Annotated in this window: 155 protein-coding genes, 4 tRNA genes, 3 rRNA genes, 5 pseudogenes and 1 CRISPR repeat array (2 of these 168 only partly in view); of the genes and pseudogenes, 58 read left to right on the top strand and 109 right to left on the bottom strand. The window is 62.5% G+C overall.

The features are described from left to right. The 10 genes from AB656_RS06750 to AB656_RS06705 all read right to left on the bottom strand — a co-directional run. Positions 1-997, bottom strand: partial view of a DivIVA domain-containing protein gene (locus tag AB656_RS06750; protein ID WP_144418961.1) — the 5' portion only. Its footprint begins 560 nt before the window's first position; 997 of the gene's 1,557 nt are visible here — the first part of the coding sequence; its start codon is at positions 995-997; its stop codon lies beyond the left edge, outside the window. Positions 998-1,165: 168 nt separating this feature from the next. After that, on the bottom strand, positions 1,166-1,852 hold the full coding sequence (locus tag AB656_RS06745) for a pyroglutamyl-peptidase I (protein WP_033504289.1): 687 nt from the start codon (positions 1,850-1,852) through the stop codon (positions 1,166-1,168). 44 nt (positions 1,853-1,896) lie between these two features. Then, on the bottom strand, positions 1,897-2,889 hold the full coding sequence (locus AB656_RS06740; RefSeq protein ID WP_081924992.1) for a purine nucleoside phosphorylase YfiH/LACC1 family protein: 993 nt from the start codon (positions 2,887-2,889) through the stop codon (positions 1,897-1,899). Between the two features lie 6 nt (positions 2,890-2,895). Next, positions 2,896-3,762 carry an aldo/keto reductase gene (locus AB656_RS06735; RefSeq protein WP_033504287.1) on the bottom strand — a complete coding sequence of 289 codons (867 nt, stop codon included), beginning with the start codon at positions 3,760-3,762 and terminating at the stop codon, positions 2,896-2,898. A gap of 118 nt (positions 3,763-3,880) precedes the next feature. Further along, a complete protein-coding gene (locus tag AB656_RS06730; protein WP_051905479.1) occupies positions 3,881-6,256 on the bottom strand; it encodes a DUF2207 domain-containing protein in 2,376 nt (791 codons plus the stop codon). Positions 6,257-6,322: 66 nt separating this feature from the next. Next, a complete protein-coding gene (locus tag AB656_RS06725; RefSeq protein WP_033504286.1) occupies positions 6,323-6,916 on the bottom strand; it encodes a LemA family protein in 594 nt (197 codons plus the stop codon). 109 nt (positions 6,917-7,025) lie between these two features. Further along, positions 7,026-9,785 (bottom strand): polyribonucleotide nucleotidyltransferase, encoded by a 2,760-nt coding sequence (locus tag AB656_RS06720; protein WP_033504285.1) that lies wholly within the window; start codon positions 9,783-9,785, stop codon positions 7,026-7,028. 267 nt (positions 9,786-10,052) lie between these two features. Next, the gene (rpsO, locus tag AB656_RS06715) at positions 10,053-10,322 is read right to left on the bottom strand and encodes a 30S ribosomal protein S15 (protein ID WP_033504284.1); all 270 of its coding nucleotides are present in this window, start codon (positions 10,320-10,322) and stop codon (positions 10,053-10,055) included. Between the two features lie 169 nt (positions 10,323-10,491). After that, positions 10,492-11,706 carry an MFS transporter gene (locus AB656_RS06710; RefSeq protein ID WP_236681872.1) on the bottom strand — a complete coding sequence of 405 codons (1,215 nt, stop codon included), beginning with the start codon at positions 11,704-11,706 and terminating at the stop codon, positions 10,492-10,494. A gap of 610 nt (positions 11,707-12,316) precedes the next feature. Next, positions 12,317-12,583, bottom strand: coding sequence for a hypothetical protein (locus AB656_RS06705; protein WP_033504283.1), 267 nt, complete (start codon positions 12,581-12,583; stop codon positions 12,317-12,319). An 819-nt stretch (positions 12,584-13,402) separates the two neighbouring features. Between AB656_RS06705 and AB656_RS06700 the strand changes: the two genes are divergently transcribed. Further along, entirely contained in the window at positions 13,403-13,660 is a 258-nt protein-coding gene (locus AB656_RS06700) for a hypothetical protein (RefSeq protein ID WP_033504281.1), read from the top strand. Positions 13,661-13,692: 32 nt separating this feature from the next. Next, positions 13,693-18,603: a CRISPR direct-repeat array (repeat unit 29 nt; unit sequence GGGATCATCCCCGCGCATGCGGGGAACAC). A gap of 101 nt (positions 18,604-18,704) precedes the next feature. Here the strand turns inward: AB656_RS06700 and cas2e are convergent. The 9 genes from cas2e to AB656_RS07875 all read right to left on the bottom strand — a co-directional run bounded on the left by cas2e (position 18,705) and on the right by AB656_RS07875 (position 32,610). Continuing rightward, a complete protein-coding gene (cas2e, locus tag AB656_RS06695; RefSeq protein ID WP_033504280.1) occupies positions 18,705-19,067 on the bottom strand; it encodes a type I-E CRISPR-associated endoribonuclease Cas2e in 363 nt (120 codons plus the stop codon). Positions 19,068-19,088: 21 nt separating this feature from the next. Next, positions 19,089-20,072, bottom strand: a complete 984-nt coding sequence (gene cas1e, locus AB656_RS06690; protein ID WP_033504376.1) for a type I-E CRISPR-associated endonuclease Cas1e — start codon at positions 20,070-20,072, stop codon at positions 19,089-19,091. A gap of 110 nt (positions 20,073-20,182) precedes the next feature. Continuing rightward, a complete protein-coding gene (cas6e, locus tag AB656_RS06685; protein ID WP_033504279.1) occupies positions 20,183-20,884 on the bottom strand; it encodes a type I-E CRISPR-associated protein Cas6/Cse3/CasE in 702 nt (233 codons plus the stop codon). An 8-nt stretch (positions 20,885-20,892) separates the two neighbouring features. Continuing rightward, positions 20,893-21,612, bottom strand: coding sequence for a type I-E CRISPR-associated protein Cas5/CasD (gene cas5e, locus AB656_RS06680; RefSeq protein ID WP_051905478.1), 720 nt, complete (start codon positions 21,610-21,612; stop codon positions 20,893-20,895). Continuing rightward, positions 21,609-22,745, bottom strand: a complete 1,137-nt coding sequence (gene cas7e, locus AB656_RS06675) for a type I-E CRISPR-associated protein Cas7/Cse4/CasC (RefSeq protein ID WP_033504278.1) — start codon at positions 22,743-22,745, stop codon at positions 21,609-21,611. Before cas7e ends, cas5e begins: the two co-directional genes overlap by 4 nt. Positions 22,746-22,800: 55 nt before the next feature. Then, the gene (casB, locus tag AB656_RS06670) at positions 22,801-23,496 is read right to left on the bottom strand and encodes a type I-E CRISPR-associated protein Cse2/CasB (RefSeq protein ID WP_051905477.1); all 696 of its coding nucleotides are present in this window, start codon (positions 23,494-23,496) and stop codon (positions 22,801-22,803) included. Between the two features lie 44 nt (positions 23,497-23,540). Then, complete coding sequence (gene casA / locus AB656_RS06665) at positions 23,541-25,223, bottom strand: type I-E CRISPR-associated protein Cse1/CasA (protein WP_033504371.1); 1,683 nt, start codon at positions 25,221-25,223, stop codon at positions 23,541-23,543. A 222-nt stretch (positions 25,224-25,445) separates the two neighbouring features. Next, the gene (locus AB656_RS06660) at positions 25,446-28,571 is read right to left on the bottom strand and encodes a CRISPR-associated helicase/endonuclease Cas3 (RefSeq protein WP_033504277.1); all 3,126 of its coding nucleotides are present in this window, start codon (positions 28,569-28,571) and stop codon (positions 25,446-25,448) included. A gap of 880 nt (positions 28,572-29,451) precedes the next feature. Then, complete coding sequence (locus tag AB656_RS07875) at positions 29,452-32,610, bottom strand: hypothetical protein (RefSeq protein WP_144418960.1); 3,159 nt, start codon at positions 32,608-32,610, stop codon at positions 29,452-29,454. Between the two features lie 201 nt (positions 32,611-32,811). On the opposite strand from AB656_RS07875, the gene AB656_RS06650 reads away from it, so the two are divergent. Next, a complete protein-coding gene (locus AB656_RS06650) occupies positions 32,812-33,036 on the top strand; it encodes a hypothetical protein (RefSeq protein WP_033504166.1) in 225 nt (74 codons plus the stop codon). Positions 33,037-33,776: 740 nt separating this feature from the next. Here the strand turns inward: AB656_RS06650 and AB656_RS08040 are convergent. The 5 genes and pseudogenes from AB656_RS08040 to AB656_RS06630 all read right to left on the bottom strand — a co-directional run. Continuing rightward, positions 33,777-34,133 (bottom strand): annotated as a pseudogene (locus tag AB656_RS08040) (PfkB family carbohydrate kinase); the annotation flags it as partial. A gap of 76 nt (positions 34,134-34,209) precedes the next feature. Next, positions 34,210-34,467, bottom strand: a complete 258-nt coding sequence (locus tag AB656_RS08035; RefSeq protein WP_201777326.1) for a carbohydrate kinase family protein — start codon at positions 34,465-34,467, stop codon at positions 34,210-34,212. Positions 34,468-34,485: 18 nt separating this feature from the next. After that, positions 34,486-34,647 carry a PfkB family carbohydrate kinase gene (locus tag AB656_RS08030; protein WP_269078548.1) on the bottom strand — a complete coding sequence of 54 codons (162 nt, stop codon included), beginning with the start codon at positions 34,645-34,647 and terminating at the stop codon, positions 34,486-34,488. Between the two features lie 753 nt (positions 34,648-35,400). Then, positions 35,401-35,474: transfer RNA gene (locus tag AB656_RS06635), tRNA-Gly, on the bottom strand. A gap of 495 nt (positions 35,475-35,969) precedes the next feature. Continuing rightward, positions 35,970-36,440 carry a holo-ACP synthase gene (locus AB656_RS06630; protein ID WP_081924989.1) on the bottom strand — a complete coding sequence of 157 codons (471 nt, stop codon included), beginning with the start codon at positions 36,438-36,440 and terminating at the stop codon, positions 35,970-35,972. A gap of 144 nt (positions 36,441-36,584) precedes the next feature. On the opposite strand from AB656_RS06630, the gene AB656_RS06625 reads away from it, so the two are divergent. Both AB656_RS06625 and AB656_RS06620 read left to right on the top strand, forming a co-directional pair. Further along, entirely contained in the window at positions 36,585-37,097 is a 513-nt protein-coding gene (locus AB656_RS06625) for a TetR/AcrR family transcriptional regulator (protein ID WP_051905475.1), read from the top strand. Between the two features lie 182 nt (positions 37,098-37,279). Further along, on the top strand, positions 37,280-37,543 hold the full coding sequence (locus AB656_RS06620; protein ID WP_201777324.1) for a hypothetical protein: 264 nt from the start codon (positions 37,280-37,282) through the stop codon (positions 37,541-37,543). Between the two features lie 68 nt (positions 37,544-37,611). On the opposite strand, the gene AB656_RS06615 is transcribed toward AB656_RS06620, so the two are convergent. The 4 genes and pseudogenes from AB656_RS06615 to AB656_RS06600 form a co-directional block, all read right to left on the bottom strand. After that, positions 37,612-47,001, bottom strand: a complete 9,390-nt coding sequence (locus AB656_RS06615) for a type I polyketide synthase (protein ID WP_033504169.1) — start codon at positions 46,999-47,001, stop codon at positions 37,612-37,614. 58 nt (positions 47,002-47,059) lie between these two features. Further along, positions 47,060-48,580, bottom strand: a pseudogene (locus tag AB656_RS06610) (acyl-CoA carboxylase subunit beta); the annotation flags it as partial. 209 nt (positions 48,581-48,789) lie between these two features. Then, complete coding sequence (locus AB656_RS06605) at positions 48,790-50,709, bottom strand: ATP-binding protein (protein WP_081924988.1); 1,920 nt, start codon at positions 50,707-50,709, stop codon at positions 48,790-48,792. After that, positions 50,706-51,758, bottom strand: coding sequence for a biotin--[acetyl-CoA-carboxylase] ligase (locus AB656_RS06600; RefSeq protein ID WP_158336168.1), 1,053 nt, complete (start codon positions 51,756-51,758; stop codon positions 50,706-50,708). Before AB656_RS06600 ends, AB656_RS06605 begins: the two co-directional genes overlap by 4 nt. Before the next feature lie 164 nt (positions 51,759-51,922). Here AB656_RS06600 and AB656_RS06595 point away from each other — a divergent pair, with 164 nt between their 5' ends. Next, positions 51,923-53,329: a PucR family transcriptional regulator gene (locus AB656_RS06595; protein ID WP_144418958.1), complete on the top strand. Its 1,407-nt coding sequence runs from the start codon at positions 51,923-51,925 to the stop codon at positions 53,327-53,329. A 39-nt stretch (positions 53,330-53,368) separates the two neighbouring features. Here AB656_RS06595 and AB656_RS06590 read toward each other — a convergent pair whose 3' ends face one another. The 5 genes from AB656_RS06590 to AB656_RS06570 form a co-directional block, all read right to left on the bottom strand. Then, complete coding sequence (locus AB656_RS06590; RefSeq protein ID WP_051905472.1) at positions 53,369-54,193, bottom strand: helix-turn-helix transcriptional regulator; 825 nt, start codon at positions 54,191-54,193, stop codon at positions 53,369-53,371. Positions 54,194-54,316: 123 nt separating this feature from the next. Next, positions 54,317-55,618 (bottom strand): L-cysteine desulfidase family protein, encoded by a 1,302-nt coding sequence (locus AB656_RS06585; protein ID WP_201777323.1) that lies wholly within the window; start codon positions 55,616-55,618, stop codon positions 54,317-54,319. 45 nt (positions 55,619-55,663) lie between these two features. Further along, the gene (locus AB656_RS06580; RefSeq protein ID WP_201777322.1) at positions 55,664-56,998 is read right to left on the bottom strand and encodes an SLC5/6 family protein; all 1,335 of its coding nucleotides are present in this window, start codon (positions 56,996-56,998) and stop codon (positions 55,664-55,666) included. After that, positions 56,995-57,363 carry a Rid family detoxifying hydrolase gene (locus AB656_RS06575; RefSeq protein ID WP_033504240.1) on the bottom strand — a complete coding sequence of 123 codons (369 nt, stop codon included), beginning with the start codon at positions 57,361-57,363 and terminating at the stop codon, positions 56,995-56,997. Before AB656_RS06575 ends, AB656_RS06580 begins: the two co-directional genes overlap by 4 nt. A gap of 147 nt (positions 57,364-57,510) precedes the next feature. Continuing rightward, a complete protein-coding gene (locus tag AB656_RS06570) occupies positions 57,511-61,302 on the bottom strand; it encodes a DEAD/DEAH box helicase (RefSeq protein WP_034982943.1) in 3,792 nt (1,263 codons plus the stop codon). 336 nt (positions 61,303-61,638) lie between these two features. On the opposite strand from AB656_RS06570, the gene AB656_RS06565 reads away from it, so the two are divergent. The 6 genes from AB656_RS06565 to AB656_RS06540 all read left to right on the top strand — a co-directional run bounded on the left by AB656_RS06565 (position 61,639) and on the right by AB656_RS06540 (position 69,428). After that, positions 61,639-62,418 carry a MarR family winged helix-turn-helix transcriptional regulator gene (locus AB656_RS06565; RefSeq protein WP_236681868.1) on the top strand — a complete coding sequence of 260 codons (780 nt, stop codon included), beginning with the start codon at positions 61,639-61,641 and terminating at the stop codon, positions 62,416-62,418. A 540-nt stretch (positions 62,419-62,958) separates the two neighbouring features. Beyond that, positions 62,959-64,239 carry a leucine-rich repeat domain-containing protein gene (locus tag AB656_RS06560; RefSeq protein WP_033504170.1) on the top strand — a complete coding sequence of 427 codons (1,281 nt, stop codon included), beginning with the start codon at positions 62,959-62,961 and terminating at the stop codon, positions 64,237-64,239. Positions 64,240-64,435: 196 nt separating this feature from the next. Continuing rightward, the gene (locus tag AB656_RS06555; protein WP_033504171.1) at positions 64,436-65,176 is read left to right on the top strand and encodes a glucose 1-dehydrogenase; all 741 of its coding nucleotides are present in this window, start codon (positions 64,436-64,438) and stop codon (positions 65,174-65,176) included. A gap of 234 nt (positions 65,177-65,410) precedes the next feature. Next, a complete protein-coding gene (locus tag AB656_RS06550) occupies positions 65,411-66,946 on the top strand; it encodes a DHA2 family efflux MFS transporter permease subunit (RefSeq protein ID WP_236681867.1) in 1,536 nt (511 codons plus the stop codon). A gap of 212 nt (positions 66,947-67,158) precedes the next feature. Continuing rightward, on the top strand, positions 67,159-68,454 hold the full coding sequence (locus tag AB656_RS06545; protein ID WP_033504173.1) for an ABC transporter permease: 1,296 nt from the start codon (positions 67,159-67,161) through the stop codon (positions 68,452-68,454). After that, on the top strand, positions 68,451-69,428 hold the full coding sequence (locus tag AB656_RS06540) for an ATP-binding cassette domain-containing protein (RefSeq protein ID WP_033504174.1): 978 nt from the start codon (positions 68,451-68,453) through the stop codon (positions 69,426-69,428). The genes AB656_RS06545 and AB656_RS06540 overlap by 4 nt, the downstream gene beginning before the upstream one ends. A 135-nt stretch (positions 69,429-69,563) precedes the next feature. Here AB656_RS06540 and AB656_RS06535 read toward each other — a convergent pair whose 3' ends face one another. After that, the gene (locus AB656_RS06535; protein ID WP_033504175.1) at positions 69,564-70,100 is read right to left on the bottom strand and encodes an NADPH-dependent FMN reductase; all 537 of its coding nucleotides are present in this window, start codon (positions 70,098-70,100) and stop codon (positions 69,564-69,566) included. A gap of 213 nt (positions 70,101-70,313) precedes the next feature. On the opposite strand from AB656_RS06535, the gene AB656_RS06530 reads away from it, so the two are divergent. Beyond that, positions 70,314-71,261, top strand: a complete 948-nt coding sequence (locus AB656_RS06530; RefSeq protein WP_033504176.1) for an ATP-grasp domain-containing protein — start codon at positions 70,314-70,316, stop codon at positions 71,259-71,261. Positions 71,262-71,386: 125 nt separating this feature from the next. Here the strand turns inward: AB656_RS06530 and AB656_RS06525 are convergent, their stop codons facing one another. Further along, on the bottom strand, positions 71,387-72,070 hold the full coding sequence (locus AB656_RS06525; RefSeq protein ID WP_033504177.1) for an HD domain-containing protein: 684 nt from the start codon (positions 72,068-72,070) through the stop codon (positions 71,387-71,389). Between the two features lie 103 nt (positions 72,071-72,173). Here AB656_RS06525 and AB656_RS06520 point away from each other — a divergent pair, with 103 nt between their 5' ends. The 5 genes from AB656_RS06520 (at position 72,174) to pgl (ending at position 77,383) form a co-directional block, all read left to right on the top strand. Then, positions 72,174-72,974, top strand: a complete 801-nt coding sequence (locus tag AB656_RS06520; RefSeq protein ID WP_033504178.1) for a class I SAM-dependent methyltransferase — start codon at positions 72,174-72,176, stop codon at positions 72,972-72,974. Beyond that, a complete protein-coding gene (locus tag AB656_RS06515; RefSeq protein ID WP_033504179.1) occupies positions 72,941-73,210 on the top strand; it encodes a YkoF family thiamine/hydroxymethylpyrimidine-binding protein in 270 nt (89 codons plus the stop codon). Before AB656_RS06520 ends, AB656_RS06515 begins: the two co-directional genes overlap by 34 nt. Positions 73,211-73,944: 734 nt before the next feature. Further along, on the top strand, positions 73,945-75,516 hold the full coding sequence (gene zwf / locus AB656_RS06510; RefSeq protein WP_033504180.1) for a glucose-6-phosphate dehydrogenase: 1,572 nt from the start codon (positions 73,945-73,947) through the stop codon (positions 75,514-75,516). Beyond that, positions 75,513-76,505 carry a glucose-6-phosphate dehydrogenase assembly protein OpcA gene (locus AB656_RS06505; RefSeq protein ID WP_033504181.1) on the top strand — a complete coding sequence of 331 codons (993 nt, stop codon included), beginning with the start codon at positions 75,513-75,515 and terminating at the stop codon, positions 76,503-76,505. Before zwf ends, AB656_RS06505 begins: the two co-directional genes overlap by 4 nt. A gap of 65 nt (positions 76,506-76,570) precedes the next feature. Continuing rightward, on the top strand, positions 76,571-77,383 hold the full coding sequence (gene pgl / locus AB656_RS06500) for a 6-phosphogluconolactonase (RefSeq protein ID WP_033504182.1): 813 nt from the start codon (positions 76,571-76,573) through the stop codon (positions 77,381-77,383). A gap of 37 nt (positions 77,384-77,420) precedes the next feature. Here pgl and AB656_RS06495 read toward each other — a convergent pair whose 3' ends face one another. Then, entirely contained in the window at positions 77,421-78,161 is a 741-nt protein-coding gene (locus tag AB656_RS06495; protein ID WP_051905470.1) for a FadR/GntR family transcriptional regulator, read from the bottom strand. 259 nt (positions 78,162-78,420) lie between these two features. Between AB656_RS06495 and AB656_RS06490 the strand changes: the two genes are divergently transcribed. The 4 genes and pseudogenes from AB656_RS06490 (at position 78,421) to AB656_RS06480 (ending at position 82,680) form a co-directional block, all read left to right on the top strand. Beyond that, positions 78,421-79,866 carry a GntP family permease gene (locus AB656_RS06490; RefSeq protein ID WP_201777321.1) on the top strand — a complete coding sequence of 482 codons (1,446 nt, stop codon included), beginning with the start codon at positions 78,421-78,423 and terminating at the stop codon, positions 79,864-79,866. 57 nt (positions 79,867-79,923) lie between these two features. Further along, positions 79,924-80,478: pseudogene (locus AB656_RS08155) on the top strand (gluconokinase); the annotation flags it as partial. Next, positions 80,452-81,507 (top strand): phosphogluconate dehydrogenase (NAD(+)-dependent, decarboxylating), encoded by a 1,056-nt coding sequence (gene gnd, locus AB656_RS07715; protein ID WP_330218335.1) that lies wholly within the window; start codon positions 80,452-80,454, stop codon positions 81,505-81,507. The pseudogene AB656_RS08155 and the gene gnd, both read left to right, overlap by 27 nt. 126 nt (positions 81,508-81,633) lie before the next feature. After that, a complete protein-coding gene (locus AB656_RS06480; RefSeq protein WP_033504184.1) occupies positions 81,634-82,680 on the top strand; it encodes an alpha-arabinofuranosidase in 1,047 nt (348 codons plus the stop codon). A gap of 56 nt (positions 82,681-82,736) precedes the next feature. Here AB656_RS06480 and AB656_RS06475 read toward each other — a convergent pair whose 3' ends face one another. The 4 genes from AB656_RS06475 to AB656_RS06460 all read right to left on the bottom strand — a co-directional run bounded on the left by AB656_RS06475 (position 82,737) and on the right by AB656_RS06460 (position 86,862). Further along, complete coding sequence (locus AB656_RS06475; RefSeq protein ID WP_081924984.1) at positions 82,737-83,663, bottom strand: family 43 glycosylhydrolase; 927 nt, start codon at positions 83,661-83,663, stop codon at positions 82,737-82,739. Positions 83,664-83,703: 40 nt separating this feature from the next. Then, positions 83,704-84,579 (bottom strand): carbohydrate ABC transporter permease, encoded by an 876-nt coding sequence (locus AB656_RS06470; RefSeq protein ID WP_144418957.1) that lies wholly within the window; start codon positions 84,577-84,579, stop codon positions 83,704-83,706. Further along, positions 84,576-85,550 (bottom strand): carbohydrate ABC transporter permease, encoded by a 975-nt coding sequence (locus AB656_RS06465; protein WP_081924983.1) that lies wholly within the window; start codon positions 85,548-85,550, stop codon positions 84,576-84,578. The genes AB656_RS06470 and AB656_RS06465 overlap by 4 nt, the downstream gene beginning before the upstream one ends. A gap of 64 nt (positions 85,551-85,614) precedes the next feature. Then, positions 85,615-86,862: an ABC transporter substrate-binding protein gene (locus AB656_RS06460; RefSeq protein ID WP_033504186.1), complete on the bottom strand. Its 1,248-nt coding sequence runs from the start codon at positions 86,860-86,862 to the stop codon at positions 85,615-85,617. A gap of 252 nt (positions 86,863-87,114) precedes the next feature. On the opposite strand from AB656_RS06460, the gene AB656_RS06455 reads away from it, so the two are divergent. Further along, positions 87,115-88,140, top strand: a complete 1,026-nt coding sequence (locus AB656_RS06455) for a LacI family DNA-binding transcriptional regulator (RefSeq protein WP_033504188.1) — start codon at positions 87,115-87,117, stop codon at positions 88,138-88,140. Between the two features lie 77 nt (positions 88,141-88,217). Here the strand turns inward: AB656_RS06455 and gndA are convergent, their stop codons facing one another. The 5 genes from gndA to metG form a co-directional block, all read right to left on the bottom strand. Beyond that, positions 88,218-89,681 (bottom strand): NADP-dependent phosphogluconate dehydrogenase, encoded by a 1,464-nt coding sequence (gene gndA, locus AB656_RS06450; protein WP_033504189.1) that lies wholly within the window; start codon positions 89,679-89,681, stop codon positions 88,218-88,220. A 162-nt stretch (positions 89,682-89,843) separates the two neighbouring features. Then, positions 89,844-92,420, bottom strand: a complete 2,577-nt coding sequence (locus AB656_RS06445; RefSeq protein ID WP_081924982.1) for a KUP/HAK/KT family potassium transporter — start codon at positions 92,418-92,420, stop codon at positions 89,844-89,846. A gap of 174 nt (positions 92,421-92,594) precedes the next feature. Continuing rightward, positions 92,595-93,551, bottom strand: a complete 957-nt coding sequence (locus AB656_RS06440) for a TatD family hydrolase (RefSeq protein ID WP_033504191.1) — start codon at positions 93,549-93,551, stop codon at positions 92,595-92,597. A gap of 42 nt (positions 93,552-93,593) precedes the next feature. Beyond that, positions 93,594-96,749, bottom strand: a complete 3,156-nt coding sequence (locus tag AB656_RS06435; RefSeq protein WP_051905468.1) for an HAD-IA family hydrolase — start codon at positions 96,747-96,749, stop codon at positions 93,594-93,596. Between the two features lie 723 nt (positions 96,750-97,472). After that, positions 97,473-99,335, bottom strand: coding sequence for a methionine--tRNA ligase (metG, locus tag AB656_RS06430; RefSeq protein ID WP_033504255.1), 1,863 nt, complete (start codon positions 99,333-99,335; stop codon positions 97,473-97,475). 627 nt (positions 99,336-99,962) lie between these two features. Between metG and AB656_RS06425 the strand changes: the two genes are divergently transcribed. Together AB656_RS06425 and AB656_RS08130 are read left to right on the top strand one after the other, a co-directional pair. Next, on the top strand, positions 99,963-100,544 hold the full coding sequence (locus AB656_RS06425; protein ID WP_051905467.1) for a hypothetical protein: 582 nt from the start codon (positions 99,963-99,965) through the stop codon (positions 100,542-100,544). Positions 100,545-100,588: 44 nt separating this feature from the next. Next, entirely contained in the window at positions 100,589-100,960 is a 372-nt protein-coding gene (locus tag AB656_RS08130; RefSeq protein ID WP_236681865.1) for a variant leucine-rich repeat-containing protein, read from the top strand. A gap of 75 nt (positions 100,961-101,035) precedes the next feature. On the opposite strand, the gene rsmI is transcribed toward AB656_RS08130, so the two are convergent. Beyond that, positions 101,036-101,959, bottom strand: coding sequence for a 16S rRNA (cytidine(1402)-2'-O)-methyltransferase (gene rsmI / locus AB656_RS06415; protein WP_051905497.1), 924 nt, complete (start codon positions 101,957-101,959; stop codon positions 101,036-101,038). 178 nt (positions 101,960-102,137) lie between these two features. Between rsmI and AB656_RS06410 the strand changes: the two genes are divergently transcribed. The 4 genes from AB656_RS06410 to AB656_RS07975 all read left to right on the top strand — a co-directional run bounded on the left by AB656_RS06410 (position 102,138) and on the right by AB656_RS07975 (position 105,476). Then, positions 102,138-103,817 carry a dolichyl-phosphate-mannose--protein mannosyltransferase gene (locus AB656_RS06410; RefSeq protein ID WP_414630306.1) on the top strand — a complete coding sequence of 560 codons (1,680 nt, stop codon included), beginning with the start codon at positions 102,138-102,140 and terminating at the stop codon, positions 103,815-103,817. Between the two features lie 172 nt (positions 103,818-103,989). Continuing rightward, positions 103,990-104,679 (top strand): VTT domain-containing protein, encoded by a 690-nt coding sequence (locus tag AB656_RS06405; protein ID WP_033504193.1) that lies wholly within the window; start codon positions 103,990-103,992, stop codon positions 104,677-104,679. Positions 104,680-104,858: 179 nt separating this feature from the next. After that, positions 104,859-104,931: transfer RNA gene (locus AB656_RS06400), tRNA-Ala, on the top strand. A gap of 380 nt (positions 104,932-105,311) precedes the next feature. Next, positions 105,312-105,476: a hypothetical protein gene (locus AB656_RS07975; protein ID WP_156097190.1), complete on the top strand. Its 165-nt coding sequence runs from the start codon at positions 105,312-105,314 to the stop codon at positions 105,474-105,476. Between the two features lie 156 nt (positions 105,477-105,632). Here the strand turns inward: AB656_RS07975 and AB656_RS06395 are convergent, their stop codons facing one another. Continuing rightward, a complete protein-coding gene (locus AB656_RS06395) occupies positions 105,633-107,360 on the bottom strand; it encodes a pyruvate oxidase (RefSeq protein ID WP_033504259.1) in 1,728 nt (575 codons plus the stop codon). A gap of 1,186 nt (positions 107,361-108,546) precedes the next feature. Here AB656_RS06395 and AB656_RS06385 point away from each other — a divergent pair. From AB656_RS06385 to AB656_RS06370, 4 genes are all read left to right on the top strand, one after another. Beyond that, positions 108,547-110,826, top strand: a complete 2,280-nt coding sequence (locus tag AB656_RS06385) for an alpha-galactosidase (protein ID WP_051905466.1) — start codon at positions 108,547-108,549, stop codon at positions 110,824-110,826. Between the two features lie 69 nt (positions 110,827-110,895). Further along, positions 110,896-112,110, top strand: a complete 1,215-nt coding sequence (locus AB656_RS06380; RefSeq protein ID WP_033504196.1) for an MFS transporter — start codon at positions 110,896-110,898, stop codon at positions 112,108-112,110. A gap of 154 nt (positions 112,111-112,264) precedes the next feature. Beyond that, on the top strand, positions 112,265-113,152 hold the full coding sequence (locus AB656_RS06375; RefSeq protein ID WP_051905465.1) for an AraC family transcriptional regulator: 888 nt from the start codon (positions 112,265-112,267) through the stop codon (positions 113,150-113,152). A 285-nt stretch (positions 113,153-113,437) separates the two neighbouring features. Next, positions 113,438-114,736: a hypothetical protein gene (locus AB656_RS06370; protein WP_051905464.1), complete on the top strand. Its 1,299-nt coding sequence runs from the start codon at positions 113,438-113,440 to the stop codon at positions 114,734-114,736. A 32-nt stretch (positions 114,737-114,768) separates the two neighbouring features. Here AB656_RS06370 and AB656_RS06365 read toward each other — a convergent pair whose 3' ends face one another. From AB656_RS06365 to AB656_RS06325, 9 genes are all read right to left on the bottom strand, one after another. Continuing rightward, complete coding sequence (locus tag AB656_RS06365; protein WP_051905463.1) at positions 114,769-115,719, bottom strand: Abi family protein; 951 nt, start codon at positions 115,717-115,719, stop codon at positions 114,769-114,771. A 167-nt stretch (positions 115,720-115,886) separates the two neighbouring features. Next, entirely contained in the window at positions 115,887-117,572 is a 1,686-nt protein-coding gene (locus tag AB656_RS06360; RefSeq protein ID WP_033504265.1) for a DEAD/DEAH box helicase, read from the bottom strand. Between the two features lie 419 nt (positions 117,573-117,991). Continuing rightward, positions 117,992-119,131: a type 2 isopentenyl-diphosphate Delta-isomerase gene (gene fni / locus AB656_RS06355; RefSeq protein WP_081924980.1), complete on the bottom strand. Its 1,140-nt coding sequence runs from the start codon at positions 119,129-119,131 to the stop codon at positions 117,992-117,994. Further along, positions 119,128-120,351, bottom strand: coding sequence for a phosphomevalonate kinase (locus AB656_RS06350; protein ID WP_051905462.1), 1,224 nt, complete (start codon positions 120,349-120,351; stop codon positions 119,128-119,130). The genes fni and AB656_RS06350 overlap by 4 nt, the downstream gene beginning before the upstream one ends. 88 nt (positions 120,352-120,439) lie before the next feature. Beyond that, the gene (mvaD, locus tag AB656_RS06345; protein ID WP_081924979.1) at positions 120,440-121,537 is read right to left on the bottom strand and encodes a diphosphomevalonate decarboxylase; all 1,098 of its coding nucleotides are present in this window, start codon (positions 121,535-121,537) and stop codon (positions 120,440-120,442) included. A gap of 239 nt (positions 121,538-121,776) precedes the next feature. Further along, positions 121,777-122,742 (bottom strand): mevalonate kinase, encoded by a 966-nt coding sequence (gene mvk / locus AB656_RS06340; protein ID WP_033504197.1) that lies wholly within the window; start codon positions 122,740-122,742, stop codon positions 121,777-121,779. Positions 122,743-123,072: 330 nt separating this feature from the next. Continuing rightward, a complete protein-coding gene (locus AB656_RS06335) occupies positions 123,073-124,485 on the bottom strand; it encodes an MFS transporter (protein WP_033504198.1) in 1,413 nt (470 codons plus the stop codon). 110 nt (positions 124,486-124,595) lie between these two features. After that, a complete protein-coding gene (locus AB656_RS06330; RefSeq protein WP_033504199.1) occupies positions 124,596-125,552 on the bottom strand; it encodes a nucleoside hydrolase in 957 nt (318 codons plus the stop codon). Between the two features lie 149 nt (positions 125,553-125,701). After that, a complete protein-coding gene (locus tag AB656_RS06325) occupies positions 125,702-126,619 on the bottom strand; it encodes a nucleoside hydrolase (protein ID WP_033504200.1) in 918 nt (305 codons plus the stop codon). Positions 126,620-126,893: 274 nt separating this feature from the next. On the opposite strand from AB656_RS06325, the gene AB656_RS06320 reads away from it, so the two are divergent. Further along, positions 126,894-128,774, top strand: a complete 1,881-nt coding sequence (locus AB656_RS06320) for a PfkB family carbohydrate kinase (protein ID WP_033504202.1) — start codon at positions 126,894-126,896, stop codon at positions 128,772-128,774. Positions 128,775-128,857: 83 nt separating this feature from the next. Here AB656_RS06320 and AB656_RS06315 read toward each other — a convergent pair whose 3' ends face one another. From AB656_RS06315 to AB656_RS06260, 12 genes are all read right to left on the bottom strand, one after another. Next, positions 128,858-129,466, bottom strand: a complete 609-nt coding sequence (locus tag AB656_RS06315; RefSeq protein ID WP_033504203.1) for a heat shock protein transcriptional repressor HspR — start codon at positions 129,464-129,466, stop codon at positions 128,858-128,860. A 168-nt stretch (positions 129,467-129,634) separates the two neighbouring features. Then, positions 129,635-130,654, bottom strand: a complete 1,020-nt coding sequence (locus AB656_RS06310; protein WP_033504204.1) for a DnaJ C-terminal domain-containing protein — start codon at positions 130,652-130,654, stop codon at positions 129,635-129,637. Between the two features lie 58 nt (positions 130,655-130,712). Then, on the bottom strand, positions 130,713-131,378 hold the full coding sequence (gene grpE / locus AB656_RS06305) for a nucleotide exchange factor GrpE (RefSeq protein ID WP_033504205.1): 666 nt from the start codon (positions 131,376-131,378) through the stop codon (positions 130,713-130,715). Position 131,379: 1 nt separating this feature from the next. Then, positions 131,380-133,257 carry a molecular chaperone DnaK gene (gene dnaK, locus AB656_RS06300; protein ID WP_033504208.1) on the bottom strand — a complete coding sequence of 626 codons (1,878 nt, stop codon included), beginning with the start codon at positions 133,255-133,257 and terminating at the stop codon, positions 131,380-131,382. 306 nt (positions 133,258-133,563) lie between these two features. After that, a complete protein-coding gene (locus AB656_RS06295; RefSeq protein WP_033504209.1) occupies positions 133,564-135,312 on the bottom strand; it encodes a glycoside hydrolase family 13 protein in 1,749 nt (582 codons plus the stop codon). Positions 135,313-135,401: 89 nt separating this feature from the next. Then, complete coding sequence (locus tag AB656_RS06290) at positions 135,402-136,238, bottom strand: carbohydrate ABC transporter permease (RefSeq protein WP_033504210.1); 837 nt, start codon at positions 136,236-136,238, stop codon at positions 135,402-135,404. Beyond that, positions 136,235-137,089 (bottom strand): carbohydrate ABC transporter permease, encoded by an 855-nt coding sequence (locus AB656_RS06285; RefSeq protein ID WP_033504214.1) that lies wholly within the window; start codon positions 137,087-137,089, stop codon positions 136,235-136,237. Before AB656_RS06285 ends, AB656_RS06290 begins: the two co-directional genes overlap by 4 nt. A 101-nt stretch (positions 137,090-137,190) precedes the next feature. After that, complete coding sequence (locus tag AB656_RS06280) at positions 137,191-138,504, bottom strand: ABC transporter substrate-binding protein (RefSeq protein WP_033504217.1); 1,314 nt, start codon at positions 138,502-138,504, stop codon at positions 137,191-137,193. Positions 138,505-138,691: 187 nt separating this feature from the next. Next, positions 138,692-140,086 carry a glycoside hydrolase family 32 protein gene (locus AB656_RS06275; protein ID WP_033504218.1) on the bottom strand — a complete coding sequence of 465 codons (1,395 nt, stop codon included), beginning with the start codon at positions 140,084-140,086 and terminating at the stop codon, positions 138,692-138,694. Positions 140,087-140,270: 184 nt separating this feature from the next. Then, positions 140,271-141,281: a LacI family DNA-binding transcriptional regulator gene (locus AB656_RS06270; RefSeq protein ID WP_033504220.1), complete on the bottom strand. Its 1,011-nt coding sequence runs from the start codon at positions 141,279-141,281 to the stop codon at positions 140,271-140,273. Between the two features lie 11 nt (positions 141,282-141,292). Beyond that, positions 141,293-141,937, bottom strand: coding sequence for a YesL family protein (locus tag AB656_RS06265; protein ID WP_051905461.1), 645 nt, complete (start codon positions 141,935-141,937; stop codon positions 141,293-141,295). 10 nt (positions 141,938-141,947) lie between these two features. Then, positions 141,948-142,649 (bottom strand): histidine phosphatase family protein, encoded by a 702-nt coding sequence (locus AB656_RS06260; RefSeq protein ID WP_033504221.1) that lies wholly within the window; start codon positions 142,647-142,649, stop codon positions 141,948-141,950. 87 nt (positions 142,650-142,736) lie between these two features. On the opposite strand from AB656_RS06260, the gene AB656_RS06255 reads away from it, so the two are divergent. Beyond that, entirely contained in the window at positions 142,737-143,126 is a 390-nt protein-coding gene (locus tag AB656_RS06255; protein WP_033504222.1) for a DUF4235 domain-containing protein, read from the top strand. A gap of 113 nt (positions 143,127-143,239) precedes the next feature. After that, entirely contained in the window at positions 143,240-144,079 is an 840-nt protein-coding gene (locus AB656_RS06250; protein WP_144418955.1) for a nitroreductase family protein, read from the top strand. A 104-nt stretch (positions 144,080-144,183) separates the two neighbouring features. Here AB656_RS06250 and AB656_RS06245 read toward each other — a convergent pair whose 3' ends face one another. The 10 genes from AB656_RS06245 to AB656_RS06195 all read right to left on the bottom strand — a co-directional run bounded on the left by AB656_RS06245 (position 144,184) and on the right by AB656_RS06195 (position 157,573). Next, positions 144,184-145,257: a LacI family DNA-binding transcriptional regulator gene (locus AB656_RS06245; protein WP_033504223.1), complete on the bottom strand. Its 1,074-nt coding sequence runs from the start codon at positions 145,255-145,257 to the stop codon at positions 144,184-144,186. A 159-nt stretch (positions 145,258-145,416) separates the two neighbouring features. Beyond that, positions 145,417-146,301 carry a carbohydrate ABC transporter permease gene (locus AB656_RS06240; RefSeq protein ID WP_033504225.1) on the bottom strand — a complete coding sequence of 295 codons (885 nt, stop codon included), beginning with the start codon at positions 146,299-146,301 and terminating at the stop codon, positions 145,417-145,419. Then, positions 146,298-147,182, bottom strand: coding sequence for a carbohydrate ABC transporter permease (locus AB656_RS06235; protein WP_236681864.1), 885 nt, complete (start codon positions 147,180-147,182; stop codon positions 146,298-146,300). The genes AB656_RS06240 and AB656_RS06235 overlap by 4 nt, the downstream gene beginning before the upstream one ends. A gap of 242 nt (positions 147,183-147,424) precedes the next feature. Further along, positions 147,425-148,807, bottom strand: a complete 1,383-nt coding sequence (locus AB656_RS06230) for an ABC transporter substrate-binding protein (RefSeq protein ID WP_081924977.1) — start codon at positions 148,805-148,807, stop codon at positions 147,425-147,427. A 101-nt stretch (positions 148,808-148,908) separates the two neighbouring features. Beyond that, the gene (locus AB656_RS06225) at positions 148,909-151,161 is read right to left on the bottom strand and encodes an alpha-galactosidase (RefSeq protein ID WP_236681929.1); all 2,253 of its coding nucleotides are present in this window, start codon (positions 151,159-151,161) and stop codon (positions 148,909-148,911) included. Between the two features lie 214 nt (positions 151,162-151,375). Then, positions 151,376-151,630: a hypothetical protein gene (locus AB656_RS08125; RefSeq protein ID WP_033504227.1), complete on the bottom strand. Its 255-nt coding sequence runs from the start codon at positions 151,628-151,630 to the stop codon at positions 151,376-151,378. Between the two features lie 67 nt (positions 151,631-151,697). After that, positions 151,698-152,138 carry a GNAT family N-acetyltransferase gene (locus tag AB656_RS06215; RefSeq protein ID WP_033504228.1) on the bottom strand — a complete coding sequence of 147 codons (441 nt, stop codon included), beginning with the start codon at positions 152,136-152,138 and terminating at the stop codon, positions 151,698-151,700. Positions 152,139-152,247: 109 nt separating this feature from the next. Next, positions 152,248-152,364: ribosomal RNA gene (gene rrf / locus AB656_RS06210) — 5S ribosomal RNA — on the bottom strand. Positions 152,365-152,547: 183 nt separating this feature from the next. Beyond that, positions 152,548-155,622, bottom strand: a 23S ribosomal RNA gene (locus tag AB656_RS06205). Between the two features lie 423 nt (positions 155,623-156,045). Next, a 16S ribosomal RNA gene (locus AB656_RS06195) occupies positions 156,046-157,573 on the bottom strand. Together the 16S, 23S and 5S rRNA genes form the textbook arrangement of a ribosomal RNA operon. A 466-nt stretch (positions 157,574-158,039) precedes the next feature. Here AB656_RS06195 and AB656_RS06190 point away from each other — a divergent pair. Further along, the gene (locus AB656_RS06190; protein WP_033504498.1) at positions 158,040-158,819 is read left to right on the top strand and encodes an SIR2 family NAD-dependent protein deacylase; all 780 of its coding nucleotides are present in this window, start codon (positions 158,040-158,042) and stop codon (positions 158,817-158,819) included. 36 nt (positions 158,820-158,855) lie between these two features. Here the strand turns inward: AB656_RS06190 and AB656_RS06185 are convergent, their stop codons facing one another. The 4 genes from AB656_RS06185 to AB656_RS06170 form a co-directional block, all read right to left on the bottom strand. After that, positions 158,856-161,300, bottom strand: a complete 2,445-nt coding sequence (locus AB656_RS06185) for a bifunctional alpha,alpha-trehalose-phosphate synthase (UDP-forming)/trehalose-phosphatase (RefSeq protein ID WP_051905517.1) — start codon at positions 161,298-161,300, stop codon at positions 158,856-158,858. Between the two features lie 192 nt (positions 161,301-161,492). Beyond that, a complete protein-coding gene (locus AB656_RS06180) occupies positions 161,493-162,461 on the bottom strand; it encodes a ketopantoate reductase family protein (RefSeq protein WP_033504500.1) in 969 nt (322 codons plus the stop codon). Between the two features lie 259 nt (positions 162,462-162,720). Next, complete coding sequence (locus AB656_RS06175) at positions 162,721-163,164, bottom strand: nucleoside deaminase (RefSeq protein ID WP_051905516.1); 444 nt, start codon at positions 163,162-163,164, stop codon at positions 162,721-162,723. Between the two features lie 165 nt (positions 163,165-163,329). Then, positions 163,330-166,173: a cation-translocating P-type ATPase gene (locus AB656_RS06170; RefSeq protein WP_236681863.1), complete on the bottom strand. Its 2,844-nt coding sequence runs from the start codon at positions 166,171-166,173 to the stop codon at positions 163,330-163,332. 364 nt (positions 166,174-166,537) lie between these two features. On the opposite strand from AB656_RS06170, the gene AB656_RS06165 reads away from it, so the two are divergent. After that, positions 166,538-168,727 (top strand): cation:proton antiporter, encoded by a 2,190-nt coding sequence (locus AB656_RS06165; protein ID WP_414630305.1) that lies wholly within the window; start codon positions 166,538-166,540, stop codon positions 168,725-168,727. Between the two features lie 39 nt (positions 168,728-168,766). Here AB656_RS06165 and AB656_RS06160 read toward each other — a convergent pair whose 3' ends face one another. The 3 genes from AB656_RS06160 to AB656_RS06150 form a co-directional block, all read right to left on the bottom strand. Beyond that, complete coding sequence (locus AB656_RS06160; RefSeq protein ID WP_033504503.1) at positions 168,767-169,498, bottom strand: alpha/beta hydrolase; 732 nt, start codon at positions 169,496-169,498, stop codon at positions 168,767-168,769. Continuing rightward, on the bottom strand, positions 169,495-171,126 hold the full coding sequence (locus AB656_RS06155; protein ID WP_152593113.1) for a hypothetical protein: 1,632 nt from the start codon (positions 171,124-171,126) through the stop codon (positions 169,495-169,497). The genes AB656_RS06160 and AB656_RS06155 overlap by 4 nt, the downstream gene beginning before the upstream one ends. Positions 171,127-171,625: 499 nt before the next feature. Further along, positions 171,626-171,696: transfer RNA gene (locus tag AB656_RS06150), tRNA-Gly, on the bottom strand. 247 nt (positions 171,697-171,943) lie between these two features. On the opposite strand from AB656_RS06150, the gene AB656_RS06145 reads away from it, so the two are divergent. From AB656_RS06145 to nagA, 3 genes are all read left to right on the top strand, one after another. Further along, on the top strand, positions 171,944-172,987 hold the full coding sequence (locus AB656_RS06145; RefSeq protein ID WP_051905515.1) for an ROK family protein: 1,044 nt from the start codon (positions 171,944-171,946) through the stop codon (positions 172,985-172,987). Between the two features lie 91 nt (positions 172,988-173,078). Further along, positions 173,079-173,867: a glucosamine-6-phosphate deaminase gene (nagB, locus tag AB656_RS06140; protein WP_033504506.1), complete on the top strand. Its 789-nt coding sequence runs from the start codon at positions 173,079-173,081 to the stop codon at positions 173,865-173,867. A gap of 191 nt (positions 173,868-174,058) precedes the next feature. Then, positions 174,059-175,438, top strand: a complete 1,380-nt coding sequence (gene nagA, locus AB656_RS06135) for an N-acetylglucosamine-6-phosphate deacetylase (protein ID WP_033504508.1) — start codon at positions 174,059-174,061, stop codon at positions 175,436-175,438. Between the two features lie 41 nt (positions 175,439-175,479). Here the strand turns inward: nagA and htpX are convergent, their stop codons facing one another. The 7 genes from htpX to AB656_RS06100 all read right to left on the bottom strand — a co-directional run bounded on the left by htpX (position 175,480) and on the right by AB656_RS06100 (position 187,020). Then, entirely contained in the window at positions 175,480-176,418 is a 939-nt protein-coding gene (htpX, locus tag AB656_RS06130; RefSeq protein WP_051905514.1) for a zinc metalloprotease HtpX, read from the bottom strand. 322 nt (positions 176,419-176,740) lie between these two features. After that, on the bottom strand, positions 176,741-177,310 hold the full coding sequence (locus AB656_RS06125; RefSeq protein WP_033504511.1) for a DUF4411 family protein: 570 nt from the start codon (positions 177,308-177,310) through the stop codon (positions 176,741-176,743). Then, on the bottom strand, positions 177,310-178,485 hold the full coding sequence (locus AB656_RS06120) for an ImmA/IrrE family metallo-endopeptidase (RefSeq protein WP_033504512.1): 1,176 nt from the start codon (positions 178,483-178,485) through the stop codon (positions 177,310-177,312). The genes AB656_RS06125 and AB656_RS06120 overlap by 1 nt, the downstream gene beginning before the upstream one ends. Before the next feature lie 156 nt (positions 178,486-178,641). Next, entirely contained in the window at positions 178,642-180,111 is a 1,470-nt protein-coding gene (locus AB656_RS06115; protein WP_144418953.1) for an FAD-dependent oxidoreductase, read from the bottom strand. 59 nt (positions 180,112-180,170) lie between these two features. Continuing rightward, positions 180,171-182,186, bottom strand: coding sequence for a heavy metal translocating P-type ATPase (locus AB656_RS06110; protein WP_033504513.1), 2,016 nt, complete (start codon positions 182,184-182,186; stop codon positions 180,171-180,173). Positions 182,187-182,699: 513 nt separating this feature from the next. Then, positions 182,700-184,817, bottom strand: a complete 2,118-nt coding sequence (locus tag AB656_RS06105; protein ID WP_033504514.1) for an isopeptide-forming domain-containing protein — start codon at positions 184,815-184,817, stop codon at positions 182,700-182,702. Positions 184,818-185,172: 355 nt separating this feature from the next. After that, positions 185,173-187,020, bottom strand: a complete 1,848-nt coding sequence (locus tag AB656_RS06100; RefSeq protein ID WP_033504515.1) for a S1C family serine protease — start codon at positions 187,018-187,020, stop codon at positions 185,173-185,175. Positions 187,021-187,279: 259 nt separating this feature from the next. On the opposite strand from AB656_RS06100, the gene tgt reads away from it, so the two are divergent. Beyond that, positions 187,280-188,545: a tRNA guanosine(34) transglycosylase Tgt gene (tgt, locus tag AB656_RS06095; RefSeq protein ID WP_033504516.1), complete on the top strand. Its 1,266-nt coding sequence runs from the start codon at positions 187,280-187,282 to the stop codon at positions 188,543-188,545. Positions 188,546-188,724: 179 nt separating this feature from the next. After that, a tRNA-Leu gene (locus AB656_RS06090) sits at positions 188,725-188,807 on the top strand. Positions 188,808-188,855: 48 nt separating this feature from the next. On the opposite strand, the pseudogene AB656_RS07865 reads toward AB656_RS06090, so the two are convergent. The 4 genes and pseudogenes from AB656_RS07865 to AB656_RS07970 form a co-directional block, all read right to left on the bottom strand. Then, positions 188,856-189,014, bottom strand: a pseudogene (locus tag AB656_RS07865) (tyrosine-type recombinase/integrase); the annotation flags it as partial. Positions 189,015-189,118: 104 nt separating this feature from the next. Beyond that, positions 189,119-190,204: a hypothetical protein gene (locus AB656_RS06085; RefSeq protein WP_144418952.1), complete on the bottom strand. Its 1,086-nt coding sequence runs from the start codon at positions 190,202-190,204 to the stop codon at positions 189,119-189,121. Between the two features lie 148 nt (positions 190,205-190,352). Further along, the gene (locus AB656_RS06080) at positions 190,353-191,543 is read right to left on the bottom strand and encodes a class C sortase (protein ID WP_051905513.1); all 1,191 of its coding nucleotides are present in this window, start codon (positions 191,541-191,543) and stop codon (positions 190,353-190,355) included. Then, positions 191,540-192,427, bottom strand: a complete 888-nt coding sequence (locus tag AB656_RS07970; RefSeq protein ID WP_158336167.1) for a class C sortase — start codon at positions 192,425-192,427, stop codon at positions 191,540-191,542. The genes AB656_RS06080 and AB656_RS07970 overlap by 4 nt, the downstream gene beginning before the upstream one ends. A 286-nt stretch (positions 192,428-192,713) precedes the next feature. Between AB656_RS07970 and AB656_RS07965 the strand changes: the two genes are divergently transcribed. Next, the gene (locus tag AB656_RS07965; protein ID WP_158336166.1) at positions 192,714-192,929 is read left to right on the top strand and encodes a hypothetical protein; all 216 of its coding nucleotides are present in this window, start codon (positions 192,714-192,716) and stop codon (positions 192,927-192,929) included. Positions 192,930-193,492: 563 nt separating this feature from the next. On the opposite strand, the gene AB656_RS06065 is transcribed toward AB656_RS07965, so the two are convergent. Further along, the gene (locus AB656_RS06065) at positions 193,493-193,774 is read right to left on the bottom strand and encodes a metal-sensitive transcriptional regulator (protein WP_033504558.1); all 282 of its coding nucleotides are present in this window, start codon (positions 193,772-193,774) and stop codon (positions 193,493-193,495) included. A 157-nt stretch (positions 193,775-193,931) separates the two neighbouring features. Between AB656_RS06065 and AB656_RS06060 the strand changes: the two genes are divergently transcribed. After that, the gene (locus tag AB656_RS06060) at positions 193,932-196,898 is read left to right on the top strand and encodes a heavy metal translocating P-type ATPase (RefSeq protein ID WP_033504520.1); all 2,967 of its coding nucleotides are present in this window, start codon (positions 193,932-193,934) and stop codon (positions 196,896-196,898) included. 41 nt (positions 196,899-196,939) lie between these two features. Here the strand turns inward: AB656_RS06060 and AB656_RS06055 are convergent, their stop codons facing one another. The 3 genes from AB656_RS06055 to AB656_RS06045 form a co-directional block, all read right to left on the bottom strand. Continuing rightward, complete coding sequence (locus AB656_RS06055) at positions 196,940-198,049, bottom strand: alpha/beta fold hydrolase (RefSeq protein WP_033504521.1); 1,110 nt, start codon at positions 198,047-198,049, stop codon at positions 196,940-196,942. A 216-nt stretch (positions 198,050-198,265) separates the two neighbouring features. Then, positions 198,266-199,624, bottom strand: coding sequence for a chloride channel protein (locus AB656_RS06050; RefSeq protein ID WP_236681861.1), 1,359 nt, complete (start codon positions 199,622-199,624; stop codon positions 198,266-198,268). A 73-nt stretch (positions 199,625-199,697) separates the two neighbouring features. After that, positions 199,698-202,055: a S9 family peptidase gene (locus AB656_RS06045; protein ID WP_051905511.1), complete on the bottom strand. Its 2,358-nt coding sequence runs from the start codon at positions 202,053-202,055 to the stop codon at positions 199,698-199,700. Between the two features lie 223 nt (positions 202,056-202,278). On the opposite strand from AB656_RS06045, the gene AB656_RS06040 reads away from it, so the two are divergent. The 8 genes from AB656_RS06040 to asnB all read left to right on the top strand — a co-directional run bounded on the left by AB656_RS06040 (position 202,279) and on the right by asnB (position 213,433). Continuing rightward, entirely contained in the window at positions 202,279-202,986 is a 708-nt protein-coding gene (locus AB656_RS06040) for an FhaA domain-containing protein (protein ID WP_033504523.1), read from the top strand. 34 nt (positions 202,987-203,020) lie between these two features. Beyond that, a complete protein-coding gene (locus AB656_RS06035) occupies positions 203,021-203,551 on the top strand; it encodes an FHA domain-containing protein FhaB/FipA (RefSeq protein WP_144418995.1) in 531 nt (176 codons plus the stop codon). Between the two features lie 4 nt (positions 203,552-203,555). Next, positions 203,556-205,235, top strand: a complete 1,680-nt coding sequence (locus tag AB656_RS06030; RefSeq protein WP_051905510.1) for a PP2C family protein-serine/threonine phosphatase — start codon at positions 203,556-203,558, stop codon at positions 205,233-205,235. Further along, positions 205,232-206,686: an FtsW/RodA/SpoVE family cell cycle protein gene (locus tag AB656_RS06025; RefSeq protein WP_051905509.1), complete on the top strand. Its 1,455-nt coding sequence runs from the start codon at positions 205,232-205,234 to the stop codon at positions 206,684-206,686. Before AB656_RS06030 ends, AB656_RS06025 begins: the two co-directional genes overlap by 4 nt. Further along, positions 206,679-208,142, top strand: coding sequence for a peptidoglycan D,D-transpeptidase FtsI family protein (locus AB656_RS06020; protein ID WP_033504525.1), 1,464 nt, complete (start codon positions 206,679-206,681; stop codon positions 208,140-208,142). Before AB656_RS06025 ends, AB656_RS06020 begins: the two co-directional genes overlap by 8 nt. After that, entirely contained in the window at positions 208,139-209,188 is a 1,050-nt protein-coding gene (locus AB656_RS06015; protein WP_081925013.1) for a serine/threonine-protein kinase, read from the top strand. The genes AB656_RS06020 and AB656_RS06015 overlap by 4 nt, the downstream gene beginning before the upstream one ends. Beyond that, the gene (gene pknB / locus AB656_RS06010) at positions 209,185-211,341 is read left to right on the top strand and encodes a Stk1 family PASTA domain-containing Ser/Thr kinase (RefSeq protein WP_033504526.1); all 2,157 of its coding nucleotides are present in this window, start codon (positions 209,185-209,187) and stop codon (positions 211,339-211,341) included. The genes AB656_RS06015 and pknB overlap by 4 nt, the downstream gene beginning before the upstream one ends. Before the next feature lie 133 nt (positions 211,342-211,474). Then, the gene (asnB, locus tag AB656_RS06005; RefSeq protein WP_033504527.1) at positions 211,475-213,433 is read left to right on the top strand and encodes an asparagine synthase (glutamine-hydrolyzing); all 1,959 of its coding nucleotides are present in this window, start codon (positions 211,475-211,477) and stop codon (positions 213,431-213,433) included. 145 nt (positions 213,434-213,578) lie between these two features. Here asnB and AB656_RS06000 read toward each other — a convergent pair whose 3' ends face one another. Together AB656_RS06000 and AB656_RS05995 are read right to left on the bottom strand one after the other, a co-directional pair. After that, the gene (locus tag AB656_RS06000) at positions 213,579-214,706 is read right to left on the bottom strand and encodes a class E sortase (RefSeq protein ID WP_033504528.1); all 1,128 of its coding nucleotides are present in this window, start codon (positions 214,704-214,706) and stop codon (positions 213,579-213,581) included. Next, positions 214,703-215,491 carry a DUF881 domain-containing protein gene (locus AB656_RS05995; protein WP_051905508.1) on the bottom strand — a complete coding sequence of 263 codons (789 nt, stop codon included), beginning with the start codon at positions 215,489-215,491 and terminating at the stop codon, positions 214,703-214,705. The genes AB656_RS06000 and AB656_RS05995 overlap by 4 nt, the downstream gene beginning before the upstream one ends. 88 nt (positions 215,492-215,579) lie before the next feature. On the opposite strand from AB656_RS05995, the gene crgA reads away from it, so the two are divergent. Further along, on the top strand, positions 215,580-216,104 hold the full coding sequence (crgA, locus tag AB656_RS05990; RefSeq protein WP_033504530.1) for a cell division protein CrgA: 525 nt from the start codon (positions 215,580-215,582) through the stop codon (positions 216,102-216,104). 249 nt (positions 216,105-216,353) lie between these two features. Here crgA and AB656_RS05985 read toward each other — a convergent pair whose 3' ends face one another. After that, positions 216,354-217,235, bottom strand: a complete 882-nt coding sequence (locus tag AB656_RS05985) for a rhomboid family intramembrane serine protease (RefSeq protein ID WP_081925012.1) — start codon at positions 217,233-217,235, stop codon at positions 216,354-216,356. Positions 217,236-217,944: 709 nt separating this feature from the next. On the opposite strand from AB656_RS05985, the gene AB656_RS07705 reads away from it, so the two are divergent. From AB656_RS07705 to AB656_RS05970, 3 genes are all read left to right on the top strand, one after another. Then, on the top strand, positions 217,945-219,453 hold the full coding sequence (locus tag AB656_RS07705) for an ATP-binding protein (RefSeq protein ID WP_081961856.1): 1,509 nt from the start codon (positions 217,945-217,947) through the stop codon (positions 219,451-219,453). Positions 219,454-219,595: 142 nt separating this feature from the next. After that, positions 219,596-219,859: a hypothetical protein gene (locus AB656_RS05975; protein WP_051905507.1), complete on the top strand. Its 264-nt coding sequence runs from the start codon at positions 219,596-219,598 to the stop codon at positions 219,857-219,859. Positions 219,860-220,006: 147 nt separating this feature from the next. Beyond that, the gene (locus AB656_RS05970) at positions 220,007-220,426 is read left to right on the top strand and encodes a sterol carrier family protein (RefSeq protein WP_033504531.1); all 420 of its coding nucleotides are present in this window, start codon (positions 220,007-220,009) and stop codon (positions 220,424-220,426) included. Positions 220,427-220,878: 452 nt separating this feature from the next. Here AB656_RS05970 and AB656_RS08120 read toward each other — a convergent pair. Next, positions 220,879-221,274 (bottom strand): annotated as a pseudogene (locus AB656_RS08120) (DUF3073 domain-containing protein); the annotation flags it as partial. 166 nt (positions 221,275-221,440) lie between these two features. Between AB656_RS08120 and trpS the strand changes: the two are divergent. Then, positions 221,441-222,532 carry a tryptophan--tRNA ligase gene (trpS, locus tag AB656_RS05960; protein ID WP_033504532.1) on the top strand — a complete coding sequence of 364 codons (1,092 nt, stop codon included), beginning with the start codon at positions 221,441-221,443 and terminating at the stop codon, positions 222,530-222,532. A gap of 31 nt (positions 222,533-222,563) precedes the next feature. On the opposite strand, the gene AB656_RS05955 is transcribed toward trpS, so the two are convergent. From AB656_RS05955 to AB656_RS05935, 5 genes are all read right to left on the bottom strand, one after another. Further along, on the bottom strand, positions 222,564-224,159 hold the full coding sequence (locus AB656_RS05955) for a threonine/serine exporter family protein (RefSeq protein WP_081925018.1): 1,596 nt from the start codon (positions 224,157-224,159) through the stop codon (positions 222,564-222,566). Positions 224,160-224,346: 187 nt separating this feature from the next. Then, on the bottom strand, positions 224,347-226,476 hold the full coding sequence (locus AB656_RS05950; RefSeq protein WP_033504534.1) for an alpha-galactosidase: 2,130 nt from the start codon (positions 226,474-226,476) through the stop codon (positions 224,347-224,349). A 103-nt stretch (positions 226,477-226,579) separates the two neighbouring features. Next, positions 226,580-227,455 carry a carbohydrate ABC transporter permease gene (locus AB656_RS05945; RefSeq protein ID WP_236681860.1) on the bottom strand — a complete coding sequence of 292 codons (876 nt, stop codon included), beginning with the start codon at positions 227,453-227,455 and terminating at the stop codon, positions 226,580-226,582. A 2-nt stretch (positions 227,456-227,457) separates the two neighbouring features. Beyond that, the gene (locus AB656_RS05940; protein WP_081925009.1) at positions 227,458-228,438 is read right to left on the bottom strand and encodes a carbohydrate ABC transporter permease; all 981 of its coding nucleotides are present in this window, start codon (positions 228,436-228,438) and stop codon (positions 227,458-227,460) included. Between the two features lie 158 nt (positions 228,439-228,596). Next, positions 228,597-229,856 carry an ABC transporter substrate-binding protein gene (locus tag AB656_RS05935; protein ID WP_033504535.1) on the bottom strand — a complete coding sequence of 420 codons (1,260 nt, stop codon included), beginning with the start codon at positions 229,854-229,856 and terminating at the stop codon, positions 228,597-228,599. Positions 229,857-230,221: 365 nt separating this feature from the next. Between AB656_RS05935 and AB656_RS05930 the strand changes: the two genes are divergently transcribed. After that, a protein-coding gene (locus tag AB656_RS05930; protein ID WP_033504536.1) for a LacI family DNA-binding transcriptional regulator crosses the window boundary here: on the top strand, positions 230,222-230,686 show its start. 552 nt of this gene lie beyond the right edge of the window; only the first 465 of its 1,017 coding nucleotides appear in the window; its start codon is at positions 230,222-230,224; the stop codon falls past the right edge of the window.

The following is a 230,686-nucleotide window of genomic DNA, read 5'->3' as shown; positions in this document are numbered from 1 at the left end:
GGGCCTGCTCAATCAGCTGGGTGGTCTCCTCCTCGGTCTTGCGACGACGCTCATCCAGCTTCTTCAGCAGGTCATCGACCTTGGCGGTGGTCTCCTCCTGCTGGGCGGAGATCTGCTGACGGACCCGTTCGGCCTCGGCGTTGACCTGGGCCTTGGTGTCCGCGGAGGATACATTCGCATCGTCAACGATCTTCTGAGCCTGGGTCTTGGCCTTGTCCGTGATCTCACCGGCCTGGCGCTGGGCTTCCGTCAGCATCTTGGAGACCTGCTCGCGCACATCCGAGAGCTTCTTGTTGGCCTCGGCCAGGGCTTGTTGAATCTGGTCATTGGCGCTCTTCTTGAGCTTGACCACCTCTTCGTTGGCCTTCTGGCGCTGCTCGGCGATCTGCCTCGTGGCATCCGCGGTCGACTGGGACAGCTTGCTCTCTTGGGCCGCGCGCTCGGCGGCCAGCTGCTTGCTCGCCTCTTCGCGAGTGTTCTTCAGCTCCATTTGCAGGGCCTCACGCTGCTCCTGCGCCTGCTTTTGAGCGGACAGCTTGACCTGGTCGGCCTGTTGGCGGGCGGTTGTGGTCAGGGTGCGAGACTGGTCGTCCGCAGTCTCGATCATCGAAGCCGCCTTGGCCTTGGCCTCGTCCACGATGCGCTGCGCGTCCAGGCGCGCGTCCTTGACCAGGGTGTTGGCTTTCTCTTGGGCCGAAGTCCTGGTAGCGGCCGCGTCCTGCTTGGCCCGCTCCAGCAGCTCGGTCGATGTCTGCTCGGCCGAGGCCAGGAGCTGCTGGGCGTTGGCGCCCAGGGAGGCGAAGGAGCCTTCACGGTCTGGGGCCGAATGCTTGGAACGCTCCTCCTGAAGTTGGGCCTCAAGTTTCAGAATCCTGCTGTCGTCGCTCTTAATCTGCTGCCTGAGACGGGACAGGTTGTCCTGCAAGGCGGCGAGGGCTTCGTCGACCTTATCTTTGTCATACCCACGCAACACGATAGGAAACTGTTCGTCCGCCATGCTTCACTCCTCTTTGCCGCCACACCTATGGTCTCCCGTGTCACCCGGCGGGCCCGCGTCCTACAATAATTATCTGAATGTCATTCTACCCTACAGGTACGCTCAGAAAAGCCTTATAATAAGCGCCGTCCGCAAGGTCTACGCGCCAGGCGCCTCCAGTGGGCCGGCTCACGCCAGCAACATATCGCCGGAGGACGGGCTCCGGTAATAGCGCACCGACTCGCGCACCACATCGCGCCCTGCCTCAATCTGGAGGTCCAAGGGCAGACCCGGGGCCTTCCCCGCCCCGGCTTGGGAAACCGGGGGCAGACTTACGAACCCTGCCAGGACGCCGGGATGGTTGGCCGTCCAGTGCAGGAGATTGTAGAAGACCGCGTTGCACACGTAGGTGCCGGCGTCCGAACTCAGGGTGGCGGCGATGTTGTCCCGGGCGAAAATGTGGAGGATGGCGCGCAAGGGCAAGCGAGTCCAGTAGGCCGCTGGCCCGTCGGCGTCTATAGGTTCACGCTGGCTGGCCGGGCGCGCCTCGGAGGAGTCCGCCGCCTGGCCGACATCCTTGAGGTTGACCGCGCAACGCTCCATGGCAATACCCCTGGCCGAACGTTTCAGGCCGGTGGCGATGATGATCCTGGGCTGGAATTCCTCGACGGCCTGGTGCAGGATGGGCCACGCCTGCCCGAAAGAGACCGGCAGCGAGACCTGCCGAATGTCCAAGTCCACACCCTCTAGCGGATCCTCGCCCTCCAGGGCCGGCACCCCCTGCTCGGCGATGGCCTGCGGCACCTCGCAGGAAGGGTTGACCTCGACGCCTTCGTAGCGGTCATAGCCGGAGATGATGATCTTAAGCTGATCCATAAGGCCAGTCTAACCCGAGGCTCGCCCCAGCGGCCTGCGGGGGCTCACCCTTGGCGGGTGACCAGGGCCAGCATCCTGCCCTCCCCCTGCCTTTCGGCGAGGCTCGAACGCCGGTGGGAGTACCACAGCGGGTTCTCCAGGGTGCAGCGAGGGTGGCGCAAGTCAGCCATGCGTTGGGTGAGGGCGGGCCCCTGGCCATCGTCCGCGCACAAGTCGGCCAACTCCTGGTCCTCCCGCAGGTATCGGCTTGCTGCGGCGATCCGCGGCAAGGAGTCCACCACCCGCGTCACGCCTGCGGTCTGGAGATCCTGGAGGGCGGCCGCGCTGATGTCCACACCTGGCCCGCCGAAGCTTGTGCTGGTGGTAGCGCCTGGGAAGCGCCGACCGAAGGCATCGGAAATCCCCTCACCCAACTCGTAGCAGTCACCGCAGATGGCTGGGCCCAAGGTCGCGCTGATGGAGCCGCGCCGGGCTCCCTTGGCCTCCATCAAATCCACGGTGGCGCCGATGATGCCTCGCTCCAAGCCCTTGCGCCCGCAGTGAGCGGCCCCAATGACCCCGGCTTCCGGATCGGCCAGGAGGACCGGCAGGCAATCAGCCGCGAACACACCCAGGGCCAAGCCTGTTTGGGCTGAAACCAGGCCATCGGCCTCCACATCCTTCAACTGGTCCGCAAGCAGGGCATCAGCGTCCACCGCCCGGCCGGAGTGAACCTGGCTGACGAGCACCAGCTGGGCGCCCAGGGCCCTGCCTAGGGCTTCGCGGTTGGAGGTCACAGCCGCTGGGTCGTCGCCCTTGCCGCCCAGGTTAAGCGAAGCGTAATCGCCCTGGCTGACCCCGCCCAGGCGGGTGGTGTAGGCCACGCTCACGCCCGGTGCCAAGTCCACCGGAACCGTCACCGGGACCGGCGCCCCGGAAGGCTCACGCCAGGGCGAAGCCGAGCTGTCCACCAGCTCATGCTGGCCGGACCACTGCTTGAACGTCGGCTCACTGGCCTCTGCGGACCCTGGGTGTTGAGCTTGCCGGAATCGCTCCATGCGCGCTCAGCCTAGCCTTCCCAGTTCCTCGCGGGTGAGCTCCAGTTGACCGGCTCCCAGGGAGTCCAGGATGGTCTGGGGCCTGTGGGCTCCAGGCAGGACGAACACGTGATCGCCCTGGGCCAGCTCCCAGGCGAGGACCACCTGTTGGTAGGAGACCCCGCGCTCCTCAGCCAGCTGGCGGAAGGGGTCGAACTTAGCCTCATCCTTAGGCTTGCGGAAGCCGCCCAAGGGGCTCCATGCCACGAAAGCCAGGCCCACCTGCTGGGTGTGCTTGAGCTCCTGGCGCGAACTCAGGAAAATAGGCGAGAACTGGTTCTGCACCGCCACCAGGGTTTGGCCCAGGATGCCGCGGGCCAGGTCAATCTGTTCAATGGAAGCGTTGGAGATGCCCACCTCCTTGGCCACGCCCTCCTGAACCAGTTGGGCCATGGCTTGAATCGACTCCTGGTAGGGGACCTCGGGGTCGGGCCGGTGCAAGTAAAGCAGGTCGATCGCATCGACGCCCAATGCCATAGCCGACTCCTTGGCCCGCCGAATCAGGTTCTCCGGTCGGCCGTCCACCCCCCAGGATGGCTCGCCGTCCTCGAAATTGCGGTAGTGCCCCACCTTCGTGGCTACCAGGACCTCGTCGCGCGGGCCCTTCCAAGAAGCCAGAGCCTCCCTGACCAGATTCTCGTTGGTCTGCTCGGGGCCACCGGATTCGTAGTAGGACCAGGCGGTGTCCAAGTGCCGGCAGCCTGCGTCCAGGGCGGCGTGGATGGTTTCGACAGCCTGCCCACGCTCAGGCTTGCCCTCGATCGACAGGCCCATGCAGCCCAGACCAACGGCTGTGGTCTGGTGGGACCCCAACGTCCTCGTCAACAGCGTCATGATTGCTTCCTTTCCTTCAAGCTTGCGGCAAGCAGCCCGCACAAGCGTCGTGACAGACCGCTGGGCGGGCCCTGCCGCGCCCCGCCCCTTTAAGCCTACGGGACCTGCGGGCGAAGCGCTAGCGGCCACCGAAGGAGCCACCGCCGGAACCGCCCGAAAAACCACCGAAACCGCCCGACCCGGATGAACCGGAGGCAGCGGAGATCGTCGACTGGATCTGCGAGAACCCACCAGTCAGCTGATTGCCCAAATCGGAGAAATCAGAGAAGCCGGGGAGGCCTGAGACAGCGGCAACGCCCCCCTCGCCGAACCAGGAGCCACCGAACTCGTAAGGTCGGTAGGACCAGTAGACCAGACCACTCGCATAGTTGTCCAGCCAGCTGGCGTCAGTTACCTGAGGAACCGCCAAGGCCAACTGCCGCATGGCTTCCTTGCTAATGCCCAAGGCCGTCGCATAAACCAGGTAGTCCTCCCACAACGGCAGGTATTCGACGCCGCGGTCCGAGAAGGAGGAGTAGTCCAACAGGTAGTTGCGCAGGCCGCAAATCCGACCAGCCCAGGACTGGCCTTCGTCACTGAGCACCGTGGACGCGCCGTAGGAGCGCGCGAAAGCGCAAACCGTGATGAGCACGGCTCCGCAGACCCCCCCTAGGAGGATCTGCCCGCTCATCTTGGCCAAGGCCCATAGGCCGATGCCCGCGACCATGCCAAGCACTTCCAAGATCCCATTAATTCCGTTCTCAGTCGTGGCGGCCAGGGAACCGAACTCGGCGGCCGCCGCATCGTCGAAAGCCTCCAGGAGTTTGCCCCCATCGTCGTCCTCTTTGTAAGACTCCCCCATCTGCTTAAGGTCGAAAACGCGGGAGTTCAGACTCTCGCCTGCATGCTTGAGCATGGCCAAGGCGGCTTGCTGGGAGGCGGACAAGCCCAGGACGTTTGTATCGCCATAGGCCACCGGCCTGATCACGATCGTGGAAGTGCGCTCTGAGCGGTGCAGATGGCTCACGCTGGAGCTCGCGGCCTGAGCCAGGTCACGCTCGCTCGCCTGGAGCATGTCCATGCCCGCATAGGTTTTGACCGGTCCAGGGTAGATTGAGATCACCTCCTTAGCGGCCAAGGAGAGCACCGTCGAAGCCATTTGCCGCGAGCGCAGGGCCTTCTTCTTATCCCCGTTGATGGTGCAGTCCAGGGCGGCCGCCGCGGCAGGCGACATGTCCGGGGCCTGGCGCCAGTAGAGGATGGGTCCGCTGTAGCGGGTGCGCCGGAAGCTGGAGAAGGCCGCACGGATGGCCAGGACGCACAGACCCAGGACTAGGATCGCGGCCAAGGCCCAGGCCGCCAGGATCAGGCGGGCCTTAAGGACTTGCCTCTGATGCCACTGCCGCTCCTGGTTGTCCTCCTCGTCAGCGATGCGCTGGCCGGCCCGGCCCTGGCCGGTCCGAGGCACATCCCCGGTCAGGGACCGGTCCATCGTGACCCTCAAATCCAAGTACTGCCCGGGCGAAACCTGCGAAGCCTCGAAGTGCACACTGCCGTCCGCGCCCCGCCAGTTTCGCGAGGGGCCCGTGTAGTGGAGCCACGCCTTGGAGTTGGATCCGCTGGCGCCCTTGGGCAGATGAACGACACCGGTGACCTTGCCTACCGGAATCTCGTTAATCTGCCCGATCGGCTCCCACTGGAAGGCGGTCACGTCGTCGTAGGCCGTGGACACACCGTGCATGGTCATCGTCAACTCGAAGACCTTGCTATCAGCATCGGTGAGATCGAAGATGTTCCAGCCTATCTCGACCTGGCAGGAGCTGCCGCCGGTCTGGCAGGAGTCGCCCGTAGGGTCGACCCCGTTGAGGGGCTGCCGGTACTGGTAGTCCTTGATGCTTTCCCCGTCCACCTGGCCTATGTACCATCTGTTCGCTTCCTCCAGGTCCCAACTCCTCGCGCTCTTCTTCTGCACTTGGTCCGGGTCGATTGGCTCCGTCTGCCGGTAGTTCAGGTCCTGGTCCACGTCATACAGGGAAATGTCGGATATGCCAGTCAAATTGCCGGGGTTGATGTTGTAGCGTTGGTAGAGCTGGCGCCAAGGCGTATTACCCTCCCTGCTCAGCATCTTCATGTCGATGCGTTCCTTGATTTTCAAATCGCCATTGGGCAGGACCGTCACATCGTAATCAACGGCGTTGTAGGACAGGTCGGGCAGGTGAGTGGAGAAAGCGGAGAACAGGCCGGCAAGGATCAAGACCGTCGCAAGCGCGATCAGCAGGGAGCGGATGAAACGCTTGACATCCCAAGACAGGGCGCGCGAGCCCCTTTTGCCTTCCGGAGCCGGTCCAGCGTCCCCCGTAGGGCCTGCAGCGCCGGTATCCTGCGCTGAATCAGCGCCATAATTAATGTCAGGGGCCGAAGCCTTGCCATCGCTAGGTTCGGTGAGCGCGCTAGGCTCACCAGGCACGTTGAACGCATCGTCCAAAGGGGTCTGATCCTGTTCCGCTTGGCCCACTGTCGCCTCCATCCGGCGCGATTAGGCGCCACCCCACTTCGGCCGAAGCGGCCGAACCCGACTGAATCACTTGCTGAAGTCCACCTTCGGAACCTGTCTGGCTTCGGGCTCGGCCTCGAAGTACTGGGCCTCCTGGAAGTGGAAGAGGGAAGCGATGATATTGCTGGGCACCTGTTGGATGCGTGTGTCGTACTTTTGGGTCACGTCATTGTAGAACTGACGGGCGTAAGCGATCTTCTGCTCCAGGGCGGACAGCTGGCTTTGCAAGTCCAGGAAGTTCTGGTTGGCCTTGAGATCCGGGTAGGCCTCAGCGGTGGCCATCAGGTTGAACAGGGCGCTGGAGAGCCTGCTCTCGGCCTGGGCGCGCGTGGCCACGGAACGCGAATCGTCCTGGGCGGAGGCCGCCGCCTGAACCGTTCCGGCCCGGGCTTGGGTGACGGCGGTTAAAGTGCCTGACTCATGGCCGGCGTACCCCTTGACGGTCTCGACCAGGTTAGGCACCAGATCCGAACGCTGTTTGAGCACCACGTCGATCTGCGACCAACCGTTCTTGACCCGGTTGCGTAAGCCCACGAGGGAGTTGTAAGCGCTGATGGCCCACAGGACCACGAGGACGATCAGCACCAGAAGCACGATCAGAATTATTGTAAGAGTAGACATAGCTTTATTATTCCATATCAGTCCGCTAGCCCCAAAGACGCGAAAAGCGGCCCTGGCCAGAAGGCCAGGGCCGCTTACGCTAGAAGGTCACGCCAGCGTCAACCGACGATCAGCCCTCATCATCAAAGGGGTCGAAATCCCTGCGCACACGCCGACGGGGACGCTCGGTCCGCTCCTCGCGACCAGCCTCGTACTCGTCGTAATGCTCATCGGCCGCGTAACGCGGGTTCTCACGACGCCCACGGTAGCCTCCGCGACCACCGGAACGCTCGTGGCGACGCTCGGAACGCTCGCCGCGATCGGAACGCTCGCCCCGCTCAGAGCGCTCACTGCGGTCACGACGGTCCGAACGGCCGCCACGGTCGCGGTCACGCCGACCCGAACGCTCAGAGCGCTCATGGCCGCCACGCTCGCCGCGGTCGTAATCGTGGTCCTCGCGACGGTGGCGTGGACGAGAGACCTTCTCCGTCTCCTCGAAGTCGTACTCCGAATCAACGGGAGCGTCATCCTCGAAGATGGGACGCTCGGCCCGGCGTGAATGACTGCGCTCACGATCGCGGTCGCGGTCATGGTCGCGCCGGTCATAGCGGCCGCCACGGTCGCGGTCTCGCCGGTCGGAACGCTCGTCACGCTCGCCCCGCTCGCGCCCGCGAGAACCGGATTCCCCGTCCTCGAAGCCGGGGATGGCCAGGGAGATCTTGCCCCGGTCGTCCACGCCTTGAACGATGACCTGAACCTCGTCACCCTCCTGGAGCACGTCTTCCACCGCGTCAATACGCTCACCGTTGGCCAGGTTGCGAATCTGCGAGATGTGCAGCAGACCGTCGGTGCCGGGGGTCAGATTGACGAAAGCGCCGAAGCTTGTGGTCTTGACGACCTTGCCGTTGTAAGTCTCGCCAGCTTCGGGCAGGTGGGGGTTGACGATTTGCTCAATCGTCTCCTTGGCCTTCCGTGCAGCCTCGCCGCCCTCGGAGGCGATGTACACAGTGCCGTCATCCTCAATCGAGACCTCGGCGCCGGTGTCCTCCTGAATCTGGTTGATCATCTTGCCCTTGGGGCCGATGACCGCGCCGATCTTGTCGACGGGCACCTTGGTGGTGATGATCCGCGGCGCGAACGGGCTCATCTCGGCGGGGCCGTCGATGCACTCGTTGATCACGTCGAGGATGGTGGTGCGGGCCTCCTTGGCCTGCTGAAGGGCGCCCGCAAGGATGTCCGCGGGGATGCCGTCCAGCTTGGTGTCCAGCTGTAGGGAGGTGATGAACTCAGAGGTGCCTGCCACCTTGAAGTCCATGTCGCCGAAGGCATCCTCGGCGCCCAGGATATCGGTCAGGGTCTTGTAAGTGGGGCGACCATCGACCTCGCCGGTGACCAGGCCCATGGCGATGCCTGCGACCGGGGCCTTGATCGGCACGCCGGCAGCCAGCAAGGAGAGCGTCGAAGCGCAGACCGAGCCCATCGAAGTGGAGCCGTTGGACCCCAGGGCCTCAGAGACCTGACGGATGGCGTAGGGGAATTCCTCGCGGGAGGGCAGGACTGGAATCAGCGCACGCTCAGCCAGGTTCCCGTGGCCGACCTCACGGCGCTTGGGGGAACCTATGCGGCCCGTCTCACCTGTGGAGAAGGGCGGCATCTCGTAGTTGTGCATGTAGCGGCGGGTGGTCGGGCCGGAGAGGGCGTCGACCGTCTGCTCCATCTTGAGCATGTTCAGGGTGGTGACACCCAGGATCTGGGTCTCGCCGCGCTGGAAGAGGGCGGAGCCGTGTACGCGGGGCACCACGTCCACCTCAGCGGACAGGGTGCGGATGTCGCGCAGGCCACGGCCGTCGATGCGGTAGTCCTGGGTCAGGATGCGGCGGCGGACGATCTGGCGTTGGAGCTCCTTGAAGGCGTTGCCCAGCTCCTTCTCCTTTTCGTTCTCCTCCATGTCGGAGAACTCATCAGCCAGCTGCTCACGCACCCGCTCTTTGATCTCGTGGATGCGCTCCTGCCGAGGGAGCTTCTCCGCGATGGAGAGGGCCTCATCCAGGTCGGAGTGCGCGATCTGGTCGATGCGCGCGTACAGCTCGTCCGTGTACTCGGGGAAGAGCTGGAACTCCTTGGTGGGCTTGGCGGCCTGGGCCTTCAGTTCGTTCTGGGCCTGGCAGAGGACCTTGATGAAGGGCTTGGCTGCCTCAAGGCCTTCGGCCACAACGGCCTCATCAGGCTTGATCTGCCCCTCGTCGTAAATCAGCTCCCAGGCGTTCTTCCCGGCGCCCGCCTCGATCATGGCGATGGCGACATCGCCGCCTTCGACCACGCGGCCCGCTACGACCAACTCGAAGACGGCGCGCTCACGCTCGGACCAGCGGGGGAAAGCCACCCACTGACCGTCGACCAACGCCAGGCGCAGGCCGGAGACCGGGCCCTCGAAGGGCAGGCCGGAGATCAAGGTGGAGGCGGAGGCCGCGTTCAAGGCCAGCACATCGTAAGCGTCATCCGGGTCAACGGCCAGGACGGTCTCGACCACCTGCACCTCGTTGCGGAAGGTGTGAGGGAAGAGGGGGCGCAGGGGGCGGTCGATCAACCGGCAGGCCAGGATGGCCTCGGTCGAGGGCCGGCCTTCGCGGCGGAAGAAGGAGCCGGGAATCTTACCCGCAGCGTACATCTTCTCCTCCACATCGACGGTCATCGGGAAGAAGTCGTAATTCTCCTTGGGGCTGGACCCTGCGGTGGTGGTCGACAGGACCATCGTGTCATCATCAAGGTAAGCGGCTACTGCCCCATCCGCCTGCTGGGCGAGACGACCCGTCTCGAAGCGCACCGTGCGCTTGCCGAATGTTCCATTGTCAATCGTGGCTTCTGCAGCCTGGATTTCGGGACCCTCCATAGGGGTTCCTCCTTTTGTTACTACTGTTTATCTGTCCTACTTCATTCATCCTCGTGCATGCCGGACGCGATATACCTGATCGCGCATCTTTCCCGGTTCTTCATACCTGCGGCGTCGCATCCGCGCTTGGGACCCGGGCCCGGCGCTTCCACGCCCTTCCCCGGCATCAGTCCTCAGCGCTCACCGCTGTTTCGCTGTTTCGCTGTTTCGCTGTTCAACTATCGGCATGCAAAAGCGCCCGAGCGCAAGGCCCGGGCGGAAGTTCACTTAATGGCGCAGTCCAAGGCGCTCGATCAGAGAGCGGTACCGCTCAATGTCAACCTTCTTCAGGTAGTCGAGCAGGCGGCGACGGTGACCGACCATCAGCAGCAGGCCGCGACGGGAGTGGTGGTCGTGCTGGTGGGTCTTCAGGTGCTCGGTCAGGTCGGAGATGCGCTTGCTCAGCAGGGCGACCTGGACCTCCGGGGAACCCGTGTCGCCTTCGTGGGTCGCGTACTCAGCGATGATCTTGTTCTTGTCTTCCGCCGTCAGTGCCACGGTCTCTCCTTGCATCCGTTGCGCGGTGCACCAGCCCTATGCTGAAGCGCTCTCAATCCGCGGGCGAATCACGCCAAACATCCAGTATACACCAGTAGCCAGGCATCGTACGGGAGCGTCGCCGAATCACCGCTCGGAACATGGCCCGGCCTGGCAGCGACGCGCTTGCTTATTCGCGCAAGGGGCGCAGGCGGTAGGCGGCGATGGCGGCGGCGAGCGCGAGGACATAGCAAATCACGTTGATCGCCAGGGCCGGGATGTAGGAGCCGGCAAGGTCGAAGATCGTGCCATTGATCGTGTTCGCCAAAGCGACCGAAAGCACACCGGACATGGTCAGGATGCTCAAAATCTCGGCGTAGTCCCGCTGGCCGAAGGACTGGCGGGCAAGCCAAGGCAGGGCCACGAGCAGGACGCCCTGGCCCAAGCCAGCCAGGAAGCCGGAGATCGCCGCCGGGGTGGGTGTGACCAGGAACATCATCAGGGCCCAACCTGCCAGCCCAACCACCGAGTACAAGGCCAGGACCAGCTCGGTCTTCAGCCTGTCCAGAAGAATGCCGATCGTGGCCTTGCCAATTGCGGCGCCCAGCATGATGCCGGAGACCGCGAAGGCCCCCTCCTGCAGGGTCAGGCCTCGGGATTGCTCGTAGCCAGAGACATGCTGGACCATCCCCGTGGCCCATTGAAGGAGGACATAGCAAGCAATCAGAAGCATGAAGGTCGGCGTGCGGTATGCCTTCTTGGCCTCGATCCCGGGGATGGAAGATGGATCCTGAAGCTCACCTTTCGGGGCGTTGGAGCCGGCGTCGGCCTCAGCGGACGCCGGGCTGGCTTCGTACATGGTCTCGCCTTTAGCGGGGTTGGGCATGAAACGCAGCACAAAGATAGAGAAGGGGAGGATGCATACGGCCAGCAGCAAAGCGGTCATCCGGTAAGCCGGACGCCAACCCAGATTGGCGATCCAGGAGGAGACCACAGGATTGAAGACCATGCCGCCCAAACCGGAAAGCCCCAAGGCAACGCCCATCACCAGGCCCAGCTGCTGCTCGAACCAGTTGGAAAGCAGGACCGAAGGCGCCAAGGTGATAGGGATGACATACGCGACGCCGATGAGCGCGAAGGAAACGTAGAACTGCCAGAGACTGGTGAAGAAGGACTGGCAGAAGAAGATGATGGCGCACACCCCGATGCACACGCTGAGCAGCAAGCGCGAATCCACGCGCTTCATAAGCTTGCCGGAGAACAACATCGTCGCCGCGCCGGTCAGGTTCATGATGGTGGAAGTGAGCGCGATTTGTGTGCGTGAAACTCCCAGGTCCGAGGACAGCGCCTTGTAATAGAGTCCGGGAGTGTTAACTATCAGACCGTATCCCACGAACGAAAGCAAGCAACAACCCAGGAAGATGAGCCAGGGGCGCAGCGCGGAACCTGCGGGGCGAGGGGATTGCTGAGTCGATGAAGCGGAGATGGTGGCCCTCCTTGATGAGCTATCCAACGGTTGTTGGCAAACCCCACTGACTCTACGGCCACTCGCCCACCGCCGCATCTGAACACGCAAGACCATCACGACTGATACACGTTTGCGATGTGAACATGGCGTCAAACGTCACCGGGACTGTCGTGATAGCTCAACCGGTGGCCAGGGGCTCCGCCGAAAATCCTTGGTGAGGTGGGCCACGCATTGCAGGCTGGTGGCCCACCTCACCAAGGTCCGCGTCAACACGCCCCTTCGATATCTTTATCCCTGTTCATCCTTTGATTAACGAAGAACAGCGCGACCAAGAAGACCGTATCGATTGGTGCGAACACAGGGAACTGAGGCAAGACGGCAATCATCCCGGTTCTCTTCCGGGTGCCATGCGTTTCATCAGCGCGTATCAGGAATCTTCCCTGCACGTGCAGGGAACACAGCGACGCGAAGAATCAGCGAAAACCATGAGCCATTGGGATGCGCAAAAGCTCCTGGGCGTCCAACGTCTTTGGCAAATGGTGCGCTTTCAGGCGACTACATGCTGCGAGCGCAGCAGGTGCCCGTATTCTTCTTTGTCCTCATCGCTCAGACAATCGCGAGCTTGCAGAAACAGGTCCTTGGTTACGGAGACGCCTGGCCGATTGATTGAGGAGAGCAGCCATCCGAGGGCTTCGTAGGGTTCCCCGTCGGCTATGCCAGCGTCCAGGCTGGAGAGAATATCGGCGCCTAGGACTGACGCAAGGTATGGTCCTAGCTTCCGGTATGCCGTTTCGGCTTGCGCGTCCGTTGCCATGCCCCCCTGTTCCCCTGCAATGGATGTAAGGCATCAATGGCGTAGCGGCGGTGCAAGTTGCGACGTTCCCGTTGCCGTACCCCGATGAATTCGTTGTCAACAATCTTATATGTGTTTCACGTCAACTGGCCCCTTCCTCCTTGCACAGGTCACGGTCGGCGGCTGGTTCCTTTAATGGCGCATTGATTTTCTCTTCCGTACAGGAGACACGAATACGTGCCTTGCGGGGGACATGGCATCGGTACAGAATCATCCCGCGCGCGCAAGGAAAATGATGATATCGCACGCGATTTTCATGAGCGATAGGAGCCATGCCTGCATGGACTTCGAACACTTAACTATCGTTCATCTTTGAGCGTCAGGTTGGCGATATCCCCGCATAAGCGGGGAACACTGGTCTTCAAACTCGACAATAACACTAAAGCTGGGGTCACCCCCATGCGGATGGGGAACACTGCCGAGCGCTTCATAATCTTACAAGGTGGCTGAGATCACCCCCCTCATCGTCGGAAACGCAGATAAGGCGGGTGACCGGGTTTCCAAAAGGGCGATCATCCCGCACACGCAGGAGAGCACCCTGACAGCACGCCGTCCCTGCCCAAGCCGCTGGGATCATCCCCGAACGCACAGGGAGGGGGAGGGCACGAAACGTCTGTGTACCGCAACTGTCGAATCAAAGAATCATCCCCATGCAGGCGGGAATACTACATTGACCGAACATACCCGCCCGAAGGCACAGGCGTAATCAGAAACGCGAAAAACGGTAGAATCCCCCACGGGAGTCAACCGTGACGAGCTTCGGAGACAGGGAGGCGGGAAGTGAACTATACGTTTGACCAGCTCACGGATCTGGCTGAGCAGTCCCTCAAGGTGGTAGCCGGGTTAGACGAAGATTGCGAGGAACTTGCAAGAGAAGCCATTTTCGCCGGCGAGCCCGACCTGGCCATCGCCGACGCCCTTGATATCGCCGTCGATCATCCCGAGCTGTACGCCAGGTTCCCGCAGGGGGTCGAGAATCTGGCGAAGGACCCGGAATATGAGGTCATCCAGCCGTACGCGGAGCAACTCCTCCGGTAGACCCTACATATTCGCTTTGAGTCATCCAGGAATGAGTCATCCCCGCGCATGCGGGGAACACGCTGGGACGAGGTGCACGAGGAGGCGGAAAGTCGGATCATCCCCGCGCATGCGGGGAACACTTGGTCACATCAGCCATTTGTTCCTCCAATTTGGGATCATCCCCACGCATGCGGGGAACACGGAATTCCAACGATTCTGAGGGGTAGGGGGTAGGGATCGTCCCCGCGCATGCGGGGAACACGTCTACGGTTCGGCCTACGCGACCTATGCGGCGGGATCATCCCCGCGCATGCGGGGAACACCGGCCGGTTCGTGACGCCCGACGGGCTCACTGGGGATCATCCCCGCGCATGGGGGGAACACCAGGACCGGGACCGGTTGGACACCAACCAGGCGGGATCATCCCCGCGCATGGGGGGAACACCCTAACATGGCTAACCTGGATGACGCGCAGCAGGGATCATCCCCGCGCATGCGGGGAACACTTTAGGAGGGCCCCGACTTCGCGTGCGCGGGCGGGATCATCCCCGCGCATGCGGGGAACACGTAATCCCGGTCCAGCAGATAGTTCGGGACGGGGGATCATCCCCGCGCATGCGGGGAACACACGGCGCACGCATCACGGCCGGATTGTGGCTGGGGATCATCCCCGCGCATGCGGGGAACACCGAACGGAGACCTGCCCGACCCTTTGCCGTCGGGGATCATCCCCGCGCATGCGGGGAACACTTTTCCTTACCTTTTTTGCGGCGTCCAGCTTGGGGATCATCCCCGCGCATGCGGGGAACACGATACGAGGAGCAATACCATGAGTTCTAACGGGGGATCATCCCCGCGCATGCGGGGAACACAAGAATCCTGACCTTCTGGGCGATAACGACCTGGGATCATCCCCGCGCATGCGGGGAACACGGTGGTCCCGCCGGCGACCGGTTCACGGCGCAGGGATCATCCCCGCGCATGCGGGGAACACTTGAGCGCCACTAGATGTAGCTTCTATATATAGGGATCATCCCCGCGCATGCGGGGAACACGAAGGGGCGCAGCGAGGTGAGCTGGCCGAACAGGGATCATCCCCGCGCATGCGGGGAACACTATTGCCGTCGTGGCGTTGTGCGCTGGTGGCGGGGATCATCCCCGCGCATGCGGGGAACACTGTTTGGCCGCGTCGGAAATGCCCTTCACGTTGGGATCATCCCCGCGCATGCGGGGAGCACCCGGACATGACGCCCAGCATCCATCTTGAGAAGGGATCATCCCCGCGCATGCGGGGAACACTCGTTAATGGACGGTTGCAGGATGACTTTCGGGGGATCATCCCCGCGCATGCGGGGAATACGTCATGGTGCCTGCATGCCATGCCTGGTCGGCGGGATCATCCCCGCGCATGCGGGGAACACGGTGACCGTCATGGCCACGCCACGCTACCGGGGGGATCATCCCCGCGCATGCGGGGAACACGTTGTCAAACAGGCCGGTGACTGGCTGTCTGCGGGATCATCCCCGCGCATGCGGGGAACACTCCAGCACCGGGCCAGCCGAATCCTTGATTGCGGGATCATCCCCGCGCATGCGGGGAACACATCATGCCCGACACCATGCCCGATGTCACGCCGGGATCATCCCCACGCATGCGGGGAACACCAAACAAGCGGAGCTTCAAAAGGGGCTTTTCGGGGATCATCCCCGCGCATGCGGGGAACACGCCACGGACCGGCTGGTCACGGTCAGGTTCACGGGATCATCCCCGCGCATGCGGGGAACACGAGTCAATCATTTCCTTCAATGTGAAAGTGATGGGATCATCCCCGCGCATGCGGGGAACACGTCTGTTCAAACCCCTCGTTGAGTCGCAACTCGGGATCATCCCCGCGCATGCGGGGAACACTGGCTCAAGCGGGTCCGGGACAGTGAACGTAAGGGATCATCCCCGCGCATGCGGGGAACACAATGCCTCCAGTTTGAGGAATGGGAACACGGCGTGGATCATCCCCGCGCATGCGGGGAACACAATAAGCTAGTCGAATTGCGCGATTCGCTGAAGGGATCATCCCCGCGCATGCGGGGAACACATCGCTTGGCGTCGAAACTATCCACCTCGCCGGGGATCATCCCCGCGCATGCGGGGAACACGGCCTTGACGACTCGCAGACCGACGGGTCAGGGGGATCATCCCCGCGCATGCGGGGAACACCGATGCTCAGACAGCCAAAGCCTCCGGCGCTAGGGATCATCCCCGCGCATGCGGGGAACACCTGTCGTGGAGTGCCCACCCGTCAGCTTGACGGGGATCATCCCCGCGCATGCGGGGAACACCTGTCGTTCAGTTCAGGGGATAATTTTTTAAGGGGATCATCCCCGCGCATGCGGGGAACACTTTGTTGGATTAAGATAATTATTAATCTTACCGGGATCATCCCCGCGCATGCGGGGAACACCTCTGCTGTATGGTACCATCACCTATGCCGGTGGGATCATCCCCGCGCATGCGGGGAACACTAATCTTTGTGTAGATTATTGTATGTGTCGACGGGATCATCCCCGCGCATGCGGGGAACACCACTTCCCGTTTGATGACCCGTATCCACCGGCGGGATCATCCCCGCGCATGCGGGGAACACTGGCCTCCTTCGTATGACCATGTGGCGGTCAGGGGATCATCCCCGCGCATGCGGGGAACACGATTCCTTGGCCTACCCGGTTAAGTCGTTGGTGGGATCATCCCCGCGCATGCGGGGAACACATCGTAAGACCATACTTACGCAAAGTACCAACGGGATCATCCCCGCGCATGCGGGGAACACTGTACGGGGGGTCTCCATAATCTGAGACACAAGGGATCATCCCCGCGCATGCGGGGAACACGGACACTAGCTAAATGGGTGCCCAATTCGCTTGGGATCATCCCCGCGCATGCGGGGAACACACAGGCAGGCCCTCCCCCCTTTGCCGAATCATGGGATCATCCCCGCGCATGCGGGGAACACTGGGGTTTTCTTTTGTCTGCGGGTCTTTGTCTAGGATCATCCCCGCGCATGCGGGGAACACCGAATCTGTAGTTACGGTGGATGGCGACCCTGGGGATCATCCCCGCGCATGCGGGGAACACCTCTGTCTGAGGAGGGGCGACGGTCTTGAGGGGGGATCATCCCCGCGCATGCGGGGAACACATTGAGCTGTTAGGGGGAAGGGGATGTTTTCTGGGATCATCCCCGCGCATGCGGGGAACACCCGTGGTAGAAGAGCGCGTATATGCCGGGGCCGGGATCATCCCCGCGCATGCGGGGAACACGCGAACCCGCCCACCGCCTGCACACCGTCGGAGGGATCATCCCCGCGCATGCGGGGAACACGCGACCAAGGGCACGGACATGGACTGGGGTTGGGGATCATCCCCGCGCATGCGGGGAACACTCAATGATCCGGTCCGCTTCGGCCGGCGTGAGGGGATCATCCCCGCGCATGCGGGGAACACTGATGTTGTTCATGTCTGCCAAATGTTGCCAAGGGATCATCCCCGCGCATGCGGGGAACACCATTGAGGTCGGACCACAGCGGCATCCGGGTCAGGGATCATCCCCGCGCATGCGGGGAACACCTCAGTTCCAGCCTCACCACCATCAAGGGCTGGGGATCATCCCCGCGCATGCGGGGAACACCCCACGCTGAACCCGGAACCGCCGACGCCGTAGGGATCATCCCCGCGCATGCGGGGAACACAAATCGCCTCCTTGTGGTGCAAGAAGGAGTTCGGGATCATCCCCGCGCATGCGGGGAACACTGTTTGCTAGCGGGATATTATCAGCATAATCAGGGATCATCCCCGCGCATGCGGGGAACACGTGAGTACCTCGCCCACGCGTATAAGATTGGGGGGATCATCCCCGCGCATGCGGGGAACACTGATACGGATCAGCCATCACGTCGAAAGTGACGGGATCATCCCCGCGCATGCGGGGAACACTTATGGGTGTATGGATGTGCCCAAAAGTATCAGGGATCATCCCCGCGCATGCGGGGAACACCCCGACCCTGGCAAGGAGGATGATAATGACTGAGGATCATCCCCGCGCATGCGGGGAACACTAAGCAGTTGCGCACTGTGGCGCAAGGTCTGGGGGATCATCCCCGCGCATGCGGGGAACACCTTCCGCCGGGGGCGCCCTGGCGGGTGGTAATGGGATCATCCCCGCGCATGCGGGGAACACTGGAAGTCAGTCGACGCTTGATTGCGGATGGCGGGATCATCCCCGCGCATGCGGGGAACACCAGCAGCAAGTGACTGACTACAATCTTAGACAGGGATCATCCCCGCGCATGCGGGGAACACATAATTCGCTGGTCAGCCTTTGCATATTCTTCGGGATCATCCCCGCGCATGCGGGGAACACTGCATCATGCCAAGTGTGATGGGGTCCTTGTAGGGATCATCCCCGCGCATGCGGGGAACACCAGCATTCGCCAATCCCAATCCCAGTGGCTCAAGGATCATCCCCGCGCATGCGGGGAACACGCGTATTCTTCATTAAAAAGGACAGCCAAAGCGGGATCATCCCCGCGCATGCGGGGAACACGCGTACTCTTCGTTGAAGAGGACGGCCAAAGCGGGATCATCCCCGCGCATGCGGGGAACACCCGGCCGTCAAGATTGAGTACGCGAAGGAGCCGGGATCATCCCCGCGCATGCGGGGAACACTCAGCGACTTATCGAGATGCTAGCAATCTCACGGGATCATCCCCGCGCATGCGGGGAACACATGTGTTTGACAAATTGGCGTTACGTGTGTCGGGGATCATCCCCGCGCATGCGGGGAACACTTTTGCGGCGATTCCGCTGAGCGTGTCGCCGGGGGATCATCCCCGCGCATGCGGGGAACACGTTGTCGCCCCAGCGCATCACGCGCATGTTCTGGGATCATCCCCGCGCATGCGGGGAACACACTTGAGAATCGTTAGTATTGCAGCAATAGCTATCGCAGAAGATGGCTTTTACATTTACTTGTTCAGTGGAGGTGAGGCGGGGAAAAACTGAGGATGACGGTCAATGGTAGCTGAAGCGGCGCGCTTTCCGGTATTTGCTTGCCTTGCTCCAACCGTGCTGTTGACTGCCGGAGACTGATGCCTTTTCACTGCCGAATGGGCGCTTGACCAGCTCGACCCCATCGTGGTCCTCCGGTAGCCAATCGGCCCGATGAACTTTGAAAGCAAGATGCTGCTCATTACGGGCAGAATAGACCATAATGGCCCTTCCGCTCTTTACCAGGCCCAGCGCTCTTTCCCACAACCGGTCTCGCACACGGGCGGAAACATGCCCCACAAACACCCCTGGCGAAATCTCGAAAAGCCAGCGAGTCAAATCGCCTCGGAGCCCGACCGGACATGCCGTCAAAACGATAACGACCATCAGAGCCCAATCCTTACGCGCTCATTCATTCCCATAAGACTTCCCAGCTGCAACTTCCCCGACCTTATCGTCCCACAGTCCCACATGGTCTGCGTCAGCATCGGGCAGCTCAGCCTCTTCTCCCAGCAAATCCTTAATGTCCTTAGCCATCCGAGACATAAGCGACAAGTCGTAGACAGCGTCCCGCATATTATGACGTACCGCAGAGCCGATATCCTCCGGCATTTGCGCAGCGGTCTCGAAGGCGACCGGTATCGATAATTCGGCCTTGTATAAATCCGCGATGTCGTACACGAATGAACGCTCATGACCGACATGCACGAATCCCAACCCCGGAGAGCAGCCGAGTGCGACGATGACCGAATGAGCTATGCCATACAGGCAAGTATGCGCTGCCGATAAAGCCTTATTGATCTCGCTCCCCTGGTCGAAATCCTCATGGTCATAGGTGCGTTTATCCCACTCGACTCCCGTCTCCTGAGAATATCGTCTGTACACCTGACGAACACGAGCGCCTTCCCGCCCACGCAACTGCTGCATGGTCAAGTGACTGACATCCTCGTTGAGGAAACGCATCTGATACATGCGCCGAGCCACAGCCAACCGGGAGCGCACGTTGGAAACCAAGGAGGCCTGCCTCTGCAACAGTATCGAAGAGTGGGTGAGCGGCTTGCCAAAAGCATACATGCGCACACCGCGCTCCCCTACCCAGATGACGGTGGCGCCGTTCTCCCCGATGACGGTCATCGCCTGGTGCGTTACGTCAGTACCGGGACCGAGCATAAGCACGCTGAGGTTCGCCGCCGGCAAGTGGATGGTCCCCTCACTATCCGACACCGTAATGGCGTTATCCTCCCTTTTGACGATGCAATGCTCAAAATAAAGGAAAGACAGCCTGTCCTCGACTCGAACCAACTCACCGAGTTCAGGCGGAGGAGTCCCCGAGGATTTGGCACGCGCCCGCGACCGAACCTGCCCGGTATTTCCTTTGTCCTCGCTGTTCATGTCACCTAAGCCCTCAACCATGCCCTCAGCCACCCCATTCGGCGAGGCTTGCCCTGCCTCGCCGAATACCGGTGCTGCCGCTCGGCTGCCCAGCGCATCGTCATTGGTGCTCATGCGGTGGTCGTATCCCGCTGCAGGACCTGGCTAATGGTCAGCAGCCCACAGCCGAATCCTTTCGCTCTGCCAATCCCATTGCATAATGCACTTCTGAAAGCCCCTGCATCAATCACTTCCAGAACGCCATCAAATTGGGCCGTATTGAGCGTCACAGTCTTGCCTTGCCGCAGGAAGCGCTGCTTCTGCCGTTGCGCGACCGCCACCTGCGGGACTTCGTGGTCAGTTAGTATGCGGAAACCATGCTTTCCCGCACGGTTCAACAGCCACTGCTCCTGCTGAGCTACGGTTACGTGACCTTGAATGCTCCCAGCCAAGGCATCCTTCGCGCCATCCCTGGGCTTACTCGGTACCTTGTGGACCGGATTGGCCCGCAGGCGGAAACGCCAGTGCTGTCCCTGGGTCAGTGAATTAAGCAATGGCGAGTAATCCTTACACTCCCACTCGTGGTAAAGCGGCCAACCGGCCTGCTCGATGATGTGCGTGAAGTCAGGCTTCAGGGGACTGACGACGTAGAGCCATACGGCCTTACGCTCCTGCGACACATCCACCCGCCATAGAATCCTGCCTTCGCTTCTACCGGCATCCGGCACCGGGGGAAAGCAGTGTTCCACTGCCGAATGGAGCTTATAAGGAGAAGACAGCAGTTGGTGGCCCTCATACCTGGCCGTATTCAGGGGAATCCTGGAAATAAACATGCCTGCTCCTAAAAACTCATCGGATCGAAACCGTCGACCTCACCGAAAGCCCCGGGACCGGTAACTTGCTCCGGGACCGACGGCAAGCTTGGATTATCCACCTCGAAATGATGGACCAACCTGCTGGCGTAGCGGCGGTTTTCTATGCTGAAAGTCAGAGGAAGATCGGACTGACTTTCGAAACTCTCACCCTCCTGGGCGTCGCATGCCACGCTGAGCCGAAGTGGGCTATGGCGCTTACGGTACCAGGAATCAGCCTGCCACGGCTCAGCGGAGAGGGCCTGCCGCACGTTGCTGTACTCCTGACGGACCCCGAGAGTGATAGGCAAACTGGCGGGACAGGCTCGCCTACCCAAGTACAGAGGCCACCGGGGTGAGCGCAGGGCCGCGTCCAGGGACAGCAGCACTTCCTCACTGGCGCTCAAAGCCACGAGAAATACCGCATCGGACAGGTAGTAACGGTTGCTTAACGGCATTACGGCTTTCGAGTCTTCACTGCGCTCCGTTTGAAAGTCGCGGATGATGCGACCGGGCTGGTCTACCCGCACGCCGTACTCCAGCCGCACCAGATCCTCTATATCATCTTCGCGGGAACGGCCCTGGGCCGCAGCGAGCAAGCCTATGACACCGCTTTTCGTAGGCTCCTTACGGGTGTTACGCCTGGTGAATCTGGAGGAGTCCCCCCATGCCTGCATCGGGCCCGCCAGCCGCAGGAGCAGCACACTCACTCCTGCCCCTTTCCTAGAGAAGCGAGAACGGCTTCGCCCAGCTCAGTCGTTGCGCGCGCCAGGTCAACATGCTCGCTCACCGCGTCGAGCTCTTCGACGGGCTTATCGGTCACAATGTTCCAAGCCTTGACCGGCTTAGCATCGTAGGCCTGCTCCACATCCGCCAGCTTGCTTCCAAGGGCTTGGGCTGCCTTCCTGGCCACAGACTCCCCTGCCTCGGGACGGATGGCGTCTTGGAAGGCATCCACCACGTTGATTGGCTGACGGTCGCGTAGGGCGATGACCACGGTCGAGGGCAATGTCCTGTTCGCAAAGCTGTTTTGCTTACCGGTCGGCATTGAGCGGATGAAGGCCTCAGCAAATGCCACCACGCCTTGAGCAGCAGCTTCAGGATCGCCCAGTTGCTTGACCAAGGAGTCAATGTTGACCGTCGCATAGCGGTAGAGCGTGGAGGAATTGAAACCGACCGTGTCAATCATCGCGGCTCCGGCGTTGTCATCTGGCGCGCATTCATCGACTGCCGTGAAGTAGTCATACTCTTGAGCCACTTTGTCTACCGAAATGGCGTGAGCCACCTGGGCGGAAGCATCCTCGTTGAGCTGGGGGATATCCGCCAGCATGCGGCCAAAGAGGGCGATATCAAGCGCCTTTACCCCATGGAATACGGCGAGCACCTCCTTCTTCATGGCCGCGGAGGGCTTCTTCAAGTCCTGCTCCTGGTCAGCCCAGTTGATAGCCACCTGCGCAAGACCGTCCACTTCATTGGCACCGACGAAAATCAGGTACTGGGTCTCAGGAGCGCCGCTCTGCACTCCAGCACGGGTGGAAGCCTCGACTTTGAGGCCTGATACCTCAAGGACGGCCGTCGCCAGCTCCTCGGATCGCTCGGCGAGGTCGGGGCGCGCGCCGTTTATCGCTTGCTGAATGAGCGACACGGCCATTTTCGTCCGGTAACCGACTTTATCCGCAGGCAGGGTATCCCTGAACTCCTTTCGCATAGCCTTCTTCCAGGCCTGGCTTGAGACCCGGGAACGCAGGGTTCCGCCGTAATAAGCGGTTTTGGGGCTACCCGTGTCATCACGGTTGATGTTGCTCGGCGGGACAGCTTGGAGGGCGTACAAATCAACGAACATGGCAATCACCTTTCATTAGAGTGTTTGTATACGATTTTTCTTCAGTTACTTCGAGTTATTCCGCAGTTTGGTTCTTGGACGAGCGAGGAGACGAATTCTTGTCGCTGGGAGGGAAACAGAAGTAATCCCGCCCCCAGCGGAAGAAGACCGACTGCCGGGCATCATCGAATTGCACCAAGTAGAGGTCTTGCGCCAGCTGACAGTAATCGATCTGCTTGGCACTATCCGATTGCTTGCTGGCCCTAATCAGAGCAATCAGCGGGCATAGATTCTTTACGATTCCATCGAAATCGCTAGCGGCATACACATTGTCCAGCCGTTTCCGCACCCCCTGGGATGAGTCCAAATCCAAGTTGATCTTTCGGCAGACGGCGCCGAACGCGGTGGAGCGGCGCTGCTGCTGCCGCTCTTCATTATCGTCGGCGGTTATCTGCGCCGCCATTCGAGAGGACTGCGACTGCTGGTGGAGGGCGTACAAGCGCAAAGTCGCCGTCACAGCCCGAACTGCGTATGAACCTTCACTGGGAACGCCCAACTTATCCTCGGGCCAATCACTGAGTACCTGATCGCCGATTACCATCCACGGCGAGTAGGCAGACGTGCCTAGCTTGCGCAAGCGCGCAAGAGACGCCCTGGCGTTGGCCTTAGCACGAGGATTTTTCCCAGTGAGTTCCCCCTGCAGTTTCTGTATGATCGTATTGGCGTATAAACCTACCTGCCAGGCTTTTCCGCCGGTTGAGCTTTCACCCATGAATACCCTCCATTCCCATATCTTTCAACGACTTATCCACAGCATCACCGCACGCTATGCAGCTTCCCCAGCAGCCTGTTCAAAGCGTTTGCGTACTTGGCTTCACTGCCCGGCGCTGAGATGCGTTTCGCCATTCCGGCATCATGCAAGGCAAAGGGGCTAGCAGCGGAATCGGAGAGATACTGCCTGCCGATCGCCAGCAGGATTCTGTGCACCTCATCCCTCCACTCCTGCCCGTAGGCCGCATAATCCTGGCTAGGGTCAAAATTCGCTATACGTCGGCGGAAGAGCGGGTCCAGTTCGTCGTATGCCTCTTCTTTGACGTCCGCGCTAGTGGCTCGCGCCCTAGCGTCCTTGCTCTTATCTCCCGCCGATTGCTCCACCGAATGAACGAATTTTGACAGCTCAAACACAGCTTCATCGGTCACTCGCACCACTTCCAGGACCGTGGACACGGCAGGGGCGTCATGGCGGAGCAGGGAGGCATGAATATCGACACGATCATCAATGGCATCGTCAAAAACGCTGTTTTGCGTCCCGTACGATAAGCCCTGAGCGTGAATGGCCACGGTTGTTAGGGGGTTCGCGCTCGAAGCGATGAGCTCCCGCACAGACTCGACCCACCCCACGACTCCCGGGCGCAAATCCCTGCCCATCTCTGTCGTAAACTTCAGCAGCGGTTCCAGCCCCCGCCATAGCGCCTTGCTGGAATCAAGCGTCTGGGGCAGCAGCGGTACCTGGGACAGCCCTAGCTTCTTGCCTTGTTTAGCATTTTCCCTCCAAGCAGTCATGGTCTCAAAGTCCTGCTTATTGACTGCCGTAAGACCGTCACCATAGCAGATAACCATGCCTTGCACTCGGCTCAGGTCCGCGTTCGGGACAAGCCGTATCCTGCGATCCTGCCAAGTGAAGAGCGATGCTGGCCCCTCGGCCCCATCGAGCATACGCATGTCAGGCCCTGCGGGAGAGCACTCCCACAGGGGTTTGTCATTCTCTCTGCCGGCCAACGGAAGGCCGTCGCCCCTGCCGCCGGTGCTGAGCAGGCACCAATTGAGCATCAAGGTCTGGAAAAGGTTCTGGCCTTCAAGGTAAACGCCGCCGATAGCTCCAAGCCAGCCAGTTCCAACCGCGCCTTTGGGCGGGTACACCTTGCCTTTGTTAACATGGGTATTCCCTGCGACCGGGGTCTTGATTCCAGCCGTGTCGTAGGATTCCAGGAAAACCAGCCAGCGGGCCGCCTCCGCGAGAGAAATGTCGTGGACAGCGCCTTTAGCCCTTAGAGAGAATAGGTATTTGTCTGGCTTGGGTACGTCAGCGATTATTTCACTGACGGGGTCGTATTCCTTTTCGGTCACATACTCCAAGCCCGGTGTCTGGAAGAAGGGCCTCTCCGGGTCGAACAAGGTAAAACTATCATGGAATCGCTGCAGGTAGGAACGAACCTCGTCCATATCAAAATGACCATCCACCCATGTCTGCGCCCAATCCGCGCGCCAGTCTTGGTCCGTCATCTGTTCCACGCCACCGTAGTAGGCCCTATAGAGGATTGCCAGCGCAAGCCTGAGCAAAGGCAACTTCTGTTGGGGTATATCGCCACCAAGTTCGCGTATGACGGGGGCGTCCGTAAACAGCGTAGATATAGAGACATCCTGCGCTGTTCCATCATCGTAAACCACAGAAACCCAAGGTTCGTCCACTAAGTTGAACCAACTTCGCGACTGCTCCATGTCAGACCCCCTAGTCTTTTCGTTGCCTTCCAAAGTGCATGTCCAGAGCCCCCACCGCACCACATCCGCCCTGCGCATGCAGGGAACACCGCAATCCTTAATCGAATCAAGGATCATCCCTCTGCACAGAGGGAAATCTAGCTGATTGGATTATGTAGAAATAATATAGCATGGTCATGGGGATGAGCAAAGCGTGGTCCTCGCCCCAGACGCCCCAGCGAATCAGGCAGCTTCTTCCTCAGCGGTCAGCCCAGACTCTCGCGAATATGAAACTCTATAGCCGTTAATTACGGCGCTGAACCTATCCCGCGTCGATTGGTCCAGGAAGAGCACCAGCTGACCTGCGAGATAGCGCGAGTCCTGCCAAGCAGCGGTTCTGGCACCGCATAAGTCCTCTAGCTGATTAATGAGTTTATCGAGCGCGTCACCTTGCCCCATAGAAAGGGGGAGCCTGACTGTGCACTGAGCGACCAGTTTGGCCAAATCTTCACTTGGCAGCGCGCTGGTATTCACCGCAGCGCCCGCTTCAATCCGATGCTCTGGTGAACCGACCCAGGGCAGCAGATGGGTCTGACCGTCCGCCCCGTTGACCAAGAGGATGACCTCGACACTGTCCTGGGTATCCCGGACAGCTCGTTGCCCCTTGTCTTCGTCCCTGCCAGAAACTTCCAGCGGTCGCTCAAACCAATCGACCAACGTTTGGCCTTGCCGACACATGACCTGCGCCGAATGGAGCAAATGGTATTCCGCTCGGCTGGTCTTGCCGTCTTCTTCCCGTTTTCGCTTACTGACAGCTGCCTCATAGTCCTCACCCCAGGCTGCGGGGATGCATCCAGCTATCGCTGGCGAATACGCCTTGCGGACGGCGGAGGCAATATCCTCAGGCAGGCAGAAGCGGGTCGAATCGTCCTGCCCAGTGAGACCGGAAACCGCCAGAAATTCCAGTAGGGTGGCCCGGAAATAGACGCTCTCCACCCCTTTCGCAAACACCGGCCCAGTGTCCGCCCAACGTTCGATGCCGCGGATATAGCACCTCACCTTGCGCAGCTTTTCAGGTCGGTCGCACTCCCCCGCCCCACGTGCGTGCCTATGGACGCGCCCCAGACGCTGCATCACTAAATCAGTAGGCGCAATGTCAGTTATCAGCAAGTCGAAATCAATGTCCAAAGACTGCTCCAGGACTTGAGTGCCCACGACGATCGCCTTAACAGGCCGCTTCCCATTAGCCAGCGTGGCTTCGGGCCCGAGCCGCGCGCGCAGCACCGTTTCGTTGTTCATCCTATCGACGTCAATGAACCGCGAATGGGTCAGAGTGACTACACCCAAGCCGAATGCCGCAGTTAAAACCTCAGCCGCATGTTGCGCCCGGCCTACAGTGTCGCATACAACCCCCGCGCAGCCCCCACCAGACAAGGCATCCTGGAGCAAACTCACCAGAGCAGCGTCATCGTTGGGCATGAAACGGGCCTCGACTTGGGATTTTCGCCCCGAAGCGGCAATGCCCTCATGTCTTACCTCCCGTCCACTCGTATAAGTAATCAGCGGATAAGCTTGCGAGGCTCCTTCGTCCTGAACCGTTCCACCTGCTTGCGACCCGGAGATCTGCGCGTTCGCAGCGACAGTCCCGCGCTTCCTCCTGCGCCTGCCAAGTACAGCGGGCGCATACGGTCGCGGGGTGCTCAGCGCCGACTCCCTGCCCTCCATATAGGCTTGCGCGAACTGCCCCCTCAGCCGCTGTGGAAGGGTGGCCGAAAGGAGGACGACTGGGGCGCCGAAAGCGCCTAGCCATTCCAAAACCCTCTTCAAATACTGCTGCATATAGACGTCGTAGGCATGGCACTCATCAATGACGGCCACTTTGTTGGCCAGAGCCAGCTGCCGCAAGGCAAGATGCTTCATGTCGAGCGCCCCCATGAGCACCTGGTCGACAGTGCAAACCAGGAAGTTCGCCAGCGCTCCCTTTTTCCGGCCTCTCATCCATTCATCAACGACAGTTGATTCACTAGCGCCGCTTATCCGTGAAGCGTTCCCCTCTTGCGTTAAATCCTCTCCAACGCCAGTGACGCCACCGGAGCTCGAGTGACCCATCAACCCCTGAAACTCTTCGTTCAATTGAGCTTTACCGTGCGCCAGATACAAGCTCTCCCTGTCCTGCTGGCAATCCTTGGACAAGTGGGTGAGCCAGGCATGAACCCGGCCGAACATCGCGTCGGTCGTGGCCATTGTCGGTAGAGCCAAGCACACTCCTCCCCGACCTGTTCTGGCCGCCAGTACTTCCGCGACAGCGAGCGCCGCTTCGGTCTTCCCCTCCCCCATCGGCGCCTCGATAATCATCAGGCCGGGCTCCTGCACGCTCTGCGCGATGCGTACCGCCGCCGCCTGCATCGGACGCGGCGAAGCACCTTGGGGCAGGTCGAAACGCCTGTTATACAAGTCCTCTGGCTCGCTTTCCAGAATGCCGGACTGCCGGGGCGCTTCCCAACAAGGGGTGAGATGCAGCGCCTTCCAACCCGTTTCGGCCCGCCGCTTGAGCGCAGACAGGGACACCGTGCCAGACTCGAAAAAACGTTCATCCTCATCTTGCGGACGAAGCGTTATCAGAGGGAAATAATCTTTGTTGCTAGCAATCCAGTCGGCCATAATCACCAAGCCTGTGAGGATGGTTTCGGCCATGGGCGGGAGTTCACTCCGCGCCAGAGCCGCGAAGTCCGCATCGCACATATGGCTCGTAGCCCGCACGAACTCAACGAGCTCGTCCTGAACCCTGCACCACTTGCCCTCATATTGCGAAGCCCAGCCGGATTCGACCAGTCGATACTCCCTAGCCTCCCTTAAATCACTCGCGACAGGCGGCTTGCCATGATGCCCGCCCACGATGCAAGAGTATGAATCAGACAGCGTTTTATCCCAGGCGTAGTGCTCGTACAGGTACTTGTTGAGAATAATCTGCCCAGCGATAGGGTGGCTGAGTTTCGACCGTCCGCTCAAACTAGCGGCAATCGGCAAGCCAGCCTGCTGCGGCTTCCATGCCAGCCCGTTGCCGTCGCCACCGCGGAAACCCCAGTTTTGCGCCTGAAAATTCGGTGTGGCTTTCCCTATATCGTGCACTCCGGCCAGGAAGCAGTACAACTTTCTCGCTAGGGCCTCATCGCCACCGACGCCACGTGAGATAATGCCCCTAGTACCCTGGGGAACCCACTGATTCCAAAGTTCGCCGGCGACCGCCCTCGAATCCGCCATGTGCATCACCAGAGGCAGCCATGACCTGTCCTCGCCATAATCCGACTTGCCCCAAATCGAGGCCGCCTGAGCCGATAAAGCGTACGCTCTTGAACCCGCATCCGGCATTGCCGCATCCCTCCTGGACACCCCAACAGAACAGCCTACATTGGCCCCGTCCAACCACTTTACGGCGCACCGTCGAATATACCAACGGACGCCCCGTAAGGCGAGTGCGAACCGCCGCGCCCAGAGCAGCGCGAGAACCCAATGGAGCAACAGTAATGTATACGTATCAGAATCCAAGCTAAATCCGCAAGATCCCTTACCAAGCGAGCCAGCACATCCTGCCGAACCGTCCGAAACGCCAACCCCGTCCACTTCCGCGTTCCATCACAGAACCGGCCGCAGGCCAGAAGGGCACAAGCCCTCTAATCCGCATCCAATCCCTTCCCCGCGCAGCAAAGACAACAAGCGAACCCACGTAGTCAACCCGGAAGACAGCAGTTCTACCATTAATCTACGCCCGCGGAACCGCTAATTTGACCCAACGTGCACCTACGAGCTCTGACCTTGCTGGCATGCGGAAACGCCGCAATATGCTTCGCCAGGGTCTCAGGCGAAGGTTATTGCCCACACAAGAAATGCACTGCGACGCACGCTTACTCCGTGCGCCATCTCCCTCATACTTGGGGAATCAGGCCTTAACCGACTTCTTATCATTTATCACCACGCCACTCGCCGGCCAAAAACATGGCTTCGCAACGGCAAAACGAAGCACATGCTTCCTCCGCACAAAACCCAGGTAGTCCCAGGTGGTCGTTCCCCGAGCGCCTCAACACGTCTGCGATGAGGCAAAGCGATAGCCAGCAAGTTACTGAGGGAACGCAACCATGGCTTTCAGCCGCGTCCAATCGCCGTGCGGCTCACCGCCGAGGTTCACGGCCGCCAGAGTATGAGAGCCGAACTCATACACACGGCTAAAAGCATAATTGCTCTTCGGGCCAGGCTAAATATGACGAGCGTTTGAAGAACGCTTAGCGCTGAAGCGCTTCCTCAGCTGCATAGCTACCAATCCGCTTACCGACAGCAACAATAAAGCCGTGCCCGTCTGATACCGCACAGCTACAACACCCGTCTTGGGAATAAGAAAACGAGCATGATTGTCGTACTCAACGCGACAGGTGACATCCGCTCCGGACGAAATCCCGCTTACCGTCGCAGTCCCCTCATTGGCCGAGACCACTGTGGGGAAATTGGCGTTGTCCGTGGTTCCGTGACAGGTGATGCTCGATATGCTGTATTCACTGCCGAGAGTTGCCTTATTGGTCACATCAGTGATTTTCACACCTTTATTGCCAGCGGTAGCATCAGTGACCGCATGCACCGTCGCCGAAGTAGTGGCTTGGCCGATGCCGCTCACCGTAATCGAGTCAGTGCTGCTGGATGGGTTGTCTGCAGCACCATCGCCCTCGTCCACGTTCGTTAGGGCGTACTTGAACGGCGCCGCCGGTACGGTACCGTTGTTAACCTTGACCTGCAACCGCACCAAAGCCCCGGCCAAGTACACCCCATAATCTTCAACCTCTCCCGGGACCGTCCAAGCTGCAGTGTTGTTCGAAGCCGCACCCGCGGGATGGCGGGCAAAGCCGCCGCCCGTATCGTCGACCGCCGGAGTGAAGCTCTTTGGGGTGACCATGGCCCTAATCTGCCGCTTCGCGATAGCGCCAGAGCCAGCCGGCATGCTGATGCTGACTATGTTATCCCCCGCTACCGCGTCGCTGGTTGCGGGTCCTGCAGCAGCTGTGCCATCGGCGTTGCGTTGCCAAACGCTCACATGGGAGTTGGCCGCAAGGCGGCCTCCGACATTCAAATTCAAATCATACGAGCGCCCGCGCACGAACGCGGAACCTTGCAAGGGAGCAACCGTCCCGTCACCGAACTTGATAGTCACTCCATCGTCCGTAGTATGCTTATTAGCCAAGGAGTCGTTGGTGCCATCCCCGTAAAAGCCCAGATGCTCCCCCAGCTTCAAATCATTTTGATCAGCGGACTGGAGCACCGGTCCTTTTTGCGCATTCGTCGAATAATAGGGAGGATTGCTGGCATCGCCATAGCTGCCCTGGTTGCTGAAACCGAAATCGAGCACAGGAATAATAGCACCGGTCTGGATATCCACGGTGCCATAGAACGGCCAATCAGCTTCATTGCCCATCTGTCCGAGTGTTTCTATGTTCTTATCGGGGTAAGGAGCTTGAAGCGCCCCTTGGCAGGTATCGGCCGCCCTCCCTGCAGGATTGGAAATGCCTCCTGTCAAGCAGCGCATAGTCGATACATTGGTCTTAAGGGCATCTCCGCTGCCAATACTGCCGGAGGTTGAGGCGCCCCATGTCTGGTGAGCCGCTATGACAGTGCCGTCGGGCTGCGGAACACCGGGTTGCACGGCACGGACATAATACTTACCGGTGCTCGCGACGATAAAGGAGTATGCGCCGAGCGCCGACGTCACAGTGGAGCCCAAAAACCTTTTGTTGGAATCATACAGCGCTAGCGTCTGCTTGGGCAAACCAGTCGCGTTCGTTGGTCTGCCCCCGTCCGACGCGGATGAACCATTCCCGTCAACGTCGTTGTACACGCTGCCTTGAATGACCATAAGCCCCTGAGGCGAAGCCATGTCGTATGAAGTATTAGTAGCGGGCACGTAATAAGTGTTGTTGTTGCGCCCCTGGGCATTATCGCTGGATCCCATAATCTTCCCGAGGCCGGAGAGAGGGTCTATACTGACGAGTCGGGACTGCGTGCCGCTGGTTCCCGGAATGGATTCACCTGGTCCTGGATAGGTGGTAATCGACGTACCAATCAGGAATTTGCCGTTTCTGATGCCCACACCCCACGCGTTGCCAGCACCGCTCCAGCTCTCACCCAATTGTGAGCGCACTTTGGTCACATTGGTATAGCGCCAAGGATTATTCGGACTACCATCTAGAATGTCGCCAGTTGCAGAGCGGGCCGGGGCGATTTTCGCAATACCTGCGTTGTAGCCCAAACCACTTGCCGGCACCGCATCACCGCCGTAATACAGGTACGCATTACCTAATGCATCCAAACCCATATCCGCGCTGGCGGTAGTCGAACCCGTAGCCACGCTTTGCGGTCTGCCAGCCTGATCGACTGGCCCGGTGCTGGTGTCCCCCACATCTCGACGCAAGGCCCACCGGTCCATTGAAGGCTTGGTCATCCCCGGAGACCAGTCTCCGGGTTGGACCATGTGCGATAAGGAATAATTGCCGGTGAACGGGTCCCAAATGCAGTACTGCGAAGCAGACTGGGTAGGCGCGGTACTTATCAGGGCTGTGTTATCGATTTCCGTATACGGACGGGTTGAAGTATAGAGGTAACCGGTGACCTGACTCACCTCCCCTCCTGTGGACGAAAGGTCAACTCCCGCCACTGGTCCCGCCCCTGGACCGTGGGACCATCCGTTGGCACTATCCCCAGTCCTAGTTCCGGGAGCAGGCATAACCCCAACGTAGATGTCGGAATATGTGTCGTTGGCAGCGCCGCTTGTGGTGCGGATGACGGGTATATAACCACTTGGGATATTGCTATTGCTGATGTAAGTTTGGTTGTTACTGCCATCATGAGACCAGAAATACACCGTCAGTGGCTGCTGTCCACTGGAATCTGCCGGGGGATCCCCATAAACACCCATGGCCTGGCTGGAAAACATAAGAGGCCCTGTGATATTGCCCGACGAGCCGCCAGGTGAGGTCCGCGAGAATTCCATCGTGGGACGGGTCTTGTACGTGTCGCCGGACCATCCATAGCTTTCGCTCAATACGGTCGTTACACTGCCCACTGGATTGGTGACACCGTTGCTCGCCGCTGTGGTCCAGTAAATATTATCGCGATTCAAGGGGCGCAGCCAGTGCGCCTGCAGGTCCGGTATCTTCTTCCACCCGGGATCCACCCAGCCGTTCGTTGCTTTTGTATGCGCCAACTGTGGTTTGGAGGCGGCGCCTCCAGTGCCGACCGGTGCCGCGCTAGCAGATTCCGGAGAAGGAGGAGCAAGCAGAATCAGTACCGAAAGACCGACCACGGCCAGCACAGATACCGCCACTTTGACCATTGCTGAGTTCAAAGTATATTTAATAGTCAGCTTTTTCATTTTCCTATACCAAAGTTTCTAGCGGCCGAGACCCTTCCCCGGTATGCGAAATAAGCCCATCCTAGCTGCCCATGCCTTCTTGCACCATCCCCAACTACCCTTAGGTCGAACACACCCAGCAATATTGGACTCGCTTAACCGAAGGTCCAATACACTCGTTGCATCCAGGAAAGTACACTTCTAAGATACAAAGCACCGCCAATGATGTCAAGACATACGATGCGCGAACCCGGCAGGGCGGAGACGATCGCCGCGCCCTGCTCTGGGCTGCGCCTTGGTCCGTTGGCGGGCCGCCTCACTGGCGCTAATGCTCATGCTGTAATCGCCACCCACCCTCGATTTGTCAGCGTGGACCTGATGGCCATGTTCCTGCCGCCGAACGCGCTGTTGCTGACGGCATACATGATCAAAGAGGCGGCGGCCTGACCCGGCTTGGCTCGCCTGGCCCGAATCCGTGTTACGCGAGGGATTGTCGGCGGCTCCACTGCCCTCGTCCACATTCGGGAGAAGGAAGGGGAAGGCCATGAACCCCACGGATGGTCCACCAATCACCCTGGTCCCTAACAGCGCCAGGGAGCCGCTGATGGGGGACCGAACCGTAGTCCTCGAACTCGCCAAGCGTCGTTCGCATGCCCATATTGTTGGAGGCGACCGCCGCAAGATGCTGGGCAAAGGCACCGTCCGCGGCCTCAGCGGCAGACGCTTAGTCTTTTTTTCCGGGGGGGGGGTACATGCCCCGCAGGAGCTTAAGTCTCAAGCCGCCAAGGCGATCAGGATGGCCACCAGTCAGGGCCTTGACCAGTGAGGAGATCTGCGGATTGGGCCCTGCTTGCGCGCGTGCTACATGTCACTTCCTGCCCTCCTAGGCCGAACCCGACCCCCGGCAATCCATCAATGCCTTCACAGCCTGCAAGGGAGCGATTATGTGATATTTTCAACAACCCATGCAACCGCGAGACGCTGGAGAAAGGGCAGCGGAATAAGCTTCGCCGCCCTCCAACCCCCGCCTGCGGTAACCTTTGCGGCGGAGGCGGTGAACCAGTGGCGTATCACCGACTCCGCCAAGGGATGTACACACCAAGGCATCCCGGTACGCCACTATATCCAGCGTTTCGCATTTTATGCGCACGCATTGCCCCAGCGGCAAGGGCCTGTCACGGTATGTCTCAGCCCATATCCGCCAAGGTGGGGAAGGCATCATGGTTGCCGATCCTGCTGACTTTGATCGCAGCGGCCTTGTTGGCGAAGTTCACCGCGTTGAGGAAATTGCGGTGCTGGGAATAATTGACTGCAAGAGCCCCAGCGAAGACGTCCCCGGCACACACACTGTCGACCGCCTTGACTTTGACCGAATCGATTTCATAAATCTCACCTTCATGCAAGACCACGCTGCCGTCGGCCCCCAGCTTGACGATGACGGTACTGGGCCCCATCTTGGCTATGGCCTTAGCCGCCTCGATGGCCTGAACCCTGTCGGTTACCTTGATTCCGGTAATCCGTTCTGTCTCCTGCTGGTTGGGAGTGACGCAATCGGCTTATTGGAGGGCCTCAGGGAAGAAACCGTCGGCCGGTGCAGGGTCGAGGATGATGTACATGCCCTTACCCCCTGCCCGTTTTCAAAGCGGCCATGGCGGACTCCTTGCTGGTCTCCAACTGAAGAAGAAGCACGGGTGCCTCAATCTGTCCCAGGGTTTGACTGACCTCCTCACCGCTGATGGTGGCATTGGCTCCCAAGGTGCCGACCATCGTGTTCCCCGAAGTCTGGTCAATCTCCGCGATGAAGGTGCCAGTGCCTTCCTGAGCGCTCTTGGAGATGAATCTGGTGTCCACTCCCCAGGCGTCCAGGTCGTCGAGCATCTATTTGCCGGCCCCATCCTAGCCTAACCGGCCCAGCATGGATACCTTGCCGCCCAGTTTGGCGGCGGCCACAGCCTGGTTCGAGCCCTTGCCGCCGGGGAGCATGGCGATGCTGCGCGCGGTCGCCGTGTGCCCGTGCTCGGGGTAACGCCCCACCAGGGCTTTGACGTCGAGGTTGATGGATCCGAGAACTTAGACTAAGCCGGAGATTAAAACAGGACACCTGTAAGGCAGTAATCCGGCGAAAAAATCTTTAAGTAACAGAGCAGACGCCTTTTACCTTACCCTCACCGCTTTTGACCCCATCCCAAAATCTACGATCTCTACATCAATATGGCAGAAAGACCTTGAGGTTGAAACGTGCGGATGACTGCTAGTGACAACCATCCGCGCATTCGGAGCCTTGTCGGCAACGCCGACGTCAGCGAGACTCTTTTATACTGCCCAAGCCAAGAAGCCAAAACGGCTGCTTTGAGAATTTTGACTTCCACCACTTCGGTGTTCTGTTCCGCCGATCCCCTATCCCAATGATTCCTACACCCACCGGTTTCTGGCATGGTTACGCCCAGTCTACGATGAGTTCCCAGGATTCCCGAAACCTCAGCACAGAGCCATAGCACGAGCGACAGCGAGAGCCTTCCCACTGACTGAAGCCAAGAGGCCCGGAAGAAGGGCTGTCTGCTGGCCATCCTAGGTAGGCCGCTAAGCCCAACTCCAGCGACCCGGAAACCTCTGCGCCCCGAACGAGGGACCCGCACCGAGCAGCCATTGGCTACCGTCTCCGGAGACTCACCCCGGAGCGGACAATTGGGCGAAACCACATGATCAAACACCGGCACCAAGAGCTCGTTGCGAATAACATCACACTCGCGTAAAACCCGGGTAAAAGATTCAAATAGAGGCCTGGCCCTTTGCGCTACAAGGCATTCACAATGGAGCGGATGACGGGAATCGAACCCGCGTAATTAGTTTGGAAGACTAAGGCTCTACCATTGAGCTACATCCGCGAAGTGACTTGCTCGTTTCAGAGCTTAGCACACCCCTTTGCCTTCCCGGTTGCGCATACGCCATCAGCACCCGACCAAACGCATGAAGCAAACCAGCAGCGCATACATGACATATCCACGCCAGCCCCACAAGCCTTCTTATGAAGCGAGCCAGCCCATCCTGTCAAACTGTCCGAAACGCCAACCCCGTCCACTTCCACGTTCCATCACAGAACCGTCCGCAAACCAGAAGGGCACAAGCCCACTAATCTGCATCCAATCCCCTCCAGGCGCAACACAGACAACAAACGAACCCGCATAATCAACCCGAAAGACCGAGCTTGCAATTCACTCCCTACGGGGGGGGGGCTAACACTAACGCTTGCCCAACGGACCGGAAAAATTCAATCCACACCCCGGGGGGGGGGGGCGACACGGTCTCGTCATGCCCGCAAATGTGCTTGATCAATACCAGCCCGCAGCGCCTCATCGCGTTGCGGGCGTTTTTACCCCCCCCTACCAAACCACGAGCGCCGCCGCAGCCGAGGCCAGACCGCCGTCATGCGACAGGGAGATGCGCCAGATTGGGGCGGCTGTCAGCTCCAGTGACGAACACAGCCGGTCACGGACTTCATCGGCAAGGTAGACGCCGGGGCGGGAACGGGAATCATCCAGTATTTCAATCCCCGCCCAAGGGAAATCGTCGAGGGTGTAGGGGGCGGGGCGGGGACCAAGGGCTGCGGACCAGGCTTTAACGACCGACTCCTTGCCAGCCCAGCGGGCGGATAGATGGACGGCTTCGCTGTCGCCCTTGAATCGGGAACGCTCGGCGCACTGGCGTTGCTCGCGCGGCGAGAAGAGGTCGCGCATCCGTGAGCCAGGCTCAGCCAGTTGCTGGGCGAAGGGCTCAACGCTCACGATGTCGTGCCCAAGACCCAACAGGCGGGTAGGCGCGGGACCACCCGGCCAGGCGGGCTTTCCCTTCATCTCCTCACTCATGCTTCCAGTATGGCCTCGGCTGGGTACAGGAACAGGCCGAGCCCGGAAGCTGATTACCGGTGTGGAACTTGCATACGGCGATAACGTCCCATTTTTTGACCAATCGTTCAAGTATATGATAGGGTTGTCGCCATGGGACGACATCGCGATTTCGACACGGACCAGGCTCTGAAGCAGGCCCGCCAAGCCTTCCTGGCACACGGATACGAGGGCACCTCAATCGACGACCTAGTGAAGGCCACCGGACTCCTGCGCGGAAGTCTCTACTCCGCCTTCGGCAGCAAGCGCGGCATCTTCCTGGCCGTCCTGCGCAAAAGCCTTAAGCCCGGCAAAGCAAGTGCGGAAGCACTGGAAGTGGCATTGGTGGCGATGATGGAGCTGTCGGCCAGCGACGGGCAGATCCAAGGCCTGCTTGAACGCTATTTCGCCGCCCTGCCGCTGCCCGCACCAGCGCAAGAGGCCCAAGGACCCAGCCATGAAAGGTCGGCCCGCATAGCCCGGCTATTGGGACAAGCGCTGCTCAAACGCGCGCAGCTGAGCGAAGACGGGACTGCCTCCCAGGGCAAGCGGCCGGCGGCTAAGCAAGTGGCCCAACCACCGAGGGGCCTCCCCTCCGGCCAAGTGGACGAGCCCGACCAACGATAAACACCATGCGCCCGGCAGCCATCGGCCAGCCGGCCGCTGACTCAGAGCGCACAATCATACAAGCACTAAGGAGGCAATCATGAAGGCCAGTAATAGCGTGAGTTTCGAGGGCGACAAGCTCGTCATCGAGCCGAGGGAAATCCACAAGGTCCTCGCCCTCAAAAAAAAGAATTGAAATACCCATGTCCCATGTCTTGGGGGCCACGGAGGACCCCGGCATCCTCGATCAGCCCAAGGGCCTGCGCGACCCAGGCACCGCGGTCGGCGGCCTGTGGGCCGGCAGCTTCGTCCTCCAGGGCGAGCGCTCCTTTTGGAACGTGGCCCGCCCCGAACGTCCAGTCGTCATCCAACTCACCGGTGAGCCTTACTCCCGCCTGGTCTTAGGTGTCGCAAACCCCAGGGCCCTGGTGGACCGGATCAACGCCGCCCTCCCTGCATGGCTTTAAGAAGCTCGAACAAGCAATCCGCCGGCCCACCCCCAGTTGAGGGGCGGGCCGGCGGATTGCTTTTGCGCTCAGGCCTCGTAGTAGCCGGATTCACCCAAGCGGGCGTCGGGGTTCAGGAGCATGGCCTTCTCGACCTCGTGCGCGTCGTAGCCGGGGGCGTCCTCACGGAAGCGCCGGTTGTCAATCGACTCGTAGAGGGTGGCACGGCCCATACGGCCTTCTTGCAAGCGGCGCTGACCGGCGGCCAGCCGGGCGTTGGCCCGCCTCCGCCACTCCTCCAGGGCCTGCTCGCCCTGGCTCTGGGCGACCGCCGCCTCGAAGGCGCCCGGGTGCACAATCGCGCCGATGCCGGAGACGTGGCCGAAGCCCAGCGAGGTGACCAGGCCGGCCTTGATGGACCCCACCCGCAGCGGCTGCTCCAACCAGACCAGGTGGTCGTCCCGCCGCATCTTCGGGTCCACGCAATCCAGTGAGGCGTTGGCTGGGATGACCCCGGAGCGGAAGAGCTGCGTCAAACCATTGATCTGGAAGATGCAAGCCCCGCCCTTGGCGTGACCGGTCAGGCTCTTTTGCGAGATGACGTAGAGCGGGTTACCCTCCGTGCGCCCAATCGCGCGCGCCAAGCTGTTGTGGAGCTCGGACTCGTTGGGGTCGTTGGCGTTGGTGGACGTGTCATGCTTGGAGACCACGGCCACCTCGTCCGGCGAAACGCCCAGCTTGGCCAGCGAACGAGCCAAGTCGGACTCGGCGCCGCCCATGCCTGCCGCCAGGGCGCCCAGGCCCGGGGCGGGGATCGACGTGTGGGCACCGTCGGCGAACGAGTGGATGTATCCCACCACGCCCGCCACCGGCAGACCCATCTTGAGCGCTATGTCGCCTCGGGTCAGCAGGATCGTGCCGCCGCCCTGGGACTCCAGGAAGCCGCCGCGCCGCCGGTCGTTGGCCCGCGAGAAGAAGCGCGGGGCGATGCCTTTGGCGAGCATCTCGCCCGAATCGGCGGTCGCGTTCATGTTCCCAAAGCCGATCACCGATTCCACGCCGATGTCGTCGATGGCGCCGGTGACGACGAAGCCCGCCTTGCCCAGGGCGATCTTGTCGACGCCTTCCTCCAGGGAAACCGCGGCCGTGGCGCAGGCCGAGACCGGCTGAACCATGTTGCCGTATCCGCCGATGTACGACTGCATCACATGAGCCGCGACCACGTTGGGCAAGGCCTCTTGCAGGATGTCGGTGGGGATTTCACGGCCCAGGTAACGGTCCAGGTAGAGCTTGCGCATGGAGGCCATGCCGCCGAAACCGGTGCCCTGGGTGGACGCCAGCTTGGAGGGGTGGATGACCTGCAGCACCTCGACGGGGGTGAAGCCAGCCGACAGGTAGGCATCCACCGTGGTCACGAGGTTCCACAGGGCGATTGGGTCTACATTGCCGACCATCGAGGCGGGGATGCCCCACTTGACCGGGTCGAAGCCCTTCGGGAACTGGCCGCCGACCGTGCGGGTCATCGTGGCGCGTCGAGGCACGCGAATCTTGGAGCCTTTGCGACGGGTGACGTTCCACTCGCCCGACTCCTCGTCGCGCTCCACACCCGTGTGCTCCGGGTCCAGTTTGACGTACTCCTGGGCTATCGAAGCGGCGGGCACCGAGAAGACCACGTCGTGGTCGAGGAAGACGTCGGCCTCCTCCTCGTCCGTGCCCTGCTTATAGTCCGAGCCCATCCCATCGTCGAAGGGACGGATGCCGGAGCGGGCCACGACTTCATCATGGTAGCGCTCCGCGATGTCCTCCTCGGGCACCAAGTTGCCAGCCGCGTCGTACCAGCCGGGCTTGGGCGAATCCTGCCACTCGATCAGGCCCATGTTCCAGGCCAGTTCGAGCACGGCGGCCGCGGAGAGCTCCACCTGGCCGTCCGAATGGATGCCCAACTCGGCCTCGAAACGGGTGCGGCCGGAGCCCCAGGGGCCCATCTCGCCAATCGAGACGATGACGATTTGGTCCTCGGGCCGGGCGGTCACGCCCTTCCAGTCGGCCAAATCGACCTGGGGCTGATGGGGCACGTGCGGGGTGGGCAGGGCCTTGACGATGCGGTCCCTGTCTTGACCAGAGCCCGAGCCAGCGCCCGTTGCGCCCGCGTCAGAGCCGCTGGCGGAACTGCCGTCGCCGTCCGTGGCCTCTTGCGCCGCCTCGGCTTTCAAAGCGCGCAAGTCGATGGGCTCCTTGCCCAAGCCTCCGGTCAGGTCGGCTTGGATGGGGGCCTGGAGCGCGCGCCTGCGGGCCTCGGGCGTGCACAGGTCCAGAAGTTGGCTGGCCATCTGCTCGGTGGAGTAGGTGGTGACTCCTTGCCGCTCGACCGCCGCGACCAAGGGGTCGTTGGCGCCCATGAGCCCAGTGCCGCGCACCCAGCCGATCAGCGGATGGGCGAAGGTCACCCTGTCGGACCAGTCGCGTTCACTCCTGGAGCGGTTGACGATCGCGTCCAAAGCAGCCTTGATCTCGCCGTAAGCGCCATCGCCACCGAAAACGCCCCGGTTGGGGGAGCCCGGCAAAACCACGTGCAGCCTGTGGTCCACGTCCGTATCGGCGCCGATCCGCGCAAAACCGGCGATCATGCGCTCCAGGCCCCAGAGCATGAGTCTGGCCTGGGACTCGAAGAGCTTGCCGGAATCCGCCATCGTGCCATGCATGGGCGGCGCCGCGAAGGGCAGGAGGATGCTTGGCTCCAGAGCCGGCTTCAAGATGGTGGTCGTGGCGCCGGTGGTCTTACGCTGGGCCGAACCCACCCAGTCGACCAGGGCGTCCACATCCCGGAAGCTGGACAGGTTGGCGGGCACGATCCACAGTTTGGCGCCAGCGACCGCGTGCTCCCGGTAGAGCCGCTTGGCCCACTGGACGCTCTTCTGGTCCAGGCCGTGCAGGACGGCCACAACGGTCGCCCCACCCTCCAGAAGCCCAGCTGTGAGCGATCCGGCGATCGAATTGTCCGATACGCCGGTGACCACCGCTACATCGGTGGCGAACCGACTGGACTTGGGGTCGGCGGAGGGGTCCCGACCGGCCTCATCGGCGATGCGGGTGAAGACCTGGGCCAGATCAGCCCTGCCAGCCTGCTGCGCTTGACGCTCATACCAGACGGCTTGGGCCCCTACCTCGGGTCCGGCGCCCAGGAAGCTGGCCGCCTGACTGGATTCATCGCCCTCGAACCAGATGCGGGCAAGGTCCTCGCGGGCGGTGGCCCAGCGGTCGTCGAAGAGGACGGCCTTACGCTCATCGAAGGCCGGTTCGACCTGTTGCGGCCAATCGGAGCCAAGCTCGGCATCGACAGCGGCCACGACGGCCGCGTCCTCGTTCTCGCCCGGAGCGGGGGCAGCTGGCTTCAACCCCAGCTGATCGAGCAAGTAGCGTGCCGTGGAGGCCAGGAGGCCCTGCGAGCCGGTGACCTGGGCGGCGAAAGCGTCCAGGGCCGCGGAATCCACGACCGCCGAACCGGAGCCACCGCCAGCGCTGGGCAGGGCGACGGATACGCCCTTGGCCTGGGCCACGCGCTGCACGGCCTGGTCAATCACCGCCTTAGCCGCAGCTGGGGTGGATACCGCCTGCGTGGGCAGCTGGGCCAAGTCGCCGCCCCGCGCGGAGGACCCTTCGCGGGTGTCCAAGACCAGGCTGACGACGGTGGCCGCCGCCCAGCCGGGTCCCAGGAGCCAGTCATTGTTGACCCGCTCCTCCACCTGCTTGAGCTTGATGCCGCTGGGCCCGAAGAGGGCCTTGATCCGGTCGCGAACGATGTCGGACAGGACCGGGCCGAAGGGCTTGTAGTTGGGCGCCACCGAGTCGACCAGGGCGCTCAAGTCGCCCATCGAGGCCTCAGCAGCCCCATCCACCGAAGCCACGCCAAGCTCGGAGGAGATGTCCATCAGCAGCTGGTTGCGCCGGGAGGAGACACCGTTGGTGAGCGTATCGGTCGTGTCGCTCTCGCCAATCTGGTCAGGGCGGATTTTCGTGGAATAGGCCAGCAGGGCCTGGATCGCGTCCGAAGCCTTGAACGGGATGTCACCCACATCAGCGCCCGAAGACGCTCCCGCAGCGGGCGCGGCCGCTTGCTGGGACTGAGCTGGCGCGGCGGGCTCAGGCGCGGGGGCAGCTGGCTCGGCTGCGGATGGAGCGGGCTCGGCTGCAGCCGCCGAGGCGGGCGCAAGCTCCTCCATCTGGGTTGGCGAGGCGGGGGCGATGGGCTCGTCGTCGGCAATCGGCGCGGCCGGGTCGCTGTCGGTCAGGTAGACCCGGGCCTCGTCACGCCCCAAGTTGTAGACCGTGACCTGGCGCTCGCGCATGTCCGGCAGCTTCAAGGTCCTAGAGGCCATGTTCGCCAGGGTTGGCGAATGGCCCAGTCCGACCTCCACCAACTGCTCAACGCCCAGACCGCCCTGCTCGCGCGATCCGAACATCAGCGCCTGGGTCTCGATCCACCGCACCGGCGAAGCGAACTGCCAGGAGAGGAGCTCGGTCAGCAGGAGACGGCCCAACCGCTGGTCATCGGCCGCATAGGAGTCCCACAGGGCCGGGTCGTCCAGGACGGCCTTGATCCGCTCGGAGGGCACGACCCCCAGGATGGAGGCGGCGAAATCACGGGTCATCTCGAAGGGGCGGGCCACCAGGTTGGGGATGTACCGGCCTTCCAAGCGGCTGTAGTCGATGTGCTCAGGCAGGAGGGCGTCAAGCGTGTCGCGGAACTCCGGCACGCCCTTGCGCAGCAAGGAGGAGTGGAAGGGCACATCAATGCCAGGCACGTACATGAAGGCCGGCTTGCCGCCTGCCTCCTTGGCCCGGGCGTTGGAGTCGCGTCGCAGGTACTCCAGCCCGGCGATGGTGCCGGCGACCGCGTACTGCTGGCCAGCCAGGTTGTAGTTGACGATCTCCAGGAATTCGCCGCATTCGGCGGAGACGGACTCCACGTACTCCTTGACCCCGCTGTCATCCACCCCGAACTGGTTGGGCCGCAGGGCCCCCATCCGGTAGTTGGACCGCCCCTGCTCGTCGCGCTCAATCAGCGCGTGCATGGTCGAGCCCCGGTGGAAGACCAGCTCCAGGACGGTCTCCAGCGACATGACACCGGCGAAGGAACTCAGCGCGTTGTACTCGCCCAGGGAGTGCCCTGCGAAGTAGGCGGGCCACACGTCGGCGCCGGACTCGCGCAGGCGGGCGGTCTGGGCGAAAGCCACCGTGGCTAGGGCCACCTGGGTGAACTGGGTCAGGTTCAGAAGCCCTTCCGGATGGTGGTAAGTGACGCCTTTGGCGGTCAGGGTCTTGGGGTTATCGCGCACCACGGCCAGGATCGAGAAGCCCAGCTTGGAGCGGGTCAAGGCATCGGCGCGCTCCCAGGTGCGCTGGGCGGCGGGTGACTTGGCCCGTTCGTCCAAGACCATGCCCTGCTGCTGGATGCCCTGGCCTGGGTAGACATAGGCGGAGCGAGGGGCGCGGGCGATGGCCGTTCCGCGTGAAACGATTCCGCCGTCGATCCGGCAGGTGACTTCCAGGACCAGGCCGCCGTGGCGGACCTTGCCAACACGCTCGACCGAAATCTCGACCCTGTCGCCCAGCTGCACCATGCCGTACATGTTGTAGGTCCAGCCGGCGATCTCGTAATGGGAGCCCTGCTCGTCCGTGGCCTGCGCCGCGTGCTGGGCGGTGGCGGAGAGCCACATGCCGTGCACCAGCGGGGCCGCGAGCCCGGAGACTGCCGCCCCACGCACCGAGGTGTGGATGGGGTTGAAGTCACCGGAGGTGCGGGCGAAGGCAGTCATGTCCGTCGGGGCGGTGACGCTGACCCGACGCAGGAGCCGGCGGGGCGTATCGACCCGGTCCGCCTCGATGCCTCCATAGTCGGGGGCCGGCTGGGGCAGCTGGTCGCTGTAGGCGCGCCCGCGGATAGCGAAACGCTCCACTTCGTTAGCCAGCACCGTCCCATCGGTGGCCTGGTGGCGCACATGAATCGTGACCACGCGGCCTGAAGCGGATTCCCGGTAGTCCTCAGCCCAGGAGGTGAGCTCGATCCGCTGCCCGGCGCGACGGCACAGCTCGTCCTCATCGACCTCCAGCTCAATCAGGTGGTCCAGGTGAACCGCGTTGAGCAGGCCTTCGATAATCGGCAGCCCCTCCACGTAGACCGAACCCAAGGCCGCGTAGATGGCCGGCCAAGCGGGGCCGACCAGCGCGTCCGGCGCAATCGCCGAAGGGGTCAGGCTCGCGGGCAAGGCCGCGCCGGTGACCGCCTCGTGATCGAAGCCCAGGCTGGGGCTCAGCGTATACGAAGCATGGGCCCGTCCATACGGATAAGTGGCCTTGTCGTCCATCTGCTCGATGGCTGGCATGGCCTCCAGCCGGTCTCCGGTGATAGCGGTGTTGCCGATGCCCGCCGTGGCTTCCAGCAGGGCGTAGACGTGTTCGGGCAGGCGCTCACGATCGACCACGGGGAAGGAACCGGCGGCGCGCGGGTCCAGGGTCAGCGGGATGACGATATGGCGCACAGCATGCTTGTCCAAGCCCCCACCGGGCTCATCGTCCCAGAAGGTGTCCAGGTGGATGTCCAGGTCGTAGCGCTCAAGCCCCTGGCTAGCGCCCGCCGCGCGAATCTCGTAATGCTGATCTCCCATGGGCGTGCCATAGGCGGGGTTGTTGGTCAGATGCCCCACCCAGGAGATGTGAGGGCTGCGGCGGATGAACTCCTCGGCTGAAGCCGCGCAAGCCAGCTCGGCGTATGCCTGAACCGGCTTGGTCCGCTCCTCGCCTGCCACCCGCTCCAAGGCGGCCTGCTCGAAGCGCCCCAGGATCGAAGCGACCGGCTCATCCACGCTCGTGATGCCAGCCACGGAGATGGGGCCAGGTATGGCGCGGACCGAATCGGCGCCATAGCGCGGGTCCTCGGCTTGCCAGAGCTGGTCCTGCCCCCACCAGCGCAGCAGGTCATTGTCGATGACGGGCACGAACGGCATGGGCTTGGGGTACTCACGCACCAGCGTGGGGAACCAGGCCACGTCCGCGGGCACGACGGTGGTCTCGCTGGCCTGCGGGTAAGCCTGCCGCAGCCGGCGCAGGGCTTGCTCAGGCTCGCTCACATCATCGTGACCCGTAAAGATGGATTGGAATTCGCCCGACTCCAGCGGCTGCACGCGGGCCTCCACCCGGCGCAACAGATGCAGGAAGCGGTCGACGTAGGTGTCGTCGGCCCAGGGGTAGGAGAGCTCGGCGAAGCGCTCGGCCCACTGCTGGTAGGTCATGCCTTCCAAGTCACCGAAGTAAGGCTTGGCGGTCTTCGCGAGCGCATCGATGATCTCGTCCCGGCGATCCTGCAGCTCCTCCGGGTGCTTCATCACCCGCACCAGCAGACGGCCGCAAACGGCCGAGTCGTTCTCCAGTTCGTAAATATCCGCGTGCAGGTGGCTCAGACCGGAGCTCACGCCGCCCACGGAACCGCCAGAGGGCACCCAGCGCTCACCGAGCGGCGCGAAGGGGTCGGGGTCCGGCTGGCTCATGTCGATGCCTGGGGTGGCGACCAGGGCCCGCTTGACCTCGGGGCTGGTGCAGGCCTCGGCCGCGGTCATGGCGGCGGTGCCCACCAACACACCATCCACCGGCATGTCCGGCATCCCGTACTCGCGGGACCAGGAGCCGCTGATGTAGTCGGCGGCACGCTCGGGGGTGCCGATGCCGCCGCCCGCGACCAGGACGATGTTGGGGCGCTCGCGCACCTGGGCGTAGGTGGAGATCAGGAGGTCGTCCAGGGATTCCCAGGAGTGGTGGCCTCCGGCAGCGCCGCCCTCCACCTGCATCAGGATGGGCTTGGGGGCCACCTGCTTGGCGATGGCGACAACCTGGCGAATCTGGTCGACCGTGCCCGGCTTGAAGGCCACATAGGGGAAGCCCTCAGCCATCAGGCGGTCGATCAGAGCCTGGGCCTCGTCCTGCTCGGGGATGCCTGCGGAGATGACCACTCCGTCGATTGGCGCGCCCGACTCACGCTTCTTGGAAACGATGCGTTGGGAGCCGAACTGGAGGTTCCACAGGTAGCGGTCCATGAACATCGCGTTGAACTCCACGGTGCGACCTTCATCCAGCTCGTCCTCCAGCTGGCGCATATGGCGGTCGAAGACCTCGGCGGACACCTGGCCGCCGCCAGCCAGCTCGGCCCAGTAGCCGGCGTTGGCCGCAGCCGCGACGATTCCCGGCTCCACGGTGGTGGGCGTCATGCCCGCCAGGAGCACCGGGGGCTTGCCGGTCAGCCTGCTGAAAGCGGTCGAAATCCTGCGTCCGGCAGGCGTATCAATGACGCTGGGCTTGAACCGCCGCCAATCCTGGCTGCGCTCAGGCTCCCCCTCCAGGGTGGACAGGGCCGCGCGCTGCGCGGCTGTCGCGGCTTCCACGATGCCGATGCCGGTGCCCTGGGTCAGGCTGGAGACCAGCTTGCCCACGGTCTCCCCCGGACCCAGGTCCACCAGCCAAAGCTGGCTGGGGTCGTTGGACTCCAGCACGGAACGCACCTGCCCGGCCCAGTCGGCGTGGTTGACCAGGACTTCCTGGGCCAGGAGCTGGGCCCGGTCGGCGTCCAGACCGCAGCGGCCAGCCCAGTCCAGGCATTCATCCACCGCGTCCGCCATCAACGACGAATGGAAGGGCAGGCTGACATCCAGGTACTCCAGGACCGGAGCGAAGGGCGTGCCGCCGCGCACTTTCTCCTCGCGCATCTTGGCCTGGCGGTCAGCCTCTTTGCCTACTTCGATTTCGAACGCGGCCAGGTCCTGCGGATATCCCGACAGGACCAGCTGGCGGTCGGAGTTGGTGACGGCCACGCCAATCGGGCCCTTCGGCGAAGGGACGCGGCTAATGAGGATGTCCACCTGCCGACGGGTGGCGCCGCGCACCGAAAGCATGGGGGTGGCTTCGCCTTGGGCGTGGATGCCGAGCCTACGGGCCTGACGGGTGCCGGCCGCGCCAATCAGCATGGCAGTGGCCAGGATGCGGTCGATCTCTCCTTCCGCGGCCTGGATGGACCCTGCCTCTTGGATGGCCTGGGCCATGTGGACGCCGATGATGCCCTGCGAGTGGCCCAGGACGGCCAAGGGGCGTGCCGAGGCGAAGTCGTACCCAAGCCGGTCCAAGTCGATCAAAGCCCCCAGCTGAGTCAGGGCGATGCCAGGCACGGAAGCGGAGGCGTCGGCGGCGGCGCCCAGCTTCGCGCCCTTGGGCTGGTAGCCGAACAGGTCGAGCGGCTTCCCGTCGGTAGCCAGCAGGTCCGCCGCCACTGCGGTCAGCATCCGGCGCGCTGATTCGGCGTGCCCCTTGAGGGCCTCCTCCAACGTCGGGTCCTGGCACAGGTCAGCCAGGGCTGAGGGCCAGGGAGTGGACTGGCCAGCGAAGATGAGGGCGTGAGGCTGGTCGGCCAGGCGGTTGATGAAGAATGCGTTTGTCATGTTGTCCTATTTCTCGTTCGGTGCGGCTCTATGGGTGTAAAAGGTTGAATTTATGCGTTTACAAGGGCTGATTGCCGTGGTGTTTATCCACGATTCGCCTCCTGCGCTTGGAGGCTAGGGTGCGCAAGGAGCCGACGACGGCCTCCCGGGTCTGCTCCGGGTCGATCATCGCGTCGATCTCGCCCATCTCCAGGGAGAGGTTGGCGTTGACCGTCTTCTCCTCATACTCGGCGGCCAGGCGCTCACGCAGGGCATCCACGTCACGCCCCTCCTCCTTGGCTTTCTGCAGGTCCCGCCGGTGGATGATGCCGACCGCGCCCTGGGCGCCCAGGACCGCGATCTGAGAACTGGGCCAAGCGAAGTTCATGTCCGCCCCGATGGCCTTGGAACCCATCACGATGTAGGAGCCGCCGAAGGCCTTGCGCAGCACGACGGTCACCAGCGGCACCTGGGCGTTGGCGTAGGCGGCGATGACCTTGGCCCCGCGGCGGATGATGCCCGCGTGCTCCTGGTCGCTGCCGGGCTTGTAGCCTGGCGTGTCAACCAGGGTGATCACCGGCAGGTTGAAGGCGTCGCACATGTTCACGAAGCGGGCCACCTTCTCCGATGAATCCACATCCAGACTGCCCGCGTCCACCAACGGCTGATTGGCGACGACACCGACCGGGTGCCCTTCGACGCAGGCGAAGCCGACGACCGCCGAACGGGCGAAAAGCTCCTGGACTTGGACGAACTCCCCATAGTCCACTACGGCGCTGATCACGTCCAGCACGTCGTAAGGCTGGCGGTCGTTGGAAGGCACGATCGTGGCCAGGCGCTTGGCGGCGGCCTGCTCGGCGCGGCCGGAGGCGTAAGCGTAGGTCGGAGGCTCCTCCTGGCAGTTGGAAGGCAGGTAGGCCAGGACGGTGCGCGCGTAATCGATCGCGTCCGCCTCGTCCTCGCCCAAGTAGTGGGCCACACCGGACACAGAGGCGTGGACCTGCCCGCCGCCCAGCTGGTCCATGCTGATCGTCTCGCCGGTCGCGGCCTTGACCACGTCGGGTCCGGTGACGAACATGTTGGAATTGCTCTTGGTCATGATGATCAGGTCGGTCAGGGCCGGGCAGTAGACCGCTCCCCCGGCGCAGGGCCCCAGGATCAGTGAAATCTGCGGCACGAAGCCGGACGCCTGGCAGGTCTTGCGGAAGATGCGCCCATATTGGGTCAGGGCCGCGACCCCCTCCTGGATGCGCGCGCCGCCCGAATCGATCAGGGCCACAATCGGCACGCCCAAATCGATGGCCTGATCCATGAGCCGGCAGATTTTCGCCCCTTCCGCGCTGCCAAGGGTGCCGCCGCGCACCGAGAAATCCTGCGCGTAGACGGCCACCTTGCGCCCGTAGACCAGACCGAAGCCAGTGATTACAGCCGCTCCGGCCCGCCCTCCTTCGATGTCGCCGCCAGCGAAGCGGCCAATCTCCTCGAAGGAGCCGCTGTCGAACAGGAGGTCCAGACGCTCCCGGGCCGTCCCCTTACCCTTAGCGCCCTGCTTAGCGCGAGCGTTCCGCTCAGCCTCACGGGCCAACTGCGCGGCCCGGCGAATCGCGCCCTTGGCGTTGCGCCCGCCAGCCGGGTTCTCAGTGTTCCCTTGGCTCCGGGCTTGATCACTGGCAAGGGGCTGGCTTCCGCCCTGGCTGCCCGTCGGGTCGCTGGCTTCACCTCGGCCAGGCTGGATCCGGTCTTGAGTCCGGGCCTGGGCTTGCCCGCCGAGCTTCCGGCGCTTTTCCTCCGCCGTTACCATCGCGCTCATCACCGCCCTCCCGTCTTGTCGCTCGCCTCTTCGATCGCATCGCGCTTGTGGCGGCCGCGCTGCTCGGCGCCGCTTTCGCCGTCGTCCTCGGATTCGTCGGCCGAGCCCAGGTCCAGCTGAGCCAAGGTCTGACCGGCATCCACGCCCTGACCGACGCTGACGTCGATGGAGCGCACGGTCCCCTTGGCGGGCGCATACACGTAGTTCTCCATCTTCATGGACTCCAGCACGACCAACAGGTCGCCCTTGTCCACTGGCTGTCCGTCGGCCACCTTGATCCTGGTTACGACAGCCTGCATACTGGCCACAATCGTGCCTGAACGCTCGGCTTGGTCCTGCGCGTTCACGGCTTGGTCCCTGGCGCCCTGCCCGCGCAAGGGCTGCTGCGGCCGACGCGGGACGTGGCCGCCCGAGCCCGCGCCCAGAGCCTCCAGGGCCTGCTGCGGCAGGGCGAGTTTGACCCGCTTGTCATCAATCTCGATGGCGAAGGTCTCCATGCCCGCCCCGGCGGCCGGCGCCGAATCGGGTCGTCCGGCGCTCATGGATGCCGGCTGGCCCGCTGCTGAGGCCTGCGGCTCCTGGTTCAAGTAGGTGCGCTCCAGCCACTTGGTGGTCACCGTGAAGGGGTGGCCTTCCTCGGCGGTAAAGGCAGGATCAGAGAAGATCTTCCGGTAGAGCGAGGCGGGCGTGGGCACGCCTTGTAGGTCCAGCTCCTCCAAGGCCCGCCGGACCCGGGCCACGGCCGTCAACCGGTCCTGGGCCCGCACGACCAGCTTGCCCATCATCGAATCGTCGCGCGGGGAGACTGTGTCTCCCACCTGTACGCCGGAGTCCACGCGGATGCCAGGGCCCGAGGGCCAGCTAATCGACTCGATTGTGCCGGAGGCCGGGGTCAGGTTGGTGGCCGGGTCCTCGGAGGTGATGCGCAGCTCGAAAGCGTGCCCGCGCGGGTCGGGCGCCTCGGTCAGCTCGCCGCCGTCGGCTATCGTCAACTGCTCGCGCACCAGGTCCAGCCCGCAGACCTCCTCGCTGACCGTGTGCTCCACCTGCAAACGGGGGTTGGCTTCCATGAAGTAGACATCGTCCTCAGGGGTCACCAGGAACTCGCAGGTGCCCAACCCTACGTAGCCTACGGTGTCGAAGAGCGAGTAGGAGTAAGTCTTGAGCCGCTCGGTCACTTCCGCCGGCAGGAAAGGGGCCGGCGCCTCCTCCACCAGCTTCTGGTTGCGCCGCTGCACCGAGCAGTCGCGAGTGGAGTAGACGGTGAAGCGACCGTGGCTGTCGCGCCCGGATTGGGTTTCGACATGGCGGGCCTTGTCCACGAATTTCTCGATGAAGTAATCGCCGAGGTCGCCGCCCTGGAGGGTGTCGTGGCTCATGTAGAAGGCGCGCAGCTCGTCGTCGTTGGAGATCAGCGTGATGCCGTGTCCACCGCCCCCATCCGCTTTCTTCATCATGACCGGATAGCCCTGCTCATGAGCGAAGGCCAGCAGGGTCTTCATGGACTTCACTGGCTCGCTCAGCCCCGGCACCACAGGCACTTTCGCCGCATCGACCACCTTGCAGGCGGTGATCTTGTCACCCAGCTCATCCAGCACTCGCGGAGAGGGTCCCACCCAGGTGAGCCCGGCGTCGATGACTTTGGTGGCGAAGGAGGAGAACTCGGAAAGGAAGCCGTAGCCTGGGTGGAGGGCGTCGGCGCCGGAGCGCAGGGCGGTCTCGACGATCAGGTCCTCGTTCAGGTAGGTCTGCTGATTGGTGTCGCCTGGCAACAGATAGGCTTCGTCGGCCAGCCGCGTGTATGGGGCCTGGCGGTCCCGCTCCGCGTACAGGGCGACAGTGGCGATGCCCATCTCCCGGGCGGTGCGCACCACCCTGAGCGCTATCTCACCGCGATTGGCTACGACCAGCTTCCTCATCCGCGCTGTCCTTTCACTCGCTTATCGCCCGCCTGGCCAGGCTCGGCCAGTTCGGGCAGCACGCCTACGTCGCCTGTGGATACGTTGATTCTCCGGCCATCATCCAACAGGACCTCCAGCGAGGCGTCCAGGCCAATTCCCAACGCCTTGCCTTCCACTGCCGCAGCGGCCACCGGGTTCACCCGCACCCTTCGGCCCAGGGTCCAGCTATTTGCCAGGGCCTGTTGGCGCAAGGACAGACGGGCCTCATCCCCACCAGCAGCCAGGTCGGTCAGGCGGGCGGGCAGACGGGTGCTGACCGCGCGGGCCAGCCCGTCCCGAAGAGGCCTGTACGCCGGCAGGGGGCCGAAATGGAGCTGAAGTGAGGTGGAACCGGCGATGGGCAGATCGTCCGCCGGCACGAAGAGGTTGAGTCCTACGCCCGCGATGAGAATGGACCACCCACCCTCCATGAGCAGGCTCTCGCAGAGGACGCCGGCCAGCTTGCGGCCCGCGCAGAACACGTCGTTGGGCCATTTGAGAGCGAGGCCATCGCCCTCCAGGCCATCACGAGCCGTGCCATCGTCAGGCGAGCCTTGGTCGAGCGCCTGCGCTCCGCAGGAGGCCAGGACCTCCCGAAGCCCTTCCATCAGCGATAGCCCGACCGCCGTTGGCAGCCAACCCGAAGCGGGGCCGGTCAGCAGGTCGGTGGGCAGGGCCGCGGCCCAGGTGCCTAAGAAGGACTGTCCGGCCCGGCTGTACCAGGACCGGTCGAGCCGCCCACGGCCCCGGGTCTGGTCGTCAGTCAAGGCGAGGCTGAGCACGATCGGCGCCGCTGGCCCCGCTTCGGTTACCGACCGTTCAGACCCATCCCCTGCGAATACCCCAGCCACCCGCTCCCGGGCGTCTTCCAGGGGTGAGTCTGCCAGGACCCGCGCCAAGTAGCTGTTGGTCGAGTCAACGACCCCCAAATCCGCTACGGACGCCAGGCCGCAGTCTCCCAGGTCCAGGACCCGCAAGCCCGCGGGCCGCTGGTTCGAGGCCGGTTCGGCGTGATCGTGAGTATGCACAAACACCAAAGTAATTGAGAGCAGCCGACCCCCGAAAGCCTCCCACCTACAAATCGGGCCGGCATGTTTTGTGCCTGCCCCACAAAGCCCTGCCCTCTCACCCGGCCGCGCCCCTTGCGCGAACATGCCGGAGTTCAGGCACCAGAGTGGCTAAGCTGAAAGGCATGAGCAAAGCAGGAGCGGCGACGGGTTCCCACCCGTCAAACCGCAAGACCGCCAAAAGCACGGCAGGGGCCTCGGATGGGGAGCACGCCCTGTGGCACGTCTTGCAATGGCATTCCAAGGGAGCCAAGTCGCCCCAGGACGGCTCACCCCTGCGAACCTGGCAACGGGAGCGAACCGACCAGCCCGGCCCGGAGGAGGCTAAGCCCCAGGACCTGCCCCAGCCGGTGCGGCGCATCCTGCGCCAGGCCCAGGACCACCTGGGCGAGACCCTGCCCTGGTATCAGACCCTTTCGCCCGCGGACAAGGCCACCTTGGACTTGGTGATCGAGACCGCCGTGGCCAACTTCGTCTCCTGGCAGGCCGACCTGACCGCTGACCTGGACAGCGACGACGCGCCCCGCCCTTCGCTGGAGCACATCTTCTTCATCGCGCCCCTGGAGTTCACCCAGGTGGTCAGCCTGCGCCAGGCCTTGGATGTGACACGAGTGATCGTGGACCTGCTGGAGAACAACGTGGAAGCGTTCGCCCAGAAGGGCCAGGAACGAGCCACCCGCGACGCGATTCTCTACTATGCGCGCGAAGTGGCCTTCTCCGCCGCCGCCATCTACGCTGACACGGCCGAGATGCGCGAAAGCTGGAACGTGCGCGCCGAGACGTACGCGATGGAGAACCTGGCTAACGGAGTGACCGACAGCAAAGTGGCCTCGCAGATGGCGGTCCTGGGCTGGCCGGGCGAGAGCTCCTGCTTCGCCCTGGTCGGCAAGCCCAGGAAGGGCGGGCAGTTAAGCTCCAGTGCGGCGGCCAGCCGCATCCGTCGCAGAGTGCGGTCCATCGGGGGCCTGTGCCTGGTCTCGGCCCACAACGATCTGACGGTCGTCCTGATTGACCCGCGCGACCAGGGCGGGCCTGAGGAAGTGAGCGCCGGCCTGCTCCACTTCTTCGCCGAGGACGCGCCGGTCTGCCTAGGGCCCCTGCGCCGGGGCGTTGAGGGCGCCTCAGAGACCATCCGCGCCGCGCTCACGACCTACCAGGTGGCTCCAGCGGCCGATGACGTGTTCGCAGGGGGCGGCCCGGCCCGACCCCTCCAAGCCGACGATGTCCTGCCGGAGCGGGTCTTGGTAGGCGATGCCGCGGCTGCGGACCAGCTCTACCGGGATGTGTACGGGCGTCTACGCCAAAGCGATCCCCACCAGATCATGCTGGCCACCCTGGATGCTTTCCTGTCTTGCGGACGCTCGCTGGAATCCGCCGCCAAGCGCCTGAGCGTCCACCCCAACACAGTGCGCTACCGTCTCAAGCAGTCGGTCAAAATCACCGGCTGGGACCCCACCAACCCCCGAGAGGCCTTCGTCTTGCAAACCGCCCTGAAAATCGGCCGCATCCGCGACGCTGCAACGACGAACTGACCCCGGTCTGCGGCCTGGTGAAGGTCCGCCAGTCGACCCTCAGCGCTTGCGGGACTGTTGGAGGTAGCGGTAAATCGTGGATTCGGCTACGTCAAGCAGTCCGGCGATGCTGGAGATTGAGCCTTTGAGCAGGAAATAGCCTGAGGCATCGAGCTCGCGGATCACACCCATGCGCTCATCAAGGCTGAAGCGGCTGAGTTCACGGCCGGTCGAAGAGACCGCCTCGTTGACCACCCGCTGGGCCATGTCCTCCACCGACAAACTCAGGTTCTCCTCCTCGGCGGCGCTCCCGACCGCCGACGCGTGGTTGATCCGGGAAGGGGAGGACGGGAATTCGGAGGCCACGGCCGGTGGGACCGAGGAAGATGGGGCCTCCACGGTTGAGGCGTCCGCCGCCGGTGGCATCTCCGTAGAGAGCGGGAAGTAGGCCTGGCGCACTTCTCCGACAGCCTGGGAGAGCCTGGAGAGGGCGGTCTGGTCGTGGTTGATGCAAAGCATGCCGACGATTCGCCCCTGGCGGCGGATGAAGAAGGTGGAGGAGACCAGCGGCGTCGCGCTGTTGGCCGAGTGCCCCGCGTAACCGACCAAGTAGTCGCGGTTTTCCGCCTCGCCCCGGCCCAGGATCCGCAGCATCAGGTCGGTGGCCGGAGCGCCCAAGCCCCTGCCGCTGACGTGCCCATTGGCAATGGCCACTATGGAGCTGTTGGGTTGGGAGGCGTCGTGCAGGGCCACCTCAGTCATAGGCCCATAGACCTTACCCAAGAATTCGACCAAGGGTTTGAAGGTCATGACGAAACGCCTGTCCTCCAGGACCTGCGCCTGCCCGCGCTCCGCCCCGTCGGGGGGCTCGATCGTATCTTCCATAATCACCTCGAGAGTTCAGTCTACCGCCTGCAAAGCCGGCCAGCCCAGCGCTTAGTCGAACGCCGCAGGGCGGTCGTCCGAGCCTGTAGCCCGGACGACCGCCCTGCTTGCCAAGCGGCGGGATCAGCCCTTGTTCATCATCACATCAATCACGACCGGATCGGTGGACTCCATGCCCTCGGTGCCCAAGCGGCCGATGCCGCGGATGGTCTGGTCCACGTCGGGGCAGACCATGCCGTTGCTGGAGGGGATCTCGACGCCCTGGAGGGCCAGGTTGACCGAGCGGTACATGGATGATGCCGAGGTGGCGACCTTCATCGCGCAGGAGCAACCAGCGCCATCGCAGACCATGCCCGCGGCGTCGCCGGCCATGTTGTTGATGGCCGCTGCGGCGGTGTCGTAATCCTCGCCCATCAGGTAGACGACGGCGGCCGCAGCGCCCATCGACGCGGAGTCGGTGGCGCAGAAGGGGCCGAGGATCGGCAGGAAGGAGTGGATGTAGATGGCGATGAGGTGGGACATGGCCAGGGCGCGGATACGCTGCTCGTCCGAGGCGCCCACGTACTTGGCGACCACGCACACCGGCACGGTGGCCGAGATTCCCTGGTTGCCCGAGCCTGAGTTCGACATGGCCGGCAGCGTAGCGCCACCCATGCGAGCGTCGGAGGCGGCGGAAGCGTACGCGACGATCTCGGTGGAGATGTCAGCGTCCACGCCGGAGCCAAAGTTCACGGAGCGCGCCTTGTTCATCGACATGCCTAGCTTGAGCCCGTACTCGTGTGTAAGCCCTTCCTCGGCCAGCGCCATGTTCAGCTTGCCGGCCTCGTCCATGAAGGCGATCTCCTCCAAGGGCTCATTCAGTGCGAAATCCCACATCTCGCGTAGCTTATGGCTTTGCAGCGCCTGCCGGACCGAGGAGACCGCGTGGGCCGCCGGGCGCTCCTCCTCCTTGAGGACCTGGCCATTGCGCGCGATCTTGTAGATGTTGGTGTGGTCGCCGGCGATGTAAACGGTCACGTCCTCGGAGTCGTTGGCGATCTCCACCTCCACGTACAGGTCGTCATCGACGTGGGCCGCGTTCACATCGATCTTGCCGGAGTCGGCCAAGGCCTTGATCTTGCCGACATCCTCGGGGTCGATGTCGGCGATCACCTTGAGCCCGGCGTCGGGCTGGCCGGAGATGATGCCGGCGGCGGACGCGATCTTCAGGCCGGGGGCGCCGGTGCCGGGCACGATCACGGCCAGGGCGTTCTTCAGGATATTGGGCGAGACCGAGACGCGCACATGCCCCACGGTCTTGTCGTCCATCAATTTGATGGCGTTGGCCGCGGCGTAAGCGACGGCTACGGGCTCGGTGCAGCCGGTGGCAGGCAGCACGTTCTCCCTGAGCGCTTGGATGAACAGATCCTCATTGGTCTGCATCATGATATTTCCTTCCGATTGGTTAGCGCTGAAGCGCTGCTTGGCGCATTACAGGAATGCGAAGAAGGGCGAAACCACCAGCAAGATGCCTACGAAGATAATCAAGTAGAGGCTGGGGCCCTTGAACTTGTGGAGCTTGGGGACCTTGTAGACCAGATAGACGGGAATCAGGCAGCCTATCATGCCGAAGATCGGCGAGCAGATGGATGTGAAGCTCGTTACGGGAGCGTTCAGCAGGATAGCGCCCCAGGCGACCAGGACCGAAAAGACGAGAATCGAGAAGCTCAGGACCTTCATATTGATCTTGTCTTCGGGAATGAAACGCTTGAGGACGTTGGTGGCGATGCCTTGGCAGGCTTCCTTGAAACCCATGAAGACCCCGAAGAAAGCGGTCATGACCGCGAAGATGTTGAGGATCAAGCTCAGGATCTTCACATAGTTGCCAGGCATGTTCTGCGCCGCGATGGCCAGCGTGGAGACGTTCTTCTCGTAAGCTTCGACCGCCTGGTCATGGCCCAAGGCCAGGTTGAAGGAGACCGCGTAGAAGAAGACCACGACGAAGAGGGTGACGAAGGCGATGTTCATGGCCCTCAGCGCCTTGTATCGAGCCACTTCGACGCTCTTGTTGTGAGAGCGGAAGGAGATGACCATCGGGGAGAGCGACTGGATGAACAGGATGGAGGTCAGCGTGAACGGCAGCAGGACGATGGTCTGCTTGACCAGGTAGCCCATAGGGGGGAAAGCGCCGACGTTCTTCAAGTTCCACATCCCGATCATGACCACGCCCAGGGCGGCGACGATGACCAGCTTGGTCAGCACCATGAAGGTTGAGATGCGGAAGAGCACCTTCTCAGCCCGGGAGGCGATGGACACCAGGGCGATGACGATCACCAGCCCGTAGAAGGGGTTGTCCGACCAGACGCCCTTGGTGATGTGGAAGGAGTGCAGGTAGGAGGCCGAATCGTTCGTGATGGCCGTCGAGTAGACGAAGACCCAGATCAGCAGCATCAGGAAGTAGAGCACGCCCAGGAAGAATCCCCAATTCTTGCCCAGGTAGCCGCTGATGACCGAGGGGTAATCCTCGCACTCGTCCGATTCAGCCAACGTGTTGATGAAGAGCTTCTGGAAAAGGTACATGGCCGGATAGGCGATGACCGCCGAGACCAGGAAGACCCACAAACCGATCATGCCCACCTTGACCGGCAGGAAGACGATGCCGGCGCCGATGGCCATGCCGATGCTCATAACGACCCAGCCCCAGTCGGTGCCGTCGAACTTAGTGGCCTTTTTCCATTCATCCACGGTCATGCCGGCCTTGGCCGCATGTTTCTCGACCGAGCTGAGTTTGACCCCGTTCGCTTGGTCCGTAATGCTTCCGCTCATCCTTGACCCCCTAGGGCGATCGCTTCGATTTCAATATGGGACTGCATGGGCAGGGCGGAGACCTCAATCGCCGTCCTAGCCGGGAAGGGCTCCTTAAGCGCCTGCGAGAACGCCTCATTGACCTCGGAGAAGACGGACAGGTCGTCCATGAAAACGGTGAGTTTGATCACATCCGACCACTCCAGACCCTCGTTCGAGAGGATGGCGCCGATGTTCGCCAGGCTCTGCAAAGCCTGGTCGTGGACGCTCGTGGCTTCGATTCGGTTGGTCTCCGGATTGAGCGGCAGCTGCCCTGAGGTGATCAGGAACCGTCCTTGCGTCCGGTAACTTGAGTAGGGGCCTATCGCTTCTGGTAGCTTCTTCACGAGGAACATCCTTTCTCCATTGAAGGCATGAGGGCGAGCGCCCGGTCAGGACGCGATTCAATAAAAGTTTATCACAATAATAAATTATTACCACATCGGAGCTCAGGCGCCCTTGCCCGGCCCCGACAGCGGCGTAATCACAGACCGTCAACCCAGGAGCGAGAGCAGGTCGTCCCGGGTCAGCGAGGAGATCGAGGTCCCGTTGGTGGATGAAGTGGAGTCCACGAAACGCGAGGCCAGATCGGACTTGCTCTTCTGCAGGCCCAGAATCCGCTCCTCGATCGTGTCCTTGGCCACGATCTGGTAAACGTTGACGTCCTGGGTCTGCCCGATCCGGTGGGCGCGGTCATTGGCCTGCTCCTGGGCGGCGGCGTTCCACCAAGGGTCCGCATGCACCACCACGCATGCGCCGGTCAGGTTGAGCCCGGTGTTGCCGGCCTTAAGGGATATCAGGAAGACCGGGGTGTCGTCTTCATTAAAGGAGTCCACCAACTCCAGACGCTTGCGCTTGGGGGTGGCGCCTGTGATGACCTTGTAGTCCACCCCGTCGGCGCGCAGGCGCTCGGCGATCAGATCCAGGTAGGAGGTGAACTGGGAGAAGATCAGCATCTTGCGGCCCGCGTCCCGGCAGGACCCCACCAGCTCCTCGATCGCGTCCAACTTGGCCGAGGGAATCTTGCGGGGGGCGCGCCGGGCTTGCTCCGCCGCCTGCTCCAGGCGCTCGGAGGCCATCTGCTCCACCTCGGCCGGCTTGCCGAAAGCCTGGGGGCTCGCGGCCTCCCGAGCGATCGCCGAAGCCGCCTCGGGCACACCCTCGCCCACGTTGGAGTAGAGCAGGCGGGGGTCGCAGCAGACCTGGCGCAGGCGGGTCAGTTGGGCCAGGACCTGGAGCTTGCCGTTCTTGAACTCCACGTCGCGCTGCTTGTTCAGCGTCATCCTCAGCCCCTGCTCCAGGGCGGCGTAAATCCTGCGCTGCTCGCCCTGAAGCTGCACGGTGATCACGTTCTCGATCTTGTCAGGCAGATCCTTCAACACGTCCGCCTTGCGCCGGCGCAGGATGAAGGGCCCCACGAAGGCCTGGAGTTTGGCCTGGGCGTTCTCGTCGCCGCTCAGGATCGGCAGTTCGAAGCGCTCGCGGAAGCGCCGGTAGGAGCCCAGGATGCCGGGCATCAGGAAGTCGAAGATGGACCAGAGCTCGGCCAAGCGATTCTCGATTGGGGTGCCGGTCAGGGCGAAGCGCTGGCGGGCGTCCAACTTGCGCACGGCCTGAGCGGACTTGGTGGCGTGATTCTTGATGTACTGGGCCTCGTCCAAGGCCACGCAGTAGAGCTTCAGGCCCTTATAGTCCTCGATGTCCCGCCGCAGCAGATCGTAGGAGGTGATCAGCAGGTCGCAGTCGCCGGCCTGGGCCAGCACCCGCCGACGCCCCTCCTTGCCGCCGGCCACCGGCGCCACCTTCAAGGAGGGGACGAATTTGGCGCACTCAGCAGCCCAGTTGTAGACCAACGAGGCCGGGCACACAATCAGGCTGGGCCCTACCCGGCGAGCCTCCTGCTGGCGAGAGGCCAGGAAGGCCAGGAGTTGCACGGTCTTACCCAGGCCCATTTCATCGGCCAGGATGCCGCCGAAGCCCTTGTCGCAGGCTGAGCTCAGCCAGCGGAATCCCTCCTCCTGGTAGGGCCGCAGGACCCCTTTGAGCTCGGCGGGCAACCGGTAACGGGAGGGGTCCACCTGCTTCAAGTCGCGAATGTAGCGCTTGAACTCCTCATCCTTGTGGTCCTCCTCCACCTGGGCGTCCCAATAGTAGGCCTCGTAGGCGGGCACCGTTACCGGCCCGGCCTCCAAGGAGCCCGGCTTGAGCCCCAGGTCGGCCTCGGCCTCGTCCAATGCGGACATATCGGCCTGGGCCAAGTTCACGAACGCTCCGTTCTTGAGCCGGTGGTAACGCTGCTTCCTCCGGTAGCTCTCCAGCAGGGCCGGCACTTCCTCCGGAGCGATCTCGTCGGCGATCGGCGAAATCTCCACTAGGCCTGATTTGACCGACAGGCCCAGCCGGATCGTGGGGTGGGAGTCGGCGCTCAGCCCGTCGAAGGCCGGTGTGGAGTAGACCTCGCCCAGGCTGCGCAAGACGGGCAACCCCTCGGTCAGCAGCTTGTAAATAGCCTTATCGTCCGACTCGGGGATGCGGGCGAGGACGCCCTGGGGCTCGGGGAAGTAGTGGCGGGCGGCCTCCACGGCCAGGCGTTCGGCCGACTTATCGCGCACGACCGGCTCGTGGGCGCCGATCCCAGCGAAGACATGGAAGCGGCTCTCACCGTAGCGGGCTTGAAGGTCGCAGGTCACGCCGTCGGCGTCACGGTCCAGGTAGATCTCGATCACGCACGGCAGGCGGCGCAGGTCCAGGAGCTCGGGGGGCAGGGTTGCGCGGATGGCTCCCTTCCCCGTGCCGGAAGCCCCGTCTTGGGCCGCGGGAACGACGGTATCGGAGGCGCTGCCCCCGCCGTCGCCCTCGGCCTCCTGGGAGGCGGGAGCCGCAGGGCTCAGCGCGGGCAGGACGGTGCGGCTGAAGGTCTCCAAGTCGCTGGAATCCAGGAAGAGCCCCTGACCTTGACCGTTGCCCTCGTCGCTGTCGGAGCCAGGGGCGCACAGGGCGCTGACCAGCTCGCTGTGGGCCGCGAAGGCATGGGAGCAACGGTAGATGGTCGGGTTGGTCTCGAAGAGGGGGTCGCCCCCCACGGGCCAAGCCACCACAAAGGAAGAGTGGTGGCCGCCGATGAATCGGTCGACCGTCAGCTTGCGGCGGATCAGGTACCCTTGGCCGGCGCGATCGCCGCCCTCGCCGGCGGGCTCCACGCTCAGGCCGAGGTCCGGGTCCCCGTCCACGACCTGGGCCGGGCGTGCTTGGGCGTTGGGCCTGCCGCCTGGCGCGTAGTCCAGGGTCGAATCACTGCCGACGTAGAGGTCGAGGATGTCGCAGACCTCTTCTTCGGACAGGGTCATTTCGGTCAAGGGCCCCTTGTGCTGCCGGTAGTACCCAATCACGCCCTCCTGTCCGCTGGAGCGAATCTGGACGCCCCGCTGGAGGATGTCGAGCAGGCCCTTGGAGGCCTGATCGAAGCTGTCGCGGGAGTGAACGAACCCCAGTTTGCGCCCGTAGCAGTAGTAGAGGGAGTGGTCCACCGCCTGGAGGAGCTCATCGACGTCTTTGGCCAGGTAGGAGATGTGGCGGGAGGGGACGGTGACCCGCAGACGCAGCCCCCAGTCACCGCCTTCGCAGGAGAGGGAGGGGCGCAGGCTTACGCTGCCGATCGGCAGGTGGACGGAACCGAGACCGCCGCCCGAATGGGCCTGGTCCGCCTCGCTCTCGGCCCCCACGACCTTGAGCAGCTCCACCTGCCGCTTGCGCTTGCGCTGGCGCTGTTCCTCACTAGCTTGATCCATGAAGTCGAGCAGGCGCCGGGACGTGCGGCGCTGAACCGGCCGCTGGGCTTGGCCGGTCTGCTCGAAGAGCTCAGGTGAGTCGTTGTAGAGCATGACCAGCGCGATCACGTGCTTGCAGACGGCCCCCAGGCGCCCGAAGGCCGGGCAGGTGCAGGAGGAGTCAACGACCGTGGCCTTGTCCAGGTCCACCCGTGCCTTGACCTGGTAGTCGTCCGCGTACTCGTAGGAGTTGACCACCGAAGCCGACAGGGCCAGCTCCCTGGCGTGGGCCCGGCAGGCCATGCCTTGCAAGCGCTTGGATTGGACAACTTCGTAGGCTCGGAAGAAGGAGCCGCGACCCAGGCGCTTGAGCTCCGCCTCCGACACCACGTCCAGGCGGCCGTAGGCCTTGCCTTCCGCGTCGCCACCGTCGAAGCCGAAGCCCTCGTCATCCTCGTCGAACCCATACCGGCTCTCTCGCCCGGCCCTGGCCCCGTACACCGACGCATGCCAATCCAAATGCTCCGCCTTTCGTTTGTCCGCAAACTTTGAGCTTACCTCCTTTCCCCGCGCCACGCTCACCAAGGGGTCCTCCTGGCTGAAAGCGAAGACCGATTCCCGTTCGAGGGCGGGGATGACCGTCCTCCACCTGCATATGTAAGGTACTTGACACAACCGTCGCGGAAGCCCTAGAATCAAATCCGTAAGGTACTTTACAAACTTCGGACGCCCCTTGTCATCCGCTTCCGCCGCCCAAAGCCGGCCAGGCCTTCGCCCCGCAGCCGAGACCAGCCCCGGTGGGCGACCGCCACAACATCGCAGCAACCAACAAATACAGCACACCCAAAGGAGTTCATGATGAGCGACACCCGCACAATGGATGACCAGAACCTGCCGCACGAGGGCGGCGAAGCAGCCCAGGACCAGCAGGGCGAGCGGATGAAAGAGGAGGCCGTGGAACGCCTGGGCGAACTCCTGTGGCTCATGCACAGGCCTTGGGGCCTCGAGCCTGCGCATGGACCCGAGCCGAGCCCCCATGCCGGCCACGGCCACGGTCCGGGGCCAGACGGGGCCGCCCCCAATCCAGGCCCAGCGGGCGACGGTGACAGCCGGGAGGGCCGGCTGGCCGGCTGGGGCCACGGCCCCTGGCCCAACCCCCTTCGCGGGCAGGGTCGCGTCCTGACCATCCTGGCCCTCAAGCCCGAGATTGAGCAGCGCGACCTGGCCTACATGCTGGGCATGAGCCGTCAGGCCCTGGGCGAACTCCTATCCAAGCTGGAACGTTCCGGTTTCATCACCCGCGAGCCCAATCCGAACGACCGTCGGCGCATGGTGGTCAGGCTGACCGAGGCCGGGCGGCGGGAGGCCGGGCGGATGCGCCCCAACGAACGCAATCGCGCCGGGATTCTGGACGGCCTGAGCCCCGAGGAGCTGGCGGCGTTCGACCGGGCCCTGGGGCTGATTTTGGACTCTTGGCAGGAGCGGTTCCCCGGTAGCCGCGAGCGCCTGGAGGAGCGCCGAGCCGCCATGTCCGAGTTCATGCGCCGCCGGAGTCAGGCGGGGTTCGCCTCCCACGCCCACGGCGGCCCCTTCTGCCGATTCGGCGCATCCGCCCGCTGGGGGTGCGGTTGGTAAATGTCAGGTTTGCGCAAGGAACGGCATCCCTTCATAGCGTAACCCTGCCCAGTGGATACTATTAGTTAGGGGGGAGCGTAGGGCGTGCACCTCAGGGATGGTGTCCGCCCGCGACGGCGGATGTTGAAGCTTGATATCGGCCGATTGGGTAATCGGCCGGCATGGGGGAGTTGCATGAAATTCAGGAGAGGCAAAAGTGGACGGGCTGTCCTCCGTCAATCCTCCCACCTTGCGCGCCTAGGCGTGGCGGCGGCCGTCCTCATAACCATGATCGCCGTCATGGTCGCCCTTGGCTTGGGCCAACTTCGCAGCTCTGCCGAAAACGCGGACGGCTTCCCCACAAACGGCGCGCCGGCCGGCTCTTCCGGGAACCGCGGGCCCAGCCCCTCCGGACAGTCAAACCCACCCCGCGTGCAGACGAGGAACAGCACCTGCACGGTGACGGTGGGGACCCAGAGCGACTGGTTCTGGTCGGCTGACCCCTCTGCTCGGACCGCCAGAATGGCTGCAACCCGGACATGGTTCCACGATGGAGACTGCGTGAAGATTCCGAGCCAGATTACCCAGAATGACACCACCTACACCGTCACCAGCATCGGCGATGGAGCGATGCAATACCAACCGGAGAACAGCGGGAACGGCACCGAGCTGTCCAGAATCATCATCCCCGATACGGTGACGTCCATCGCAGATAAGGCTTTTCTCTACACCAGCGTCGGCGCGATCACCATCCCCAGCTCCGTCCAAACGATCGGCTACGAGGCCTTCGGCGGCTGCCATATGAAGCAGCTGGACTTTGAGTCCCCCAGCAGACTGCAAGCAATCGGAGAATCCGCTTTCTCGGCCAATTCTTTAACCGCATTGGATTTGCACGAGCTGCCAGATGCCCAGGTCAGAATCGGGGCCGGGGCTTTCCGTTGGAACATGATCACGGATCTCAAACTGCCACCGTCCGCCTTTACTATCAGCCACGGGCCACCGCACCCCGGCGATGATTCCGGCGATAATGCGGATTCCGCGGTTCCCTGGCAGACGCCGCAGAAAGATGTGCCCATTACGCTGGTCGACGGCAGACAAACCATCGCCATCGAGGATTTGTTCAAGACCGTCGATAGCTTCAGCCAACTGTCGTCCTATCAATACCTCTACCAAACCAATCCTCCGGCGAGCCCCGCTCACAACCGCTTCACCATCAGCAATTCCCGGGAGTTCACGATGTCGGGCGGCGAACCCGCGCGAAACGGGACCGAGGTGGAATTCAACACGAAAACGCACCGGTTCATCATCCCCAACGGCGCCAAACAGTTCATCTTCCGCTGGGACCTGGTGGATACGAACGGGAACCTGATTTACGAAGGCGAGTATCAGGTGCGCCTGCAGTCGTCCACCGTCACCTTCCAATGCGCGCAGGACCCGAGCGTTGCCTGCACCTGGAGTGACGGTACCCGCAGCAACAGCAAGCAGGTCAGCGTAAATCGCGGCGCCAGCGTCGCCGACACCACCGACGCGGATAAAATCTATAAGACTCCCAAAAGAGACAGCGACTGCGTAAACGGCGCCTGCGAGGATTACATCTTCATCAACTGGCGCAACAGCGCCGATTCCAGCGTTTTCGACGTCACCCACGCGGTAGACGCACCCACCCTGGTGTATGGCGATTGGGGCATACATACGCCCCTGCCGGCAGCCGGCGCCACGCCAATCCACCGGGTGGCGGGGCTGACGCTGATGGCGGCTGCGGGCTTGGGCACAGTCGCCCTGTTCGCCCGGCTGGCCCACCCCCGACCCCGGCCGGTCGAACGCTCCAAGTCGAGCGACTGACCTCAAACCGCCGCCCCACGATCACGCGGCCCAGAGGACTCAGGGCAGCCCGGCATGCCGCGCTTGCTCACGCCGGCGCCTCCCCGTCTACCGCGTTCTCCCGCCTCATCCCTGCGGACTTGCCAACCCCCTCTTGCCTGGAGTAGGTTGAAAACGCATGCACTGCGAACATGCGCATCGAGACAAGGAGGTCAAAATGACAGATAGACTCAAAGGCAAAGTCGCGATCATCACCGGCGGGACCGGTGGCATCGGATTGGGCATCGCCGAGTGCTACGTGCGCGAAGGCGCCAAGGTTGTTCTGACAGACATCAAGGAGACCGAAGAGTCCAAGCATTTCCTCGACGAGCGCGGGGACCAGGCTCGCTTCATGGCGCTTGACGTAACCGACGAGGCTCAGTGGCAGGATGTGATCGACAAGACCATCAAGGCTTACGGCAGCCTGGACATCGTGGTCAACAACGCAGGCATCGCCCCCAAAGCCGTCCCGATTGACCAGGAGCCCTATGACGACTGGAAGAAGGTCATCAGAGTCAACCTGGACGGCACCTTCCTGGGTGTCAAGCATGGCATGGCGACCATGAAGGGCAAGGGCGGCTCGATCATCAACATCTCTTCGATCGAGGGCTTCGTGGGCATGCGCTTCGGCGGACCTTACAACGCCAGTAAGGGCGGCTCCCGCTCCCTGACCAAGGCGGCGGCGCTGGATTCGGCGGCCAACGGCTACAATGTGCGTGTCAACTCGGTCCACCCCGGGTTCATCAAGACCCCATTGCTCAACGATCATCTGGAAAAGGCGATGGCCGAGCTGACCCCCTTGGGGCATATCGGCGACCCCGATGATATCGGCGAGATTTGCGTCTACTTGGGCTCGGACGAGTCCAAGTTCGCCATGGGTAGCGAGTTCGTGGTGGACGGCGGCTTCATCGCCCAGTGAGTAAGGTATGGTCCCGGCTTTAGCAGCCGGGCGAGAAGCTGGCGGGCCGGAGTCATCCCCAGTGGGTGCCCCGGCCCGCTTGTGTGCCTTGGCTGGCGGCGCAGCCCGTACCAGGCGCCAGAACAGGTGGGCTCCAAGGCATGTGACCGATCTCACATAGCCACGTCGGCTTACGAAAAACGAGAATTCTCCCTAGCATGGCAACTTGTCTCTACAGACAAGAGGAGAATCATCGTGAATCAACAGACAGCCCTGCCTGCCTCCAACGCGGCCCAAACCGCAGAACCTTCCAAGACCCCGACCGGGGCGGCCGCGTCAGGCCCCAGGCCCAAACCCGCACCCTCCCCGGTGCGCCTAGCCCACCCCTGGCTGGCGATCGCGGCCCTAATGATCGGCGCTTTCGTTGGCATGTTGAGCGAGACTTCGCTCAACATCGCCCTGCCCAACCTGATGGATGCTTTCCAAATCCCGGCCGCCACCGCCCAGTGGCTGGTCACCGGCTACATGCTGGTCATCGGCATCGTCCTGCCCTTCTCCAGCTTCATCTCCAAGTGGTTCACCACCCGCCAAACCGTGATCTTCGGTCTGCTGGCCTTCATCGCGGGCTCGGCCATCTCGGCCCTGGCCCCGTCCTTCGGGGTGCTCCTGGTCGGTCGCCTGATCCAGGGCATCGGCACCGGGCTGATTTTGCCCCTCATGTTCACCGTGGCCATGCTGATCTTCCCGCCCGCCAGGCTGGGCGCGGTGATGGGCATGTGCGCCCTGGTCATCATGTTCGCCCCGGCCATAGGCCCCACCCTGACCGGCCTGATCCTGGGCAAGCTCAGCTGGCGCTGGGTCTTCTGGTTCTTCATCCCTTTCCTTGTCCTGGCGATCTTCTTCGCCGTTGGTTTCCTGCGCAACGTGGGAACCATCACCCGCCCCCGCATCGACCTGCCCTCCATCTTGGGATCGATCATAGGCTTCGGCGGCCTGGTGGCGGGCGTCAGCCTGGCCGCTAAATACGGCTGGCTCTCCCCGGTCACCTTGATCATCCTCCTGGTCGCCATCGTGGCGCTCATCCTCTATGCCCGCCGCCAGCTGGGCCTGAAGCAGCCGGTCCTGAACCTGCGCATCTTCTCGATACCGGCCTTCCGGGCCGGCGCGGCCCTGGTCATGCTGGACTTCGCGATCATCCTGGCCGCCATGTACATGCTTCCTCAATACCTCCAGCGGGGCCTGCTGCTCCCGGTGGCCCTGACCGGCGTGCTCATGCTGCCCGGAGGCGCTGTCAACGCCCTGGTCTCGGGCCTGGCGGGCCGTCTCTACGACGGCTTCGGGGCCAAGCTCCCGGTCCGTTGCGGCTTCATCCTGGCCCTGGTGGGCGCGGTCATGTTCCTGTTCACCAGCCCCAGCACCCCGGTCGCATACGTGGTCGCGGCCCACGTCGTCCTGATGGTCGGCTGCCCGCTTGCCATGTCGCCGGCCCAAACCTACGCGCTCAACTCACTCAAGCCGGCCCAGTCCGGCGACGGCTCCACGATCATGAACACCATGCAGCAGATCGTGGGCGCGGTCTCAACCGCCCTGGCCACCAGCCTGCTGGCCATCGGCGAATCCCACTCGGCTGGCGCCTCCGCCCCTCAGGCGTTCGCGAACGGCATGCACCTGGGCATCTGGTTCATCCTGGCGCTCATCGCGCTGGCCCTGCTCATCTCGCTTCGCGTCAAGCGCTTCTCCCACGCTGGCACCGACAGCGACGACGAAGCCAAGGGGGCCGCGCAGGCCTGAAAGCCCTGTCATACTGCCACCTGGCCGCCCTCCCCAGGCTCCCAGCCCGCTCCCAGGAAAAGCTCAGTCAGGAGCCATAGGCTGTCCAACAGATTTGGGAGCCTGGGCGGATAGACTGAAGTTCGTGGAACCGAGGCCACCAGCCGCCTCGAAACCCCCGAACCGTCCGACTCGGCGGCCCGGGGGGCGGCCAGACAAGTGGGAAGGATGCCATGTTCGTCCTGAAGAACGCATGGAGAGCAATCACACGGAACAAGGCGCGCAATGCCACGTTCCTCATCGTCTGCATTGCGGTGACCGCCTCAGCGGTGGTCGGCCTGACCGTGCTCCAGGCGGACGAGGACACCCGTACCACGATTTATGACACCCAAGCCACGGATGCCGTAATCACGCCTAAGACGGATGGCCAAGGCAAGGGGAAGACGGCCAAACCCCTGACCTGGGAGCAGTATTCCCAATACGCCCAGCTCCTCCAGGCCAACAGCATCCAGTTCGGCGCTTACTACTACGAGACCGCGCCCGCCAGTTTCCAGGGGATTAAGCCGGTCGGCGGCCAGGGGGAGATGAACCTGGTCGGACTGTCGGACTCCACGGTCGCGGCCAAGGGCCCTTATGGCAAGATCAACCGGGTGCAGGGCAAGGATCTGGACTACTCCGAGTCCGCGGGCGATGCCGTCCTGGTCTCGCAGCCCTTGGCAGAGGCCAACCGGCTTAAGACAGGGTCCGTCATTAAGATAGCGGACCCCGCGAACGCGGGCAAGACCGTGGACATGAGCGTATCGGGCATCTACGAGGTCACCGGCGCTCAGGCCAAGGGCCCGGCGGCGAACGCGGTGTACGCCGCTTACGCGACCTTCGCCCAGCACGGCTTCGACAAGGCCGGCCAGCCAGGAGACAAGGGCCGCGATCTCGTTGTGGGCTTCAGGCTGCAAAACCCGGACGCCCTCAAGCGGTTCACCGACACCCTGCATAAGGCCGGTTTGTCGGCCAAGCAGTACGATGTGTCCTCGCCCAGCCTGGAGGCCTACCAGCGCAGCGTCCAGCCCCTGCACGACCGGTCCGGCAAGATTCGCGCCCTCCTGATCGCCATCCTGGTCTTCGGAGCCGTCCTCGCCCTGGTCTGGCTGATCTTCGGGCTCATGTTCCGGGCCAACGAACTGGGCGTAGCCATCACAATCGGCGTATCCAAGGCGCGAATAGGCTGGCAAATGGCCTTGGAGACCCTGATCGTCACCCTGCCTGGCCTGCTGATAGGCTTGGGCGCCGGCACGGCTTTGTGCCCAGCGGCGGTGCGCTCAGCAATCACCCTGCCCGGCATCCAGCAGATGCCCGCTGCCGCCCTCTGGCGGGTGTGCGGCAGCGGCCTGGCCATCTGCTTCATTATCGCCCTGCTCGCGTGGGTATACGCAGGGACCTTCCGCACTTCGCGCCTCTACCAGCCGATCGCCGTAAGCCAGGCCCCAGGCGCGCCCCAGACCGATGCAGCAGACGCAAAGGAGACGGCATGACCAGCAGCGAGAAACCGGATGAGGGCCAGGACGCCCAGACCGTAGGCCAGGAAAAGCCGGAGGCACCTCAGGAGGGCACCGCCCGTCGCGCCGAGGACACGCGGCGGACAGAGCCCGCTCAACCCATAGAGGATTTCGCGGCCATAGGCGATGAGGCTTCCCAAGAGGCTGACGACGGGCAGGAAGACGGCTCCGAGCCGGAGTTCAAGGTCGTCATCGAAAGCGAAGCCGTTGAGGAGGGGGATTGGTCCTCGGACGATGAGGACCCGCTTGCCAGCATGGACACGGACATGGATGACACCGACATCCCGGTGCCCTCCGGCTACCCCGTCCTGGAGCTGCGGCACGTCAGCCTGAGCGGCAGGGGCAAGGACTCGACCACCTACCTGCTGGACGACGTGGATATGTCCTTCCGCATACGCCGCACCCACTGCGTTCAGACCGGAAGCCCCGAGCGCCTGGGCGCCCTGATGGGCGTAATCTCGGGTCTGCTGGCCCCCAGCGAGGGCACGGTGCTCTTCCGCGGCACCGACCTGCGTCAGATTGAGGCCTGGGACTACCGGGGCCACCAGCTGGGCGTCATCTTCGCCCGCGACGCCCTGCGCACCGATATGAGCGCGGTTGAGAACTTGTCGTACGCCATGGAAGCCTCCGGCCGAACCTTCCTGAAACCCAAGGACACGCAGGCCCGCGACCTGCTGGAGGAGATGAGCTTCCCCGAGCGCCTGGAGCAGCGTCCGGTGCGCGAGCTCAGCCGCCTGGATTATGTGCGGGCCGCCCTGGCCCGGGCCATCTCCTGCGAGCCAGACGTGCTCTTGACCCAGGAGCTGATGGACGGCCTGAGCGAAGACGAGGCTGCCGATATCCTCGCCCTGCTCAGAAAGACGGCCCGCCGCCATGATTGCGCGGTGATCGTAGCCTGCTCGGGTCACCCCTCCGAGGGTCCCTATGACCGTACCTACACACTGGAATAGGCAGAAGCGCGCAGAAGCGCCGGCCGCGCGCGAACCGACCGACGCATCGCACCGAGGGCGGGCGCCCAGGTCCTTGGACCAGGCGCCCGCCCTCTCACTTACCGCGCGAACGACCGCGCGCCCAGCCTATCCGGCTCAGCTATTGGCCTTCACATGGTCAGCGAAGGCCTGGGCGAAGCCACGGATGAAGTCCTCCGACCCTTCCACCAGTTCGCCGTCGGGCCCGAAGCCTGTCGATCCATTAAAGTAGACCTCCGGCTGGCCCATCACCTTCATGTCCAGGTAGAGGAGGACATTGCGAAGGGCGGCCTGGGCTTGGGTGGCGCCCAGGGCTCCGGAGCTGGCACCCACGATGGCTGTGGGCTTGCCGGCGAACGAGCTCTGGCTCCACGGCCTGGAGGCCCAGTCGATCGCGTTCTTCAAGACGCCAGGAATGCTGCGGTTGTACTCGGGGGTGACGAAGAGCACGCCATCTGACCGCTCGACCAGGCGCTTGAGCTCCAGCACCTTGGCGGGCATGTCATTCTCCTCATCCTGGTTGAACAGGGGCAGGTCAAGGTCAGCGTACTCGAAATTCACGCCTTCGGGCAGCAGGCGCTCGATGGCGCGGGCCAGCTTCTTGTTCAGGGATTCCTTGCGCAGCGATCCGACGAATACGGCTATGGTGGTCATGGGCTTTCTCCTTTTAAGCTTGGGAAGCCGCCTGAAGCGGCTATGGCCTGCGCCCACCCTTCATGCCTGGGGTCCACGCATGTGGGGCGTGTTGTCTACAGCATAGCTAGCCTAGGGCCGGCTGTCTGCCCCCTTGAGCCCTCAGGGGAGCGGATTCTCCCCCGGCGCCAGGCCCAGGGACGATTGGTAATAAGGTGAAGAATGTTAAGCGATATGACCACTGAATTTCCACCGAATAAGGCAAAAGTCTGCCAAGTAGTAGCAAATGAAAATTGGATTTCCGAAATTATTTCCCAAACCCTGGATCAGGCAGGTGGAGCCGCCTGGTCACTGCGGGCGCAAAACGGACTGGCACCGCCGGACGGCCTCAGCCAAGCCGACGCGCTCTGGATAGCCCCAGCCCTGCTCATCGCCAGTAACGCTTGGCTGACCGCCTGGGGGAGCGAGCCCCTGCGCCTGCCCTCCCCCCGAGCCACCTGGCTGGCCGAGCTGGCCCAAGTCGCCCCCGAACTCGCGGGCCGGCGGATAGTGGCCGCGCCCGCCAAGCGGATACTGGGCTGGCGGAGCCTGCCCTCTGGCCTAGGCGATCGCCCCTGGTCGCAGCTGGCCCAAGGTCGGGTCTTGGCCTTCCGCGCCGCCCAGCGCAGCCTGCCTGAACTCCAAGCCAGCCTGGCCACGGCGCCGCCGGACTCCCTGATTCAGCTGAGTAGCCACATACCAGACATCAGCGAGGAGTGGCGGGTGCTCTTGGACGCTGGTCGCCCAATAGCGGCTTCGGGCTACTGCCTGCACGACCCCGCAGGCGGACGGCGCATCGTCTCGGTCTTCGACGGCGCCCACTTCGACCCCGCCCGCCGGGCCGCTGCGCTCCAAGCAGCCCAGGCGGCGGCGAGCGCCGGGGGCTTGACCTCGGGCGCGATCGACCTGGCCTTCACCCAGTCCGGCCCGCCAATCATCTTGGAGGCCAACCCACTGTGGTGCGCCGCCCCCTACGCCTACGGCCCCCAGGGTATGGCGGCTTACTTGGACGCCCTGCAATCCAGCCAGGCCGATCCGCGCGAACCCCCCTACGCCCCGGACCCCTGGATGCGGCGCTCCTTCAGCCGCCGCTACGCCGCCTTCCACCCAGGCGCCTCATCACGGCAAAAACTCAATCGATAAGGTGGCGCTGACCGCCAAAGCCATGCAGCCAACCACACCGACTAGCGGCTTTGACCCAGCTGATTCGCCTTGGTCCGAGCCACTTGGCTTGGACCCGCCCCCCCTACCATCGGCGCGCGCTCGGATTAGACGATGTCCATCCGGTATTCGCGGGCCAGAGGCTCCAAGGCGGGCACCCCGTACTTGGCGACCAGGGTCTTCCATCGGCACAGGTTCTCCTCGCCGTAGCGGGCTGTGCGCTTAGCGGCCGTCGGTTCGGAAACGAAGATGGGCGGCTGATGCTTGGAGTGGTAGTTGTCCGCGTACATGACCAGCTCCTGCTCCAGGCTCTGGGGCACGTAGTCGTCCACCGGCAGGTTCAGGTGCTCGGCCTCCACTTGCTGACGCGTGAGCCCTACTCCCGTATGGTTGCGCGCGAACTGCGCGATCGACTCGTCCACGCCTTCGGCTTTCAGGAGCTCGTAGCCTGCGATGCCGTGCTGGATGTAGCGGTCATCGAAGGCCAGCGGTCGGCCGTCAGCCCCGTCCGAGGCGAGGATTCGGTAGGCACCGATGTCGTGCAAGAGCCCACCCAGGTAGACCAGGTCCGCGTCGAGCTCCCGCTGGGGCACGGCGGAGTCCATCGAAGCGTTGGACGCCGCGCGCACCTGCGCTGCCCGGTACCGTGCGTTGGCGCGCTGGGCCAGCTCTTTCCCAATCCCGGCGATAATCACGCAATGCGTATGGATCAGCTCATAAGCCGCCGGCGAGGGCGCTACCCTACGGTGCAGCTCCTCGGCCCACTCAACAGAAGGAATCATGCCCCCCACTCTAGTGTTCTCCCCCAACCCGCACCCGAACCCGCGCCGCCCTGCTGACAAGGGCGGGGCATAGGCTTGAAGGGACAGGCCGCCGAGGGCGGAAGGAGCGCGCATGATTAACGTGTTTAACCACTTTTACGCGGATTACGACGAGTGGCTGGATACCGCGCCCGGGGCGCTGGCGGACCAGGTGCAGACCCGCGCCCTGCTGGAACTGTTGGAGCCCAAGACCGGCCAGTCCATCCTGGAGGTGGGATGCGGCACCGGCAACTTCACCGGCAAGCTGGCCCAGGCCGGTTGCAAGGTGAGCGGAGTCGACATCGCTCTGAACATGCTCGACCAAGCCCGCCGCAAACTGGCTGAGCGCAAGCAGTCCGCCGACCTGCGGCTGCTAGACATAACCCGCCTGGCCAGCCCCGAAAACGAAACTGCCGCGCCAGCGAACAGCGCGCCGGACACCCCGTCCGACCTATACGACGCTTCCGCGGAGCACACACCACTGCCCGACTGGTCCGCCGGTTCCTTCGACTCAGCCTTCTCGATGGCCTGCTTCGAGTTCCTGCCCAATCCGGCAGCGGCCTACCGGGCCATGCGCCGCCTGGTCAAGCCCGGCGGCAGCATCGTCATCGGCACCATCCAGCACGGCGCCCCCTGGGCCAACCTCTATGAGAGCCCGGTCTGCCAGGGCACCGCTTACGAATATGCGCGCTTCCTGACCGCCGACCAGCTGATCTCCCTGGACCCGTCCCATTTCACCGGTCGTCGCGACTGCCTCTTCATCCCCCCGTCCCTGCCCGACGCCGCATACACCCTGGCCGAGGAATCCCGCCGTCAGGACAGGGCATCCCATACAAACCCAGCCACCCCAGGAGGTTTCACATGCGTTCGCTTCGTCGCATCAGCTGTCAACTGAGCCTGTACCCACTGGCCCAGGCCGACTACACTAGCCCGGTGGGCCAAGTCCTGGAGCTCATCAAGACCTCCGGCCTGGCTTACGAGACCAACGACATGGCCACAATAGTGCGCGGCGAGCCCCAGGTCGTCTTCGCCCTCCTGGCCTCCATCGACGACCTGATGGCCCGCACCTCCACCAGCTACTCCCTGAACGCCACAATCTCCAACACGTGCGGCTGCCGCGTCGAACAGTGAGCCCGGCTAGGGACGCACCATCCGACCAGCGGTCGGGCGGGACGCCTTCAGCGCGGCTGTCCGAATCGGAAGCCGTCAGCTCGACGCAGGTGCCGCGCCGGTTGGCGGCAGTCAGCCCTTGCGCGTTTCAAAATGGATTGAGGCGCCGCATTCAACCACCCACAGCCATACCGCGAAGGCGCGCAAGCCGGCCACCTCGCAGCACCAAGTCGCACGAACCACTGGTCTCACAGCCCAAACTCGCGCCTCATCGCAACCATGCGAATCGTCAAGCCCCGGCTTTGGCGGGAACCTCTCGTCCATCTCGGGCAAGGCATAGGCGTTGTCCCACACCGATTGGTACAAGGTCAGGCTTCGGGCCGCCGCCCTTGTCCTCCCCGCGACTCACCTCGTCGTGACTCAGAGCAAAGATGTACGGCACCGGACCACGGAACCGCACTCGCCGCTCCGGCCATGTCATATACGCCCTCTTCGGCGGACGGGTTGACCGGTATCCAACCATTGATGGTCAGGCCGTGCGAGCCGTGCATGCAGGGACATTCCGCCAAGGCGATGCGTTCGAATGTGGGTGGGAACACACAAGAAATCGCTCGTTGGGGTTTGCCCAGCGCGTGATGGACTGTTCTGATCATCCGTGTAGTACATGATGATCCCGTCAGGGTTTGCCCAGCGCGTGATGGACTGTTACTGCCCTAGAATTTGGAAGTGACACCTATTTGAGGAGTGTGAGGTGCATGGCAAGTTCACAAGCCGCATCCGGTGAAACCGAGCCAGGCGGGCACAAGCCTTGGGAAAACCCGCTGATGGACGCACGCGACCTTCGCATGCCGCGCATTGCCGGCCCAAGCTCTCTGGTCATCTTCGGCGTGACCGGCGATTTGTCGAAGAAGAAGCTGCTTCCGGCCGTCTACGACCTGGCCAACCGCGGCCTGCTGCCCGCATCCTTTGGCCTGATTGGCTTCGGCCGACGCGACTGGACGACCGATGAGTTCGCCGCCTTCGCCGAGGAGAATGTGCGCGCCCACTCACGCACCCCCTTCAACGAGGCCACCTGGAGGCACTTGAAGGAAGGCATGCGTTTCGTCAAAGGCAACTTCGACGATGCCGAAGCCTTCCGCAAACTCTCCCAGACCGTCTCCGAACTGGACCGGGACCGGGGCACGCGCGGCAATCACGCCTTCTACATGTCCATCCCGCCCAAGGCCTTCCCGGTGGTGTCCGAGCAGCTGGCGTCATCCGGTCTGGCGCACTCAGACCCGGGCGCCTGGAAGCGGGTCATCATAGAGAAGCCCTTTGGCCACGACCTGGCCTCCGCCAAGGAGCTGGACCGGGTGGTCGGCGAGGTGTTCGAACCGGATTCGGTCTTCCGCATCGACCACTACCTGGGTAAGGAGACCGTGCAGAACATCCTGGCCCTACGCTTCGCCAACATGATGTTCGAGCCGGTCTGGAACGCCAACTACGTCTCGCACGTGCAAATCACCATGGCGGAAGACATGGGTATCGGCGGCCGCGCCGGCTACTACGACGGAATTGGGGCGGCCCGCGACGTGATTCAGAACCACCTGCTCCAGCTGATGGCCCTGACCGCCATGGAGGAGCCGGTCTCCTTCGCCGCGTCCGACCTGACTGCTGAGAAGACCAAGGTGCTCTCCGCCGTCCGCCTGCCCAAGGACCTGGGCGCGCACACCGCCCGTGGCCAGTACTCCGCCGGCTGGCAGGGTTCGCAGCCGGTGGTGGGCTACCTGGAGGAGCAGGGCATCGACCCCAAGTCCACGACCGAGACTTATGCAGCCATCCGCCTGGATGTGGACACCCGCCGTTGGGCGGGCGTGCCCTTCTACCTGCGCACCGGCAAACGCCTGGGCAAGCGCGTCTCCGAGATCGCCGTGGTCTTTAAACGCGCCCCCCACCTGCCTTTCGACGCCACAGCCACCCGCGAGCTGGGCGCTAACGCCGTAGTGATTCGCGTGCAGCCCGATGAAGGCGTGACCTTACGATTCGGCGCCAAGACGCCAGGCTCGGCCATGGAAGTGCGCGATGTGAACATGGACTTCTCCTATGGGCGTTCCTTCACCGAAGCCTCGCCCGAGGCCTACGAGCGCCTGATCCTGGATGTGCTCCTAGGCGACCCTCCCCTCTTCCCCACCAGCGGTGAAGTGGACCTGTCCTGGAAAATCCTGGATCCAATCGAAGAGTACTGGGCGGGGCTGGGCCAACCTGAACCTTACCGCGCGGGCACCTGGGGGCCAGCCCAGGCGGACCGCATGCTGGCCGCCGACGGACACCATTGGAGGATGCCATGATTGTAGCAATGCCGAACACCACCACAGCGGCCATCGCCCACGAGATTGATGAGATGCATGTGGAGCGTGGCGAGGCGGGCATGGACCGCGTGCTCACACTGATCATCTCCACCTGCCAGGCTGACCTGGAGCAGGCCTTGGAGGCGGTGAACGCGGCCAGCCGGGAACACCCCTGCCGGGTGATCGCGATTGTGACCGACGGCAAGGGCGAAGGGTCCGCCTGGACGCCCGACCCCGGACCCGACCATGACTGCTTCACAAGCGTGCCGCCTGCGGACCAGCAGGAGCGGACCCTGGACGCACAGATTCGCTTCGGCGCGGATGCCGGCGCAGGCGAAGTCATCGTGCTCGCCCCGGTCGACGGATTGCTGAAGCATCTGGACGCCCTGGTGATTCCCCTGCTGGTGCCGGACGTGCCGATTGTCACCTGGTGGCCCAACCAGGCGCCAAGCAACCCCTCGGATGACCCCGTGGGCTCCAAGTCATCCAGCCGGATCACCGACGCCCAGAACGCAAGCGACCCTCCAGCCGCCTTCGAGCAGCTGCGCGAACACTGCCAGCCGGACGACATCGACCTCTCCTGGACACGCATCACCATCTGGCGGGCCATGCTGGCTTCGATGCTGGACCAGCCGCCGCACCTGCCGGTCCAATCCGTGAGAGTCAGCGGCCAGACCAACTACCTGCCCTTGGAGCTGCTGGCCTCCTGGCTGGCGCTGAAGCTTGGCGTACCGGTCAGCGTGGATCGCGACCCCGCCGCCCAGGCCATCACCGGCGTCTACTTCGAACGCGAGGACGGACAACTGAGCATGGAACGCTTCAAGAGCGACCACGCTGTCATCAGGCAGCCAGGCCAGGCTGATCAGACCGTCTCCCTGCCCTTGCGCACGACCGTGGACTGCCTGGGTGAGGAGCTGGGCCGCTTGGACCCGGATGAGGTCTACGCTGAGGTAGTGAGCACAGGTTGGGGCTTGGTGGACCACCGCTGAGCCCGGCCAGGAGGGACCAGCGCGCCGCCCCCGTGGATATGCAAGTAGTGATGTAAGGAGAGCACGTGTCGGAACGCATAACAATCACCTACCCAAGCGAGCGACTGCTGATCGAGGCCACTGCGGCCCGCATACTGCTGGAACTCGGCGACCGCCTGGCCCGCCAGCCCAGGGTGGACCTGGCCCTGACAGGAGGCCGGGATGCCAACGACATCTACGCCTCCATGTCCGACAGCCCCTTGAGCGAGACCGTGGACTGGGCCCGGGTACACCTATGGTGGAGCGATGAGCGTTTCGTGCCGTTCGGGGACGTGGACCGCAACGCCGGTCAGGCGCGTCGGGCTTGGTACGGTCGGCTGATCGAGCAGGGGCTGCTGCCCAAGTCGAACGTGCACGAGATGCCAGTGGACCGGCGCGCCCCCGAGCAGGTGGCCGGCGCCAGCGATGAGGACAATGAGGAAGCACTGCGCGCCGGCGCCAGCGAGTATGAGCGCGAGCTGGCCTATGACCTGGGCGACGAGCCCCACTTCGACCTTGCGGTCTTCGGGGTGGGGCCGGATGGACATTTCGCATCGCTCTTCCCTGACCATGGCGAAGCCGAAATCACCGACGAGACCGTGAACGTAGTGGGGGTCAACCACTCCCCCAAGCCGCCGTCCATGCGTCTGAGCCTGACCGTGCCCTGCATCCGCCGCAGCCGCAAGGTCTGGTTCTTCGCCTCTACAGCGGAGAAGGCGCAAGGGGTCAAGAGCGCGCTCTCAGGCCGCAACGACCCACACGTTCCCTCTTCCTACGGTGAGGGCCGCCAGGAGACCCTGTGGCTTCTGGACCACGATGCCGCCGCCGAGCTCAATTCGCCAAGCCACGAAATCGCCTGAGTAATCAAGTCACCGCCCAGAACCAACCCTCCAAACCTTACTGATTGCCCGCTCTCCACAACTGCGAGGAACGCTCTATGGCGCTATCCGATTCGTCCACTATCTGCCGCAGAGCCCATTCGGCAGCGTCCGCATCGCCCGCGCGTATATAAGCCGCGGCATCGGTGTGCAGACGCAGTGCCACAGCATCGGCCCGCTGCGGCATCAGCTCCAACTTAGTCCGCCCATGCAGCACCGAAGCTATCACATCTCCCAGGGCTGCAAACATGGCGTTGCCGGACGCCTTCAGAAGCGCCCGGTGAAAGCGCTCATCGGCTTCCAAGTACTGCGGTCCCGCAGCATGCTGGCTGTATGCGGTCATGTCGATGGCCGCCCGGGTAAGCTGCGCCCAATCATCCGGCCGCTCTTGTCCCGCCGCCAACCGGGCTGCCAGAGGCTCTACGCCAGCCCTCAGTTGGGAGAGCTCGTGGAGGGCTTGGACCCGCCGCGACCCTTGCAACCGCCAGTCAATCACTTGCGGGTCGAATATGTTCCAGTGCTCCTCGGCGCAGACCCGCACCCCCGCCTTGCGCCTGACGTCAACTAATCCCATCGACTCCAGTACACGGACCACTTCCCGCGTCACCGTGCGCGAAGGCTGTCCTTCGCCGCCCTCCGGATCAGGCAAGTGCTCTCCGGGCTTCACAGCACCACTGACGATTGCCTGCCCCCATTCATTCAAAAGCCGATCATGGAGGGTACGCCTTGGCGTGTCAACAATCTCTGATGCTGCATTCATACATTCAGCCTAGCAAGCGTCCTGTTCCGCGACCCTCCCGGTTTCGCCATTCCGGTGCAGGCCAAACTCGGACTTGCCAGAATCCATTATTTAGTATTACATTTAATAAATATGGCATACATTATTGTATGCAGAAATAATATTGTCCGTAAACATTAGTGCTTGCCGGCCCGACAACGGCAGAGTTCCGCTCTTTTCGGAGCAGTTCGTCTCGCCCCCGACCGAGACCGACAGCCTAATCCTCAGAGAAGAGGAACGCATGTACCGACTTGCAGCGGCGGCGAGTAGGGGCGCAGCCATGACTCTGGCAGCTGGAACGCCCCAACTTTCCACAACCAGACTGGGAGTTAGCCTCGTATTGAGCCTCATCGTGCTCATCCTGCTGGTGACCGTCACCAAACTCCACCCCTTCATCTCCCTGCTGGCAGCAGCACTGGTGGTCGGCATCGGTTCCGGCTACGGACCGGTCGCCACAATCACCAGTTTCAGCAGCGAATTCGGCAAGACGATGGGCAGCGTGGGCATCCTTATTGGCCTGGGGGCCATGATTGGGCGCGTGCTCATGGATACCGGAGCCACTGACCAAGTGGTCAACTCCTTGGTTTCTAAAGCCTCGGATGCTTCCATCCCCTGGATCATGGCCCTGATCGGCGCCCTCATCGGACTGCCCATGTTCTTTGAGGTCGGCCTGGTCGTGCTCGTGCCCGTCATCATCCTGGTGGCGCGGCGCACCAAACTGCCCCTTATGCGCGTAGCCATCCCCACCCTAGCGGGTTTGTCCATTATGCATGCATGCGTGCCTCCCCACCCCGGCCCCCTCGCGGCGCTGAGCCAGTTCAAAACAGGCGGCAACATTGGACTGACCATGATGTTCGGCATCCCTATCGCCATAGTCACCCTGCTGATTGTCGGACCGCTGTTTTCTAAAATCGCCGCAAAGTGGGTGCCGGTCCAGGCTCCTGCTGACTTCGTAACGCGCAGCGATAAAGCCGTGGAGCAGGAAGCGAAACTGCCTCCCTTCGGACTCTCTCTGTGCTGCATTCTCCTGCCCGCGGCCCTCATGCTGCTGACCTCGATTTTTGAGATTGCCAGTCCCGGCTTCAGCAGCTCGACCAGCGGTTTCGGCCAGGTTATCAATTTTGTAGGCAACCCGATTATGGCACTGGCCATCTCGCTCATCTTTGCCATGCTCAGCCTCAAAGCCGCATCTGGCATCCCCTGGAAGACGGTCAACGACTCACTCGGCGCTGCCTTGCCCCCAGTAGCAGGCATCCTACTGATTGTGGGAGGCGGCGGAGGATTCAAAGGTGTGCTGGTCTCGACCGGCATCGGCCAGATCATCGGCAACTTCGTGGAATCGTCGCATGTATCCATCTTCCTGCTCGGTTGGCTGATTGCGGCCTTCGTACGTATCGCTACCGGCTCGGCCACTGTCTCCATCCTGACCACGGCGGGAATCCTCAGCAACGCCATGGCCATGATGAACGCCAGCCCCTCCGCAGTCACACTGCTGGTGCTGGCCATAGGCGCCGGATCCATCTTCCTCTCCCACCTGAACGACGCCGGCTTCTGGCTCATCAAAGAGTACTTCAGCCTAAGCGTGGGCGAGACGCTCAAATCCTGGTCCGTGCTGGAGTGCCTGCTCTCCGTTGTGGTGCTGGCATTGGTCATGCTGCTGAGCATCTTCGTGCCACTAACTGCATGAAGCCGGGATCATACAGCACAGAGCGACCCATCCTAAGCTTGCAGAAAGGGAATCCATATGGCAGACACAAGCCAAATCGAACCGCAGCCCACAGCATCGTCACCAGTCCCTGAAGCCATGCAGAACACTGTCCCAAACGGATACCTGGACGGCAAGAACCCTATCCTGGTGATTATGGGGGTTTCAGGCTGCGGCAAAACCACGCTGAACGAGCAGCTGAGCCGTAAGCTCGGCTGGGATATGGCCGAAGCCGACGACTTCCACCCCGCCGCCAATATCGAGAAGATGGCGCGCGGCATACCTCTGGATGACACGGACCGCTGGCCCTGGTTGGAGCGCATCCACACCTGGATAGCCGATCACATCCGCCAGGGCCGACCTGGCACTGTCACCTGCTCAGCGCTCAAACGCGAGTACCGCGATAAACTGCGCATGCCTGGGGTCATCTTCATCCACCTGAGCGGCGACTACGACTTGATTATGGATCGGCTATCCAGGCGGCATGGGCACTTCATGAAACCCGCCATGCTCAAGTCCCAGTTCGACACGCTGGAGCCCCTAGGAACAGATGAAATTCACCTAACCATCGATGTCAACCTGAACCCCTCGCCTCAGATTGAGGCAGAGGAGGTCATCGACACGCTGGGGCTCAAGTGCGCGGCATCAACGCACACCGAGGAAGTCGAACGGGAAAGGGCACGGCAGACCGGACAGCGACCACCGTTAACGCAAATCAACGAACAACACGAAAGGAAGACGACAATGCAAATCGGAATGATTGGACTAGGCCGGATGGGCCTCAACATGGCGGAACGGATTAAGGGCGCGGGCCACCAGGTGGTGGGCTACGACCTGGACCCGGACTCCGGTCGAGACGTGGACTCCTTGGAGGCCCTGGTCGGCGCGCTGCAAGCGCCAAGGGCGATTTGGGTGATGGTGCCCGCCGGCAAGCCCACCGAAGAGACCATCGGCTGCCTGTACGACCTGTTAGAGCCCGGCGACCTGGTGATTGACGGAGGCAACACCCACTTCACCCAGGACATGGAACACGCCAAGCTCCTGTCCGAACGCGGAATCGGCCTGGTGGACGTGGGCACTTCCAACGGCATCTGGGGCAAAGAGAGGGGTTACGCTCTGATGGCCGGCGGTTCCGACGAAGACTTTGAGCGCATCCTGCCCATCCTGGAAGCCCTCAAACCCGAAGGCGAGAACGGACTGGTGCACGCCGGAGGCATCGGCGCGGGGCACTACGCCAAGATGGTGCACAACGGCATCGAATACGGCATGATGCAGGCGCTGGCGGAGGGGTATGCGATCATGCAGGCCTCGCCTCTAGTCAAGAACCCCGATCAGGTGGCTGCCTCATGGCGGGAGGGCTCGGTCATCAAATCCTGGCTGCTTGACCTGATGGTCAAGGCCCTGCAGGAAGACCCGGGCCTGGAGCACATCGCCGGCAAGGCGGACGAATCAGGCGAAGCCAAGTGGATGATCCAGGACGCGCTCAAGCTGGGCGTGCCAGTGCCCGTCACCACCGCCTCCCTCTACGCCCGCCAGGGTTCTAAGATCTCCGATCCGATCACCATGAAAGTGGTCTCCGCCCTGCGAGAGCAGTTCGGTGGCCACCCTATCGCCAAGGAGTAGACGCACGCCAATCGGCAACCATGCGCGCAGGCATAAGGTTGTGGCTTCCCGCTATAATAACAGCGATGGTAAGTCCTAGCCAGTGAAGGTTGGCAAACCCAGATACGCGAAAGGCCGCCGCAGACGATGACGATCAACCAGCTCACAGAGACGAACGCCTACCTGTTCGCCCATTTCACGGGGGACGAGCAAGCACCAACCGATGAGCAGATTTACTTCGCCCTCAGCCGCGACGGCCGCCACTGGGAGGATTTGCGCTCCCAGGGTGATCCTGTGCTCACCTGGAACGGCGGAGAAAAGGGCGTACGCGACCCCTTCATCGTCCGAGGACCAGACGGTGCCTTCCACATCCTCGCCACGGACCAGTCCATCTTCTATCGAGGCGGCTGGCAGGAGGGCATGGCCACCGTCAACGGGTCAACCGGCCTGGTCATCTGGGATTCACCGGACCTGGTGAATTGGTCCGATCCGCGTTTGACGGACGTAGCGTCGCCCATCCCCGGGGCCGGCATGGCCTGGGCACCTGAGGCAAGTTGGGACGATGAACGCGCACAATGGATTGTCTACTGGGCCACCAGGGCCGGTCGGCAGGAGCCTGGCAACCCGCTGTCCAACGAACTGGGCCAGGACGTCAACATGTATTACGCGACCTCGCCGGATCTGCATGATTTCAGTACCCCAACCAAGTGGATTGACCGCGGGAACGACGTCATCGACACCAGCATGATGCTCGGACCCGACGGTTGGTGGTATCGGGTTTCCAAAGATGCGCAGATCACCATCGAACGCACCCGCAACCCTTACGCAAGCGCATACGAGGCAAAGCGTACCGACGACAGCCAAGCTTGGTCTTACGTAGGGAGCCTTGCGGACATTCTGGGCGACGGCCGTTATTCCAGCCACTACTTCGAAGGCCCCGAGCTGTTCACCTACAACGCAGCCGATATATACGACCCCCAAGGGCGGCGCATGCCCTTCGGACTCATGTGCGATCAATTCGCGCAAGGCAAGGGTTATCTGGCCTTCCGCAGCGCCGACCTGGCTTCGCGCGACCCCCAGGATTGGGAACTGACGGACGGCATCGACTTGGGGAACTTGAAAAAACGCCACGGCTCAATCCTGCCAATCACCGACAGTGAGTACAAGGCCGTCAAGCAAGCGTTCGAGCGCTAATCAGCCCCCATCACCCCGGCCACAGGGTCCTCCTAAGCAGTAGGTCAGCGACCCGCCTAGGCAGGGCCAATGGGCCGCCAGTAGGAACCTGGCTGAGGGTTCACTTGGCGTATGCTTCCGTCACTTCTGAACCCGAGAGGCGCAAAAACAGTCTCCCTGTGGCAGCCGTCGCCATGGCCATTCATAGCGAACCGATGGTAGGCGATCACCCACTCGTCAGTACCGGGGATATTGGCGATCGAGTGGTGACCGGTAGCCAGGATGCCAAGGCTCTCGCACTTTTCCAGCAGAGTCCTAGGCTCGCTCCATGGCCCAAATAGACTGTCCGAGACCGCGTACCGCACACAGTACCGGGGATCCCTGGTATCATTTTCCGACCATGAAGCGTAGTACCTGCCTTGACGCTTGTTGATATAAATCGCCTCACGGAAATCGCCCGGCACCCAGCTCACAGCCGTCGATTCCTCGACACTCATGCCATCATCCGCCAGCCGGGCCAGATAAGCGCGGGAATTCCCCCAGAGCAGGTAACGGCTGCCGTCGTCATCGATGAAAACCGCTGGATCTATGGGATAGCAGTCATAGTCACCCTCTGCGATGATAGGTCGGTCGATCGAAACGAAAGGACCATTGGGACTGCTGCCATGCGCTACGCCAATCTGCCGGTCGGCCACGAAATAGAACAGATAGTCACCCTGTCCCCTGCGCAGTACGCTCGGCGCCCAGCCACCGGTCTGGCCAGTCCACCAGGGAACCTGCTCCAAGTCAAGGATTTTCCGGCGATCCCAGTGCACTAGGTCCGGCGAGCTGTACGCGTAAAAGGACGTGGAGGACCAGTCGGCGTTCCCGTCCTCAGTGCAGTACAGGAACCACCGACCGTCGAACACCACCAGATTAGGGTCGGCACAGTACCTGCCCAATGGGTTCGTGCCCACCAGAGGTTCCCGCCCTGTCTCCATATCCTGCGCCACCGGCTCGCTCATCCTTCCTTAGTCGTTTTCGCCCATTGCACCTGCGCCCACGTCAGCCTTTCACCGCGCCGGCCACCAACCCGGAGACGATCCACTTCTGGCAGAGGACGAAGAAGATGAATACTGGGATCAAAGCCAGGACCGTGATGGTCATGAAGCTGGGCCAATCCGTGGAGAACTGCCCCACTGCGCTGTACACCTGAAGGACAAGGGTGCGCAGGTCCGAGCTGCTGATGAACACGTTGGCCGTCATGAAGTCATTCCAAGTACTCATAGTCTGGAAAACCACGACTGTCGTCATGATAGGCCGGATGAGCGGAAGGACAATACTACGGAAAATCCGGAAAGGACCGGCGCCGTCGATGCGCGCCGCCTCGATCACTTCGAAGGGCAGTGATCGCATGTAGCCCACAATCAGGAAATAGCAGAACACGGAACCCGCTAGATACATGATGATCAGGCCGGCCAATGTGTTGACCAACCCTACCGAGGACTCCATACGGTACAGAGGAATCAAAGTGGATTGGGTGGGGATCACGAAAGCAACCATTAACATCGCTCCCACCACAGTGGTGAAGACAGACTTGTGCAAAATCATGCCATAGGCCGCCAGCGCGCCGACCATCACCTGGAAGAAGACCCCGACAACAGTGACGATCGCTGTGTTAACCAAGCTGCGCACGATGGGCACCGTGGCGAAGGCATTCACATAGTTGGCGAAGGTCCATTGCTTTGGCAGGCCGAGCGGGTTGGCGGACATATCCGGGATTGTCTTGAAGGTATTGATGATGATGTACCACAAGGGCACCGCGCACACTAGAGTGATGGCCAGAACCACTACACTTCGCACAACCGACCGCCGCCGCTCGCGTTGCGTTAAGGTAAGATTACGACCGCCAGCATTGGAAGACCGGGTCATCATACTCATTGGAACCTCCTGGAAACCAATTCGGCGACAGCCATTTGCAGGAACACCAACAGGGCCGTGGCCAGGGTGAACATAACAGCCAGGGCCGATCCCACGCCGTATTGGGATTGCCCGATGCCCTGCTGGATGATTGACTGGGTGACCGTGTAGGTGGCGTAGCCAGGACCACCCTTGGTCAATGTGTATGGAAGGTCATATACCTTCAGCCCGCCCGACATGAGCAGGAAGGTGGAAGTCACGATGCCGGGCACCAACTGAGGCAAGGTGATATGGAAGAACTTCTGCCGCGGCGTGGCTCCATCCACGGTGGCCTGCTCGTATATGTCGGCTGGTATGGACTGGAGGAAGGCAAGGTAGAGTGTGGCATGCCAACCAATCTGCGCCCATACCGAGATGAAAATCACGCAGGCGCGAGCCAAGCCTGTGTTCGCCAACCATGGGATTGGCCCCATTCCGAAACCATGCAGGATTGAGTTGATGACGCCGCTATCCATAGGCGAGAAGATGTACTTCCAGACCATACCCATGATTGCCAGGGCCGGCACGCTGAAGAAGAAGAACACCGAACGGGCGAAGTTGCACCCCCAGAATTTCTTGTTAAGCGTGACCGCCAGAGGAATGGCGAAGCAAGTCACCAGTATGGTCTGAGCTATCGCATAGGTGATAGTGAAGGACAACCCCTGCATGGTTGATGGATCGGAGAAGACTTTACGGTAGTTACTCCAGCCGACGTAGTGCATGTCCACGCTGTAACCATTGAAGTCAGTCATCGAATAGATGCCCGTCTGCACCATGGGTACAGCGAACAAGATGACGAACACAGCCAGGATCGGAAGCAGGAACCAGAAGGATGTCGCATTTTCCCTCAATCCCTGCTTGCGCTTCCTTCGCTTGGCTGGCAACTCCGCCGAAGACCACCTACCCGTAACAGCGGATTCCAGACTTCGGGAATCGACAGTATCCGCTTTCATCGTTTTCCTCCCCTAGCGCTCGTCTTATCGGTCTCGCGGCCGCTCTTGAGATTGTTTACAGCGATCACTGCACTGCCGCCATCTTGGCATCAACGTTCCTGGCCCAGCCATCCACGTCTTCCGAACCCATGAGCAGACGTTGGGTCTCCGCTTTGAGTTCGGTGGAGAGTACGTCTGGCTTGACGAAGAAATTCGTGACGAGGAAATACTTGCCTGTTCTGACATTGTGCTCGTATATCCAGCGATACTGAGGAATCACCTGGGTCGAGAAACCTTTGACGGTGATCGCGTCGCCGTTACGCGAAAACTGCTCCAAGGACCATTTGCTCGACAAGAATGTCAGGAACTTCTGCGCAGCCTTGAGTTTGTCGCCGGACAGACCGGAGTAAATGGCGTAACCAGGAGACGGCGAGCCCTGCGCGTAGTTGGTCATGCCTTTGCGCAGGACCGGCATAGCCCCCAGGCCCCAATGGATGCCCGACTCAGAGAAAGCCGGGAAGTCCCAAGGGCCAGTGCAAATCATGGCAACTCTGCCGTTGGTGAACTCACTCTTCATGTCATCCGCGCTCATACCGACAACGTTTCTGGAGACCAAGCCTCGCTCGTATAGCTTAAGCCAGGCCTCGGTAGCCTCTTTTTGGTCTTGCCCGGGGGTCTGGGGCATTTTATCGACCAAATGCCCGACATCCACACCCCTGCTTTCGTATAGGGAGCCTTGGAAACCGTCGGTGATTCGGCTCGGTGCCTCGGATATGGTCTCCAAGTATGGAGTCACTCCAACATTCTTGAGCCTGGCGCACAAGTCCAGGAAGCCATCCCAATCCTGAGGGACATCCTTTGCGCCCACCTTGGCCAGCAGGTCCTTGTTGTAGACGATGCCGGATGCCCAAGAGGACAGAGACATGCCATAAACCCTGCTGCTTTGGCTGACGAAGTCCTTGTTGGTCTTGTCTATGTCCTTCATGAACGGCTCATCGGTCAGGTCACGCACATAGTGGTTCTTAATCAAATCGGCCTTGTTCTCTGACGTGATGATGAACACGTCGGGCGCCTGGTTGCCCACCAGCCTCGTCTGCAAGGTCTGGATGTACTCGGGCGTAGGCGGTGAGAAACTGAAATCCACTGAAATATCAGGATTACGCCGCTCGAATTCGTCAATGAACGGTTTCATGGTCTGCTCGTTATACCACGATAGGAAGCTGAGCGTCGTACGGCCACCGGCATTGGCGGAACCGCAGGCGGACAGAGGCAGCAGAAAGACGCAGGACCCTAGCAGGGCGAAGACCCTTCGGACGACCTTGGCCAGATTCATGATTCCTCCTTGGATCAGTATCCGAACCGCAACATCTGTGCAACAAACCGAATCACAGCACTATTGATACGATTCAAATTTGCTGACTAAAGATATACCACGTTAGTTGAATCGTGTCAAACAATCCGACTCCCACTTTCCCGCTTCAGGTTCGGCCTCATCCTAGAATGGAAGCCAGAGCGCCGTAAATCACCTCAGGAGTCAAGGCAATGCCAGGTTTCATGGCGATCCATTGACGGAAAGGCCGGGCAGATGGTAACGATGAGCGATGTGGCCAAGGAGGCCAGGGTCTCCAGAGCCACAGCCTCGTATGCCCTGCGCGGCGACACCCGAATAGCCGAATCAACCAGGAACAAGGTCGTCGAAGCTGCGCGCAAGCTCAACTACACCGCTAACCTATCCGCCAGAAGCTTGAGATCAGGCAAAAGCGGCATCATCGGCGTCGCCATCTTTGAGCTCGACAAACCTTACCCTTCCCAGATGAGCGCCACCCTCTCGCGGAAAATCAACGCATACGGCATGCAGGCGATCATCCAACAGACCTCGATATCAAAACGAAATGAAATCTCCATCCTGCAAAGAGTCACCAGTCAGTTATGCGACGGCACCATCTTCAGCCCAGGATCCATCAGCAATGAGGAAATGCGGGCGCTGACAGACGGAAAGCCGATGGTCCTGCTCGACGACCCTTCCCTCCACCCTGCCTTCGACAGCGTGATGACCGCAGGGACAGCAGGTGCGCGGACGGCCGTAATGCACCTGATCTCAATCGGATGCAGACGCATCATAGTGATAGGCGCCAGCTTATCGACCATGAATGACCCGGCAAACGCGAATACTACAAAGACCTTACGCTTGCGTGGCTGCCTGCAAGCTTTTCAGGAGGCGGAACTGGCGTTTGACGACACTACCTTCATCAATGCCGACCACTGGGACCCCGACACAGCCCGAAACATCGCCCACCAGCTCATAGACTCCGGGCGTCAGTTCGATGGGGCCTTCTGCATGACGGATTCCCTGGCCTTAGGATTCATGCGCGGACTTGCCGACCGACAGGTGTACGTGCCACAAGACGCGGCATTAGTAGGATTCGACGGCATCAAAGAGGGCGGCCTCTCCCTGCCGTCACTCACCACCGTGCAAACCGACTTGGATGACTTGGCTGCCAAAAGCGTCGGCATGCTTATGGAACGCATAAACCAGCCACAGGCCCATCTGGAACCACAGCAAATGACAGCCAATTACAAACTCGTCGTCAGGGAGTCCTCCAGGCGCTAAGCCACAGCCGGCGCGACTGGTGGGCTTAACGATTTGACCCACCATCGCTCCGACCCAGCTAGAACTGAGATAGGCGCTCAGGCCTTGATTTCGGACTTGTCGCCAGCCCACAGGGTGTGGAAGGCACCGGGCTCGTCCACGCGCCCGTAGGTGTGGGCGCCGAAGAGGTCACGCTGGCCTTGGATCAGGGCTGCGGGCAGACGGCGGGAGCGCAAAGCGTCATAATAGGCCAGGGAGCTGGAGAATACCGGGGCAGGCAAACCAGCCTGGGCCGCCCGAGCCACCACGCGCCGCCAGGAGTCCTGCGCGCCCTCCACGGCCTTCTTGAAGAAGGGATCGAAGAGGAGGGAGCCGAACTGCTCGCCCGAGCCGTAAGCGTCGGAGATGCGGTTCAAGAACTTGGCGCGGATGATGCAGCCGCCCCGCCAGATGCGGGCGATGGCACCCAGGTCGAGCGTCCATCCGTAAACTTTGGCGCCTTCCTCCATCTCGTTAAAGCCCTGGGCGTAGGCTACGATCTTCGAGGCGTACAGGGCCTGGCGAATATCCTCGATGAAGGCGCTGCGCTCCTCTGGGTCCGCGGCCAAAGCCGCGAAGGCACCCTCGGCCTGGGGACCGCCTAGGCCCTTGGCCTCGGCCTCCTGACGCAAGGCGGGAGTAGAGGAAAGCCCGCGAGCGAAGACAGCCTCGCCAATGCCCGTGACCGGCACGCCCAGCTCCAGGGCCGTCTGCACCGTCCAAGTGCCCGTGCCCTTCATACCGGCCTGGTCGGTGACGATGTCGATGAAGGGCTTACCGGTCTTGGCGTCCATATGGTGGAGCACCTCGGCGGTGATTTGCACCAGGTAGGAGTTCAAATCACCCTTATTCCACTCCTCGAAGACCTGGGCGATGGCCTCGGGCTCCAGGCCCAGCCCCCGACGCATCAGGTCGTAGGACTCGGCGATAAGCTGCATGTCGGCGTACTCGATGCCGTTGTGGACCATTTTGACGAAGTGTCCGGCACCGTCGGTGCCGATGTGAGTCACGCATGGCTCGCCCTCGGCCACCGCCGCGATCGACTTCAAAATCGGTCCCAGGGTCCTCCAGGATTCCTCGGTGCCCCCAGGCATCATCGAGGGACCCAGCAGGGCCCCCTCCTCGCCACCGGAGACCCCGCAGCCCACGAAGTGCAGGCCCCGGGCGCGGATGGCCTGCTCGCGGCGGATGGTGTCCTTGAAGTAAGCGTTGCCGGCGTCGACGATGATGTCGCCGGGCTCCATCAAATCGGCTAAGGCATTGATCATGTCGTCGGTGGGCTCACCGGCCTTGACCATGATGATGGCCGTGCGCGGGCGGGTCAGGGAACCCACGAACTCCTCCAGGGTCTGAGCGGGGACGAACTTACCTTCGGAGCCATGCTCGGTCATCAGGGTCTGCGCGCGCGAGTAGTGGCGGTTGAAAACGGCCACCGTGTTGCCATGCCGGGCCAGGTTACGGGACAGGCTGGCCCCCATGGCCGCCAGACCCACTACACCGATGTTCGCTACAGCTTCAGTCATATGAAGACACCTTTCCCAGGGGCACGCCTGCAAGGGCGGACCCGGTTCATCACTTGCGAATCGCTTCCGAGTCTATCCCAATCCAAACGACAAGTCCCGGGGCGCAAAGGCTGTCCCCGGGACTTGATCAGCTGTGAGCAGGAGAGACCAGGCAGTTCCGCCTCAGTTGCCTTGGTCGGCGGTCGAAGGCTTCGCCCCCTTACCCTTGCGCTCAGACGTACGCTCCCTGCCCTTGGCTTTGCCCTCCACCTTTTCCGCGGACTCATCCACCGCATCGGTCGTAGCAGCGGCTGCAGAGGCCCCAGCCTTAGCCTGCGTGGCCTCCTGCCCGGCGCCGGTCTTGGCCTGCTGGGCCCCTGGCTTCTTCGCCCCCTTGGCCCACTTTTTTTTATGAGACTTGGGCAAGGACACCCGGTTCAGACGCGGAACCGAACGAGTGGTGACGAAGAGGGGCTGCACTTCGACCAACGGATTGTAGGGGGCCAAACCGAACCACTTGACGGGGTTGCCGGCCATATGACGGATCGCATACTTGACTGTGAGCGAAACCGCTCCCCTAGTGGTGATTTTGGATTCAGGCATCAAAGCCTTGTGAATCAGGACGTAGGTGATTGTGCCGATCTGCGGGTCTTCGTCCACTTTCGGATAGGTGGAGGTCTGCCGGGGCAGCTCCCCGCAGTCGATCAGCTCGTGCATGATCTGGTGCAGGTAGGTGGCCACGTTCTGGTCCACCTTGAAGCCCAGGCGCATCCGTACCCGGAAGAGATAGTTGGTGCCGAAGTTCTCGACCGAGTATTCGCGGGTGAAGGGGGCGTCGGTGGTCTGCACCGAGACGGCCCACCAGGCGCGCGCCCGCTTGGGGTGGTCGGCGAAAATCGAGAAGAAGATGTCCGTGTCCAGGCGGCGCATCTCGTTGTCTGAGGTCAGGTAGACCAGGTTGTCGGCGAAGTAGGGGATGCGGAAGTCGTTGTGGAGCATCTCCATGGCCGGCAGGCACTCCTTGGGCGTCATATGCCGCCGCTGGGAACGCTCGACCTTGGTGCCTTCCATCCAGGTGTACATGACGAATAGAATCGCAGCGGTCAGGAGCATGGTGAACCAGCCGCCGTGCATGAACTTGGTCATGGACGCCAGGAAGAAGAGGGGGTCAATGGTCAGGAAGACCACCGCGAAGACCACCGCGAAGACCTTGCGACCGTGGCACCACAGGTGGACCATCAAGAGGATGGTGGTCGAAATCATCGTAATCGTCAGCGCCAGACCGTAGGCGGCGGAGATGTGCTCGGAATCCTTGAAAATCAGCAACACAGCCGACGTGGCCGCGCACAAGACCCAGTTAATCGTGGGGATGTAGAGCTGACCGCGGGTCCTGGACGGGTAGCGCACCTGCAGGTGGGGCATCCAGTTCAGACCGGTGGCCTCGGAGACCATCGTGAAGGCGCCGGTGATCAGGGCCTGGGAAGCGATGATGCCGGCCGTGACCGACAGGATGACCGCAGGATAACGCACCGTGGTGGGCATCATCTGGTAGAAGGGGTTCATGTCGGTGACCCCGCGCAGGGCCGGGTTGTCGGTATTGCGCAGGATCCAAGCGCCTTGGCCGAAGTAGTTGAAGACCAGGGCGATGTTGATGAAGGGCCAAGTGGCGTAAATGTTGCCGCGCCCCACGTGACCCATGTCGGAATAGAGGGCCTCGGCGCCGGTGGTGGACAGGAAGACCGTGCCCATGATGGCCAGACCGACAGGATTGTGCGGGCTGAACATGAATTCAATGCCATAGACCGGGTTCAGGGCCGCGAAAATAGACCAGTCGCCTTGAATGCGGTACAGGCCCATCAGGGCCAGGAAGGCGAACCAGACCATGACCACGGTGCCGAAGACGTGGCCGATGCGCTCAGTGCCGCGCGACTGGACCGCGAACAGGACCAGGACGATAATCATCGTGATTATCATCGTCAGGTTAGGAGCGCTCTTGAAAACGGAGGTCAGGGCTGGTATGGTCCTCAAACCCTCCACGGCGGAGGAGATCGACACGGCCGGGGTAAGCACCGAATCGGCCAGGAAGGCGGCGCCGCCCAGCATGGCCGGAATGGCCAGCCAGCGTCCGTACTTGCGCACCAGGGTGTAGAGGGCGAAGATGCCGCCCTCGCCCTTGTTGTCGACATGCATGGCCACCAGCACATACTTGACGGTGGTGACTAGCGTGAGCGACCAAAAGACCAAGGAAAGCATGCCCAGCACCGCGGACCGGTCCACGTTCTGGATGCCGCCCTGGCCGGCGATGAAGGTTTGCAGGGTGTACAGCGGCGAGGTTCCGATATCACCGTAAACCACGCCGAGGGCGACGACCGCCATGCCTATGGTCACCCTGTCGGGCGAGGACTGCACCTTGCGCCACCAGCGGCCTAGGGGGCCACGGGCGGGGCGCTGCTTGCGCCTGGCTCTGCGCTGGGCCTCGCGCCGGACACGCTTGAGCTCGGCCTCCTCCTCGCGGGTGCGGGACTTCTTCGAAAGCTTGGGTGCCTTGGTAATCGACTCGGAGAGTAGGATGGAATCCTGTTGGATTTGCCGCGGCGACTGAGTTTGCTGAGTCAGCTGCGCGGGCTGGGGCTGCCGCTCCCGGGCCGTTTTGCCCGTCCTGTGAGCGTCCGCCTGAGCAGACTGCTGGGATAAGCGGGGCGGATCATCCGCTTCCTCGACGCCCTCTTCTCGGGACGCGCGGCGCTGATCATTGGACATGCAGCCCTCCATCGGCCGGCCCACGGCCTGCTTAATGCTCTATGTTAACGCTTATAGCGCACATAGGGCCCATATGGCTCCATACGCACGCGACGACTACCGTAGCACCTTTTATCCCCAGATACGCAATCGGCGGCCAAGATTCGACGGCGCACAGCCCGGCCAACCGTCCCCTTAGAAGCCGTAGACCCGCCGGGTGGTCTCCCTCGTGGCCTGGGCCACTTGCTCCAAGGGCAGGTCCAGTGCATCGGCCATCGCGCTCAAGGTATAGGGAATCATGTAAGGGGCATTGGCCCGACCCCGGTAGGGCATGGGCGCCAGATAGGGGGCGTCCGTCTCCACCATGATGTGGTCCAGGCCCACGACCGACAGGGACTGACGGATGCCCTCATTGCCCTTGTATGAGACGCTGCCTGAACACGATAAGTACCAGCCATGCTCTGCGGCCACCTGGGCCATGGCCGCGTCTCCTGAGTAAGAGTGGAAGACCGTGCGCTCGGGCGCCCCGTCGGCCAGCAGGGTCTCAATCACCTGGGAATGGGCGTCACGGTCGTGAATCTGCAGGGGCAGGCCCAGCTCCTTAGCCAAAGCGATGTGGTCGCGGAAGGCCTGGCGCTGGATGCCTTCGGCCGCCGCTCCCGTACGGTACAGGTCCATGCCGGTCTCGCCTATGGCCACCACTTCGCGCGGGTGGGCTTGGGCCAGCTCAGCAACTCGGGAGAACGCCTCCTGGTAGGGGATGTCATGCCAGGTCTGGTAGTGCACCGGCAGTCCGTCAGGCCCGGGGACACCCCGGTGCCCATGCAATACGGCCTCGTTAGGGTGGATGGCCAGACCAGCGTACACCACCCCTGGATGCTCGGCGGACAGCTGCACGGCCCGTTCCAGATTGAGCAGTTCGCAGCCCACATCCAAAAAGGCTTCGACGCCCACCGCTTGAGCCTGGTCAATCATCTGATCGACGCTGTAGACCGGGACCGGATCCTGCCCACGCTCCCGCGCCTGCCGGTCCAGCTCGGCCGCGAACGGCGGCACTGAGGCCAAGTGCGTGTGGTCATCCGCCACCCGCACCCCGTCCGGCAACTCCTGCGGGGCCGGCGCCCACTGACGCTTCCGATGGTGTTTGCTCATGCCGACCAGTCTAGGAGCGGGTGCGGCCCTTGCCGGAAACCCTCAAACCTGGCGGTCCTGACCGGATATGCGCAGGGTCAGGGACGGGCCGTCCAGGCGCTCGGTCTCGACACCATGGGAGGTGACCTTGAACTTGACGCGGGAGTTGCCAATCGTGAGCCGGTAGGTCAGGGACTTCCAACCCTTGGGCAGGCGCGGGTCGATCTCGATGTGGGTGCCGCCAGTGTCCCGTAGGCCGCCGAAGCCGCAGACCAGGGTGGACCAGACGCCGCCCGCCGCAGCCAGGTGGACGCCGTCGATCGTGTTGTCGTGCAGGTTCATCACGTCGGCGAACAGGGACTCCTGGAAGTAGCGCAAGGCCAAATCCTGGTGCCCCACCTCCGAAGCGATAATCGCTTGGGAGGCCGCCGAAAGCGTGGAATCACCGGTGGTGAGCGGGTCGTAGTAGTCGAAGTCGGCGCGCTTGCCTTCGGGGTCGAACCAGGAGGAAAGCAGGTAGAGGGCCAGGACCACATCGGTCTGCTTCAATACCTTGTGGCCGTAGATGGCCAGCGGGTGGTAGTAAAGCAGGAGGGGACGGGCCGGGCAATGCTCGAAGTCCCACTTGGGACGGCTCATGAACTGAGCGTCCTGGGCATGGACCCCCTCCTCTTGCGCGTAAGGCAGGAACATGGCTTCGGCGGCCTCACCGAACCGCTCCAATTCGTTCTTATCCAAGCCCAGACGCTCCTTAGCCCGGTTCAGGCCCTTCGGGTCTCGTTGGGCCAGGTCTTGGATGGCCATGCACGCTGAGCGCAGGTTGAACCGGGCCATTTGGTTGGTGTAGAAGTCATCGTCCACCATCGCCGTGTACTCATCGGGCCCGGTCACGCTGTAAAGGTGGAAGCGTCCGTCAGGCTGGAAGCCGCCGAGCGAAAGCCACATGCGCGCCGTCTCCACCAGGAGGTCCAGCCCCTCGTCCGCCAAGTAGTCGTCATCACCGCAAACCAGGCAGTACTGGGTGACCGCGTAGGCGATGTCCGCGTCTATATGGTATTGGGCGGTGCCGGTTGGGAAGTAAGCGGACCCCTCCTCGCCGTTGATGGTGCGCCAGGGGAAGAGCGCCCCGTTCAAGCCCATCGTGGCAGCCCGGCGACGGGCTGAAGGAAGCATCCGATAGCGGAAGTGAAGCAGGAGCCGAGCCCGCTGGGGATCCGTGTAAATCAGGAAGGGGAGAATGTAAATCTCCGTATCCCAGAAGTAGTGGCCGTCATAGCCAGTGCCGCTTAAGCCCTTGGCGCCCACACCGTTCGTGATTTGCGCCGTGGACTGGGCCAGTTGGAAGAGCTCCCAGCGGGTCACCTGCTGCGTACGGTCGCTCTCGGGGTCATGGCCGTCCTCGATCTCGATGTCGGCGCGCTCCCAGAAGTCATCCAACCAGTCCCTCTGACGGGCGAAAAGCGCCGCCGGCCCGGACTGCTCGGCCTGGGACAGGGTTTCCGCGCACCCCTCCAAGAGCCGGTGGGCGTCATCGCCCGCCGAGCTGACCGCCAGACCCCGGCGCACGCCCAAGGGGTGCAGGGGGTAAGAGTGGTAAGCGACGTAACGGACCAGGCAGATTGGCGAGCCAGGACGAGCCGTGAGCTCCCAGATGCGGCCCGGCAGCCGCCGCCAAGCACCGTCGAAACCGTTCTTGTCCCCTTCGTTCTCATCGACCCACTGGCTGATTGCCATGGCCATGGTCAGGCGGGAGTTGTTGGCGCGGAAGACATGGCTCTCCCAACCCGAGGTGGAGGACTCCGTGGGCGCGCCCGAATCCTGCATCAGGCCTGCGCGGACCAGGCTCTCAGCATCCGTGGCGGCCGGTTGGTTCGGGGATAGCGAGATGGCGGGGGCGGTGTCAACCACCTCGTGAATGCCGCAGCCGCCTATAAGGGTGGACTTGCGTGGGTCGTCGCTGGCCACCAGGCCGGGCGCCTCCACATTAATCCGCCCATCAACGCAGACCTTGACCTCCCTGTCCGGCGACTCAACCCGCAGGCGGGTCACAACGAGGTTCGGGTCGAACAGGCAGGCCATGCGGTCCATCGCTACCCGCAGCCGCGCCCCGTCGGCCAGCCGGTAAAGCCTGGTCATTGTGGCCACGCCCGTATGGAAATCCACCCGCTGGCTGTAGGACTCAGCCTCGACCAGGGGGGCTCCGTCGGCGCGCAGAACGAAGCCGGCCGCGTCTGGCACGCCTTGGATGACCTGGCCCACACGGGCGTAACCGTAAGCGCTCTCCGGGTGCTTGATGTCGTATGTGTCGTGGAAACCGCTCAGGAATGTGCCATTGCCCAAGCCTCGCGAACCACCGCTATCCCCACGAATGCCGATGTTGCCGTTCGCCACGGAGAAGAGGGTGGCGCTCTCCGGGCGGGGCGGGCGACGCTCCTCGAACCCCCACGGGTCGTTCGGATAGTCCTTGGGGTCAAGCCGCTCCCGGTCCTGGAAACCGGAGCGCCGGCCGCCGCTTTCAATCAGCTCGATAAGGTCGCTGACCACCCGGTCGGCGCCCGCCTCCAAAAGCCTCGCCCGGCCAGCCCCCCGGTCCACGCCTACGACCAAGCCGAAGCCGCCCGAACGGCCCGCCGCCACGCCAGACAGTGCGTCCTCGACCACGACGCAATCCTCAACCCGCTCCTCCAGGAGCTGGGCGGCGAATGCGTAGGTATCGGGGGCGGGCTTGCCCTTGATCCCTTTCTCGGCGCGCACATTGCCGTCTACGACCCGGTCGAAGAAGTTACGGATGCCAGCCACCCTCAGCACGGTGTTCGCGTTGCGGGAGCTGGAGACCACAGCCAGACGCTTGCCTGCCCCGAGCAGGTGCTGAAGAACGTCCACCGTATCGGGGTAGGGCTCAATGCCCTCCCGCTCCAGCATGCGCTCGAAAACCAGGTTCTTGCGGTTGCCCAGGCCGCAGATGGTCTCCTTGTCCGGGCTATCGTCGCGCGAGCCCCAGGGCAGGTGGATGTCGCGGCTCTTGAGCAGGCCGGCCACCCCGTCATAGCGCGGCTTGCCGTCCACATACGCGAAGTAATCCTGCTCGGTGTAAGGCGCTGCCCCCTCCGGCAGCACTTGGTCGAACAATTCTTTCCAGGCCCGCCGATGCAATTTCACGGTCGGCACGAGCACGCCATCCAAATCAAAAAGCACGGCCTCAGCTTGAGAAATCTCCATACGCTCGATTCTATGCGCCAGCCCCCACCGCCCCTAACCGCCAACCTCAGGCGCGCCGTGCTGCCCGGAATTCAAAACCCTGTAGCCGCAAGGCAAGGGACCAAAACCGCCAGCATGGTGCGGGCGCGCGAGAGCCCAGTAATCAGCTGTGGGGTGACTCTTGGAGGATGCGGACATTCCAGGCCCCAGCTCGATCGACCCGATTTCGCCGCAAGATGCGCAAGCCAGCCGGGCCAAGGGCTAAGCGAGGGGCGGGACGTGCTGGACAAGTGCGCCAAGGACCAGGGGGTTCACGCTTAAACGAAGTTTGAGCCCGTCGCGGCGCGTCCGCGCGCCAATGAAGAAAAGCCCGGCGGGGGGAGCCGCCGGGCTTTGAGAAGAGAGAGAAGAAGGAGATTCAATTATGGGGTTCAAGTGGAACCTCACCGGCTGTGTGCTCCGCCGGTAATTCATATATAAGCAGGCCTGCCTGCATGCCACGGGGGCAAAACCTCAAAATCCCCTAAGAATTTAGTATTGAATGCGTGAAGGCAACCTGCGACCCCACCGAAGACTTAGCAGGTAGCGGCTAGCAGGACCAACAAGCCAGTCATCCCCGCAAGCCAGTATTTCGCTGAACCGCGAGTCATCGCCTTGCATGCAAGCCGCATCACCTCGCCCCCCCCCCCATCTGCGCCGGAAGCGCCGTCCGCGCGCACCCGCTGCTGGGACGGCGCTAGTTGGTCAAGACTGAAGCTTGGCTTGTTCGGCTTCGTAACGGGCCTGGGCCTTGGCTTGCCGCTCGTCCAATTCGGCCTGGAATCGGTCCAGCTCCTCCTGCACGGCCTCCTTGGGGATCTTGGCGAAGATGGGAGAGGGCTTGGGCACCGGGGCGCCGGTGGTCAGCGGCTCGCTCTTCCAAGGGTGCACAGTCTCGCCCAGCCGGTAATCGCCGGTGATGATGGGATACTGGAAGCCAGGCTTATCCAAATCCTCGACCTCCTCCACCCGGGGCAAGGGGGAGAAGACGCCCTGGCCGCCCAAAGCCTCGAAGACCCGCTGGGCCGAGTGGGGCAGGAAGGGCGCGAGCAGGTGGTTGGCATCGGACACGGCCTGAGCCCCAGTGACCAAGACCGCCGCCAGGCGCTCCGGATCGTCCTTGATCTTCCAAGGCTCGGTGGCGGAGATGTACTTGTTGATGTCGCCCACCAGGGCCATAGCCTCGCCCAGGGCGGCCTTCTGCCGCTGGCGGTCAATCAGACCGCCCACCGTGTCGAACGCAGCTCGGGACTGGTCAAGCAAGGCACGGTCGCGCTCGTCCAACTTGGCCTCGTTAACCGGCGGAATGCTGCCGAAATTCTTGTTGAGCAGGTTGGCCACCCGGTTGACCAGGTTGCCCCAGGACGCCGCCAACTCCTCATTGTTATGGCGCACGAACTCGGCCCAAGTGAAGTCGGAGTCGGAGGATTCCGGGCCGGCGACCGAGATGTAATAGCGGACCGCGTCCACCTGGTAGCGCTCAAGGATGTCCTTGACGTAGATGACGATGCCGCGCGAGGAGGAGAACTTCTTGCCCTCCATAGTCATGAACTCGCTGGCCACCACTTGCTCTGGCAGGTTGAGCTCGCCGAACTCGCCAGGCTGGCCGCCCTTGGAGCCCTGCCCGTTGTAAGCCAGGAGCTCGGAGGGCCAAATCTGCGAATGGAAGGTGATGTTGTCCTTGCCCATAAAGTAGTAGCCCAGGGACTGCGGGTCGTTCCACCAGTCCCTCCAGGCCTCCGGCCGTCCCTGCCTCCGGGCCCACTCGATGGAGGCCGACAGGTAGCCGATGACCGCGTCGAACCACACGTAGAGCTTCTTGCTGGGGTTGTCGATCCAGCCGTCCACCGGGACCGGGATGCCCCAGTCGATGTCGCGGGTGATGGCCCTGGGCTTGACCTCGCGGAAGAGGCCCAGCGAGAAGTTCAACACGTTGGTCCGCCAACCCTGGCGGGTCTTGAGCCAGGCTTCATTGGCCTCCGCCAAGGCTGGCAGGTCCAGGAAGAAGTGCTCGCTCTCCTCGAAGCGCGGGGTTTCGCCATTGATTTTGGAGCGCGGGTTGAGCAGCTCGTCCGGGTCCAGCTCGTGGCCGCAGTTGTCGCACTGGTCGCCGCGAGCGCCCTCGTAGCCGCATATGGGGCAGGTGCCTTCAATGTATCGGTCGGGCAGGGTGCGGCCGGTGGAGGGCGAAATCGCCACCTTCTGCGTGCCCTTGTAAATGTAGCCGTTATCCAGGCACTGCTTGAAGAGCTCTTGCACCACTTGCTCGTGGTTGCCGGTGGTGGTGCGGGTGAAGAGGTCGTAGGACAGGCCCAGCTTGCATAAGTCATTGACGATGACCCGGTTGTAGCGGTCGGCGATCTCCTGGGCGCTCACACCCTCAGCCTCGGCCTCCACCAGGATTGGGGTGCCGTGCTCGTCGGTGCCCGAGACCATGAGCACGTCGTTGCCTTTCATGCGCTGGTAGCGGGCGAACACGTCCGAGGGAACGCCGAATCCGGCGACATGACCGATATGGCGGGGCCCATTCGCGTAGGGCCAGGCGACGGATACAAGAATCTTGCTCATGCCTGCCAGATTATCGGCCTCGGGGTACAAATGGCGGAAACTCGCGCCTGCGAGCGCCCGGAAGCATCGGTGACCCGCCACTTATCCACTTGCCCCCAGCGGTGGATTCATAAGCGGAACTGGGGCCAGTGGACGGAAATGGGCATCCATGCACATTTTTGCCCCCTGAAAAAGTGGATGCCTCCCGTATCATCCACTTGCTCCCCAGCCACGGGATCAAACTGGCAGCCACGCCGAAAGCCCGCATAGTGTCTTCGCATGACACTGACAAGACAAGCGGAATCCGGACACGGGACCGCGACAATGGAACGACCCGCCCCTGCTCCCGCTCAAGCTGCGACCCCCCGCGACGGTGGACCACCGACCCGCAGGAGAGAAGCCCGGCTTGCAGCGCCCGTGCGACCGGCCTTTGCGCGTCCGGCGTCCGCGCGGCCAGAACTTGCGCGCCCACCGTCCGCGCAACCTTCACCAGCGCCCGCGAGCAGACGCTCCTGGAGCCAGCCCACCCTTGACGACCGCCTGGGCTTGGAGCCTGTCAAACCAATCCGGCCAAATCGGACCGGGCCAAAGCAGGCGAGGCCGACCACGCCGAAGTCCGCGCCCGCCCGCCTGCGACCCGCGAGCCGGATGGGTGGTCAACCAGCCGAACAACCCCTGCCCAACCTGGTCCACTTGAGCCAGCTGCCCGGCCCCAACAGCATGCGCCTGCTGACGCAACGCCGTTTGGTAGAGCCGTTGGACGCTTCGTGCTCCTACCTGCACGAGCGCGCGACGGGCATCTTCGGCCGCGCATCCATAGTGACACCGCTGCTGCCCTATGGAGCGGCCGCCTGCAATGCCCTGGCCGGCTGGATTTGGACGGGTGGCGTCTTCCCTCCCCACCTCGACATCGTCTCCAACTCGCACTTCCGCGCCCCGGTCTATGGCCACAACCTGCGCGTTCACAACCGCCGTCTGCCGACCGAGCATCTGATGCAGCTGGGTGATCTGTGGGCCACATCCCCCTTGCGCACCGCATGCGACCTGGCCTGTGAAGACGCGCCACGAGGCAGCGATGGCGACGACCGCAAGTTGGCCTACCTCCACACCCTGATGGAGCGTTACCATGTCACCTGCGGCGCCTGCCTGAACCTGCTGGAGGCCAATCCCCGCTGGCCAGGACATGCGGTCGGCGTCCGGACCTTCCATCTCTTACGGGACATCTTGTGAGGGGCTGGCTGGGCCACGCGCCCTCCCGCAAGCGCCGGGGTGGGATGCCCAAGTCATTCGGGCGAGCGAAGACCGGTAATCCGATTGACAAACTCAAGTATTTACAAGAAGGAATGGTCCCCTCCAGCAGGCAGGCAGGGGCCGCGAGCCTTGGACCTCGCCCCAGCGATGGGCCCGCTCCGCCACAGCCACCCCTGGTCCTGACCCCGGCCGTGGCTTGCGACCCGGAGACCGATCCGGCAGTCCTGTGGTACATAGCCCGTGAGCTGCCGGAACTGCGCCGGTGGTTGGCCGCCAACCCCCGAGCCTCGCCCGAACTCCTGGAGGCCATCTCCCAACTGGGCGGGCCAGGCGTCAAGCAGGCCCTGGGCCTCCTGATGGACTACCTGGACAAGCGGAGGAACGAGGCTGACTGACCGGCACTAATCGCCGAAGACCAGCAACGGCCCCCAGAAACCCCCACGAGGGCATGAACGGCAACCGGCCGAGCCTCACTCCCCTTCGTCCCTCAGGGCCAGGACCGCCGCGTAAACCGCCTTGCGCCTGGGGCTCGTTCCGTCCGGCAGGGGGTGTTCGGCCGCCACTTGGGCGATGGCGTCCTTGACCCGCACCCCCGCCTTCCGGGAGCGCTCCAACGCCAACCTCGCCAAATCCTGTTCGGAGAGGACCTCAGGAGCGGCTGCGGCGGCTTCCTCACGGGAGGCGCCGGCCAGGACCAGCACTATCTCGCCCCGGGGCGGATTTTGCTGGATATAATCACGTATTTCTCCAATGCTGCCCCGCTCCACCTGCTCATAGGTCTTGGTCAGCTCCCGGCACAGGGCCATCGCGCGATCCGGCCCGAAAGCCTCCAGCAGGCTATCCACGGAATCAACCAGGCGGCGGGGCGACTCGTAAAAGACCATCGTGCGCCGCTCGCCCTGCAAAGTGCGCAGGTACTGGCGACGCTCGGTGGCCTTGCGCGGCAGGAAGCCCTCGTAGCAGAAGCGGTCGGTGGGCAGACCGGACAGGGCTAGGGCGTCCATGGCGGCCGATGGGCCAGGCGCGCAAGTCACTGGCAGGCCGCGCTCGATGGCCCGGCGCACAATGGCCAGGCCAGGGTCGTTAATCGTGGGCATGCCCGCGTCCGAAACGACCAGCACGCAGGCCCCGGATTCCACCTGATCCAGGAGCGGGTCGGCTTGGCGACGCTCGTTGTGGTCGTGGTAGGCAATCACCCTGCCGCCCACACGCACCCCCAGGCGGTTGGCCAGGTCGTAAAGGCGGCGCGTGTCTTCCGCCGCCACCACGTCGGCCTGGGCCAAGAGGTCCTTGAGCCTCTGGGAAGCATCGGCCGTATTCCCGATCGGAGTGGCCGCCAGCACCACGGTTCCTGCGGGCACGTCCGAACCCGCGGTCGAGACCTCGCCCGGCATCCGACCGCCACCAGGCTCCGGCCCATCCTGCTTCCGCCCTGTCATGTCTTGTGTCGATTCGCGCTGCACCTCGTTCATGCTTCCAGTATCGCCTAGGCTGGAGATGATGAGCAGCTCAGACCTTCTTTCTTCGCAGCATCACTCCGGCGGCCGTCTGCTGGCGCGCGCCCGGTGGGCCATGCTGCGCGACCGGATGGCCTGGGCCCTGCACCTGGCTGGACCCCGCCGCCTCAGTCAACGGACGCTGGGCTGGCTGGGCCCTGCGCTGATGGCCTTGTTCGCTGGCATCCTGCGTTTCGTGCGCCTTGGCTCGCCGCACGCGGTCGTCTTCGACGAGACCTACTACGTCAAGGACGCCTGGACCATGCTGATGACCGGCGAAGCCCGCGACTGGCCGGACCGGGCGGGCGCCAAGGACCTGCCAATCGACCAGCTCTTCGCCTCGGGCGACACGAACCTGTGGCTGTCCAGCGCCGAATATGTGGTTCACCCGCCGATCGGTAAGTGGTGCATCGCCGTGGGATTGAAACTCTTCGGCGGCGCAGGCAACCCGTTCGCCTGGCGGGCGGCCACGGCCCTGGTCGGCACGCTGGCGGTCCTCATCCTGTGCCGGGTGGCGCTGAGGCTCTTCCATAACCTGCCAATCGCGCTAATGGCTGGCTTCCTGCTCTCCATCGACGGCCTCGGCCTGACCATGAGCCGCACTGGCCTACTGGACAGCTTCATCATGCTCTTCGCCCTGGCCGCTTTCGCCTGTCTGCTCGCACACCGGGACTGGGCGCGCGCCCGCCTGGATGAAGCCTACGAGCGCGACCTGGCGAACCGTTCGTCCAACTTCATCGAATCCGCCGCCCTGCCGCGCTGGAAATGGGGCGAGAGCAGGAGGCAGAACGGGGGCCGCCGCCGGGCCGACTCCCGTTCCCGCCTGGTGCTGGACTCCTCAGGCCCCTTCATCGCGTGTTCCTGGTGGCGCCTGGCGGCCGCGATCCTGCTGGGATTGGCCACTGGAACCAAGTGGTCCGGCGCCTACTTTTTCGCGGTATTCGCGGTAATCTCGGTCTTGTGGGACGCCTACGCGCGCCGGCAAGCGGGCTATCGCGGCTGGCTGACCGCCGGCCTGTTCAAAGACGGTCTGCCCACCGCCGCCTATATGGTCCCCCTCTGGGCCGGCACCTACCTAGCCTCCTGGAGCGGCTGGCTCCTCCACCCGGATGCCTACATGCGGAACTGGGCCATCTCCCATCCCGTCCAGGGCCTCACCTTCCTGCCGCCAGCCTTGCGCTCACTGGTCGAGTACCACCGGCAGATGTGGCGCTTCCACACCAGCCTGGACGCCCCCCATCCCTATATGGCGAATCCGCTGACATGGCCCCTGCAAATCCGCCCCACATCCTTCTACTGGCATGAGTTGAGCGACCGCCCGGGCCTGTGCGGCCTGGCCCCAGGCTCCGAGTGCGTGGCCTCGGTCACGTCCCTAGGCAACCCGCTCCTGTGGTGGCTGGCTTGCGTCTGCCTGCTCCTGGGCCTGCTGACCACCCTCCTCTTCAGGCGGGGTGATTGGCGCTACTTGGCGGTCATCTCTGGTCTTCTGGCCGGCTGGTTGCCCTGGGTCCAGTACTTGAACCGCACCACCTTCACCTTCTATGCGGTCGTCATCCTTCCGTGGATGATCCTGTCCATCTGCTACCTGGCGGACTGGCTGCGCACCAACCTGTCCGCCCCCGCCTACAAGCGCACCTGCTCAATCGTCCTGTGGACGCTGGGACTGGTTTCGCTCTTCTTCTATCCGATATGGACGGCCATACCGGTGCCCTACTGGTTCTGGGCCATCCACATGTGGCTGCCCTCTTGGATTTGATGCAGGGTCGCCCCGCGCTCCGTTCACTTGTAATCCCCTCGCGTAGGCTCGCATCCCGCCGCTCGTCCTGACGGCAACGGTTGCTAGAGTGAGTACGGTTTGTCAATGGTCGGCGTGCTGACGCCACGCGAATCAGCGCGAGCGAGCCGCAAAATGATGGGATTGCACCGCAATGGGCTTTATCAATTGGATCATCGGTCTTCTTAAGGACCCTCGCTCCGCTATCGCCTCTTGGATCGCAATGGGCCTGGTGCCCACTTATGCCTTCATTTTCCTGATCATCTTCATCGAGACCGGCGTGGTCTTCATGCCTTTCCTACCCGGCGACTCCCTCCTGTTCGCCGCCGGGGTCTTCGCCCACGACCCCAAGTCCGGCATGGGGCTCGACGTCCTCCTGCCGGTGGTCATGCTCGCCCCCATCCTGGGCGACCAGAGCAACTACTTCATCGGCCATTTCTTCGGCCAGGCCATCCTGCGCTCGGGCAAGGTGAAGTCAATGACCCCGGAGCGTATCGCCAAAACGGAGTCCATGATTGACAAGTGGGGCCCGCTGGCGGTCTTCCTGGGCCGTTTCTTCCCCTTCATCCGCACGTTCATGCCCTTCATCTCGGGGATTTCGGGCATGAAGTGGTCCCGGTTCACGCCCTTCTCGATCCTGGGCGGTCTGGTCTGGTCCACGCTCTTCACCCTTCTGGGCTTCTTCTTCGGCGGCATCCCCGCCGTCCAGGAGCACTTCGAGCTGGTCATCGTCCTGATTCTGATGATTTCGGTCCTGCCCACGGTCATCGGCCTATTCAAGGCCAAGTTCGGCAGGAAAAAGTCCTCCCCCGCCCTGGAGGAAGCCGCCCAGCCAGGCGAATAAGCGAAAGCCGGCACTCGGCCGCGCAGACCGCCGCGCAGACCGCCGTACAGCCAGCACCTGCAAGCCGCCTCCCGAGTCCGTCTTATGGCCCAGGCGCGCCATCCGCCTTTTAAGTTTTGCGTTTGACCCTCCTTCGCGTTAAAGTAGCTGAGTTGCCCGGCTACGGTCGGGCAATGCTTGGGGCTGTAGCTCAGTTGGTAGAGCGCTTCGTTCGCATCGAAGAGGTCGTGGTTTCGATTACCATCAGCTCCACAAGCAGGGTTTTGGCTTCACCGCCAAAGCCCTTTTTTCATGCGGTTTTCCTGATGCCTCCTGCCCCTTCTTCTCATAGGCGCGGTCGGACGGCGTGGAATTTTAACACGACGGTGGACTATGCGAAAGTTACGGGCCCTGCTTCACCTTAACCGGTGAGGGCAGCAATTCGCCGCCCGCCACTTACGCAAAAAGGTGCGCGAGCAATCGCACACCTGGCCGTTCTTACTCGCTTTCTGGGGCCGGTCTGGAGGTGCAATGCGAACGTTTTGCGCCGCCGACGCCGCTATAGCGGCTAGCCCTGGCGGTTCTAGCGGGAACAGGACAGGCTCCACGACCTGATAGCCGTCGCCGCCCTGAATCAGCCAAGCCTGGTCAGCGTGGAGGATGCCCAGGTCAGCCTGGCCTCGAACGGCAAACTCCACCTCAGCCAAGCCCCCGCTCTCCCCGTCGGTTCCAACCGCCCAACCGCGATACAGCTAGTCACCGGCGTGAACAACGAGGCCCTGATCACCAGCTGGGCCCACATAGTCCTCCACCTCTAACCCGCACCGCCCCACAGCCACATATAGTTTCCTATAGTTTCCTATTCGGGCTGCTTGCGGCGGGAGCGCGGGCTTGCGGGGTATGGCCAGGGCCGCGAACCCGCGTTCAACGGATTTGCGGCCCTGAAGTCGTCAGTGGCGGGAGGGTGCCGGAGTTTAGAGGAACTGGCGCATCAGCTCGCGCAGGGGCGGCAGCTCGGGGATGCGGAACTGCTCCTTCATGTAGCCTAGGCCGAACTTCATGTAGCCCTCCGCTTCGTCCCAGACGATCTTACCGGGCAGCGGGGCCTCATCGGCGGAGGCGCAGTTGATGATCACCGGCTTGGTGGGGTTCTTGTACTTCTCGATCGCCGCGTCGAACTCCTCGTCGGTGGTCACGTTCACGCCGATACCACCGCAGGCCTCGGCGAACTTGGCGAAGTCGATGTCCGCCAGGTCGATGCCGTAGTTCTGCTGTCCAACCGACTGCTGCTCGTACTCGATGAAAGCCAGGAGGTGGTTGTTCAGGACCACCACCACTATCGGCAGCTGGTACTTGACAGCCGTCACGAAGTCCTGCATGACCATGGCGAAGGCGCCGTCGCCGCATACCGCGTAGACCGGACGGTCGGGCATGTCACGCTTGGCGGCGATAGCAGCGGGCAGGGCGCAGCCCATAGTGCCCAGCCAAGCGGAGATGACGTACTTCTGCGTGGACTTGACATCGATGAAACGCGCGCCGAAGGAGGTGGACGTGCCGACATCCACGGACCACACGGCATTGTCCGGCGCGATTTCGCTCATCTTAGTGAAAGTGCGTGAGGGCAGCACGCCCTTATGAGCCTTGCCGGTCACGTCCTTCATCCACTTGCGCCAGGTGCCCATGTTCTTGCGGCAGGCCTTGAGCCAGTCTGTCTCCGGGATCTTCTCACCCCGGGCGTTCAGCTGGGTCAGCGCGTCTTTGGCGTCAGCCACCATGCCGACCTCCACCTGGTGGCGTTTGCCGATGCGGGTGGGCTCCAGCTCAATCTGGATGGCCGGGATTTTGCCATTCAAGTAAGGGGCGTAGGGATAGTCCGTGCCCACCAGAATCAGCAGGTCAGCGTCGAACATGGCCTCGTAAGCAGGCTTGGTGCCCAGCTTGCCCACCTGGCCCAGGGCGTTCGGGTGGTCGTCGTCGATGACCCCCTTGGCCGGCATGGTCTGAATGAAAGGCAGGGAGTAGCGCTCCACGAACTCCTTAGCCTCGGCCTGCGCGCCCTTGGCGCCTACGCCGAAGAAGGCGACCGGCTTCTTGGCCCGGCGGATCATGTCGAGCGACTTGTCGATATCGGCAGGGTCGATTGCCGGGTGCTGCTGGCGGAAGAGGTCAGCGGTGGGGCGGAAGGTGTCCTCGATCTTGTGGTTGGGCACGTCGTCGGGGATGGTCAGCACAGCCACACCCTGGTGCAGGTAAGCCATGCGGATGGCCTCATCCATCACGGCTGGCAAGGTCTCGGGACCGGTGACCAGCTTATTGTAGACGGCCACGTCGTCGCACAGCTTGGGCAGGTCTACTTCTTGAAAGTAGCCGGTGTTGAGCAGGTGGGACTGAATCTGGCCCAGAATGGCCACAACAGGCACATGGTCCATCTTCGCGTCGTACAAGCCGTTGAGCATGTGGATGGCGCCAGGACCGCCGATCGAGAGGCAGACTCCCACCTTGCCGGTCAGCTTGGCCTGGGCCGCTGCGGCGAGCGCGGCGACCTCCTCGTGGCGCACCTGGGTGAACTTGACTCTGTCGCGCACCCTGTAGAGGGCCTCGACGGTGGTGTCCACCGAATCGCCCGGCAGACCGTACACGTTGTCGACACCCCAGGCCTGCATGACCTGGACCATCTTGTCCGCAGCATTGATTTTCGACATGGCGTTATCAACCTCATTGATAATTGAATCTTTACGACGAGCCCACCGTATCATCCAAAAGCCGCGGAATTCCGCCATTCCGCACCCCTAAACCATGACGATTCTCACAGTCATCTTCCTCACACCCAATCCGCGTCCAGCCCCTGACTGTGCCCCACGGCAACCGTTAGGACAGCGCCACAGCCTCACGCGCCACGGAGACGAACGCCGCGGAATCGTGGACGAACCGCCCCAAAAACAGCCCGTCCACGTCAGGCCACAACCGGGAAAGCAACCCTGGGCCAGCCGACCTCATAAGGTCCGGGCCCTGCGCGTAACGCTCAAATCTGGCTTCGTCACTCACTTGGTGGTAGACCGCCAAACCGCCACTGAAATCCTGTCCCCTTAGCCGCACCGATTAGGCACCCCTCAGCGCCCGTGCGTCGAAACCGAGGGGCCGTATAGTCGCTCCAGCGTTCAGACACGGCGCTGTCCAACCCGCCGGAAGCCGCGCGTTCCATAGGTACGTGGAGACGCGCAAACGCCGATACCCCGGTCGGAGACGTGGCCATTCCCATTCCTGGCTTGGCCCATTGGCGGCGAGCCACGCTCATCTTGGATATTTCATGCAACGACCACGGCGGTGGCATGGACTCGGAGCCGCTGAACCGAAAACGCTATCGAGTTGACGGCGAACACCTCCCAGCAAGCTTGTGAAGACACCTGGGCCACACAGTGAATCACCTCCCCCGCCTCACAAAACATTGACTCGTCGCCCTCATCGAATACGGCCCCCAGTTCGAACTACTCCAACCAGGCTCCAGAGCCGACCAGAGCCAGCCCATGCTCACTGGCGCCCGCCAGCGCACCGGCGAAAGCACAGGAATTTTGTAGACCGCGCTCCGTCAAGTTTTGACATAGCCAGTCACCGGAAACCCGGCCGACGCCCTCAAACGGGACCCGACGGACTCCCGCGAAAACCGTTTCAAATCGCGAATGCAGGCCCCCAAGAAGCGAGGAACCCCACCTGGCCCCTTCCTGCTGGAAGGTCACAAAAATAACTACAGCAGGCCACAAAACACCTGATATTCCGCGGTTTACAGCCTTGGAGGCTTTTTACGATTAAGGACTGGGACGGGGTCCTGAACGGCACAGTCGCACTCCGTCTAAGGAGACCACTCATCACCACTCGAAGGAGAGAGCGAGCATGACGGCAACACAGTCAGACCCCCAAGCCCATGAACCGCGGATCATCGTTCACGAATCCCAACGCCAATTCCACCTGACCAATGGCCTGATCAGCTACATCATGAAGGTCGACAAGGAAGGCAAGCTCCTGAACCTCTACTTCGGGGCCGCGGTAAGCGACCGCGAGGACTTCGGCCATCTGGTGGAGCTCCAGCACCGGTCCACCGCCACCTGCCGGATTGAAGGTGACCTGACCTATTCGCTCGACCACCTGCGCCAGGAGTACCCCGAATACGGCAATGGCGACTACCGCCGGCCCGCCATCAGCGTCCTCCAGCCCAACGGCTCCACCTTGATCGACCTGCAGTACGACGGCTACGAAATCACCGACGGCAAGCCTTCCCTCCAAGGGCTGCCTGCCAGCTACGCCCAGGAGAACGAAGCCACCACCTTGCTGCTGAGGCTGAAAGACGCCCAAACCGGCCTCGTGGTGACCCTCAGCTACACCATCTTCAGCGACAGTTCCATCATCGCCCGCTCCGCGCAAGCCAACAACGCCGGCCAGGAAGACCTGCTGATCGAGCGGATGATGAGTTTGAGCATCGACATGCCCGACAGCGACTACGAGATGACCGAATTCACAGGGGCCTGGGCCCGCGAGCGCCACCCGCAGACCCAGCGCCTCCACCACGGCATCCAGCAACTGGAGTCCCTGCGCAACGCCAGCAGCCACTACACCAACCCCACCGCGCTCTTCTCCCGCCCGGATTGCGGCGAGAGCCAAGGCGAAGCGCTGGGGCTCGCCTTCGTCTACTCGGGCGACTTCGACCTGCATGCCGAAGTGGACTCCTATGGCGTGGCCCGGCTTCAGCTGGGCATCAACGACGCGGACTTCTCCTGGCGGCTCAAGCCCGGACAAAGCTTCCAAACCCCCGAAGCCTTGCTCGGCTGGACGGACCAGGGCCTCAACCTCCTGAGCCGCGACTCCCACAGGATGGCCAGGGAACACATCATGCGCGCCCCCTGGAAGGACCGCGATCGCCCCGTGCTGATCAACAATTGGGAAGCCACCTATTTCGACTTCGACGAAGACAAACTGGTCGCCATCGCCTCGAAGGCCAAGGAGGCCGGCGTGGAGCTCTTCGTCCTGGACGACGGATGGTTCGGCGCCCGCAACGACGACACCGCGGGCCTGGGGGACTGGACCCCCAACCGTGAGCGTCTGCCTGAAGGCCTGCCGGGTTTGGCCAAGCGCATCAACGGCCTGGGCATGCAGTTCGGCTTGTGGTTCGAGCCCGAAACCATCAACAAGGACTCCGACCTGTACAGGGCGCACCCCGACTGGGCCATCCACACACCGGGACGGCATATGAACCACGGTCGCAACGAGTTCCTGCTCAACTTCGCCAATGCGGAAGTGGTCGACAACATCTACGAGCAGATGTACCGCATACTCAGCAGCGCGAACATCTCTTATGTCAAATGGGACATGAACCGCTATGTCTCAGAGGCCTTCGACGCGACCCGCGGCCCCGACGCGCAAGGCGAGTTCCGCCACCGTTACATCCTCGGCGTCTACGAGCTCATGCAGCGCCTGCTTGACGCGTTCCCGGAGCTGCTCATCGAGGGATGCGCCTCGGGCGGCGGCCGTTTCGACATGGGCATGCTCTACTACACCCCGCAGATTTGGTGCAGCGACGACACCGATGCCGTGGAACGAATGAAGACCCAGTATGGCACTAGCTACTTCTATCCGCCGATTTCGATGGGTGCCCACGTCTCGGTCGTGCCTAACCACCAGACCGAGCGAATCACGCCTATCCACACGCGCGGCAATGTAGCGCTCTTCGGGGCTTTCGGCTATGAGCTGGACCTGGCCAAGCTCAGCGATGACGAGATGGAAGCCGTGAACCGGCAGGTGGCCTTCTATAAGAAGTACCGCGGCATCCTGCGCACTGGCGATTTTTACCGCCTGCGCTCCCCCTACACTGATAGCCGGTGCGCCTGGATGGTGGTCTCCCAGGATCGCAAAACCGCCATTATCGGCGACTACCTGATCCTTCTTGAGCCCAATGGCCCATTCACGCGCCTCAAGCTGGAAGGGCTGGACCCGAACTACGAGTACCTGGTCTCCTGCACCGGGCCTTCCAGCATAGACGGCAAGGAATTCCGTGGCGACGAGCTGATGCGCGTCGGCATGATCGACTCCGACGCCGCCAGCGGCGAACTCGGAGGGGTCAACCCGCTGGGCAAGACGCACGACTTCGACTCCCGTCTCTTCGTCCTCCAAGCGCAGTGAGAGGCCGCCAGATCCGGCATCATTCCAAGATTTACACCACAACCACCAATCAACCCAAGGATCATTCCCATGCCATCATCCAAGCAAAGTTTCGCCACCAAGGCAGCGGTGCTCTGCATTTCCCTGATGCTGACCAGCGCGCCAGCCATTAACGGCGCCCTGCCCGCCATGCGCGATTCGCTGCATATCAGCACCGCGCAGAACGAGCTGCTGTCCACCATCCCCAGCCTGGCGGTCATTGTGTTCATCCTCCTGTCCAGCTGGGTGGAAAAGCACCTAGGCACCAAGCACACCATCTGCCTGGCCCTGGTCCTGGCCGGCATCGGCGGCGCAGCCCCTATGGTCATCTCGACCTACCCGCTGATCTTCGCCAGCCGCCTGGTCCTGGGCTGCGGGCTCGGCTTGTACAACTCCTTGGCCGTCAGCATCATCAATGAGCTGTACACAGGTGACACCAGAGCCACCATGCTGGGCTTCCGCAGCTCCACTGAGAGCCTGGGACAGTCGGTCCTGACGGTCTTCGCCGGCTTCCTTCTGACCCTGGGATGGCACTGGAGCTACGCGATTTACCTGTTCACCTTCCCCATCGCGCTCATCTTCCACTTCGTGGTCCCCGATCCCACGCCAACCACGGATGCGTCCAGCCAGGTGGATGCCGCCAAGGAGGCTTCGCAATCCGACACGGGCGAGGGTGCGCAAACTCGAGAGAAGCTCAACCCCTTCGTCTGGCTCTTAGTCCTGTTCGCGGTCTTCATGGTGCTGGATTCGCTGTGCTCCACGTTGCGCTTCCCATCCATCGCCGTCGCCATTAAGGGGGCGGGCTACAATGCCAGCTTCTTCCTTTCGCTCATGCCCATCCTGGGCATCCTCGCCGGTTTCGTGTTCGGCTTCCTGAACCGCACAATCGGCAAGTCCGTGCTCTACATGGGTGTTGCGGTCTACATGGTCGGCAACATCATGATGAGCATGTCCGGTAATAATTTCATCCTGGCCTTGGTGGGCATGATGCTCATCGGCATCCCCGGCTCCTGGTGCTTCCCCTACATCTACACGACCTTGGGCGACATCACCGGACCCAAGACAAGCACGTTCGCCACATCCCTGATTCTCATCGGCTGCAACGTGGGTAATTTCATCTCCCCGCTGTTCATGCAGGCCGTCGAAACAGGTTTCGGCACAGACTCCCTAACTGCGCCGTTCACGGTCTTGGCCGTGGTCTTCGCGGTTATCCTGCTGGGATTGTTCATCTGGGATTTGCGCCGCAAGGTCACCGCCCGGCGCTAGGCCCCGGATTCCAGTAAACTCCAGGAATCACCTACGGTGTGGGTCCAGCTAAACCGGTCGGGACCCACACCGTTTCGCATGGCCCCACTGATGCGCAATTACGGCCAAAGCCTATGCGCGGGGGCAGATAATGCCGTAATCGATGAAGGCACTCATGGAAAATTCGATTTGGTACCTCCGCCAGCCTTCCACAGACGTGGACGGCCTCTCCTTCGCCGTATGCGGCATATCCGAAACGCATCCGGACCACTCGTTCGGTCCGGCCCTGCGCTCCACGTACATCGTCCACATCGTCTTGGGGGGCACCGGCACCGTCCGCCGCGAAGGCACCAAGTATAACCTGCGCCGCAACGACGGGTTCATCGTCGGGCCCGAGACGCCGGTCCAATACCAAGCGTCCACCACTACCCCCTGGCTTTACCTGTGGATAGGGTTCAGCGGGTCAGCCGTTTCATCGTGTCTGTCGAGCATCGGACTGGGGCCTTCCCATTCAATCTTCCACGTGGACCAGAACCAAGCCTTCCTCCGTGTGATCACCGAGTGCTTCTCCTACACGGGAGGCTCGGTCAGCGACGGCCTGAAACTGAACTCGCTGGCATACGAATTCCTGCATTTGCTGACCGAGCACGCGACCGGTTCCACCCTGTCCAGAAGCAGGGCGACCAGCGACGAGACGGCCCGCAAGGCGATAGACTACATAGCCGAGCACCACGCGGAGGGCATAGGGCCCGGCGACGTCGCCAAAGCCCTGCACTTGGACAGGAGCTATCTGTCGCGACGTTTCCACGAGGTCACGGATCTGACCTTGCGAGATTACATCGACGGCATACGGTTGGACAAAGCCTGCGACCTGCTGGGCATGACCTCCCTGCCGGTCCAGGAGGTCGCCAAGGAGTGCGGCTACAGCAGCACCGAGCAGTTCGCCAGGAAGTTCAAGGAAAAGACCTCGTCCACACCGGCCGAATACCGGCAAGTCCGCATAGACGCCCATGACGACCTGAATTTGAACATGGACTTATTCAGAACCCTGTTCGGCAGGTAGCGCTCAAATACGGAGACCGTGGTTCAGGATTCGCCTGGCATCATGCCATCCGGTTGGGCAGCGGGACCCTCGCCGCGCCTCCGGCCTTGCCCAGCGGTCGAAAGCGACACCGCGGCGGCCCTGGGCCATATCCGCGCCAGACGGCATTCGAATCGCTCGAGAAAACCGTGCGGAAAGGCCACAAGGCCGTTTACGGCTCCGTCGACGGCACAGCGATGAGTTCGGTGTTAGATTCATAAGAGGTACTGTGCATCGGGGATGATGCCGACTCGCAAGGAGGGGCGGATGAGCCAGGAGATTCAAATCGTCAGTGACGGTGACAGCATCAGCGCAATCGGGGACGCCCAAGCAGCGAAGCGGTTCCTCGCCTCCCTAGGGCTCAAGGCCGAGGAGTTCAACGCCAGGCACAGCGAGGCGCTGGCCGCTGCGGGAGTGACGCTCCAGGCCGGAAGCACCATGGCGCAAGAATGCGGAAGATGGGCCAAGATCACCGCGGATTCCGCCCAGAAAATCAAGGAATTCGGCCTCATGACCAGCAAGCGGAGCGGACTGCAACTGGGCGCGGTGCAAGTCAAGGAGCGGTCCGGCATCAAGGGTCTGGTGGAGTTCGAAAAAGGCTCATTCAAGAGGATCAACCCCGGTACGCTGGCAGGTTTGGGAACCGCCATGCTCCAGATGGAGATGGAGCTGGCCATGCAGGAGATTCAGGATTATCTCGCGACGATCGACGCCAAGGTGGATGACGTCCTGCGCGCCCAGAAAGACGCCGTCCTCTCCAACATGATCGGCGTCGAGATACTCGTGGACGATGCCATGGATGAATACCGGCTGACCGGCCACATCTACCAGGTCACTTGGGAGAAGATACAGTCCTCGGCCCTGATCATCGCGCAAACCCAGGCTTACGCCTTACGCCAGCTTGAGGCGACCGCCGAATCCGTGAGCGCCAAACAGTCCTCCAGGGACCTCCTGCAGTCCCTCAAGAAAGGGCGGGTCTCCACCCAGGAATGGCTTGCGGTACTAGCGCGCAGCGTACAGCTGCAAGACGCGAGCGCCATGCTTGAGCTCGACCGGGTGCAGACGACCGCGCCGGACGAACTCGACCAGCACCGGCTCTCGCTCAAATCAGCCAGGGGGCACCGGCTCGACCGCATCGCAAGCATTGTGGACCGACTGGCGGCAAGCGCTAAAGGAGCCGGCGACGCCGCCAACCGGCAGATTCTCCTTCATCCTTCCAATGCTCCCGCGAGCGTGGAGCTGGCAAACGAGATAGGCGCCCGTGCCAGCGAATTCAGCCGGACCGTGGAGCTCGACAGGCAGGTAGAGGCCATTGAGGCGCGCCCATGGAAGGACGCCGCCCAGGAAGCTGGCGGCAAGCTCATCCAGACCAGCACACAGGGATTGAACGAGGCCAAGCAATGGGGCACGGCTGCCATCGGCGGAGCCGTGACCGTCAGCGAGCAAGCCATACGAAACTTGCGGCATCGCTTACCCGCCGGGGATAAGCCCGGCTCAGACGAGCCGGGCGCGGCGAGCGCGGCGGGGCAAGCGGACGAAACCTCCCCGGATTCCCAACGATCCTAAAGTGCGCCCGCTGTTGCCAGGGCGGCAAGGCCTTAGTTCACCACATCCGAGGTGATGGACGCGAAAGCCTTATCCGGGAACCCCATGCCAGAAGTAATATGCTCAAACACATAATCAGGTACCCGGCCGAACAAGGACTGCACCAGATTGATCAATGAGGTCCGCAGCTCGCGCGAACTCTCTGCGGTGAGTACAGCGTCAAGGTCCTTCAGCAAAACCGCGACCGAAGTCCCTTTGCTCGGATCTACCCGAGCGCAATAGAGACGCTCATCATGTGCGCATATATTGCGGAAGTCCTTGATATGGTTGTAGCACCGCCGCAAATCATGGAAGTAGAAACGCGCCTGGCCGCTGTGGTCAAAACCGTACTGCCGGGAGTACTCGTGGGCAATGGCATTTCTTGTGCTATCGGTTTGATAGCAGAAAAATTTGAACATGGAACCCAAGCTGAGGCTGTTCGCCAAGACCCATAGGGGAACATGACCATGTTCCCGCAAATAAAACCGGATGTAGTCCTTCTCAAAAAGAGGCCTGTCATAAGGCTGCAGACCAATCACATGCCGAAACGTGCCAATTAAGTCACCGACCCTCTCCATGTACCAGTCGGCGGTATGATAGCTATCACCCGTACTACGGTAGTTTGCGGTGTTAAGATAAGGATGCTTCTCGTCTGGGTGCCGCTCAGTGAAAACATACGAACACACCGTCCGCAGCTTAGCTTCGGCTTGCTCACAATATTTAAACACCAACATACGCAGTTCGCGGTCAAAGCAGAAGAGCGCGTAAATCTGACGAAACTCCACGCCATCCCTATATTTGTCCGGCTGGTTCCTATTCGTTTTCAGAAAAGGCTGATTATACCCGTTGACCACCTGGTAGTAGCCTTCCCTAGCCAGTACGTGTGATGGCTCGTCATCCACTCCGAGCCCCCGCCCTTGGAGTATGCGCACTTGATCCGTGATACCGGTGAATGGTTTATCCAAGTCGGCCTCCTAAACGAAAACCGCCAAGACTGAAAAGCCTTGGCGGTTTTGGGGGTACGCCGTCCGTATCGTACGAACCCTAATCACTTCCTTAGTGATATCGGAAGACACGCCAGCAGTCCAATCAAAGGCATCGGACCAACAGCGCAGAGGACCGATAAGGGAAATCAGCGCCCGCGGAAGGGGCTGTTGGCTCGCTTGGAGCGGTTGCTGCGGTGTTGGAAGCCCCGGGCTGAACGCTGGCCGCCATTGCCGCCGTCACGGCCACGGCGTGATTCATTCCGGCTTCCGTAGCGGGGGTTGCGGGAACGGCCTTGGGCCTGGCCGCCGTCCTCCGAGCGCCCCCTGTAACCGTGGTCGCCCCCTTGGCTCCTGCGGCCGTCGAAAGGACCCTCGTCACCGAATCCACGCGCGCCTTGGGAACCGCGGGAGCCATGCGAATCATAAGAATCACGCGTCCTGTGCGAGCGCTTGCCTTCTTTGCGGAAGTCGCGCTTGCGACCACCGTCACGGGCGCCGCCACGGCGGCCATCGCGACGGCCGCCGTCACCCCGCCCGCCGCGCCCGGAACCCTTGCCTCGCGCCGGAGCCGGTGCCTTCAAGACCCAACCGTCCACGCGCGGGGCCGTCTCGCCCACCAGCTCGTCCACGACGTCGGACTCGGCGGTCACATGCGTCACCGGCTTGGCGTCGATGTGCGCGATCTTCAGCATCCGCCTGGCGTCCCGCCTCTGGTTGGGCAGCACAATCGTCACCACGTCGCCAGCCTTGCCTGCGCGGGCCGTACGCCCGGAACGGTGGAGGAAGGACTTGGGGTCCGCCGGCGGGTCGACCTGCACCACCAGCTTCACGTCGGACACGTCCACGCCGCGCGCGGCCACGTCCGTCGCCACCAGCACACGCACCTGCCCGTCGGAGAAGGCGTCCAGGTTGCGGTCGCGCTGGTTCTGCGACAGGTTGCCATGCAGCTCGGCCGCCGGGATCCCGGCCTTGGTCAGGTTTGCGGCCAGTTTCTTGGCTTGGAACTTGGTACGGGTGAAGAGTATGCGCTTGCCCTTGCCGGAGGCCAGTTTGCGCACCAGCTCGTGCTTGTCGCCCTGGGTGGTCTCGAACACGTGCTGGGTCATCTGCTCCACCTGCTGGGTGGCGGAATCAACCTCGTGCACCTTGGCGTTGTGCAGGTAGCGCTTGACCACCTTATCCACGCCGTGGTCCAGCGTGGCGGAGAAGAGCATGCGCTGCCCGTCGTCGCGCACCTGGTCCAGGATTCGCTCCACAGCAGGCAGGAAGCCCATGTCGCTCATCTCGTCGGCCTCGTCCAGGATGGTGATCTCCACGTCATCCAGGGTCAGCATGCCTTGGCGGAGCAGATCCTCCAAGCGGCCGGGGCAGGCGACGACGATTTCGGCGCCGGAGCGCAAGGCGTTAACCTGCTTGTTCTGGCGCACGCCGCCGTAAACGGTGCAGGTGTCGAGCCCGTAGACGCGGGCCAGGGGCGCCAGCACCTCATCGGTCTGGTTGGCCAGCTCACGGGTGGGAGACAGGATCAGGCCACGGGGAGCCGGCTTGGAGCGGATGTCGCGCACCCGACGACGGTCGGGTTGGCTGGCGGCGAGACGGGCCACCAGAGGCAGCACAAAAGCCAGGGTCTTCCCTGAGCCCGTGCGGCCGCGACCCAGGATGTCCCGCCCGGCGAGCGAGTCAGGCAGGGTGTCCTCCTGGATGGGGAAAGCGGTGGTCTTGCCGTCGGCCTTGAGCACTCGCACCAGAGGCTCGGGCACACCCAGCTCCGCGAAAGTCTTGGGAGCTTCATCGGCCGCTCCGGCGGAGGGGTCAACGGTTTCGGCGTTCATACTGCTTGCGGCCATCTCGTGGGCCTCGGTGCTGTCGGCGACCTCGGTCTGGTCGGCGGCTGTCATTTCGTTCACAGCTAGTGTACTCATCTGTTCCATATCTGCATGTGCATTGTGAGGTTCGCTGCTGACAGGCAGGCGTCACAGCACGCTTCGCCCAGGGCGGGCATAGCGAGTGTGAGCAAATTTTGCCTTCCACCAAGGAACCCATTGAGCGGCGCTACCGGTCGGCAGCCCGCCTGGCCGCGAGCAAAGCAAAGAATTTCGCGGAAGATTCCCGGCAATCAAAGCATTCAGGCGACGATTGGCCCGATTCAGCCCACCTCAACAGAGGCAGGAGAGCCAACGAACTTCACTCTAGCACAGGGCGCCTATCCAGCTGGCGGAAGAAGCCCTCTTACCGCAAAGTGGCAGCGGAGCTACGCACGAGCGGACCGGCGGGCCAGGGACTCCAGGGGGACGCCTAGCAGGCGGGCCTCCTCGGCGGTGGGGCCGGTGAGCAGGAGGTCGCTGGCGGTCAGGTCGGCGACAGTGCGGGCACCTAGGAGGGACATGAGGGCACGAACCTGGACCGACCATTCACGAATTTCGTCAATCAATCCGTTGGTGCCGCGCTCGTTCAGCGTGGCCAGGAAGTGGCCGGAGACACCGACCGCGCGGGCGCCCAGGGCCAGGGCCTTGACCACGTCGAGCGGGCTGCGGACCCCGCCCGAGGCCAGGAGCTCTACGCCGGCGACCGGCTCGGGCCACCCCGCGGTCAGCAGGGACAGCACGGTGGACAGGCCCCAGGAATCCATGTACCAGTAGGCGCGGTCGGCACGGCGCTCGTTCTCGATCACGGCGAAATCAGTGCCGCCGCGGCCGGAGACGTCCACGGTGCGCACGCCCAGCGAGGCCAGGCGCTCGATAGTGGGGCGGCTGAGACCGAATCCAACCTCTTTAACCACCACCGGCACCGGGCTGGCAGCCACGATGGCCTGGATGCGGGCGGGCCAGGAACCGAAATCGCGATCGCCCTCGGTCATCACGGCCTCTTGGACCGGGTTGATGTGGACCTGGAGGGCGGAGGCGGCGAGCATCTCGACCGCTCGGACGGCCTGTCCGGGGCTGACGGTGGGGCCCACGTTCGCGAACACGAAGCCGCTAGGGTTCTGCTTACGCACGGTGGTGAAGGTGGGCTCCAGCTCGGGGCGGCGCAGGGCCGCGTGCTGGGAGCCGGTGGCCATGGCCAGCCCGGTGGCAGCGGCGGCCTGGGCTAGCTGGGCGTTGATCCGGCCAGCCTCGGCCGAACCGCCGGTCATCGCGTTGATATAGAAGGGCAGTGGCCAGTCGGAGCCGCAGACGCGGGTAGCCAGGCTGACTTGTGATTGGTCCACGGCCCGCAGGGAGTGGTGGACAAAGCGCAGGTCGTCAAAAGCGTTGCGCTTGGGGACCTGCTGCTGGGCGAGGGCCAGGCGGATGTGGTCGTTTTTGCGCCGGGAATCCGGATTAGCGTCCGCAGACGGGTCAAAACCGTCGGAAACCCCGGTCTGCCCACTGGCGCTTGCCGACCCGCTCATGCGCGCTCCCCTGGAGCCGCTGCCGATTCCCAATCAGCCAGAGGCGCCAAAGGCTGGCTTACCGAAAGCCCCAAAGGCTCGATGCCAACCCGGCTCCAGGCCGCGCTAATGGCCGCGGACAGGCCGAGCCACCCGGCGCGAGAGGACCCGGCGGAAGCAGAAGGCCTAGGCCCGCGCCCATCTATGACGGCGATGCCACAATCCCCTCCGCCGGCACCGGACGATTTTGCCGCCGCTCCCCGCAACAGCGCGGCCTCCACCAGCGTGCGCAGGGCCGGGGTCTCGATGTCAGTGTCGGTCAGGGCGGACAGCCCCTGCAACAGGCTCCGGGCCTGGGCCAAGCCCTCCCGCACACCGGCCATATCGGCGCGGTCCAAGGCCCGCGCCAGGGCGTCCACACAGGCGTCGGAACCAGCTAGGAAACGCTCATAATCAGCCCGCTTACCATCCGCCGAGCCCTGCTGCACGGAGGCGACCAGCGAGGGCGTGGAGGCGGGGCTGCCGGTCCATCCCACCAGGATACGCAGGGGCGAGTCGGGGCCGAACGCCCGCAGGCGGGAGATGCTCAGCCGAGGCCAAGGCTCCTCAATCAATTGGGAGATTGGGCTGCTGACCAACCGTTGGCGCACCCAGGCCCGGTCAGGCGAACAGAAACGGATGCAGCCACCGAACAGGGAGGCCGCCAGGTCTCCGCCTGAACCCAGGCTCTGAGCGCGCCCGGTGGCTAGATAGGCCAGTTTGTAGGTTTCAAGCGGGCTCAGTCGCAGCCCATAAAAGTCCAACAGGACGCGCACTGTTGCCACCGCCACAGCGGCGGAGGAACCCAGGCCGTATTTCTTGCCTGAACTGTCGTCCAGCCGACTGCTGATCTCCAGATCGAAGGGGCGCGGGGCTATGCCGCGCTGGGCCAGCAACTCCTCCACGGTGCGCGCCGCGGCCAGCAGGTAGGAAGGCTGGTCCGGCCGGACGTCCGGCGTCAGGATGCCGCGCTCCCGATGCCAGTTGGTGCTGGCCTCAGGGTGGCCGGCGGACTCGATGCGCCCGGTCTGACCGTCCGCTTCCTGGCCCGGATCGGACGCCGCCGGTCCCGTCACCCGTGCGGTCAGGGTGCGGTCCACCGCCAGCAGGATGGCCGGATGCCCGGGTTCCACCACAGCGTATTCACCAGCCAAGTAAAGCTTGCCGGCGGCGTCCGCTCGCTTGTCGACAGTTCCGCTCATCGTCACCACGCTTCCTTTGCAGGCCGAGCCCGTTTTTAATGGAGTTTATCCATCATCATGCCAGCCCCAGCTGGCCCTTTCCTCTTCGCTAGCAGCGACCCTCGTCTGTATTCATACCCATAATCCGCAAGCCCGGGCCAGCCCGGTGCACTTGGATGTTCACACCCGGCAGCCTGGCACGCAGCTGATCGGCCACCGCCGCCGCCTGCCCTCCCCCGGTCAGCACCTTCAAATTAGGCCCGGCGTCCAGAGTGGACCAGGCTCCCAACCCGTCAGCTCGGACGGCACGCACGGCTTCAAAAACCCGCAGGGTCTCCGGCCGCCAGTAGCAGATGGCAGGTCGGGCCGCCAGCATTGCCGCGTGCATACCGAGCGCGTTGGCCTCCACCAGCTCGCCCAGGCGCTCCAGGTCGCGCGCCCGGATGGCCGCCAGCGCCTCATCCAGGTCGACGGCCGATTGCTCCGCCCAAGCCTGGTATAAGGGTGATGTCTCAACGGTGCGGCGCATGGCCAGCCGACTGGAAACCGTTTTTTCCTGCCCGGAGACCAACACCACTATCAACGCCAGATCCAGGTCCGATTCCACAGGCACGGCATAGGAGCTGGCATCATCATGCCCGGCCTCCCACTTGACCAGCCCTCCGTAAATCGAGCGACAGGCCGACCCCGAGCCGCGCCGGGCCAAGCGCGACAGCTCCCGGTTCGACAATTCCAACCCGGCCGCCGCACAAGCCGCCCCAGCCAGAGCCGCAAAGGCGGACGACGAGGAGGCCAGCCCCGCCCCATAAGGCACGGTGTTATAGGAACACACGCGCGCCGGGGCATCGATTCCTGCTTGGGCGCGCACTACATCCAGGAACCGGCTGACTCGTTCCAGGGGTTTGCCGGACTTCGGTTCGTCATCAATGGTGAGGGAGTCCGCCGCTGGCCCGTCCGCAGCGCCGGACCGCAGAAACTCCACATCGGTCCTCGTGCTCAATCCGTCCAGAGTGAGCGACAGGCTGGAAGTACGCGGGATGATGAGGTCCTCGTCGGCCTTGCCCCAGTATTTAATCAAAGCGATATTGGCGTTGGCCCGCGCCTGGCCGCGGCCTAACGGCGCTCCGTCCGCCCGCTCGCCCTGCGCCAGCGTGGCCGTCGCTGCGGCGCCAGGGAGCGGCCGGCCCCCTACTCTTCTCAGGTTCATATCCAATAGGGTAGCCAGTTCCGCCGCCCGTCCGCACGTTTGCGCCGGAAATCTGACAGTATCCCCACTATCCGCAGGGAGCGCATCCAAGCGGGCTCCAGTCTGCGGCGTATCTCCAACGTCGCGAAGCTGGTATACCAGCCGTTTTCGCTTTACCTTCGACCGGTGCCGCACCACAGCGTAGTCCAGTTCCCGATCCCAATCGTTTTCGGCCGTCACGGGCCGTTACCAGATGGCTATCACGCCACGAGCCGGTGCACCCACACCTGCTGCGCGCCCTGCGCCTTGAGCGCCTGCCCAATCCGGTCGGCGTCATCCCCGTCCGCAGCCAGGGCCAACATGCAGCCGCCCAGCCCGCCTCCGGTCAGTTTGGCGCCCAGCGCACCGTTGGAGCGCGCCTCCTGGACCAGCTTGTCGAGTGTGGGATGCCCCACTTGCAGGGCATCCAGCAGCTCTTGGGCCTGGTTCATGTGGTCGCCCAGCGGCTCCATCCGTCCGGCTTCCAGGTCGGCAATCGCGGCGGCCGCCTGGTTGCCTAGCTCGTCCATCAGCCGGCCCACGCCGTCCGGGTCAGCCTCCAGCCGCCCGCGTACGCCCTCCACGGCCTCCTTGGTCGAGCCGGCCACGCCGGTGTCGGCAATCACCAGGTAGGCCGCGCCCCGGGGGCGGACGGTCCGCATAGCGCCTTGCTCCAGCCGTACAGGCCCCTGACCGGAGGTAGTGGCGGCGTCCAGCCCGGACGGGTGCCCGTGTGTCACCTGCTCGGCCTGGTTGGTCAGCCGCAGTATGTCCTCATCGCTCACCGCAGCGTCGTATGCGTCCAACAGGGCGCGCACCACAGCCCCGGACGCGGCGGCCGACGACCCCAGTCCCCGCCCAGCGGGAAAGTCGGATTCGGTGCGGATATGGAAACCCTGCCCGGTCGTCCCTAAGTAGTTCAGCGTCACTTCCACAGCCCGGCGCAACCCACCGAAGCGCTCCCCCGAGCCAGCGAGCGGCCCCTCATAGTCCAACGCGCTCAGCTGGGGCTCCTCGCCCTCGGTGGCTGGGGCGGCCCATGCTTGCATCCGCAGGCTGTGAAGCGGCAGCGCCAGCGCCGGATGCCCGTAGACCACGGAGTGCTCACCGATCAGGATGGCCTTGGCCCAAGTACGTCCGTAGCCCTCATGCGGCAGTCCCAGCACCATCTCGCCCTCGCGCTCCATGCAGTCTCCACTGTTCTCTCGTTCAATACACCCGCTACATGCGATTTTAGAAGCCCAATCCCCATTTCACCCCTGGAAACCATAGAGATATTGCACATATTCCCCACGCTGATGGCCCCCAATCCTTGCGCATCGGATACCGCCGGCTCCGCCATCCATGCATTTCCCTGGCCCTCGTGAGCACCCCCGCCGCGATTCGCTATCCGCAATCCGCAAGCAGCGGCGAACAGCGAAAGTCAAGGCGGGCGGAGCGCGAATCGCAGGGCTTATAAGGCCAGCGCGCGCCCGGAGGAACCGGACGCGCGCTGGCGGGGTACTACAGGAGGGCTATCAGTCCTCGGCGTAGATCTTCTTGCGGAAGACCAGGTAGATGACCAGGCCCAGGGCCGCGATGACCGCCGCGATCAGCAGCAAGTTGGCGTAGACCGCCTGCTGGCCGGCGCCTCCAGCGATGGAGCCGCCACCCAGGCCGGTGCCGGCCATCAGGCCACCGAAGATGGCGATGCCGATTGAACCGGTCACGTTCATGACCAGATCGTTCATGCCCACGCCACGGCCCGACTGCTCCTTAGGCAGGGTGTCAAGCACGGTGGAGACCACCGGGGAGTACATGAGGCCTGCACCCGCGTAGAACACGCATGCCATCAGGGTCAGCGGGATGAGGCCGGACGAGATGACGAAGGCGGAACCGGCCCAGCCCACGATCATCAGGCAGGCGGCGATGATCAGCGTGGGCTGACGGCCGATCTTGTCCACGATCGCGCCGGACGTGGTGCCGAAGAACGCCGCCACCAGGAAGGCCCAGACGATGTGCATGGAGACGGTGGCCGAGTTGGTGATGCCGAACACGTCACGGCAGATCGCGTTGAAGATGGGCGACATGCAGTAGTTGTTGAAGTAGAAGAACAGAATCAGGCAGATAGCCATGATCCAGCGGGTGTTCTTGAAGAACTCGGGGGTCACGAACGGGTCCTTGGCCTTGGTGATGTATACGCCGAACACGACGTACAGCGCAGCGGCCACGATAAGCAGCCAAACCTTGGTGTAGGAGAAGAACAAGGTCAGGAATGCGGTGGCCAGACCGAAGATGGTGAAGCCCAACCAATCGACCTTATCGCCGGAGCCGCTCTTGTTCGGCAGGGACTTGAGCAGGGCGGGAAGGAAGAAGATGGTGATCGCCGGAATCAGGAACAGGTACTGCCAGGAGATGGAGCTGAGCAAGCCGGCAGCGAACACGCCGATGGCCGCGGAGACCTGGTAGCCGGCGGTGAAGACACCGAAGGCCACCACCTTGAGCGAAGGCTTGAGGTACTTGGTCGTGACGACCAGGTAGACCGAGCCAGCCACCTGCTCACCCGCGGTCTGCAGGATGCGGGCGATGATGACCGTCCACAGGTTGGCGGTGAAGAAGAAGTTCGCCACGAAACCGAAGATGGAGCCGATGAAGAGGACGACCAGGCCGGTCACCACCAGCTTTTTGAGGGAGACGAAGTCGCCGAGCGACCCGTAGATGAAGCAGACAATTCCCAGCACGATGCTCGGCAGGGCCGTGATCAGCGAGGCCTGCTGGACCGCGCCCACATCCTTACCGACCTGCTGGAAGACCAGGTTGAATCCTTGCAGGCACAAGGTGCCCAGGATGAAGGTGATAAGGAGGAAAACGAGGGCCCGGACGGCCATCTTGTTGCTGGTCTCCGGGTCGTCGAATGGATCGACGGCCGCTCGAGTTGACGACTCAGTCATAGTGTTCCTTTTCTTGTGTGCAAACTACGTTGCCAATTTCAAATTGTATGCGGCGTGTCGGATTGCGCCGCCCGCCGGGCCTTATTGTGGACGGACCGGCCAAAGTGTGGTCAGCCTGCCTGCTGGGCCAGCCCACCGATGCGGCTCATGAATTCGTTCAGGAAGCGGGGAACGTCCACCTCGACAGCCACTTGCATGGTCTTGTGCGGGTCGTTCAGCCTCGTGTTGTCGCCAATCGTGCGGCCACGGGTGGGGCCTTCCACATCGACCTGCATGTTGATCGGCAGGGTCTTCACCAGGGTGGGATCGACCGCCACGGCCACAGCCAGCGGGTCATGCAGACCGCATCCGCCCAGGTGGGGAGACGTGGTCTCGTAAGCCTTGATGTAGAAGTCGGTCATGTCGGCCAGGAAGGCGGAGGCCTTGGTGCCCAGGTCGCGCCAGCGCGCGGTCTCCTTATAGGTCAGGAGCGTCTGAAGGGTCACATCCAGGCCGATCATGGTCACCGGGGCGCCGGAGCGGAAGAGCTCGTTAGCCGCGTCGGGGTCCTGGGAGATGTTGGCCTCGGACCAGGCGGACACGTTGCCGCATACAGTCAGGGCGCCGCCCATCAGCACGATTTTGCCGATCTGGTCCTTGATCTCGGGCGCCTTGCGGAGGGCCGCGGCGATATTGGTCATAGGGCCGGTGGGCACATAGATCAGGTCCTGGCCATAGGTCTTGGCCGCGTCGATGATGAAGTCGACAGCGGACTGGGTCTCGGGCTTGCGCGTGGAATCGGGGATCTGCACATCGCCGATGCCGTTCTTGCCATGTATGAACTCGGAAATCGGCAGCACCGAGAAGGAGTCGGTCGTGGAGGAGTGGGGCAGGCCCGGATAGACCTTGACCTCCGGGTGACCCAGCAGGTCGGTGATCGCCAGATCGTTGCGCATGCCCTGCTCAAGCAGCACATTGCCGTACGTGCTTGTAATGCCAATCAGCTCCACCTCAGGGCTGCCCAGGGCGTACGAAATGGCCAGGGTGTCGTCGATGCCCGTATCAAGATCGAGAATCATTTTCTTCATTGTCGTCACCTTTCAACAGTGTCCATGGCGCCCGGAGCAAAAGAAGTCTCCGTGGAGTCTTCTTCAACTCTAGACAGGCTTAGGGCCGCATTGCATCCATGAATAACAATAAAACGTTTTATCAGATTTGGCAACCTGGCATTTCCGCGCTACCTCCGCGCGCCGTCGAGCGCGGCCATACGCCGCAGGAAGCTCGCCCGGAATCCGCAGCTGTCCGCGTCCACACACACCGTGGCGTTGGGCTCAGCCTCGAAGTCCACGACCGTAGCGCCCCGGGTCAGCGGGCTGGATACCTCCACGTCGACCCTGGCCCCACGGGTCGTGAACAGCCCGGGTTCCAGCAGGTACATAGCGGCCGCAGGCGCCGCTGCCAGCAACGTGGCCTGGCAACGGGCGCTCATGGTCCTCAGCAGCCTCACCAGCATGGAGCCGGTCCGCCCGGTCGCCGCCAGCGCGGGCATATCCGCCTCGTTCAGCAGCAGCTTGCGCCCCACGTTCAGACCGACCATGTCCAGCGGCAGCCCCGAGCGCAGCACCACGTCGGCCGCATGCGGATCACAGACCGCGTTGAACTCGCCATACGGGCTCACGTCTCCCCGTTCGGTGGAGCCCGCCATCATCACGATGCGCTCGATGCGCTCGCGCACTTCAGGGAAGGAGGTCAGCAGCAGCGCCAGGTTGGTCAGCGGACCCAGCGTCACCATCGTGACCGGCCGTTCACTGGCCAGCAGAATCCGCCGCTCCTTCAGAATCGCCCCGGTCCGGCTCATGCGCCCCATGTCCGGCTCGGGCAGACCCGCCGCATCCAGGTCGCTGTGGCAGGGCCCTACTTCCGGCAAACCGGACGAGCTGGCGAGCGGCCCCTTGGAGCCCTGCGCAACCAGGGTGGCCCCACCCAGGAATGTCATCAGCCTCAGGGCTCTGACCGCCGCCTGGTCCGCCGCGGTGCGGCCCGCCACGCTGGCCACCAGCCGCACGTCGATAGTGGGCTCCGCGTTCAGGAGAGCGATGGCCGCGGCAGCGTCGACCCCCGAGTCGGTGTCGATGATGATTGGGCGTGAATTCATTGGTCTATTCCTGCTTTTCCACGAAGAAGTCCGACCGTCCCCACAACAGACGCATGGGAGTAAAATACTTTCCGAAACGTTTTTCCCCCGACAAGATAGCAGAGCCCCCACAAGCTGTCAACCACAGCGCCACCCAGAGAATAACGGCCGCTCGGTCAGGAGCCGAATCGCGCCCATCACGGGCTTGCGGCCCTCCGGGACCCTCGTCACATTAGGGAGCCACGCTACTATGGAGGAAAGGGGACTGGCGCAGACCAAAAGGAATCAGCATCCCATGAACATCAAAGAAATCGCGCAACTTGCCGGCGTCTCCACGTCAACCGTGTCAAAAATCGTCAACCATAAAGACGACAGCATCGCCGAGGCCACCCGCGAGCGCGTGCTCCAATTAGTCAAGCAATACCACTACCGCCCCTACGCCTCAGTCTCAGCCCAGCCCGGCCGCAGCTGGCGAATCGGCGTCCTGCTGCGCGATTCCGTCGCCACCGACACCACCATCGACGGCATCGTCCAGACCGCCCAGAGCCACGGCTACGGCACCCTGGTCTTCAACAGCTTCCAGGACCGAGAGCGCGAACGCGCCAACATCGCCGCCGCACTGTCACAGCGCGTCGACGGCCTGATTTGGGAGCCTGTCGACTCGGGCAGCTTGCTCCCAGGCAAGGGCCGCCCGGAAATCCATATTCCCGAGCTGACCATCGGCCCCCTGGGCGACGACGAATTCACCATGCTCCCCTACGAGCAGGCGTCATACAGCCTGACCCAGGAGCTCATCGAACGCGGCCATAAGCACCTGGTCTGCCTGCTGACCCCGGGCCGGCGCGCCGAAAGCTTCCTAAACGGCTTCAAACGCTGCCTGTTCGAGCACAACATGGAGTTCAGCGAGGACATGGTCATCCACGAGCCAAGCGATTCCCTGATGGAGCGCATCAGCTCCCGACAGGTCACCGGCGTGGTCTCCTCCCACTACAAGCACGCCCTGGAACTCTTCCAATACGCCTCCAGCCTGCACTACCGAGTGCCCGAGGACTTCTCCATCCTCACCGTGCGCAACGACACCAGCGAAGTGCTGCACTACCCGGGCTCCAGCGAGATATCCTCCTACACCATGCGCAACGCGGATTTCGGCGCTTACCTATGCACCCGCATGGTCAACGCCATCGAAGGCGGCCGCAAGGAAGCGCCAGGTTTCACACAGACCTTCCACTTAAGCAGCGAGCGCACACTGGCCGGGCCGGCCGAGCTGACCCAGCGCTCGATCGTGGTGGTGGGCAGCATCAACACCGACACCTATCTGGGCGTGCCGACCCTGCCCAAGGCCGGAAACGTGGTGGACTCCCACGACCCCTTCTCGGTCCCCGGCGGCAAGGGGGCCAACCAGGCGGTCGGCGTTGCCAAGCTGGGTCAGCCCGTCTCCCTCATCGCCAATGTAGGCTCGGACAGCCAAGCCGACCAGATTTACCGCTACCTGGCCGAGAGCGGTGTCGACACCGATGGCATCCGGCGCAAACCCGGTAGCGATACCGGCAAAGTCTATATTTTCGTCGACAACCGGGGCCGTACCATGAGTTCGCGCTCGGCCGGTGCCAATGCGCTGATGAGCGTGGAAGACGTGCGCGCCGCTGAGCACCTGTTCGAGCGGGCCTCGTATTGCTTGGCGCAAACCGTGGTCCCCTTCCCCGCTCTTGAAGAGGCCTGCCGCCTCGCCCACCGCCACGGCGCCAAGACCATCATCAAACCCTTCCATACCGCCGAACTGCCTTCCAGCCTGCTGCACGAGTGCGACTTACTGGTGCCCGGTTCCGCCGAGTTGGAGCGCCTATGCCCCGGTCCCGGCAGCCGCGCCGACAAGGCCCATGCCCTCATCAACCACGGGGCGGGCATGGTCCTGGTCACCACCGGCCAAGATGGCTGCACCCTCTACACGGCCGACGGCGAACAGGATTTCCCAACCACTCCGGTTAAAGCCGCGGCCGACACCGGTGCCAGCGACGCCTTCATCAGCGCCTTGGCCGCATACTTGCTCTACGGCCGTCCGCTCGACCAGGCCATCCGCATAGCCAACAAAGCCGCCGGCCTCTCCCTAGGCCACGAGGGCATCATCCCCTCCCTGCCTGAGCGCGGCGTGCTTGAGCATTCCCTGGAATTCCAATGATTGGCCAGCCCTACAAGGACGGCCGCGCGGCAGCCTGCTCAGCGAGCAAAACCGATGCAGCGCTCAACGCCTTCCATGCCGGGTCAAAGCAGGCCCCAAATGACCAGGGATTTCGACTCGCCTAAAGGCCGGTCGCCGTCCTCCCGGTAGTCGTCATCCCCGTAATCACCCTCATCCCGGTAGCCTTCGTCGGCGGGCGGCAACAGCCCCCGGACCTTGACCTGCGCCTGATGCCGCCAGAGCCGCGCCCGGCCGGAGCGTTCCATCTCCACCACCTCGCCGTCGCTGTCGGCGGAGAAAACATTGCTGCCATCGGGCTGATTCAGGCGGCGAATCTGCCGGCGCAGCTGCCGGTTCTCCTCAGCCAGGGCCAGGATTCGCGTCACGCCAGCCAGGTTGATGGATTCGTCCTGGCTCAGGTGCTGGGCCTGGCAGAGCCGGTCCACATCACGCAAGGAATAGCGCCGGGCCCCGCCCCCGGTCCGCCTGGGTACCACCAACCCCAGGCGGTCGTATTGGCGCAGGGTCTGCGGGTGGACGTCGGCCATCTGCGCCACCTGCCCCACACTGAACACAGGCAGGCTGATGTCTATGCCCCGCTCGTCGATCAGGTCCAGCCCGGCTGAGCCTTCCACCAGTGCCCGGCCGCAGGCCAGGTAGGTCTCGCGAATCTGCTTATCCATCGCCGTCATCGCTTCCCCCTCCAGGCGTCAGTCCGTCTCCGACCCGACCGGGCCGCGCCAGGCCACCCCATCGAGTGGACGGGAAGCGCCGGAGCCATCAGCCCCAGCGCCCCCCGCCTTCGCAACTTCATCAGTACTCACATACAAGGTCAGTGGCCCTGTATGCGTTTCGCCAGCTCAAATCCTCATACGGTCGTCAGCCACCCGCTGGTCGAATTCCTCGGTGGTCTTGGCGAATTCCTTCACAGCGCGCTTGGAGCCCAGGCCCAGTTTGGCAGGCAGCTGGATGCTCACCCGGCCCACCAAATCACCTTTGCCGCGCCGGTCCTGCACTCCCAGGCCCGCAATCCTGACTTCACTGCCGCTGGACGACCCTGCGGGGACCTTGAAGGTCACCAGCTCATCGTCCACGCCGAGCGCCCGCACTTTAGCCCCCAGCGCCGCCTCGGACAGGGTGACCGGCAAATCCATCACCACGTCCTTGCCGTTCATCGAGAACCGGCCGCCGGACTTGACGCTCAACTCCAGGTAGAGGTCACCAGCAGGCCCGCCGTTGATGCCGGGCTTGCCTTTGCCGGGCAGACGAATCCTCTGCCCGTCATGCACCCCAGCGGGGATATGGGTCTTGAACTTCGACCCACCCACGCTCAGGGAGACCGTGGCACCCTTGACCGCCTGACGGAAGGTCAGGGAGATCCTCGAGTTGCGGTCAGCCCCCTTGGCCGCCCTGGGCGGCTCCTCCTGGTAGGCCTGCCGCCCGAATCCCGCCGGACCGCCGCCCGCCGCTCCCCCGCCGAAGGCGGAGAAGAGGTCGGACAGGTCGGGTCCGCCAGCGCCGGGGCTGGAGAAGCGGATCCTGGACCCACCTTGACCACCGGCGCCGCCGCCGAACATGGCGCCGAAGATGTCGTCGGTCGAGAATCCACCGGAACCCGAGGTCCCTCCGGCGAACCGCGCGCCGCCCATGCCGAACTGGCGGATGGCGTCGTACTTCTTGCGCTCGTCCTTGTTGCTCAGCACGTCGTAGGCCTCGGATACATCCTTGAACTTCTCCTCGGCCTCCTTGGTCTTGTTCAGGTCAGGATGGTACTTGCGCGCAAGCTTGCGGTAGGCCTTGGTGATCTGCGCATCGCTGGCGTCCTTGGAGACACCGAGGACTTTATAGAAGTCCTTGTTCAGCCATTCGTTCTCAGCCATCCATGTCTCCTTTCTTCACTAGAAATTTCCTTATTCCTTATCAGACGCCACCACCGACCTATTGCTTCTGGGGAGCGGCCACCACCACACGCGCCGCGCGGATTACGCGGTCACCAATCCGGTAACCGGCCTCCACGACCGTGTCCACGGTCTCCTTCTTGGCTTCAGGGTCCGGCTTGCGCAGGATCGCCTCGTGCTTGGTGGGGTCGAAGTCCGCGCCTTTCTCGCCGAACTTCTCCACACCGAACTTCTCGAAGGTCTTGTCGATCTTGGCCGCCACGGCCTTGAACGAGTCGTCCATCTCCCCGTGCTCGCGGATGCGGTCGATGTCGTCCAGGGCGGGCAGCAGGGCCGTGAGCACGTCAATGATGCCGTGCTGGCGGAAGGTGTCCTGCTCCTTGAGCGTGCGGTTGCGGTAGTTGACGAACTCGGCCCGCTCCCTCTGCAGGGCGTCCAGATAGTCGGCCGCCTCCTTCTTGGCTCTGCCCAGAGGGGTCAAGTCGTCCTCCTGCTTGGAGTCGGAGCCTGGCTGCTGGTCCTGGCCGTCGCTTGCAACCGCATCGGTTTCCTTGGCTGTGTCTTGCTGGGCGGTGTCGTCAGCCCCGCCCTTATCGGCCTTGGAATCGCTGCCATGCTGGTCACTTCCGGCGGACGCCGGGTCGCCCTTGAGCGACTCGGCGTCCGGCATGCCGTTCAGGTAATCGTCCTTGTCGAACGTCGGCATGTCACTCGCCATCTTTCTTCTCGTCGTCGTCAACCACTTCGGCGTCGACCACGTCATCGTCGGAGGAGGGACCAGCCTGACCGGCGCCCGCATCGGCGGCGCCAGCCGCGCCAGCCGCCTCACCCTGCTGGCTGTACAGCGCCTGGCCGATCTTCTGGGCGGAGTCCATCAGCTCGGACTGCGCGGACTTGATCTTCTCGATGTCATCGCCTTTCAGAGCTTCCTTCAGAGCGTCCACCTTCTCGGTGACTTCCTTGGCCACGTCCTCGGAGAGCTTGTCCTTGTTGTCGGAGACCAGCTTCTCGGTCTGGTAGGCAGCGGCTTCGGCGTTGTTGCGGGTGTCCGCTTCCTCGCGCTTCTGCTTGTCCTCAGCCTCGTGGGCCTGCGCCTCCTTGACCATCTTGTCGATCTCTTCCTTAGGCAGGGCCGAGCCGCCGGTGATGGTCATCGACTGCTCCTTGCCGGTGCCCTTGTCCTTGGCGGACACGTGCACGATGCCGTTGGCGTCGATGTCGAAGGTGACTTCGATCTGGGGGACGCCACGAGGAGCGGGAGCGATGCCGGTCAGCTCGAAGGTGCCCAGAGGCTTGTTGTCGCGGGCGAATTCACGCTCACCTTGGTAGACCTGAATCAGCACGGAGGGCTGGTTGTCCTCGGCGGTGGAGAAGACCTCGGAGCGCTTGGTCGGAATCGCGGTATTGCGGTCGATCAGCTTGGTCATGATGCCGCCCTTGGTCTCAATACCCAAGGAAAGCGGGGTCACGTCGATCAGCAGGACATCCTTGCGGTCGCCCTTGATGACACCGGACTGCACGGCAGCGCCGACAGCCACGACCTCATCCGGGTTCACGGTCTGGTTGGCTTCCTTACCGCCAGTGAGCTCCTTGACCAGGTCCTTCACGGCCGGCATACGGGTCGACCCGCCGACCAGCACCACGTGGTCGATGTCCCTGACCGAGATCCCGGCATCGTGCAGCACGTTGTTGAACGGCGTGCGGCAACGGCCCAGCAGGTCGGAGGTCATCTCCTCGAAGTGAGCCCGGGTCAGCTGCTCGTCCAGGTGGACAGGAGTGCCATCAGGGGTCATCGCCAGGTACTGCATGGAGATGGTGGTCGAGCTGGAGGAGGAGAGCTCCTTCTTAGCCTGCTCGGCAGCTTCCTTCAGGCGCTGAAGAGCGATCTTGTCCTTCGACAGGTCCACCCCGTATTTGTTCTTGACTTCGCCGACCAGCCAATCGATGATCTTCTGATCCCAGTCGTCGCCGCCCAGCCTGTTATCGCCATTGGTGGCCTGCACCTGGATGGTGGAGAACCCGTCTTCATCCTTGCCGATCTCCAGCAGGGACACATCGAAGGTGCCGCCGCCCAAATCGAAGACCAGAATCCGCTCGTCTTCCTTGCCCTTCTCCAAGCCGTAGGCCAGAGCAGCCGCAGTGGGTTCGTTGATGATGCGCAAGACGTTGAGCCCGGCGATCTTGCCGGCGTCCTTGGTCGCCTGACGCTGCGCGTCATTGAAGTATGCGGGGCAGGTGATGACCGCGTCGGTCACCGGCTCGCCCAGGTAGGACTCGGCGTCCCTCTTGAGCTTCATCAGGACCTGCGCCGAAATCTCCTGCGGGGTCCACTTCTTGCCATCGATCTCCACCGACCAGTCAGTGCCCATGTGACGCTTGACCGAGGAGATGGTGCGGTCCACGTTAGTGACGGCCTGGCGCTTGGCCACCTCGCCGACCAGGATCTCGCCGGACTTGCTGAACGCCACGACCGAAGGCGTGGTGCGAGCGCCCTCCGCGTTCACGATGACGGTGGGCTCACCGCCTTCCAGCGTAGCGATGCACGAGTTCGTAGTGCCCAAATCAATGCCTACTGCACGTCCCATTGTGTTGCCTCCTGGCTTTTGCGGCCCGGGCCATGCGCCCGGAGCCTCGTTTCCTTGCGTTACGTTATCGCTCTCATCCATCAGCGGCCCGCCCGCTCCCGTCTCCAGGAGCCCGGCAACCCGCCACTGAAACTTGAGCCTACATCACTCAACTTCCGTAGGCAACTCATTATTCCCGCTTCGCCAAAACATCCGAAAACAAAAAGAGCCGCCCCCAGCGCATGGCTAGGAACGGCTCCGCGCCCGCGAAGACGGCGTGCCGCACCCGAGCATCCCTGATCGGAACCGGGCAAACCGGGCGGCGGGCTAGCTCAGACTCAACCAGGCCGAAGCGTCCGAAGGCAACAAGCCGTCGGCCAGCGGCACCGAGCTCAGGATGACTTCGCCATCAGGCAACGCGACGGGATTGGGACCGAAATTCGTCAGGTTCACGAAGGCGGGTTTCCCTGCCGCATCGGCTCGGGAGTACGCCAGAGTCCGCTCCTGCGGCTGGGACAATGCAATTTCCTGGCTCAAACCCGTCAGCATGGAGGCGCGCGCAGCCAACGCCCGCCGGTAAAGGTTGAGCATGGAACCAGGGTCCGCTTCCTCGCGGTTGACCGCAAAATCACCGAACCAAAGCGGTTGCGGCAAATGAGGGTCCGCACACGCGGAGCCGTCCTCCCGCGCTGCGGGCGAGAAGCCGAACGAGGCCCCGCGCCCGAAAGCCGGTGCCGAGGCATCCGGGTCAGGCCGATCCCCGCAGTCCCAGGGCAGGGGCACCCGGCAACCGTCACGACCTTTGTCGCTAGCGGCTTGCGAGGTATTGAACGCTGTCGGGTCTTCCAGACGTTCCCAAGGCAGATCCGCCACTTCGAAGAGTCCCAGCTCCTCGCCCTGATAGATGTATGCGGAACCAGGTAAGCCGAGCTCCAGCAGGATGGCCGCACGGGACCGTCTGGTGCCCAAGGCCCGGTCCTCGGGGTAGGAACGGCCATCGCGCAAGAGCCAATCCTTGGCCAACTGGTGATAGTTGGTCGAGCCGACCTGCGGCAGAGCGTACCGACTGGCATGGCGAGGCACATCGTGGTTGCTCATCACCCAGGTAGTCGTGGACCCTGAACGGCGCGCGTTCGCCATCCCCTCTTCGATGGCCCGACGCATCTGCGAAAGGTCCCAGTCCGCCTTAGCGAATTCGAAGTTGAAGACCTGCCCAAGCTCGTCGGGCGACGCATAGCGGTACTGGCGCTCCGGGGCTACCCAGGCTTCGCCCACTGCGAACCGAGGAGGGTCGTACTCATTGAAGACCTGCCGCCACTCCTTGTAAATCTGATGAACCTCATCCCGGTCCCAAAGAGGACTCGAACCATCGCTCAAGGACCCTTGCTGGACGGCGGCAGGATCCATCTGATCCAGGGGGACGCTGTCCAGGTCTTTCGCCAGCCCATGGGCCACATCGATGCGGAAACCATCGGCCCCATGATCCGACCAGAAACGCAGGGTGCGTCTGAAATCCTCATGCACCTCCGGATTCTTCCAGTCCAAATCCGGTTGCTGCTTGGCGAACAGGTGCAGGTACCATTGCCCGTCTGGCACACGCTCCCAAGCGGACCCACCGAACATGGAAGCCCAATCGTTGGGCGGGAGCTCCCCATGCTTCCCGCGCCCCTCACGGAAGATGTAGCGGCTGCGCGCATCGGAGCCCCTGCCCGCCTTCAACGCCTCCTTGAACCAGGCATGGTGGTCCGAGGTGTGATTGGGCACGAGATCAACGATCAGCCTGATTCCAGCCTTATGCAACCCGTCGACCAGCTGGTCAAAGTCGTTCATGGAGCCCAGGCGCGGGTCCACATCGCGGTAGTCGATCACGTCGTAACCGCCGTCCGCCAACTCCGACGGGTAGAAGGGCGAGAGCCATACGGCGTCTACACCCAGCTGCTTCAGGTAGCCTATCTCGCTGATGATGCCCCGCAGGTCACCCAAGCCATCCCCGTCAGCATCCTTGAAGGACCGAGGATACACCTGGTACACAACCGCCTGCTTCCACCAGTCCCCGTCTATTCTGTCTGCCACCACGCAAACCCCTCTCCCGACGCTGCTCCCCTGCATCGCGATATAACCGTAGACTTAAGCCTATCCCGAGAACGCTACAGGGCAGACGACCTTCACCCCTTGACCGCTCCAGCCAACACCCCCTTGATGATGTACTTCTGGCAGACCAGGTAGAAAACGACAATCGGGATAATCGCCAAAACCAGGCAACCCATCATCGCACCCATGTCAACTGAGCCATAACCTCCCTTGAGGTACTGAATCGCGATGCTCATGGTTTTGAAACGGCGCATGTCCAAAGTCAAGTACGGCAGCAAGAAGTCGTTCCAAATCCACATGGCTTCCAGAATTGCCACGGAAACGACCGAGGGGCGCATGATCGGCACCACGATTTGGAAGAAGGTGCGCGGCACGCTTGCTCCGTCCATCATGGCCGACTCCTCCAACTCCTGGGGAATGCCTTTGACCACACCGGTGAAGATGAAGACAGCGAGCCCGGCTCCAAAACCAAGATACACAATGCACAATCCCCAGGGCGTGTTCAGCCCGACGATGTCAGCCATCTTGGACAGGGTGAACATGACCATCTGGAAGGGCACGATCATATTAAAAAGGAAAAGCAGATAGAGCGCTTTAGCCACCCAGTTATTAACGCGCACAATCCACCAGGCGCACATGGACGTGCATACCAAAATCAGAGCCACCGAACCTACGGTAATCATCACCGTCCAGCCGAAGGAAGCGATCAGATTGGTCTTTTCGATACCGCGCGAGTAGTTCTCGAACCCGACGAACGCATGGCCGGTCGGCAAGGAGAACGCGTTACGGGTGATATAAGCCTTGTTTTTGAAAGAGTTGATTACGACCAGCGCGATGGGGAAAATCCATACCAAGCTGACAACAGCGAAGAGCAGGCTCCACCAGCCTTCATGCTTTACTTTGGCGCTCATGCCACCACCTCCTTGGATGTGGTCAATCTGTTCTGAATCAAAGCAATCAAAGCCACGATGACGAAGAAAATCACGGCCTTAGCCTGCCCCACCCCTTCGAATCCCGCACGCCCGTAGAAGGTACGGTAGATATTCAGCGCCAGCATCTCCGAGGCGTTGGATGGGGCGCCGTTGGTCAGCGCCAGGTTCTGGTCGAACATCTTGAATCCATTGGTCATGGTTAAGAACGCGCAAACCGTTATCGAAGGCATCATCAAGGGAATAGTCACATGGAACAAAGTTTGACGACCATTGGCGCCGTCGACGGAAGCGGCTTCGATCACATCACCCGGCAAGGCCTGCAGGCCTGCTATGTAAATGATCATCATGTAACCAATTTGCTGCCAGCAGTAGAGCAAGACCATGCCCCAGAATCCATAGACGCCGGAGTACGTGATGGACCGGTCCCAATGAACCAGAACACCGTTGAGCAGGAGCAGCCACACATAGCCCAGGACGATGCCGCCAATCAGGTTGGGCATGAAGAACACGGAGCGGAATACATTGGCACCCTTAATTGCCTTCGTCAGCATATACGCCACAGCGAAACCACAGACGTTGATGACCAGGGTAGTGATGAGCGTAAAGGCAATCGAAAACACCATCGCATGCCAGAATTCCGGATCTTGCAAAGCTTCTACATAGCTGCCCGCACCAATGAACCGGGCGTCCGTCACCGTAGTGAAATGACAGAAACTCAAGTATATGCCCATCACGAAAGGTACTAAAAAGCCAATAATGAAAGCCGCCAGAGTCGGTAGGGAGAAGAGCATCCACCACCGACGTATCGACTTACCAATCATAGAGATCATAGGAACCTCCCAAGCCCACAGATCAGTTCTCACGAGAGGCGCGGGCGGAATAGCTTCACCGCCCGCGCGCATGGGGCGTCAGCGACGTCCCGGGGCCGCCATCAGTGGGTGGTCTTGTACTCTTTGGCCCAACCGTCCACGAACGCAGTTTGCACCTTGGACCACTTACCGGTCCCCTGGGCATACTCCAGCATCGCATCGCTGAGCGAGGCCACCCACTGGGCGCTGGGTAGCGGGTATATCACCGTGTCATAGTCGCCGGCCTTTGCGTAAGCGTCATTAGCGCGCTGCACTGGGTTCGTGGATTTGAATCCAGCCTTGTCATACGACTTAAACGGCGTCTCGAAGCCCATATCGTCCGTGAATATCTTCTGCCCGTTCTTATTGTTCAGGATGTATTCCTGGAACTTGGCCGTTGCTTCTTTGTCCTTGGCGGAAGCGTTCTTATTATTTGCGAAATACATGAAGCTTACAGTAAGCCCCTGCTTCTCCTCGCCGGGGACACCGATGTAGATAGGCAGCACGCCTATGTCTTCGTCCGGCACTTCCTGACCTTTGATTTGCGGATAACCCCAGGAACCGTTCTGGAGGAAGACCGACTGCTTGCTGGCGAATTCGTTGTTCGAGTCGTCCATTGTGGCGCTCGACAGCTGCGTGGGCTCAACAGTAGCGTCAGTGATGTACAGGTCGAAGATCTGCTTGAAATTGTCCGTATACTTGCCGGTCAGGGTTGGCGGCTCGGCGGTCACGTGTTGATCGCGATACTCGTAATACACGGGGATGTGGGCCAGCTGATCGCCGAATCTCTTACTGGAGCTTGAGTCAAACCCAGCAGAGCTGAAAGCGCCCTTAACCCCAATATCGTCTTTGTGCTTCTGAATCTCATCGGCCACAGTCTTCAGCGCCTTGAAGTTGTTGACCTCTTTGATCGACTTGACCGTGGACCACTTAGCGTCGAAGTACTTCTTCATCAGCGCCTTGTTGTAAATAATGCCATAGCGTTCCATTACAAATGGCACGGCCACCACTTTGTCCTGCAACTTAAGCGCCCACTCGGACTTTTTCAGGTCTTTGTATATCTGCGTGCCAGACATATCCGCGTAGTAACTGCCCCAGTTCTGGAAATCGTTATTGTCGACGTCGAACATGGTCGGCGCGTTGGACTTTGCCAGCTCACTCTTGAGCGATTGCTCATAGGTGCCCGATGACGCGACGGAGACATCGACTGGAATGCCTGTATCCTTGGTGAACTGCTTGGCCAAATCCTTGAATTCATCTTGCTGTTCGGGTTTAGCGGACAGGTAGTACACGTGCCCTTTGTCCGAACTGGCCGACGATGAGCCACAGGCGCTCAACCCTGTCAAGGACATGGCCAGAGCCCCGACTGCTGCCGTCACTCTCACTATTGTGTTCATAAGACGCTCCCAATATATATCTGTCTGAGCCCGCCTACGGCGGGAAATGGTCCGCTCTAGCGATACCCGCCTATGGATAACCGCTTAAGCAATACGGCCGTAGACCACAACGGCCAGGATGCCCGGCGGTGCCATTGGCAACATCGGCAGGCACCTCCGACATCACAATCATGAAGTGGTAGCCTTTCTATTCCTCCTTCAACGATCGACTGATGGACATACCGGACAGCTCGACTGCCCCATCGGTGACGAAGACGCTCAGGTCGTCGCCATAGTGCTTATAGGCGCGCGCATTCAGAGCCACGCCATTGACATACAGGGTGGCAATGCTGTCATCCACAATCAACTGGATGTGATAATCACGATCGGGCGCCAGCTCGATTGGACGCTCCAGGCCGATGTTCATGTTCGTAAACCAGGGGTAATTAGGACTGCCCTCAAAGAGGTAGCGGTTCTCCCTGACTTTGAATATGTACTGGTAGGATTGCCCAGTTCCCTCATCCCCGTATATCCGGAACCCGAAGGATCGGGTTCCCTCCTCAAACTTGACGTGAGCATCGAAAGAGAAGAGATCGCCACAGTCGCTCGCCAGCACCCGCTTCCGACGGCCATCCGTCGACTTCAGGCGCAAATCATCAATGGGGCGAAATTGCGCAAACGACTCCCAGAGCGTATCAACAGGCTTGACCCCCAGACTCCCGTCAGGACGCTGGTACACCTGGTGGGGCACGAAGGTGCCAGCCCATTCATAGTTTCGCCGATCGTCGTTCTTCTCTTTGGTACCGACCCAGCCGAACAGTACGCGCTTCCCACCAAGCTCAAACGTACGACCGGCATAATAAGCGCTGCCGTCAAAGGCATCATCCGTCGGCGCCGTCCAAGGTCCATCCAAGCTCCGAGCCATCCGATAGACCATGCCGTGCTTATCGCTATATTCGGTCACGATGTGATACCACCAGTCACCCATCTTGAACAGATCTGGCATCTCATGCATGGTGTACAGGTCAGGAGCCCAAAAGTCCCCTTCAAAGGTCCAGTGCTCCAAGTCAGGCGAGCTGAATTTGACGGTTCGTCCGGTCTGCTGCGTCTTGGGTCCTTGAAGTCGGGCGCCCAGTATCAGCAGATAGAGCCCGCGAGCATCGTCGCGAATCACCCAGGGATCGCGCCAATCGTCCTGATCGTAGCCCTCTTGCGGAGTAAAGGTCAGAGCATCCTTGGTCTTCGTCCAGCTATACAAATCATCACTGACCGCGTGCATCAACACCTGCGAGGCTTTGCCCTGAGCAGGATAATCACGGTTATAACCGGTGTAGAAGGCGTGGTAGCGGCCCTCCGCTTCAAAGACGCTGCCAGCGTAGATGAACTGATCCTGATCCTCATCGCCGCCCCGCTCTATGGCAGTGCCGCAATCCTTATAATGAACGAAATCCTTGGTGGTAGCCAGCGACCAACCGAACGGTTCTCCAAAAGGTCCTGGCCGACGGGTGTCACGCTGATGGAAGAGAAAGAACTCATCACCACTGCCAAATGGCATGCAGTCACCGAACCAAGTGCCCAGGTATTGGTAGTAGAGCTTGCTCATAAGTTCCTCTCTGACACAGGCAGCGGCTAGGTCATCTACGACCAATGCATCCAGGACTACGAAGTCCGAAAACCGCTACCAAAGTAGTTTAAGCGATTAAGCAATATTATAAGGGCTTACTTTAGGTTGTCAAACTGGGAGGCAAAAGCACCTGCCCAGGCGCTCCTCGCCGCAAAGCGCTGATTTAAAGAGCCCGGATGGATTCACGCACGATCGCCGGGCACGCCACCCGAAGAACCTCTCCGACAGCAGATACAGCACCCGCCTGTCGCCCATGCGCCAGTAGAGCGCGAATACCCAGCAGCCCAAGGTCATACTGCGGTAAGCCAACAGTCGTGAGGGCTGGATGCAGGTGCGCCGAAATGACCTCTTGATTGTCGAAGCCAACCAGGGAAAGGTCCTGCGGCACTCGCACCCCACGTTCATGCAAGGCGTCCAGCAGGCCCATAGCGGTACGGTCATTGTGGCAAAAGACAGCAGTGGCCCCGGATGCCAACACACGCCCAGCAGCCCGATATCCACCCTCCTGGTCGGCCGTGCTCTCGGTCAACAGCCCGGCATCGAACTCAATACCTGCTGTAGACAACGCTTTCTTATATCCCGTGAGCCTACCGACCGACGCGGGCGAGGGCTCTTTCTCATTAATGAAAGCTATGCGTCTGTGGCCCGCAGCCAGCAGGAGTTCAGTGGCGGTGCGCCCACCTTGCACCTCGTCAGGCACCACTGCAGGAAACCGCCTGCTTTCATCGAAGCAATTAATCAACACAGAGTTGACCTGCTTGAGCTCCTCGGGTGGCTTTACCGCATGATGCACCCAACTGGAATACGCGATCCCCTCCACCCGGCGTTCCAACATGAAGGAAAAAGCACGCTGCTCAATCAGTGGGTCACCATTGGTATCCACGATCAGCAGGATCTTACCGTTACGCCAAGCCTCATCCTGGGCCCCTTGTATAACCTGACCGGCGAAGGGTGATGTTGCCACACCATCACTGATAAAACCAATCAGATCGGAGCGACCCCGGGCCAAGCTCCGCGCAAGCGCATTCTGCCTGTAGCCCAGCTCCTCGGCTACTTTGCGAACCTTAATCCGAGTGCTTTCGGGGATACGTACGTCCTTGTTGTCATTGACGGCCCAAGAGGCCGTAGCGATTGAAACCCCGGCCGCGCGCGCGACATCTTGCAGTGTGACCATGGTTGACTATCCTAACGTTCGCCCGGAATCGACTGATTCGCCCCTCGCCAGGATTCCTGCCGAACGTACCGAGCGAAGGCACGCTCTAGAACTGGGGTGTGGAGCATGATTAAGCTACCGAAACCAAGGATGACCAGTAAGAAGAGCCCTTGCGGCATGTAAACCCAGGAAGCCGCTATCAGCCCCAGATAGAGGGCGTCCATGGCGATCATAGTCAAGCTGGAGCCTATGTGGGAGACCGAAAAGATGAAGGAGTTCCATAGCGTGCGCCCCAGCGAATTCTCGAAACGAGCCTGCAAGGCCCACACCCACTCGAAGCCGAGAACCCAGACTACAGACAACCCGAATTTGACGACCAGCAAAGGCGTGATCTGCAGAAAAATCCAAGCCCAGACCAACAAGGCCAGCATGGGGCCGAAGAACAGCCAAAGCCCGGTAGCTTTCAAGAAGTTAGCGCGAAATGCCTTACAGTAGTCAGCTGTCACATGCCCCCGCCCCTCCAGCGAGCGCCTGCAAACATCATGCGCAGCCGTGAGGGCCGCGCCGACAGTCACGACTGGAATGCAGGACAGGAGCATCAAGACGTTAATCCAAACGGCATCAGCCAAATCCGATAGCCCACGCATCAGACCGGAATCAGGCGAGAGGAGCTTCATAACGCTCCAATCAGCAGTTCCACCGTTTAAGGACGTTGCCCCCCCTATACCGTCCCAGCACGCCATAATGGGCCGTGTTCATGCGCAAGAGCTGGGCCGCAGACGGCTCCAAGCCCAGCCACTGAGTCGTGAGTATGCGCAGCACATGCGCGTGGGCCACCAACAAGACCCGCTGCCCCTGCTCGATCAAGGGCTGCAACCGCCGCACCACAGCCGCGGCCCTCTCGCTCACCTGCCTCAAGCTCTCACCATCGCTATTCCGCACAAGGACGGCACCGCCCGAAGGCAAAGGCGCCTCACGGTCACCGCCCAGCCGGCGGTCAATTGCTTCAGGACCATCCTCCCACAGTTTCCACGGCCTGCCTAGCAGACGCGAGACCTCCTCCTCACGGCGGCCTTCAGCGCGACCATAATCCCATTCCGCGAGTGACTCCAGGGTTCGCGCATGCTCGAAGCCAGCCAGAGCCGCAGTCTGTTGGGCACGGTCCAGCGGGCTTGAGAAAACGCAGCCATCGTCGAACCCATCCGGGAACTCACGGGCCAGGCGTAGACCCGCCTCGACAGCTTGGCGCCTTCCCTGTCCGACCAGGGGCAGATCGGTTCTGCCCGTGTATTGTCCTGATTGGCTCCACTCCGTCTCTCCATGGCGTAAGAGCACCAGGCAACCTCTTGCTTCAGCTTCATCGTTGGCATACTGAGCTTTGTCTACCATAGTCCTAGACTAACATCCAGCAAACCCCTTTTCGCTCAAGCGCGCTGCTCCCTGCGGACCGTGGCGTCCTGTGCGATAATGAGGGGCATGAGCCAAGCGGATAGGCATGATGCTAGCGCTGCCACCGATCGTGCGGTGGAGCGCTTGCGCAAATTGGACGAGAAGGTGGACGAGATGCGAGCGCATGTGAACAACGATCCTGATTCCTTAGGCGACAAGCTGGTCAAGCTCGCCCTACCCAGCGTTACTGGCCTAGTGGCCGGCAAGCTCTTCGATTCGGTGCGGGATGCGCGTTCCAAGGCGCGCAATTCGGGCGTAGACCAGGAGGGCGATGGTCAGGGACAAGGGACCGCCCTAGCCAGCGTGGCTTTCGCGGCCCTCTCGGCGGCCTTTACCGCAGTGGTCTCCGAACTCTCCGATCGCGGTTCCCAAGCCTTGATCGACCGGCGTCACCAGCGCACTCAGAACAAACACTGAGCCTAAGACGGGTCCGATATCACCACCGGCATCTGAGACCACCGATTTTCCCGAGCAACGTAATCGCGGCTCCAAACCTTGCGCTCATACCCCCGGACTGTCAGAATGGCAGTATGACCAATCCAAAAGACCGTACTATGCACAGCTGCGCCCCTACCGACCTGCGAGGCGCGGCCCCCAATGAAACCATCCGGGTACTGCTGGAGCGTCGCTCCATTCGAGCCTTCTCCCCGGATCCCATTGACCCCGCGAGCGTGCAGTCCTTGGAATCAGCCGCCCAGCACGCCGCCACCAGCCGTTATTTCAACGAGTGGTCAGCCATCCGTGTCACCGATCCGAAGATTGCCCAAGCCATAGCCCAGGAAGCGGGTCAGGATTACATCGTCCAAGCCCCCCTCCTCTACATTTTCCTGGCTGACCAACGGCGCAACGCAGACCTGGTAGCGGCGGAAAACCCCGACGCCGACATGGACGCGGACTCCTTCAACCTGAACTCCAGCTACGTCTTCCTCCAGTCGGAGAATGATGCGGTCCTGGCCCTCCACGCGATGGAGACCGCCGCCTACTCGCTCGGCTTAGGATGCGTCATCCTGGGCTCGGTCCTCAACGACCCAGACGAGCTGATTGAGCTTCTGCAACTGCCGAAACTGGTTTACCCGGTGCTGGGCCTCGCCATCGGGAAACCGGCTCAGGGTCCGGCTCTGAAGCCGCGTATGCCCCGGCCAGCGCAGATTTTCGAGAACTCTTACCGTAGACCCAGCGAAGACGAGATCGGCGAAGCTCTGTCTGACTTCGACGAGACCGTGTTCCGCTACTACCGGGACATCCGCCATATGGACGCACCGCGTAAGACTTTCAGGCAGATCATAGCTGACAAAGCCTTCGGCCAGGAGAACGCCCACCACCCCATGGCGCCCTCCATCGAGCGGCAGGGCTTTGACTGGACCCGCTGATCCCCCGATTGCCCCAGAATCGCTCTAGCCACTGGTATTTCTCGCCCGCCACACAGCCCCAGACAATGGCGACAAGGCTCGCATCGATACCCGCCCGGAGCAATTCACCCCTCCGCTGCCGCCAGCGAAGGCGGCGGCGCGGTGGACTCACGAATGATTAGCCGAGCCGGCACCTCATCATCAACTGTGCACCCTTCGCTCGAGGCTCTGCCGCCGCTCACTCCACTCTTGTCGCCCGGCTTGCCGTCGGGCTCATCGGCCAGTCTGCTAACCGCCCTCGCGCCAATCTCCTGAAAATCCTGCCGCCAGGTGGTGATGCTCGGCACTGTCAGCTCGCCGATTGGATTATCATCGAATCCTGCTACACTTACGTCAGCGGGCACTCGCTTACCCTCCAGCAGTAGCCCACGTATGACACCGGCCGCAATCTCGTCGTTTCCCGCAAAAATCGCGGTGACCTCCAAGTACGAAGAAAGGTACCGCCCTATCTGCTCGGCCTCGCGCGGATCCCAGGAGCAAGGTATCGGACTGGGAACCACCGCCCCCGCTTCTTCCAGCGCTTTCCGCCAGCCAAAGGAGCGCGTATATGTGTTGCCATTCTCAGGAATCGCCACGTGATACACAGTCTTGTGCCCAAGCCTAAGCAGATATTGGGTCACCTGATAACCCCCATGGTATGCGCCTATAGGCAGATTGCCTTGGGTCCGGTCCGTCTCATCGACAATCACCGTCGGTAGCGCTTTCGCTATATATCCAGCAAAGGAGTGCAGCAGGCTGGACCGTTCGATGTCAAGGATAACGCAGCCAATTGGCCTGTTGCGTATCAGCTGGTCAACGGTCTCGCGTACGTTTCCCCTACCGTTTCCCACCAGCGTCACCGTCACCAGATAACCGCGCTGGCGAGCCGCCTGCTCAATGCCCTGCACCAGTTGCATGGTGCCATACAGACTGATGTCGGTCGCGATGACGGCTATGGACTGGAATTCGCTAGATACCAGGGCCCGAGCTATTGTGTTGGGCCGGTAGTTAAGCTCTTCCACCGCCTTGGCTATGGCCAAGCGCTTCTGCTCGCTCAGGTGCGGCCCACCGTTGAGATAGCGCGACACTGTCGTAACGGATACTCCCGCCTGCCGAGCGACGTCCTTGATGGACGGCATTCGCTGCTGCGCATTGACCATGAACTGCCTCTTCCTACACGGATTCGCCCGGCCAGGGAGCGATTCCTCAGCCAGGCGAACCCGTACGACGACTACCGTTCAGCACCGTTTCGATTTTGCCACACTTTGAACCATCGCTTCAAACCGACGGTGGTGAGTGATGGTCAACCAATCCCGGTCTCACTTGACCGCGCCACCGGTAATGCCGGAGATGATCTTCTTCTGCGCCACAGCGAAGATAATCAGAAGCGGCAGGCTCATTAGAATGATGTATGCGAAGATGTAGTGCCAGTTGTTCAGGTACAAGCCTGCATTCGCCACATTATAGAGGTTGAGCGGCAAGGTATCCATCTTCCCGGACAGGATGAACAAGGCGTAAAACACGTCGTTCCAAATGTAGAGGATGAGCAGGATGGTGGCGGACGCCATCGTCGGGCCCAACAGGGGCAGCACGATAGTGAAGAACACCCGCATGGGTGAGGCACCGTCGATGCGCGCCGACTCCTCCAACGACACCGGTATCGTTCTGATGAAGCCTGTCACGAAGAAAATCACAGTTGATAAGTAGATACCTACATAAACACAAATCATACCTATGGCCGTACCAGCCAACCCAATCATCTTGAGCAGCAACATCACAGTCACCACCGCCGGCGGCAAAATCAGCCCGGAGATGCATAGCGCGTACACCACGGCCATCATCCGGGTAGTACGGCGCGCCAGGATCCACGAAGCCATCGAACCGAACACCAGCGCCAACAACACCGAGGGGACGGTCACCAGTAAACTGCCAAAGAAGGCCGAAATCATTTTGCCCTGGGAGAGCACAGTGCCAAAATTCTCGAACAGATGCCACTTGGTGGGCAACGCCAGGGAAAGCCTGAGCGCCTCCGCCTGGTCTTTACCCGCCGTCACCACCAGCAAGTAGAAGGGCACACCCAGACAGGCCACCACCAGCACGACCAGCACAAGGGAATGTATGATCCGGCTTTTCCGCCCGCCACCTGTACCGACGACATGACCGCCGGAATTAATTTTACTCGCCTCAAAACTCGCGTTCGTCATAGGATTTTCGCCTCTCTCCTACGCAAATACCAGATGAGCGGTATTGCGATAACCATCACGGTCAGGAAGAGCAGCAGACTCATCATGGTCGACTGCGAATAGAGTCCCTGCCCGAAGGTCCTCCACACAAATAAATTCAGAATTTCAGTAGATCCGCCGGGGCCGCCCGCAGTAGTTGCCTGCACAGTATCAAAACCATTCATCGAACCTAACAGGGATGTGGCCACATTGAAGGTGAGCGCGGGAGCCAGCAACGGGAACTTGATTTTCCAAAAAACCTGCCACTCGTTCGCGCCGTCCATCCTCGCCGCCTCCAATATGTCCTCGTCAATGGTCTTGAGTCCAGACAAATAGATGAGCATGGCCAGACCCGCCCATTTCCAGCCTTGGATGGCGGAGACAATGACGATGGACCAGGTGGTGCTGCCCAACCAAGCCGTGCTGATTGCGTGCCCTGCGAAGAAGCTCAGAATCTGGTCCAGGGCGCCGTTGGCCTGCAGAATAGCCTGCCAGACGTAGCCGACGGCCAAAGCGGACATGAGCACCGGGACGAAGAAGAGCACCCGGGCTATACGGTTCTCGGTGGTGTCCCTTTCCAGCAGGACCGCCAGAATCAGGCCGAACACATTCTGGAAGAATGCCACGCACACGGCAAACATTAACGTAATGCGCAAATCTCGCAGCAGTATACCGTTATTGAACAGACTCAGGAAGTTGTCGAGCCCATTGAAGGATATAGTCGTCTTGAAAGCTGACCAATCGGTAAACGCGTAGATGAAGTTGAGCACGGTCGGCACGAAGAAGAACATCATCAGCACCGCCGCAGCGGGAACCAGAAATCGCAGCGGATAGTTCTTTTTCAGCACGACGTTGTCGCGCACCCGGCCGCTCCTGGCGGAACCTGACCCGAGTGCCCCGCCCAGCTTCTGCCCGCGTTCAAGGGCGCCCGCAGACGCAGCTCCGCTCTCTGCGGATGAACCGCGGCCGGCCGCTGTTACTGGCTCAGACATCGCAGCTCCTTTCTGTTAAATCCATAAATGCAGTGCTCGTCTCCGTCAACGATCCTGGGGAGAGGGGCAAAGCGGGCGACGGCCGGGAAGAGCGATGCCGCCCGCCGGTCAGCCTAGAAGCCCTTGGCTCCTTGGGCCTTCGCCACCTGGGCGAACTGGTCCTGGGTAGTCTGCGCCACTTGCTGCGGCGTCATCGTACCGTTGACCATGCTGGCCAGGTTCACGTATAAGTCAGGGTTAGCTAGCGCCTGCAACTGCATGGAGCCGACGCTGTGCTGGATGGACTTGGACGCGTCCAGAGCCGCCTGCGGCACTGTGCTGGGCGATTCCACGTTCTTGAACACTGAGATGTTATTTTGTTGCTTGATGAATGCCTCGTACCCGTCGCTCATCCAGAAGTTGATGAACTGACGAGCGGCCGCCTCACGCTTACTGTCTCCGGTTTTGAAGGCCACCACGCCGTTGGACCCATCGGGAATCGTCGTAGTGTAGTTGCCGTCCTTGGAGATGGGGAAGTACCCAATCTTCTGGTCCAACTGTGCCTTGTCGTTGCCGGCGAGCGCAGCAACAGCCATGAATTGGCTGGTGTTGCCGAATATCATCGAGGTCTTGCCGTCCCACAGCGCCTGCTCCTGGGCTGTGTCCTTAGCTGAACCAGCGTCCGCGTTATATAGGCCCTTCTTAAACAGGTCCTGGTAGTTGGTGATGGCCTCCATGATGGTCTTATCGGTGAACTTCTCCTTGCCGGAGTTCACCCGATCCCACAGCCCGGCTTTGGCTGCCTCTGCCAGCTGGACCTGCACGGCCCACTGAGTCCCCCACTGTGAACCGCCCATCTCAAACAGCGGCGACTGCACCCCAGGCACATCGGCATCCTTGATGTGCTCCGCAGTCTGCACGAACTCGTTCCAATTCTGTGGTGTTTCATCCACGCCCGCAGACTTGAACACATCCTTGTTATAGTAAACGCCCATGGTCGATGGGGCGCTCACCATCACAGCATAACGGGTCTTGTTGTACAGACCCGCCTGATCGTCAATACCTGGCTTGTAGTTCTTCTCGAATGGAGCGTTGTCCAGTTTCTGGAGCTTGCCCTGAGCCACGAAACCAGCAAGCATGGACCTGGTGGGCTGCCAGAAGCCCAAGTCCGGCACATCACCGGTGGTGATTTTAGTTTGTGCGTTGTTCTCGTAGACCTCGGGAATCGTTATCAGATCGACCTTGGCGCCAGTAGCCTTCTCAAAATCCTTAATTACTTGGGCGGGGATCTTGTTCGCCTGAGGTGAGGTCCAGAACTTGAGGGTCACTCCGCCAAGCTTCTGCTGGGCTGCTGGCCAGTATCCCGATGCTGAAGTGTCGGTATCGTCCGCGCTTGATGCAGGATTGCCGCAGCCCGCCATCAGTGAAACACCCAGTCCTGCCGCAGTTACTGCCGCCAGCAGCCGTATGACTCTGGCCGTCCCGCGCTTGCTAGTGCTCTTGTGGATTAACGTCATCGTTATCCCTTTCTCGAATGTATCTTCCAATTATCAGCGAGCAGCCCGGGCGGATACCCGCTGCGGACTGCACCGCCGCCCCTTAACCGGCGCAGTGATTATCAGCGCACCGATATTTCATATATCCGAGCCGTGTAGATGCCTTTCGGCAGCTCTAGCTTGAGTTCACCTCCTTCTTCGTCCCAGTTGCAGGACCAAGCCTGCATCCCAGATTCTCGAGTATCAAAAGCAGGGAAGACCGGCCGAACTTCACAGGCTTTGCCTCGCCACTTCGGCAGCGGCACGCTCAACCGGCCTTCCTCACAGCAGCGGGCCCACACCGTCAGCAGTGCTCGGCCACCGCCACAGTCCAGCCCCAAAGCCACGCTCTTGTCCTCCCACTGGGGCAGCCCTAATGGCCAGAAAGGAACAGCTTGGGTGATGACCGGCTGGATGCTCTCACGGTAGGCCGCAACGGCCACCTTGACTAGTTCAATCTGCCGGTCGGAGAAGCGGTTGAGGTAGCCGGACATGAAGAAGTGTCCGGGCATGGTGTTCACCAGCGCAAAAACGAATTCCTCATCGTCCATCTCGGCCGATGGATACGCCCAGTTCCCTGCTTGCTCCGGCAGCATCGCCAATGGCGCGGTAGCCGTGATGGTTGGATATTTACGGAAGTCCTGCTGGTCGGAGGTGGAGTTGAGGCGGAAAAGCGCTGTCTGCGCAAAGTCCTCCCTCATGCCCCCCGACGAGCAGTTCTCTAATATCAGGTTCGGATGTCTGCGGTGTAGCCCCTGTATCCAAGCGCTATAAGCCCGGTTGTGACCCAGCAGGCCATCTCCTGGACTATCAGCCTTGTAGGTTGTGCCGGGACCGGGCATCACGTTGTAGTCGAATTTGAAATACCCCACGCCGAACTGTTTAATCAGGCGGTCCACTACGCCATTCATTCGCTCTATCACGACCGGGTTCCTGAAATCCAGCAGGTAGCGCTCTTGTTCCACAACCCGCTGCCCGGCGTGCAAGAAGAACGCCTCGTCCGGCAGTTCAGCGGCTAGCGGGCTCTTCACGCCAATCACCTCAGGCTCCATCCATAAGCCCGGCACCATCCCACGCTCTCGGATAGCGTCGGTTACCTCGGATAGTCCGTTGGGGAAGCGCTTGCTGGAGGGCATCCACTCGCCCACGGAAGGCCACCAATCGCCGGTGTCGTCGTACCAGCCGGCGTCGATGCAGAATACTTCCGCGCCGACCTGTGCGGCAGCCTCCACTAGCGGCATAAGCTTGTCCCGGGTAGGATCGCCGTTCAGCGTATTCATATAATCATTGAAAATAATCCCGGGGCGTCCTATCTCATCAAGGGCAGAATGCTCCATTCGGCGGTACCGGGTAACGCTGGCGATCACATCATCCACGTTGTGCCCCAAAGCCACTGAAACAGGTACCGAAGTGAAGCTGCATCCCTTCATCAGGGTTGTGGACCAGCCATGGTCGCGGTAAGTGGGACCACTGAGGGCCAGGTACCCCTCCTTGTCTTCCCTCTCACCGACTTCCCAGCGCCAGGCTCCGTTGTGCTCCACCTGGAAGAGCCAGGCTATGCCTTCCCCCTGGTTGCTCACAATCCCCATAGGCATCGAGGTGCCCGTCGAGAACGTACCTTCCGAGACGACCGAGTGTGCCCCTTGCGGATTCCGCCCCACCAGGTCATTGCCGAGGGCCGGGCACAACCGCCGCATGGGGTTCGTGGCCCAGCGACCTTCGCCTAGCCAATCTGCGGCGCATTCTGTGAGGGCCCAGCCGTCCAGCAGGTCGGTGCTTTTCTCACCACCGCTATGGGCTCGCACTCCGAACGGTAGACAGCATACAGCCAAGGATTCCAGTACCAGCGGCGCGTCAATCGTATTCGTCACCTCTGCTGTCACCCGCATCATGGTGCAACCCGCCGGCAGCTCAAAACTCAGGTTTACAGCCAACCCCAGTTCGCTGTCCATTGATATAGTCAGCATATCCGCGTCATCAGTATGTTTCTTCACAGCGCCGGTGTATCTGAGAGACGCGCCCAGCGATGTCTCAATCAACCGTCTGCTGCATTTGGTGTGCCCACTGCCTCGCTGTGCGGCCATGAGCTCTACCACCGGCATTGGCCGCTCAAAAACCACCTTGGTTTCCGTCGATTCATTTCCCCCACCGGCACCCAGATTCGTGTTGGCATCAATGGTTTCCCCAATAGCAGATGTCGAATGCCGCGCGGCGGAAAGCATGGTCACGGAACGAATGACGACTGGGCGCGTCGAAGCAATACCGAACTCTAACTCCAGTTCGCTATTACCCCATTTCAGCGAAGACATTATTGCCCAATACCTTCCTTTTAGCATCGTTACCAAATCAACTCTGATTAGACGCGGCAACCCACAGTACTGTAGGGATAATACCTTGTTGCACCTCTGCTATCAGAGCTGATTAACATCATATACTGGTAACGTTTCCATTTCAAGTTACTAAACATTCATCATGTTATCTTTTCTTCTCACGTCGCCTTCACCCTGTTCTCTACTACTGGGTGAATGTTATTCCTGGTCCGGCACGTACTCATTTTCGCTGGCGGGGTTTGTAGCCACGCTTACGGGAGTGCCTATGGCCTTGCCCTCTGGCGAAAGGTCCGCCAAGGTATCTTCCTGGCTCATGGCTGGTCAGGTGCCAGCAGCCGCAGTCCTGGCAGCGGTATACCCACAGGTCCACGCTGCGCTCCAGCTGGCTTCGCTCAGCCGCCCGTTCGGCCGCGAGCTTGTCGTGGTACATGATTTTGGAGGTGAACGCGCAGCGTTTTGGAACGAAGTAATGCATTGGACGCCCATGCCCCTCTCTGTGCGAATGCGAACCTATTGTAGCCAACACCGCTGAATGTGTGGGCTCATAAAGTGTATTCCATCACCACTTCGCCGTCATCAATCCGCCCGTTAGCCCGAAAACCTACTTGCTCATAGACATGTTCAGCCATCGTATTGCCTGGCACATAGCTCAACTCCACCTTTTCAAGACCACCCTGCTCCCGGGCCTCGGCCAGTATCAGTTTCAAGGCTTGGCTGCCGTACCCCTTATTCGTATATTCTTCCGGTATCAGAATGCGCCATAAGCTCCGCACAGGCCGATCCAGCTCGTCATAAGTCATAGTGAATCCCACCAATGTATCGTCCGCATAAATGGCTTGAGGCCTCACCTGGCCGTCGTTCCTATACAACCAGGCCTCTGCAAGCGAAAGGACATTGCTGGCGACATAGGGCTCTTCTTTGGGCCGCTTCAGCTCAATCACCTGGTAAAAGTTCTCCTTGGTGATCTCTTCCAGATGGACCATATCACCTCAGATACCGGAACATTGACATATAAGGGTTTATACAATTTTCTGTGGGTGTGGTGAGAGCCCCGGGAAGCGTGGTGCTTGCCGGGGCTCTCGAACGTTTGTGTTGCGGCGGTGCGCTACTCTCCCACACCCTACCGAGTGCAGTACCATCGCCGTGCTGGGTCTTAGCTTCCGGGTTCGGAATGGGACCGGGCGTCTCCCCCAGGCTATGACCACCGCAAAACAAACAACAATCCATGAACCACCCCCGCGTTGACGGGGATGCTTGGTGCTGGCTCGGGGACCGGCTAGCGGACGCGTGTTCCTCATGATCGCTTGAAGCGCCGGACCCTGACCCGTTGAAGGCCGTCCGTCACGGCAAGCTCACGCCACGCCACGACCCCCACCACACGGCAAGGGCGTGATCGTGTCGTCATCGGCCGTTAGTACCGGTCGGCTCCGCCCCTTACGGGGTGTCCACCTCCGGCCTATCAACCACGTGTTCTGCGTGGGGCCTCCCGCGCCTCGAAGGCGCATGGAATCCTTATCTTGGAGGGGGCTTCCCGCTTAGATGCTTTCAGCGGTTATCCCATCCGAACGTAGCCAACCGGCCGTGCCACTGGCGTGACAACCGGCATACCAGAGGTTCGTCCACCCAGGTCCTCTCGTACTATGGGCAGGTCTCCTCAAGATTCCAACGAGCGCAGAGGATAGAGACCAAACTGTCTCACGACGTTCTGAACCCAGCTCGCGTGCCGCTTTAATCGGCGAACGGCCGAACCCTTGGGACCTGCTCCAGCCCCAGGATGCGACGAGCCGACATCGAGGTGCCAAACCATCCCGTCGATATGGACTCTTGGGAATGATCAGCCTGTTATCCCCGGGGTACCTTTTATCCGTTGAGCGATGCCGCGCCCGTGCGCCGGCACCGGATCACTATCTCCGACTTTCGTCCCTGCTCGAGCCGTCGCTCTCGCAGTCAAGCTCCCTTGTGCGATTACACTCGAAACCCGATTGCCAACCGGGCTGAGGGAACCATTGAGCGCCTCCGTTACTCTTTAGGAGGCAACCGCCCCAGTTAAACTACCCGCCAGGCACTGTCCCTGACCAGGATCACTGGCCGAGGTTAGAAGCCAGACAACAACAGAGCGGTATTTCACATCACGGCTCCACACGGGCTGGCGCCCATGCTTCGAAGCCTCCCGCCTATCCTACACAGTCGTTGCCTAACGCCAATACCAAGGTATAGTAAAGGTCCCGGGGTCTTTTCGTCCTTCTGCGCTTAACGAGCATCTTTACTCGTACTGCAATTTCGCCGAGCTCCTGGTCGAGACAGTGGGGAAGTCGTTACGCCATTCGTGCAGGTCGGAACTTACCCGACAAGGAATTTCGCTACCTTAGGATGGTTATAGTTACCACCGCCGTTTACCGGGGCTTGAATTCACCGCTTCGCCCGCGAACGGGCTGACGGATCCTCTTAACCTTCCGGCACCGGGCAGGCGTCAGTGCATATACAGCGGCTTACGCCTTCGCATGCACCTGTGTTTTTGGTAAACAGTCGCTACCCCCTGGCCTGTGCCGCCCCAAACCGCTCCGAGAGCAAGTCTCTTCACCGCCCGGGGCCTCCCTTATGCCGAAGGCACGGGAGCAATTTGCCGAGTTCCTTGACCAGGATTCGCTCGATCGCTTTGGTATGCTCTACCTGACCACCTGTGTCGGTTTCGGGTACGGGCGGCATGAGAACTCACGCCGGAGGTTTTCTAGGCGACAGGACACACCGGATTCGGGGCACAAGACCCCCCATCATCACGCCTCACGCTCATGCCAGGCGGATTTGCCTGCCTGGCGCGCCACACGCTTAACCACGGACTACCACCGCCGCGGCCCGGCTATCCCATCGCGTCGCTCCCGCGCTGCCATCCCCGCCCCCGCCATGAACCACCAACCCGGCGAACCGCCCGAAAGCGGCCGCCCGGCCGATGAAGGACACAGCATCGACGGTTCAAGCCTGACGCGCTCACGCCGGTACGAGACTATCAACTCGTTCATCCATTCGACTACGCCTGTCGGCCTCGCCTTAGGACCCGACTCACCCAGGGACGACGAACGTTGCCCTGGAACCCTTGGTCATCCAGCGGGCGGGATTCCAACCCGCCTCTCGCTACTCATGTCTGCATTCTCGCTTCCGCGCGGTCCACGGCCCGGTCACCCGGCCGCTTCACCCCCCGCGGAACGCTCTCCTACCCAGCGCGACGAACGCGCTGCCGCGTCTTCGGTGGCGTGCTTAAGCCCCGCTACATTGTCGGCGCGGAGCCACTAGACCAGTGAGCTGTTACGCACTCTTTCAAGGATGGCTGCTTCTGAGCCAACCTCCTGGCTGTCTATGCGACTCCACATCCTTTCCCACTTAGCACGCGCTTAGGGACCTTAAACGACGATCTGGGCTGTCTCCCTTTCGACGACGGAGCTTATCCCCCGCCGACTCACTGCCGCGATACACCTGACCGGTATTCGGAGTTCGGCTGCCCTCGGTACCCAGCAAGGGCCCTCAGGCATCCGGTAGCTCTACCCCCGGCAGACACTCACGCGACGCTGCACCAAAATGCATTTCGGAGAGAACCAGCTATCACGGAATTTGATTGGCCTTTCACCCCTAACCCCAAGTCATCCCCTCAGTTTTCAACCTAAGTGGGTTCGGTCCTCCACGCGGCCTTACCCGCGCTTCAACCTGCTCAGGGCTAGATCATCCCGCTTCGGGTCCAGGGCGCGCGACTGAAAAACGCCTTTTCAGACTCGCTTTCGCTACGGCTGCCCCACACGGGTTAGCCTCGCCACGCACCACTGACTCGCAGACTCATTTTTCGATAGGCACGCCGTCACCCAGGGCAAACCCCAGGCTCCGACGGATTGTAAGCGCACGGTTTCAGAAACTATTTCACTCCCCTCCCGGGGTGCTTTTCACCTTTCCCTCACGGTACTCGTTCGCTATCGGTCAGACAGGCATATTCAGGCTTACACCACGGTCGGTGCGGATTCACACGGGATTCCACGAGTCCCGCGCTACTCGGGAGCGCCCACAAGCAGGCCACGCGCTGACGGCTACGGGGCCATCACCCTCTACGGCCAGGCATTCAATCCTGTTCGCCTCACACGCGGCTTTATCACTGCCCCCAGGGTCGCCGGCCCCTGGACGGAACGTCCCACAACACCCCTACCGCAACCCCCGACGGGTATCACACGGCAAAGGTTTAGCCATCATCCGCTTTCGCTCGCCACTACTCACGGAATATCTCTTCCTGCAGGTACTGAGATGTTTCACTTCCCTGCGTACCCCCCGTTCAAAAACGGTGCCGGCCCATGACGGCCGGCGGGTTACCCCATTCGGAAATCCTCGGATCAAAGCCCTGTCGGCGGCTCCCCGAGGCTTATCGCAGCCCCATACGCCCTTCATCGGTCCTGTCTGCCAAGGCATCCACCATACGCCCTTACCAACGACGCGACCCCCAAGGGCGAACCCCCGGGACCACGACGCGGCGCACAGCCTACCAGACGACACATCAACACAATCAAGATCACAAAAACACATCAAACGATCAACCAGACCCCTGAACAACAGAGGCCCGGCGAAAAACATGCAGCAACCACGACCAGCCAACGGCCAGCCATGATCGCTCGCGTCCACTATCCAGTTCTCAAGCCACCACCACGCCACCGCCGACACGACCCACGAAGGGCCAGCCAGCCATGGATGGCGCCCAGGCGCCGCGAACAGCGGCCCGGGAACCCAACAGCATGCCCATACCACCCACAGCGATGATCGCTTCCGCACCAGTGGAACAGCCCACGCGCGCCCGCCCAACGGCGGCCGCCAGGGCCACGACCCCACGTCAAACAACGCGAGGATTCCAAGAAATCTCCGTAGAAAGGAGGTGATCCAGCCGCACCTTCCGGTACGGCTACCTTGTTACGACTTAGTCCCAATCACGGGTCCCACCTTAGACGGCTCCCCCCAGCGAACTGGTTGGGCCACCGGCTTCGGGCGCTACCCACTTTCATGACTTGACGGGCGGTGTGTACAAGGCCCGGGAACGCATTCACCGCGGCGTTGCTGATCCGCGATTACTAGCGACTCCGCCTTCACGGAGCCGGGTTGCAGGCTCCGATCCGAACTGAGACCGGTTTTCAGGGATCCGCTCCATGTCGCCATGTCGCATCCCGCTGTACCGGCCATTGTAGCATGCGTGAAGCCCTGGACGTAAGGGGCATGATGATCTGACGTCATCCCCACCTTCCTCCGGGTTAACCCCGGCGGTCCCTCGTGAGTTCCCGGCACTACCCGCTGGCAACACGAGGCGAGGGTTGCGCTCGTTGCGGGACTTAACCCAACATCTCACGACACGAGCTGACGACGACCATGCACCACCTGTGAACCCGCCCCGAAGGGAAGCCGCGTCTCCGCGACCGTCGGGAACATGTCAAGCCCAGGTAAGGTTCTTCGCGTTGCATCGAATTAATCCGCATGCTCCGCCGCTTGTGCGGGCCCCCGTCAATTTCTTTGAGTTTTAGCCTTGCGGCCGTACTCCCCAGGCGGGATGCTTAACGCGTTAGCTCCGACACGGAACCCGCGGAACGGGCCCCACATCCAGCATCCACCGTTTACGGCGTGGACTACCAGGGTATCTAATCCTGTTCGCTCCCCACGCTTTCGCTCCTCAGCGTCAGTGACGGCCCAGAGACCTGCCTTCGCCATCGGTGTTCTTCCCGATATCTACACATTCCACCGTTACACCGGGAATTCCAGTCTCCCCTGCCGCACTCCAGCCTGCCCGTACCCGGCGCCGATCCACCGTTAAGCAGTGGACTTTCACACCAGACGCGACAAACCGCCTACGAGCCCTTTACGCCCAATAAATCCGGATAACGCTTGCGCCCTACGTATTACCGCGGCTGCTGGCACGTAGTTAGCCGGCGCTTATTCAACAAGTACACTCACCCGAAGGCTTGCTCCCTGCTAAAAGCGGTTTACAACCCGAAGGCCGTCATCCCGCACGCGGCGTCGCTGCATCAGGCTTGCGCCCATTGTGCAATATTCCCCACTGCTGCCTCCCGTAGGAGTCTGGGCCGTATCTCAGTCCCAATGTGGCCGGTCACCCTCTCAGGCCGGCTACCCGTCGAAGCCTTGGTAGGCCATCACCCCACCAACAAGCTGATAGGACGCGACCCCATCCCATACCAGAAACCCTTTCCCACGCCACCATGCGATAGCGCGGAGCATTCGGCATTACCACCCGTTTCCAGGAGCTATTCCAAAGTACAGGGCAGGTTAGTCACGCATTACTCACCCGTTCGCCACTCTCACCAAACAGCAAGCTGCTTGGATCCCGTTCGACTTGCATGTGTTAAGCACGCCGCCAGCGTTCATCCTGAGCCAGAATCAAACCCTCCACAAAAAAAATGAAAGGGCAGAAACAAGCCCCAATACAAAACTGACAAAAAAGCCAACCACCAAACCAAACGGTCCAATGGAAGGCCCACACAAAAAAACCCGACACCAATTAAGCGCTCCCACGCACCCAACGCAAACACGCCAGGCAGGCATCAGACTGACAATCAAAAAACTATAAGCAGTACAAACACACTATTGAGTTCTCAAACCACAGTTGCATTGGCGCAGAAGAGAAAACCAAGGAGTGGAATTCATCGCGCCAAGCGGCAAGAGATAAACTTACCGAAGAATGCCGAAAAACGCAAACCGTTGACTTTCACAAGTGCCCAAAACACTGTTATACCGGCGATGAATCGGCGTGTCGATTTACCGATACCAGACGATTTCAAGGCACTTTCCCACCCGGGCACATTCGACCACATGACGAAAAACCTTCGCGCCCGGCGCGTCGAGCATGGTAAGACGGGGACATGAGCACAAATACGAGAACAAAACGAATAGCCGTGCTGACCGGAGCCGGCATCTCAACTTCCGCAGGCATACCCGACTTCCGCGGGCCCGACGGCGTGTGGACCAAGCATCCCGATCAGATGCAGGTCTACGACTTGGACGCCTTCCTGACGAACAAGCGCGCCCGTGAATACTCCTGGCGCTGGCAGAAGGAATCGCCGGTTTGGACCGCGCAGCCTGGCGTGGCCCACCGTGCGCTGGTCAAGCTCGAAGAAGCAGGAACGCTGACCCTGCTGGCCACGCAGAACTTCGATGCCCTGCACGAGAAAGCCGGCAACTCACCCGAGCTGATCGTCAACCTGCACGGGACCATCGGCAGCTCACACTGCATGAAGTGCGGGGCCGCTTACCGGACCAGTGAAATCATGGACCGGCTCGACCAGGAGCCCGACCCTCACTGCCGGCGTCCGCTGCCCTACCAGGGGGACTTGCCCTGCGGGGGCATCATCAAGACCGACGTGGTCTACTTCGGGGAGGCGCTGCCGGACGGGGCCATGGAGAAGAGCCTCAAGGAAGTCAGGCGCGCCGACGAGCTCTGGGTGATCGGCTCGACGCTTGAGGTCTTCCCGGCGGCCTCGCTCGTGCCCGCCGCAGCCCAAGCAGAGGTGCCGATCACCATCATGAACATGGGGCGCACCCAGTACGACGGGCTGGCCCAGCGGTTGATTCGCGGACCCATCCAAGACGCCCTGCCTGAACTGGTCGACGAGACGATCACGCGAAGCAAGCGACAGCGCTGAGTCGGGCTGGGCGCTGCAAACGCGGGTAGTCCGGTATCACGACTCGCCGCGGGCGAAGCTGCCGGGGACGCCAGCCGTGCGGGTCTTGGGTTCGGCTCCCGAAGCCGTGCCGGCGGCCAAATCGAGCAGAAGGTAGCGGACAGCGGCGGGATCAAGCAGGCGCGCCCGGGCCTTAGTGACCCCTGGGCCGACCTTTACCGACCAAGCCGAATCAGGCATGACCGCGAACATGGTCTCATCGGTGGCGTCATCCCCCAGGGAGAGCACGAAGTCATAATCGCCGCTGGTGATCCACGGCAAGACGGCCTGCCCCTTGCTGGTGGCCACCGGGGAGACCTCCAAAACCTTGGAATTGCGCATCACCATCAGACCCTTGCCTGCGACTGCGGCGCTGAGTCGGGCGGCTAAGTCGTCGCGCTCGGCCTCGGCCTGCTTGGGGTCGCTCTTGCGGTAATGCCAAGCCAAGGCATCCGACTTGACCTCTATGAAAGACCCGGGCACCCGTTGGACGGACTCCTCCATGATCGGCTCGACCATCGGCTGCCACTGCTCAGCCACCGGCAGGCCCGGAGCCCTCCTCCACTGGCTGGGGCCGGAATCCGAGCGCTCAATCGGCTTGCTCCACGCGCCATGCTCCGCGATTAGGCCAACCGGTAAATCAGCGAACCACTCCTCCATGGTCGTGTGGCTGCGGCCGGAGACCAGGAAGAGATCCACACCCGGTTGCGAGCCCACCTGGCGCAGAATCCGGCGTAGGGCCTTGGTCGGCTTGGCCCGATCGGGGTTACGCACCAATGGGGTCAGCGTGCCGTCGTAGTCGCACAGGATCAGCCGGCGGCTAGCTTTCTGCCAGGAGTCCACCATCTCATTACGCAAACCCGTCCGCAAGCGCTTGTCGCTCATGCCCGACGTGGTGACCTGGCGTAAAATGTTCAAGAAGCTCGTGCACCAATTGGAGGCGGTGCGCACCTTCAGCCGGGCCTGCATGCGCATATTGCGGGCCCGGGACTCGTCCGGGCTGATCTCCAAAGCGTCGTGGAGCGCCTCGCAAACCATATCGATGTCGTAGGGGTTGACGATGAAGGCATCGGTCAACTCGTCGGCGGCACCGCACATGTCGGACAGGACCAGAGCGCCCTCACGGCCGTCGTGGCATGCCAGATACTCCTTGGCCACCAAGTTCATGCCATCTCGCAGGGGGGTGACCAGAGCCACGTCGCCAGCCGCGTAAATCCCGCAAATCGGCTTGATTGAGAGGGAACGGGTGATGTAGTGGATGGGGTTCCAAGCGAGCAGGGAGTAGCGCCCATTGATCTGTCCGACCAGCTCATCCACTTGGGATTTCAGCCGCCGGTACGACTCCACGTCCTCGCGGGAGGGGGTGGCCAGCAGGTAGTAGGTGACGTGACCGGTCCACTCAGGGTACTTCTCCAACATGCGACCGAAGGCCTTCAGCCGTTCGGGCAGGCCTTTAGTGTAGTCCAGGCGGTCCACCGAGACGATGACCTTGTTCTCCTTGCGGCCGATTGACGAAGCGGCCGAACGGGCCAAGGTGAGTTCGGGCAGGTCCTCCAGCTTATGCTGGCTCCACCAGGTGGCGTCCCTATCGCCGGCTTCGGCGGCGGCGTCGCCCTCGGCCGTCACGGAGGAACGGTAGCGGTGCCCGGTGTTCTTGCCGGCGGACTCCTCAATGCCCCGGCGCATGGCCCGAGCCAGGGAGGAGCGGGCCGTGCGGGCGTAGAGGTTGTAGTCGATGCCAATCGGGAAAGCGTCCACAGCTGCCCGGTGACCATCCGGCATGTGGACCAAACCATCCTGGTCGACAGTCAACTCAGGCAGGAGCCGGTAGATGGAAGCCAGGAAGCTCATGACGAAATCAGTGGTGTGGAAACCCACCAAATCGGCGCCCAGCACACCCTCCAGAATCTCCCGGCACCAGGGCAGGGAGCGGAAAATCTCCGCCGAGGGGAAGGGGACATGCAGGAACCAGCCAATTGAAGCCTTGGGATAGCGCTCGCGCAGCATCTTGGGCAGGAGCATCAGATGGTAGTCCTGGACCCAAATCGTGTCGCCAGGCAGGACCAGGGGCTCGATCACCTGGGCGAAACGCATGTTCACCTTGCGGTAGGTCTCCCAGTCGTCTGGATTGAATTGCGCCTCGTGAGAGAAATCGTGGAAGAGCGGCCACAGGGTGTTGTTGGAAAAGCCGGCGTAGTAGCCGTTAATCTCCTCATCGCTCAGGAAAATAGGGATGCAGCGGCGGTCCCGGTAAGCCTGACGGATCTTCTCGAGCTCCTCATCCGTATACTGGTCAGGGTCGATGCCGGACCAGCCGATCCACAGGCAGTCACGGTGGGCCTTGTGGTAGGGGCCGATGGCGGTGGCCAGACCGCCCACGTTCTGCCGCAAGGAGTATGAACCGTCCGCCGAAGCCTCCAGCGAAGCGGGCAGCCGGTTCGAGACGATAATCAGACGTGACATCACAACCCCTCTCACGCCGACCAGTCCATGCGCTCTCCAGTAAGCGCCCAAGCCCGCCGGCTCATCGTGCGGGACGCGACCCTGGATATGAGAAAGGCGAACGTCCCCACCTGCTTCCGATTCTACCGCCGGAGGGGATATTCGCCTATGAAGACACGGCCTAGGGCCAGGTCGGCCCTCAGTCATTGCCGTCTAGTCCTTGGCCTCCTTTTGGTGAATCTGGAAGGCCAGCTCAGCGAGATGAACGCCCTGGACCACGAACTCGTGGGTGCGGCATACATAGTCGTTCTCACGGCCCAGCTCAGCTATGTAGCCGTTGATGTAATCGATTTCGGTGGGGCGCCCGTTGGTCAGATCCTGATACATGGACGGGTAGTGCAGGGGGTTAGTCTCACGGCTGGAAATCTCAATCGCCTTGATCTCTTCCTGCCGGGAGCGGGTCATCTGGTAACCGGCGCGCTCGCAAGCATCGTAGGCCTCGTTGACCAGCTGCGCAGTCATCTTCATGGCGCCGGGGAAGGAGATGAACTGGCCCATGCGAATCTGGTACATAGTGCACAGGGTGTTCGCCACCGAATTGAAGATGATCTTCGCCAGGCAGGTCCCGTGGAAATTCCGGGTGACCGTGGGGTTGAAACCGGCCTTGTCAAAGTCCGCGGCCATGGCCTTCTCAACGTCGGTGATCTGCTCATTCATCGCGCACATCTCCATGGAGCCGGCGCCCGCCTTGCCCATGAAGTCCACGTCGCCTGGACCGTTGAGGACCGTCGCCACCAGAGCCGTGCCGCCATAGATGCGGTCCGCGGGGAAGTACTGGTTGATCTTCTCGAAATGACCCCAACCATTCATGGCGGAGAAGACGACCTGATGGTCCTTGAACAGGTGAGCGCAGCGCTTGAGCATCTCTTCCAGCTGCATCTGCTTCATGAAGATCATCCACACGTCCGGGTCGCCCTCGTATTCCTCCGGCGTGTAGATGTTGATCGGGACCAGGTGGCGGTCCTCGTGGTCGCGGGAGGCGTAGACGCCGCCCTGCTGGCGAACCGCGTCGATATTGGGCTGCCAGGTATCGATGTAATCGACCTGGACACCCACCTTCTCCTGCAGCAGAACGCCGTACCGATACCCCATCGCGCCAGCGCCGATCATCGTATACTTCATCGTTCCGCCCCTTTCGTGAGACCCAGGCCGCTTGAGCGAGCCTGCCGACGGGCGCGCGGCCGGAATGGATACGCCACGCTGAGAGACCCGACGGTTATATGGCAGTATGCCGGAAAGGGCAGGGGCGCGGACGCCGTTGTCCAGATGGTGGACACGCCTTGGCTAGGGGGTGGGCAATAGCGAGGAAACGGGAGGTGGGGAACCGGGAGGCCGGTGCAACGCAAGGCGCCGATAGCAGGGCGAATCCAGGGGGGGGGGGTTAACGCCGGGCTGCGAAAAAACCAGCGAGCAAGGCGGTGCAGGCGGCCTCCTCGACGCCACCGACCACCTCGGGGCGGGCGCCGACGTGCGGGTCGCGGGGCAGGTCCCAGACCGAACCGCAGGCTCCCATCTTGGGATCCCAGGCACCGAAGACGATACGGCCCACATGGGCGGCGAGCGCGGCGCCAGCACACATGGGGCAGGGTTCAAGCGTGACGACGAGCGTGCAATCCGACAGGTTCCAGGAGCCGGCCGCGCGCAAGGCCTCCACCTCGGCGTGGGCCAACGGATCGCCCTGAGCCTGGCGAAGATTGTGGCCACGGGACAGGACGCTGCCATCAGGGCCGAGGACGACAGCGCCGACTGGCACGTCGCCGGCCGCCTGGGCGAGCGCAGCCTCCCGCAAGGCGCCCTGCATGGGGGCGCGCCAGGGGATGGTCATACCGGAATCTTCCACCCCACCAGTGTGGCACAGGGGGCTTGGGTAAGGCAAAGGCGCCGCCCCGGGGGACGACGCCTCGCTGGTTGAGTTATGCCCGCCCTGGCGCTCGCCGTATCGCTCGCCGCAATACTGGCTGTTGACTATGCGCGGCGGGGTTCCTCGGACTCAGCGGCTGGAACGCAACATGGCGGCGATGGAACGGCGGGTGTGGCGCAGGGCCGAACGCGGGCTGTGACCGTGCCGGGCCAGGAGCTGGCGAATCAGCTTGTCGCCTTCCGAGAAGATCAGGACGGTCAGCCCGACCACCAGGCACAGGCCCCACTGGGACAAGGTCAGCGGCGCGAAGCCCAGGACCCCCGCCAAAGCCGGCCAGTACATGGCGCCGGCGTGGATGCCCAGGGCCAGCAGGGAAGCCAGCAGGAGGAACTTGTTGTCCAACGGGTTGAGCTGGACGATCAGCTTGGTCTCCGAGCGGGCGGACATGGCCACAAAGAAGTTGAATAGCACCAGCAAGGTCAGGGCCAGGGTACGGGCCTGGAGCAGGTCCATGCCGGACGAGACGATGACATGGAAGAGAATCAGCACGCAGGTGGCCATCCACAGGCCGCAGACCGCCACGCGCGACCACAGGACCCGGGAGAGCAGGCCCTCATCGCTGGAGCGGGGCGGGACCGTCAGCTCGTCGCCATCGCCGGGTTCGAAGCCCAGGGCGATGTCCTGGACACCGTTGGTGACGAAGTTGATCCAGAGCATCTGCAAAGGCAGGAAGAGCAGGGGCATGTCGGCGATCACATTGACGCCCACCGCGATCATGGCGGCGGCCGTGGACAGCAGGAAGTAGGCGGAACCACGGATGGCCTTGAAGGTGACGCGGCCCTGGCGCACGGCTTGGGTTATTGTGACAAAGTTGTCGTCGGTCAGCACCACGTCGGCGGCCTCGCGTGCCACGTCGGTGCCGGACTCGCCCATGGCGATGCCCACCGAGGCGGCTTTGAGGGCCGGTGCGTCGTTGACCCCATCGCCGGTGACAGCCACCACCTCCCCCTGGTCTTGCAGGGTCTCGACGATGCGCAGCTTATCTTGGGGCGAGACCCGGGCGGCGATTGAGGTCTCGCGCAGACGGGCGGCCAGCACCTCATCGCTCATGCCGAGCATCTCGGAGCCAGTCAAGGCGCTGCCGGTGGACTCCAAGCCCAAGCGACGGCCGATGGCGGCGGCGGTGACCGGGTGGTCGCCGGTGATCATGATGACGCGGATGCCGGCGCGGGCGCAGTCGGCGATGGCCTCGCGCACGCCCTCGCGCGGCGGGTCCAGCATGCCTTCAAGACCCAGGAAGGTCATATCATGAGCCTTCTTATGGGCGCTCAAATCGTCGGAAGCCGGGATGGTGCGGCTGGCCACGCCAATCACCCGCAAACCTTGGCCGCCCATCTCATCATAGGCCTCGTGCAAAGCGGCGGCATCCAGCGGGACGGACTGGCCGGAGGCGTTCTGCATGCCCACGCACATGGCCATGACCGCATCAGGCGCGCCTTTGACGTACTGGGTCAGGCTGCCGTCGGGATTGCGGCGGATGGTCATCGAGTGCAGGAGCTCAGGCTCATACGGGGTTTGCGACTCGATGGCGGAGTCCAACTCGGCCTCGCTCACCGCGCCGGCCTCGTCGGCCGCCCGAGCCATAGCCATATCGACCGCATCACCTGAGTAGGTGATCTGCCCCTGGCCGTTACGCGAGCGTTGGGCCTCGTTGGTCAGGGCGCCGGCCTTGAGCAAGGCTTGTGCCGCGGGGTTCCGCTTGGAACCGGGCTCCAGCTCGTCCAGATGCATGACGGACCCGCCGATGGCCAGCTGCTCCACGCTCATACGGTTCTGGGTGAGCGTGCCGGTCTTATCCGAGCCGATGACGGTGATCGAGCCCAGGGTCTCCACTGCCGGCAGCGAGCGCACGATGGCGTTGTATTGGGCCATCCTGGACACGCCCAAAGCCATAGCGACCGTAAGCACGATGGGCAGAGCCTCGGGCATGGACACCACGACCAGTGAGACCGCGGACAGGAAAGCCTGGGCGGGGTCGCCGTCGATGATGGCGCCACCGATGAAGACGAAGACCGCGACCAGGATGACCGCGATGGCGATGCCGGTCTCAGTACGCTTAAGGATGCGCTGCAGAGGGGTCAAACCTTTGGAGGCATGGACCAAGTCATTGATTTCGCCCAACTCGGTGTCGGAACCGGTCGCCACTACCACACCCTGACCGCGCCCGGACGTGACCATAGTGCCGGAGAAGGCGATGTTACGCCTGTCACCCAGGGCAGCGGACGCTTCCACGGCATCGGTGCCTTTGCGGGCGTCCTCGCTCTCACCAGTGAGCATGGACTCATTGATTTTGAGGTGGATGGCGTCAATCAGCCGCAAATCGGCGGGGACACGGTCGCCTGATTCAAGCAACACGATGTCTCCGGGCACCAGGTCGGCGGCGTCGATCGTGGCCGCAGAGCCTTCGCGCAACACCCTTGTGGTGGGCGAGGCCAGGGAGGTCAGCGCTTCCACCGCCTTGTCCGCCTTGGACTCCTGGACGTAGCCGATGATGGCGTTGAGGACGAGCACGAGGAAAATGGCGCCCGCGTCCACATAATGCCCCAAAAAGATGGTGATTACGCCGCACACGATGAGCACGGCGATCAGCGGGCTGGTGAACTGCTTCAGGAGGAGCTTCCACTTGGGTTTGGCCTCGCCCTGGGCCAGGGCGTTGGGACCGAACAATTCCAACCGCCGCCCGGCCTCGGCGGTTGACAGCCCCTCAGGCGAGGCGCTGAGGGTATCGAGAGATTCGCTGACGCTCAGGGCGTGCCAGGCGGCGTCCTGGCTTGCTTGCGCCTGGTCCGGGCCGAGTTGCCCGGCGGGCTGGGAAGCGCGGTCGGGGACACTGGGGGCGCTCCCTGCGGAGGCCAGTGAAGGGGCATTCGAGCGGGTATCTGTCTGGCGAGTTTTATTGATTGACTCAGTCACGTTATTCGGCATGGTTTTTCGCCGGCCTTTCTGCATGGTCGGTTTCGCTGATTTAGCCTTATATGAGGCACCAGAAGGAACAACGGAATTCGCTGAATGCTTATTCCCACCTTCATATAATGGTTACAAGAGCATTCTGCAAGCTTATAAGGGCGGGTGCGGGGACCTTGCGCGCATTGACCAGCCGTCCCCTCATCGGGTGAGCCGGATGCGCTCCCGGTCCGCGGATGGCGCGCGCGCCCGGGGCGGACGCTCGCCAGCCGGCGGACCGAGGGGATACAACAAGACAACACGGCGCGGTCAGGCTCCGAGGCCAGCGACGGAAAGGCGGCACGTGGAACTTTTCACGCTCATCCTCACCATCATGGCGGCGGTCGTCGTCTCATCCTTCCTGAGCCGGTTCGTGCCGCGCATATCCACGCCCCTGGTGCAGATAGCGCTGGGGGCGGCGCTAGCCCTCCTTCCTGAGTTTTCGCACATGCAGCTCGACCCGGAGCTGTTCATGGTCCTCTTCATTGCGCCCCTGCTCTACCACGAGGCGCACACGATCGACAAGCCCGAACTGCTCAAAAGCCTCAACCTCTCACTGTCGCTGGCGATTGGCCTGGCCGCCTTCACCATGCTGATGGTCGGGGTGCTGCTTCACGCCGTCTGGCCTATGTACCCGCTGGCAGCAGCGCTCGCTTTGGGCGCGGCGCTGGGACCCACGGACGCGGTCGCCGTCTCCTCGATCGGCGAAGACGCCGACTTGAGCAAACGGCAGCGCTCCATCTTGGCCGGCGAGTCGCTGTTCAACGACGCCACCGGCGTCATCGGCTTCCAATTCGCCATCCTGACCGCCGTGACCGGCGCCTTCTCGCCCGTACACGCCCTGGGCAGCTTCCTGGCCTCCTTCATCGGTGGCATCGCCTTCGGCGCGATCATGGGGCCGGTGACTAACTGGGTCTTCGAAACCGCACGCCGCTTGGGCTGGGAGTCGATGACCACGCGCATCTTGATGGAGCTGTTCCTGCCCTTCCTGATTTATCTGGCCGCCCAGAACTGGCTGCACGTGTCAGGCGTGCTGGCCGTCGTGGCCACTGGGCTGCTCATCCGCTTCGACCATACGGGAGTAGGTCCCAACACCTCCAAAACCAACATCGTGTCCACATCGGTATGGAAGGTGCTCTCCTTCGGTCTCAATGGCGCGGTGTTCATCATCCTTGGAATACTGCTGCCCTCGGCGATCATGACTTCCTGGGGGGATCGAAAGGTGGGCAACCCCACCCTGCTGGCCGCCATCGCGCTGGTGTCTTGCACCGTAATCGCAGTGAGGTTCGTCTGGGTGGCCGGGGTGCTCTACTTCGCCACCGACCCTGGCACTGGCAAGCGGATACCGATGAACAAGCGCCGCCTGCGCTCGGCCGCGGTGATGACCCTGGGCGGGCCCAAAGGCACCATCACGCTCTCCCTGGTGCTCACCATCCCCTACACGCTCGCCTCGGGCGCGGACTTCCCCATGCGCAACGAGCTGATATTCGTGGCGGCAGGAGTGATCATCGTGACCCTCCTGCTGGCCAACTTCGGGCTGCCCCTGCTGGCGCCCGCCAAGGAGAACGGACCTGAGGCGCCCAAAGTCGAGAAGTCGATCGAGGTGCTGCGACGGACGGTGGAGGAGCTGTCCAGCCGGGCGGACGACTCCAACCGGCTGGCAGTGCAGCATGTCATCACGCTGTACAACCAGCGGATAGCGCGGATGAAATCGCAGATCGGCGCTTACAACCCGCAAGAGCCGCAGGCCCTGCAATTGCAGACGCTGCAATGGGAACGCGACTACATGGAGGCCGAGCTCGACAGCATCCAGCGGGAAGAGGACAGGGCCAGCCAAAACGCTGCGTCACAAGGGCCCGCGGGGATGACGGCAAAGGGGGCGCGGACCAGGAACAGCGCGGCATCAGACGAATCCGGCGGCCGAAATGGCCACGAGGGCGCAGACGGCGAGGCTCACGGCAACGCCGAACCCGGCGGGGACAGGCAGCAGGAGCCCACTTACTCCCAGGAATCGCGCGAACAGGCCGCTTCCACGATTCTGGACCACATCACCAACTCGCTGGCCCACCTGGACCAGGGCAGCGAGTTCAAGTGGCACCTGCACATAGCCGTGCGCCGGGCGCAAGGGCTGGCTCGGCACCTGATTCACCGACTGCGGCATGTGACACCCAAGATCTCCGATAACGAGGTGTTCCTGGCGGGGCGGCAGATCCAGGCCGACCTGAACCACCACGTGGTCGAGCAGTTGTACGCGGAGCTGGGTAAGGGTCGGTACAAGACCGAGGACCTGCTCGCCACGATCATCAACCACCAGCTGATCGAATCCTCCGCCGAAGGCAGGACCGAGTTCGGTGAGACGCCAAAAATCCGCGAATCGGTGGAGGAAGTCAAGAGCGAGGGCTACACGGTGGAGCTCTCAGTCATCCAAGACATGGTGGAAGCGGGCGAAATCTCGCGCGGGCAGGCGCGCGACCTGCGCCGCAACGTGTACGTGATGCAGGTGGATACCGACTCGATGGTGTAAGCGTGAAGGCCTGGCGGAGACGGGGTCTGGCACGAACTCCTACATGAGGCCGGACGTCACGTCGATGTCGGAGAGCCACTGGCGGATGTCGCTCAGCTCGGCCTGGCTGACCGCGTGGTCCAGCCCGTCGTAGGAGCGCGAGCGCAGCCAGGTGTGCTCGTCCAGCCAAGCGTCAAAAGCACGCGCCTCGTAGGGCGCCACCACCTGGTCGGCGGTACCGTAACCGTGGAACACCGGTTTTTCCATGTCCGCTAGCCTATTGTCCGCAGGCGCGCTGTCGGGGACCAAGCCGGGCGCCAGGAAACCTGACAGGCTGATCGCCGCCCGGTAACGCTCCGGATTAATGCGCAGGAGATGGGCGGCCAGCATACCTCCCTGGGAGAATCCCATCGTCACCACTTCGCGCTCGTCGGACAGGTTGGCCCGCACCCACTCGTCGACGGCCGTAGCCGCCGCGAGGCCGTCCCGGTCCAGGTCCTCGCCCTGGGGCAAGGAGCGGTGGAACCAGGTGTAACCAGGGCCGAACATGCCGCGCTCGGAGCCGGGCACGGTCATTGACGCGCGCAGGGAGGCGTAGTCGTTGTACGGCGCCACGTAGCGCATCAGGTCGGCTATGTCCTCCTCGTTGGAGCCCCAGCCGTGGAGCAGCAGAAAGAGCGGACGGCGCGGGTTGGAACGGCCATCTTTGCGCGAATACTTGACTATATCCACATGTTGAGGCTCGCCCACACTGCCGGGAGCCACAGGCTCGTCATCATTGTCCATGCTCATACCAACCCACGATACCGCAATAAAGCCATCGAGCTATAGACCGAACGCTGCAGGTCGCTGCTGGCAGCGTTGGAATCGTCCTGGCCTGGATCGTCCCCGTCCGAGCCCGAATCCGAGTCGGAGCCGAACCCGGAATCAGAATCCGACTCACCGCCCCACCGGCCCCGCCAACCATCGTTCGAGCCCAAACTGCGCAGCAGCTTCCCCAATCCCTTGAGCGACTGCCCCTCACGTGCCTTGCGCGCGAACGCTTCCAAATCGCCGTCATCCGTCTTGACCCGGTTCACGTCGGATACGTCAAGCTCAAAGCCCATCCCGCCCTTGGCGTCACACCGAATCGATTTAATCGTCCTGTCCCTGTTGAGGCGCAGGATTATCGGCAGCCGCTTCTCGTCGGCTTCGCCGCCATCCCGGTAACGGCTGCCCGCAGAGAACAGCTTGTCATAAGAGCCCCCCGCTGAGCCTAGCTGGTCGTCGATATAAGCGCGCAACTCAGGGTAGTCCCCCTTGGAATCAAGCATGTACCGGCTGAACACGCGCACCAGCTGCTCGGTGTCTAGCGTGTATTCCAACCTGCTGCCGCTGTCCTCACGGTGGCTGCTCTGCTCGGGGAACACCTTGCCCTGCGTGTCCTTGTCTTCCAGCGTTTTTGCCACAAACCTGGTCAGCACTTCCTGCCCTTGCCGCTGTATCGTGTCCATTTGGGGCTGCGTGTCGGTGGTCTTGTCCTTCCCTCGCTTGAGTTCGCCCCTATGGGCGGCGTGCAGCCGCTCGGAGGAGCGCATAAACTCGCTTTGCGCGGCGCTTGTGTTCCAATGTCCGTCACGAATCAGGTTCTGCTCCAATTCGAGCAGGGAGTCTCCATCAAAGCAGGTGGAGGCATCGGTTTTGTCCGGCAGACAGGTAAAGTCCACATCCTGCAGCTCGGAGCGCACATCCAAGCCGTCCATGTAGACGTACTGTCCATCCCCGCCGGCGTACAGGCCGTTATCCAACAGCAGCAGCCGCCCCCGGTAATCGTCCGCCTTCACGGTGAAGTCCGCCACCGACTTATCGGTGGAGCTCCCCAGCTGGTAGTAGCCCTCCAGGGAGAAGTCATCGCCCGACCCTACGCTCAGTTTGATTCGCGCCGAGGAGGCGTCCGGCAGTTTGCGGAAGGATTCCAGGGTCACCGCGATTGGATTCTTGGGACCTAGCCCCAGTACTATACCAATGGTCTCCAGGTTGGGCAGAATGAGCCCTAACGCCAGTACCACCACGACCGCCACCCCGCCGATAATCCAGGGCACCGGACTGCGCCTGGGCTTAGCCGCCGGCGCTGGCGGCTCCACCGGCTCCTGGGCGAATTGCTGGGTCGGCTGACCGGCGAATTGCGCAGTTGGCTGCTGGGCGAATTGCGCCCCTTGCTGAGTCGGCTGACCAAACTGCTGTGCAGACTGCGTCGGCTGCCGCATAGGCTGCGGCTCAGCTTGAGCCCCGCACTGCGGTCGCGTTTGCTCGATAGGCTGCGGCCGCGCTTGCTCACGGCCAACCATCTCCGGCGCCTGCCGCGCTTCCTGCTCGGCCGGCTGCTGCTGCCCCGCCAGCCGCTCGTCGCCGGATTCCCCTGCTTCTCCCTGCGTTCCCAATGCCCTCACCCCCCATATTCGCTCGCCCCTATACCCCTCCTTACTTTTTACCGGCCGCAACCGACACCAACCCATGCAAGGCGGCGAACCCCTTCATCACGACGACAATAGTCATGCCGGACGGAGTGAGCATCACAAACCACCTCGCGAAAGGAGTTCACGTCATTGCCTTACCCACTGACGGCACACTTCACCCCGGGGACTTGGCTTCGCGGGAGCCAAAGGGAATGGCGACGCGCCCACCACGGCCCCAAGCCGCTGCGCGACCCCCACCGACGCCAGCGAGGAAAGGTTTAACTTTTTAGCACGGGCGGATCGGGCGACTTATGGTATGCTCTACACAGCCGCGAGCAGCTGCTCCATCCGCGCTTCGTGCCACGACGCTCCCCTTTGGCGGCGAATGCCTCAACCGTAAGGTCCCATACACCTCAGAAGGGATAAGCACACCATTAGCTGTTCTTACGGATTGTCTTCCTTGAGATTCCAACGATTCCCCGAGAGCGGGCGACGGGAGTCGAACCCGCCTCTGAAGCTTGGGAAGCTGCCATTCTACCGATGAACTACGCCCGCGTGCTGTCTTGGCCAGCCGGATTGACACCGACGGAGCCGGACGCACGTTACGTAGTGTAGCAGCTAGCGGGGATTTCGCCCAACACCGCCAGCACCAACGAAACGGCAGTAAGCCTGCCCCACGAGGCCCGGAAGTAGCGGGCTGCAAAATAGTATAGATAGTTTACTAATTGGTGCTAGTCTGAGAAAAGTAGCGGTTTCGGCAGTCCGAGGCGCTCTAGACGGGCCAACCGAGGGAGGGACGGCGATGACGGAGGCGCTCCAATCAAGCAAAGCGACGGCAACCATTAAACCAGGCCTTCGCCTGGGCATCGACGTGGGCGGCACCAAAATCGAAGGCGTAGCCCTGGACGAATCAGATCGCGTCGTCGCCTTTTGCCGGCAGGACAGCCACCAAGGCAATCAATCCGTGCTCGAAGACGTGGTCAACGTAACCCATTCGCTCCTGACCCAAATCAGGCAGGCCAGGGGAACCGACCAGGCCTCGCCCTCCACGGCCAGCCTGGGAATCGGGATTCCCGGCCTGGTGGACAGTGCCCGAGGTTTGGTGAGCGAAGCCGTGAACCTGTCCATACGGCGGATGGACCTAGGAGCGCAGGCCCAAGCGGCCCTGAACATGCCAGTCCTGGTCGAAAACGACGTGAACGCAGCAGCCCTGGGCGCCAGTCAGGGGCTCGACCTGCCCTGCGTGGTCTTCATCAACTTGGGCACCGGCTTAGGTTCCAGCATCATCCAAGACGGGAGAATCATGCACGGCGCCACCGGTTACGCTGGTGAAATCGGGCATATCCCAGTGGATTCTCACTCCCTGCCTTGCAAGTGCGGCCAGCACGGCTGCCTGGAAACCGTGGCTTCCGGAGCCGCCATCCAAGCCCATTGGCCTCAGGCCGACCCTCCCCTGCCCGATATTATCGAGAAAGCCAAAGCAGGCCAGGCTGACGCCCGGGAGGCTTTGAACACGGTCATCTCCGGCATAGCGACAGCCGTGCAGATTGCGGGGGCGACCCTGGACCCGGATGCCATCATCCTGGGCGGTGGCGTGACCAAGACCGGCCCCGCCCTCCTGGACCTGGTCAAAGCTGAGCTGACCGCACGGGGGAAAACCAGCCGTTTCGTCTCATTCCTGAACCTGCCGGCCCGCCTGCGGATGGTGGGGTCCAATCAACGCATCGGCGCGGTTGGAGCAGCGCTAGCCGGGGCCGCGCAGAGCCGCCAGCGACCCGGCGCAAGCCCCAAGGCCAGCCACGGCCCAGAGCCTGAGCCGCAAATCCGCCCAGAGCAAGAGCCATAACCCAATCAAAGGCTGGGCCCGACCAGCCTTGCCCATTAACGTAAACACAGCGAGCGCAGGGGATGCGCAAACCCCAAGTAAGGAGCACATCATGACCGAAGTGATCATCGCCAAAACCGAGGACGAAGCTGGCCGTATCTACGCCGACTGCGCCGCCCGGCTCATTCAAACCAAGCCTGACTGCGTGCTGGGCCTGGCCACCGGTTCAAGCCCCCTGGCCGCCTACCGGGCCCTGGCCGCCAAAGTGCAGGACGAGGGCATAGACGTTTTACAGGTGCGTGGGTTCGCTCTGGATGAATACGCAGGACTGGACCCAGCCCACCCCCAGTCCTACCGATCGACGATTGAACGGACCGTCGTGGAGCCGCTAGGACTGGACCCAGCCAAGGTACATGTGCCCAACGGCGACTTGAAGACCATCGCGGAGGCCGGACGCCAGTACGATGAGGCCATCAAGGCCGCGGGCGGCGTGGACCTGCAGATCCTGGGCATCGGGACCGACGGGCATATCGGCTTCAACGAACCTGGCTCCTCACTGGCTTCGGGCACCCGCATCAAAACGCTGACCGAACAGACCCGCATCGACAACGCCCGCTTCTTCGACGGCGACATCAATCAGGTGCCCACCCATTGCATCACCCAGGGCATCGGCACCATCTTGAAGGCCCGGCAGCTAATCCTCCTGGCTTTCGGCGCCGGCAAGGCGGAAGCGGTCGCAGAGACGGTGGAGGGTGGCATCTCCTCCTTCTGCCCAGCCTCAGCCCTCCAGCTTCATCCTCACGCCACGGTCATCATCGACGAGGCGGCCGCCTCCCGGCTACGTAACCGCGACTACTACAAGTGGGCCTACGCCAACAAGCCTGCCTGGCAGGGCATCTGAGGTTCCCTGGCTGCGAGGCGGGCGCTTGAACCTGAGAGCATCTGCCGCACAATATCCGAGGACAATAGGAATGTCGGCGTAGCCGTGGAGTAAACAGAGCCTCGGCGCGGTAGGCCCGCATGAGGGCTGTCGCGCCGAGGCAGTGGGCGGCGCAAGCCGCAATCGGCGGGACGCGCAGGAGGGCGGACATCATGACAAGCACATCGTTCAGGAGCGAAGGCGAGCGAATCGAGCAGGTCCTCCGATCGCCCGCCCAACCGACCGTCATCTATGACGCGGAGCAGGTTGACGCGCGAGGACGACGCGGGCAAGCCTGGGTCATCGCCACAGGCGGAGTGATTCACAGCGTAGGTCAGGGACGCTCCAGGCTGGACTCAGCCCTACGGGGGCTCGGGCTGCCACCTGTTCCCGTCGCAGCGGCATCGGCTGGCGCAGAATCCGGCGAAAGCGCAGGAGCGAATGCAGACGCAAGCGCCTGCGCCTGCGGCGGAAACCCCACCCCCGGCGCTCCAGTGACCCAGCAAAGGGACGGCTGCGCTTTCATTAATGCCAGCGGTCGGCTCCTGACGCCCGGGTTCATCGACATTCACTCCCACGGGGCCTGGCAGTCCTCCTTTGACGACGGCGCCGAGGCCATCCGCACCGCCCGCGCCGGGCATATGGTCCACGGCACCACCCGGCAGGTACTCAGCCTGATTACGAACCCGCTAGACGTGATGTGCGCCAACCTGGCTGAAGTGCGCCAGGCCATGAGTGTCCGTTCAGACATTCTGGGCGCCCACCTGGAGGGTCCGTTCATCGCCCTGGCCCGCAAGGGCGCACATGACCCAGCCTGCCTGCGCGACCCAGAGCCAGCGGCGGTAGACCAGCTCTTGCAGGCGGCGGACGGTTGCATTCGCCAGGTGACGATAGCCCCGGAGCGCGCGCACGGCATGGAGGCCATCGGGCGACTGGCGGGCGCCAGGGTGGTCCCTGCCGTGGGCCACTGCGATGCCGACTACGCGCGAACCCAGCAAGCTTTCGACGCTGGAGCCCGCGTCTTGACTCACATCTTCAACGCCATGAATGGCATCCACCACCGCGAACCAGGACCGATTCCGGCAGCCTTGGAGGATTCGCGCGTGACCGCCGAGCTCATCAACGACGGCTTCCACGTGCAAGACCCGGTTGTACGGCTCGCCTTCCATCTCTTCCCCCACAGAATCGCGCTCATCACCGACGCGATGGAGGCCACAGGCTGCCCCGACGGCGCCTATAAGCTGGGATCGCTTGATGTGGAGGTACGGGATGGCCACGCCCGTCTCGTCTCAAACGGTGCCATCGCCGGCTCCACGCTCACCCTGGACGTGGCCGTCCGCCGGGCGGTGCAAGCCATCGGCCTGAGCGCCCCAGAAGCTGTCGAAGCGGCCACCCTGACCCCCGCACGCGCCCTGGGCCTGGACCGCCCCAACACCATCACCGGCGCGCCCCTGGGCCTGCTCGCCCCCGCTTACGCCGCCGATCTCCTTCTCTTGGACCCGCTCACCTACACCCCTCAAACCATCATCGCCGCCGGCCACCGCGTGCTCTGAGCGCCCCGGCCGCGAACCGCCGAGGGCCTACCAGACGGTGGTTAGCTAGGCTGGGAGAGGGTGGGTTGTTGGCCCGCGGCCTGGGACAGTTGCATTTCCCGGGACATTTGCATGAGGCGGGCTATGCGGTCGGCTGTCGGGGGATGGGTGGAGAAAAGCTGGCTGAATCCCTTGGAGGAGAAAGGATTAGCAATCATCATCGCGGCGGCGGACTGGGTGCCAGCGGTCTTGGGCATAGGATCATACTCCACGCCCACAGTGATTTTCTGCAAGGCGATAGCCAGTGCCTCCGGGTCCCCGGTCAGCCGGGAGCCGTCCTCGTCGGCGTCGTACTCGCGGGTGCGGGAGATCGCCATCTGAATCAGGGAGGCGCCCAACGGCGCCAGAATCGAGGAGGCGACCACGCCGAGCAGCCCCAGGATGCCGGAGGGGTTGCGGTCGCGGTCATTGCCCCCGCCGAAGTACATGAGCGAATACCCCAGGTAGGTGATCACCGTGGCCATAGCCGAAGCGACGGCCGAAGTCAGGATGTCGTGATTGTAGACATGCATGAGCTCGTGGCCCAGTACGCCGCGAATCTCCCGCTCGTTCAGCATGTTGAGAATGCCCTGGGTGCAGCACACAGCCGCGTGGCGCTCGTTGCGCCCAGTGGCGAAAGCGTTGGGGGAATCGGTCGGCGCTATGTAAATGCGCGGCATGGGTTTGCCGGCGCGCTGCGAAAGCTCTCGGACAATCCGGTAGAGCCCGGGCGCCTCTTGCTCGGAGACCGGTTGCGCGCGCATGGAGGCGATTGCGATGCGGTCGGAGAACCAGTAGGAGACGAACGTGGTGCCCAGGCCAATCAGGATATAGAAGCCGAGCGTGCCCGAGCGCGCGCCGGTCAGCCACCAGATGAGCATGATGATGGCCCACATAACTGCAAAGAGCAAGGTCGTCTTCAGCCCGTTATAGTGCCCATGCACTTTCAGCTTGCCGTTCATACACAGCACTCTAGCCGACCTCCACGCATTCAGCCACGCGCAATCCCCACCTCCGCCCAAGCTCCCCAAACCCGCCATCGGGTCATGGTCTAGCGCTCAAACACCGGCGGTACAAACGCACGCTCACAAGCGGAGAGCGTGACGGAACGAGAGTCCTGATGCTCTTCGCATGCCCGAATTAAGTATGGCCTATACGAGGCACTCGGCATTGGGGGGCGTTTTGCAGGCCCACCACCAGCATTTCAGCGAACAGCTTCGCACCCTTTGAAATTCTGAGGGCCCCAGAGCGAGCGGCCCTTGGGACGGCGGAAGGGGGAAGAGATCACAGCGCCATCTGGCCCTGGATAGGGTAATCGCCCCTGATGAGTCGACCGTTCGCATCGTAAAACGCCCGGAGGTTCATGGTTTCCACACCGAACGCCCGCGCCACATCAGGTATTTTCGGTTCGCGCTTTTGCCGCTGGTTCCTACTGGGATGCGCGCTCACCTCGTTCGTCACGATGGCCGCGCCAGTAACCATGCCCGCCGCGATAAGCCAGGGGTCGGCCTTGTCTTCAGGTTCCCATTCCCGGATTGAGTCGCGCGTATAAGAACCGCACCGCACCAGATAATCCTGCACACGCGCGTAAGCCGCGCCCATCTCGCTTGTCTTGTGGCTGACAACGCGCCCGGCAAACACGTACTCCACCCAGGCCCCAAGCTCATCCACATCGTGGTGTGTATCCTGAATAGTGAGCTCCTTATACACCACGTCCAGCAGCTTCACCTCATCACGACCGGCCAGCCTCTCCATCCACCGCCAGAAGGGGTGAAACTCCTGGTACATGAACGGATGGTGCTGGCGGTGGGAGTCAATCAACACATTGGAGTCAAGCAAGTACAGTCGCGCCATCAGCCCAGCCCCTTGGCCGCCAGCAGACCATCATAGGACTTGGCGGATTTGATGTTCAACAAACCGAATCCGTCCGTATAGCTGAGCGTCCCGCTTTCAATGCCGCCCTTCACCAACCGCACAAAGCCTGTATCCAGACGTGAGGCGTTAGTCGCATTTCCATTCCCCCCACTCGACTTTCGCCGCTCATGCTCCCTGGCGCGCAAATCCTGCTGCATCTGATCACGCAGCTGCTCTATCAACTGCTCATCAGCCAGATCCGCCTGCCGAGCGCGGATTCCGAAAGCCAGCGCGCTCAGTCCATACTCTTGGCTTATGGCGTTGGCGGCTTCCAACCGAGAAAGCCCAGCGTCCAGCTGCTCTCGCCACAAGACCGCGAAATCCTCGTCGCTCAATACGCTCTTCATCACGGCCCGATTGATTGTCCGCTCAATCTCGCGGCCAGCAGGGGTCAGACCGGCATCGTCATAAATCTCTGGTTCGCCCAACAGCACATGCACAATTTCATGCAGCAGGGAGAACAACATACCGGCATACGAATCGTTCCGATTGATGAAAATCAGCGGTGCCACGTCGTCCACCAATGCAAAAGCCCGGAATTCCTCGATGTTGAGCGGTCGGCGCTGATGCCCCACTTGCGAATTCTGCATGATCATCAACCCCGCAGCGGATGCACGCTCTTTCAGCTTATTGAAGCGTACTCTCTCGTCGCCGGTTCCCTTGGCCCACTGCTCGTCTAATCGCAAAGCATCCAGTATCGCCTGGGCCAGGTCCTCATCAGAGGCTGAGCCGGACACCGACCCGACCAGCGCATTTTCGCTAAGCCCGTCCTGGATCAGCTCATCCCGAGCCCAGTTCTGCCGGGCCCGCATCATCGAAATGGTGTCCAGCAAGTTCTTACTGGGCTCGACGGTTTCATTGCCGACGGTCCTATAGCGGACCAGTTCGTCCTCGCTCTCATCCGGCAGCGCCGACCTCACCAGGGCACCGAAACTCGTCTGCAAAACGACGGCCAAGTCATGAACTTTCTGGAAGGATACGGTAATGGGGTCAGTTGCTTCCAGCCAGAGGGGAAAGTCCTGCAATCCCTTGTGCCGCGACACTGCACTCGGGTCCGCCTTGGCAACGCGCGTGGCCCAGCGCAGCGTCTCCGGGTAGACGGTAAGCTCAGCCATCACTCAGCTCCTTATTGAGCCCGCGGACGATGCGAAGCCGCAAGAATGGCGGCTTTCCAGACAGCTGACACGGGCCGTCGCTTATAACGACAAGTATATGCCAGAGGTGGCTATGCCAGCAATGGCTTGCAAGGCGCTTGCAGGAGCGCCGAGTGATCAGTCCAGGGCCAGGTGGCGGAGGAGGTCGGGATCGGTGACCTTGATGTGTTCGCGGCCGGCTTTAGCGCCCTCGGCGCGCTCATAGGCGTCGACCTTCTTCCAGCCAGCGAAGTCGATGGGGCGCACGCCCTTGGCGGCCAGCAGCTGGTCGATTGAGTCCTCATCACGGTCGGGCGCCAGACGGCCGTGGTTAGGGCTGGTGGACAAGTCGGCCAACATGTTCGACACGGTCTCCAGAGCGTCGGACTTAGTGGAGCCGATCAGCCCGACCGGTCCGCGCTTGGCCCACCCCGTGGCGTAGAGGCGGGCGATTGGCTCGCCTCCCTCACTAGCCGGAGCCGTGCAGACCCGGCCACCTTGGTTGGCCAGCGTGTAAGCGTTGAAGTCATAGGGGATGCCGGCCACCTCGGCGGGCTTGTAACCAATCGCATGGTAGACCGCCTGGACCGGGTATTCGCTGTAGCGCCCAGTCTCGCTCATAACCCCATCCGGATTCACGCGCGTGTGCTCCACCCGTATGCCAGCCACTTGGCCGTCCTTGCCGATGATGGCCGCGGGCATCTGATAAAAGTGGATGCAGTACTTACGGTCGGCCGGATTCCCTTCGAAATCGACACCTCCGCCGGCCGCCATCTCCTCGGCCATGTCGCGAATCGCATAGAGCTCGCCCACCATCTGCCGGGTCAGCTTATCGTCGCCCGCTTTTTCGATGGTTGCGTCGTCCAATTCAAAATCATCTTCGTCAATCACTATCTGCACACCAGGCAGCTTCTCAAGCTCGCGCAGCTCCTGCACGGCGAACTTGGCCTGAGCAGGCCCGCGCCGGATGAACATATGCAGCTCGCGGGCCTTGTTCGCCTTGACCCCCTCGTACACATTACCGGGAATGTCGGTAGGCAGCAGGTCGTCGGCACGGCGCATCAGCATCCGCGCCACATCCATAGCCACGTTTCCCCCGCCGATTACGGCCACCTGCTGGGCCTGCAGGGGCCAGTCGCGCGGGGCGGTCGGGTAACCGTCGTACCACTCGACGAAGCGCGCGGCCCCATGCACCCCCGTCAAGTCGTGCCCCTCAATCTCCAGCGGCCGATCGGCTACGGCACCGGTGGCGAACAGAATCGCGTCGTACCGTTCCTCTAGCTCGCCCAAGCTGACATCCTTGCCGAACTCCACATCCGCGTACAAATGCAGGTCGGGGTTGGCTAGGGTCTTCTCCAGAGCCCCAGCTATGTATTTGATGCTGGGGTGGTCAGGCGCCACACCGTAGCGGACCAGGCCGAAGGGCACTGGCAGCTTCTCGAAGATATCGATACGTGCGTCTTCACCCAAACCGAGTTCGTCACCCTTCTGATTGAGTTGACGCAGGAGGATGTCGGAGGCGTATACGCCAGCTGGACCAGCCCCTATCACAGCTACCTTCAGTCGCCCGGACACGTTGGAATCATGCTCATTCATGCTGTCGTTCATGCCCTCCACCCTATCGCAAAGCCCACCCCCCGCCACGGGTGTGCCTGGGCTGGCGGCGTTCAATCCTTGTCGATCAGGGCGGTGAGGGCCCACAGAATCGAAATCACGTCGATAATCTCCTGGGCGAAGGCCCCGATAACCACTGGAATCAGGCCGAAGGCGGCCATCACCATGCCGACCGTGGCCAGAGTCAGACCCGCTACCACAGCTTGCAGCATGACCCTTTTAGTGCGGCGAGCGATGGCGATGGAGCGGGGCACGCAGGCGATGTCATCGTTCATGATCACCGCCTGAGCCGACTCGGACGCTGCGGTCGTCGTACCATCGGTGATGGCAAGCCCCACGTCCGCTGCGGCCAGCACCGGCGCATCGTTGACCCCATCTCCCACCATCATGGTAATGGACTGGGTCACGGATTCGCCCAGGAAGCGTGAGAGCCAGGGGTCCCACCAAGGCTGTTTGCCCGGGTTGAGTTTGGCGGCTTCAGCTATGATTTCCGCCTTGCCTTCCGGGTAGAGCCCGGCATGCACGTCTTGGATTCCCACCTGGTCGGCGATTAACCGCGCCGAGTCCATCTTGTCGCCCGTCAGCATGGAAAGCCGGTTCACACCCATGCTGCGCAGCTGCCGCACCGTTTGCGCCGCATCATCCCGGGGCACGTCCTTCATCACAATACGGGCCGCCAGCCGTCCATCGATCGACACATAGGCGGCCATCTCGTCGGCCGCCAAGTCGGCGAAATGATTGGAAGGGTGTGAGGGCCCTCCTCCTTGCCCCGTCTCCAATACGTAATCGAACCGGCCCACGCGCACATGGTGTCCGTTCACTGTACCGCGCACACCCTGGCCCGAGTCCTCCGACACGCCCTCAGCTCGGAAGCTCAAGTGCGCGCCTCCGGCCTCCTCTTGCAACTCCCGCTGGGCTTGCGTACCCGCCGCCGAGATGCCATTGGACAGGATGTGCACTGAGTAGGATTCCACAGACCCAGCCATGGCCAAAATCTGGCGCTCGTCCAAGGTGGCCTGGGCGCCTCCGCCAGCCGCCGGCTTGTCCACGTGCGTGACGCGCGGACGCTTGACGGTCAGCGTGCCTGTCTTGTCGAAGAAAATATGGGACACCCTGCCCAGATTCTCGATCACGTCTTGCGTCTTAATCAGGACTCCTGCCTTGGCCAGCCGGCCTGAACCGGCCATATAAGCCACTGGCGCGGCGATCAGCAGCGGGCAGGGAGTGGCCAGCACGAGCACTTGGGCGAAGCGGGTGGGCACGCCGGACACAATCCATGCCACGCCTGCGATGATGAAGGCTAGCACGGTGAAAGGCACAGCCAGCAAGTCTGCAGTTCGGACCACGGCCGCTCGGGAGGACTGGGCGGAGCGCACCAGCTCCAGAATCCGTTGGTATTGGGAGTCGCGCGAAAGCTGGGTGGCTTCCATGAGGAAGGTGCCGGAGCCGTTGACCGCACCGGACATGAGTCGGGCTGAAGCGAACATCTGCCTGGGCACGGGTTCGCCGTTGATGTTGGACAGGTCAAGTGTGGCGGAGGGTGATATCAGTTCGCCATCGACGGGCACGGTCTCCCCTGGTTTGACGACCAGCACATCTCCCAGCTGCACTTGGTCCACGGTTTTGGTGGACCAATCGGCCTCCTGCAATTTGCCGCCAGAGCGGGCCAGGTCCGCCGCCTTGCCTTGCGATCCGTTGACGATGTGCGCCAGCTGGGGGGCGGCCGAGACCAAGGCCGTCAGGTTGGAGGATGCCTTGCCCTGCGCGTATTGCTCAATCGCCGCTCCCGAGTAGACCATGAGCACCACGGCCCAGGCTGCCCAGTACTCCTTGACGGCCACGGTGGAGAGAATGGCCACCACGGCTAGGATATCCACACCCACATGCCCGTGGCGCACGTCGTCTATCATGCCTCGCAGGGTATCCACCAGGGTCACGGCAACCAGTATGGTCACAATCCAGAGGGCCACAGGCTGGTGGGCATGCCACAGCAACCCCATGGCCACTCCGCAGGCAATGGTGGCCAACAACAGCGGCACTCGTTTGGCAAACGCCCAGCCTTCTTTCATAATTCCTCCAACGCGCCGCAAACCCCACGGTCATATACATGGTTGCGCCCAAGGCCGAATCCGCCGCATATAAAGAAGTTGTCGGCCGCCTCAACGCCCGACAACCCAACGACGATTCCCATTATGCACCTTCCCCATCCGCTGCCGTGCGGCAAGCCCTCCTCCCCCACGAAACACCCTCAACTCCCAACCGACTCAACCGATTTGCACCCATGTATCGCGATAGGCAACCGATTCGCTTCACTACTTATCGTTTAATTTGGCCTAAAACCATTCCTCACAGTCAGTCCCATTTCGGAACGACTCATGTCATTGTTGATCGGTTCATATCGTTCTGAATCGATTATTCCCCATCAACACCGATTTGGGATCCATTGCTTGTGACTCTCTTCGGAAGCGTTTGCATCGTTGTTCAGCGGTTTGGGATTATCACGGACTGGAACGCTGGAAAATGGAAAAAGCCGCTTCCTGGGGGCGGAAACGGCTTAGATTGCATTCGGGTAAACGTCAGGCCTAGTAAGCTCCCCTGGCGGCCATGCGGCGTTCTCGCTGCTTGGAGACAACCAGACCAATGACCATGATGATTAGGCCAATGATCAGCATCAGGAGGATGCCCCGGCCGCCAGTCAGAGGCAACGCTCCGACCTTAGCCGGATCAGTTTGATCCTGCTGCCAGTTAGTCAGGCCCAGGGTAATCACGTCACCGCGCATATTCTTGAATGTCGACGTGGTGCCTGTAGGCATGCTTGGAGTCTTATAATCCTTGAAATCCAGCTTGCTTACGTCCGGCTTGACCTCCGTGTCTTGCAGGTCGGCGATCGGCTTACCGCTCAGACTAGAGAAATCAACGGTCTTGAAGTTAGCCGACGGGGCAAGATAGTCGGTCATCGTCGGGGAGGGCGTGTTGCAGTTAGCGGTGCAGTACTGGGGTTTCTTGTACTCCACCATGCCGAACTTCAACTTGGATGCATCGCTGTAAACCGCATTGGCCGTATCATCGACGATCGGGATGCCAGTGAAAGTGACGATACCGTTCTCGTTGGACGTGGCTTCGATGGCTTTGACACGGCCACCAAAGGAGTTGATTTGCGTATCGGTGTGGAAGGCCGCATCGTCGCACAGGAACTGAGTTCGGTCGGAGGGGTCGGTTAGCCGGAAAACCGCGCCAGGAACGCCGGCCAGTGTAATCGGAGGGACATGGGACGCTTCGGCCTTATTGGTCTTCGCGAACTGGAAACCAGGCGAAGCCACGGAAGCCGCGACGCTGAAGGGTTTGCTGTTTGAGCCTGAATTATCCAAGTTGTCCGAAACAGCTACATTCGTTAAGAGCCCCATCGGTCCGGCGTCCCCGTCGCCCTCGGCGGTCACTTTAGTGTCATAGGTTATGGCTACTTGAATATCAGTGTATGTGTTGCCGGACACGTAATTCCCGTAAAGGGTCTTGAGAGAGGATCCATTTTTTACCTCGAAGCTCAACAGGCGATTCTGCTTCTGCGTATCAGGCCTCATGGAGGGATCCACCATCGACTCTTGGGAATGCCCTGCCACAGGGCGACTCATATTCGAACGTCCGATATCGCCGAAGGATGGCAATCCAGTCGTAACAGGTTGATGGGCAACGTTATTATCCGTCCAGGAAAGCGCGACGTGGACGCTGCCCGAGACGAGGTCCAACGAGGTTGGTAATACATCCACCAGCGCGAGGGCGTCAGCGGTCGAGGCGGTATCCGGTATTTCGCTTAAATCAAGCCTGCCATCACCATTCGGGCTCGTGGTGTGATTATCGTCGTACAGCTTCTGGGTTATCTTCCACGTGACCGTGTCACCGACTTGGGCGACATTCTTGTCGCGGGATGCCCCGTTGGGTTTCTTGACCGAGACGACTTGCTTGATCAGCTGCGCGTCATTGATGTTCTTGGGATAGATATGAAGGTTATAGACGAAGCCCTCAACCGGAGTGGGGGTGCCACCAGGGCTTGGGGTGGTGGTGTTGGTTGACCGATAAGGCAAATCGTAAATCGCCTTCTCGACTGGAGTGTATCGGGGGTTGAACAAGGGATTGGACGGATCGGTATAAGGGTTGCCGCTGCCTGGCCCTGTGACCTCCTCCAAGAGGTAATAGCCATGAGGGAAGGAGGCCAAGCTAGTCGTGTCCGTATAACCTCCCGCGCTTCTTGTGTGCCAGTGACCTATGCCGCTGCCGCCATTCTGGATAACACCAGAATCATCGGTCATGCCCACATACTCCGTGCGGCGAACGAAGGTGTTCTCCTGATTGGGTTTCATGTCTCCGGGATGCGCGCCGCCCGGCGGAGTAATCTGGGTCAGCTTGAAAGGCACGCCCTTGCCAACCTGGTTATCGGGCATATTGGAGTTGGTCTTGTCTTGGATGGATCCCGTTGCGGTGAATCCCGGCTTCGAGGTGAGCAGCTTGGTAAGGACCAGCTTCGCTGGATGAGTTGAATCGGGCGTGTCACCAGGCAGGAAGTCATCATCTGTTGTGTATGTGGATGTATCAGCATGCGCTGACGGCATAACCGCAACCACCATCGCCAGAGCCACGGCAAACGCCAGGATCGCCACCAACCAGGCCCTGCCGTTGGTCCACATCCTCAGTGAATGCTTGCGCATACCACACCTTTCCCCTACTTTCAACCCCACATACCCTGGTCCCCACTGAAGCCCTTACTCGCAAAGCCTCTACCCAGGGATGCCAGAATGAAGCACGCCGCTACCACTCTGGGAAGCGAGCATGCCTACACTGACAATCTGTGTGCAATACTAGCAGCTTCGCAACGGAGCCCCAAATGCCAGCCTTGTCACTTCGCCCAGAATCAACCCGATCCTCACTTGCCGTCGCCGAGAAAAGAAGGGGGGGGCGACCAACCGGATTCCCACCCGGATTGATCGCCCCGCGAACCGCAGAGGTCAGAATCGTTGGCCGCAACGGCCCGCAGCCCTTCCGCCGCCTGTCACCACACTGAAATCACTGTCCGCCGAAGAGGAAACTGAAGGGATCATCGTCGCCGGAGCCACCGTCCGAACCGTTCGAGCCATCCGAATCGGAACCGCCATTAGAGTCGTCATGCTTTTTCTTGCTGCGCCCGTTGGAATCAGACTTGGGCGTGCCGTTGACGGCCTGCTCCTCCTGGTTCAGCGTGGCATTCACATCCATTGTCCTTCCGCTACGCACCACCGTAATCTTAGCCTGCGAACCAAACTCGGCCGCCCGGACGTAGCCTAGCAGCGAATAGTTGTTGTTGACCGCATGATCATTGAAAGCCACAATCACGTCGCCTTCCTTAATGCCTGCCTTATCAGCGGGGGAACCGGACGTCACTTTCATCACTTTGGCGCCGCCACGGGTGACGCCGTCCGCTTGGGCGGTGCCGGACTGAATCGTGATGCCCAAGGCCACATGCTTGACTTTGCCGTCCTTGATGATTTCATTCGAGATGCGCTTTGCCAAGTTGGAGGGAATGGCGAAACCGATACCGATTGAACCTGCCTGGGACTTGGAAGTGGCAGTGGAGGCGATTGAGGAATTGATGCCCACAACCTGTCCAGCGACATTGAATGTGGGGCCTCCCGAGTTGCCTGGGTTAATGGCCGCGTCGAGCTGAATCGCATTCGTGACCACGGGTGTGCCACCGGACTCATCCATGACCGAAACCGGACGGTCCAGGGCGGAGACAATACCGGTGGTCGCCGTGTTGTCATAACCCAGCGGGTTGCCAATAGCCATGACGTTCTCACCCACGGCGAGCTTGCTTGAATCTGCGAATTCAGCCGGCTTCAAATCCTTGGGAGGATTGTCCAGCTTGATGACCGCCAAGTCGGCTGTGGAATCGGTACCCACCACCTGAGCCGAGTAAATTTGCCCATTAGCCAGCGTCACCTGGATTTTCTGGGCGCCCGAGACCACGTGGTTGTTGGTCACGATATGACCTTGCTCATCCAGAATCGCTCCGGACCCGGCACCCACGCTGTCATTGACCTGCACCTGGATGGAGACCACGGAAGTCGACACCGTCTTGGCCACGGCTTGCCAATCGGGGGCTTTGCCATCCGGCACCTTGGCCGATCCCTGTCCAGAGGTGTCGGAGGAGACCGCGCCCAGGGAGGAAGCGTTAGGCACCGAGACCCAACCGTTGGTGATGGCGGCCCAACCTAGGGCCAGCATCAAAGCGGCGGCGACGACCGCGGCTATGACCGCAGTCAGGACATACCGCGGCTGGCCCGGCGTCGGCTGTGGGGCGAGAGGGCGAGCCCCTCCAGGCTGGAACTGACCTGGTTGGCCGCCAACCGGCGGGTATGGGCCGGAAGGGTTGGGAGCGTTGGGAGCACCGTAACCGTTTGGCTGCTGAGGCTGGCCCGCCGGGGGCCGCTGACCGAAGATGAAGCCTTTATTCTGAGCTTGGTCCGCTTGACCCGAGTCCTGGCCGGTCTCCGGCTGTGGCTGCCCCTGATTCTGCTGGGGCTGAGCCTGCTGGCCGGCAGGCGCATAAGCACCATACAGGGGAGCTGGACGATAGGCAGGGACCTGCTGACCGGGTCCGGATGCTGCCGGAGCACCAGAGGGCAGAGGCTGCCCCTCCACCGGCGCAGTCGGCTGGGGTTCAGTCACCGGGAGGACTGGCTGGGTTGGCTCGATGCGAGTGGTCTCCCCCTTGGCATCAGCATCCTGGCCTGACTGATGCCAATCATTGTGACTGTCTGAATCGTTTGAATCAGCGGACTCGGAGGCCACGGTCTTTCCCTCTTCGATATGGCTGGGTTGCCAAGACTGATCATCCTGACCCTGCCAGGGGTTGATGTTATTGTCGTCCGCCATCGATGCTCCTTCACGCTAGCTTGCGATCCGCCTGCCGAACCGGGACCCTCACCCATTATTGTTCAATCCGGGTTGATTATACTTGCCTCGGCCACCACAGGGGCAACTTTTGCACTGTGCTTACAGTACAGACAATCAATCTGATTGTTGTCTGAATACCAACTGGAAGCCGTCATCGGTCCTGCCATGTATTCACCGAAAGCGGATACGGCACAGCGAATCAGAGCCTCCTACCGGGGCCTCGGTAGAGTGGTTGGACATGAGCTATAGCAGCAATCCAGGGACCTTTGGCTTTGAAACCACGCAGCGCCTATCCCCCACCGCCGACGGGCTCGGACGTGACGGGGCACGCTACGGGCGAACAGGCATCATTCACACGCCACACGGCGACATCCGCACACCCGCCTTCATACCTGTGGCCACCCAGGCGGCGATGAAAGGCATCCCCCCCGAGCAGATGAAGGACCTGGGAGCGCAGGCTCTGCTGTCGAATGCATTCCACCTGTTCGAACGACCAGGCGAGGACGTGCTTGATGAGGCCGGCGGACTCGGGCGCTTTATGAACTGGTCGGGCCCAACGTTCACCGACTCCGGCGGTTTCCAGGTGCTTTCGCTGGGTGCTGGATTCAAAAAGACCCTGGCCATGGATGTGACCGGTTTGAAATCCGACCAGGTAATCGCCGACGGAAAGGAGCGGCGGGCCTTCGTGGACGAGGATGGCGTGACTTTCAAATCGCCTTTGAACGGCAACCTCCACCGGTTCTCCGCCGAAATCTCCATGGGAATCCAGCATAAAATCGGCGCTGACGTCATGTTCTCCTTCGACGAGCTGACCACGCTGATGAACACCCGCTCATACCAGGAGGAATCCGTTGAGCGCACCTACCGCTGGGCCCAACGATGCGTAGCCGAGCACGAGCGACTGACCGAGGTCCGCGCCGATAAGCCGTACCAGGCGCTCTTTGGGGTGGTGCAGGGGGCCAACTATGAGGACCTGCGGCGGAGGGCGGCCGGGCAAATCGCCTCGCTCCCCTTCGACGGGGTGGGCATCGGGGGCGCCATCGAGAAGCGGCTGCTGGGACAGACCTGCGCCTGGATCTGCGACGAAATGCCGGAGGAGCGCCCCAGGCACGTGCTCGGCATCGCGGCCGTGGACGACATCTTCGCCGGGGTCGAGAACGGTGGTGACACCTTCGACTGCGTCTCCCCCGCCCGCTGCGGGCGCAACGGCGCTGTGTTCACCCGGGACGGACGCTGGAACATCATGCGCGCCTGCATGCGCCACGACTTCCGGCCCATCGAATCAGACTGCGACTGCTACACCTGCACTCACTACACGCGGGCCTACATCTGCCACCTCTTGCATGCGCACGAGCTCAACGGCCTGACCCTGGCCAGCATCCACAATGAGCGTTTCTTCGTGCGGCTCCTGGATGAAATCCGCGCCTCGATCGACGGCGGCTACTTCGACGACTACAAGCGCGAAACCCTTGCCCGCTTCTACGCTCACGGCTCCAAAGGCTGAGGGCCGCTACGACCGCGCCAACAGCCAACGCCCATGATCCCAGCGCCTGAAAGCCCGCAGCGAAAGCGACCTCCTGCGGGGTTTGGGCCGGGCAGTCGCCGGGAGCAGCCGGCGCGACACGGCCGAGTTCTGGCAGGCTTGCGCGCTGTGGAGAGGCGTGGTAAATTTACTGATTGCTTGCGAACGTGGCGGAATGGTAGACGCGCTGTCTTCAGGTGGCAGTGAGCTCATGCTCGTGAGGGTTCAACTCCCTCCGTTCGCACTCTTTCCCCCCTACAAAAACCCCTGGAATCATTAGGATTGCGGCAAACTACGCAGCGCTCCTAATTGTTTTTGAGCGCACTTTGAGCGCACTTTCCAACAGCAGGTCATTCATGGACTCGCCGACCGAATCCAGGTCGTCATCGAAGAGGTCAGCGTACACGTCCAACGTCATCGCCGCCGACGTATGGCCAAGCTGCCTCTGCACCGCGTCCTTCACTTGCGAGTAGAGGCTTCGCCGAGGCGGGCCCGGGCGGGGAAACGCCCGGCCGGCTAAGTCAGGGCCGGCGACGGGCCAGCCTAATCCCTGGGCTAATTGCTGGGACTGATGCCGAAGAAGAAGGCGATGTGGGAGTCGAACCAGGAGTAGCCCAGGTCGAAAGTAGGCAGGAAGCCGATTCGCATCATGAGGCCGAAGGACGCCCAAGCGAAGAAGAGGGCCAGGGCAGCCAGAATCCACCAGAGCACGGTCAGGCGCCTCTCCCTCGCTCGCAAGGCCTTGATGTCGCTGGGGCGCTTCCGGCTCCAGACGGGCGTATGCCGGCCCTTGGGCACGCTGGCGCCGCCCCGCTTGCGGCCTGAAGGCTTGGAGACGGCTGACTGATTGCGCTCTTGCTCCGGCTTTTGCCTCTGCCGCTGGGCTGGGGCGCCGGAACCGATGGCGGCGGTCTGACTACCCAAAGGAGAATCAGACGGAGTGGATGAAGTGAATGGCATGGTTTGAGGGGCTTCCATAGACGAATACGCGGAATTGATCGCCGACACAGGTGTCTGAGCTTGGCCCGCAGACTGCTCCGGGATGGACCGCGAAGACGGGGCCAGCGGGGCCGTAGCGCCGAAGGAGGGCTGAACGGGGGACACAGGCGCGCTCTGAACACTCTGAGCGCTGTAAGGGTTGTATGCCTGCCTGGGGAAGGAGGGCGCGCGGACGGGGGAAACAGTAGGCGTTGGGGGAACCACCGGAACGGGGCTGGGCCGCCAAGGGCTGTCTTCCGTCAACGTCAGCTGGGTTGACGCTGGGTTCAGCGGCGCAGCTGTCACAGGAACATCCAGGTCGGGAGGAACAGCCGGGGCGTAGGGCTCCGGGCTCACACGAGGCACAGTGCCGGGCGACGCAGGCCGCTGAGTCTCGGGGTAGGAGCCATACAGGCCGAGAGCCGGGTTGGAATCATCAGGGACAGCGCCGGACCACTGGGACTCTTGCTGCGGCTCCGCATCGACCTGCTGGAGCTTGAGCCTGGGCACTTCCAGATACGAAGGCTGTTCCTCACCATCGCTGGACCTGCGTCGGCCCGAACCGGGATGGTGACGGTTGACGGCAAAAGCGACGGCGGCGGCACGGGCCACGAACGCATCGGCGGCCCTGCGCTCCTCTTGCCCGCCTTCCGCGCCGGTCACAGTTGGTTCCCCCTCCCGGCCCGTTTGCTCGTTCCATATCATCTGAACTACACCCCTTGCCCCACGAAGCGGCAGCGGGCAGGACTACCGGCCCGCCCACCCAGATATATCTCACCATACTATAGCGGCCCGTGCGGCCTGAGCCCGGTCAGAAGCCCTGGTCCATGCGCGAACCAGGGGCTCCCGGCCCGGAAGCATCGTCCCACCCTCCCGCAGGCAAGGATGATCTAGCCAGTGATGCGGGGCCGGCCGGGGCCCTGGGCATTTGGCCACCAGCCGGGGCGACGCCGGCCGGACCGATGAACGCCGACCCTGGGGAGCCAGGCCCTGGCAAGCCGCCAGCCAAGCCTGGATCGCCGCCCGGGCCCAGCCCGTAATTGCGATGGATTAAGGCGATAGCGATTCGGCACTGCCGCCGCTTCCGAGTGACCAGATGCATCAGGAGCGCGGTGATCAGCAGGGCCAGCAGGAAGATCCAGAGCACCCACTTAGGCGCCCCCTGAGGCGGGGTGCCGGGGATGTTGTCACCTATATAACGGCCGCGCACAATCAGACGGTGGGAGTTGATGCCGTAGGGGGTGCACGTCAGCAGGGTCACGTAGTTGCGGCCCTCCACCGGCTGCAGGTTGTGCACGTCGTTGGGCATGATCACACGAATCTGGTCGATTTTGTAAGACAAGTGGTGGTCCAGGACGCGCACCTGGAAGACATCGCCCTTCTTCATCTGCGTCAGGTTGTCGAAGAAGATATGACCCACCGCGCCCGTGTGGCCGGTGATCACACCGTGCAAGGTCTTGTTATCGGTCGGAATGTGGGTCGTGGCGATGTGGCCGGTGCCCTTGAGCAAGACGTCGTCGCTGGTGCCGTGGTAGACAGGGAGCTTGACCGAGATTTTCGGAATCTCCACGTACGCCATCATGCCCTTGCCGTCCACGTTGAGCGTGCGGTTGTAGAGGTTGACAGGGTACTTGAGCTTGTGATACTTAAAGGGGTCTCGCAGGGTAGGCTTGCCCAACTCCTCGTCGTAGCGCTTGGCCTGCGCCCACATCTCCGCTTTTTCAGCCGGGGTCAGGCGCTCGACGATCGAGTCGTAGTTGTCAATCGCGCTGGAAGCGGACTGGTAATTGACATAGGCGGCCACCAGCGGGTACATGAAGATGCCCAGCCCGATCAGGAAAATCAGCAAGTCGACCATGGACCGCCACTTGATGCTCCTACCAGCGTGCCCGGGCCGACCGGGTTTCACCACCTCCCGCCGCGCCCCCTGGGCGCGACTTGACCTCAGCCTGGACTGGTCCTTGCTGGCGCCCGCACGCCCCTTGCCGCTATGCTCGCTCATACCGCCCCCAAACCTTGGCCGCCGCCCGGTTTCAAGCCAGCGCTGGAGCCCCCGCGCAGCTGCTGGCGGCGCAGGGCCACATAAGCCGCGCCCACCACCGCCAGGGCCAGCGGTATGGCAGTGACGATCAGCATCAGGGGCGAAATCGTGTGATTGAGCTTGGGCTTGTCGGTGGTCACATCGGTCAACTGCCCAGAGACCAAGAGCCGGTGGTCGTTGACGCCCTTGGGCGTGCAGGTCAGCAGGGTCACGATCGTCTTGTCCTTCTGGGGACGCAGGGAGTCGGTCTCGGTAGGCTTGACCGTGCTGATGTCGGAGACCTTGTAATGGTAGGTGGCATCCAGTACGCGCACGGAGAAGGTATCGCCCTTGCGCACCCGGTACAGGTCGTCGAACACGTGCATATCATCCAAACCAGTGTGTCCATACAAGACCGAGCGCGTGCCCTTGACGTCCGCGGGGATGGCGGTCTGGTCCAGGTAGCCCACCCCTCGGGTGAGCGTGCTGTTGACGTCGCCGTAGTAGATCGGACCGGCGAACTTGGCCTTGGGCACGCTCAGGTAGCCCACCATGTCCGGGCTGACCTTGCCTAGAATCTTGGTGTAGTCCTCCACCTTGCCAGCTTCCTGGGAATTGACTGGTTTGCCGGAGAAGGGGTCCAAGGGTCCTCCGGCGCGCAGGTTGCCATCGTAGCGCCTGATGTCGGCACGGATCGCCTTGATTTGCTTGGGGCTGAGCTTGCGCACCGCCTGGTCGTACTTATCTACCGATTGAGTGGATTCGTGGTCGTTGTGGTTCTGCATGAACATGCTGCCGCTGTAGAGGGCATAGCCCAATGCGAACATGCAGACAAGCGCCACCGCCACCAGCACCGACCAGTCCATCTTCGGACGCCGACCTGCCCGGTGGGAGGCTTTGCTTAAGCCGGAGCTGACCGGCGGGCGCGCGCCCGGGACCGACATGGAGGCTGCGGAAGCGGAAGGTGCCGCGGAAGCAGGGACGGACGAAGAGGGAGTAGGCGAATCTCCGGCAGGAGCGGGGGCTGGGGAGTCGGGGAATGGTCGCGAAAGCGCTGCGCGCTGGGCGTCGTATCGCGCCTCGAATGACCGATCAAGGGACGGCGGGGCTGCGGCTGCTGACTCAGTGGGGCCCGGGGCCAGGTCGGGTGGCATGGGGGAAGCGAGCGGAGCCCTCAGAGGCGCTTGCGGGGATGCCGGCATCGAAAAGGCCAGGTCGTCCGGCAAGTTCGTCAGCTCGGGGGCCGTGAGCGAAGGAATCGCAGTGGACGCCGGCTCCGGTGTCCAGGATGCTTGCGGCTGCCAAGGGGCCGGTGATTCGCCAGTGGGTCCGACGGAGGCGGCTGCTCCTGCGTCGAATTCGGGCTGAAAGTCGGGAGCGCCAAAAGAAGGGGCTGAGGCGGGATTGGCGGATGCCGTAACCGCTTGGCCGGAAAAATCGGGGTAAGAGCCGGGCGCGGAGGAAGCGGACCCGGTAGCCGCCAACGCAGGAGTAACTCCAGGAACAACAGCGGACAGGGCGTCCGGGGGCGCCACCACAGGCAAGGATGAAACCATTCTGGGGGTGCAGCCGGACTGAGCGGCCTGGCTTGCTTTGTCGACTTGACCCGCCTGCTCCGGCGTCGTTAAGGCTTTCGGCTCTTCCTCATGCTGGGGAATATCCCGCGTGGCACCATGTTTGCGCTTGCGCGACTTGCTCGGGACATGCTTCGCCTCATGCACGCCATGAGGAGCATGTTTAGCCATTCGCACCACCTTACATCATCCCCCGCAAGACCGGCGGTGAATCCTGAGCCGGGGTCCCCTCCCGGTTGAGCATTAAGTCCCTCATAAGCATAGACGCGCAGCGGTACACTCTTATCACCCCGTCACGCGCCTAGCGTAAGGGGGTCGTCTGTGACCGCAGCAGAGACGCGCAATGCCCGGACAAACTCAGGAGCGGACCAGGCGGGCTATGGCGTCCGAGGCCTCTTGCATCTTTCCATCAGCCTCGTCGCCGCCTTTTTGCGCCGCCTCGCGCACGCAGTGGTTCATATGGTCGTCCAAGATGTTCAGGGCCACCGACTTCAGGGCGGAAGTGGAGGCCGCAATCTGGGTGAGCACGTCGATGCAGTAGGTGTCCGATTCCACCATTGATTCGATGGCCCGCACTTGCCCTTCGATGCGGCGCAGGCGCGTGATGACCCGCTGTTTATCGTTCATGTATCCCGCCATTGCATCCTCCTCATCACGTTCGCGTCGGACCCAGGCCAGGGCCTGGACCACCCCGAGCCTCTGCAGCACCACGTCGGCCCTGCCCGCAGTGGAGCTTTTGCCACTATACCCCCCGGGGGTATATGGTGGAGATAGTTCCCTTGGAAAGGAGCACGCCTTGCTCAACGCAATCGTCGTCGCTGCAGCGGCCCTGGTCACCATCGCCATCATCTGGTTCTTCTTCGCGCCCAAAAAGGCGGTCCAGGCCTCCAACGAAGGCGGAGTGCAGACGATTCGCATAGCGGTCAAGGGCGGCTACTCCCCCCAGCTTGTCCAGGTGGACGCCAACCGGCCGGTCCGCCTGATCTTCGACCGGCAGGAGTCCGGCGAATGCTCCTCGCACGTGATCTTCCCCGATTTGGGCATCGATCAGATGCTGCCCGCCTTCAAGACCACCAGCCTGGATTTGACCCTGCCCAAGCCCGGCGATTACCCGTTCGCCTGCGGCATGAACATGCTCCACGGGATGCTCCGGGCCCTGCCCAGCCAGAGCGACTCCAGCGAGCGCGACGCCCAGGATTCCCGGAACCAGCGGAGCCCGGCGAGCGCCGAGCTGAAGCCAGAGCAACCGAACCAGGTCTCACCGGCGGACACACGATCCGCCCATAGCATGGCCACGACCACGCCCAAGAGCGAGCCCGCCCATCCGGCCCACGGCAAGGTCCTGGCCCAAGGGGACCCGGAGGACGAAGACCTCGAGCGCAACAAGGAGATTCGCTCCCTGACCGCCCGCTTCGTCGTGGCCCTGGTCTTCACCCTTCCGGTCCTCACCGCCGCCATGTTCGGCATGTTCATCCGCATGCCGGCCCTCTTGATGAACCCCTGGACCCAGCTGGCCCTGATTCTGCCGGTCATGTTCTATTCAGGCTGGCCCATCCAACGGGTGGGTTGGTTGGCCCTGGCCCACCGCGCCCCGGAGATGAACTCCCTAGTGGCCCTGGGCACGATGACCGCCTTCGCCTACTCCCTGGTCGTCACGCTCACCCCCGGCATCCTGCCGCCTTCCGCCCGCAACCCCTACTATGAGGCCGTGGGCACAATCATCACGCTGATGCTCCTGGGCCAGGTCTTCGAAGCCCGGGCCCGGCGGGGCACCGGCGACGCCATCCGTTCCCTCGTGGGCTTGAAGCCCAAAACCGCCTCGGTGCTGCGGACCGGGGAGCAGGGGGGCGAAACAGTGGAGCAAATCGACGTGGACGATGTGGCTGTCGGAGACATCGTGTTGGTTCACCCGGGCGAGAAGCTGCCGGTGGACGGCACCGTGATCTCCGGCTCCTCCTCTGTGGATGAGTCGATGGTGACCGGCGAGCCCATGCCCGTGCTCAAAAAGGCGGGCGATCAGGTAGTCGGCGCGACGATCAACTCGACCGGCTCCCTGCGCTACCGCGCCACGCAGGTGGGGCAGGACACCGTGCTGGCACAGATCATCCGCTTGGTCAAGGCAGCCCAATCCTCCAAGGCCCCCATCCAGAAGCTGGCCGACAAAATCGCCTCGATCTTCGTGCCCGGCGTGATGCTGGTGGCCATCTGGACCTTCGTGGTCTGGTGGCTCTTTGGGCCCCTGCCCAAAGGAGTCAATGGCATCGTTGCCGCGGTCTCGGTGCTGGTCATCGCCTGCCCCTGCGCGCTGGGCCTGGCCACGCCGCTCTCGGTGACGATCGGGACGGGACGCGGCGCCCGGTCCGGCGTGCTCTACCGGTCGGCCGACGCCCTGCAGAAGGCGCAGAAAGTTGACGTGATCGTGCTCGACAAGACCGGCACAATCACTGTCGGCAAGCCCCAACTGACCGATACCGCCACCGCGATCGGCTGGAGCCGAAAGGAGCTGTTGGCCTTGGCCGCCTCGGCAGAGGGGGACTCCGAGCACCCCCTTGCCCTAGCCATCGTGGACGGGGCGAAGGCGCAGGGGCTGCGACTGCCGCCAGTCTTGTCTTTCTCTTCCCTGACCGGCGCTGGCGTGGACGCGCTGGTTTCCCTCCAATCCAGCTCGGCTACCTCTGAACCCGCGAAGTCAAGATCGGCTGAAGCAGATGTGGACAAGTCAAGCGTCCACGACGGCGGTGAAGGCCGCCAGAGCGGGGTCCTGGTCGGCAGCAAGGCACTTTTGGACGAGCGGGGCATCGACCTGCCCGCCGGGGACGACCCTGCACTGATGAGCGCCCAGCGATGGGCCGCCCAAGGCAAGACCACGGTCTACGTGGCAGTCGACGGCCGCTTCGCCGGCGTTCTAGCCGTGTCCGACAAGGTCAAGCCCAGCTCCGCCAAGGCCATCCAAGCCTTCAAGGACAGGCGGATCGCGGCCGTCATGCTCACGGGCGACGGCGCAGGCACCGCTCAAGCCGTGGGGCGGGAGGTGGGCGTGGAGCGCGTGGTCTCCCAAGTCCGCCCCGAAGACAAGGCCACGATCGTCAAGGCCCTCCAAAGGCAGGGGCACACCGTGGCCATGATCGGCGACGGCATCAACGACGCGCCCGCACTGGCCCAAGCCGACCTGGGCATGGCCATCGGCACCGGCACCGACGTGGCGATCGAGTCCGCCGACATCACCCTGGTGTCGGGCGACCTCCAGAGCGCGGTGACAGCGATCGACCTGTCCGGCGCGGCCATGCGCGACATCCATGAAAACCTCTGGTTCGCCTTCGGATACAACGGCTTGGGCATTCCAATCGCCGCTGGCGTCCTTTACCCCTTCATCGGCCTCCTGCTGAACCCGATGATCGCCGGCGCTGCAATGGCCTTCTCCTCGCTTTCGGTGGTGTTGAACGCCAACCGCCTGCGCGTCACCCCGCTCCAAGCCCGGCCCGTACGCGACCCCAAACCGGTCGACATGCCCGCCCTCAAGGCCCTGGTCCGGCGCCCACCCGCCGCAAACGGTGGGACCATGAATGTAAGGAATGCAAATCAACCGAAAGGAAGTGCCGATATGGCAGAGAACACCAAGGTCACCGACCCGGTCTGCGGCATGAGCATCGATCCCACAACGGCCGCCGCCACCCGCGACTACCAAGGCAAGACCTACTACTTCTGCAGCCCCGGCTGCGTCGAGACCTTCGACGCAGACCCGGAAAAGGTGCTCAACAAGTAGGGCCGGCTTACAAACCCGGGCCAGGCCTGGCGGCGGCCTCCCTATCCGTCGCTTCCAGCCAGGGAGTCAGGCTCGGAGAAGAAGGTCAGGATGCGTTCAAGGTAGGGGGACAGGACCCGGTTGGGCATGGTGTAAAGCTCATGCGTGGCGTTGGGGACGCGGACCAAGTCGATTTGACATCCGCCGACGCGGACCTGGTTGACAAAGCGCTCCTGGGGCTTGGGCGGGACGAGCGCGTCCGGACTGGCCTGAAAGACCAGGGTCGAACCCTCCACCCGCTCACACAGGGCCGGTTTCAGCACATCCCGTGACATCGCAATGGCCTGGCGGACCCAGCCGTAGGTGGCGGCGGAGGTCTGATAAGCGGGGTCAGCGGCCCGCAAGCCGTGGTTCCAACGCAAGCGCGCCTGGCTGGCATTGCCCACCGAGCCCGGGTCGAAGTGGGGGTCGAACCGGTGGTGGCCGGGCACCTTGCACTGGCCCATCCCCAGGCCGCAAGCGGCGTTCATGACCATATTCGTCAGGCCTAGCGGCAGGCCGGTCCTCGGAGCAATCATCGGCGAGGAGAGCACGGCACGGTCCACCAGCGCCGGATAGCGCTCCAACAGGGAGGCCGCGACGCCGGCGCCCATCGAATGGGAGTAAAGGCATATGGGCAGGTCGCCGCCATAGTCAACGGCCACCTCCTTGCAGAAGACGGCCAAATCATCCACATAGCGCCGGTATGAGTCCACCCACACCAGGTTCGGATCGTCCAACCCCCGGCCGGAGAGCCCGTGACCCCAGTGCTCCAGGATGCAGACCGTGTAACCAGCCAACAGGAAGTACCAGGCCATTTCGCTGTACTTGCCAGCGAATTCGGTGAAACCGTGGGAGATGACGACCGCGCCCCGGCGCAGGCCCTGGGACCCAGGCAACCCCAGCTCGTCGAAACGGGCGGCCTCGTAGCACACATAGTGCAGACGGTCCGGGCTAGTCGGAACTACGGCACGCCGGCCAGGCAGGTCAGCCGGACCAAACCGCGCCGTCCCATCATCTCCAGGCGCATTCGAGCACATCCACCCCTCGCGCTTGCAAGCCTCCAAGGCAGGCAGCACCGTCTGACGCATGGTCTGCTCGTATTGCCCCTCATCAATCAAATCAAGCTCCATACCAACCAGCCTACCCAGCGCCAGAGGCAGAAGCCACGCGTTGGACCGGGCGATTCCCACGTTTGCCGGACCAAGAACGCGCACATGACCCGGTAGGACGGCACGCGCAGAAGGCATGGCCGCTGAGGGCCGGCGCAGGCCCAAATACACCCATGAAGGCCGACCGGCTTCCAGCGCACGGCGCTTGCCTGAGCGTCCGGGTCGGGATTATGGGGGTTATGCGCGGGCCTGGAAGCGGCTGAGGATGCCACGGGAGACGGCGGTCGATAGGGCCACCGCCAGGGCCAGGGGCATTAGGGCCGGCGCAGGCAGGTGGCAGACCTCGAAGAGCATGAACAACGCCATCAGCGGAGCCTGCTGGGAGGCGGCCAAAGTGGCGGCGGCGCCGATGACCGCGGCTTGCCAGAAGGGAATGACCGGCGCCAAGGGCGAGGCGATGAGCGCCAGGATGGCTCCTAGGGCCGAGCCGAGCGCGATGGAGGGGGTCAGGGTGCCACCGGAAGCGCCGGCGCGAATGGTCAGGACCGTGCAAATGGCCTTCCAGAGCCCGAAAGCCAGGAAAGTGGCGATGAGCAGCCAGAGCCGGCTGCCTGTTTGCGGGCTCGCGGCTTCGGCGGACAGGCCCATCGCGGTCTGGGCCAAGGCCCGCCCATTGCCCATGACCTCGGGAAGGAGGATGGCGATCAGACCGGTCAGCCCGGCAACGGCCGGAAGCTGCCAGAGGATGGCCCGCCCGGTCGTCTGATGCGACTCAGCCCAGGAGGTCATGCGGCGGAAGGCAGCGCCCACGAACCCGGCCAGGGGGCCGGTCACCAGCGCGAACAGCATGACCCGCAGGGGGAAAGGCTGGGAGCTGACCGCATAGTACGCTTCGAAACCCTTAATCGACCCGCCGACCAGCGTAGCCACCGAGGACATGCCCAGGCAAACCGCCACCGTAGTCAGGTCCATGCTGCCCAGCAGGACCTCCACCCCGAACAGGGCGCCCGTGAGCGGGGAGATGTAAATGCCCGCGAATCCCGCGCCAGCAGTCGCGGCTACCAGAAGCCGACGGTCGCTGGGGCGCAGGCCCAGGCGATGGGCCAGGCGGAACCAGACGCCGCCGAGCATGGCGCCAGCCTCGCGAGGGGCCACCTCGCGGCCGATGGAGGCTCCGGCGGCCACGAGGAGAATCTGAGTGAGCACATGCACGACGGTCTGCCACACCGGCATCCAAGCGCCTTTGACCGCCTGCGCCACTGAGGGCACGCGCGCGCACTTATTCCGCAACAGACACCAAATCAGGGCCGCAATCGCGCCTGCGACCAGCACGGAAAGCAGCCGCCGCAGCGGGGGTACCCCGAACGGACCAGGAAGGGCGGAATTCTCGACGAAACCAAGGAACACCTGCTCCACCAAATCCAGGAAGAGGGAAAGCAGGCCGGAGGAGACACCAGCCAGAGCGCCCAGGACCAGAGCTGAGAGCGCCAGGGCCCAGCCGTGGGGCAGCAAGGGGCGCGCGCCCGCAGCCTGGGCTTGGGCCGCAATCTGGCCGGGGCCCGGCGTTAAGGCTGGTGTTCGCTCTGCTGTAGTCACGTCCACCAATCTAGCCAAGAGCGGGGTCAAAACCAGACGCCACGCGCAGACCAGGCGCGGGGGCGGCGCAGGCTCAATCGCGCGGTTGAATGCCGAGCGCCTGGTAGAGGAAGTCCCGTTGAAGGACCAGCAGGTTGCGCGCGACGGTAGGATCGTTGGTCATATGCGTGATACCGGTCAGGGGCAGCACGGTGTGGGGCCGACCCGCCGCCATCAGGGCTTGGGAGAGGCGCAGGGTGTTCGCGACCGACACATTGTCGTCGGCGAAACCATGAATCAGCATGAGCGGGCGGCGCAGCTTGGGCGCATCGTCGATGATTGAGTTGCGCCGGTAAACCTCCCGGTCCAAACCCAAGTAGCGCTCAGTGTAGTGGGTGTCGTACAGGGTCCAGTCGGTAGGGGGCGCACCCGCGCAGGCCGCGTGGACCACATCCGGCGCCCGCAGCACGGACAGGGCCGACAGGAAGCCGCCGTACGACCAGCCAATCATGGCCACCCGGCTCAAATCAGCCTGCGGCACCAGGTCCGGCAGGGCCTGCACCGCCGCAACTTGGTCGTCCAGGGTCACCTGGGCCATGTCCTCAAAAATCGCCCGATCCCAAGCGGGACCGCGCCCAGTGGTGCCGTGGCCGTCCGCGGTGAGCACTATGAAGCCTTGGTCCGCCCACCACTGGGACTCCCAGTAGTAAGACTGGCTGAAGACCACCTGTTGGAAACCTGGACCGCCGTAAGGCTTCAGCAGCACCGGCAGTTTCCCCTCACCCGCCCAGGGGCTGGATTCGCTGGGCCGCACCACCGCCCCGAAGAGCTGGTCGGCCCCCAAGCGCACGAAGTCCACGTTGGGAGTGAAACCAGGGTCAGCGGCCTGGCTGGTCAGGCGGGCGCTGGCCTCAACCCCGCTCTGGGGCCGAGCTTCGCCGCAGCAGGCCAAGGCGTCCAGGCTGGCCCCAGGCGCGAGCAAGGAGTGCCAGGCTTTGACGCCCGGCTCCTGCATGGTGCGCCCGGACACGACGATGCCCCGCCCGGCCCTGGAGGCGGTCCACACGCCCGGCCGTGAGTTCAGGACTTTCAGGCTGCCATCGTATCCGAAGCGGACCAGGTCGAAGGAGCGGGGGTCGGAGGAAACGACCGCGAGCGCGTCGCTCTCGCCTAAGTCCAGCACCTCTCGCAGCTGGCAGCCGACCGGCGAGAAGGCCTGACCGTCCAGGGCCAGGCGGATGGTGTCCGCGCCCTCGTCGATTACGGCTTCTGCCAGGCGCCCATCGGGCGTCCAAGCGGGCAGCCCGGGCACCAGGTCCAGCCACCGGTCGTTTTCGTGCTCACGCAAGGACCGTGTAGGCAGGGAGGGCAAGTCGGGCAAGTCATCGAATCCAAAGGTCTTCGTGCCACAGTCGGCGCCAGGCTCCTGCTGGCCGCCGCCGAGCTCCACAGCCGCGATCTGGTCTCGGGTCTGCCGACGGTTCTGCAGCAGCAGCAAGGGCTCGTGCTTGGCCTGCCAGCGCACCACCGCCAGGTATTCGTAAGCCTTGTGGTCCCAGTCCACACGGACCAGAGACGAGGCCGAGCCATCCGAGCCCAGGCGCACCAGCAGCAGGCGCACTTTCGCGTTCGCAGTCAGCGCCTGAGCGTAGCGGCGGGACTGGCCTGGGTGGCTTGGTTCAGCGGGGTCGCTGATGTACCACACCGGCTCGGGGCTGGCGTCGTAGGACTCCACCAGCAGGGCGTCGGAAGCTGGCGACCACCAGAATCCCTGGTAGCGGTCCATCTCCTCGCCGGCCACGAATTCAGCCAGGCCCAGCTTCTGCTCTTCGCCGGCACCATCCTCCAGCGCCAGCACCACGCGCGCGGCGTCGGCGGCGGGGTCGGCTCCGATGGTCACCACAGCCAGTTGACGACCGGTGGTGTAGGCCACCCGGGTGCCGTCAGCGGAAATCTCTGGGTTGAGGATGGCATGCCCTTCGCCCAGCTCAGCGGGCAGGGTCAGAGACCGGGTGCTGGCTCCCAGCCCATCCGAATCCAGTTGGGTGAGCCACAGGCGAGAGCCCAGGGTAAAGACCAATCGATGACCGGCCGCATCAACGCTGTAAGCCACGATGCCCCGTCCGCCTTCGCGCGAACGTTCCCTTCGCGCCCGCTCCTCGGCTGGTACCTGCTCCTGGGCCGCATCCGCCAGCAGGTCGCGGGGGTCAGCAAGGAGCACCTCCCTGTGGCCGTCACCCTGGTCGAAGACGCTCATCCACAGGCTGGTCTCAAAGTCTTCTGGGCCGTCCGAGCGCAGGAAGAAGGCCCGTCGCCCATCCCCAGCCATCCGAATCGACCTGGGGGCGCCCAGCGTGAAACGTAGGGTGCGCGCCTTGGTTTGCGGGAAGCCCGCGATCCGCTCCCCCACCTGGCTCGCCGACAGCTCCGCTTCGTCCGTTTCCTCAGCCATGCCTTCTGCTCCTACCATCCGCGCGCTGACCGCCCGCCGTTGTGGCGTTCGCGACCTTACGCCGATATCTTATGGCCCACCCGTCCCAAAACCCGCCTGGCCTTTGGGCTTAAAGGGCGCTCAAGGGTGGCGCGGAATGAAGAAATTGCAAGCATTAGGTGACTTTTTGCGCATGTTTGAGACCCTTGCGTAGGATAGAGGGGTTACGAAGAAAGGGATGACTATGAGCGTTCTCGATCGTTTTGAGAAGAGCGTTGAAGGCGCCGTCAACGGCGTCTTTTCAAAGTTCGGCTCCAAAGATCTGCAGCCTGTTGATCTGTCGAGCGCCCTGGAACGCGAGATTGACGCGCAGGCCATGCCCGTAGGCCGCGATCGCACCGTGGCGCCCAACGAATACCGTTTTCAGCTTTCCACGCCGGACTTCGACCGGATCGAGCAGTGGGGTTCCGAGGCCTTGGCGAACGAGCTGGCCGACAATCTGACCAAGTACGCGGAGAGCCAACACTATGCGTTCGTGGGCCCAGTCGTCGTAATCTTCGAGGAAGACCTGGAACTGAGCAAGGGCGACTTCCGCCTGAGCTCGGAGTCGGTGCAGGGCAACGCGGCGCCAGCCACGGCAGCCTCCGATTCCAAGGACTGCCCGGTCTTGGAAATCAACGGTCGCCAGTACCTGCTGACCGCTCCATCCACGGTGATCGGTCGCGGCTCGGCCTGCGACATCGTCATCGACGACCCGGGCATCTCCCGCAAGCACTTGCAAATCGACATCACCGACAAGGGCGTCATCGCGCGCGACTTGGGCTCCACCAACGGCACTTACGTGGAGGGCCACCAAGTCCCCGCAGCCACCCTTCTGGACGGCAACACCATCACAATCGGCCGCACTCGCATCCTCTACTGGGCGTCTTCACAGGAGCAAGCGGAGGAGTAAGCCCAGGCCTTGACGTAAGGTCGAACTACTTATGCTGACCGAACTGACATTCGCCATATTGAAATATGGCTTCTTGGCCCTGCTCTGGGTCTTCCTCTGGCTGGCGATCCGGTCCTTACGCAAGGACATCGAGACCTTCAGCCCGAAGGTTTCTCGCACCCAGCGCAAGCGCCAGCGCGCCGCCAGGAAGGCGGTCCCTGCGGCCATTTCAGCGCCTCCCACACCCGAACCCGCCTCCCTCAGCCGCCGCAGGGCCCATGCCGCTGGCGGCCAACCCTCCCTGCTGGTCGTCATAGACGGCCCTCTGGCGGGTTCATCCCTGCCCTTGGACGCACAACCAATCACACTGGGACGCGCCTCCTCCAACTCCATGGTCCTGGATGACGAATTCGTCTCCTCCCACCACGCTCGCGTCTACCAGGATCCAGTGTCCGGCCAGTGGGCCATTGAGGACCTGGGCTCGACCAACGGCACGGTCGTTGCCGGCCAGCGGCTCAACGAACCCACCATCCTGCCCACTGGCACCCCGGTGCGCATCGGCGCCACCACCTTCGAGTTGAGGTAGGCCCATGAGCGAATCGATCGACGACAGCCAAAGCCTCTTCATTTACTCCACCACCGTCTCCGACATCGGTTACGTGCGCTCCGACAACCAGGATTCCTCCTTCGCCGGCCAGCGCCTGATCGCCATGTGCGACGGGATGGGAGGTCATGCGGGAGGCGACACGGCTTCGACGATCGCAGTGCGCTCCCTGGCCCACATCGAGCACGACGACCAGGGCGAGGACGCCCAGCGACTGTCGCAGATGATGGAGGCCTCCGTCATCGCCGCCCACGACGCAATCGTCGGCAAGGCCAAGCGGGAGCACCGCCTGTCCGGCATGGGCACAACAGTCACCGCAGTAGCCCTGGCCGGCGGCTTCTGGGTCCTGGCCCACATCGGCGACTCGCGCGCCTACCTCCTGCGCGATGGCCGCTTGTTGCGCATAACCCAGGACCACTCCTATGTGCAGCACCTGATCAACACCGGTCGCATCGCTGAATCCGAAGCCAAGAGCCACCCCCAGCGCAATGTGGTCATGCGGGTCTTGGGCGACTTCGACATCGACCCCCGCCCCGACATCTCCATGCGCAAGGCCCAGCCTGGCGACCGCTGGATGCTCTGCTCCGACGGCCTGTGCGGCGTACTGGAGGACCCCACAATCAGCGAAGCCCTGTCCAGCGTGCCCGACCAAGGCGAGTGCGCCCAACGCCTGGTCACGATGGCCCTGAAGGCCGGTTCCACCGACAATGTGACCGTAGTCATCGGCGATGCCACCCTGCGCAAGGATGCCTCCGCCCTGGACCTGCCCCGGCAGACCCCTTTGATTGGCGGGGCCGCCTCAGCCAACCTGGAGGCTTTAGCGGACATCGTCCACGAGCCTGTGGCTGCAGCGCCCAAGTTGCGCGAAAGCGCTTCGTCCTCACCAGCCCAGAGGGCCGCCGCCCTTACCCAGTCCGCCCAGGATGGCGCTTCCGACGCTACGCCGGATCAGGGGAAGGGCCCGGCTCACGGACCGGCACCCGACCAGCTCCCCCAGGATGAGCCCCAGCGCATGGCCCAACCTTCCAGCGCCCGCGAGGAATCCGGCGACCGTGACGTGCCTGACACCGGCGAGATTCCCATTGTGCGCAAGGAGGACGGCTCGGCTTCGGCCGACCCCTACGACCCGGATGTGGCCAAGGCCATCCGCAAGGAGCACACCCAACGCCGCAAGCGTCAGCGGGTTCGCAAACGCCGCGTCCGCCTGATCATCGTCGCGGCGGTCCTGGCTTTGCTGGCCTTGCTCTCGGGCGGCGCCTACGGGGCCTACTACTGGAGCCAGCAGCAGTATTACCTGGGCGAGGACCGCGACGTGGTCGCCATCTATCAGGGGGTGCCCACGAACGTATTCGGCCTGTCCCTGTCGCACCCGGTGGAGCGCACCGACATCGAGCTGGGCGACCTGCCCTCCTCCTGGCGTGAGCAGCTCCAGGAGGGCATCACGGTCTCCAACTATGACCAAGCCCGCGAGCACGCCGACCTGATCCGCCGCGAATCCCGCTCCTTCAAGCAGGGCAGGGCATCCAAGGAAACCAAGCTGAGCGAGAAGAAAAGCTCGGCGTCCGCCTCCGCCAAGCCCGCCTCACCGACGAAACCGGCCGCGTCAGCCTCCACCGGCGGGTCCGTTATTAAACCCGCTGCCGCCAGGAGCGGAGGCATCCTATGACCCTTATTACCCGCTTGCGACGCGTGAGCCTGCTCCTGCTGGCCCTCCTGATCGGTTTCATCGCCTTCTTCCAAATGTTCGAACGCACTTCCGGCGGCTTCCCCACCCAGTACGCCGTGCTCCTGCCGCTCACTGGCCTGCTCTTCGTAGCCCTGTGGGCCGTGCTGGAAGTCTTTCAGCCCTACGCCAGCCAGGTGATTCTGCCTTGCCTGGCGGTCCTGAGCACCCTGGGCGTGACGATGATCGCCCGAATCGACATGCGCAACGCCAAGATCGGCGAGCCAACGAATGTGGGCGTCACCCAGCTGATTTGGCTGGATTCGGCGCTGGTTCTGTGCGGCGGCCTGGCCATCGCCCTGAAGGACTACCGGGTCCTGCGCAAGTTCTCCTACGTGAGCATGGTCGTCGGCATCGCTCTCCTCCTCTCCCCCATGATCCCCCACTTCGGCCGGGAGATCGGCGGCGCGCGCATCTGGGTGGGCATAGGCTCCCACACCTTGCAGCCGGGAGAATTCGCCAAGCTCTTCCTGGCCTTCTTCTTCGCCGCCTACCTCTTCGACCACCGCGACCAGCTGGCTGTGGCAGGTCCCAAGGTGCTGGGCATGCGCATGCCCCGCCTCAAGGATTTAGGCCCCATCATCGTCGTCTGGGCGGTCTCCATGGGCGTCTTGGTCATGCAGCACGATTTGGGCACTTCACTGATGTTCTTCGCCATGTTCGTCTCCATGCTCTACGTGGCCACCGGCCGCAAGTCCTGGATCGCGATCGGCGCGGTCTTCTTCATCATCGGAGCTGTAGCCGCGTCCATCCTCTTCGCCCACGTGGGCGCCCGAGTGGATGCCTGGCTCCACCCCTTCTCCGACGCTGAGTACAACAAGGCGTTCGGCGGCTCCGGCCAGCTGGTGCGCGGTGTTTTCGGACTGGCCACCGGCGGCCTCTTAGGCACCGGTCTGGGGCAGGGTCACCCCTGGATCACCCCGCTGGCCAACTCCGACTTCATCTACTCCTCCATAGGCGAGGAGCTGGGCCTGTCAGGCCTGCTGGTGGTCCTGCTCCTCTACTTGGTGATCGTGGCGGCTGGCATGGTCGTGGCCATGAAAATCCAGGATGGTTTCGGGAAGCTCCTGGCTTCGGGCCTGGTCTTCACGATGGCTTTCCAGGTTTTCACCGTGGTGGGCGGCATCACCTTGGTCATCCCGTTGACCGGTCTGACAATGCCGTATATGGCGGCGGGCGGCTCCAGCATGATCGCCAACTGCGTGCTGGCCACCCTGCTCATCGTCATATCCAACGCCGCCAACCGCCCAGCCCCGGAGGTTTCCTCGGACACCTTCCGCTATGAGGCCCTTGCCGTCCTGCGCGAGCACGAGATGGACCAGCGCGGACATGAGCGCCAGCCAGCCCCAATGCAGGCCCGGGCGGGCGCGGGGAAGGAAGCCGCTCATGAATAAGGCTTTACGCCAGCTCTTCACCGCCGTCATCGTCCTGTTCGTGATCCTGGGCTTGTCGTCCACGACCATCATGGCCGTGCGCGCCAACGCCCTGAACGAGGACCCGCGCAACACCCGAGCCCTCTATGTGGAGTACGGCGCCCCCCGAGGCGCCATCCTGGCCTCGGACGGCACGATTCTGGCCCATTCGGACCCCATCAGCGATTCCTACCAGTACCAGCGCAAGTACGCCGCCGGCCCCATCTACGCGCCGATTACCGGCTACTACTCGATCACCAACCGCGCGGACCGTGGCATTGAAAGCTCCCGCAACCAGCTGCTGAGCGGCCAGGCGGACAGCCTGTGGCTGGATAAGATCAAGACCCTGTTCACCGGTGCGCAGAACAAAGGCGCTTCAATCGAGACCTCAATAGATCCCAAGATCCAGCAGGCCGCTTATCAGGCCTTGGCCGGCCAGTCCGGCTCGGTAGTGGCGATCGAACCCTCCACCGGGCGCGTCCTGGCGATGGTCTCCACACCCTCCTACGACCCGAACACCCTGGCCGTGCACGACGCTTCCGAAGCGGCCCAGTTCTTCACCAACCTGGCCAACCAAGACGCCAATCCCATGCTCAACCGGGCCAGCTCCCAGCTTTACCCGCCCGGCTCCACCTTCAAGGTGGTAGTCGCGGCCGCAGCCCTGGAGTCCGGTAAGTACAAGGCGGACTCCAGGGTTCCGGCGGGCGCCGCCTACACCCTGCCCGGCACCGCCACCAACCTGACCAACGCTACGGCGGCAGGCAACGGCTCCGGAGGCGAAATCACCCTCCAGGACGCCCTGGCCTACTCCTCCAACACAGCATTCGCCCAGTTGGGCGTATCCCTGGGCGGACAGGCCTTGGACGAGGAGGCGAAAAAGTTCGGTTTCGGCTCCACAATCACCCTGGACGGCACTGACTCCACCGGTCGGCCCATGCGAGCCACCGCCTCCAAATTCCCCGCCGACGCCAGCCCCGACAAACTGGCCCAGGCGTCAATCGGCCAAGGCAACACCCTCACCACCCCCTTGCAGAACGCGATGGTCGCCGCGGCGGTGGCCAATGGCGGAAAGCTCATGCAGCCCACGCTAGTGGACCGGGTGCGCTCCTCCGATCTGAGCGTGCTGAGCGAAACCAGCCCTGCGATCTACTCCCAGCCCTTCTCCCCGGACACGGCCCAAGCCCTGACCGCGATGATGGAAGCGGTCGTGACCAAGGACTCGCCGAACCTGCAAATCCCCGGCGCCCAAGTGGCGGCCAAGACCGGCACGGCCCAAATCGGCGTGGCCAACAGCTCCAACGATGGCTGGACCATCGGCTTCGCCCCCGCGCAAAAGCCGAAAATCGCGGTCGCCGTCGTCGTCCACTCCACCTCTACCTACGGCGCAGCTTCAGCGGGGCCTATCATGAAGCGAGTCATGCAGGAGGGCCTGAAATGAAGCTGATTCAAGGGCAACTGATCCACGGGCGCTACCGTCTGGACGCGCGCCTGGCCCAGGGCGGCATGGGCGAAGTCTGGCGTGGCTACGACATAGAGCTCAAGCGCGTGGTCGCGATCAAGGCCCTGCGCACGGATTTGGACAACGACCAGGTGCGCCTGGAACGCCTACGCGCCGAAGCCCACAACTCCGCCAACCTGGCCCATCCGAACATCGCCGCCCTCTTCGGCTACTACGAGCATGACGGCATCGGTTTCATCGTCATGGAGTACGTGCCCAGCGGCTCCCTTGCCGCCCTCTACAAGCGCGAAGGCATCGTCGACCCGATCGAGTTGCTGCCCATACTGATCCAGACGGCGCGCGGCCTGTACGTGGCCCACTGCCACGGGGTGATCCACCGCGACGTGAAGCCGGCCAACATCATGGTCTCGGACTCTGGCGAGGTCAAAATCACCGATTTCGGTGTCTCCTACTCCACCAACCAGGGCCAGCTGACCCAGGACGGGATGGTGGTCGGCACCGCCCAGTACATCTCACCCGAGCAGGCGCAGGGATTGAAAGCCACCCCCAAGTCCGACATTTACTCGCTGGGAGTGGTGGCCTACGAGGGCTTGTGCGGCCACCGGCCCTTCACCGGCACCACGGCCGTAGCCATCGCCGCCGCCCATGTGAACGACCCGGTGCCGCCCCTGCCGGACACGGTGGACACCCAACTGGCCCAATTCGTCATGTCCATGCTGGCTAAGGAACCCGAGGACCGCCCCAAGGACGCCCTGACGGTCTCCAGGACCTTGTCCAGGATCGAACAGCGACTCCTGAACCGCCAGCTGGCGGACACCCAGCCGGTGGAGCGGCGGCGCTTCCAACCCCGTCGAGTGGTCAGCAAACCCCACTGGCCCATGACACCGACGGCCGGCGCACCCACCTTGGTCTACCACCCTGACATCGGCGGCCAGGCTGCGACCAGCCTCATCACCAATTTCAACAAAAGAGCACGCATTGTGACCGACGATCCTCAGACAGCAAACGGAGGGGATTCCCAATGAGCATCGCACTACCAGCCTCCCTGGCGAACGGGCGCTACCAGCTTGGCCAGCTTATCGGCCGCGGCGGCATGGCCGAAGTCTACACCGCGCTCGACACCCGCTTGGGCCGCACAGTCGCGGTCAAAATCATGCGCTCGGACTTGACCAACGACGAGATCTTCCTAACCCGTTTCAAGCGTGAAGCCCACTCGGTGGCCCAGTTGAACAACCCCAACATCGTCTCGATTTACGACTCGGGCGAGGAGCTCCTGGTCGAAGAGGCCGGCAACCAGGAGCGCGTGCCCTACCTAGTGATGGAGTACGTCAAGGGCCAGACCCTGCGCGCCATCATCAAGGCCAACGGCGCCCTGAGCCAGCGCGACGCCGAGCAGGTGATGCTGGGTGTCCTGAACGCCTTGGAATACTCCCACCACATGGGCATCATCCACCGCGACATCAAGCCCGGCAACATCATGATCTCCGAGCAAGGCGTCGTCAAGGTCATGGACTTCGGCATCGCCCGGGCCCTGGACGACTCCGCCGCCACGATGACCCAGTCCCAGGGCGTGGTCGGCACCGCCCAGTACCTGAGCCCGGAACAGGCCCGGGGCGAGAACGTGGACATGCGCTCCGACCTGTACTCGGCCGGCTGCGTCCTCTACGAGATGCTGACCGGGCGCCCACCCTTCAACGGTGACTCCGCGGTGGCTATCGCCTACCAGCACGTCTCCGAGGTGGCCACGCCACCTTCCGCCATCGTGCCCGGCTTGCCCAAGATGTGGGATTCAATCTGCGCCAAAGCCATGGCCAAGGACCGGGGGAACCGCTACGCGACGGCCTCCGGGTTCAAGAACGACATCATGACCTTCATGAACGGCGGCACCCCCGTGGCCGCCGCCTTCAACCCACTCGCCGATCTGGCGAACATGAAGGCACGCAAGGCCGCCGAGGAGGAGGCCGCCACGGCGGCCCTGCCCCCGACCGGCGACGAGACCGCAGCCACCCAGGCCATGAGCCCCTTAGGCCCGGCCAATCAGCCCTTGGCCGGCGCGACCGCCCAGACGGTGGCCCAGGCCCAGAGCCGCAAGGCCGCCAATGCCAAGAAGCGCAAGAAGAAAATCATCATCTCCTCGATCGCCGCCATCCTGGCCTTGGCGCTGATAGGCCTGGGCGCATGGGGCTTCCTCAACCGCGACAAGCGCGACGAGACCACCGTACCCACAATCAACGCGCAGATGTCCAAGCTCCTGGCCCGGGAAAAGGTCACGGCTGCCGGCTTCAAGTACGAGGAGAAAGAGGACCCCGACTCGGCCGAGCCGGCGGGCACCTTCACCCACCAAAACCCCAAGGGCGGCGTCCAGGCCAAGAAGGGTTCCACGGTCACGGTCTGGTTCTCCTCCGGCCCCCAGTCCACTAAGATCCCGGACGTCAAGGGCCTGAGCCAGGACGACGCGCGCGACAAATTGGAAAAAGCCGGGTTCAAAGTCAGCCCCTCCGCTTCGATTGAGGATTCGCCGGACGTGCCGAAGAACCAGGTGACCCGCACCGATCCGGCCGGTGGCCAGTCCGTGCCCAAGGGCTCCTCAATCCTCATCTACATCTCCTCGGGCATGACCAAGGTGCCGGACGTGTCAGGCAAGACCCTGGACGAGGCCAAGGCCATGCTCCAGCACTTCAACATCACGGTCCAGAAGCAGCACTCGGACACCGTGGCCAAGGACTCGGTCATCTACACCGATCCGGCGGCCAACACCTCCGTAGCCCAAGGAGCGATGGTTACCGTCAACGTCTCGGACGGCATGGCCGTCAAAGACGTGAACGGCAAGACCCTGGGCGAGGCCAAGCAAATCCTGGCGGGCATCAAAATCAGCGTGAACGGCCCCTCGGACGACTCGGCCATCGTGACCGGGCAGACCCCGGGCGCGGGCTCCGCGATCAAGAAGGACACCGATACGGTCACCTTGACCACCGAACCAGGCAATGCCACCGTGCCCCCCTTCGACTCCACCACCACGCTCGGCTCCTACAAGGCCCAGCTCAGCGCAGCGGGGCTGAACAACTACGCCCTCCACGGCCCCTCGGATGGCAGCGCCAAAGTCACCGCGGTCAGCCCCGGCCCCGGCAGCTCGGTCGACAAGAACACGCAAATCAACATCACCACTTCCTCCAATTAGCCTCCAGCTAAGTGGAGGGCTATAGCGCCCTACTGCCGCCTCGATTCGGCCGTCTAAGCCGCCAGGCCGCGGGCGCCATTCGCCAGCGGCGACTATTATCTATACTTCGATACCTTACCGAGAGGAGCCCGGCATGTGCGGCATCATCGCTTTCCGCGACCGTGAAGTCCTGGACAAGGACATCACCATCCAGGCCATGATGAAGATGATTCAGCATCGCGGCCCCAATGAGTTAGGCTCCGGATACTACGCCAACGACGAGTTAGCCATGGGATTCCGCCGCTTGTCGGTCATTGACCTGAAATCCGGCAAGCAGCCGATCTTCAACGAGGACGGCTCGGTCCTGATCACCTTCAACGGCGAGATCTACAACTTCCAGCCCCTGCGCCAGCAGCTGATCGATGCCGGCCACGTCTTCAAGTCCGAGGCGGACACCGAGGTGCTCCTGCACGGCTACGAGCAGTGGGGCATGGACGGCCTGCTCAAGCGGATTCGCGGCATGTTCACCTTCCTGATTTGGGACGACAACAAGAAGACCCTCCTGGGCGCCCGCGACTACTTCGGCATCAAGCCGCTTTACTACTACCAGCAAGGCTCCGCCTTCATCGTGGGTTCGGAGATCAAGGCCTTCTTCAAGGAGCCCAACTTCAAGCCCGAGCTCAACCGCCAGGCGGTTAAGCCCTTCCTGATGAACCAGTACAACGACCTTAAGGAGACCTTCTTCAAGGGGGTGCGGCGCTTCCCGCCCGGCCACTGGTTCGAGCTCAAGGGCGACGACTTCCAGGTCCACCAGTACTGGGACGCCTCCTACGACGTGGACTATGGGCGCAGCCAGCAGGAGACCATCGACGCGATCGACCGTACGGTCCAGGAGTCGGTGGACCTGCACACGGTGGCGGACGTGCCAGTGGGCGCTTTCCTGTCCGAGGGCGTGGACTCCTCCTACGTCACTTCCCTCTTGCGGCCGCAGGAGGTATTTTCGGTCAACTTCGACGAGGGACCCTTCGACGAGGTGGGCCCGGCCCAGGCCCTGGCCGACCACGAGGGCCTGCACTTCAACAAGGCCACCGTGTCGGCCGACGAGGCTTTCCGTGATTTCGAGCAGATGCAGTACCACTTGGATGAGCCCGACGCCAACCCCTCTGTGATTCCCCTGTGGTACTTGTGCCGCCTGGCACGGCAGAAGGTCACGGTCGTGCTCTCGGGCGAGGGGGCGGACGAACTGTTCGCCGGCTACCTGAATTACGGCGACCATTCCTCCAACGCCTTCATCCGAGCCCTGGCGGACGGTTTAGGCTCCCTGCCCACCGGCCTCAAGCGCCGCATAGGGCACCTACTGGCCAAGATGCCCAACTTCCCCGGCCGGGTCCAGCTCTACACGCACACCGCCGACCCCGCCGAGTACTACGCGGGACAAGCATTCGCGTACGACTTGGCGCAGCCCACCATGTTCACGTCGGAGCAGGCCAACGCGATCCTGCAGCCCGAGTACCGCAACGACCTGACCGTCAACGGCATCTACCAAGAGGATTTCGCCAAGGTCAAAGGCGCTGAGGACGTTAAGCGCATGCAGTACATCGACCTGCACCACTTCATGCTCAACGACATCCTCCAGAAGGCCGACAAGATCTCGATGGCCCACTCCTTGGAGCTGCGCGTGCCCTACCTGGACCGCCAGGTGGCCGAGTTGGCCAATTCGATTCCCTCCAAGATGCTCTTCAACCGGCACAACACCAAGGACATCTTCCGCAAGGCCGCCCGCCGCCACCTGCCCGACGAGTGGGCCAAGCGCCCCAAGCTGGGATTCCCCGTCCCCATCAAGTCCTGGCTGCGTGAGGAGAAATACTACCGGCAGGTGCGCAACCTGTTCGAGCAGGAGTGGGTGACGGACATCTTCGACCAAGAGCGGATCCTGCGCCTGCTCGACGACAACTACGCCGGCCGGATAGACGGGCGTCGACAGGTGTGGAACATCTACACCCTCCTGACCTGGTACCGGCTCTTCTTTGTGGACTTCGACCGAACCGTGGAACGGTACAACCACCTGCAGCCCGAAGTGCAGGCTCTGGTGGAACAGGGTTCCCTGCGCTGACCCAGGCAGGGGAACCGGCAAGTGGGGGGCGGCATCGCAGGGGCTTTGCATAGCTGACGGAAAGAGGGGCTGGATTGGTTTCCAGCCCCTCTTTCCGCGTCCGCTACCCTATCGCGCCCAGCCCTTACGCCTTGGGCGTCCCAGGCTATACGGACGGGTAATTGGATATGGCCCGCATGAAGGGTATGTTGGCCGCCATCCGGGGGAACACCCACTCAAGCATGGCGCACACCGCGATCAGGGCCAGCAAGGCCATCAGCACCCACCGCACGGGCGTGATGCCCGCCTGATGCCGGCTGAGCCAACCATAGAAGGACAGGTAGGGCTTAGGCTCACGGCCGTCGGATATGGCTCGCAGCTTGGGGTAGCGCCAGGCGACCAGGGCCGCCAGGTAGATGATGATGTACATCAGCAAGAGGACGGTGATGACCGGCAGGAGGGAGCCCAAACGGGCCAGCGCCCCCCCCTGGTGCTCATTCTCGAAGACCACGCCCCCGTTGCTCTTGGAGGCCAGCTCCTGGGGCACGCCGTCGGAGACCTTGGCCCAGTAGTTCAACTCGCCCCAGCTGATCCAACGGTGGGCGGCGGTCGCGTACTTGGGCTCGCAAGTGGTCAGCGTGATCATCCGTTTCGTGGCGGCCTCGTCCGGATGCTCAGGATTGGCCGCGATCACGCTCACCTCCCCGGGTTCCACGACTTTCTTGCTGGTGTAGTGGTACACGTACCAGTAATCCTTGGTACGCACGATAATCGGGTCGCCCTCTTGAAGCTTGTCCACGCTGGAGAAAGGCTCACCGTAACCGGCCCGGTGCCCGGCGAGCGCGAAATTGCCCTTCTGCCCGGGCATCTGAGTCTGCGTGTAATGGCCAATGCCTCCGTAGGCCAGCAGGTCCGCAGAGGTGCCTTCCACCACGTTACGGTCCCAGGTGGTGCCAAAGCGCGGCACGTAAAGCTGGGCGATCAGCTCCCCCCTCTGAGCGCTCTGCGGCTGGACCGGGGGCTCCCCCTCCTGCTTGGGCGCGATACGCTCCGCGCCGCCCTTACCGGAGGCGGGTGCGGACCAAGACGACGCTTGCCTGGCCTGAATCTGCGCGTGCTCGGACTGTACACCAGTCCACCAGAGCTGCCAAGCGATGTATAGGGCGCACAGGACGGCCAGAGTGGCCAACACCTCGGCGGCTATGCCCGCCGCCTTTGACAGCCCGCTCTGCCGCCGTTCGCGGGCGGATTGACGCGACAGGTTCCTGCTTGTGACTGAAGGGTCTTGATTCATTGCTGCGCTTTCTCATCAACGGTGGCGTACTGAAGAGGCTGGAGCACGGCGGTGGCCTGGGGGAACTCCAGTTTGTCCGAACGTTCCAGCTTCCAACCTAACCCTAAGGTTGCCACGTATTCCTTGTATATCCCCACCGAAGGCGAATCATCCAGGGCCGCGGTCATCTTACCCACCGGGCCGATCGCCTGCACGGTGAACGGGGGCGAGTACTTGCGCCCATGCAGGAGGAGGACGTTGCCCACGCAGCGCACAGCTGTGGTCGGCAGCACGCGCTGGTCCTGGATCTGCATGGATTCAGCGCCCCCCGCCCACAAAGCGTTGACCACGGCTTCGATATCCTGCTGGTGGATCACGTAATCGTTGATATTGGGCACGGAACCGGTGGCATCCACCTTCTGCTGCCACAGGGGCGAGTCATCCAAGGTCACGCTTACGCCCGGGCCGCGCACGGCCTTGAGCACAGTGCCCGATCCCGCGTCCTCGCTCACCTTGGACACGTCTTGCCCGTTGGTGAAATTCTTCAAGGCGTCGATCTGCGAGCTCATCTGGTTGATGTCGCGCCGCAGCTCGCGCACCTTGCCCTCGCGCTCCTCCAACAGTCCAGTGGTGTCCGAACTGGTGGTCACTGTGCGGTTGACGCGCACGTTGACCGCTAACATGTATCCCACGAGCGCCAGGATGAGTGCCACCGACAAGGTGCCCAAGGCCGAGCCCCGCGCTCCGTGCTTGGCCCGGGACCGGTTTTTGCGCCCTCCATCCCCCTGTGGGTTCGCGCCAGCCATGCGGTTCCCTTTCTCGCGCTTGCGATATAGTTACTTTCGAGTGTAACCGTTACTATGTCTATAGAGACTACTGAAGGAGAGTTTACTCATGGCAGAGCGCGAAGCCCATGACGGCGAAACCGGTGACGGCGAGCTCAAGGAGGCGGAAGGGGCCGCTTCCGAGGCCGGCGCGATGAAGAACTCCAAAGCCAAAGCCGGGTCAGAGGCCAGCGGACGCGCCGCAGGCGACGGGGACGCCAAGGGCGCGGGCAAGGGCAACGCCGAGGGTTCAGACGACGAGTACGGCATCTCCATGGACAAGGTCGAGGCTGTGCTGAACCAAGACGTCGACAAGAAACACATGACCCCGCAGATGCGGCGCATCGTGGAGCGGCAAGAGGAGAACTCCCGCCGGGTAGAGGAGACGATTAAGAGCACGCGCGCCAACCCCCGTTGGTTCGTCCCCTTGTTCATCACGCTGATGCTCCTGGGCCTGATTTGGATTGTGGTCTACTACCTGGCAGCCACGATGGGCCACACCAGCTTCCCCATTCCGAAAATCGGCCAGTGGAACCTGTTGGTGGGCTTCGGCATCTTGCTAGTCGGATTCTTTATGACCATGTGGTGGCGGTAGTTCAGTCCGCTTCGGCTCAGCCACTGTTAAGGGGCCCCGCGCGTCCGGCGCGGGGCCCCTTTCCGTCTCTTCCCAAACGCTGGCAAAGCGAGGGGGGGGGGGCTCGCGCACAGATGGTTTCCCGGGAGCCAACAAACACTTATCCACCGATAATGCTCAGTTATCTTCCGCTTATCCACAACTTTACCCACAACTGTGGATAGCTTACACGCTTGTAATTCCTACCTCACCAGTAGCGCCGAAAACCCCTCAGAAGGGCAGCGCCATGCCGTTTATAGGGTTGCCCCTATAGCAGAACAAGGCTGTAGCGATAATCACCAGAAGCAGAACCAATCCACTTATCCACATTCGAGTGTTGAGACTTTTCCCCCGCAGGAGCCCCAGACCGGAGACCAGCAGCAGCGTAAACAAGCCACCGACGATGAACCCGCCCACGTGATCCTGCCAGGCGATGCCCGAAACGAACAAGGGCATGGCCAGGTTGATGGCCACGAAGACAAGCATGGAGCGGATGTCGGTGCCCAAACGCCGGTAGAGGACCAGTACGGCGGCGAAGAGTCCGAAGATCGCGCCCGAAGCGCCCACGGCCGAGACCATCCAGCCCTCAGGTCTGATGGCCGCCGAGACCAGCATCCCCAGCCCACCGCCAATCCCGCTGAGCAGGTAAAGCGCCAGGTAGCGCCAGTGGCCCACCATCCGTTCCAGCACCGGGCCCACCGCCCACAGGGTCAGCATGTTAAACAAGATGTGGGTCACGTTCGTGGCGTGCAGGAACATGGAGGTCACGTACATCCAGGGCATCCGGGCCGACAAGGCGGGGATGAAGGCCGCATGGGTCAGCAGGCTCTCGTAAAAGCGCGGATTCAGGTAGTAGCCGTAGAGCTCCACCAGCCAGACCAGCAGACAGGCCACCGTAATCGCTGCGGTGACGACCGGCCCGTCATCCTGCCAGTAATAGCGCAGGCGCGACTTGAGGCGGCCTGACCGCCTAGGCCCTTTCGGCTCCGGCGCACCCTCCGGTTCCGGGCCGCCAAAAGGGTAGTACTCCGGCCCCACCGCCGGCTGCCCGTACTGCGGCTCCTGCCGGAAAGAACGTGCTGTAGATATGCGAGGGGAACGCTCGTAAGTCATGCCCCCCATCCTACCGACCGCTCCCGGACTGGAGGCGCAGCGGGACCCATGTGCGCTTCTGAGCAACACCGATTCAAAGACATGAATATAAGCGCTCAAGCACCGTCCGTCACGGGCCGGGAACAAGAGTGAGGCCTACTTCTGACCGATTGAGATAAGTGCCCCTTCCGAGCTGGGTTGGGGAATCGGACCGCGGGTCTGAACTGCCCGCCCGCTACTTTCGCCGTATGCGTGGCCCACCATAGGCACAGGGAAATTCGCGGGCGCGTTCCCTACCGCGAGCGCCATTACCGTACCGTTAACCACGATTATTCTCTTGATCGAACTCGGCAGCACCGGCTGGAACACCCGCCGCGTACCGCAATCAGCGCCCGAACGAACCAGAGAGAGCAGTCGCAATCCCTAAAATACGCGGTCCGGCAGTCCCCTTCCCCTGGGGCGCGGCATGCTCTGCCGCACTCCTCCCAACACTTCACTTCTTCCCAATCCGTAGACCCATTCTTCGTATTCGAAATCCCAGACTCCAAAAACTCGACGCACTGTCACAATTCTTGCGATATTCGCACCACCACCCTCTGAATTCGCAATCTACTTTACTAATTTCGCAACACTTTCTCCCAATTCGTCAAGAAAATCGTCAATTTTGAAATATCGATTTACAATATGAGCAACATTATTCTCAATTTTGAGGTAGGGACCACTCAAGGGCTTGGCAGGGGAACTGGATGCGGATGCCTCCCTGACGGAAGTGGTCAAGCAAGTCCAGCGAAACCAGCGCGAAGGTCAGATCATCGAGGTCAAGGCCGCTGCGGAAGGCACGCCTAGAGTCTATGACTCACTCTCCTCTTTTTCCAACCAAAACGAAGGCGGATTCATCCTGTTCGGCATCGACGAGGGGCAGGACTTCACTACCACTGGGGTCTTCGCCGCGCAGCAACTCAAAAAAGAAGTAGTCGGACAGGGCGAGGCGATGACACCCGTGGTGCGCCCGGAATTCGATGAAGCCTCCTTCGATGGCAAAACCGTGGTCTGCGCCTTCATCAGCGGTCTGCCCATGAGTCAACGCTCGGTATACCGGACCAAAGCAGGTATAACCCAAAGCGCCTACACCCGCGTAAACGACGCTGACGTGCGCATGAGCGCCACCCAACTCTATGAAATCGAATCCTTCAAGGACGGGCGCCGGGACGATGCGAGCCTGGCACCCGACGCGAGAATGGACATGCTGGATGCCAAGGCGGTCCGGGACTTCGTGCGCCAAGCCACGCAAGAGCGTCCCAAACTGGCCCGGCGCCAGGACGACGAGATTCTGGAACTGACCGGCGTGACCAAGGACGGCAAACCCACACTAGCTGATCTGATGACCCTGGGCGACTACCCCCAGCAGGCCTACCCGAACCTATGCATAACCGCCTCGGTCGTGGCCGGCACCGAGCTGGGCAAGGGAAACGGCGACGAGCGCTTCATAGATAGCAAGCGATTCGAAGGCGGTATCGGGGAGATGATCGAGGGCGCGATGGCCGTTGTGCGGCGCAACAGCAAGACCACCACCCGAATCCGCGACGGTGTGCGCATCGACCTGCCGCAGTACCCGGAGACCGCCGTACGCGAGATTCTGACTAACGCCCTGATGCACCGCGACTATGGCCCTTACTGCAACGGTTCGCCAGTGAGACTTACCCTTTTCTCCGACCGGCTGGAATGCACCAACCCAGGCGGCATCTATGGGGGGCAGAGCTTGAACGAATTTGGCTTCGCGAACAGCCAGACCCGAAACCCCACATTGGTGAGCCTACTGGAGATTGAGCATATAGCCGAGAACCGGCACTCCGGCATACCCGCCATCCAGGAGGAAGCCAGGGAACGCGGCTACAAGCCGGTGGAATTCCTCAGCCGGCAGGCTCAAGCTTCCTTCACCGTCAAGTTCTACAGTGTCGCAGACGAGCCCGCCAACGCTCCAGAGGCTGTAGCCAAGGCGCAAATGGGCGTGCCTCTCGCCGGCGCTGCTGGGACCGCGATGGATCGGGAGGACAAACTGGCGGCCATTGTGGAGCTCTGCCAGACTCCGCAAACAGCTGAGGACGTGGCCGAATTGCTGGGTATAGGCAAGTATTACGCTCGCCGTAACTACATCGAACAGCTTTTGCGCGAAGGACGGCTTGCGATGACGAATCCAGACCGACCACGGAGCCGCAGCCAACGGTTTGTGGCCGCATAGGCGGCCGGAGGGGACGGCGGCCCGAACCGGGCCAACTTAGGCGCTTAGGAAGGGACACGCAACCGCCACATAATGTCCATTAAACTGGTAAGCATTAGGCCGGCTGTGCGGGTAGTCGAGCCAACGGTTGAAAGGAACCATCATGGAGAATAAGTCCTCGAACGGCTGGAAGTTCTTCGCCCTGCTCTTCGGCACACTGCTGGCGGGCGTTATCGCGTTCTTCGTCTACAAGCAGCAGAACCCCGAGTACGACCCCTGGGAGGAGCCTTGGGAGAACTCCTCGTCACCGGTGGACCTGGGGCTGCCCGAGCAGGGCGAGTCCGGGTCCAGCGAAGGTAAGGGCGCTCAGGCCGAGGGTGAGGGGCCGGTCTTCAGCACACCTACCGCCAGTCCTGCCCAGGGCTGAGCCGCGCAGCTAGGTTAGCTGCTAGCACCCAAATCGAAGATTTAAGGTCGGCGTCAGCCTGGCGCGTGTCGGCATACAGTGAACCCCACGCGGGAGCCCGTTCCTGCGTGGGGTTCACTGTATGCTTCGGGGAGGGAGGAGCAAAGCATGAGCGTTATACGCGAGAATGATGTGGCCGAGGGGCGGCGGGACTTTCTCGCCTGGCGGGACGCGGCTAAAGAGGCGGCGGCGCAGGCCCCGAACGCGGCGGCGCGGCTGGAGGTGGGCCCGCCCATGCCTCGGCGGCAACTGGCCATGGCTGTGCGCTACTCCCTGCACATGCTGGAGATCAAGGCGCCCGGACCGGGCGTGGAGGTGCGCGTAGCGCCGTGGGGGGCGATTAAGATTTTGGACGGGCCGGCCTCGGACCCCCACAACCTGACCCCGCCGGACACCATCGAATTGGACCCAGAGGTGTGGCTGCGCCTGGCAGCCGGCGTGACTTCCTGGCAGGAGGAGCAGGAGGCCGGACGAATCACCGCCCTCGGTGAGCGGGACGATCTGAGCGAGCTCCTGCCCCTGGTCTAAGGCTCAATCCCGCCACCCTCACCGGCTTGACGGCGGGCGGCTGTTCGCGCTGCGTTCATAGATAACGGCTGGGCTCTGGAGCCTTATGAGGCTCAGGCGGCCGTAGCCGTGGTCGGCATGGCCTTCTTCTTGCTGCTGCGCGTGGCACGGCCTGCGGCTGCCGACTTGCCCTTGGCCTTAGCCCCGGCGGCGGTGGAGGTGCCAGCGGTCTTCTTCTTAGCGGCCGTGGCCTTGGTGGGCTTGGGGGCCCCTGCGGCCTCGGCGGCTTTCGCCCCAGCAGGCTTAGTGACGGCTGAAGTCGCTTTCTTCGCCGCCTTGGCGGTCGCCTTCACCACCGAACCCGCCTTCTTAGCGGCACCGGTCTTAGGGCTTGCGACCCGCTTAGGGGCGACCTTCGCCGACTCAGGCACAACGGCGGTTGAAACTTCAACCGGCTTCACTGCGGCCTTGGAGGCTGGCTTATGGCTCAGCGCGGAAGGCACAGGAATCGGTATGGGCTTGCGGCGTGGCGTAACGGCCGGAATCTCGCCCGACGTGGCCTTGGCCGCAGCCTCGGCGGCCCAGCGCGCGTAGTCGTCCAAGTCATCGTCGCCAGCGGGTTCGCCACCAAAAGCATCGTCCAGTGCGGCAGCCGAAGCCTGGTCCGATGGACCCCGGTCAGCGCGATTGTCCTTACCCGCCTGAGCGCCGAACTGCTCCTCCACTACCCGGAGGGGGTCGGTCCTCGCTTCGCTGGAATCGCGCTGACTCAGCTCTTTCGCAAGCTGGTCGTAATCAGTGTCAGTTGTCAGATATTTGAGCTTACGGGCTATTCTCGTCTGCTTAGCCTTCTGACGTCCGCGGCCCATCCGACCCCCTTCGTCAGTTAACGGCCCTGAAGCCTCGCGTTGTTATCCATGCATTACTTTCGAGGTTACCACTTGGGAGCTTGTCGGCTCGGACTTTTACGATAAAAGCAATATTCCGTAACACTTGCGCCCGACCGACGCGCGCAACAGGCTGAGAGGCAGGGTCATGGGCGGCGAACAGCAGGTGACGGCGGCAGGCAATGAAATCAGCGCGAGCTTCCTGGCGGCGCAGAAGCGCTCGGACGCGGTAGCGAAGAAGCTGGACGCCCGTCCCGGTGACTTCACCATGCTGACCGGCGACAGGCCCACCGGGCGTTTGCACCTGGGCCACTACTTCGGCTCCCTGAAGAGCCGGGTGGAGCTGCAAAACCAGGGCGTGCACACCAATATCGTGATCGCCGACTACCAGGTGATCACCGACCGCGATTCCACCGAGCACATTCAGGAGAACGTGCTGAACATGGTGCTGGATTACATGGCCGCTGGCATCGACCCTACGAAAACCATGATTTTCACGCACTCAGCCGTGCCTGCGGAGAACCAGCTCATGCTTCCCTTCCTCTCGTTGGTCACCGAGGCTGAGCTGCACAGGAACCCTACGGTCAAGTCGGAGATGGAGGCTTCCGGCCACGCGCTGACCGGGCTCCTGCTGACCTACCCCGTCCACCAGGCCTGCGACATTCTGTTCTGCAAGGCGAACGTGGTGCCAATCGGCAAGGACAACCTGCCGCACGTGGAGATAACGCGCACGATCGCCCGTCGCTTCAACGAGCGCTACGCGCTTAAGAATCCGGTCTTCCCCGAGCCGGCGGCGATTCTGTCGGACGCGCCGGAGATTCCGGGGCTGGATGGGCGCAAGATGAGCAAATCCTACGGCAATTCGATCATGCTGGGCGCCAGCGCCGAGGAGACAGCCAAACTGATTAAGAAGAGCCCCACCGACTCCGAGCGGCGCATCACCTTCGACACGGTGGGACGCCCTCAGGTTTCGGCCCTGCTGACCACCGCCGGCCTGGTGACCGGGCGCGATCCGGCGCAAATCGCCGAGGAGATCGGCGATGCGGGCGCCGGAGCCCTGAAAGCGTATGTAACCAAATCCGTCAACGACTTCCTGGCCCCCCACCGCGAGCGCCGGGCTGAACTGGCCCGCGACATGGATTCGGTGCGCGATGTGCTGGCCGAAGGCAACAAGCGCGCCAACGCCATCGCCGAAGAGACCCTGGACCAGGTCCGCTCCGCTATGGGCATGGCCTACTGACCGTTCGCGCAAGCGGCGCAGCCGGCCGGGCTCACACGTCGTAGCGCCAGGAGCGGTCGGCGATGACACGGGCCGTCGCCAAACCAATCGGCAGGCAGATGATGACCATGAAGGCGCGGAAGGCCCAGTCCAGAGCGCTTAGCGTATTGAACTGGCCCAGGTAGAACATAGCCCGGTACATGTAGAGCCCGGGCACCATGATCACAATCGAGGGCACGGTCAGGCAGATACGCGGGAAACCCAGGTCGGGCGGCAGCCAACCGTGGCGGACCGAAGAGCGCCAGGCCGTGGCGAGCATACCGGCCAGGAAAGCGCCCAGAAAGGCGGCCATCTCCGGGGGCATACCGAGCAAATCCTGGGATTCCAGGCGCAAGGTGTCGGTGATTGCGCCAATCACAGCCGAGACCAGGGCCATGCGCTGCGGGGAGTTAAAGAGCACGGAGAAGCCCCACACCCCCCAAAATGCCGCGAGCGCGCGCAGGCCGGCGGTCGCCCAGGGGGTCAGGTCCAAGGCCTCGAATCCCTGCGGGTTGAGCCTGACCATGTGGGCCACGGCCCATCCTCCCAACGTGGCCACCAATATGACCGCAAAGGCGTAAGTCAGGCGCTGCACGCCCGAGGGGAAGTCCATCTTAGCGAGGTCCAAACCGCCGGTGACCAGCGGGAAGCCGGGGATGACGAAAAGGATGGCGCCGATATAGGCGGTGTCGTGGCGCAGGGCAACCGGGTCGAACAAACCCACGAACCGCAAGGTGCCCACGCAAGCCAAGGCGGCGACGACGACGGCGATCGCGGTGACGAAGAACTGGTTGATCCGCCGCTCCAGCAGCAGGCGGCGAATCCACTGGCCGACGCCCGCGCCAATGAAAGCCCCCGCCATGTCGTATAGGCCGCCGCCCAGGAGGCAGACGAACGAAGCGCAAGCCACGGCCGACGCGAAGGCGGAGAAGAGCGGCGGGTAGAGCGGCTTGCGGTGCTCGATGAGATTGAGCCGCTCGTGGGCCTGGCGGACCGTAACGCCCCCCGGACGCGGTTGCGAACCTCTCCTGGCCCGTGCTACCTCATGCGCTTTGGCGGCCTCGGCTTCCCGGGCCTTGCGCACCGCCCAATGAGACTTGGCTTCGCACAGGTGGTCCACCAGCTCCTGGGAGACGAGCGCCGCGCGGTGGTAGGTGGACGAACGCCCGCAGTTGACCGAGAGCCAGTCGGCGAAGTGCTCCAAGAGCCAGATGCGCTCGGTGTTGACGCCGGTGGTCGGCAGGTCCACCACCTCGGTGATGCGCCCGGACCCATCGGTGCAAGTGGCTTCGATGTCGGTCAGGTTCACGTCGGCGCGCACGTGCACGCCCATCGGATAGGCCACCCGGTGCATCATCTCACGCACACGGAAGGAGCCTGTGCCCGACCCCAGGTCCAACATGCCCACGCGCATGATGACGCTGGCCTTGGCCGCGATGCAAGCCTCCTCAATCGGCTTGTCGTAATCGCGCTCGATGTCTTTCATATCCAGGGGAATGGCCCGGTCCAAGCGGTCCGAGGAGATTTTGACGGTGCCGGACGGCCGCTGGCTGGCGTTGCCTTTCACCCACTCGTTCGACCGCCTGCCATGTCCGTCCTTCTTGCCCATGCTCACTGATGAAACCCTGTAATCCCTAGTCTTGTGGTTGTAGCGCATACCGCTCCGGGGCCTTGAAGCGGCTCCGGGCGGCTCTGACAGGGGCGCGCGAACCCCCACCTAACTGTACAACCGCCCGGAGAACCATCCCTAGAGCGCCAGGGAGGCGCGCTCCGGAACCGCTCAGCGGGCGTTCGACTTACAGGCGGGTGATCTCAATCATCCGGACAGTCTCAGGCCGGCAACGCGGCATGAGGAAGCCCACGCGGCACAAGTATTCACCGCTCACGCTCTCCTGGCCGAGCGGACCGGCCGGGTCTAAGCTCTCCAGGCTGGCCTCAGGCTCAATGGGGCTGGTCCAGCTGAGCCGGTACTTGGCCGACGGATCCAGACCGGGCACCCGCAGGAAGACTCCACGGTTGCTGGAGGACTCCTCGTATTGAACGTGCGCGATGATGGCGCGCGATCCGTCTTTAGCGACCACCCCGTGGGCCATCACGGCAGCGTCGGCCACGTCCAGGCGAATGAAGTCGCCCGAGTGCAGGAAGCCACGATTAGCCTTGTACCACGCGATCCACAGGGCCAAGCGGTCCAGGTCGGCCGGCGAGGCGGTGCGGATGTCCCACTCGATGCCGAAGGCGCAGAACACTGCGGTGGCTGCCCGGAAGTCTAGGGAGTACGAGCGGTGGGTCTGCTGGGAGCAGGGTTGGGAGATGTGGGCGCCGATGTACTCGGGGGCGACGGTTTGCAGGGTCCACCTCTGGATGAGCTGACGGCTCAGGGCATCGGTCATGTCTGAGTTCCAGAAGCGCTTGACCCGCTCTATCACGTCCAGGTCGATCCGCTCGCCGCCCGACGAGCATGACTCCCAGGCGATGTGCGGGAAGCGCTGGCGGAGCTTGTCCAGCAGCCGGTAGTAGGCCTCCGTCTGCTGGTGCACGGCCGGACGGCGGCTATGAACCTCGGAGCCAGCCTCCAGCAAATCACGGTTGTGGTCCCACTTGACGTAATCGATCCGGTACTCCTCCAGAATCGCGCTCATCTGCCGGTAGACGTGGTCGAAGGCCTGCGGATTGGTCAAGTCCAGCACCAGCTGGTTGCGCTGCAGTCGCGGGTTCTCGCTCCGGGCGCGCATGGCCCAGTCCGGGTGCTGGCGGTAGGTGTCGGAATCCGGGTTGATCATTTCGGGCTCGAACCAAAGGCCGAATTGCATGCCCTTATCGTGCACGTAATCCACTATCGGGCTCAGGCCATGGGGCCAGACCTCCGGGTCCACCCACCAGTCACCCAGGCCAGCGGTATCATCCCGACGCTGATGGAACCAGCCGTCGTCGAGCACATAGCGCTCCACGCCTATCCGGGCGGCTCGGTCGGCTATATCCTTGAGCTTGTCAAGGTTATGGTCGAACATGACCGCTTCCCACACGTTCAGCGTGACCGGCTGCACGCTCGGATGCTCAGGCAGGGTGCGCTCCCAGTCATGCAGACTGTGCATGATCGGGTCCAGACCCGCGGTGGACGCGGTGACGAACACCCAAGGAGTGGAGTACTCCTGCCCCTGCCCCAGCTCGATTTCGCCGGGCAGCAGCAGCTCGCCAGCGCTCACACCCGCGTCCGTGGCGGAATTGCGGTCCACCCGGAGCACGGTGTTGCCGCTCCAGGCCGGTTGCACGCATACCACCTTGCCGTCGTGGAAGTCGAAACCGGGGGTGCCCACCATCACCACGGGCCCCTCGTAGCCGGTGCGACCCCAACGGAACTCGCGCACCCAGCCGCCGTCCTCCAAGCTGTGGCGCTGGGGTTGGCGCTCCCGCTCATGGCGGCCCGCGAAGTCCAGAATCTCGCTCTGATCATCAGCCAGGGGCAAGCGCACGCTCAGGCTTTGCAGGAGGTAGTCACCGGGGGCGGCGTTACGCAGGGTGTGACGGATGCGCAGGGAGCCGCCGGGCAGGGCCTCCAGTTCAGTCGTCAGCTCCAGACCGCAGTCGGTGTCCGTGGCATGGAAGGCCAGTCGCCGCTCCCCCAGTTCAGGCTCGCGGTCCAGCAGGAAGCGGGGCGACCAATTCCTGCCGGCCGCCTGGCCTTCAGGCGCGCCCGCGCCCGCCAGCCGATGCCCCTCAATCCCTGGGTGCAGGAACATGTTCTGCGAGTGCTCCGCCAACAGGGGGGTGCGACCGACGGCCTGCGCCGGCCCTTGCACTGAGGCGACGCTCTCCGAGCCGGCCGCGAACAACTCGCAAGCGGCCGGCAGGTCATCACCGACGGTCGAATCCGCCAATGCCAGATAGGTCTGGGAGCGGGTATTCACGGGTACTGAGGGAAACAGCATTGTAATCCTTCCTTGGACGGCGCTCCATTCCGAGCTTCTGCCGACTGTCGGAGCCACCTGCACAATGGTGGCTCCATATCTACTGTTGTGAGCGACAACGAAACTATTTGACAGAACCTGCGATCATTCCGGCGATGAAGTAGCGCTGGAGGAACATGTAGGCCACGACGATCGGCGCCGCCGCCATCAGGGATGCCGCCGCCGCGATGCCGAGGTTGTTGGCGTTGGCCGAGAAGAAGGAGGCCACGCGCGGCGCGATGGTCTGGGCGTTCGGATCGGTCAGGATGTAGCTGGAGAGGGCGTAATCGTTCCAGACCGTGGACCCGGTCATGATGACCACGGTCGCCGTCACCGGCTTGAGCATGGGCAGGATAAGGCGGACGAACACCTGGAGCTTGTTGGCCCCGTCCAATGACCCCGCTTCGTCGATGGCCGGGGGGATAGCCCGGATGAAAGCGCTGTACAGGAACACGGCCAAGGGCAGGTTGGTGGCCGTCAGCACCAGGATGATGCCCCAGTAGTTGTTGACGCCTCCGATTTTGACCAAGAAGGAGTACAGGGGCACCAGGATGCTCAGGGGCGGGATCATCATCATCGACAAGATGAATGACGAAATCCACTTATTGCACCGGGTCTGCCTGCGTGCCAGCGGATAAGCGGCAGCGGCTCCGAGGACGCAAACCAGGAAGGTGGTGCCCACGGTCACGATGACGCTGTTGAGGACCGCGCGCAGGATGCCGCCCTCGTTGATGGCCTCTGACCAGTTGCTCCAAGCCAGGTCATGCATGCGCATCGTGACCACCGACGACATATCGTCGGCCGGCTTCAAGGATGCGGTAATGGCGAAGTAGAAGGGCAGCAGTTGAACGATGCAGACGATGGCCAAAAACAGGTAGATCGCCCAACGGCCACGCTGGTAGTCCCGCTCAGCCCTGGTCTTACCATTCAGCGCTGAATTCGAGTTCATTGCGCTTGTCATGCTCATGCCTCCCAATCCAGCTTGGCCAGGCCCTTGTTGACCAGCCAGGTGACGATGGCTATCAGGACGAAGAGGAAGACGCCGATGGCCGAAGCGTACCCCGCAGCCTGGTTATCGAAGTAAACCGTGCCGATGTAGGTGGAGATGGAGTTCGTGGAGTAGCCAGGGCCACCGCCGGTGAGCACCTTGACCATGTCGTACAGCTTCAATCCGCCGATGAGATTAAGCACCACACTGGTGGTGAACGAAGGGGCGAGCAGGGGCAGGGTGATGTTCCAGAACTTCTTCCAGCCCGAGGCGCCGTCCACCTCAGCCGCCTCCACAACCTCTTGATCCATGGTTTGCAGGCCCGCCAGGTAGATGATCATCGAGACGCCGACGAACTGAATCGAGTTGACGACGACGATGATCCCTACAGAGAGCCCGGCGTTATTGAACCAGGCCACCTTGGGCATCCCCAGCGCCGAAAGCAAGGCGTTGAGCGCACCCTGCTGGTACTGGAACACGAAGTAATACATGATGCCCATGATGACGGGCGCCACCAGGGCCGGCAGGTAGATGATGGCCCGAATCAGCGTGCGGCCCTTGATCTTGGCGTTCAGCAGGAGCGCCAAAGCCAGGCCCAGCGCCTGCTGGAGAATCGTGCTGCCTATGCCGTAAATGAAGGTGTTCAGCACAATCTGCTTGAAGTTCGCGTCGGTGAACATCTGCTTGTAATTCGCAAGCCCCACGAAAGCCTTGGCGTCGTTGTAGCCATCCCAGTTCGTGAAGGAGAGCCCGATGCCTGAGAGCAAGGGGTAAATAATGAACACGACCAGCACGAGAATCGCTGGCAGATAGAAGAGGTTGACCGAAGCGCCCTTGAACGAATGGCGCTTGTGGACCGGCACTTTACCGCCACCCGCTCGTGGATTCCCCACCGCCCCGTCGTTCGCTTCGGCGTCCGGCAGCGAGGAGCTGGTACTTACTACTCCGTCGGTCATCGCTGGCTCCCATCTATATTGCCTGAAAATTCTTACTTTTCCGCACGAGACGGCCCGGCCTTCCGGCGGCGGGCACAACCCGGGGAGTGGGCGCCGCCCCGACGACCCGCGTCGGCGGCAGGACGGCGCCCGATTCAGCTACGCTTAACCCGCTCTTCTCAAGAGGACTTCTGGCCGTAGAGGCTGTCGAAGGAGCTCTTGACCTGGTCGGCTGCGCTTTCAGGCGTCAGCTGGCCGGTGATCAGACCATCGGTGGACTTGTACAGGGTGTTGTACATGCCGTTGGGCAGGTAAGCCCGGTCGAAGAAGGGCACGGTCTTGGTCTTCTTGTCCTTGACCCAGTAGTCATAGGTGGTTTGGAACTGGCCCAGGGCCGACTTCACGCCGGTCAAAGCGGAGTCGTTCATCGACACATCGACCAGCTCCTGCAGGTTCTCTGGCTCAGCCATGAAGTCGATGTACTTGAGCGCCGCATCCTTGACCTTGCTGGTCTTGGAAACGCCGAAGGTCAGGGTGTCCTCGCCAGTCGAGAAGTAAGGCTCGCCCACATTGGACGGCAGCGGCATCATACCGAGCTTGACGTTGGGGTTGTAGGAGGTGATCAGCTGGGCGTTGCCATTGGAGCGGAAGTAGAATCCCGCCTTGTCCTGGGCCATGAGCCGGGCGACGTCATCCACCGTGGCGGAAGTGTAGTCCTCGTTGAAGTAGCCGGCCTTTGACCACTGGCTGATCATGCTGGTGTAGCCCTGGTAAATCTTGGTGTCGAACTTGCCTGACTTCAGCGAGGCCAGCTCGTCGCTCTTGTACAGACCCGGCAGCACGTAGTCGGCCAGATCGCCATCCGGGCCCGGATCCTTGGGGCTGGAGATAATCGGGGTCACGCCCTCGCTCTTGAGCTTGTCGCAAGCCTGCTTGAAGGCATCCCAAGAATTGATGGACTTGGGGTCGATGCCCGCCTTGGACAGGACAGTCTCGTTATACATGATGCCAGACACCTGGATGTCAGCTGGCAGGGCGTAGAACTTGCCGTCTTTGGTCTTGTAGACGTCGTTGCCGATTGGCTTCATCCTCTTGGCCCAAGGGCGATCCTGCAACGGCTCAAGGAAATTGGCGTAGCGATCGCGCGACCAGCCGTGGGTGTTCCAGATGTCGGGCGGGTTATGGCCAGCGAGGCGCACCTTGATGTCGTTCTCGTTGGTGTTGGTGCCCGGGTTCAACTTGATGTGAATGTCAGGGTTCTTGGCCTCGAATTTCTTGGTGATACTCTCCAAGGCCTTGAGCTGGGGCGTGCCGGTGGACTGCATGGTCATGAATTCGACCGTCTGCTTCCCGCCAGAGGACGAGGACCCACAGGCGGCCAGCGAACCCACTGCGAGCGTGCAGCATACAGCGGCTGCGACATACTTCAACTTGTTCATCTACCACTCCTTCGTAGGGATGTCTCTCGCCGCGACGCAGCCAGAGCCTTATCTCCCCCACGGCTGCTCCGTAGCGGTACATATAGTATACACGTGTAGATTCGTCTGTCAAAGTACGGTCTTGGATGCCAAGATTCATACGGTTTATAGGGAAAAAACATCAATGACACACTCAATATGAACTTCTTGCACCGCTATTTTCCGGGATTTGTCTGCATGTTCATGCTTACTCAGAGATCAGTCTTTCCCGCAAAGCGCGGTGTCGCGTGACTATTGTCTACTCGTGTAGACTATAGTATTCGGGTAGCATGGAGATATTGCTGGGGCGGGTTCACCGCAGGCGGCGGACGACGGAGGCGAAGGCCATGACAGCGCAAACAGGAGCCAGGCAGCCGCGGCCCAAGCGGGCCACCAGGACGGATGTGGCTCGCCTCGCCGAGGTTTCGACCGCCGTGGTCAGCTATGTATTCAACAACGGCCCCAGGCACGTGGCGCCGGAGACAGCCGAGAAGGTGCGCAAGGCCGCCCAGATGCTCAACTACCACCCCAACACAACGGCGCGGGCGCTACGGACCGGCTTCTCAAAAATGATGGGCGTGGTGGTGCCGGACTCCTCCAACCCCTACAGTGCCGGCGTCTACGATGAGCTGCAGACCGCCGCCATGGCGCGAGGATACTCGCTGGTGTACATGAACGTGCGCAGCGACACCGGCATGGAGGACAACGCCATCGGCAAGCTGGTGGAACGCAACATGGACGCGATTTTCATGTCATCCACCCGCGATTACTCCCAACTCACCGGCGCGCACCTGAACCAGTCGCGGTTCGTG

Source organism: Bifidobacterium actinocoloniiforme DSM 22766 (genome assembly GCF_001263395.1).
In the GTDB taxonomy this organism is placed as follows: domain Bacteria; phylum Actinomycetota; class Actinomycetes; order Actinomycetales; family Bifidobacteriaceae; genus Bombiscardovia; species Bombiscardovia actinocoloniiformis.
Note: the sequence above shows the minus strand (reverse complement) of the source record. Positions and strands in the feature narration are given on the sequence as shown.

Coding starts and splice junctions, on each gene's coding strand:
- AB656_RS06145 (WP_051905515.1), top strand. CDS start 171,944: ATGACGGAGGCGCTCCAATCAAGCAAAGCGACGGCAACCATTAAACCA.
- AB656_RS05975 (WP_051905507.1), top strand. CDS start 219,596: ATGGAGAATAAGTCCTCGAACGGCTGGAAGTTCTTCGCCCTGCTCTTC.
- AB656_RS06435 (WP_051905468.1), bottom strand. CDS start 96,749: ATGGAGATTTCTCAAGCTGAGGCCGTGCTTTTTGATTTGGATGGCGTG.
- mvaD (WP_081924979.1), bottom strand. CDS start 121,537: ATGAACCTGAGAAGAGTAGGGGGCCGGCCGCTCCCTGGCGCCGCAGCG.
- mvk (WP_033504197.1), bottom strand. CDS start 122,742: ATGGAGCGCGAGGGCGAGATGGTGCTGGGACTGCCGCATGAGGGCTAC.
- AB656_RS08035 (WP_201777326.1), bottom strand. CDS start 34,467: ATGCTCGACGACCTGGACGCCTGGGGAGTGGACACCAGATTCATCTCC.
- AB656_RS06615 (WP_033504169.1), bottom strand. CDS start 47,001: ATGACAAACGCATTCTTCATCAACCGCCTGGCCGACCAGCCTCACGCC.
- AB656_RS06590 (WP_051905472.1), bottom strand. CDS start 54,193: ATGGAAGATACGATCGAGCCCCCCGACGGGGCGGAGCGCGGGCAGGCG.
- cas7e (WP_033504278.1), bottom strand. CDS start 22,745: ATGTTCGTTGATTTGTACGCCCTCCAAGCTGTCCCGCCGAGCAACATC.
- asnB (WP_033504527.1), top strand. CDS start 211,475: ATGTGCGGCATCATCGCTTTCCGCGACCGTGAAGTCCTGGACAAGGAC.
- cas6e (WP_033504279.1), bottom strand. CDS start 20,884: ATGTTTATTTCCAGGATTCCCCTGAATACGGCCAGGTATGAGGGCCAC.
- AB656_RS06505 (WP_033504181.1), top strand. CDS start 75,513: ATGATTGTAGCAATGCCGAACACCACCACAGCGGCCATCGCCCACGAG.
- AB656_RS06705 (WP_033504283.1), bottom strand. CDS start 12,583: ATGGCAACGGACGCGCAAGCCGAAACGGCATACCGGAAGCTAGGACCA.
- AB656_RS05995 (WP_051905508.1), bottom strand. CDS start 215,491: ATGGCTGGCGCGAACCCACAGGGGGATGGAGGGCGCAAAAACCGGTCC.
- AB656_RS06255 (WP_033504222.1), top strand. CDS start 142,737: ATGAGCCAAGCGGATAGGCATGATGCTAGCGCTGCCACCGATCGTGCG.
- AB656_RS06110 (WP_033504513.1), bottom strand. CDS start 182,186: ATGAAAGAAGGCTGGGCGTTTGCCAAACGAGTGCCGCTGTTGTTGGCC.
- AB656_RS06445 (WP_081924982.1), bottom strand. CDS start 92,420: ATGTCCAATGATCAGCGCCGCGCGTCCCGAGAAGAGGGCGTCGAGGAA.
- AB656_RS08130 (WP_236681865.1), top strand. CDS start 100,589: ATGCCCAAGTCATTCGGGCGAGCGAAGACCGGTAATCCGATTGACAAA.
- nagA (WP_033504508.1), top strand. CDS start 174,059: ATGACAAGCACATCGTTCAGGAGCGAAGGCGAGCGAATCGAGCAGGTC.
- AB656_RS05940 (WP_081925009.1), bottom strand. CDS start 228,438: ATGACCGACGGAGTAGTAAGTACCAGCTCCTCGCTGCCGGACGCCGAA.
- AB656_RS07875 (WP_144418960.1), bottom strand. CDS start 32,610: ATGAAAAAGCTGACTATTAAATATACTTTGAACTCAGCAATGGTCAAA.
- AB656_RS06490 (WP_201777321.1), top strand. CDS start 78,421: ATGTACCGACTTGCAGCGGCGGCGAGTAGGGGCGCAGCCATGACTCTG.
- AB656_RS06585 (WP_201777323.1), bottom strand. CDS start 55,618: ATGATGCAGACCAATGAGGATCTGTTCATCCAAGCGCTCAGGGAGAAC.
- AB656_RS06495 (WP_051905470.1), bottom strand. CDS start 78,161: ATGAATGCAGCATCAGAGATTGTTGACACGCCAAGGCGTACCCTCCAT.
- casB (WP_051905477.1), bottom strand. CDS start 23,496: ATGGGTGAAAGCTCAACCGGCGGAAAAGCCTGGCAGGTAGGTTTATAC.
- AB656_RS06100 (WP_033504515.1), bottom strand. CDS start 187,020: ATGGCGGACGACAATAACATCAACCCCTGGCAGGGTCAGGATGATCAG.
- tgt (WP_033504516.1), top strand. CDS start 187,280: ATGAGCTATAGCAGCAATCCAGGGACCTTTGGCTTTGAAACCACGCAG.
- zwf (WP_033504180.1), top strand. CDS start 73,945: ATGGCAAGTTCACAAGCCGCATCCGGTGAAACCGAGCCAGGCGGGCAC.
- AB656_RS06240 (WP_033504225.1), bottom strand. CDS start 146,301: ATGACGAACGCGAGTTTTGAGGCGAGTAAAATTAATTCCGGCGGTCAT.
- AB656_RS06105 (WP_033504514.1), bottom strand. CDS start 184,817: ATGCGCAAGCATTCACTGAGGATGTGGACCAACGGCAGGGCCTGGTTG.
- casA (WP_033504371.1), bottom strand. CDS start 25,223: ATGGAGCAGTCGCGAAGTTGGTTCAACTTAGTGGACGAACCTTGGGTT.
- AB656_RS06425 (WP_051905467.1), top strand. CDS start 99,963: ATGGGTGGTCAACCAGCCGAACAACCCCTGCCCAACCTGGTCCACTTG.
- crgA (WP_033504530.1), top strand. CDS start 215,580: ATGGCAGAGCGCGAAGCCCATGACGGCGAAACCGGTGACGGCGAGCTC.
- AB656_RS06465 (WP_081924983.1), bottom strand. CDS start 85,550: ATGAAAGCGGATACTGTCGATTCCCGAAGTCTGGAATCCGCTGTTACG.
- AB656_RS06180 (WP_033504500.1), bottom strand. CDS start 162,461: ATGAAGTATACGATGATCGGCGCTGGCGCGATGGGGTATCGGTACGGC.
- AB656_RS06335 (WP_033504198.1), bottom strand. CDS start 124,485: ATGACTGAGTCGTCAACTCGAGCGGCCGTCGATCCATTCGACGACCCG.
- AB656_RS06720 (WP_033504285.1), bottom strand. CDS start 9,785: ATGGAGGGTCCCGAAATCCAGGCTGCAGAAGCCACGATTGACAATGGA.
- AB656_RS06555 (WP_033504171.1), top strand. CDS start 64,436: ATGACAGATAGACTCAAAGGCAAAGTCGCGATCATCACCGGCGGGACC.
- AB656_RS06175 (WP_051905516.1), bottom strand. CDS start 163,164: ATGACCATCCCCTGGCGCGCCCCCATGCAGGGCGCCTTGCGGGAGGCT.
- AB656_RS06735 (WP_033504287.1), bottom strand. CDS start 3,762: ATGACGCTGTTGACGAGGACGTTGGGGTCCCACCAGACCACAGCCGTT.
- dnaK (WP_033504208.1), bottom strand. CDS start 133,257: ATGGGACGTGCAGTAGGCATTGATTTGGGCACTACGAACTCGTGCATC.
- AB656_RS06260 (WP_033504221.1), bottom strand. CDS start 142,649: ATGGTAGACAAAGCTCAGTATGCCAACGATGAAGCTGAAGCAAGAGGT.
- AB656_RS06545 (WP_033504173.1), top strand. CDS start 67,159: ATGTTCGTCCTGAAGAACGCATGGAGAGCAATCACACGGAACAAGGCG.
- AB656_RS06540 (WP_033504174.1), top strand. CDS start 68,451: ATGACCAGCAGCGAGAAACCGGATGAGGGCCAGGACGCCCAGACCGTA.
- AB656_RS05950 (WP_033504534.1), bottom strand. CDS start 226,476: ATGCTGTTTCCCTCAGTACCCGTGAATACCCGCTCCCAGACCTATCTG.
- AB656_RS07970 (WP_158336167.1), bottom strand. CDS start 192,427: ATGGACTGGTCGGTGCTGGTGGCGGTGGCGCTTGTCTGCATGTTCGCA.
- AB656_RS06160 (WP_033504503.1), bottom strand. CDS start 169,498: ATGAGCATGGACAATGATGACGAGCCTGTGGCTCCCGGCAGTGTGGGC.
- AB656_RS06290 (WP_033504210.1), bottom strand. CDS start 136,238: ATGAGCGCCAAAGTAAAGCATGAAGGCTGGTGGAGCCTGCTCTTCGCT.
- AB656_RS06190 (WP_033504498.1), top strand. CDS start 158,040: ATGAGCACAAATACGAGAACAAAACGAATAGCCGTGCTGACCGGAGCC.
- AB656_RS06530 (WP_033504176.1), top strand. CDS start 70,314: ATGACCACTGAATTTCCACCGAATAAGGCAAAAGTCTGCCAAGTAGTA.
- htpX (WP_051905514.1), bottom strand. CDS start 176,418: ATGAACGGCAAGCTGAAAGTGCATGGGCACTATAACGGGCTGAAGACG.
- AB656_RS06405 (WP_033504193.1), top strand. CDS start 103,990: ATGGGCTTTATCAATTGGATCATCGGTCTTCTTAAGGACCCTCGCTCC.
- AB656_RS05985 (WP_081925012.1), bottom strand. CDS start 217,235: ATGACTTACGAGCGTTCCCCTCGCATATCTACAGCACGTTCTTTCCGG.
- AB656_RS06740 (WP_081924992.1), bottom strand. CDS start 2,889: ATGGAGCGATTCCGGCAAGCTCAACACCCAGGGTCCGCAGAGGCCAGT.
- AB656_RS06725 (WP_033504286.1), bottom strand. CDS start 6,916: ATGTCTACTCTTACAATAATTCTGATCGTGCTTCTGGTGCTGATCGTC.
- AB656_RS06230 (WP_081924977.1), bottom strand. CDS start 148,807: ATGACGTTAATCCACAAGAGCACTAGCAAGCGCGGGACGGCCAGAGTC.
- AB656_RS05945 (WP_236681860.1), bottom strand. CDS start 227,455: ATGACAAGCGCAATGAACTCGAATTCAGCGCTGAATGGTAAGACCAGG.
- AB656_RS06650 (WP_033504166.1), top strand. CDS start 32,812: ATGATGTCAAGACATACGATGCGCGAACCCGGCAGGGCGGAGACGATC.
- AB656_RS06310 (WP_033504204.1), bottom strand. CDS start 130,654: ATGGCTGAGAACGAATGGCTGAACAAGGACTTCTATAAAGTCCTCGGT.
- AB656_RS07965 (WP_158336166.1), top strand. CDS start 192,714: ATGGGGGAAGCGAGCGGAGCCCTCAGAGGCGCTTGCGGGGATGCCGGC.
- AB656_RS06015 (WP_081925013.1), top strand. CDS start 208,139: ATGAAGCTGATTCAAGGGCAACTGATCCACGGGCGCTACCGTCTGGAC.
- AB656_RS06000 (WP_033504528.1), bottom strand. CDS start 214,706: ATGAATCAAGACCCTTCAGTCACAAGCAGGAACCTGTCGCGTCAATCC.
- AB656_RS06605 (WP_081924988.1), bottom strand. CDS start 50,709: ATGAGGAAGCTGGTCGTAGCCAATCGCGGTGAGATAGCGCTCAGGGTG.
- AB656_RS06360 (WP_033504265.1), bottom strand. CDS start 117,572: ATGAACGCCGAAACCGTTGACCCCTCCGCCGGAGCGGCCGATGAAGCT.
- AB656_RS05935 (WP_033504535.1), bottom strand. CDS start 229,856: ATGAACAAGTTGAAGTATGTCGCAGCCGCTGTATGCTGCACGCTCGCA.
- cas2e (WP_033504280.1), bottom strand. CDS start 19,067: ATGGTCGTTATCGTTTTGACGGCATGTCCGGTCGGGCTCCGAGGCGAT.
- gndA (WP_033504189.1), bottom strand. CDS start 89,681: ATGACTGAAGCTGTAGCGAACATCGGTGTAGTGGGTCTGGCGGCCATG.
- AB656_RS06065 (WP_033504558.1), bottom strand. CDS start 193,774: ATGGCGGGATACATGAACGATAAACAGCGGGTCATCACGCGCCTGCGC.
- AB656_RS06455 (WP_033504188.1), top strand. CDS start 87,115: ATGGTAACGATGAGCGATGTGGCCAAGGAGGCCAGGGTCTCCAGAGCC.
- AB656_RS06185 (WP_051905517.1), bottom strand. CDS start 161,300: ATGTCACGTCTGATTATCGTCTCGAACCGGCTGCCCGCTTCGCTGGAG.
- AB656_RS06440 (WP_033504191.1), bottom strand. CDS start 93,551: ATGAGCAAACACCATCGGAAGCGTCAGTGGGCGCCGGCCCCGCAGGAG.
- AB656_RS06125 (WP_033504511.1), bottom strand. CDS start 177,310: ATGGCGCGACTGTACTTGCTTGACTCCAATGTGTTGATTGACTCCCAC.
- AB656_RS06165 (WP_414630305.1), top strand. CDS start 166,538: ATGGCGGCGGTCGTCGTCTCATCCTTCCTGAGCCGGTTCGTGCCGCGC.
- AB656_RS06275 (WP_033504218.1), bottom strand. CDS start 140,086: ATGAGCAAGCTCTACTACCAATACCTGGGCACTTGGTTCGGTGACTGC.
- AB656_RS05970 (WP_033504531.1), top strand. CDS start 220,007: ATGAGCGTTATACGCGAGAATGATGTGGCCGAGGGGCGGCGGGACTTT.
- AB656_RS06225 (WP_236681929.1), bottom strand. CDS start 151,161: ATGCTAAAAGGAAGGTATTGGGCAATAATGTCTTCGCTGAAATGGGGT.
- AB656_RS06215 (WP_033504228.1), bottom strand. CDS start 152,138: ATGGTCCATCTGGAAGAGATCACCAAGGAGAACTTTTACCAGGTGATT.
- AB656_RS06630 (WP_081924989.1), bottom strand. CDS start 36,440: ATGAAGGGAAAGCCCGCCTGGCCGGGTGGTCCCGCGCCTACCCGCCTG.
- AB656_RS06330 (WP_033504199.1), bottom strand. CDS start 125,552: ATGAAGAAAATGATTCTCGATCTTGATACGGGCATCGACGACACCCTG.
- cas1e (WP_033504376.1), bottom strand. CDS start 20,072: ATGAACAGCGAGGACAAAGGAAATACCGGGCAGGTTCGGTCGCGGGCG.
- AB656_RS05955 (WP_081925018.1), bottom strand. CDS start 224,159: ATGGGCAAGAAGGACGGACATGGCAGGCGGTCGAACGAGTGGGTGAAA.
- AB656_RS08125 (WP_033504227.1), bottom strand. CDS start 151,630: ATGCATTACTTCGTTCCAAAACGCTGCGCGTTCACCTCCAAAATCATG.
- AB656_RS06470 (WP_144418957.1), bottom strand. CDS start 84,579: ATGAGTATGATGACCCGGTCTTCCAATGCTGGCGGTCGTAATCTTACC.
- AB656_RS06315 (WP_033504203.1), bottom strand. CDS start 129,466: ATGACGGCGATGGATAAGCAGATTCGCGAGACCTACCTGGCCTGCGGC.
- AB656_RS06565 (WP_236681868.1), top strand. CDS start 61,639: ATGATGAGCGACACCCGCACAATGGATGACCAGAACCTGCCGCACGAG.
- nagB (WP_033504506.1), top strand. CDS start 173,079: ATGACCGAAGTGATCATCGCCAAAACCGAGGACGAAGCTGGCCGTATC.
- AB656_RS06270 (WP_033504220.1), bottom strand. CDS start 141,281: ATGGTCACACTGCAAGATGTCGCGCGCGCGGCCGGGGTTTCAATCGCT.
- AB656_RS06595 (WP_144418958.1), top strand. CDS start 51,923: ATGAGCAAAGCAGGAGCGGCGACGGGTTCCCACCCGTCAAACCGCAAG.
- trpS (WP_033504532.1), top strand. CDS start 221,441: ATGGGCGGCGAACAGCAGGTGACGGCGGCAGGCAATGAAATCAGCGCG.
- metG (WP_033504255.1), bottom strand. CDS start 99,335: ATGAGCAAGATTCTTGTATCCGTCGCCTGGCCCTACGCGAATGGGCCC.
- AB656_RS06350 (WP_051905462.1), bottom strand. CDS start 120,351: ATGAGCGGAACTGTCGACAAGCGAGCGGACGCCGCCGGCAAGCTTTAC.
- AB656_RS06580 (WP_201777322.1), bottom strand. CDS start 56,998: ATGAGCGGAAGCATTACGGACCAAGCGAACGGGGTCAAACTCAGCTCG.
- AB656_RS06535 (WP_033504175.1), bottom strand. CDS start 70,100: ATGACCACCATAGCCGTATTCGTCGGATCGCTGCGCAAGGAATCCCTG.
- AB656_RS06265 (WP_051905461.1), bottom strand. CDS start 141,937: ATGAAGCTCCTCTCGCCTGATTCCGGTCTGATGCGTGGGCTATCGGAT.
- AB656_RS06040 (WP_033504523.1), top strand. CDS start 202,279: ATGAGCGTTCTCGATCGTTTTGAGAAGAGCGTTGAAGGCGCCGTCAAC.
- fni (WP_081924980.1), bottom strand. CDS start 119,131: ATGAGCGGGTCGGCAAGCGCCAGTGGGCAGACCGGGGTTTCCGACGGT.
- AB656_RS06245 (WP_033504223.1), bottom strand. CDS start 145,257: ATGGTCAATGCGCAGCAGCGAATGCCGTCCATCAAGGACGTCGCTCGG.
- AB656_RS06375 (WP_051905465.1), top strand. CDS start 112,265: ATGGAAAATTCGATTTGGTACCTCCGCCAGCCTTCCACAGACGTGGAC.
- AB656_RS06480 (WP_033504184.1), top strand. CDS start 81,634: ATGACGATCAACCAGCTCACAGAGACGAACGCCTACCTGTTCGCCCAT.
- AB656_RS06320 (WP_033504202.1), top strand. CDS start 126,894: ATGAACATCAAAGAAATCGCGCAACTTGCCGGCGTCTCCACGTCAACC.
- AB656_RS06055 (WP_033504521.1), bottom strand. CDS start 198,049: ATGGAGCTTGATTTGATTGATGAGGGGCAATACGAGCAGACCATGCGT.
- AB656_RS06520 (WP_033504178.1), top strand. CDS start 72,174: ATGATTAACGTGTTTAACCACTTTTACGCGGATTACGACGAGTGGCTG.
- AB656_RS06620 (WP_201777324.1), top strand. CDS start 37,280: ATGTCCCATGTCTTGGGGGCCACGGAGGACCCCGGCATCCTCGATCAG.
- AB656_RS06625 (WP_051905475.1), top strand. CDS start 36,585: ATGGGACGACATCGCGATTTCGACACGGACCAGGCTCTGAAGCAGGCC.
- AB656_RS06395 (WP_033504259.1), bottom strand. CDS start 107,360: ATGTCGAAAATCAATGCTGCGGACAAGATGGTCCAGGTCATGCAGGCC.
- AB656_RS06045 (WP_051905511.1), bottom strand. CDS start 202,055: ATGGCTGAGGAAACGGACGAAGCGGAGCTGTCGGCGAGCCAGGTGGGG.
- AB656_RS06285 (WP_033504214.1), bottom strand. CDS start 137,089: ATGATCTCTATGATTGGTAAGTCGATACGTCGGTGGTGGATGCTCTTC.
- AB656_RS06370 (WP_051905464.1), top strand. CDS start 113,438: ATGAGCCAGGAGATTCAAATCGTCAGTGACGGTGACAGCATCAGCGCA.
- AB656_RS06030 (WP_051905510.1), top strand. CDS start 203,556: ATGAGCGAATCGATCGACGACAGCCAAAGCCTCTTCATTTACTCCACC.
- AB656_RS06460 (WP_033504186.1), bottom strand. CDS start 86,862: ATGAATCTGGCCAAGGTCGTCCGAAGGGTCTTCGCCCTGCTAGGGTCC.
- rsmI (WP_051905497.1), bottom strand. CDS start 101,959: ATGCCGGGCGAGGTCTCGACCGCGGGTTCGGACGTGCCCGCAGGAACC.
- AB656_RS06025 (WP_051905509.1), top strand. CDS start 205,232: ATGACCCTTATTACCCGCTTGCGACGCGTGAGCCTGCTCCTGCTGGCC.
- AB656_RS06120 (WP_033504512.1), bottom strand. CDS start 178,485: ATGGCTGAGCTTACCGTCTACCCGGAGACGCTGCGCTGGGCCACGCGC.
- AB656_RS06380 (WP_033504196.1), top strand. CDS start 110,896: ATGCCATCATCCAAGCAAAGTTTCGCCACCAAGGCAGCGGTGCTCTGC.
- AB656_RS06280 (WP_033504217.1), bottom strand. CDS start 138,504: ATGAACACAATAGTGAGAGTGACGGCAGCAGTCGGGGCTCTGGCCATG.
- AB656_RS06515 (WP_033504179.1), top strand. CDS start 72,941: ATGCGTTCGCTTCGTCGCATCAGCTGTCAACTGAGCCTGTACCCACTG.
- AB656_RS06020 (WP_033504525.1), top strand. CDS start 206,679: ATGAATAAGGCTTTACGCCAGCTCTTCACCGCCGTCATCGTCCTGTTC.
- AB656_RS06250 (WP_144418955.1), top strand. CDS start 143,240: ATGACCAATCCAAAAGACCGTACTATGCACAGCTGCGCCCCTACCGAC.
- AB656_RS06660 (WP_033504277.1), bottom strand. CDS start 28,571: ATGCCGGATGCGGGTTCAAGAGCGTACGCTTTATCGGCTCAGGCGGCC.
- AB656_RS06745 (WP_033504289.1), bottom strand. CDS start 1,852: ATGGATCAGCTTAAGATCATCATCTCCGGCTATGACCGCTACGAAGGC.
- AB656_RS06080 (WP_051905513.1), bottom strand. CDS start 191,543: ATGAGCGAGCATAGCGGCAAGGGGCGTGCGGGCGCCAGCAAGGACCAG.
- grpE (WP_033504205.1), bottom strand. CDS start 131,378: ATGCCGACGTTCGACAAGGACGATTACCTGAACGGCATGCCGGACGCC.
- AB656_RS06385 (WP_051905466.1), top strand. CDS start 108,547: ATGACGGCAACACAGTCAGACCCCCAAGCCCATGAACCGCGGATCATC.
- pknB (WP_033504526.1), top strand. CDS start 209,185: ATGAGCATCGCACTACCAGCCTCCCTGGCGAACGGGCGCTACCAGCTT.
- AB656_RS06475 (WP_081924984.1), bottom strand. CDS start 83,663: ATGAGCGAGCCGGTGGCGCAGGATATGGAGACAGGGCGGGAACCTCTG.
- AB656_RS06115 (WP_144418953.1), bottom strand. CDS start 180,111: ATGAACGACAGCATGAATGAGCATGATTCCAACGTGTCCGGGCGACTG.
- AB656_RS06325 (WP_033504200.1), bottom strand. CDS start 126,619: ATGAATTCACGCCCAATCATCATCGACACCGACTCGGGGGTCGACGCT.
- AB656_RS06410 (WP_414630306.1), top strand. CDS start 102,138: ATGCTGCGCGACCGGATGGCCTGGGCCCTGCACCTGGCTGGACCCCGC.